Below are 230686 nucleotides of genomic sequence, written 5' to 3'. Positions count from 1 at the left end.
CCAATGACACGGTCAAGCACATAGACGGAGGCGTCGTCAGCCATTCTGACAAATTGACCTCCGCGCTGACTATCTAGCGCGCCCAACAATATATCTTTCTCATAACCACCTGCAGACTTAAGTGAAACTCGCCAAGCACTGCCTTTCCCTTCGCCGGGTGGAAGCATATCTAATGACTCATAGTTGCGCGGTAAACTGGTTTCCGCGGCAATCACTTTGGCATGAGCCAACTGCTGAACTAAATTGGCCAAAGGCATAATTTCAATTGTACGGCCGCTGTGTTTATCTACCCAACCGTTTTCAACCCGCTCAGCATAAATCACCGAATCATTGGCAGGGTTCACTACTTCAACGGTAACCAATTTTTCTGAGCCATATTGTAAGGCGGGTAAAAAACGCTTTTTCTCTGGGACCTCATCATTGTCAATCACCAACAATATAGCCCCCATCAACAAAGCTACCCCCAATGACCATCCCATCAATGCCATACGCTTCATAGACCAACGACTCCTAGATATAACCTGAGACTGAAACTTTGGCCGCAAGTATACGCGCTAATGAATGTTTGTTGCAGCCAATCTCGATGGCAAGCAAAATAGTGCATTGGTTAATTCTCTGTTGAGGCTCAAATGCGCCGATTGCTGCTTCCGGCTCTACTCCTGACACTATCAGGTTGTTCCGGCTATTCCCTGCATACTAATTTGGATAAACAAAACTTTGACGATTATTACCGCCCCTCCTCTGTCACCGTCTACACTGCCGAACAGTTAACTGACTTAAACTATAAAGAGTTGGGGCCGGTACAGGGCGAAAGCTGTCGCAACAGAAGCGATCTCCCACCAGCACAGGTCAGCGACGCGAGAACGCAAGCTAGAACCAGCGTAGCGGAAATGGGCGGCAATGGCGTCACGTTTAGCCAGTGTTTAACCTTAACTGGCGATGATTCCTTGCCTGGCTGCATCGATAGCATCATATGCATCGGCACCGCCTTAGCCGTTGAGGCTCCGTAACCATGAGTGAGCACCTGATATCACCGGTTGCTTTGATCCATACCCCCTACCAACAGAAGTTTGCCATTCCTCGGCAACCCGGCTTAGTCAGTGCCGCAGAAGCAACATTGGAACTGCTCCCCCCCTATGACAACCCGGAATGTGTTCGTGGTATCGAAGCATTTAGCCACCTCTGGCTACTGTTCAAGTTTCATCAAACGGCAGAACAGGGATGGAAGCCCTTAGTCAGGCCACCGCGCCTAGGCGGCAATACTAAAGTCGGGGTATTTGCATCACGTTCAACCTTTCGTCCGAATGCCATGGGGCTCTCAGTGGTAAAGCTGCTGGCTGTGGATATTACTCATGGCCGCGCTAGCTTGCGCTTGCAAGGGGTTGATCTGGTTAACGGCACACCAATTTATGACATTAAGCCTTACCTGCCCTACTCGGATGCGATCAACGAGGCCGCCGGCGGCTTCGCTGACAGCCGTCCAGACAGTGAAATGACGGTGTTATTTACGCCTGAAGCGGCGCAGCAGTTAGCCCATCACCAACAACGGTATGCCAACCTGCAATTACTTATCGAACAAGTGTTACAACAAGATCCACGACCAGCCTATAAACAAAGAGTGGTCGCTAGCCAGAATTACGGTATGGCACTTTACGACCTCAATATAAAATACCGAGTTGAAGCCAAAATAACGGAAGTACTGGAGATCAACAGTGACTGAAAACGTACCTCCAGACTACCAGTCCCAGCATAAAAAGCGGCTCTCTTACATGCCATGGCTTTACTATCGTTTAAAACCAAAACATAAACTGTGGGCGCTAGCGTGGCAGCAACAGCAACAGGCTGAACTCATGGCTTTGGAGACCATCCAGTTTGGTGAAGATTGCTTTGTTGCTCCGGAAGCGAACCTATTTGCAGAGCCAGGTCGCCAAATAACCATAGGGGATCGCACCGCGATTGCCGCAGATACGTTTATCCACGGCCCTCTGACCCTGGGGCGCAACGTAGGTATCAACCACGGCTGTTCTTTTGATGGTGGCCGACATGGCATCACCATTGGTGATAACAGCCGAATTGCCAGTGGCGTCGCGATCTACGCCTTTAATCACGGCTTAGCCGCAAACGCGCTAATAGATCAACAACCGGTTCACTCGCAAGGGGTCGTACTAGGCAAAGATGTTTGGGTTGGTAGCCGAGCATGCATTAGAGATGGTGTTGAGATTGCAGATCATGCAGTCGTCGGCATGGGCGCAGTAGTCACCAAAGACGTTCCCGCCTATGCGATTGTCGCTGGCAACCCAGCACGGATCATTGGTGACCGACGCGACAAACCCGATGCGCACCCAGACTATCTAGCAGCAAATTAGAAAATGCACTTAACCCGAACCATCTTTCACCATATTAGCAATAGTCCAACAGCAGTTCTGTCGGCTAGCCTTTGCCATATACTGAGACCGTAAAATGACTAAATCCAGACGTCTATTCAGCACCTGCTGCTTCACATATTTGACCACCCTATGCACGATCGCTTTTTCAGCGACAGCCATCGCGTCGAAAATAGTGCCTTTGCCACCATTACCTGAGCCAGTCGCCAATAACGCAGTGGCATTGGTCAGCACCAAGCAAGGAGACTACCTGGTCAGCATGATGGGACTAGGGGCGGCAAAAAACCATACAGATGTGCACAATAGAGGCTGGCAATTGGCGTTGTCACAAAAGCCGGATGGTTGGCAGCGAACTCCCGACGTTCCCAGTTCATTGAGTTTGAAAGGCCGCCTAGCGTCAGTTGCAGCAACGCTACCGGGCGAACTGCTCCTATTTGGTGGATATACTGTCGCCGCAGATCACAGCGAAATATCAACCCCGGATGTATACAGCTACCGTCCGGACATTAAGCAGTTTGAACAACTCGCCGATATGCCGGTACCGGTGGATGACAGCGTGGCCCTGAGTTATCGGCAGCGCTATATCTACCTGGTTAGCGGCTGGCATAACCATGGCAATGTCGATCTGGTTCAGGTCTATGATCGTTTGAATAATCACTGGTTTAACGCCACCCCCTTTCCGGGCGAGCCGGTATTTGGCCACGCCGGCGCCATTGTGAACAACCAACTCCTTATCTGCGATGGCGTCAAGGTCGCTGCCATTGTTGATGGGCGACGTCAATATGAGGCCGAACGCGCCTGTTACCTTGGCCAGATTGATAACGAAGACCCAGCAAAAATCAGCTGGCAAACTGCGCCACACTTCGCTGGCAAAGCGCGCTATCGCATGGCCGCGATAGGCAGCCAACAGCCACAGGGTAAAACTGGCTTTTACTTTGTCGCCGGCTCCGAAAACCCATATAACTATAACGGCACCGGCTACGATGGCTTAGCAGCGCCAGCGTCATCCCGGGTCGATTTCTTTGACTTAGCTAGCAGCGACTGGCAACAACTGCCAGCGCGCAGTGTCGCCACCATGGATCATAGAGGATTGCTTGAATGGCAGGGGCAGCTACTGACAATTGGCGGGATGAACGACAAGCAACAGGTGATCGACAAAATCATTCGTTATGAAGTCGCTAACTAAGCTTTTTTGCAAGCGCCAGCGTTGTTACACTATCGCCAATTTTTTAATCCTGATCCGGAAAACCCATGCGTACGACTCAGTACTTGCTGTCAACTCTGAAAGAAACACCATCTGACGCCGAAATCACCAGTCATCAATTGATGCTTCGCGCAGGAATGATCCGTAAATTGGCCTCAGGCCTCTACACCTGGCTACCAACCGGATTGCGCGTATTGCGTAAAGTCGAAAAGGTGGTTCGTGAAGAGATGGAGCGTGCTGGCGCTATCGAAGTTTCCATGCCCGTCGTTCAACCTGCCGATTTATGGGAAGAGTCTGGCCGCTGGGAACAGTTTGGCCCAGAACTATTGCGTATTACAGATCGCCATAACCGCCCATTTGCCCTGGGGCCTACCCACGAAGAGGTGATCACCGAGTTAGTGCGGAAAGAGGTTAGCAGCTACAAGCAACTGCCGCTAAACCTGTTTCAGATCCAAACCAAGTTCCGCGATGAGGTTCGCCCCCGTTTTGGTGTGATGCGCGCCCGAGAGTTCTTGATGAAAGATGCATACTCTTTCCATCTAAGCGAAGAGTCACTGCAGCAAACCTACGATGTGATGTTCCAGGCGTACTGCAATATCTTTAAACGGTTAGGGTTGGAATTCCGCCCCGTACTAGCGGATACAGGCTCAATCGGTGGTAGCGTGTCCCACGAATTCCACGTCCTGGCTGAATCTGGCGAAGATGCAATCGCTTTTGCCAGTGACAGTGAATATGCCGCGAATATCGAGATGGCAGAAGCTGTCGCCCCTGCCGGCGAACGTGCTGCGCCAAGCCAAGAAATGACTCTGGTGGATACGCCGAAAGCGAAAACCATTGACGAGCTAGTGACACAGTTCGATCTGCCGATCGAGAAAACGGTTAAAACACTGTTGGTAAAAGCCGCAGAAGAAGCTGAGGCAGAATTGATCGCACTGATCGTTCGCGGTGATCACGATCTAAATGAACTTAAAGCTGAGAAACTAGCACAAATTGCTAGCCCGCTAGAGTTTGCCACTGAAGATGAGATCCGTAAGCTTATCGGCGCCGGTCCAGGATCATTAGGCCCAGTTAACCTCAAGGTACCTTGTGTGATTGACCGCTCTGTCGCCCAGATGTCAGATTTTAGCGCTGGCGCCAATATTGATGATAGGCATTACTTTGGCATCAACTGGGAACGTGATCTCGCTCTGCCTGAAATCGCTGATCTGCGGAACGTGGTAGAAGGCGATATCAGCCCTGATGGCCATGGCACCCTATCGATCAAGCGCGGTGTCGAGGTCGGCCACATATTCCAACTGGGCAGCAAGTACAGCGAAGCAATGAAAGCGGGTGTACTCAATGAACAAGGCTCACATCAGGTAATGACCATGGGCTGTTATGGCGTCGGCGTATCGCGCATTGTCGCCGCCGCAATCGAGCAGAATCATGATGACAATGGCATTATCTGGTCTGATGGTCTTGCACCATTCAACGTCGTTGTACTGCCGATGAATATGCATAAATCTGCACGGGTAAAAGAGGTTGCAGACAAACTGTATGCGGATCTTAAAGACGCTGGCATCGACACGCTATTTGATGATCGTAAAGAGCGTCCAGGTGTCATGTTCGCAGATATGGAACTGATTGGCATTCCTCACTGCTTAGTGATCGGTGAACGCAACCTTGATGAAGGTGTAGTGGAGTACAAGAATCGTCACAGCGGTGAAAAACAGAAAGTGGCGATTGATGAGGTGGTGAACTTCATCACTCAGCAAGCATAAACTTTCACCTCTACCTCCCATCAATGGCGGCCTTTCGGTCGCCATTTTTTTGCCTCAGACAGCATTTTTAGTTCAATAACTAAGGCTTAATTGTTAAGCCTAAAAGCTAGCTCACAACCTGACGACAGACGCAGACTATACTCGGATAAACAATCACTAGAGGACAAGCTATTTGGTTGCAACGAGCTCACAGCCCCCCACCTGTGCCCTACTGCTAACTGGTGGCGGCGCCCGCGCCGCGTACCAAGTTGGCGTTCTGAAGGCTATCGCTTCTCTGTATCCAAGAAATCATGCCATCCCCTTTCCTATCATATGTGGCACCTCTGCCGGTGCGATTAACGGTACGGCGTTGGCCTGTTATGCCTCCTGTTTTCATTTAGGGATCCGCAAACTAGAGTGGGTATGGAAAAACTTTCGCATTAATCAGGTCTATCGCACCGACTTGTGGGGGGTATTTGGTCACCTGTTACAGAACATCATGTCCAATTTCCAGGCCGATTATGCATACAAACGCCCCGTATCATTATTAGACAATGCACCGTTAAGAGAGCTACTTGAGTTCGTTCTCGACTTTAAACGCATCGATCGCAATATAATCAACGGCGCGCTAAAAGCGCTGACGGTGACGGCATCTTGCTACACCAGTGGCGACTCAATCTGCTTCTTTCAAGAGGGGCAAAATCGCGCCGGCTGGCAACGTGCCCGACGATCCGGTGTGCCGACCATCATTAACCCGCAACACTTAATGGCCTCCTCGGCTATTCCAGGTATTTTTCCGTCGGTTAGGATCAATCAAGCCTATTTTGGTGACGGCTCAGTACATCAGTTAGCCCCCCTCAGCCCCGCCGTGCATTTAGGTGCAGATAAACTATTTGTGATCGGCGTTGAGAAACCAATGGCCACGCAGTACCGGCCAAAACCAGCCCATCATCCCAGCATCGCCACCGTCGCCGGTCACCTTCTGGATACCGTCTTCGCTGACACACTGAACTCCGATTTAGAGCGCTTGCACAGGATCAATAACACCTTGAGCAAGATCAGCCCTGAGCAACGTGACGATTTGCAGCTAAGGGAGATTGAGACCTTAGTAATCAACCCCACCCATGATTTTCGCCAGGTCGCTGCCGAATGCTACTCACAGTTACCCCTCACCATCCGCAGTATGCTCAAACTGATCGGCGTTAACCGCCATTCAGAATCGAGTCTGGTCAGTTATCTCATGTTCGAACAAAGCTATTGCCAACAACTGATAGAAATTGGCTATCAAGACGGCATTGCCCAGCAAAAAAATATCCGTGACTTCTTAGGTCAATAATTAGGCGGCAAATCTTTGCCAACGTGATTTTGTTCAGCGGCAAGTCAAACGTCAACGGTTCGACACTCGAGATAAAACCCACCAAATAATCCCCATAACAAGCTGTTTTAATTGAAAAAAGTATATTCGGCATTTTTCTTGCTTTAGTTTTAGCGAATGAAGTAGGAGTGTGTTGTGGAAAATCTATATCTAATCGAAAGTCATAGTGTCAGCGAAGCTGATTTTCGTCGCGCGGCCTATATTCCGCCTTTCGCCGCCGAAGAGCTGTTGGATAGCCAGAATCTCTCTGATCGACTGCAAACAACGCTAGAGATAGAAGAACTATTAGAGATCTTCGCCGAATATGCAGCCACCCAAGTCAATTTTGCCAGTATGACTTTTCATCGTACTGATTTTAAGCATGTGGTTGCCTATTCCGAACACTCAAAGTTTGCTCATCATTTTGCTTTAGCGATCGCTGGACGTCAGCTTGGGCATATTTGTTACAACAGCCTGTCGCCACTATCGCCACTGCAACTGGAACAGTTAGCTCGTCTTCATCGGCAGCTGATATTTCCTTTGAAAAACAGCATCACCTTCCTCGAATTGAAGCAATCGGCACTAAAAGACAGCCTTACGGGCTTAGGCAATCGCAGTGAATTTGAGGACAACCTTCCACGCCTGCTAGCACAAGCGCAACGTAGCGGTATTGCATTGCACCTGATGGTGTTGGATCTCGACCGGTTTAAGCTGATCAATGACCAAGAGGGCCATCTAGTGGGTGATGAGGTACTCGCTAGCTTTGCCAAGATCATTAAGCGCTCGGTTCGTGAAGCAGACAGTGCATTTAGATTGGGCGGTGATGAGTTTGTTGTTTTATTGTTCGACGGTGATAATGAGGTGCCGCAAACCATCAGCGGGCGCATTCAGGATGGCCTGCTCAGTGAAAAAACCCTGCGCCGCCTAAAGGTCTCAACCAGTATCGGTTGCGCCCGCTTTCGCCCCGCTGACAGCGTCAGAACGCTGTTTGAAAGAGCTGACCGAGCGCTTTACCAAGCAAAAGCCAATGGACGTAACTGCTTAAAACAGGCCTAATCGAAGGATAATAGGGGAGCGTCAGCTCCCTTAGCTTACACTGCTAACTTCCTCGCCTGCACTAAGGGCGAGATAATCTGAGCCTGACCCCTTCGCCTTCAATCTGCGCAAACTCTTCACAGATCCAGAGTCCGACCGCCGCCACCAACTCATCATCATAGTAAATCAATGGCACGGATTCTCGTTGCCAGGGCGGCACCCGATACTCATGAAATAGCTTTTTCAAAGGACGACTCCCCTTTCGACCGTGGGGGCGGCAAGTCGGGTTTCCTGAACGAAACCTGACGCTAACACATTCATTTTGTGGCAATTTAAGCGTTGGGATGTCAGCTGTACCCTGCACTTGACGAGTCACTTCGAGCGTTCCTAAGCCATAGGGTAAAACCAGCGATGAGCGACAGTCCCATGGCAATATCAGCGACGTTAAATCCCTAGCTGATTGCTGTTCAACCAAATACAGCTGATGGCGATAACGACGAACACAGCACCCTGACCAACACACCTCCGGTGACGCGTCCTGCCGTTCAACCAATAAGCTGCTTAGCATATTACTTAACTGTGCTTCGCTAGGCATCTGGGCGCCCTGCTGTTTAAGCCAACTGCGTAGCAGATACGCTTGACGTAGCGGCGTCAGCTCCCTCAGATAGGTAATATTCAGAGCATTTTCACAGGAAACAGCAGCCGCGAGATCTGCAGCGACAAACTCCTGCAGAAGCAGTTCTTGCTCAGCACAGAGGCGAGCGCTACGTGCCATGGTTCGGTCGATACTCGGCCAACGTTGACGTAGCAAGGGAAGCACCTGATGACGTAAAAAGTTGCGGTCAAACAGCAGATCTTGATTACTCTCATCCTCAACCCAGTGTAATCCTTGCTGCTCAGCATATTCAGCAAGCTCGTCGCGGGAGACTGAGAGTAAGGGCCGTCCTACCATTAACCCTGGTTTAAGTTCGCTCACAGTAGCCATAGCGGACAGCCCTGATGGCCCTGAGCCACGTTGCAATCGCTGCAGAAAGGTTTCGCTTTGATCATTGAGGTGATGGGCAGTCAACAACAAAGCGCGCTTGGGCAGCTGTTGTTGAATGGCGTTATATCGTGCCTCGCGCGCCTCAGCTTCCAAACTTAGCCTCGGGCCTTGCTTCGGTCTAACCTGACAAATCTTTACTGGCAGCGACAATTGCTGGCACTGTGCTTCACAAAACTGCGCCCAAGCCTGGGCATTCTTACTGAGTCCGTGATCTACGTGAATAGCAGACATCGGCAGTGAACAAGCGTTGTCTACATGCCAGTTGGCCAGCAGGTGCATTAAGACCACAGAGTCCAAGCCACCACTAAGCGATACCCAAACAGACGTCGCCTCGACCTGAGTAATGAGCGCCTCAACTTGCTGCTTGAAAATCGATTTCAGTGCACTAGCCATAAATTATCGATATTTGAAATCACGGTATAAACCATTGGGATCAAAAATGGGCGCCTATGCGCCCATTGCTCATCAATTTCGTGGGGTTAACAGTAACCGTAGCCCATCAAACGCTGATAACGCTGCTCAAGCAGTTGCTCTGTCGTTAGCCCCTTGAGCGTTGCCAAATCAGAGAGCAATTTCGCTTTCATCGTTTCGGCCATCTTATCCGTATGGCGATGAGCACCGCCCATCGGCTCTTCTAGCACCGCGTCTACAAGTTTCAACTCATGCAGACGGGAAGCTGTGATCCCCATGGCTTCAGCGGCATTAGGTGCCTTATCTGCACTCTTCCACAGAATCGAAGCACAACCTTCTGGCGAAATCACTGAGTAAGTACTGTTTTGCAACATATTAACCCGGTCGCCCACACCAATAGCCAGCGCGCCACCTGAGCCACCTTCACCAATCACGGTACAGATAATCGGCACCTTAAGTCCTGCCATCACCTTCAGATTACGGGCAATCGCTTCACTTTGACCACGCTCCTCTGCGCCGACACCGGGGTATGCCCCAGGGGTGTCGATAAAGGTAATAATCGGCATATTGAAACGCTCAGCCTGCTCCATCAGGCGCAGCGCCTTACGATAGCCCTCAGGCTTAGGCATACCAAAGTTGCGGCGCACCTTCTCTTTGGTCTCACGCCCTTTCTGATGACCAATCACTACCACAGGTTGGCCATCGAGGCGTGCTGTGCCACAAACAATAGCCGGATCATCAGCAAATGCACGATCCCCAGCCTGCTCGTCGAACTCAGTAAATAACAGTGGAATATAATCCAAAGTGTAAGGGCGCATAGGATGACGGGCTAATTGTGAAACCTGCCATGGGCCTAAGCCAGAAAAGATCTTTTTCGTCAAATCATCGCGTTTTTGGCGCAGGCGATTGATCTCTTCCTCGAGACTGATATCAACCTCGGTGCCTTTAGCCACAAGTTGTAATTCATCAATCTGCGCTTCAAGTTCAACGATCGGCTGTTCAAAATCTAAAAAATTCAAGCTCATTGCATTCGCTACCGCAAGTCGGCCACACCCTCGAAATATAGGATGCGACGATTAAAATTCCAGCTCAACCTGTTCTTCGCCGAGCATTTCTCTTAATTCATATAGCAATTTATCGCAGGGGGTAACCCGCCATTGCGTGCCCAATGTGAGTGTAGCCTCAGCTTCATCACGGACATATTGAACACTGACAGGACAAACACCTTGCCAATGTTGTTGTAAAATCTGCTGCAAACGATTTTTTCCGGATCCTTCCAATTGTGCTTGTTTCACTTTTAATAACAAGTTTTTGGCGTATTTTTCTCTGGCTTCAGAGATATCCATCAAATCGCGGACGGTCATTCTAAGGCCGCCGGAGAAGTCATCAAAGCTGACCTCTCCCTCTACGACTAGGATCCGGTCTTTTTCCAATTGCTCCTGATAGCGTTCGAAGGCTTCAGAAAACAGCATCACTTCCAGTCTGGCACTGCGATCGTCTAAGGTGAGTAATCCCATACGAGTGCCTTTTTTTGTCATCATCACCCGTACGCCAAGCACCAAACCGGCAGTCGTTACCGTTTTACCACGCCCAGTAGGGCGCAAGTCGGCCAAGCGGCCAGAAGTGAACCTTTTAAGCTCTTTCAAGTAACGGTTGATTGGGTGACCAGTAAGATAAAGTCCCAAAGTCTCGCGCTCACCTTCAAGCCATACTTCTTCTGGCCATTTCGGTGAACTGACAAAGTGTTGAGTCACATGTTCATCGGCACTGGCCAATAACCCGAACAAGTCGTCTTGCCCTTGAGATTGAGCCTTATGATGCTGATCCGCAGCTTTCATGGCATCAGGTAAAGTAGCCATCAATGCCGCCCGGTGCGGTCCGAGATTGTCCATCGCTCCAGATTTAATCAACTTTTCTAGGATCCGACGGTTGATCCTCTTCAGATCAATACGAGCACAGAAATCGAATAGGTCTTTGAATGGACCGCCCTCTTCCCGAGCTTCAATAATCGCCTCAATCGGTCCCTCACCCACGCCTTTCACAGCGCCGATACCGTAGATGATAGCGCCCGCTTCATCGACACTAAAACGGTATTGCCCCGCATTCACATCGGGCGGACGCATGGTCAGCTTCATGCGACTGACCTCATCAACCAAGGTAACAATTTTGTCGGTGTTATCCATATCCGCCGACATCACCGCGGCCATAAACTCCGACGGGTAGTGGGTTTTCATCCACAAGGTTTGATAAGACACTAAAGCGTAGGCGGCTGAGTGCGATTTATTAAATCCGTATCCGGCGAACTTTTCCACCAAATCGAAGATCTTCATCGCCAGATCAGGATCGATGCCATTGTCCGCAGCGCCACTTTCAAAGGTCGAACGCTGCTTCGCCATCTCTTCCGGCTTTTTCTTACCCATGGCTCGACGCAATAGATCCGCGCCACCGAGGCTATAACCGGCCAACACCTGGGCGATCTGCATCACCTGTTCCTGATACAGAATAATGCCGTATGTGGGCTGTAGGATCGGTATTAGCGATTCGTGTTGGTACTTAGCATCCGGGTAGGACAACTCCTCATTACCCAGCTTACGATCAATAAAGTTATCTACCATGCCTGACTGCAACGGCCCGGGTCGAAACAATGCCACCAAGGCGATCATATCTTCAAAACAGTCAGGTTTTAGACGTTTAATGAGATCCTTCATGCCGCGGGATTCCAACTGGAATACCGCGGTGGTTTCATGCCTCAACAGCGTCTTAAAGCTGGCAGGATCATCTAACGGGATCGATTCAATACGTACTGGCGGCAGATCTTGCTTGGCGCGAGTATCATTCACCATATCCAGTGCCCACTGGATAATGGTCAGCGTCCGTAACCCCAGGAAGTCGAACTTAACCAAGCCTGCGGTTTCAACATCATTTTTATCGAACTGGGTGACAGGGTTTTTACCTTCATCATCACAGTACAGTGGAGAAAAGTCGGTAATGGTGGTGGGCGCGATCACCACGCCCCCAGCATGTTTACCAGCGTTACGCGTCACCCCTTCGAGGATCCGTGCCATATCAATCAGTTCACGAACATCGTCATCTGCGGCGTAGATCTCAGGTAACTTGGGCTCAACTTCAAATGCCTTGGCCAAGGTCATCCCCGGATCACCAGGAACCAATTTCGAGATCCGATCAACAAAGCCGTAAGGGTGCCCAAGTACCCGCCCCACATCACGGATAGAGGCTTTCGCAGCCATGGTACCGAAGGTAATAATCTGTGATACCGCTTGGCGACCATACAGCTCGGCAACGTGATCGATCACTTCATCACGGCGATCCATACAAAAATCGACGTCAAAGTCAGGCATCGATACCCGTTCAGGGTTAAGAAAGCGTTCGAATAGCAGATCAAATTCTAGTGGATCAAGATCGGTAATTTTAAGAGCGTAAGCGACAAGTGAGCCGGCACCAGAACCTCGTCCGGGGCCTACTGGGATATTATTGTCTTTACTCCACTGAATAAACTCGGCAACGATAAGGAAGTAACCAGGAAAGCCCATCTGATTAATCACGCCAAGCTCGATATCTAGACGTTCATCATATTCGGGACGCTTTTCCGCACGCTCTTTCTCATCAGGAAAAAGAAACTCAAGGCGCTCCTCTAATCCCTCTTCCGATACTTTGACCAGGTAATCTTCCGTGGTGAGATCGCCAGTTGGAAAATTGGGTAGAAAATATTCCCCTAACCGGACGGTTACATTGCAACGCTTGGCGATCTCTACACTGTTCGTCAACGCCTCGGGAACATCGCTGAACAGGTCACACATCTCCGCTTCGCTGCGCAGGTATTGCTGCTCGCTATAGCGTTTTGGACGACGCGGGTCCTCTAAGGCAAAACCATCATAAATGGCCACCCGCACTTCGTGTGCTTCGAATTGCTCAGGCTCTAAAAACACCACATCATTCGTTGCCACGACGGGGACATCGGCCTGTTGCGCCAAAGCCACAGCCATATGTAGATAGCTTTCTTCATGGGGACGCCCGGTGCGCACCAACTCTAAGAAGTAACTATTCGGAAAATATTTTTGATAGAACTCGAGACACGCGAGGGCCTGCGGTTCATTGCCCTTAAGCAATGCCTTCCCTACGTCCCCTTCCCGCGCACCCGACAAAATGATTAAACCTGCCGCATGTTCCACCAACCAATCACGATCTATCACGGCTCGATCTTGAATATGACCCCGCTGATAGGCCTTAGAGATCAGAAGTGTCAGATTTTTATAACCGTCATTGTCGGCACATAGCACGGTTAACCGGCAAAGCTCATCCTCAAATCCCGGCACTTGAACCCAAAAGTCGGCTCCAATAATTGGCTTAATCGCGTTACCTTGGCTGTTGCCATAAAATCGCACCAAACCGCAGAGGTTCATCTGATCTGTGATCGCAACGGCTGGCATGCCGAGTTCTTTAACCCGGCTGATAATGGGGCCAATTTTCTTCAAACCATCACACATGGAGAAATCACTGTGGACGCGAAGATGAACAAATTTCGGATCAGTAGACATATAGCGTCTCTATTATTCGGATAACGCCAGAATGCGTTTCACAGGCTTAAAGCTACGTCGATGCTCGGGAGTGACACCATGCAACTCGATGCGCTCAAGGTGCAGTTTGGTGGGGTAACCTTTATGTTGGGCAATAGCATAGTCAGGATACTTTTTATCCAGCAACAGCATCTCTCGATCCCGAGTCACCTTAGCTACTATGGAGGCAGCGCTGATACAAGCCTCCAAGCCATCGCCACCGACCACAGCGCGGGCAGGAACGCTTAACTCAGGGCAACGATTCCCGTCAATTAACGCCATCTCAGGCTGAATAGCTAACCCTGAAACAGCTCTTTGCATGGCAAGCATGGTGGCGTGCAAAATGTTGAGCTCGTCAATCTCAGCCACTGACGCTCTGCCAACGGCATAGCAAATGGCTTTATTGATGATCTCGTCAAACAATAGCTCGCGCTTTTTTTCCGACAACTTCTTTGAATCATTAAGCCCTGCAATAGGCTGCTGCGGATCGAGGATCACTGCCGCGGTTACCACATCACCAATCAAGGGGCCTCGGCCTACTTCATCGACACCAGCTATCAGCATTCTTATGATCCCATAACGTTAATAACAGCGGCGGCAGCACTGGCGCTCGCCCCCTGCCGCAGAGCGAGGTGTAGCGACTCAAATTGTTGGGTCATATCAGAGCTGTCGCTACTGAGCAATTGATGCAAAGTCTGATAAAGTTTTTCTGGCGTAGCATCGTGCTGTAACAACTCTGGCACTAAGGGCGCGTCAGCCAGTAAATTGGGTAAAGAAACATAATTCACTTTGACCAGTTTTCTCGCTAACCAATAGGTCATTTCACTGACTTTATACGCGACAACCATAGGACGATTAACCAGCATCGCTTCCAATGCCGCTGTACCTGACGCCAACAAAATGGTGTCAGCTGCCGCCATCACTTCACGGGACTGCCCATCAAAGCAGGAAAATAGGCCCTCGGCACCAGGATACTGTGCAACGATCTCATGATATTGAGCTTTGCGGGCTTCATTGGCGAGGGGCATTAAACAGGTTAAATCGGGTAGGCTCTTCTTTAGTCGTAGTGCAGTTTCGATAAACGTAGGCAGCAGTTTTTCCATCTCTCCACCACGACTACCAGGTAACACCGCTAGGTATAGCCCCTCAGCAGGTAATGAAAGCACTTGCCTAGCCTGGGATTTATCACTGTTCAACGGGATCTCATCTGCTAGCGGATGACCAACAAACTCACACGCCACATGGTGTCTATCATAAAACGCCTTTTCAAATGGCAAGAGCGACAGCACAAGATCCGTCGCCTTATCTATTTTGAAAATACGTTTGGGACGCCAAGCCCACACAGATGGACTGACATAATGAATTGTCTTTATTCCTTTAGCCTTTAAGCGCTTTTCAACTCCAAGGTTAAAGTCAGGCGCATCAATGCCAATAAATATATCGGGAGAAAGGTCATATAGGCGAGTTAACAGCTGGCGGCGAACCCTAAGCAGTTCGGGCAAATGTTTAATCACTTCAAACAGGCCCATGACAGACAAGGTCTCCATCGGAAACCAGGTTTCAAAACCCGCAGCGAGCATTTTGGGGCCGCCAATGCCAACAAACTTAGCGTTAGGACAACGCTTTCTTAATTCAGTGATTAGCCCTGCACCAAGAATGTCGCCGGACATCTCTCCGGCGACAATGGCGATAACAGGTGAAGAGAGTACAGCAGTGCTATCGGACGATGCCACGTTCACTGCCCATGACAAACTCTGCTAAAGGACTTATTTCAGCGCATTCATCGGCCATCTCAAAAAGTTTTGGCTTTGCTTCTTCCAAAGTCAGATTTTGACGGTATATAACTTTATATGCCCTACGAATAAGGGTAATAGCCTCTTTGGAAAAGCCGCGCCGCTTAAGCCCTTCAACATTAATACCATGGGCATTATCGCCTCTTGCCATAACATAGGTTGGCACATCTTTATGCACAGCTGAGGCACCAGCAATAAACGCGTGGTCACCGACCTTAACAAACTGATGAAATGCAGATAGACCGCCAACGATAGCATGATTACCGATTTGAACGTGGCCAGCCAAAGTTACGTTGTTTGCCAAAATGACATCATCACCCACAACGCAGTCATGACCAATGTGCACATACGCCATAAACAGACAACGATTGGCTATGCGGGTAACTCCTTTATCCTGCACTGTCCCACGATGGATAGTGACACATTCACGAACAACGTTATCATCCCCCATCACCAGTTCGGTCGGCTCGCCTGCGTACTTCTTATCTTGGCAATCCTCACCGACTGAGGCGAACTGAAAAATTCTATTCCGTGCGCCAATCCTCGTGGGTCCCTTGATGACCACATGGGATCCAATCCAACTGCCTTCTCCAACCGTCACATTGGCAGCAATATAAGTAAAAGGGCCAACCTCTACATTGGCACCAATGACGGCACCGGACTCGACCAGTGCAGTAGGATGAATATTGGCAGATGCATCAATCACAATTATGCCTCGCGTATCGCACACATAATTTCAGCAGAACAGACAATGTGGCCGTCAACTTTCGCCACACAATCAAATTTCGCCATGCCACGACGAGCTTTCAGTAATTCCACTTCCAAGTGAACAGTATCACCAGGTACGACAGGGCGTTTAAATCGAGCATTATCGCAGGAGGCAAAATAGTAAATGGTATTCTCATTTGGCTTGTCGGCAGCAGACTTGTAACCCAAGATACCAGTCGCCTGAGCCATCGCTTCCAAAATCAATACGCCAGGAAAAACAGGCTTCTTAGGAAAGTGTCCCGGAAAGAAGTTCTCGTTATAAGTGACATTCTTAATCGCATGTAACCACTTGCCGGCTTCATAATCCAACACACGATCAATCAGTAGAAAAGGATACCGATGGGGTAGATGATCCAGGATATCCTGAATATCCATTGCCTTTGATTCAGACAAGGGGAACTCCTCAAATGTTTAAAAATGATAGAACAGATTAATCTTCACGCTTCAGTGCGTTGAGCTCGTCTTCTAATGCTTTAATACGGCGATACATTTCATCTAACTTAGGAAAACGCGCAGCGTTTTTACGCCACTCTTTATTGGGTAACGTGATCACACCGGAACTATAAACACCAGGCTCTTTTGCTCCACGCATCACCATACTCATTCCAGAATAGTGCACATTATCAGCAATTTCGATATGACCATTGATCACCGACGCCCCGCCTATGACGCACTGTTTGCCTACAGTGACGCTGCCAGCAAAAGTTGTCGCCCCCGCAACCGCTGTTCTTTCACCCATAACAACGTTGTGAGCAACATGGCAGTGATCATCAATAATAACGCCAGAATGGATCACGGTATTCTCCAATGCTCCGCGATCCACGGTAGTACAGGCACCAATCTCAACATTATCACCAAGTATCACCTGACCGGTCTGGGGAATACGCACCCAGTTGCCCGCATCATTAGCATAGCCAAAACCATCAGCCCCGATCACTGCGCCACTGTGAATTCGACAAGCAACACCAGTATGGGTTCGATGATACATAACGACATTGCTGAATATACGGGTTTCAGCACCGATCTGGCTGTAGTGGCCTATATAGCAATTGGCGCCGATTCTTGCACCATCAGCAATGATGCTACCCGGCTCGATGACGGTATATGCGCCAACAGAGACCCCCTGCCCCAACGTCACGTCATCCAACACGGCTGTAGAATGAATTCCTTGAGAGGGCTCTGGTGAGGTATCTAGAAGCTGTGCGGCCTTCGCATAACCTAAATAGGGGTTAGCCATCACAATTGCGTTGGTCGGGCATAGCTCAGCTACCGCAGGCGCAACGATCACTGCGCTGGCAGAGCAGGCTTGCAACTGCTCTCTAAATTTTGGATTGGTTAAAAAAGCGACCTGACGGTCGCCTGCACTGTCTAAAGATGCGACCGATTCAACTTCAACCGTACCATCGCCAATAAGTTCCGCACCTAGGTGCTCAGCAAGTTCAGATAAAGTAAACGTCGGCATAGCGATCCCTATTTAGTTTTTGCCAGCTCAGCAATCACTTTGTCAGTGATATCAGTATTGTCTGCAGCAAAAACTAACGCATTGGTGTTAAACACCATTGCCAAGCCTTCAGCTTTAGCAACCTTATTAATTGCTTCCTGAACTTGCATCAACAGCTTGTTACGCTCATCAGCTTGACGACGACGGTTATCTTCCTCCAACGCCTTCTTCTTCAATTCAAACTGAGATTTCAAACCTTCCAGTTGACGCTCTAAAGCAATCTGCTCATCTTCCCCCATCAAAGCACCATCCTTTTGTGCCTTTTGTACAATGCCCTGCATCTCGCCTTCTAAACGCTTTAACTCTTCGACACGGTCAGCAAACTCACGTTTAAGGATATTACCAATCTCATCCTTCTGCGGCATCTCTTGCAATACACGAGGCATGTTGACATAGGCCACAGTATCAGCTGCTACGGCCATATTAGAAATCAAAACGAACGCCGCCAATGCAGCAAAAACCAACTTTTTCAAAGGATGCTCCTTTACAGTATTAATAGGCTTCCATCAGCCAGTAAATCTAGCACTCAGAGTGTATGGACACCAGAGACTAAAATGTTTGACCCACATTAAACGAGAAAACTTCTGTTTCATCGCCGTCATATTCTTTAATAGCTTTAGCTAAGCTAAATACCATTGGCCCCATAGGAGAGACCCATTGTACTGAGATGCCTGCTGATACTCGAAAACGATCGTAATCGGAATAGTCAGATAGCTTATCGTACTCCGAAGGAGACAGGTCGCTGTAGCTACCATAATCAAACTCGGTATCCCAGACATTACCCGCATCGACGAAGAAACTCGAACGAACAGAGTTGTTATAGGATTCATCCAAAAACGGAGTAGGAACAAACAGTTCAAATGAAGCAACAGCTAACGCATTACCACCGAGCGAGTTATCACTCACAGTAATAAGGTCATCTTCTGATCCAGGCAATATAGAATCGCTACCCCCACCAGGATTGGGTGAACCTGGAATATTCTCAGGATCAGGGTAACGGATCACACCACGAGGACCGATACTATTAGAGCGAAAGCCACGCAAGGTGCCAGAGCCACCACCACGGAAGTTTTCCCAAAACGGTAATATTTGATCATTACCATCTTTATCGCCATAACCGTTCCCGTAGCCGAGATTGGCTTTCACCATGAAGCTGAAATCTTGTTTTTGGGTCAGAGGAAAGTACCAGCGACTTTCATAATTCAGCTTAAAATACTGTAAGTCACTGCTATGGGGCGTTGTGACCTTACCGTTAACTGTATGCTTGTAACCAGATGACGGAAACAGTCCACGGTTCAGCTTATTTCGCGACCAGGAAGCATTGAGGTCATACGTATCAAACTCCAGTTTTGCATCTGGATCATCGATATCTGAATAGATCCGGAAGAACTGCTGGATCTGATCATAAGGATCTAGATTCGACAGTTCGTTATGGCGATAACCTGCGCCAATACTAAAGCGGTCGTATTCATTAAGCGGAAAACCGAGATTAGTACTTAAGCCATAAGAATCATTATTATAGTTAACAAGGTTAGCGTCGCCCGCATCAAAAGTACTATAAAAGATCCGTCCGCCTAACGACACGCCATCTACCGTAAAGTAAGGATCATTGTATGAAAGATCCACTCTATTAGAATATGTATTTTTACTTAAATTAAGGGACAGACTGTTACCCGTTCCCATAAAGTTGTTCTGTGAGATCCCCCCCTGAAGACTAATACCGCTGCCAGTACCATACCCAACCCCAGCATTGAAAGAGCCGGTCTGTTGCTCTGTCACTTTCCAATCAACATCCACTTGATCTTCTAACCCAGGGATCCGCACGACGTCATAACTAGGGTCGGAAAAAAATCCAAGGCGATTTAAACGCGCTTTTGACTGCTCAAGTGATGACTCGGACAACCAAGCCCCTTCCTGTTGCCGCATCTCTCGGCGTAACACCTCATCTTTAGTGACGTGGTTACCGGAGAAATTTATCCGTCGAACATAGATACGGGCACCAGGCTCAACATGCACAGTAATTTTTACACTTTTATCAACATCATCTACTTCAGGGTAGGTACTGACTTTCGGGTATGCATAACCAAATCGGCCAAGGTATCGACTGATACTCTCTTCTGCGTAGGTAATTTCTGCTGCGCTGTATTGGCTACCCGATTTGACAGGGATAAGCGCTCGAATCAGCTCCTCTTTGCCCACCAAATTACCAGCGACTTTCACATCGGAAATGGTATAAATCTCGCCTTCGTTGACATTAATGGTCACATATACGGCTTTTTTATCTGGCGTTAGGGAGACTTGAGTGGAGTCGACATTAAATCGAATGTAACCACGATCACGGTAATAGCTCGTCAGGTTTTCTAAGTCACCACTTAAGCGCTGTTTCTCATAACGCTGAGAGCCGAAGAAGTCCCACCAAGGTACATGGTCAGTCAACTCAAATTGCTCGCGCAATTCAGGCTCAGGGAAAACTCTATTACCTACGATATTAATCTGCTGAATTTTTGCAGCTTCACCCTCATTAAAAACAATTTTCAGGTCGACACGGTTACGAGGCAACGGCGTGACAAAGACATCAACCTTGGCGGTATACTTACCCACCCCAAAATAGAAATCTTCTAACCCTTTCTCAACATTCGCAATAATACTGCGATCGAGCGGCTCCCCTACTTTAATCCCATTGCCTGCCAAACTTTCCTGCAGTTGTTCATCAGGAATATCTTCATTGCCACTAAATACGATGTTACTGATAGTAGAACGCTCTGACACACGGACAAGCAGAATATTACCGTCACGCAGTACTTCGATAGATTCAAAATGGCCGGACTTATTAAGTGCTTTAATAAGCTGAGCGACGCCTAATGGCGTCACTTCATCGCCCACCCGGAGAGGTACATGTAGCAGTGCCGCGCCTAACGCTACCCGTTGTAATCCTTCTATCTGGATATCTTCAACAACGAAAGCCGTTGACGCGACACTAAACCAAGACACACTCAACAGACAAATAGCCGCCAGTGCTTTACGAAAGCCCATTGATATCATTCTATTTTTGCTCGAATACTTCTTATAATTCTAAATTTTCTACAGACGGGCCACATCATTAAAAATGGCAATCCCCATGATGACCAATAACAATACTGAGCCAACACGAAACCCGACTTCCTGAATGCGTTCTGATACTGGTTTACCACGTACAAGCTCGACAATGTAATAAACTAAATGTCCACCGTCGAGCACTGGTAAGGGCAGTAAATTAATCACCCCTAAATTAACACTAATCAGTGCCAAGAACCCGAGAAAATACACCAAGCCATAACCCGCGCTGCTACCGGCACCTTGCGCAATAGATATGGGGCCGCTCAAATTCTTAACTGACACGTCACCGGTAAGGAGTTTGCCGATCATATCAATGCTGAGCACAATAAGTTGTCCTGTTTTCTCGACGCCTTTCACAAAGGCATCAACAAAACTGTATTGCATTTCAAAGCGGTACTCCTCCGGCCATTCGTCTACCCGAGGAGCAATGCCTAAGTAGCCAATACTGCCATCTCCAGACGCCTTCTCTGAGGGCACTAACACCAAGGTCACCGGCGTACCGTCCCGCATCACATCCACGATAAGCTCTTCACCACCATGCACAGCAATAATCGAAGCAAGTTGAGGCCAGCTTTCAATTAGCTCACTATCAGCAGCAATCACAAGATCGCCAACCTCTAGACCTCCTTGTGCACCAGCGCCAGTCTCTTCAACATGCGCTAGCTCAAGCGTCACAGTGGGGAAAAACGGCTTGATACCTAAAGAGCTCAATAAAGGTTGCTGATCAGGATCGAATTGCCATGTTCTTATATCCAATGATTTGTGGCTAACGCCGGACGAAGCAGAATTTAGTTTAATAGGAATAGTTTCATTGCCGATATGAGCAACCAAAGCGAGGCTAACCTCTTCCCAATCTAACGTTTGTCGACCCGCAATTTCGGTTATTTGCATTCCCGGTTCAAAACCCGCTTCTGCAGCGATCGATTCTGGCATCACCTCGCCAATAACGGGCTTAACACTGGGTACACCAATACCAAACATCAGCCAATAGGCTAAGATAGCGAACACGAAATTGGCTAGCGGGCCGGCAGATACGATCGCGATCCGCTGGCTAACAGGTTTGCTATCAAACGCTAGATGCTTTTGCTCACTAGGCACATCATCAACACGACCATCTAACATACGCACATAGCCGCCTAGTGGGATAGCAGCCAAAACATACTCAGTGCCACTTTTGCTGACTTTACTCCACAGGGGTTTACCAAAGCCTATCGAGAACTTCAGTACTTTCACCCCACAACGACGAGCAACCCAGAAGTGACCATACTCGTGAAAAGTAATGAGAATGCCTAGCGCGAAAATGAAGGCACATATATTCCATAATATGTCGAACATAGAACTATTGGCTCTCTGTCAGGTATTGCTTGGCCAGCATTCGTGCCATTTTATCTAGCTCGACAACCTGTTCCAAACTATTTAATTGCTGTGGTAAGACCCCATCAAGTACACGATGGTTCACCGCGGATATATCAGTAAACCTGATCGACCTCTCAAGAAATGCATCAACTGCCACTTCATTGGCTGCATTGAGCGCTGTGCAAGCCCATTGCCCTGCATTACAGGCATCGATAGCTAACTTGAGGCAAGGGAATCTGGCATAGTCAGGCGGGACAAATGAGAAATCGACCATCGACGTAAAATCCAATGGCGCCACTCCGCTCTCGATCCGTTCAGGAAAAGCCATCGCATGAGCGATCGGCGTTCTCATGTCTGGATTACCTAGCTGCGCGATTACAGAGCCATCTACATACTGCACCATAGAATGGATAACACTTTGCGGATGGATCACTACGTTGATATCTGCAGGCTTGGCGTTAAACAACCATTTGGCTTCTATAAACTCTAAGCCCTTGTTCATCATGGTGGCTGAGTCAACGGAGATCTTGCGCCCCATATCCCAGTTCGGGTGTTTGCACGCCTGCTCCGGCGTCATTGCAGACAATTCTGACAATGGTGTATTTAAAAATGGACCACCGCTACCAGTTAAAAGGATCTTGGCTATGCCATTATTACACAACGAAGTTTGTGAGCTTTGCTGTTGAACCGATGCAGGAAGGCACTGAAAAATTGCGTTATGTTCACTATCGATAGGCAGTAGCGTGGCTTTATGGTTCTTTACTGCATCAATAAACAGCTCACCAGACATGACCAGCGCTTCTTTATTGGCAAGTAACACCTTCTTGCCTGCTTTAACCGCAGCCAATGTTGGCATAAGGCCAGCAGCACCGACAATGGCTGCCATTACGGTATCAACATCATCTGCAGATGCGACATCAATTAAGGCATCACTTCCTGCTAACGGAGTAGTTTCTAAACCCACATTTTTTAGCGCAAGTTTTAACTCGCTATATGACGCCTGACTGGCAACCACGGCAAAACGGGGACGGAACTCAAGGCACAGCTGGACCAAACGAGTGACATTTTTTCCCGCCGTTAATGCATAAACAGTAAAACGTTCAGGATTACGACGGATAACGTCCAGCGTACTGTCACCAATGGAGCCAGTCGCTCCCAATATAGAGACAGTTTGCATTTAAACGATCCACAACCAATAACAGAGAGCAAATACCGGCAGTGCAGCGGTTAAACTATCAATCCGGTCAAGAATGCCGCCATGCCCAGGTAAGATACGGCCAGAGTCTTTTACCCCGGCCTGACGCTTAAACATACTTTCCGTCAGATCACCAAACACTGAAGCTAATACACTTAACACACTGGCTAAGACAAAAAAGCCCCAGTCGGCAGGTTCGATATTAAGTAACCAGGCGCCAACCAATGCAACAATCGAAGCAGCACAAAGACCTCCCAACAGGCCCTCAATGGTTTTACCAGGACTTACTTTCGGCATCAGTTTCCGCTTGCCGAATCGTTTACCGGCGAAATAGGCCCCAGAGTCAGCAGCCCACACCATGGCTAATACCGTAAGTAACAGTTCTGCCCCGTAATAGATACCCAAAGAGGATGCATGAGCGCTGCGCAGTAAAAGAACGCCAACGGCAAAAGGCAACAAGGTCAATAGCCCTGCGAATACTTTCAAAATGGAACTGTTTTGCCAAACAGCGGCACTAGCGGGAAATGTAAACACCAATATGACAGCCAACACCCACCACGCACAACCGAGACCTAGCACCCATATCAATAGGCTTGTTAAAGTGGTAAGGGTTTCTAGACTAGTAGGCGGGATCAGCCAAAGTAAGCCGCCAAAACAACTAAATAGCGCAGTGGCTAGAACAAAACGGGATGGCTTAGTTACCAGCCCGCATAACCGCGACCACTCCCAACCTGCAATCCAAACAACTACCGCCATGGCGAGTGCTAGACCATTGGCAGACAGAAAAAACAGCGCACCCAAGGCTACAAGTAAAAGTCCTAACGCTGTCACTATTCGTTGCTTAAGCAAGCATCACCTCTTATTTATCTTCTGTATCGCCGACAACAGATTTCACCTGTTCGCCGGTACAGCCAAAGCGGCGCTCTCGCCCAAGGAAAGTATTGATCGCATCTTCAAACAGCGCTTGACCAAAATCGGGCCAAAGTTCTTCGGTGAAATACATTTCCGCGTATGCCATTTGCCAAACAAGGAAATTACTAATACGACAATCACCACCGGTACGAATCATCAAGTCAGGATCACCCTGCTGCGCCGTTGTAAGATTCTCAGATAGCATCTCTTCAGTGATATCTTCAGGCTTAAGGCTACCCACCTGTAAAGACTGTGCAAGCTTCTGCACTGACTGGATAACGTCCCAACGTCCACCATAATTCGCCGCTATATTTAGTGTCAGGCCGTCATTATCCTGGGTTAAGCTTTCGGCTGCGGCAATGCGCTCCTGCAAACGATCACTGAACCGACTGACGTCACCAATGATACGTAAACGAACATTGTTCTTATGCAAGCGCTTTGCTTCTCGCTGCAAGACACTGAGAAACAACTCCATTAGCAAACTGACTTCAGTATCCGGCCGACGCCAGTTCTCACTGCTGAACGCATAAAGCGTCACGGCCTTTATTTGCCACTTTGTCGCCAAACGAACAGTCTCGCGCACGGCTGCAACGCCAGCACGATGTCCGAGAATCCTTGGTTTTTTCCTCTGCTGTGCCCAACGACCATTGCCATCCATGATGATGGCAATATGCTTTGGTAATCGTTCAACACAGTTGGCGAAAGGGTTTTCCTCTGACATCCAGACCTGCACTCTTCCTAACAGATAACTGTTGAAACATATAGAAAACGCCGTGCCGTTGGATGACACAGCGTTTTCCTAGAACAAAGAACCACCGACAAGGTGACGTATTAAAACGCCATCAATTCCTGCTCTTTTGCCTTAAGCAGCTCATCAACTTGCTTAACAAAAGTATCGGTGATTTTCTGAACTTCGTCATGGCCTTTACGATCTTCATCTTCAGAGATCTCTTTCTCTTTAAGAAGCTCCTTAAGATCACTGTTTGCATCACGACGAATATTTCGCACCGCAACACGTGCTGCTTCAGCTTCAGCACGTACCACTTTGATTAAATCTTTACGACGCTCTTCGGTCAAAGGCGGCATTGGGATACGGATCACAGTGCCCGCTGAATTTGGGTTCAACCCCAAATCAGAACTCATAATCGCTTTTTCAACCGCACCAGCTAATGACTTATCAAAGACGGTCAATGCAAGAGTACGGGAATCTTCAACGGTCACATTGGCAAGCTGCTTAAGTGGTGTCGGTGCGCCGTAATAAGGCACCATAATAGTATCAAGCAGGCTTGGGTGGGCACGTCCGGTACGGATCTTGGCCATTTGTCCTTTCAGCGATTCAATGCTTTTTTCCATACGGGTCTTAGCATCTTTTTTAATATCGTTGATCACTGGATTTTTCTCCGTTGTAATTCGATTCTATTAATCTTCTTGGCTAGGCGTTTTGCTGATCAGAGTGCCTTCACTCTCACCCATGATCACAGAGCGTAATGCTCCAGGCTTATTCATATTGAATACGCGGATAGGGATATTATGGTCACGAGCCAAAGTGAACGCCGACAGATCCATCACTTTCAGTTCACGATCCAACACTTCATCGTAGCTTAAATGTGAATACAGCGTGGCAGAAGGATCTTTAACAGGATCTGCAGAATAAACACCTTCAACTTTAGTGGCCTTCAACACGACATCGGCTTCAATTTCGATACCACGCAAGCAAGCAGCAGAGTCAGTGGTAAAAAACGGATTACCCGTTCCTGCAGAGAAGATAACCACACGACCAGACTTCAACAAGCTGATCGCTTCAGTCCAGTTGTAACTGTCACAAACCCCATTGAGAGGGATTGCAGACATTAAGCGCGCGTTCACATAGGCACGATGCAGGGCATCACGCATAGCGAGTCCGTTCATCACCGTCGCTAACATACCCATGTGGTCGCCCACTACTCGGTTCATTCCTGCTTCGGACAGCTTCTGTCCACGAAACAGGTTTCCGCCACCAATCACCAGCCCCACTTGCACACCAAGCTCAACCAGCTCTTTAATCTCGTGAGCCATACGTCCCAACACCTTGGGATCGATGCCAAACTCCTCATCACCCATCAGGGCTTCACCACTAAGCTTTAACAAAATTCGACGATAAGCAGGCTTCGGATTGATACTCATAGTACTCTCGGACTAATTAAGGACGGAAAAAAGGCAGCCAGTTGGCTGCCTTATCTTACAACGAGTTAAGCTTTTTGTGCAGCGGCAACTTGTGCTTGCACTTCAGCCGCGAAATCATCTTCCGCTTTCTCGATACCTTCACCAACTTCAAAACGAACAAAGTTAGTCACGTCAGCGTTAGCAGACTTCAGTAAGCCACCGACTGAAGTTGAAGGATCTTTAACGAAAGGCTGACCTGTCAGGCTGATTTCACCGGTGAATTTCTTCATCCGGCCCATCACCATTTTCTCAGCGATTTCGGCTGGCTTGCCGCTGTTCATAGCGATTTCAATCTGGATCTGCTTCTCTTTTTCAACAACGTCAGCAGATACATCTTCAGGCTTAAGGAACTGAGGGTTGCTTGCCGCAACATGCATAGCGATATCTTTCGCCAATGCTTCATCAGCGCCATTTGCCGCAACCAGAACACCAATACGTGCGCCGTGAATGTAGCTAGCAACAACATCGGCACCTTCAAGTAAGGCAACGCGACGGATGTTGATGTTCTCGCCAATCTTAGTGATCAGGTTCGTGCGGGCAGTATCCAATGCCACACCATCCATCTCACAAGCCAGCAGCGCTTCAAGTGAAGCGGTCTTGTTGTCCAGAGCCAAGCTGATCAGCTTCTCACCAAATGCCAAGAAGTTTTCGTCGCGGGCAACGAAATCTGTTTCGCTGTTCAACTCGATCATTACGGCTTTATCACCGGCGCTTTTCGCCAAGATGATACCTTCTGCTGCCACACGACCAGCTTTCTTAGCTGCTTTCGCCTGACCAGATTTGCGCATCTCTTCGATCGCTTTTTCGATATCGCCGTCGGCTGCTACCAACGCCTTTTTACAATCCATCATGCCAGCGCCTGTGCGCTCGCGAAGTTCTTTTACCAGAGCTGCTGTAACTGCTGCCATCTGTCAATCCTCGCCATGCCGGTATTCCGGCCAAAATTATCCAGTAAAGTTTAGAAGAAAGGGGCCTTAACCTGGCCCCTTTTCAGCGTTTCATTACCTTAGCGGTAAGTAAAAGGGGTGATTAATAAAACCCTATTTACTCTACAGCTTCTTCTACGAAGCCGTCGCCTTCGACACCAGTAGCGCCTTGTGAACGACCTTCTACAACGGCATCAGCCGCAGCATTAAGATACAGACCCACTGCGCGGATCGCATCGTCGTTACCAGGAACGATGTAATCAACACCGTCAGGGCTAGAGTTGGTATCAACAACAGCAACTACAGGAATACCTAAGTTGTTGGCTTCCTTAATTGCAATGTGTTCGTGCTCTGCATCAATAACGAACAGCACGTCTGGCAATCCAGCCATATCTTTAATACCACCAAGGCTCTTTTCAAGCTTTTCCATTTCGCGAGTACGCATCAGCGCCTCTTTCTTGGTCAACTTGTCAAAAGTGCCGTCTTGGCTCTGGGTTTCCAGATCTTTAAGGCGTTTGATTGACTGACGAACAGTTTTCCAGTTAGTCAACATACCGCCTAACCAGCGGTGATCAACATAGAACTGGCCGCAACGCTGAGCAGCTTCTTTCACTGCAACGCTGGCTGCGCGCTTAGTACCGACGAACAATACTTTACCTTTCTTAGAAGCAGCATTGCTGATGAAAGCCAGCGCTTCATTGAACATAGGTACAGTGTGTTCCAGGTTAATGATGTGAACCTTGTTACGAGCACCGAAAATGAAAGGCTTCATTTTTGGGTTCCAGTAACGGGTTTGGTGACCGAAGTGGACACCAGCTTGGAGCATGTCACGCATAGATACGTTAGGCATTTTAATTTCCTCTATGGGGTTAAGCCTCCACATCCCCCATGCAATCGACCTTTTCAGGCACCCCGAAGCATGTGACGGAATGTGTGTGTGGTAGTTTGTATCACAAACAATTGTGATACGGATTTCGGCGCGCTTTATACCACATTTACCCCCCCACGAGCAATTCTCCCGCACTGAAAATGTCGTAATTCATCAGTTTGCATAGCAAGACGCTCTGATTACAGTTTGTTATACTGCCGCTCCTTAAATAATGAAGTGTAAATGGGCAGACGATGAGTATTGTGATTAAAACACCGGCCGACATTGAAAAAATGCGGATCGCCGGTCGCCTTGCTGCGGATGTACTGGAGATGATAGGCCCCTATGTAAAAAAGGGTGTTACTACCGATGAACTAAACCAGATCTGCCACGATTATATCGTTGATGTGCAGAACGCCATCCCTGCCCCACTCAATTATCACGGTTTTCCAAAATCCATTTGCACCTCTGTAAATCACGTTATTTGTCATGGCATCCCTTCAGACAAGCAACTCAAGGATGGTGATATCGTCAATATCGACATCACAGTGATAAAAGACGGCTACCATGGCGACACAAGTAAAATGTTTGTTGTCGGTAAGCCTTCAATCCTCGCGGAAAGATTAATCCGCGTAACCCAGGAATGCTTGTATAAAGGTATCGAGCTGGTTAAACCGGGCGCTTATTTGGGCGACATCGGCTTTGTCATCCAGCAACACGCGGAAAAACATGGCTACTCGGTAGTGAAAGAGTATTGCGGCCATGGCATTGGCAAAGAGTTCCACGAAGAGCCACAGGTGCTTCATTACGGTCGAAAAGGAACCGGTGAGCAACTTAAAGCGGGTATGTGTTTCACCATTGAACCTATGATCAATGCTGGCAAACCCCACTCGAAATTGATGAAAGATGGTTGGACCGCTATCACCAAAGATCGTAGCCTCTCTGCGCAGTGGGAACACACCTTGCTGGTGACAGAAAATGGCTGTGAAATTATGACGCTGCGTGATTGCGATACGATTGACCGAGTGATCTCGCACGACTAACCAACGTTGAGCTACGGAGTATTAATGGAGTTGCAGCAGATCCTCAACGCAATCGAAGAGTTAACGATCGATGGCAAAGTCACGGATTACCGCACCGCTAATAGTGATTTTCTTAACTGGTTACGAGCCCAATATCAATCCGGCTTACCAGTCACAACGTTAGTACATCATCGTGCAACTTTTGTTGATGCCTTACTGAGCAGTTTATGGCAACGCTGTGGCTTAAACGAAATAAAAGATCTCAGTCTGGTCGCTGTCGGAGGCTATGGCCGAGGTGAACTCCACCCGCAATCTGATGTTGATATATTGGTTTTAGCCAAACGCCAAGTACCTGACAGCGCCAAGAGTCAGATTAGCGAATTTATCACCTGGTTGTGGGATATACGTTTAGAGGTAGGTCAAGCGGTACGTTCAGTTAAAGAGTGTCTTCAGCTGGGTAAAAACGACATTACCATTGGCACTAATCTGCTGGAATCACGATTGATCTGTGGCGCTACAACGCCGTTCGATAAACTGCAAGATGCGGTGCAGTCCAAACGCTTTTGGCCGTCAAGTGAGCTTTACCAGGCAAAATTGGCCGAGCAACAAACCCGTCATGAGCAGTTTCATGACACTGGCTACAACCTTGAGCCGAATATCAAAAGTAACCCTGGTGGGCTGCGTGATATTCAAACCATAGGTTGGGTAGCCAAAAGCCACTTTAATGCCAATAGCCTGCAAGAGCTGATCTCCCACAACTTTCTCACCGAGGAAGAGCATCAAGAGTTAATCGAATGCCAGACGTTTCTCTGGCAAGTTCGCTTTATCCTCCATGTAGAAACTGAACGTTCCGAAAACCGCCTACTGTTTGAACATCAACCCCAGATAGCTGCCGCTCTTGGTTATTGCGACGACGGTAGCGCCGCGGTTGAAAAGATGATGAAGCGGTTCTATCAAACCATTCGTCGTGTGCGTGAACTGAACGACATGCTCATGCAGCTGTTTGACCAAGAGATTTTGGGGTCAAATAACAAAGCCAAGCTCTATCCCATCGATGATGATTTTCAGCGTCGTGGCGAAATGCTGGAGATCATCGATGAAAAAGTCTTTGAGCGCCGGCCGGAAGCAATGCTGGAGCTATTTCTTCATATAGCGGATGATCCTGCCATCAAAGGGATCAATGCAGAAACCATACGCCAGTTGCGAATATCACGCCGTAACTTCCAGGGCTACATGGTGGATCACCCACAATACCGTCGACTTTTCGTGCAGTTGTTGAAGCACCCTCGCGGTATGGGACGGCCGGTAAGTCGTATGCATAAGCACTCAATGCTCGCGCTCTACTTTCCGTTATGGCAGCAGATTGTCGGTCAGATGCAATTTGACCTGTTCCACGCCTACACAGTTGACGAACATACTTATCGCCTATTGCAGAATACTTATCATTTCCTAAGGCCAAGAGCAGAACAAAACTTCCCACTTTGTGGTGAGCTATTACGCAAAATGCGTAAACCCGAACTGCTGTTTCTTGCCGGACTATTTCACGATATAGGCAAAGGCCGCGGCGGCGATCACTCAGTATTAGGTGCGGTGGATGCCTTAGCATTCTGTAAGCAGCATGGCTTTAATCAACAAGATTCAGAAATCGTCGCTTGGCTGGTTAAAAGCCACTTGCTGATGTCTGTCACCGCACAGAAGCGAGATATCTACGATCCTGATGTAGTCAAAGAGTTTGCAGAAAAGGTGGGTGACGAAAAGCGTCTAGACTTCTTATACTGCCTCACCGTGGCTGATATCTGCGCCACCAACGACAATCTTTGGAACACTTGGAAAGCGGCATTGCTGCGTGAACTCTACTTTGCTACGCAATCACTGTTTAGAAACGGTATGGAGTTGGACTACGATCCATCTGAACAGGTAGCGAATATCAGAGCTGATGCAGAAAAAGCATTATTAAAGCGATTCCCCTTGGAGCAAGTGGAACTACTGTTATCTCGTTTCTTCGATGACTATTTCCTCCGCCATACGCCGGAGCAAATTGCCTGGCATGGCCGAGAAATTATTAACCATCAATCAGACGAGCCGCTGATACTTATCAGCAAACAGATGACCCGTGGTGGCACTGAGATATTTATCTATACCAAAGACTGTCCTGGGCTATTTGCCAAAACAGTTGGCGTGCTAGATCGAAAAGGCCTCAACGTCCATGATGCGCAGATCCAAAGTACCCGAGACGATCATACTTTAGATAGCTTCGTGGTATTAGAGCAGGACGGTGAACCACTCACGGCACCTCACCGCGTAGAAGAGATAAAGCGCGAACTGCTCAGCTCCTTGACATCTCCAGCGACTGATCGAGAAGCGACCCGTCGACCACCGACGCAGATGCGTCACTTTTCAGTGGCTACCAAGGTGAAATTTCTTAATGTCGAAGACCATAGCCGAACGATGTTGGAACTGGTCGCCCTAGACTACCCAGGGTTACTCGCCACCATTGGGGATATATTTGAGACCCATGATGTCTATTTGCAAGCAGCAAAAATCACCACCATTGGTGAGCGAGCAGAGGATTTTTTCATCCTCACCAACTCAGTCGGTGGCGGTTTAGAAGAAACAGCACGAATTGAGCTTCAACATGCACTGGAAGCTCAAATCAACCAAACAATAGATTAACGTTAACTTTGTTTTTACCGGAGAAAATGAATGACTGAACTACAAGGCATTATTGAAGCGGCATTTGAGCAGCGTGAAACTATCACGCCATCAACCGTAGAGCCTAAAGTCAAAGAAGCGATCATCGCTGCCATCGAGCTGATTGATAGCGGCAAAGCTCGCGTCGCAGAAAAGATCGCTGACGAATGGGTTGTCCACCAGTGGCTAAAAAAAGCGGTACTGCTCTATTTCCGCATCAATGACAACGCCGTAGTTGAAGGGGCTGAAAGTAAGTACTTCGACAAAGTCCCAATGAAGTACGAAAACTATTCGGAAGAAGATTTTAAACGTGATGGCGCCCGCGTCGTCCCACCTGCAGCCGTACGTAAGGGTGCGTTTATTGCGAATGACGCCGTGTTGATGCCCTCCTATGTCAACATCGGCGCTTATGTTGGCGAAGGCACCATGGTTGATACTTGGGCCACTGTCGGCTCCTGTGCGCAAATTGGTAAGAATGTACACCTATCAGGCGGCGTTGGCATCGGTGGCGTATTAGAGCCACTACAGGCCAATCCTACCATCATCGAGGACAACTGCTTTATCGGCGCTCGCTCAGAGGTGGTTGAAGGCGTGATTGTCGAAGAGGGCTCAGTGATTTCAATGGGCGTATTTATCGGCCAAAGCACACGTATTTTCGACCGTGAAACAGGCGAAGTCCATTATGGTCGTGTCCCTGCTGGGTCGGTTGTTGTTAGTGGTAGCCTGCCTTCTAAATGCGGTAACTACAGCCTTTATGCGGCGATTATCGTGAAGAAGGTTGATGCAAAAACGCGTTCTAAAGTAGGGATCAATGCCCTGCTTCGTAGCGCTGAATAGACGGTTCTGATTAATTGATATAAAAAAGGGAGCCTCACTGGCTCCCTTTTTAATCGGTACAAAGAAGTTCTACTATTTCATGTTCTTAACTTTATCTATGAAGGTCGTTCTTGCCGAGCTTGAGCCTGCCCGTTCCGCCTCTTCAACTAATTTTAATGCCTTATCTATATCGTTCGCTTCTACCGCCTGAGCGATCAAGTTGTTATAGAGGTCTTCTGTTTCTGGCAGCATAGAAACATTACCTGTAGCAACCCCGGAAGTGAGCCCTGGCGTTGGTGATCTATCAGGCACTTCGCTCGGTGTAGGAAGGTCTACGTACTCTTGGGCTGAGTTACTAGAGCCACTGTCAGGAAACATATTCTTAAAAAACGCATCAACCTGATCACCCTCTGCCAAATTTGAGAAGCCACCATTCACCGAAATCCTTAACTTACCCACCGCGCTATGCAAAGCGATTGGATCTGGTATACCGGGATCAGCCATCCCTTGTGTTTGAGCATAGGTACGCATCGTCGCGGTCATCTGTGTCGAACGTTCTAAATCAGCAGATGTCGTCAATATCAACATATATACCTCTGCTCCTGCTGTCCCAGGAGGAAAGCCATTTATATTAATGCTGGTAACAAGGCGGTTTGGATTAAACATCTTTTCAGGAAGATAGGTAAACTCATTGCTAGAGTATGCCCTTGTGATATTGAAATCAGCGTCTAACAAGAGCACCGAGGGGCTGAAAATCACATCATCAAAAAGTAAACTGACAATGTCGACAGTATAAGGACCCACAACACGAGGAAGGCTGTAACCCAAAGTAAAACTCTTACCTGTCTTAAACTCAAAAACCTGAGCATCGGTATCTATATAGACTTGCTCATTAAAAGAAGTAGCAAGAGGAAAGTAATTAAGCTGAGATAAATTCTTGCAGCAACTCTCCTTATTGAACAAAGCCCATTTAGCCTGCTCAATATCAGTTAACTGTCTGGCTTCTTCACCACCGCCAAGCCAATCAAACCAGCCTGCCTGAACCGGCGACACCGTGAAAAATACTAAGCTTATTCCAGCAGCTAATCCCCGCCAACTTCCCATAAAGAAACACACCCTTAAAATAAAACGTATATAAAAAAATTACCGTATAGAAAAAGCCCCCGGTTAGCAAGCTACCGAGGGCTTTTAATCATATTGTTGCTTAACTAAATCAAGCTATGCAACAAGAAGCTGTGGCTTACCACCAAGCTTCAACCTGTGCGCCGAAACGGAAGTTGCCGTCATCGCCATCAGGGTCAGAAGAGGTGTTGTTTTCTGCCAAGTCACCCCAGAAAGAACCGCCATAGAAACGGATTTGAGGGCGAGCCCAGAAGCTCTTACCTGCTGAGATGTTGTAAGAAACAACAGCTTTAGACAGGTCTTGCTCATCGCCGTTATCAGGATCTTCGTTAGTATAACCAACTTCAAGAGCAATACTCTGAACATCATCAATCTTGTAGACAGGACGAGCAACGATGCTCATGCGGTCAACTTCATTGTCAGAAATCTGCTCTTTGTGCTGATAAAGGAACGCGTAACCAACTTCAACGTTCTTACCGAACTTAACCACACCCCAGTCGAGGAAGCGATAAGCTGTTTCAGCGTCGTCACCCCATGCACCCTTAATACCACGAACGTTACCACCAGTGTGGTTGTCGTAGACAGAGTCTGCAAGAGAGTCACTAGCATAAGTGAAGCTCATTTTGTTGAAACCGCCGAGCAAAGAGTGGCTGATTTCAGCCATTGCCAACAGGCCGTCTTCAGTTTCTACGTTCTGAGCGTCAGAATCATCAGCAAATGCAGCAATACCAACCAACTCAAGGTTTGCATCACCCCACAGAGGGATACCAGCATAACGTAAATCTAGCTTGTTGTTCTGGAGAACAGTACCGTTGCCATCTTTATCATTGCCGTTTTGGTCCATATTGGTCCAAGCAAAAGAGAACTGGCCAGGACCCATCTTGATACCTTCAATACCAGCACCATAGCCAGAATTGTTCAGGTAGTAGTAATCCAAGATGTGAACGTCTTTACGCTGATAGTAACGCTTACCGGCCCAAACTGTTGCTTCCGGTGCGAAACCTAAAACGCCCTTAGCAGTAGAGAAGAACTGACGGAAAGCCCATTCTGCACCACCCCAAGGAGCATCGCCGTTGTTACCCTGGAAGTCGTTACCTTGACTACCGATATCAGAAGCCCACATAGCTTCGATACGGAAAACTTTACCGTCACGGTTATAAACTTCTTGAGCCAAATCCAGCTCTACGTATGTATCACACTCATCGCCCAGACGACCAACATAGTGACCACCTGCGCCAGAACCGTAACAAGTTTGCTCGCCACCGGCGCCAGTAGTTGACAAACCAGCGCGGGCATAGCCGTGAAATTCTACTGCAGAAGCGCTAGCAGCAGTCAATGCTGATGCGATCGCTAATGCGATTGGAAGTGCTTTGATTTTAGCCATTTGACTAATCCCTTTTTTGATTATTACTTCGTTATTTGAGAAACCAACATTCCCTTGGGAGAGTTAGCTAACGAACCTCTTCGTGTTCATTTAGTTAACACTCCGGTATTCAGCTAAGTGCCTTTCGCTGCCTACCTGACTTTAATCACCCCCCGGCGTTAAAAGTCAGGGGAGATGCTAAACCTGAGTCAGCAACTTTTCTGTGACTATCTTCACAAGATGATTACAAGTATAGAACCTTTGGTAAAAAATGTTACTGAACATTCGCTCTAAAGTTACCGTTAATAACTGATTGCAGACCGCTTGTTAATTGGTATTTTCAGATGTATGGCAAATATGTGCGCGGTGTAGAAAAAAAACAAAAGGCTGCGATCTGCAGCCTTTTGTTTGTAATTAGTTTACAGATTAATTTTCAAACAACTGTCCAATTCGGCAACTGTATTACCCCACGCCAAAGCTCATCCCAACCCGCCTCACATTCAACAAGCTGGTCATTCACGGGATGAATAAAACTGATCCGGGTCGCACGTAGCAGCAAGCCCTTTAGGCCTAATTCCTGACGAAACAGTTTGTTATGTTTACCATCGCCATGGGTGGTATCGCCCACAATAGGATGTGAAATATGAGCCATGTGGCGTCGCAATTGATGTCGTCGGCCAGTTTCTGGTCGCAACTTAAGCAATGAATAGCGTGCCTCTGGGTAATTCCCTATCGGAATAGGCAGTAGCAATTGCTCCAGAGGTTGATAGTGAGTAACGGCAGGCTGAGGCGGTTTATCTTCGCTAGTACGCCTATCTTCATGCTTATCGCGCTTCTCTTTGAGCGGATAGTCAATCGTATCAGCGCTGTTAACATATCCGCGAACCACAGCGTGATATTGCTTCTCTATCTCGCCATTTTGAAACAATAAAGAGAGAGCACTTGCCGTGGACGGATCCAGTGCAAAGATCAAACATCCTGACGTTGGCTTATCTAACCGATGCACGGGATAGACATGCTGCCCAAGTTGATCCCGCAAGGTCTGCATAACGAAGCGTGTTTCATGACGATCAATGAAAGAACGATGGACTAACATGCCGCCCGGCTTATCAATAACCACTATATAAGGGTCTTGGTGCAAAATCCTCAGTTCACTCGACACCCTTAATGCCCCGCTGTCATGGTTAACGACTGGTCTAGTGCTTTCAATGTAACAATCAATTGTCTAACCTCTGGCACGGATAGGTCGAGTACCTGCTCAGCCATCGTTGCTATATCGCAGCTTGTCGGTAAAGGCGCTCGCTGATTAACGATCTCTTGCATTCGCGGCAAAAAAACAAACTGTAACCATTGCTGAAACGACAAAGTGTCGCAACAAAACGGGGCCGATGAACTAAGCGCTGCAGCTTCTGGTGCCTGTTCGCTCCATAGACCCGATTGTCGTAACAACCTGGATATATCGCCAAGGTATTTCTCTATTGCCATATATTTCATAACAACTCCTCTATCTCGGCAGCATATTATCACAGCAAATTGGGGGTTGAGGGGATAGAACGGACCACTATAATGGCGCAGCCAAGCCAAGAGGGGTGATGATGAACGCTGAACTAGATCTATGCTGTAAGCAATTGGGGCTTAACCTGACCGTCTATAATCTGGGCCGGCGAGTCGAATTGTTGGATCAAACGCTGTTTACGCAGCTCCAGTTACAGGAAGTTCCTTACCCCTTCCCACTGCAGCGCCATGCCATTTTTGCCATGGTGATAGAAACGGCATTAGCACCGTTTGAGCCTTCGTTTTGGTGCCTTAAACTGCCCTTAGACGAACAGGGTATGCTTGACTTTTCCGCCTTAAACCAACTATGTGCATTGATACAGCAGGCATTTAACCATGCAGTTGCCGTCGAACAGCGGGAATCAATGTTAAAAAGCAACCCATTCGCCTATGCACCAAGCCAACAACAGTTGGCTCTGATCACCGCCCACATACGTGTACAGAAACAGCAAGCAGCATCTAAATACTATGAACAAGCCGCCGACTACTTCAGTGGCCAACTGCCCTACTCGCAATGGCAGTCACTGCCATTACAGGGCGTAGCAGACTTTATAATAAGAATGAAGCAGCAATGCGATTCAGCATCAAGCATCGCAGACTATCAGGCGCTGCCACTAGAAGTTAAAGCTGGATTAGCGGCCATGGCAGAACAAGTTGGCATCTCTGATACACTGGCCAAAGCTGTTACCCTACACCTTGAAAAGAGTAACGATATTGCCGAACAACTATGCGCAACCCGTATGTTGTTGCACCCAAAACATCACGCAATCTTAAGCCCTATGCTACCTAAGTTGTTGAGTTCAGAGTTAGGAGATAATGCTGAGTTCCTCATTCTCGTCGCTGGTCGCGGATGGGAGCTATTAATTGACACCGACCTGTCGCTGTTCTTAGAAAAAACAGCAAAACGACAAGACCAAGCGCTGTTTAACACATTGCTTCTTGATCTATTTGCTATCCCTGGAATGAGAGGAAAGCTACAAAATGCCTTCCGTAGTAGCGATCGCTCTCCAGCATTAGCTGGAGCCATCGGTATTTTTTTAGCGTCACTACGTTAATGGTTAGCGAAGGCTAAAACCTAATTAAAGCGATGCCCAATTCGGCCACAAAGAAACTCAAAGTACATAACCCAATCCCCCATCAGGCTATACAAGGGATACTTAAATGTCGCAGGCCGATTGTGTTCAAAAGCAAAATGTCCTAACCAAGCAAAGCCGTAACCGATGACAGGTAGCAGCCAAATATAGTGCCACTGCGCCTGCCAAACGATCCAGATGGTCGTCAACAACACTAAGGTGCTTCCCACATAGTGTAATGCACGACATCGCGGGTCTCGGTGTTCTTGCAGGTAGTATGGATAGAACTGCTGAAAGCTTTCAAATTTCTGTTCTGTCATTGTATTTTCCTGCGAAAACGCCAATCGAAAACCTAAGCCGTGTCGCCTTAGCTAGAGTCTATAATTGCACTATTCTGCCACGTTAAATCATCGAAGCATTTTCGATATACACCACAGTGAGGCCACCATAGTGGACACTTCAACGCATAACCTGAGTAATCTATTTGCTCAATTAGGATTAGCATCAGATCCTACAAGTCTCAAAGATTTCATCATTGCTCATTCACTTAACCCTGATCAAAAGTTAGCTGACGCGCCATTTTGGAACGCATCTCAAGCGACCTTCCTCCGTGAAGCTCTGAGCGAAGATAGTGATTGGACGGAGATTGTCGATCAGTTAGACAGCATGCTTAGAGCCGACGTAAAAGCGTAATTGAACCGAGTTATCACCGTTCCATCTCGGCATTTTTCCCATCACAAGTTAACATAGCGACTTTCTCTGATGGCGTTAAAGGAAGTACATGGATAATCAATTAATGAGGGCGTTACAACAGCTTTTACAAGAGGGTAAGGTTCCTTCCGTTGCGTTACTAAAAGGGCGAGTCGGTAAGCAGGTCAGCATGCATGAACTGATCTCAGCCGTACAACAGGCGAAAACAGCACCGGAAAAGATACTTGCGGCTGATACTGCCCCCGCACCAGCTGCGAGTACGGCAGCTAAAAACAGTAATGCAGAAACATCAAATTCAGCAGAGGTACTCGCGGAACTCAAAGCGATCCGCAACGAGCTCGCCTGGATCCGCGCTCACATAGAAAAGCAGAATGAATCTGCTTCAGACAGTTAATGCGTTAAGAAAATCAGGCAGAGTCTCCGCCAGCACTTTGTGAGGCTCACAGCCTACTTTTTCGACAACCACCTGCCCAGTTTCATTGTTGACACTAATAATGGTGTCATCATCGATACAACCAATGAACAGTGTGATCTTTTGCCCAAGCCGCTTTTTCATCACGATGTGGCCAATCATATTTTGCTGCAATCCTTTGAAGTCCTGCTCATTCCAAACCTGAATAAGATCAAACGAATGGCCAGCGAAATTCAGCGCCAATGAATCACAAAAATAGCTTTGATAAAATGCCTTAACACTCTCATCAAGCACACACTCAATCGCCTCTTCCACATTACTAAAATCGCCCAGCTCGTCTCGCTTAAAAGGCTGCCAATGCTTGTGGCCCTCTTTACCCTCAACCTCATCAACAAAACAGGGAGAGGGTAAATCAGGATCAGAACAGAGTGTTGGCAATTCACCCGTTGCTTCTTGCGTTGCTTGAAGAAAACGTTGAAAAAGCGACGCCAGAGCATCGGTTGTGGCAGACATCATTTCTTGAGGTTCCAAATAAGCGTTACAATGGCATCAGTTTAACCAACCAAGTTCTATTATGACTAGCGCTTACGACAATCACCCTGATCTATCTAACCTCGCTCTGGGCGAAAAGACCGAATATCGCCAGCACTACGCTCCCGAGCTGTTACAACCCGTGCCACGACGCCTAAATCGTGAACAGATAGGAGTGACAAACGACCTCCCGTTCCACGGCGGTGATATCTGGACTGGCTATGAATTATCATGGTTAAACGAAAAGGGCTTACCTCAGGTAGCCATTGCTACCTTCGCCATACCCTGCACTTCCACAAATTTGGTTGAATCGAAGTCGTTTAAACTGTACCTGAATAGCTTCAACCAGCACACGTTCTCCGATTGGGCAACGGTGCAAATGATATTAAAGCAGGACCTTTCCAAGTGCGCAGAGGCGGAAGTTGATGTGTCGTTGGCAACGCTGGATAGCTTTGAAAAGCAAAAAATTACCGGCTTTGACGCCGATCTCATTGATAACCAAGATATCGACATCACTGATTATGACTACCAACCAGCGCTTCTCAAAGCAGGTAGCGATAAAAAAATCGTTAGTGAAAAACTGCAAAGCCATCTACTAAAATCAAATTGCCTGATCACCAATCAACCCGATTGGGGAAGCGTCATGATCAGTTACACAGGCCAACAGATTAACCACGCCTCGCTGCTGCGATACATAGTGTCATTTCGCAATCACAATGAATTTCATGAGCAGTGCGTTGAACGGATCTTTACTGACCTACAATCTCGCTTCGCATTAGATAAACTCACTGTTTATGCTAGATATACAAGACGAGGGGGGTTAGATATCAATCCATTTAGAAGTAATTTTGAACCACTGCCAACGAATATTAGAATGGCACGGCAATAATAGGGTCGCGATTTGCTGTCAGAACTTTTACTATGCAGGAACATTTTATTAATTACGTCAGTGGCTTGTTGAAAAAACTATCCTTTGTTTTCTGCATCTTGCTCTTCCATACATCTGCGTGGGGTACTGACGCAGCTTTGGACCTGCTCACGGAAGCTCGCTCGCTGTTAATTGAGAACCCGCAAAAAGCCAGAGAACTGGTCCTCACCGAGTTAACCGGCGCAGAAACACCAGCCGATGGTCAGCTGTTAGCCCGTGCTCATCTCCTAGTTGCGGCAACTTATGTCGAAGAAAAAAGCCAAGCGGAAAAAGCAAAACACCATCTGCACTTTGCTCAACGGCAAATCGCCAGCTCCCCCAATAGCTCCCTGGAAGCCGAAGCGCTATTAATTGAAGGACGAATCGCGGCTTATTTTGATAACGATGTACCCACAGCGATCAAGCGCTTCGACCGCGCCCTGCAATTACTCGCCAATAATTCGGGGGCATCCCCTCGCCTACTTAAGCATGCCCTGCATGAAGCCATTGGCCGCGCCTATAACGATCAAGCACAATTTAGCCTCGGCAGTCAGCATATGTTAGCCGCGCTGGCGCTAACGCAAAAAACTGATGACCCACTGTTAAAGGCATGGACAAGGGTGTATTTAGCCCAATCCTACAAGGGGCTGTTACAATCGCAGCAAGCAATAAAGTACCTTTTATCGGCGCTTTCAATCGCTGAAAAAGCAAAAGACGATAGCTTGTCCGCGTATATTTTTGGTCGCCTAGGGTTGGTTTATAAACAGCTGTCAAACTACTCCAGAGCACAAGACTATGTAGAGCGATCAGCAGAGATTTATCAATCGCTTAATGATGATTCGAATTTAGCCCATAGTTTAAACTTTTTAGGCACTATCTACGAACAGCAAGGACAGTACGACACCGCACTGCTGCATTACCTAAATGCATTAGAACTCACAAGAAACCACCCAACAGCCACGAAACTCGGGCTGCTATATCATAATATTGGCCAGATCTATCTCCATCAAGACGATTACGTCAATGCGCAGCGCTACCTTGAACGCTCGCTCCAGGAGTTAACAACCGCCAGCAGAGATCATTACCTTGGCGCATCTCACCTGTTGATGGCAAAACTAAAACATAAGCAAAACAGTGTAAATGAGGCTCTGCAACACGCTCATCAATCACTTAAACTTTCTTCTGAAAGTGAGTACCTGTTTACCCCGGCAGAAGCGCACTTGCTATTGGCCACGCTTTACGCTGACAAAGAATTGTTTGCAGACGCTTACCACCATCAACGTAAGGCGAGTGATTACCAGCGGCCTGATAAGGCGCTGTTACCCCCTGCTCAAGTATCAGACGAGCGCTATCAACAGCAGCAATTACAACGTACCCTCCAAAGCTTAAGAAATCAGCTTGAAGATACATCTATAGAACATGAGCAACAGAGTAGCTGGTTGATAATTTCATTGGCCATAACAGCCATATGCGTACTGCTGTTGATACTCATTCTGCGCCTTTATCTAGGCAATAAACGGCAGACGGTCGAATTAAAAAAACAGCAATTCCTCCACCCCACGACAGGACTTCTGGGGACACAACATTTGCATGACTTCCTCAAACAGAAAATCACTGATGCACAAAAGCAACATGAAATTTTCTATAGTGAAAGTGATGCTCAAGGCAAAGACTACAAAAGCTTTTACTTGTTGATTGAGCTACCTGTACTAAAGCAGGTTTATGTTCAAAAAGGGTTTAAAGCAGGGCGGCTGTTTGATGCAAAGTTTGGCGAATTAATTCAAGCCAATATAACCTCTGAGCTGAAATTTTTTCACCCAAGAGAGTATGTCCTATGCGCTTGCCTAACGGGAACGAATTACCTGACATCAGAGCAAGCAGTAAAGAAGGTGCAAGCCATTCTCGACGACATATTTGAGGCATTGGCACTGTCTGAGCGCGCCCGACTGTACTCTATTGGTGTTATTAGTATGCCATTTTTATCAAAAGCAAGCCGAGCCATAGACAGCAATAACCTTCCCGAGCTACTGGTTTTGGCTTTAAATGGCGCTAATCAACTGCGAGTGATCAATGGCGAGTCAGCCTGGGTAACACTCCATGCGATCGATGCAACGCCCGGCACCCTGTTCAATAATGACGCAAGAACAGGATGCTTGTTAGGCTTAAGAAAAGGCTTAGTAAAGGTACAAGCGTCACACGATAAACAATTGATTGAATGGCCTAATGACTGATATCTGAATTCAATCATCAAATAGTTGTAAAAGACGCTATGTTTATAGTTGAATTCCTAGAGTAGGTGGATGCCAGTGGTAAGTTCAGGAAGATAATGATGACGGAATCCGCACCAGCAAGTGCAAATATTGCATTGGTCAGCCAAAAGTTGCAGCAATCTCAGCAGGCTTACCAGCAACTCGAAGTCCGCTACAAACAGGAAGCGGCGGCACTTTATAAGCTGATAAATAAGTTATCCCTCGCATGTAAAGGGCAAAACATTGAGCTCGACAACAAGTTGGCATTACTCCGAGGTCATTTAACAGAAAACCTTAGCATTGAGAAAGCCAACAAATTGTTGTTGAGCATCGATCAGTTGCTCAATAGTCATACCAGCCATGTTGAAAAGCAGCTCAGCTACACCAGAGACCAGTTCCAAACATCAGGCAAAAATCTTCAGCAGTGGCGAGGGTTACCACCTCAGTTGCGCCGAGATCTGCGCTCATTAATAGATTCAAGCGGTAAAGTCGAACAGTCTGTTTACGATTTTCTACCTCATCTGCAAAAGCTCGTTGAACTCTATAATCACGCGTACGATGCCGCAGGCAGTGGCGACACAGCTGCACCGCAACAGGTTAGAAAGTTAAAGCGGGAATTCAGTGACGAATTACTAGCACTGATGACCGAAGTAGAGTTTGATAACGAAGCCAATACTCGGCTCAAACAACTGAAACAAAAAGTCGGCCTGGCCAACGATATTGATGAGTTACTTAGTTACTGTATTGAACTAATAAAACTCTTGGTGGAAAGTGTCCAACAAGAAAGAAAGTCATCAGAAGCGTTTTTAAACCACCTCAATGAAGCACTTAGCACTGTTTATGGTGCCGTCACCCAAACCCTGCAAAATTCTCAACTGCTGACCGAACAAAGCCGTGAGGTTAACAGTGCATTAAAGACCCAGATAGAGAAGCTGGGGGCAGAAGTTGATGCGGCCAATGATCTCGATTTATTAAAAGAGAAAGTCCGATTGCATCTGCAAGAGATCGCCAGTGCATTAGAGAAAAGAGAACGTTTAGCCGAGCAGGAGCAAAGTCTCAACGAGTTGCTGATGGCGATGCAAAATCGTATTGATACCCTAGAAGAGGACGCTAAATCGTATCGCAGTAGGTTGAACGAACAGCGGCAACAGCTTTACCTGGACAGTCTCACTCAACTGCCTAACCGAGCAGCCTTCAATGAACGATTAGAGATCGAATATCAACGCTGGAAGCGCTACGGCGGAGATCTCTCTATTGCCGTGTTAGATCTCGACCACTTCAAAAACATTAACGATACCTACGGCCATATCGCCGGTGATAAGACCCTTCAGGTAATCGCTAAGCTACTCGGTAAAACAGTTAGAAAAACCGACTTTATCTGTCGCTTCGGCGGTGAAGAGTTTGTGTTGATCCTACCGGAGCAAACTGCTGAATCGGCCACACAACCGATGAATAAACTACGTATTGCGGTATCAAAACTGCCCTTTAAATTTAAGGGACAAAATGTCACGGTAACCGTATCTATCGGCCTGGCAACCTTTAATAAAGGTGAAAACACCGAAACCGTATTCGAGCGCGCCGATCAAGCGCTGTACGCAGCGAAAGAAAGTGGCCGGAATCAACTCGTTATCAAATAGCTATCCGTCTCCCAAATCATCATGCCCCCAATAGCTGGGGGCTTTCTCCTATGAGAGGTGCCCTATGATCACCCAAATAAGTCCCTCCGGCAGCATGGAGTTGTTGTCCCCATTAGAAGTCGAACGATTAAAAGCCAGTTCCACCAGTCAACTCTATCGCCTGTATCGGAACTGCTCATTGGCGGTTTTGAACTCTGGCAGCAAAACCGATAGCAGCAAAGAAACCCTTGAGCGTTATAAAAGTTTCGATATCAATGTATTACGCCGAGAGCGCGGGGTTAAAATCGAATTAATCAACCCCCCGGAAGAAGCGATTGTTGATGGCGAGATTATTCGGGGCATACAAGAGCATCTATTTTCTGTTCTCAGAGACATCGTTTATGTCAGTGACAGGTACCAAAATAATGCCTATATCAATCTGACCAACTCTCAACACCTAACTCATGTTGTCTTTGATATTCTGCGTAATGCTGGAGCACTGCATTCGCAATCTGATCCCAATATGGTGGTGTGTTGGGGTGGCCACTCTATCTCCGATATCGAACATCAATATACCCTCGAGGTAGGTCATGCCCTCGGACTCCGACAACTCAATGTCTGCACAGGCTGTGGTCCAGGAGCAATGGAAGGCCCGATGCGCGGCGCCGCCATTAGCCACGCCAAGCAACGAGTCAGAAATGGTCGCTACCTTGGACTAACAGAGCCCAGCATTATTGCCGCCGAGCCGCCCAACTCTATCGTTAATGAACTGGTGATATTGCCAGATATAGAAAAACGTTTAGAAGCCTTCGTTCGCGTTGCTCACGGTATTATCATCTTTCCCGGCGGCGTAGGTACGGCAGAAGAGCTTTTGTATTTGCTCGGGATCTTGCTCAATGAAGAAAATGCCAAGCAACCTTTCCCTATCGTACTCACGGGGCCGGTAGAGTCTGCAGAGTATTTCCATCAAATAGATCAATTTGTTGGCGCCACATTAGGCCCTGAAGCACAAAACAAATATCGCATAGTGATAGGCGATCCATCACTAGCCGCTCGTGTGTTAAAAGAATCAATGCCTGATGTACGCGCGTATCGAAAGACTATTGGTGATGCCTATCATTTTAACTGGTCGTTAAAAATCGAACCCGAATTTCAACTACCGTTCGAGCCTACCCATGACAATATCGCTGCGCTCAACCTGCACAAAGATCAAAATAAAGCTGCACTTGCCGCCGATCTAAGACGTGCCTTCTCTGCTATTGTTGCCGGCAATGTAAAAGCAGAGGGAATGAAAGCGATTGAAAAACACGGACCATTTGAAATCAATGGTGATCCGATGCTAATGAAGATGTTAGATAAACTACTCAGAGCGTTTGTCGAACAGCAACGCATGAAATTGCCCGGAAGCGACTATGTCCCCTGTTACACCGTCCGCGCTTAATAAACAAGCCGGCCAACGAGGACGCATTATATTGCTTGATGGCATGAATATGGTGCGCCGTATCTATGCTGCCTGCTCTCGTCATTCTGAACACTATGCCCTAGAACAAACGCTATCACGCTGCACACAGACCCTGAATCGTGTCGTTAAACAACACAGACCAACCCACGCGCTGTGTGTGTTCGATGGTGATCAACCCAATTGGCGTCGAGACTTATTGGCGAATTATAAAATTAGTCGCAAGGGAATGCCCAGCGCACTGAAGCTAGGCTTAGAACAGATACAAGAAGCGTTTTGGCAGATGGGAGTCGACTCGCTACTGTCAGAGTCAGATGAAGCGGATGACCTAATCGCGACACTAAGCAGCAAGTCGTGTCACCACGCCGATGTTATCATCATCTCCACTGACCACGGATTCGGACAACTTCTGTCGCCACAGGTACACCAATGGGATTGTTTCGCCCGACAATTTCTGGACATCAATTTCTATCAACAACGCTACCAGCTTCATCCCCATCAGCTACCTTTGTTCAATGCGCTGGTCGGAAGCAATAGTCATGACATCAAAGGTATCAAAGGTGTTGGTGCGAAGACAGCCAGCTCTTTACTCAATCGTTATACCACCATCGACGCATTGCTACGGGCTGAGGATATACCGGAAAAAATTTCATTAAAGCTGCATGAGCAACAGGAAAAGCTACACACTAACTTTAAAATACTGACGTACAGGACGGAGATCCCACTGGGGTTTTCCATGAGCGATATTCGCTATCAGGGAGCAAGTCATGACTAACTCATCAACCATCATGATCACAGGGGCAAACCGAGGTATCGGCCTGGCCTTTGTCGAAAAGTATCTGCAACAAGGATATCAAGTCATCGCCTGCTGCCGTCATCCTGGCGAAGCACATCAGTTGCATTCGTTGAAGCGCATTCATAAAGACCAGCTACAAATGCATGCCCTAGATGTTGACGCTCCGGAAAGCATTGAACAGTTAGCAAATAAACTGAGCACTGCCCGCATCGACATCCTGATCAATAACGCAGGCGTTTATGGACCGAAAGGCTCTGTTCTCGGCGAGATTAGTCAAAACGACTGGCAAGAAGTATTTACCACCAATGCCATCGCACCACTCTTGGTTTGTCAGGCGTTTCAACAACAGGTAGCGCAAAGCCAGCAAAAGATCATGGTCTGTATTAGCAGCAAAATGGGGAGCATGGCTGACAATAGTTCTGGTGGAAGTTATATCTATCGCAGTTCCAAAGCAGCCCTGAATGCCGTAGTCAAAAGCCTTGCTCTGGATCTATACAACCATGAGATAAAAGTTGTCGCGCTTCATCCTGGCTGGGTGCAAACCGAGATGGGTGGTGCGAATGCCTTAATATCAACCACAAAGTCAGTCGACAGCATGGTAAGAGTGATCGAAAATATCGATGAAAATCAAATAGGACGCATGTTGAACTACGATGGTACAGTGATCCCATGGTGAATCACCTATAACCTTTTAGCGACAGCTGTTACGTCATGAAAACTAGAGCAGTAGACAAGTCATTACATATTAAACACCCTGATACTCTTTATCTGGCGGTGGATAAGCTATTTCGCTTGAGCACCGACGGGCCATCGAGTCAATTTGTCGTTGGCGTACACAAATTAGCAAAAATCATCTATCAGTCTTACCCTCTTGATGCCCCGGTGATCATTGCCCACCTGTCGCTGCACAATGACAAGTTCAGTTTGGCAGTTAACGAAGCGCTTAATTGTGCCATCTTGACCTGTGCACTTGGTTATCAAAGCCATTGGAGCAGCCACCACGTCGTACCATTGATCGCTGCGGCCATCAGCAAAGATATTGCTGACTTGCAGTTAAACAATAATCGCTTTGATGGCACCCGTTTTAACGAGCAAGAAACACTGCAATGGCATAACCGTGGTGATCGTGCCAAGCAGTGGTTGAGTGCCGCAGGAGTCACCTCCGCACTTTGGCTGGAAGCCGTCGCTGGGCATGCAGCCAAAATGGACGGCTCTGGCTACCCAGCTCTCGCCGGCTATCAGCTGACACCAGCGGTCAGGCTACTGAGTTGGTGCAGTTTTTTTTCTGAGCAGATTTGTCCCCGAGCCAACCGCACAGGCTTACGTCCCAGACAAATCATCCGCTACGCCTTAGGCCGCAGACGGCACGCCTTTGATCGACAGCTAATTAATAAAACCGCACAGATCTTCGCACCTATTCAGCCAGGGGCTGTCATTAAGACCGAAGATAAACAACATGCCATAGTGATTGGCCGGCAAAACAGGCGCGAAGCTATTATCACCTCTGTGGTCACTAAAGATCTAGATATTCAGCAGTGCAATATCAGCGGCATAATAAAGCGCTACCCCACCCAGATCGACAAAGGACGTCACTTTCTCGCTCGACTGATCCGTGGCTGGCAGCAGATGCAAGCACAATCCATCACCTTACTTGACGGCCTACAAATAGCCCGGCAAGAAACACTCAGCCCAGAAAAAATTACTGAAGTGGCTTACCTATTTGAATTAGAAGAGCCTGACATACCAGCATTAGCTAGATTATTAACCGAATACCCCTCCCTATTGTCACGTTTAGCGCTGCAAGCCCAACGCTTAAGCCGCCGTCAGCTTAACGTCAGCGACCCGAAACAGATCTTAATGATGCTAGGACTCGAGCGTGCATCTCCCTTAGTGCAGCGTAACGCTATGCTAGAAGCCCTTGAGGCCAACGCTGGACCATATCAACGAACACTTAGTTCACTGATTGAGTGCTATAGCGCTTTTTGTTCTCTCATGGCAGAGCAAACCAAATTTGCAGATATAGAAAAGACCCGCATCATTTCCACAGCCCAATGTGCGGGCTTTCTACTGTCTCCCGAACTCATTGCCACCCGCCCAGCCAACATACAAAACAACGGGCAACGCCCCGGATTTTGGTTCAAACAGCAGGACAACCTGCGATTGGAATCGCTAAGCCTTGCCTTCGCCAAGCGCTGGCAGCTTCCGCCTTTCGCCCTGAACGCGCTGCTCCTTGCCGCTGAACGTGTTGCCCCCAATGCCAGCAGAAAAGCGATCGGCTACGCTCACCTGTTAAAACTTTGTAGCCAGCTTTATCAGCACTTTATGGCAACGGGTGAAATGACGTTAAAAAACAAAGAAACCAAGGAATTAGCTGTTTCACTCGGTATCAACGATAATCAGCTTAAAAATACCTTTAATACATTTATTCAACAATATCACCCCTACACACCACTCGATTAGCTTGCTGATTTTATGAACAGTGGTAGAATCAACGATCTGTCGGTAAACGGGCACCGACTGTTTTAGGAGAAGTAGATTGCTGGTATTGATTCGTTGGGTTTTCAGCCTGTTAATTTTGGCGGCAACCGCCCTTTTTGTTGTGGACGGCGTAATACGTACTAATCCAACGCTACCGATCACAGTATATTTAGCGGTGATCATATGGGGCGTAGCTGGAGCTTCCTGTTTCGCTCGAAACTGGGGCGTCGGTGCTGCTTATGCATTTCGTCCATTCATGTTGTCTATCCCTGTAGGCTTAGGCTTATTCGCTTGGGGATTCTGGATGCATAGTCAACATAGCTTTGATGTTACAGAAGTGCCTCGCCTAGCAAATGCTCATACCCAGATAGAAGGTGACACCTATCAACTTCCCGATTACGAAGAGCAGCTCAAACCCAAAACCTACCGTCCCAAGTTGCAAGCCGTGCCAACGGTAGCAAAGAAGGTTGCAGCAGAAATGCAGCTTCAAGCAGGTGACTGCGATCTCGATAGACATACTCAACGTTGGTGTCGCGGTTTTTACTTCGAAGCGGGTAAACAACCAGAACAAGAACTAAAAGAGTTCGTCGCCCAACAGCCACTCACTGAGTTGGATTCATGGCCGGATAATGCTTGCCCGAGCTACAGTGTCTTTGATGGCCAGCATAAGTACGGGCAAGTGGTTAACATTAGAAAAGGCGAAGTTGAATGCGGCGCCGCACAAATGAAGCCTGGGCAGCGCCACCCTGTTCAGATTTGTGTGCAGTGGTATAAATACGACTGCATAGTACCCGGCGCGAGCGCCTGGGCATCTATCGGTCTCGACGAGGCTCCCGACGCAAGTGTACAGTGATCTCTTCTCTATCGTGATAGAGGTGCTTTGCTGTCACTTGGTATCTTACTCCTTCATCTCGTAAGAACTGCTTCATTAACTCTAAACAGCGTTCTGCTTCGCTGAAACGTTGTTTCATTGGCAGTTTTAAGTTAAATATCGCTTCTTCACACCAACGATTAGCTAACCACTGCCCCATCAAACGAGCTATGCGGCCAGGCTTTTCAACCATGTCGCATACCAGCCAGGTGATATTTTTACGTTTTGGCTCAAAGCCAAAGCCATCCGCCATGAAGTGCTTCACCTGACCGGTTTCCATTAGTCCTTCATCCATCGGGCCGTTATCGACCGCAGATACCATCATGCCTCTGCGTACCAGTTGATAAGTCCAACCTCCCGGGCTGGCGCCAAGGTCAACAGCATTCATGCCCGATGTAACGCGCTTCTCCATCTCCTCCGGGGGGACGAATGTCATGAAAGCTTCTTCCAACTTCAGCGCTGATCGACTCGGAGCATCTTTAGCCAAACGTAGCCTCGGTATTCCCATTTCAAAGCGACTATTATTGCCTGGAATCGAGTAACCCAACATCATCTCTGCTCCATCAAGTACGCACAGATGAAACACAGGTTTGTCCGCTTTCGGCTTGTCTGTCAGCTTTCTATGTTTACGTAACGCCTGGCGCAGTGGCACTGAAAACTTACGGCAGAACTTACTCAGCTCTTTACCTTCGTTGGTATCAACCGGCTCCACCATCAATTCTCCGCATAGCGGAAATTCTGACGCGGCCGCTACAACTTCAGAGATACGATCTTCAACCGACATATCCTGCAAATGGGCAACACAAGCGATCATCTGACGAGCAAAAATCAGACGCCAGAACTGCAAGCGACGAACCAAATATTCCGCATCGCCTTCAGTGAAGCATCGATACAAGACATAACCTGTGTTTGGCTTTGCTTCCGCATAGCCTGCAGATACACTCATAGCGCGCTGCGTGATCTCTGCGGCGCACTCTTTTTCAAACCCGGGCCGACAATAAAGTAACAGCGCGTTCATGACATCTCCTGCCAAAGTTTTTTGGCGGCTAATAACCAGCCTAAGATTAAGGCAGAGCCCCCTATAGGGGTGATCATACCGATAACACCTATACCTGAAACTGCCAACAGGTAAAGGCTTCCACTAAACAGGGTCGCCCCAAGAATTAACCAAATGGCTTCACTACGCAGCGACACTTTGCTGTAAAGAGACAAAGCGACGAGTGCCAGTACGCCTAAGCCATGATAGATCTGATATTGCACCCCAGTATTAAAGGCCGCCATTAACTCTGGCGACAAACGATGCTTTAAACCATGAGCCCCAAAAGCACCCAAGGCTATTCCCGTCGCCATCATCAGCGCCGCTATCGTGGCAATTTTTTTCATAACTATTTTATCTCTTATCGCCGACAACGGTGACTTGCTGATGTACAAATTTGGCCACTTGCGATGCCGCAAAAATCATATTCTCCGCGAGAGTCGTTCCACTGCGCTTACGCGGAATAAAGCTATGCTCGCCATCAATAACCGCGGTAATCGACACATCATTGGGCAGCTTAAAACCTGGCCATTCATCCTCTTTACCAAACGGATCACGTTGCCCCTGCAAGATCAACGTCGGTACTCGGCAACTATGCAGTTCCGCCAGGCGCAACTTATCTGGCTGACCAGGCGGATGAAATGGGTAGCCAAAAGCGATCACCCCAAGTGCCGTTTCAGTCTCTGCAGCCACATTAGCGGCCACACGGCTGCCCATCGACTTGCCGGCAAGAAACAATGGCAGTTCATCATCAAATTGCTGCATAACCTGTTTAAAGGCCGCGATCAAAATCGGCATACGATCAGGGGGACGTCGCCGTTGCTCATCTGTCATCTTGACCATATAGGGAAAATTGAAACGTATAACCTCAATCCCCTGCGTAGTAACAAGCGAAGCCATTTGCGCCATGAATTCAGAATTCATACCCGCACCCGCCCCATGGGCCATGATCATACGGGCAATAGGTTTATCAGCTTGACTAATAAGTTGAAACGGAAGCGGCTCACTCATATGAGCCATCCATCGGCTCAGGTTGGATCCCGACTAAATAATTTTGCTCTTTCATCACCCGTTCCATCACCCACGCCTTAAACGCAACCACCTTCGGGTTATCAACATCCTCGTCAGGAAAGACCAGGAAATAGGAATCACGACTCAACATGGCGGTTTTAAACGGCACAACCAGGCGACCACTCTCGATGTCTGGCCTAGCAAGCGTGGTATGTCCTAGCGCCACTCCCTGCCCCAAAATAGCGGCTTGTAACGCCATAGTTGAATGGCTAAATATCGGGCCGACATTAGCATTGACGTGTTTAGCCGATGCTTGTCGCAGCCACCGCTTCCAGTCTTGACGGCTACCGTCATGAAGTAGTGAGTAGTATTGCAGATCATTAGGCGTTTTCAGCGGATGAGTACCCTGCAATAACTGCGGCGCACAAACAGGGATCCGATACTCTGAGTGCAGCTTACACGACTCCAAACCCGGCCAGCGACCACGTCCGTAGAAGAATGCAACATCCACGTCATCATCCAATGGGCCAGACTCTTTATCCACTGCTTTAATCCGTACATCAATTTCAGGGTACTTGGCACTAAACTCACTTAGCCGGGGAACCAACCAACTAATAGCAAAACTCGGCGTAAGACTGACAGTTAACGCACCACTGGCCCGCATCGCCATCATTCTATCCGTCGCTTCTGACAAAGCGCGCAACAGAGGGCTGACTGTCTGAAAGTAACTTTGTCCCTCTTCCGTCAGCAGCAAAGTACGATGGGCGCGCCGAAAGAGGCGCACACCGAGAAAGGATTCCAGTGCTTTTATCTGGTGGCTGACCGCCGCCTGCGTTACAAACAACTCTTCCGCCGCTCGAGTGAAGCTTAAATGGCGGGCAGCCGCTTCAAAAGTCTTAACCGCATTAAGCGGCGGGAGCTTGTTACTCATCAGGAATTGGTATCAACATCCGGCAGCGATTTCACCACATCATCAACCGCTTTAACGTGAGACAAAAAGGCTTCCAGCTTGTTTAGTGGCAGTGCACTAGGGCCATCGCAACGAGCGCTTTCAGGATCAGGGTGAGATTCCAAAAACAGCCCTGCCAAGCCAACGGCCATACCGGAACGTGCTAACTCTGTCACCTGATGGCGACGACCACCAGATGCAGCACCTAGCGGATCTCGACACTGCAAGGCATGGGTAACATCAAAAATCATCGGTGCATTGTCACAAGCATCTCGCATCACGCCGAAACCCAACATATCAACGACAAGGTTGTCGTAGCCCATGCAGCTACCGCGTTCACAAAGAATGATTTGCTCGTTACCACACTCGGCAAATTTATCGACAATATTCTTCATCTGCCCGGGGCTGAGAAACTGCGGCTTTTTGACATTGATAACTGCATTGGTTTTCGCCATCGCTTCAACCAGATCGGTTTGCCGTGCCAAAAATGCCGGTAATTGGATAACGTCCACCACCTCAGCGACCGGCGCAGCCTGCTCGCAGGTATGGATATCCGTGATAATTGGTATATCGAAAGTGCTTTTAAGCTCTTCAAATATTTTTAGCCCTTCATCCATCCCCGGTCCACGATAAGAGAACACAGAAGAGCGATTAGCTTTGTCAAAACTGGCTTTAAAAACATAAGGGATCCCCAGCTTCTCGGTTACGGTCACATAATGCTCAGCAACCGCCATCGCCATGTCTCGCGATTCCAAAACATTCATACCACCAAACAGTACAAAAGGAGCCTGGTTTGCTACTTGAATATCGCCAATCTTCACAACCTGCTGTGCCATAACAATCTCTCTTAATTGGGGTTGCTGAATAAGTTATAAAAATGGGTACCGTCATTGCCGGTTGCGACAGCACCTGACCTAAGATTAGTGGAACACAACCTGTTCGCTAGCCATTTGACGCATTTGAGTTTTTAGCAGCGGCGCCGAGGGATCATCGGGACATTTTTGCAAAAAGAATTCAAAGTCCTTTAAAGCCAACGGAAAGCATTGCAACTGCTGTAATAAAAACCCTCGGTCTCGCACCTCAAATGGGTCATCCTGATTCAAAGTCAGCAGTTGCTCACAGCAAATCAAAGCCTCCGCGAAGCGCTCCTCACGGATCAATGCCGCCTTTAAACCCAATAGCAAACGACTCAATGCCTGATCCTCATCAATCGGTTGCAGCATATCGTCTGACAAACGAGCCAGATCACCACGAATACCGCGCAATCGAGCTTCCATTTCAGCAAAGCGCAACTCACGACCGTCCGTAGCATCGATATAGCGATATCCCAATTGCTGATCATCAATACGTACCAAGACTGCGCCGGGGTACTCGACGATGGCACAAGGGATCTCACTGTATTGCAACAGGTAAAGATACAGCATAGACATCACGATAGGGCTACCAGCAGACTGCTCTATCACTCTGTCAACTAAGCCATTATCTGGACTTAAACAATTTTCCGCTTGTGGCCGAAACTTTAGCTCTTGATAAAGATATTCATGAAAAGCTGCAAGCCTGGCATCCATCGAATCATAATAGGCTGTACGCTGTGCCGCATCCCATGCCCACTTATCTAAGTGCAGCAGGGTTTGCGCGGTAACAAAACGCTTCTGTAATTTCGAAGATAGCTCTAACGACCTCGCGGTCACGGCTTTAATATCAAACTGCACAGTCAACTTTAAGTTTTCTCTATCTAAATTTTTACTAAGCTCCACAGGCTTATCCCAGCAACATCGGTGCTTTGCTACGAGCCAAGTAGAGAATAAAACCAAATGTCGCCACGGCGAGAACAAAGGATATGCGCTTTATGGTGGCAGTTTTACCGAGTTTCAAGGCAAACAGGCCCAAGACGATATAAACCACTAACAGCAACACCTTCTCAGTCAGCCAAGCGTCACTTAGTGGGTACTGCTGCAAAGCGATTGCCAGCAGTGCCGCAGTCAATAACAAACATGTATCGTTGACATGAGGTAGAATTTTCAACCACTTAGCAGACGCCATTCCTACTGCAAATTGCTGTAGAAAAAAGCGAAACACAAAAAGAAAAATACTCAGCACTGCAAACGTCATATGCAGGTGTTTCAACATCATATAGTTCTCAGCCAACATCATTTTTCTCCATCATCTGCTGTATTGCTTTCATCCCATCATTCACTCTGATTCGTGAATCTATTCGCTATCTCTTTGCCAACAACCCAAGGTACACCTAGGGTTCCCGGCATAATCATTTATCACTTTCACTTCAACGAAGCCGGCACTTTCAAACAACGCTGCGACTTGCGCGCCTTGCTGCCAACCATGCTCTATCAACAACCAACCCGGTGAAGCTAAGTGTGTTTTAGCCTGTTCACAAATCGTGCGAATATCAGCTAAGCCAGACTCCTCTGCCACCAAGGCAGACAATGGCTCAAAACGCACATCCCCCTCACGCAGATGGGGATCATTGGCATCAATATAGGGAGGATTACTCACTATCAAATCGAACAATGGTGAACGACTGAAGCAAGCGAGCCAATCACTTTGTTGCCACTGGCATTGCTCTAATCCAAGGCGCTGAGCATTGCTTTTTGCCAACGTGATAGCACCCGCCATGCGATCTACGCCATAAATCTGCCAGGCTGGCCGCTCACTCGCCAACGCGAGGGCAATCGCTCCGGTACCAGTACCCAAATCAACCACTCGCGCAGACGCAGGCAGAGGTAAATCTAATGCGACCTCCACCAAAACTTCGGTATCTGGACGGGGAATAAGCGTATCAGGGCTCACCGCCAACGGTAAGCTCCAAAACTCTCTCACTCCCGTTAAGTGAGCCACAGGATGACCTGCGATCCGCTGCGCCACGAGCTGACGAAAAGCCTGTTCAGTCTCTTCATCCAGCTCCCTTTCCGGCCAAGTCAAAAGATAGCTACGAGGCTTATCCAACAAAAAACAGAGCAACACATCGGCATCCAAAGAGGCCGAATCAGAACAGTCAGCCAAAGCTGATTTCGCCCAGCGCAGTAAGGCGGCTATGGAGTGCATATCGCGAGCTATCCCGACCAACGGTCTTAGTTGTCTTGCGCCAACGCAGCCAGAAGATCCGCCTGATGCTCTTGAATAATAGGCTGTAATACCGCGTCCAATTCACCTTCCATCACTTCTGCCAAGCGATATAAAGTCAGATTAATCCGATGATCGCTAACCCGCCCTTGGGGGAAGTTATAGGTACGGATCCGCTCAGAACGATCGCCACTTGCTACTAAGCTGCGACGCATCGTATCTTCTTCGGCCTGACGTTTTTCATCTTCAGCAGCCTGCAGTCGAGCCTGCAACACGCTCATCGCCTTAGCTCGGTTTTTGTGCTGTGAACGTTCATCCTGACACTCGACCACAACACCCGTCGGGATATGAGTAATACGTATTGCCGAGTCAGTTTTGTTAACGTGCTGTCCACCAGCGCCACTGGCGCGGAAGGTATCGACGCGCAGATCGCCAGAGTTGATCTCAATCGCTTCCGCTTCTGGAACCTCAGGCATCACCGCCACAGTACAAGCTGATGTATGGATCCGTCCTTGCGACTCAGTTTCAGGTACTCGTTGCACACGGTGTCCGCCAGATTCAAATTTCATCCGACCATAGACACCACTGCCGACAACGCGGGCAATGACCTCTTTATAGCCGCCATGTTCGCCCTCATTGGCACTGACCAGCTCCATCTTCCAACCCAGCTGCTCGGCATAGCGACCATACATACGATACAAATCACCGGCAAAAATCGCGGCTTCATCACCACCGGCCCCAGCCCTGATTTCAAGGTAGGCGTTATTGTCATCTTTCGGATCGCGAGGGATCAGCAAGATCTGCAACTCATCAGAGAGCTGCTCTACCGCAGACTTTGCTTCTTTAAACTCGTCCTGCGCCATCTCGCGCATTTCGGGATCATCATCTTTAAGCATCTCTTCAGCCGCTTCCAGATCTTGCTCGGCCTGCTGATAACGATGGAATCCTTGGATCACTTCTTCAAGCTGAGAGTATTCTTTCGACAACGCGCGAAAGCGGTCTTGATCAGCAATGGTGCCAGGATCACCCAATAGCGCCTGTACTTCTTCATAGCGCTCATTCAGCGCTTCTAATTTTGCGTAGATAGATGGTTTCATCTTTCCTCGGAATAAGATGTTAGCCGTTCTTAATCAGATCTAAGCCCAGTACATCTCTTATTAGATTGAGTTTTTCCAATTCGCCCGCCTGTCCTGCGTCAGTTAACGCCCGGGTCGGAGAATGGATAAGTCGGTTGGTCAATTTATAAGCCAGTTCATTCAACACCTGTTCAGGTGAAACCCCTGACTGCAAATTCTTCAATGCCCGCTCCAGTAACTCGTCACGGGTCTCTTCAGCAAGTTGACGGTAAGAACGAATGGTGTCTACCGCACTTTGACCACGCAGCCACCCTTCAAAGGCGACCACGTAATCCGCAATGATCTGCTCTCCCTCCGCCGCAGCATCTTGGCGAGAGGCCACATTCTGCTCCACGATCCCTTGTAAATCGTCGACAGTATAGAGGTAAGCATCATCAAGATCTCCCACCTGTGCCTCGATATCTCGAGGAACGGCCAGATCAACCAGCAACATCGGCGCGCGTTTACGCTCAGCAAGTGCGGCACTGACCATGCCGGTGCCAATGATTGGCAGCGGCGCAGCAGTCGAACTGATGACAATATCGGCACCCGCCATGCGCTCGGGGATCTGACTAAGCGTCAGCGCTTCGCCATGAAAACGATCAGCCAACTCCAACGCCCGCGGTACCGTTCGATTTGCTACAACTATCTGGCGCACGCCTTGCTCCGCCAGATGCTGCGCCACCAGTTCGATGGTCTCACCCGCTCCCACTAACATCACCCGGCTTTTATCCAACGAGCCAAAAATATGCTTCGCCAGATTCACTGCAGCATAGGCGACAGAAACTGCGCTGGCGCCAATTTCAGTTTCACTACGCACCCGTTTGGCCACGCTAAACGCTTGCTGAAAAAGGCGATCTAAAATAGTACCCAGCGTATTCGCCGCTCGCGCTGATGCGTACGCCTGCTTTGCCTGCCCCAAGATCTGTGGCTCACCCAGTACCAAGGAATCGAGCCCACTGGCAACCCGCATCAAATGACGCACTGCGTCATTATCCTGATATTGATAGAGACAGTCATTCAGCAGCGCTTGGGGTAATCCATGATAATTTGCCCACCAGGCAGCCAGGTTTTCAGCCAACCCATCGTCAGCATGACAATAGATCTCGGTACGGTTACAAGTCGATACAATAGCAGCCTCGTGGACACCATTATTCGCCTGCAACGCACGCGTCGCATCGACCAGAGTGTCGGGCGAAAATGCCACCTGCTCTCTGACCGAAACCGAAGCGGTTTTATGATTAATACCGAAGGCGTATAGCGCCATGAAGAAAACAAACCATCATTAATTTATACTCAATCCGATGATTTTACGTAAATCGGCGCCAACAAGGAAGTCGAACAGTTGCCTGCTTAAACCGCCAAGGTATACTTGCCAACCACATCTTGTTGCTTAGCCATCCACGCGAACCAACATTGCTCGACAAAAACCGTTATAAATAAGAGCACATAATGAGATCTGCATTTCACTGTTTTCGCCCTTACGCTGCCACCAGCTTATTGCTATTTTTCAGCCTGTTTTTATTCGGTTGCCCGCAAACTCCTGTCGTGGAAGCCCCCGAGGTCGCGGATCCTGCACAAGCTTTTGCCCAGCACCAGCAATCACTGACAACGCTGTCACACTGGCAGGTGCGTGGCAAAGTAGCGATCAAAACAGCTGAAGAATCCAATACGGCAAATCTCAACTGGCAGCTTGCTGGGGCTGACTACAAGTTAATGCTCACCAGCTTCATTGGTACCTCTTTAATGGAGCTTGAAGGTGACAAATACCAAGCGGTATTAAAAGTGGATGGCGAAACCTATCACTCCCGCGCACCAGAACGTCTGATCTACCAAACAACAGGCTGGCGCCTCCCTGTCAGCACCCTCCCCGATTGGATCTTAGGGCGACTCAGTCAGCCAAACGCAAAACATGTGTTAGACAGTAGCGGCAAGCTTGCCAGTCAATCGTTGCAAACCGACGACGGTTTACTTTGGCAAATAGACTATCGTGAGTATCAACAAGCAGGTGGCCATTGGCTGCCAAGAAAAATGACCATTCACGGCCCAGAGATCACGATTAAATTGGTGATCAGCAAGTGGGAACTCCAAGATCAATGACAGCGCAAACAACGAACACGGCACTGACACTGCCCAGCCCAGCCAAACTGAATCTGTTTTTACACATCAATGGCCGCCGCACTGATGGCTACCATGAATTGCAAACAGTGTTTCAGTTTGTGGATTACGGCGACACCTTAAGCTTTCACTTGCGCAGTGATGGCGAATTCACTTTATCCCCATCATTACCTGGGGTGGCTGATGCCGACAATTTAATTATAAAAGCAGCCAAAAAACTGCAGCAAGCAACTGAATGCACGCTAGGCGCTGACATTAAATTGGAAAAACGGCTACCAATGGGCGGTGGTATTGGCGGAGGCTCCTCAAATGCAGCGACAACGCTCCATGGCCTCAATCAGCTTTGGCAACTAGGGTTATCTGAAGCGCAGCTAGCAGATATAGGCCTGTCTCTTGGCGCCGACGTACCGGTGTTTGTCCGTGGTAAAGCCGCCTACGCCGAAGGTGTCGGTGAAAAATTACGCCCAGTGACATTGCCAGAACCTTGGTACGTGGTATTACGACCTGATTGCCATGTCAGCACCGCAGAGGTGTTCTGCGATCCGGCCTTACCAAGAAATACAAAAAAACTGGAGAAACTGCCCGAAGATTTGTGGCAGCTCAACAATGATTGTCAAAAACTGGTGTGTGACAAGCACCCTGCGGTTGAAAAGGCCTTACAGTGGTTGCTAGAATACGCGCCGGCTAGGATGACGGGGACAGGCAGCTGTGTTTTTGCACAGTTTGACAGTCAAATACAGGCAAATGCCTGCCTTGCTGCAGCAGCCGATACCTACCAAGGCTTTGTTGCACAAGGTATCAACTCATCTCCTCTGCTAAAGTATCTGAATACGTAAACCAAGACATGTTATTGGGATATCGCCAAGCGGTAAGGCAGCGGGTTTTGATCCCGCCATTCCCAGGTTCGAATCCTGGTATCCCAGCCACTTACTTTTAATGCTCCGAGGGTCAGCCTGTGCCTGATATGAAGCTTTTTGCCGGAAACGCTACACCGGAACTCGCAGAAAAGATTGCCGAACGTCTTTACATCAAACTGGGTTCCGCCACTGTCGGCCGTTTCAGTGACGGTGAAATCAGCGTAGAGGTTAAAGAAAACGTCCGTGGTCTGGATATCTTTATTATCCAATCCACCTGTGCACCGACCAATGACAATCTCATGGAATTGATTGTTATGGTTGACGCCCTGCGTCGCGCCTCAGCTGGCCGAATCACTGCGGTAATCCCCTACTTTGGTTATGCCCGCCAGGATCGTCGCGTACGCTCACAACGTGTACCTATCACAGCCAAAGTGGTTGCTGACTTCCTGTCTAGCGTTGGTGTAGACCGCGTATTAACCGTTGACCTTCATGCTGAGCAGATCCAGGGCTTCTTCGACGTCCCTGTTGATAACGTATTCGGTACACCTATCTTGCTCAACGATCTCAAGCAAAAGCAGTTTGAAGCACCGATTGTTGTCTCTCCCGATATTGGTGGCGTTGTTCGCGCACGCGCCATGGCGAAGCTGTTAGAAACCGACCTCGCGATCATCGACAAGCGTCGCCCACAAGCCAACGTGTCTCAAGTGATGAATATCATTGGTGATGTGGAAGGCCGCGACTGTATCTTAGTTGATGACATGATCGATACCGGTGGCACACTTTGTAAAGCAGCCGAAGCATTGAAGTCTCACGGCGCTAAACGTGTATTTGCCTACGCAACTCACCCTGTCTTTTCAGGTAGTGCGATCGACAACATCCGTGACTCAGTGATTGATGAAGTCGTTGTCACAGACACTATTCCGCTGCACCCAGACATGGCAAAACTGCCTAATGTTCGACAGCTCACCATGAGCGGTCTGTTGGCCGAAGCGATCCGTCGCGTCAGCAATGAAGAATCGATTTCAGCGATGTTTAGTTAATCTGTTCGCTGTCTTCGTGAAAAGAAAGGAGCCTTTAGGCTCCTTTCTTGCTTTTTAAATTGAGCGTGTCGGTGTGAAGTGTTAGGATACCGCGCCTTTTGAAGGCAGGGTCCGTTCTTTGGTCGCAAAAGACGGGCAAAAATTACTTAATTGGAGTTACACACATGTCTGATCTCTACACTCTGGATGCAGAAATCCGTACAGACCTGGGGAAAGGTGCGAGCCGCCGCCTACGTCACGCGGATAAAGTTCCTGCAGTCCTCTATGGCGGTGACAAAGAAGCCATTTCATTGACTTTGGCCCATAACAAGGTATTCAAAGCGTCTGAAAACGAAGGTTTCTACAGCCACATTCTGACCCTGAACATCGGTGGTGAGAAGGTTGAAGCTTTGCTGAAAGATGTTCAGCGTCACGTTTATAAGCCAAAGATCATGCACTTGGATTTCCTGCGCGTTGATGCGGCTCACGAAATTCACACTAAAGTACCAGTTCACTTCCTTAACGAAGACACTTCAGCAGCAGTGAAAGCGGGTGGCGTTGTTGTTCACCACATCACTGAAGTAGAAGTTGCTTGTTTGCCTAAAGATCTGCCTGAGTTCATCGAAGTTGATGTTGCTGACTTAGAGCAAGGCTCAACTCTGCACCTGTCCGACATTAAACTGCCAGAAGGCGTTGTTTTAGTTGAACTGGGCAAAGGCGAAGGTCACGACCAAGCATTGGTTGGTATTGCTGCACCGAAAGGCGCTGCTGCTGACGACGAAGCTGAAGCTGGCGATGCTGAAGAAGCAGCCTCTGAGGAATAATTGCCCGGGTAATCACACTTGAGCAAAGATATCCTACTGATTGTGGGCCTGGGTAATCCAGGCCCAGAATATCAAAGAACCCGCCACAACGCCGGTGAATGGTATGTTGAAGAACTTGCCCGGAGCCACGGTGCAACTCTTAAGGCGGAAAGCAAGTTCTATGGGCGCACTGCCCAGATCCAATTGAACGGCGAAACCGTTCGTCTGTTAATTCCATCGACCTTCATGAACCGCAGCGGTCAAGCCGTTGGCGCATTGGCGAATTTTTATCGTATAGCCCCTGAACAGGTGTTAGTCGCCCATGATGAGATGGATATGCCACCCGGAGTCGCCAAGTTTAAGCAAGGCGGTGGCCATGGTGGGCATAACGGACTAAAAGATATTATTGCCCGCTTGGCAAACAATAAGAACTTTCATCGTCTGCGGATCGGTATTGGCCATCCCGGCGACAAAAATCTGGTCACAGGCTATGTACTGGGTAAAGCACCGAGTAAAGAGCAGGATCAGATCGATCAGGCCATTGATGAAGCTGTGCGCTGCACCGACATCCTGGTCAAAGATGGCTTAGTCAAAGCCATGAACAGACTTCACGGCTTTAAAGCCGAGTAATTAACTTCTGGGGATAATCAAAATGGGTTTTAAATGTGGCATCGTTGGTTTGCCTAACGTCGGCAAGTCTACCCTGTTTAATGCACTGACTAAGGCTGGCATTGAAGCAGCCAACTTCCCGTTTTGTACTATCGAGCCCAACACGGGCGTGGTACCCGTTCCAGATCTACGCTTGGATCAACTGGCTAAGATCGTAGATCCGCAGCGCATATTGCCGACAACAATGGAGTTCGTTGATATCGCCGGACTCGTCAAAGGCGCTTCCACCGGCCAAGGGTTGGGTAATAAATTCCTTGCCAATATCCGTGAAACCGATGCCATCGGCCACGTTGTTCGTTGTTTTGAAAATGATGATATCGTCCACGTCGAAGGGCGTATCGATCCTGCCGATGATATTGATGTGATCAATACCGAATTAGCGCTATCAGATATGGAAAGCTGTGAACGCGCCATTCAGCGTGTGGCTAAAAAAGCCAAAGGTGGCGATGCTGAAGCCAAGTTCGAGATCCCAGTTCTTGAGCGGGTCCTTGCCCACCTCGAAGAGGGTAAAATGGTGCGCGCCTTGGATCTTACCAAGGAAGAGCAAGCCGCTATCCGCTACATGAACTTCCTCACCGGCAAACCAACCATGTACATTGCCAACGTCAATGAAGATGGCTTCGAAAACAACCCATATCTAGATAAAGTTCGTGAGATAGCAGCAGAAGAAAATGCCGTTGTTGTGCCAGTGTGTGCCGCTATTGAATCAGAAATTGCTGAGCTGGACGATGAAGATAAAGCGGAATTCATGGAAGAGATGGGTCTTGAAGAGCCAGGCTTAAACCGTGTTATCCGTGCAGGCTATGAACTGCTTCATCTGCATACCTATTTTACCGCCGGCGTAAAAGAAGTACGTGCTTGGACGGTAAAAGTCGGCGCTACCGCACCACAGGCGGCGGGTGTGATCCATACCGATTTCGAAAAAGGCTTTATTCGCGCAGAGATCGTTGGCTTTGACGACTATATTGCTAACAACGGTGAATCCGGAGCAAAAGAAGCGGGTAAATGGCGTTTGGAAGGTAAGGAATATATCGTTAAAGATGGCGACGTGATCCACTTCCGCTTTAACGTATAAATCTCCTAGTCTTGCAAAAAACTCGGCAGCGCCGAGTTTTTTTATGCCTGTAATTCATGCTTGATATCACCCGTCCACCGTCGCACTATGGTTTGCAATAACGATATAGAGCAAAACAGAAGATATCAGATGGACTTAGATATACGTGCGTATGCCCCCACAGACCTACCAGCATTAGCCAAGATGCTATCCTCGCCTGCGGTATTCCCCAATACCACCCGCCAACCTTACAACTCAGTAGAGATGATTGCGCCACTATTCGCCGACCTCTCACATACCCACTTGGTGGCCTATTCCGGTGAAGATCTCGTCTCAACTGGCAGCTTGCTGACCAATCAAAATCCGCGCCGTAAGCACAGCGCGGAACTGGCGATCACGGTTGCCCCAGAATGGCAGGGCAAGGGCATTGGTAGCCAAATGCTAGCCCTGCTGCTTGCACAAGCTGACAACTGGCTAAACCTGCTACGGATTGAATTAGTGGTCTTCGCTGATAATCAGGCCGGCATTGCTCTATACAAAAAGTATGGTTTTGAAGTAGAAGGTTTAAGAAAAGCGGACGCATTTAAAAATGGTGAATACTGCGACAGCTATATGATGGCGCGCTTGTCTCCCTCACTCGGCAGCTCGTAAAAGGCGGCATTAGTGAAGATAGAACGACGATGGGTTGCGGTAAACGCACTGATATTAATGCTCAGCGGATTGGCGATAGGTGGCGTATACGTTGCCATAAAAACTGATAACTGTCGCCAACAAGACGCTATTTGGTGTACCGACTTCGAGAATAATGCAGGCTTGAAAGAGTGGAAAAAGGGAGAACAAGACAATAATGCAAAGATAGTCACGTTCCCAGGTCCAATAGGTAGCCCGCAACAAAATCAAGTACTGCAGCTGAGCCTGCCACCTGGCAAGGGCGGAACAGGGCTCAACCGTAAACTAACAAAGGATTACCAACAACTGCACTTACGCTGGTTTATCCTCTACCAAACGGGATTTGATTTTTCTGCCCGTTTTCATGGTCAAGGGCTTATGGCGACCCAAAGTCGCGGTAAAGCCGGCTTCAGACCTAAAGGCAATGACTGGTTTTCAGTGAAAGTTGATCACGGCATCAATTTAGCTAGCGGTCTGCCAGCACCTTACCTTTATGCCTATTACCCCGGAATGTCGATGGACTGTCGGGATCCTAATGGTAAGTGCTGGGGGGATCGTCTGCCATGTTTTATCGATCAGCGACGCTACTGCCGAGATCCAAGCTACCGCCCCGCACCAGGACTACCACAACTGACAACAAACCAATGGTATTGCGTTGAATTGATGGTTGATCTAGGTACCCCCACTCCCTCAACGAATGGCGCAAATGGACGTATGAACCTCAGCATTGATGGTCAATCTTTGGGGCCGTGGCAAAACCTCTGGTTACGAAGCTCTGACGAGTTAAAACTTGATCGAGTTGCCATGGGCTTCTATCACCATGGTCAGCACAGTGAAGCCGGGATCCTTATCGACAACATCGTGTTAAGCGAGCAACCGATCGGCTGCTCGCTATAGGTAGGCATAAAGATGCTACTTAGACGGTTTTTCCGGGCTAACCGCAACTTCAGGGGGAGTGAATGGTTGCCCGGTCCAACTTTCATATTGGCTTTTCTGCATCGGTGATGCCGTTTTATCTTTAACTAGCTTCAGCTTGCCAAAGCTCTCGCCCAGCACCATGGTGCTACGAAGCAGCTGGTCCCGGCGGAAGTAGTGCACAACCACACTGTCACCCGGCTGGTACTGCGTCAGAGCACTCTTTGACGACCCTTGCGACAGCCGTTGACCGTTAATCGCCAGGATCTGATCACCGGCAACCAAACCTGCCGTCCAGGCACTTTTGCCACGACTGGTTTGTTTGACTAACCAACGCCCCGCTTCCTCTTTCAGTTGCCACCCAGCATCAGCGCGCGCGTCTTCATATTGCCAAGCTGTTTTCAAACCAAAGTGTTTAAGCAGCGGATCTATCTCTAACGACTCCGTACCGTCGACATACATAGCCCAAGCATGAGAAACATCATCGCCGCTGAGCTCGCCTAGGATCAGCTGAACATCAGCGACCTCATAGCCTTCGCCTTTGCTCACAGAAAATGTCTGATACAGGGCGCGATGCAGATCATCCCAACTGGCGTCACCACCACTGCTCTCCCGCAACTTTACATCCCAGAACCATGAAACCAATGCGCCCTCACCATAAATACTCACGCTATGGTTGTGTCCGCGATCACCTCCACTCTCGATCCACCAGTCAAAACTGGCTTCAGCCACAGACATCTCAGACTTACCAGGTCTATCCAGATATGCTTGTAGCTCTTTGGCAAACAACTCTAAAAACTCTTTCTCAGTGATCACACCGGCACGAACAGGCAATAGCAGATCGTAATAGCTGGTTGAGCCTTCGGCGATCCACAACAAAGGGGTGTAATTTTCTTGTTGGTAGGCATAGGGCGAGATCCCTTTCGGGCGATAGGCTTTCACATTCCAAGTGTGGATTAATTCATGGGCCGAGGTTGAAATAAAACGTATGTAGTCCTTACGTTCATGAAAGGCATACCAAGGAAATTGTATGATAGTCGAGTTCAAGTGCTCAGTGGCGCCACGCGCACCACTGGTGCCATGAACCATATAAAGGTAATCCTTAAACGGATAATCCCCCCACAGCTCTCCAGCCGCTTTATCTAGTTTTTTCAGGTCAGTAATTACCTGGTCACTGTCGTGATTGCCCTTACCCCAAAACAGCAAGCCGTAGTGACGATCTCCCATACTGAATTCATGGTATTCATGGATCCCCGTTTCAATTGGTGAATCAACCAATACATCATAGTTAGCAGCAACAAAGTGATGGGGCGACAGCTGTTTCATGCCACTGCGGGATTGCCAGTTCTCCGGTACCTGCAGCTCGACACTCAGCGGCTTTGCCCGGTGATTTGGCGAGTACATAAACACACCAGAAGCGTCGAGAAAGGCATGACTGTCGTCAATATGACGAACTCTGTCACCTAACATGTCAGCGTATAGCTGATAGCTCACCGTAACCTTACTGGCTTGCGTCACTTCCACCTGCCAATGGCTTTTATCTACTTTTTGCCAATTCAATGGTTGTTGCTTCGCATCAACAGCGGAAAACTGTCGAATACCATTGGCTAACGGCAAAATTCGATACTTACCACTCCGCCACACCGGCAAGTACAGATCCAAGGCTCCTGCCTCGGCATTCAAGGTCAATGAGACGACAGCCAAATGATGAGCAGGATCGGTCATGGTTATCGAATATTTCACATCAGCCTCGGCGGCACCGGCTGACGTAGTGAAAAAAGAAAGGGTAAAGCAAAAAGCTAAAATCAATCCGATACGGTTAAACAACATAACGACCTGTGTTTTGTAATGAATTCATCGCTATTCTAACCAGCCCTATTCGTCATCACCATCTGCATTAATAGCAAAATCGCAATGCCAAACGAAAACAATAGGTTTCGAGCTAACAATATGGGGATTTTAACGCTGACAATTCGTTCAAATTGTTCAGAGTATGCGCAAATAGAAAAAAGAACGAAATTGGGGGTTGACGAGGTAGGGGCCTATTCGCATAATACGCGCCACCCGAAAGGGGCAAAGTTAGAAAGTTGCAGTGGCTATGTAGCTCAGCTGGTTAGAGCACAGCACTCATAATGCTGGGGTCGCAGGTTCAAGTCCCGCCATAGCCACCAAATTTTCTAATGTCACAGTAAGAATGCGGAAGTGGCGGAATTGGTAGACGCGCTGGATTTAGGTTCCAGTACCTTAGGGTGTGAGAGTTCAAGTCTCTCTTTCCGCACCATGTGATTGTTTGTTGGGATATCGCCAAGCGGTAAGGCAGCGGGTTTTGATCCCGCCATTCCCAGGTTCGAATCCTGGTATCCCAGCCATTTTCTCTGGCTGAGCAAGCCACACCAAACAATTGGGATATCGCCAAGCGGTAAGGCAGCGGGTTTTGATCCCGCCATTCCCAGGTTCGAATCCTGGTATCCCAGCCATAAACTAAAAAAGCCCAGCTAATGCTGGGCTTTTTTAGTTTTGTTTAGCAGAACCACTCAAATAAGTGGCAACCCCATGGCATAGCGCAACGCTGAAGCTTTCAACGGCGTTGCTCTATTGGCCGCCCACAATCCAACACTACGCAATATCCGCAGCGGCATCTTATCGCTACCAAACGTCGCATACAGGCCATCCATAGTGCTCATCATCAGTAAATTTGCGCCTCGCCGTTTGCGCTCATAGGCCTGCGCCGCTTGTGGCCAGTCGTCAGGTTGCACTGCAGCTAGCTGCTCAGACAAAGCGATCACATCTTGAAATCCCAGATTAACCCCTTGCCCCGCCATCGGATTAATCACATGAGCCGCATCCCCCACCAGCACCACTCGCCCGGACACATAATGGTTAGCATGTTGCCGCTTAAGGGGAAAACTACTTTGGTTCAGGATCTCAAACTCAGGAAGATCATCTGGAAACGCTTCTCTGACCGCCTCCTCTAACTTCAGTGGCGCCATCGACCGCAACCTCTTCACTTCATGCGGGTAGTGGTACCACACCAATGATGCTTGCTCTTCCGCCAATGGTAAGAACGCTCTAGGACCACTCTCAACATAAGATTGCCAGGTAATATCAGGGGCAGTCTGCTGCAGTTTAACGACCACCACCAAGGCGTGTTGTTGATAATCCCATCCAGTAACCCCAATACCTGCCAGCGAACGCATTTTAGAATCCGCACCATCCGCCGCCACCACTAACGCCCCTTGCAACACCGCCCCGCTCTCTAACTTGAGATGGCAGGCGCTACTCTCTTGCGCTAACTCAACAACGGAGTCTGGTGTGTAAAGAGCGACATTGCTCTGTTCCAACGCGTTCCACAACGCGCGCTGAATCAGATCATTTTCTACTAGGTAGCCTAAGTGAGCTTCACCTACCTCCGATGCATCAAAGTCAGTCCGGCTTCCCCCCTGCTGCCACACCGACAAACGCCGATAACAGTGGCTGCGCATAGCCATCAGCTCAGGCCAGGCCCCCACCGTATCTAACAATGACTCAGAGCTGCGATTAAGTGCGGAAACCCGTAAACCACAAGGACTGCTAGGTTCAAACTCTGCTGGCGGTCGTTTCTCTATCAAGGCTACTCGCACGCCACTCATAGCGACCTTCAACGCCAACGATGCGCCCACCATGCCGCCGCCCACAACTATCAGCTCAAACCTTTCCATAACAGCTCCTTGATTAACACTAGACAGTGTACGCGAACTTTTTTCCAAGAATAACCACGGTGTTCACTGCTTATTTTTTCAACAATTGTAAGCAAACATGATAGTTCCGCCGCACAGACAAGGTTGCTTACATCTTGCACAACACTGACATATCTATAGGACTACTCTTCAACACACATTAATCACGCACTGGAAAGCTCAGGCAAAAACCGGTGCCACCAAAGGATATGGAGTTGAAATCATGGTTAGCAAAACAATTGTCGCCACGCTAACTGCACTGCTATTAAGCCACACCAGCGCCGTGCAAGCAGCAGAGAAGATGACTGACAGTAAAGCATTGATGGTGCAAACCCAGCAAACGCTGCAACAACAGCTCAAAGCAGAGATCCGCCACAGTGCCCAGCTGGCTTTGGCAGAAAGTTTTGCGACTTCCGAAGTGGCTAGCCATCAACAGCCATCCCAAGAGATGCAGGCCAGAATGGCACCGCAACTGCCGGAAGCTGCTTTACTGCCGATGACGGAGTGCAACGGTTAACGACTGATTTTCCCAGCCGCTCATGGCAAACATAGCTTGCCGCTCAATCCCGAGCGGCCTTTTTCTAGCCACTGCCGCCCATTCAGAGTAAAATGCCTGCCCCCGAATTCGGGAAAGCAATTTCGTAATAGGTTAGGCGGCACATGAGCAAAAAACTGCATATCAAAACTTGGGGTTGTCAGATGAACGAGTACGACTCGTCAAAGATGGCAGACCTACTCAATTCGATCGGCGGTTACCAGCTGACGGAAGAACCGGCAGAAGCCGACCTTCTACTGCTAAACACCTGTTCAATCAGGGAAAAGGCTCAAGAAAAGGTATTTCATCAACTTGGTCGCTGGCGCGAACTAAAAGAGCAAAATCCCAACCTAGTGATTGGTGTTGGCGGTTGTGTTGCGTCCCAAGAAGGTGACGCACTGCGCCAACGTGCTCCCTATGTAGATATCGTGTTTGGCCCGCAAACTTTGCACCGCCTGCCTGAAATGATCCGTAGCGTGCAGAATGACAGTGCACCCGTCGTCGATGTTAGCTTCCCAGAAATTGAAAAATTCGACCGTTTACCAGAGCCTAGAGCTGAAGGTCCAACGGCTTTTGTCTCTATCATGGAAGGCTGTTCAAAGTACTGCACCTTCTGTGTTGTACCGTATACCCGTGGCGAAGAGGTCAGCCGACCACTGGATGATGTCTTGTTCGAAGTGGCGCAACTGGCAGACCAAGGTGTTCGTGAGGTCAACCTGCTGGGGCAAAACGTTAACGCCTACCGCGGTGACACCAATGAGGGTGACATCTGCCATTTCGCCGATCTATTGCGCTACATTGCCGCCATCGATGGCATTGATCGCATTCGCTATACCACCTCTCATCCGGTCGAATTTAGCGATGATCTGATTGACGTATACGCTGAACTGCCGGAATTGGTGAGCCACCTACATCTGCCGGTTCAAAGTGGCTCCGATCGCATTTTGACCATGATGAAGCGTGGGCACACCGCACTGGAATACAAATCGAAGATCCGACGTCTGCGTAAGATCCGCCCTGATATCAGCATGAGCTCAGATTTTATCATCGGCTTCCCCGGCGAAACCGCAGATGATTTTGAAGCCACCATGAACCTGATCCAAGACGTTGGCTACGATCTAAGCTTCAGCTTTGTCTACAGCGCGCGCCCCGGCACACCTGCAGCCGATATGGTTGACGATATCGACGAAGAGACCAAGAAGCAGCGTCTTTATCTGTTACAAAACCGTATCACGCAACAAGCACAACAGATCGGTCGCCGCATGATCGGCAGCGAACAGCGTATTCTGGTGGAAGGACCATCACGGAAAAACCCTATGGAGTTACGCGGCCGTACCGAAAACAACCGTGTGGTCAACTTTGAAGGGCCACACTCCTCTATCGGGCAATTTGTTGACGTCAAGATCACCGAAGTCTTGCCAAATTCACTCCGCGGTGAGCTGATCCGCACTGAAGCAGAAATGTCTCTGCGTAGTGACGTTTCACCCGCAGAGATCATACGCCAGGGTAATGGCGTAGATGAGCTGGGCGTTGCGACTTTCACCCCTAACTAATTCCAAACTGGCCGACGCTAAGCGCCGGTCAGGAGGTAGATGTTGAGCACTCAAATTAGTACCCATGACGTAACATTAGAGCCCGCCGATAATAAGCGTCTCTCTAGCCTTTGTGGCCCTTTCGACGACAACTTGAAGCAGATTGAACGTCGCCTCGGTGTCGAGATCAGCTACCGTGACAACAGCTTTCGCGTTATTGGCAGCGAGAGTACCGCTGTGGCTACGGGCGAGCTGTTGAAAAAGCTCTACGTCGAAACCCAAACAGTCAAAGGCAAACTTTCGGAACTGGATGCCCATCAGGTACATCTAGCGATCCAAGAAAGCCGTATTGTCGAGCAAATCACACCAAAAGAGATGGTCAGCCCGGCCAAAGAGCTGTTTATCAAAACCAAACGCGGTGTTATCAAGCCTCGTAATCCCAACCAGAACAGTTATGTCGCAAACATTCTACTCAACGACATCAGTTTTGGCATTGGTCCCGCCGGTACCGGTAAAACTTACCTCGCCGTTGCCGCCGCAGTGGATGCATTAGAGCGTCAGGATGTCCGGCGTATTTTGCTGACACGCCCCGCGGTAGAAGCTGGCGAGAAGCTCGGGTTCTTACCCGGCGACCTGAGCCAAAAAGTGGACCCCTACCTACGCCCGCTGTATGACGCACTTTTTGAAATGTTAGGGTTTGAAAAGGTTGAACGACTGATTGAACGAAATGTTATTGAAGTAGCCCCTCTCGCTTATATGCGCGGACGTACGCTCAATGACGCCTTCGTCATTCTCGATGAAGCGCAGAACACCACGGTGGAACAGATGAAGATGTTCCTGACCCGAATAGGTTTTAACTCGAAAGCGGTGATCACTGGGGATATAACCCAGATCGACCTGCCGCGCTCGCAAAAAAGCGGCTTACGCCATGCCATCGAAGTATTGAAAGAGATCGACGGCATCAGCTTTAACCTATTTCAAGCCGCCGATGTCGTCCGTCACCCAGTTGTCCAACGAATTGTGCAGGCATACGAAGATTTCGAACAAAAGCTGGAAGTCGACAAACGTGCAGCGTTGAGCGGAACCGACAGCCAATGAGTGTCACCTTAGAGCTGCAATATGCCGCGGACGCTGCGCAGCTACCCACTGCAGCTCAGTTTCAGCAATGGGTAGATGCAGCACTAGCCATGCGCAACGAGCCGAGCGAACTCACCATTCGTTTAGTTGAGAGCGAAGAGAGCCAACAGTTGAACCACGACTATCGTGGTAAAGACAAACCGACCAATGTGTTGTCGTTTCCATTTGACGTTCCTGAGCATATTGAGCTGCCGCTACTGGGTGATTTGGTGATCTGTTGCGCCGTTGTCGCCAGGGAGGCTGAGGAACAAAATAAAGCGGCTGAAGCCCATTGGGCGCATATGGTGGTGCACGGATGCTTGCATTTACTTGGATTTGATCATATTGATGATGAAGAAGCCGATGAAATGGAAGGATTAGAAACGCAAATCCTTGCTAAGCTCGGCTATGATGATCCCTACAAAGAATTGGACAACTAATTCAATAGTGGCAAAGGAACCACAAAAGGCGCTATGAGCGAAGACAACCCTCACTCTAGTAACGGCGCTTCCAAGAAAGGATGGCTTGATAAGATCAGCCAACTATTTAAGGAAGAGCCGCAGAATCGCGAAGACCTGGTGCAGTTAATACAACATGCTCAGGAAAAGAACCTGATTAATCAGGACAGCCGTCAAATGCTTGAAGGCGTTCTTGAAGTATCAGACCTCAGGGTCAGAGACATCATGATCCCGCGCTCGCAGATGATCACCATTGAAATATGTCAGCCGTTAGAAGAGCTGCTGCCATTGGTGGTCGACAGTGCCCACAGCCGGTTTCCGGTAATAGGTGAAGACAAAGATCATGTCGAGGGCATTCTTCACGCCAAAGATCTGCTCGCCTACACCTATAAAAAAACCGATCAACAGTTCGACTTTACCAAGATACTGCGCAAAGCCGTGGTCGTGCCGGAAAGCAAACGTGTCGATATTCTACTGAAAGAGTTTCGTTCCAAACGCTACCATATGGCAATCGTCATTGATGAGTATGGTGGCGTGTCAGGACTGGTCACTATTGAAGATATTCTTGAACTGATTGTTGGCGAAATTGAAGATGAATTTGACGCTGATGACCATCAGCATGATATTCGCCAAATCAACCGCAAAGTTTTTGCTATTCAGGCGCTCACGCCAATTGCCGATTTTAACGACTATTTCGGCACCGAATTTAGTGATGACGAGTTTGATACCGTCGGCGGAATGTTAAGTCATGCGTTCGGCCACATGCCTGGTCGTGGCGAAACCATCACGCTCAACGGCATTCAGTTTAAGGTTGTACAAGCTGATAAACGACGTATTCGCCAACTGCAAGTCCGCATGCCAACCCATGCCAAAAGTGGTGAAGCAGCGGAGCTCTAACGTGGCAAATGCAGTCACCACCAGTAAGGCCTCAAAATCACGCCTTAACTGCTGGATAAAACGCTTACGCCAGCCACTGTTATTAGCAGCGGCTGGGGCCTTCTCTGTGCTGGGCTTTGCCCCATGGAGCTGGTGGCCAACCGCGTTATTATCCATGGCGGTGCTCGCATTTTGTCTGCACGATAGTACGCCAAAGCAGGCATTCAGACAGGGCTATGCCTTTGGCCTTGGGTTATTTGCCGTGGGCATCGCATGGGTGCATATCAGTATCGATCAGTTTGGTGGGCTGCCCTTACCGGTATCCCTGACCTTAATGTTGCTACTGGCTGCTTACCTATCACTCTACCCTGCCCTGGCATGTTGGTTATCTCGCAAGTTCCGCTGCGGTAACCCCTACTTGCAGATCCTGCTATTCGCCGCTTGCTGGGTTCTAGGTGAATTTGCCCGCGGCTATCTGCTTACCGGTTTCCCGTGGTTAGCATTAGGTTACAGCCAGCTAGATGGTCTGCTTTCAGCCTGGTTCCCACTCAGCGGTGTCGCTGGAGTCTCACTAGTGACAGCCATTGTTGCCGGCGCATTAGCGCTTACTGTTGCCCAAAGGCAGTGGCCTGCGGCGGCACTTGCCCTGTGCACACTGGGTGGCAGCTTTAGCCTTTCGTTTATCCAATTTATTAGCCCGAACGGCGACCCCGTTGACGTCGCTCTGGTACAAGGGAATATAGAACAATCACTGCGTTGGCAGCCTGATCAAGAGTGGCCGACGATGTTGAAGTACTTGGATCTAACTCGCCCTCACTATGAAGCTGACCTGATCATTTGGCCAGAAGCCGCCGTGCCAGCGGTAGAACCAATGGCACAAGAGTACTTGGATAACCTCAACTATGTCGCAACGCACAATGACACCACGGTCGTCTCAGGTATCGTCGACTACAACTTTGATACCAGGCAGTTCTACAACACCTTAATTGTTTTGGGCAAGCAGCAGAAACCGCTTTACGAATATCGCTATCACAGCGCTAACCGCTACCAAAAGCACCACCTGCTGCCGATCGGCGAGTTTGTCCCTTTCGGAGAGCTATTGCGACCAATTGCACCGCTATTTAATCTTCCGATGTCATCGTTTTCTCGTGGCGACTATACGCAAGCCAATCTGGTCGCCAACGGCTACACCATCGCCCCTGCGATCTGTTACGAAATAGCCTTCCCCGAGCAGCTACGCCGTAGCGTCAATGAACAAACTGACTTTCTCCTTACTGTCAGTAACGACGCTTGGTTTGGTGACTCCATCGGCCCACAGCAACATATGGAGATCGCCCGGGCACGGGCAAAAGAGTTAGGGCGGCCGTTACTCAGAGCCACCAATACTGGGGTGACGGCAGCGGTAGACGCGTATGGTGAAGAGATCGCCCGCCTGCCTATGTTTAGCGCAGACGTGCTTAGATTACCGATACAACGGATGACAGGGGTAACACCATTTAGCCAATTGGGTCATTGGCCTGTTTGGCTAGTTATCATGCTGACCTTTGCCCTTGTCGCCGTAGTGCAACTTAAGGATCGAAAGGCTGCCGATTAAACGCTTCGCCCCCGCAATGTGGGCAGGCATCAATCTGTTCTGGGTGCGAAAACTCCTGAGCTTTGCCGCAATCATGGCAGATCAAGATCCCTAAACTGATCCATTCCCCGACTTTGTAAACTCCCTGATGTTTTAAATCATCGGCAACTTCAGACCACTCCAGTTGCGTTCGGTCCGTGAGTTCCAACATCCATCGCCAGGCACTTTGTTTAAATGATTCCAATGCCGGGCCTTCGCCCCACGAATCAGGCAGATGCTTCATCCGCTCAGCGGCGGTAGCAAAATCCCGTTTCAGGTAAGTCGACATCAGTTGCAACTCGTCTTTCGACAGCTCTCCCGCGGCTTGCAGGTAAGCCGTGGCCTTCTCAACCCACTCATGGACCTCCTCTTCACTGAATTTTTCAGCTTTTTCCATCTGCGCTTTCAACTCATCAACTAGCTTTTGATAGCCGGAATGGGGGGCTTTTTCGTCACTCATGGTCCGCTCCTGAACACCAGATCTTCAAATTCATTATAGTCAGCTGCACAACGCCTGTTGTTGGCTTGATCACTGATGCGGTATCCTATGGGGATATCTCAATTTTAACGCCACATAAGACAGCGCCGAATTAGCATGCAAGAACAATATAATCCGCAACAAATCGAACCTCAGGTGCGTGCTCACTGGGAAGAAAATAAAACCTACGAAGTCACGGAGCAGCCGGGCAAAGAGAAATTCTATTGCCTGTCGATGTTCCCCTATCCCAGTGGCCGCCTACATATGGGCCATGTGAGGAACTACACCATTGGTGATGTGATCGCGCGTTATCAGCGCATGTTAGGTAAAAACGTACTGCAACCCATTGGTTGGGATGCGTTCGGCCTGCCAGCAGAAAACGCCGCGGTTAAAAACAAAACCGCACCAGCCAAATGGACTTACGAAAATATCGACTACATGAAAGGTCAGCTCAATGAGCTGGGCTTTGGTTACGATTGGAGTCGTGAATTCGCTACTTGTCGTCCTGAATACTACCGCTGGGAGCAGTGGTTCTTCACTCGCTTGTATGAGAAAGGCCTGGTTTACAAAAAGATGGCCACAGTCAACTGGGATCCGGTTGACCAAACCGTACTCGCCAATGAGCAGGTTGTAGATGGCCGCGGTTGGCGTTCAGGTGCTTTGGTCGAACAGAAAAAGATCCCGCAATGGTTTATTAAAATCACTGCCTACGCCCAAGAGTTGCTCGACGAAATCGAGAAGCTGGGTGGTTGGCCGGATCAGGTGCGCACGATGCAGCGCAACTGGATCGGCCGTTCTGAAGGTGTCGAAATCGACTTTAATGTTGCCGACAGCGAACAGAATTTCACGGTTTACACAACCCGCCCGGACACCCTGATGGGGGTGACCTATGTTGGTGTCGCTGCAGCGCACCCACTGGCAGAACAAGCGGCAAAGAATAACCCCGAACTGGCGGCATTTGTCGAAGAGTGCAAAAACACCAAGGTGGCTGAAGCAGATTTAGCGACCATGGAAAAGAAAGGCATGGCAACCGGCCTTTATGCTATTCATCCGTTGAGCGGCAAACAGGTGCCAATTTGGGTCGCTAACTTCGTGCTAATGGATTATGGCACCGGCGCTGTGATGGCCGTACCAGCCCATGATCAGCGTGATTACGAGTTTGCCAGCAAATATGGCTTAGATATCGTGCAGGTGATTAAGCCAGCCGATGGCAGCGACCAAGACGTGAGCGAAGCCGCCTATACAGAAAAAGGCGTACTGTTCGCATCCGGTGAATTTGATGGCCTCGAATTTGAAGCGGCACTGGATGCCATAGCCGCTAAGTTAACCTCCTTAGGCAAAGGCCAAAAGACGGTGAACTTCCGTCTGCGCGATTGGGGCGTATCCCGTCAGCGCTACTGGGGCTCGCCAATCCCAATGTTGACCACCGAAGCGGGCGACACAGTGCCAGCTCCGGCCGACAGCCTTCCGGTTGTGTTGCCAGAAGATGTGGTGATGGATGGGGTAAAAAGCCCAATCAAGGCCGACCTCAGCTGGTCACAAACTGAATACCAAGGTCAACCAGCCACCCGGGAAACAGATACTTTCGATACCTTTATGGAATCGAGCTGGTATTACGCCCGCTATTGCTCACCACACACAGATGACGCAATGCTGGATCCGGCCAAAGCGAATTACTGGTTGCCAGTTGACCAATATATCGGTGGTATCGAACACGCCTGTATGCACCTGCTGTATGCCCGTTTCATGCACAAGCTGCTGCGTGATGAGGGTCTGGTCGACAGTGACGAGCCGTTCAAGCGCTTACTCTGCCAAGGCATGGTATTAGCCGACGCCTTCTATTACGAAGACGAGCGTGGCGGGCAAAACTGGGTCAGTCCAGTGGATGTCGACATTAAGCGCGATGAGAAAGGCCGTATTGTCGCTGCCGCCGAACGGGAAACCGGTCGCGAGCTGATTTATGCTGGCATGAGCAAAATGTCAAAATCAAAAAATAACGGTATCGACCCCGGTTTGATGGTTGAACGTTACGGCGCCGACACCGTGCGCCTATTCATGATGTTTGCTGCGCCACCAGAACTGACATTGGAGTGGCAAGAGTCCGGTGTTGAAGGCTCAATGCGTTTCCTCAAGCGCTTCTGGAAGTTGGCACATACTCACACGAGCAATGGCTCAGCACCGCAGTTAGATGTCGCAGCCTTGAATGACGCGCAAAAAGATCTGCGCCGTGATCTACACAAAACCATCGACAAAGTCGGTGATGATCTTGGCCGTCGTCAAACCTTCAACACGGCTATCGCTGCCATCATGGAGTTGATGAACAAGCTGACCAAAGCGCCACTAGAGAGCGATCAGGACAAAGCCCTGATGCAAGAAGCGCTGTCCGCTGTGACCTTGATGCTAGCCCCGATCACCCCTCACGCCAGTCATGTACTTTGGACGCAGTTAGGCCATGAAGGTGATGTGGTTGATGCCGAGTGGCCGAAGGCTGATGCCAACGCCTTGGTAGAAGACAGCAAGCTGATTATCGTGCAAGTGAACGGCAAACTACGAGCCCGTATTACCGTTGCAGCAGACGCCGATCAGGACGCAGTACAGGCCATTGCTATGGGTGAAGAGAATGTCACTAAGTTCACCGATGGTAAAACCCTGCGTAAAGTGATTTATGTGCCAGGTAAATTGCTTAACATTGTTGCCAACTAAGCTAAGGCATACAAGGTCATAGCAGGCCAAGTGACCATAGAGAGCAGCACCTGCATAGGTACTGCTCTCTCACTTTAAACCGCCGACAGTTGCAAAGCGTGTCGGGTTACCATTTACTGTAATCAAACAAAGCCCAAAGCTATCCCTATGAATCGAATTCTGACATTGCTACTCTGCGTCACCATCACGCTAGTATCCACTGGCTGCGGGTTCCGGCTGCGCGGAAGCTATGATATCCCCGCCAATATGACACAAGTACATATCGCCAGCTGGGACGAATACGCTGAGCTTACCCGCTTGGTCGAAGATAGACTCAAGGTAAACAGTGTTGAAATACTTAAAGATCCAAGTCAGGAACACCCGATATTGTTGCTGAAACGCGATCATCTGAATGAACGTAATCTCTCACTGTTTTCTGATGGTCAGGTCGCTGAATATCAGTTGATATACGGCTTTGAATTCGACCTGCTTGAGCCCAATAAAGATCCTGTAAAACACAACATAGAAGTGGTTCGCCAGTATCAAGATGACCCTAACCGCGCCTTGGCAAAAGAGAAAGAGAAACGGCTACTGGTCAGTGAGATGCGAGCGGAAGCTGCCGATCGTATTTTGCGTATTATCTCCTCCAGCCACAGTCGATAGCAGCTGCTGATGCAATGCTACCCGGAACAACTCCAAGCCAAGCTAGCGCAGGGGCTGCAGCCAATCTACATGATCTTTGGCGATGAGCCATTGCAAAAGCATGAGGCGATCGCAGAGATCCGGAAAGCCGCCGCCAAACTCGGTTTTGATAATGGCCAACGCTTCGTTGCTGGCAATGGCTTTGATTGGCAACAGCTCAACGCCGCCGGGGCGACAATGTCTCTGTTCTCACAGGGCGAACTGATAGAGTTAGAACTACCCACTGCGGCACCGGGGCGTGATGGCGGGCAATGGCTTCAACAGTATGTATCGCAACCAACGCCTGATCAGATCCTGATTGTTCATGGCCCCAGACTGGCCAAAGATAAACAGAAAGCCAAATGGTGCCAGGCACTACAAAGCGCGGCTCTCAGCATTACCGTCAACCCACTCAGTGGGCAGCAACTGCAACGCTGGCTAGAGGGACGTTGTCAGCGCCACCAAGCGGTTTTACAACCCGCAGCCAAGCTGTTTTTAATGGAGCAGTGCGAAGGCAACCTATTGGCGGCCGATCAAGAGCTACAAAAACTGGCTCTGCTCTATGGCAATACCCCAGTTTCACTGGAACAGCTGCAAGTCAGCTTAGGCAATCACGCCAGACATAATGTATTCCAGCTAAGTGATGCCTTACTGGCCAATGATCTCCCCCGTTGTCTGAAGATTCTCGACAGTCTGCAGGGCGAAGGGTTGGAGCCCGTGATAATTAGTTGGGCACTAAGTAAAGAGGTGCTATTGCTGCAAAAAGTGGCTGAACTGCCCTCCGGAGATAGTCGAGGCATGATGCGTTTAGGGATCTGGCAACAGCGTCAGCCGCTGTTTCAGCAGGCACTAAAACGTCTCTCGGCGGAGCAGATAAGGCAGATGGTCAATCGCTGCGCTGAGCTCGACCAGGGGCTCAAAGGCGGAACCATACAGCACCCTTGGACGTGGCTGGCCCACCTTTGCTTGATGTTTAGTCAACCATGGCAACAAGAGCCGCTGTTTATCAGTGATGCCGAATTAGCAAAATGATCGCCACGCTGGGAGCTATTAAGTGATGACAACGGGTTTGCTTTATTACCGTTTTACCCTTTAGCCTCGCTGGCAAGCCCCAAACGACGCCCCACACATCCGTAGCTCACCCCAGAACTTAACCGCCTTACCATCCGGTGATATGGGCGAAAAACCAAAGCAGACGAAAGTACTCGGTGCCGGATGCCACCGGCCATTATCGCCGCCATAGAACGACATCAACTTATATCTCGCGTGAAGATTCTATCTAGCCACCAGCTCATGGTATGATCAGCGATTATTTTGCCAAAACCTCGACGAGAAACTGACTTTGCAAGCTGAAGAACTAACAAAATTTGTATTAGACAAAATTGATGACATGAAAGGACGCGACGTTCTGGTCCTTGATGTTAAAGGCCTGAGCACTATCACTGACACCATGATCATCGCTTCTGGTAACTCTAAACGTCACGTTCAGTCGATTGCTGAAAATGTGGCGACCGAAGCCAAACATGCCGGTATGAAACCGCTAGGCGTCGAAGGACAAAGTGAAGGCGAATGGGTTTTAGTGGATCTGGGTGAATTAGTGCTGCACGTAATGCAGGAAAAAGCCCGCGATTTCTATCAACTGGAAAAGCTTTGGGGCCGTAACGGCGAATGAAGCTGCAGTTGGTCGCCGTCGGTAGCCGAATGCCAGGTTGGGTAGAACAGGGCTTTAACGAATACGCCCGTCGTTTTCCCCGCGAGATGGCATTCGAACTGATCGAAGTACCGGCAGGTAAGCGTGGCAAAAACGCCGACATTGCTCGGATCCTCGAACGTGAAGGGGAGCAAATGCTTGCCGCTGTCGGCAAAGGTAACCGTATCGTCACCCTTGAGGTGACTGGCAAAGATTGGACAACGCCGCAACTGGCACAGCAGTTAGATCGCTGGAAGTTGGATGGTCGTGATGTCAGTCTACTGGTTGGCGGGCCGGAAGGCTTAGCTCCCGCCTGCATCGCCGCATCGGAACAGCGCTGGTCATTGTCCGCACTGACTCTCCCCCACCCCATGGTTCGCATTGTGCTCACGGAAGCGCTATATCGCGCCTGGAGCGTAACAGCCAACCACCCTTACCATCGAGAGTAACCATCGATGATGAGAAGACGGGTAGCAATTCATGATGCGGTGGCAGAGGGGCGCCTGTTCTCTCGCCGAGCCATGGTGTCGTTATTCTCTGTTATCGTCCTGCTGTTCGTGCTGATAGCCAATCTTTATCATCTGCAGATCAACTCATACAGCACTTACAAAACGCGCTCCAATGACAACCGTATCCGCCTCCTACCGATAGCGCCCAATCGCGGCCTTATCTACGACAAGAACGGTGTGCTGTTAGCGGAAAACCGCCCCGTGTTCAGCTTAGAAATTGTCCCTGAAGAGGTCGATGATATTGAGCAAACCGTCACTGGCTTAGCCGAGCTGCTACCGATCACGGTCGAAGAGCAGGAAAAATTTCTCGAAAGTAGTCGCTTTAGCCGACGCTTCAAACGCATTCCGATCAAAGCTCGACTGAATGAGCAACAGGTCGCCATATTCAGCGTCAACCAACATCGTTTTCCCGGCGTCTATATTGAAGCCCGCCCTACCCGTTATTACCCTTATGGCGATGTGCTCACGCATGTACTGGGGTTCGTCGCCAAGATCAACCGTAAAGACCTGCAACGTATCGAACAATCAGGCGATCTGGCTAACTATAAAGCCACTCGGGACATTGGTAAGCAGGGCATAGAAAAATATTACGAACGCTTCCTCCATGGTCAGGTCGGCTATCGCGAAGTGGAAGTAAATAACCGCGGGCGGATCTTACGCACCTTGAGCGTCCAGGAGCCAGTTGCGGGGCAGGATCTGTTCCTGAATATCGATATTAATCTACAGCTACTGGCACACCAGGCATTGGCTGGCTCCCGCGGTGCCATCGTGGTGATGGATGCCCGTGACGGTGCCGTGCTCGCCATGGTCAGCGCCCCGAGTTACGATCCCAACCTGTTTGTCCATGGGATCAGCAGCCGTGAATACCGTGAGCTGCTGGACTCGAAAGATCGACCACTGATCAACCGCGCCACCCAGGGAACTTACCCACCAGCCTCCACCATTAAGCCCCATTTGGCTCTGCTCGGGTTAGAAGAGTATATCGTCACCCCAACCACCCGCATCTGGGATCCCGGCTGGTACCAGCCGCAGAATGTGAATCGACGTTTTCGCGATTGGAAAAAGTGGGGGCATGGCTGGGTCGACATGGAACATGCCATCGGTCAGTCCTGTGATACCTATTACTACGAGTTAGCGCATAAGCTCGGTGTCGATAAGATCAGCGACTTTATGACCAAGTTCGGCTTCGGTGATTACAGTGGTATCGATATCCATGAAGAGAATCGCGGCACCATGCCATCCAGGGGCTGGAAACGCGCACGTTACAACCAACCGTGGTACTTAGGTGATACTATCTCGGTGGGTATCGGTCAGGGCTATTGGACCACGACGCCAATCCAGCTTGCTTCTGCAACCACTATTTTGGCCAATCGGGGTAAGCATTATAACCCTCGGATCTTAAAATCATTCCAAACACCAACCGGCACCCTGGCCGTCCCCAAGGACGAGCAGCCCCCCTTGGTTTTGAAACAGGAAAGTAATTGGCAGCCCGTCATCGATGCCATGTATGGCGTTAACCACAAGATCAAAGGCACGGCATTTAAAGTGTTTGCTGACGCCTGGTACCAGTCGGCAGGTAAAACCGGTACGGCACAGGTGATCGGGATCGCCGATGATGCTGAGTATGACGCCGAGAAAATCGATGAAAGACACCGCGACAATGCGATGTATATGGGCTTTGCACCGGTTAATGAGCCACGCATAGTGGTCGCGGTCGCCGTTGAGAATGCCGGCGGCGGTAGCTCAAATGCGGCGCCCATCGCCCGCCGCTTGATGGATTACTATATGAACAACACCTCCCTATTGCCTGAATTTAAGCCGGAGCTATAACCATGCTAGGCAGCGCTAACGAAACCCAGGGAGCCCAAAGTAAACAATCAATATGGTTTCGTATGCATATTGATATGCCGCTTTTAATTGGCCTCATGCTATTGATGGCCATAGGTCTACTGGTTATTTACAGTGCCGGGGGACAGGAAAAAGCCTTGGTGATACGCCAAGTCACCCGCCTAGGTATTGGATTAGTCGTGATGTTTATTGTCGCGCAGATTAACCCCTTGAGTTACCAGCGCTGGGCCCTGCCCGCCTTCACTTGCGGTATAGGGCTATTAGTCGCCGTATTGGTTTTTGGCCATGTTGGCAAAGGCGCACAGCGCTGGCTCGACCTGGGGGTGATGAAATTTCAGCCATCTGAGATCATGAAACTGGCGGTACCATTAATGGTCGCTTGGTTTATCTCCAGGCAACCACTGCCGCCACGTAAGCGCGATCTCACTGTCGGTGCCGTGCTAGTGCTTCTTCCTACGCTGCTTATTGCCAAACAACCCGATCTAGGCACCTCGCTACTGATCGCCGCTTCAGGGATATTCGTACTATTTTTGGCCGGTGCCAGCTGGCGCTTGATCAGCTTCTTTTTTGCCGCTATCGGTGCTTTCGTGCCCGTGCTCTGGTTCTTTCTCATGCATAACTACCAACGCCAACGGGTACTCACTTTCCTCAACCCGGAAAGCGATCCTTTAGGCAGTGGCTACCACATCATTCAATCTAAGATCGCCATCGGCTCCGGCGGTTTATGGGGCAAGGGCTGGTGTCATGGTACGCAATCACAGTTGGAGTTTTTACCTGAGCGTCACACCGACTTTATTTTTGCTGTTTTCAGCGAAGAGTTTGGCCTCATGGGTGTACTCGCGCTATTAGCTATCTATCTATTTATTATTATTCGTGGCCTGATGATCGCCTCTCAAGCGCAACAGGCATTTAGCCGATTGCTGGCGGGGAGTATTGTCCTAACCTTCTTCGTTTATGTGTTTGTAAACATTGGTATGGTGTCAGGATTGCTCCCAGTGGTAGGTGTACCACTGCCTTTAGTCAGTTACGGTGGCACATCAATGGTGACTCTGATGGCAGGATTTGGCATTCTGATGGCTATTCATACACATCGGCGCCTTATTGCCACTTGACCGGAGTTGTCATTTTGTCCCTATACCGATCGTTTTGTTCCCTTGTTGGCGGCTTATTTTTAAGCTTACCCGTTGCTGCTGCCGACACTCAGTTCGAAGAATTTACCCAGCGAATGGTTAGCAAACACCAGTTTGAAGCTGGCTATATCGAAAACGCATTAGCGGGTGCCAGTAAAAATCAAAAGATCCTCGATGCCATCGCTCGCCCCTGGGAAGCAAAACCTTGGTATCAATACCGTCCAATCTTTATTAAACAAACACGTATCAACCAAGGCGTTGAGTTCTGGCAAGAGAACCAGGCTGCACTGGAAAAAGCCGAAAAAGAGTTCGGGGTGCCAGCCGAGATCATTGTCGCCATTATTGGGGTCGAAACATTTTATGGTAAGCACAAAGGCGTTTACCCCGTTCTCGATGCACTCTACACCCTGGGATTCTACTATCCCAAACGCGCCAAATTCTTTCGCAGTGAACTAGAACAGTTCCTGATCTTAAGCCGCGAAGAGGGCTGGGAGATCACCCAACCAATGGGCTCCTATGCTGGCGCCATGGGCTTAGGTCAGTTCATCAGCTCAAGCTACCGCCATTACGCTATCGACTTTGATGGTGACGGCAAGCGCGATCTGTTCAACAACACCATCGATGCTATCGGCAGTGTCGCCAACTATTTTTCAGAGCATGGCTGGAAATCTGGCGAGGCCGTCACCTATGCCACCAGTGTGTCTGGAGAAAAGTATCAAGCGTTGCTGGAAAAGGCGCTAAAGCCCAGACATCAACCCGCAGAATTGGCTAGTCACGGAGTCGAACTGCCAAAGACCACACTTCCTGCGCCGGTCAAATTGTTAAAGTTTGAGTTGGAAGAGGGTCACGAGTATTGGATCGCGTTACATAACTTCTATGTCATCACGCGCTATAACCATAGCCCCTTGTACGCCATGGCCGTTTATCAACTCAGCCAAGAGATCGCAAAAGCAAAGGCCAAATAAGGTGAAACTAAAAACATGGCATGGTGCCATCGTCTTAGTACTAAGTAGCCTGCTACTGCCTGGATGTGGCAGTAGCAGCGGCCAACGTTATCAAATAGCCAACGATCACACGCCCAGCTCACCGCCGGATCTGGATGCCATCAGCGACCCTGTGCCGCGTTATGAGCCGAAGAGCCGCCAAGGCAATATGAAAAAATATACCGTGCGTGGCAAACAATATCAGGTGATGGACAGCGCTGATGGCTTTAGCGCTGAAGGCGAAGCTTCTTGGTACGGCGCTAAGTTTCACGGTCACTTGACCTCCAACGGTGAAATTTATGACATGTACAGCCTCAGTGCCGCCCATAAATCGTTACCACTACCGACTTATGTCCGCGTAACGAATCTGAAAAATGAGCGGCAGGTGATCGTACGGGTTAACGATCGTGGCCCGTTCCACGGTGGCCGTATCATTGATCTCTCGTATGCCGCGGCCTACAAGTTAGACATGCTCAAATCAGGCACTGCGCAGGTGAAAATTGAAGCTATAACGCTCACTGAAGATAGCTCTGAGCCAGTCAACCCAGATCCAATCGAGCCCTACTTTGTACAAGTGTTGGTCACTGGCAACGAAGGCAAAGCGAACCAATTAGCCAGCCAACTGTCAGACCAGTTTGACGTTGGTAGCCTGACCCTAGAAAAAGATGGTTTACATAAATTACGTCTCGGACCACTAAACAATGTTCAGCAAGCAGAAGCGCTACTGGCAAAATTAAGAGCGGAGGCATTTCCTAATGCCTTTCTTATTCGGCCAAACGAGTGAGTTATCTCAGATTTGAGTTAACTTTCTGATATAGTAGCCAACATTCATGGGGTATCCCCCGAACAAGGATTAACAACACAAGTCGTCATCATGGGAAAAATCAAAAAACTCTCCTCTCGTCTGCTTATTTCCGCCACATTAGTTACTGTGGGTCTTTTTTCTGTCGCGAACGCGGCACCTGCGGTTGTTCCTAAAGCGCCAGATGTCGCAGCCAAAGGCTACCTGTTGATGGATTACCATTCAGGCGCGGTGTTAGTTGAAAGTAACGCAGATGAGATCTTAGCGCCCGCCAGCCTGACCAAGATGATGACCAGTTATATCATCGGCCGTGAGATCGCCAGCGGCAATATCTCGCCAGACGATAAAGTACTGATCAGTGAAAATGCTTGGGCGAAGAACTTCCCCGATTCATCAAAGATGTTTATCGAGGTTAACACCTACGTCAAAGTCTCGGATCTTAATCGCGGTATCATCATCCAATCAGGTAACGATGCGTGTGTCGCTATGTCAGAGCACATTGCCGGCTCCGAAGACGCCTTCGCCGGACTGATGAACTCTTATGCTGAACAACTCGGTATGGGTAGCAGCCATTTTATGAACAGTCATGGCCTGCACCATGAAGATCACTACACTACCGCACGGGACATGGCTACCCTGGCGCAAGCCTTGATCCGCGATGTACCAGAAGAGTACGCGCTCTACGCCGAGAAAGAGTTCACCTACAACGGCATCAAGCAGTACAACCGCAACTCCCTGCTGTGGGATAAAAGCATGAATGTGGACGGCATTAAAACTGGCCACACCTCGAAAGCGGGATACAGCCTTGTCACCTCGGGTACCAAAGATGGTATGCGCTTGATCTCGGTCGTAATGGGTACAAACAGCGAGCAAGCCCGTAAAGCAGAAAGCAAAAAGCTGCTGAATTATGGTTTCCGTTTCTTTGAAACTGTCACCGCGAAAAAAGCGGGAGACGCGATCGTCAATCAACGTATCTGGTACGGTAGCCAAGAAAACGTCGAGTTGGGTGTATTGGATGATGTCGTAGTTACCATTCCCCGCGGCCAGGCCGATAAGCTCAGCGCTGATTTCGGTTTAGAACGCCCACTGGAAGCACCACTCAGCAAAGGCGAACAGGTCGGCAGCATTCAATTTAGCCTAGATGGCGAAGTAGTTGCTGAGTACCCCCTCGTTGCCCTGCAGGATATTGAAGAAGGCGGATGGTTCAGCAAACTCGTCGACTACCTAACACAGTTAGTGATGAGCTGGTTTGAATAGCCTGCTTTAAAACCAACTAAGCCACCTTTAACGGTGGCTTTTTTGTGGCCTTAGCGGCTACAACAGCCGCCACGAGGCCATCACCAGCAAGACAGCCCCCCAAAGCAAGATGGCGATCTTAGTCACAAAACTTGATTGCGCAATTGCTAACCACTAATATAGCCGCCCTTAGAAAACCTGTTCCGAGCAGCAGATACGGGGTGCAAGCGATAATGAAAGTAAATTTTGATGAACTGGTCGAGTTTCCTTCAGTTTTTCCGTTCAAAGTAATGGGATTAGCGGATCCGAAATTGCCAGAGCGCGTTGTTAGTGCGGTACAGAAACATGCCCCCGGTGATTACACCACAACGGTTCGCCCTAGCAGCAAAGGCAACTATCACGCGGTTTCTATCCGTGTCACGGTCACCAGCCAAACCCATATCGAAGCATTATATAAAGCACTCGGTGAGATCGAAGGCGTTAAGCACATCCTCTAATACCCCTACGTTTGCTGGCTGGTATTTGCCCCTCCAGCCAGTATAATGCCTGCAGTTCAACGCAGGCAGTTGCAATTTGAATAACCCATCTCTTATCGTCCGTCAGTTAGGCCAACGCCCATACCAGCAAACCTGGGATGCGATGCGTGACTTTACTGATCACCGCAGCGCCGACAGCACTGACGAGATCTGGCTGGTAGAACACCCGCCAGTATTTACTCAGGGGCAGGCAGGCAAGGCAGAACACCTGCTGGCGCCCGGTGACATCCCGGTGATTAAGGTAGACAGAGGGGGTCAGGTTACCTACCACGGCCCAGGGCAGCTGGTTGCCTATATCCTACTGGATCTGCGCAGGAAAAAGCTGGGGGTACGTGAACTCGTCACCCAGATAGAACAAGCCATCGTCAATACACTCAAGCAGTATGATATCGATGCCTATCCCAAGGCCGATGCGCCGGGTGTATACGTTAGTGGCGATAAGATCGCATCCCTCGGATTGCGGATCCGCAAAGGTTGTTCGTTCCATGGATTGGCGCTAAACGTCAATATGGATCTATCACCGTTCCAGCGCATCAACCCCTGTGGTTATGCTGGACTGCTGATGACTCAGGTCGCCGACTTAGGTGGCACGGATAACATAGATGAATTGCAGCCAGTGCTGATTAACGCATTAGCTGACGAGCTGGGCTTAACCGCCGAGCAGATAGAAGTCATAGACGAGTCAGATAAAACTTATGAGTGAAAAACCACGTCGCCTCGAAGCCGGAGTAAAACTCCGTGATGCCGATAAAATGGCGCTCATTCCGGTCAAAGTGATACCGACTGAGAAAGAAGAGATGCTGCGCAAGCCACCTTGGATGAAGGTAAAGCTCCCCGCATCCAGTCAACGCATCGAAGAGATAAAAGGCGCAATGCGCGCCCATGGCCTGCACTCCGTATGTGAAGAAGCTGCCTGCCCTAACCTGCCGGAATGCTTTAACCACGGTACCGCCACCTTTATGATCATGGGAGCTATCTGCACACGGCGCTGCCCATTCTGCGATGTTGGCCACGGCAAACCGTTGCCTTTAGATCCAGAAGAGCCGAAAAAACTGGCGGAAACCATCCGCGACATGAAACTAAAGTACGTCGTGATCACCTCGGTTGACCGCGATGATCTGCGTGACGGTGGTGCCCAGCATTTTGCCGATTGCGTGCGTGAAATTCGCGCCCTCAGCCCACAGATAAAAATTGAAATTCTGGTGCCAGACTTCCGCGGCCGGATGGATCGTGCGCTGGAAGCACTGGCAACAGCGCCACCAGATGTGTTCAATCACAATCTGGAAACCGCACCACGCCTATACAAGCAAGCGCGTCCCGGTGCGGATTATCAGTGGTCGTTAACTCTATTGAAGCGCTTTGGTGCGATGTTCCCTAATGTACCAACCAAATCAGGTCTGATGGTGGGTTTAGGCGAAACCAACGAAGAGATCCTTGAAGTAATGACGGATCTGCGGGCGCACAACGCCACGATGCTGACCATCGGCCAGTATCTGCAACCTAGCCGCCATCACTTGCGGGTAGAACGCTACGTCCATCCTGATGAGTTCAGCATGTTCCGTGAAAAAGCCGATGATATGGGCTTCGATCACGCCGCATGTGGCCCATTAGTACGCTCCAGCTACCACGCTGACCGCCAGGCAGCCGGTGAAGAGGTGAAGTAAGCCTTCGCTGTTGCGTGATTGAATAGCAAAAGCCCCGTCAAGTGATGGGGCTTTTTACTTAAAAAGTGTTTATTCCATGTGATGATACGCCAACAAGCGTAAGCGATACTCAAGATGACCGCTTGTCATAACCCCTCCCTTTCGTTCCGGCACTCATAGGAGCCCATCTCAAACTCGCGACAGATCCAGGGGCGATTGTCGTAGATGGTGCACATCAAGGTTTCACGATCTAACGCGGAACACCAACCATCAGCTAAACGCAGCATGGTTTCGCTACCAAACTGATCAACCGAAATATGCTCGGCAGGAACACCGGTGTCGGTGATTAACATCACTTCTAAACGACAGCAACAAGCCTGACAATTAGCACAGGTGATCTCAGGCTCAGCTATATTTTTAATCTTTATCGTCACGTCTATCTGCACTCAATTCAGTTACCGCATCATACGCCAAATAGCGCAACCATGAGCAAAGGTTTGCTACACCGCGCCAGCGCTTATCGCCCCACAGGCTCCATCGTGTGCCTAGTTGCAAAACAAAGTGCCACGTTAACTATCGAATTATTTCAGTTGGTTATCACCATCATAGCGGCTTAACAACCCCGACCTTGGTCTAATAGAAGAAAGCTTGACCAAGCAATCGGTGTGAATGACACTCAAAGGATAATTATTAAACAGCATGGACAGCAAAACATGTTTATCTTCTTTATCTGTATCGCGTTACTACTCTTGGCATACAAGTTCTATAGCCCCTTTGTAGAACAGCAGGCGGGTATTGATATCAACGCCAAAACACCCCAGTCACGATTTAGTGATGGGGTAGATTACGTGCCCGTACACCCAGTGAAAGCCTACCTGATCCAGTTCCTCAACGTGGCTGGGGTTGGGCCAATTTTTGGACCTATTCTCGGCGCGCTTTATGGCCCTATCGCCTTAGTATGGATTGTGTTGGGCAATATTATTGGTGGTGCCGTACATGACTATTTCTCTGGTGTATTGAGTATTAAAGAGGAAGGTAAGAGCTTACCGGAAATTGCCGGACACTATTTTAACGTCTATTTCAAAGGCGTCATGCTGCTGTTTACGGCAATGCTACTGTTTTTTGTGGGTGTCGTATTCATCATGAGCCCAGCCGGCTTGCTGAGTAACCTGGAGTTTTTTGAAGATACGATATTTGCCAACAACACTTTCTGGGTATTAGTCATTCTGGGGTACTATTTTTTAGCCACCCTACTCCCCATCGACAAGATCATCACCAAGCTTTACCCCCTGTTTGGGTTACTGATGATCGTAATGACCGTTTCTATTGCAGCCGCACTGCTGATCAGCGCCCCGCAACTGCCGGAGGTGGGTGACATCTTTGCTTACTTCGATCACAGCCACTACAACAGCGATCTACTTGCGCCCAATCCCGATGGTCTACCCATCTGGCCACTGCTTTTTGTCACCATCACCTGCGGGGCCATTAGCGGCTTTCATTCAACACAAGCACCGATCATGGCTCGCTGCCTAACCAATGAGAAATATGTTCGCCCAGTCTATTACGGCGCAATGATGTCGGAAGGGCTCGTCGCGTGTGTTTGGGCAACAGCGGGCATCGCTGCTTTCCCAGGTGGCTACGTTGAGCTGAAGAGCATTCTGGACGCAGGAGGTCCCGGTTTAGTAGTGAATCAAGTGGCGACTAGCTACCTGGGGGTTGCTGGTGGCGTGATGGCAATTATCGCCGTGGCAGTCTTTCCTATTACCTCTGGCGATACTGCGTTCCGCTCACTGCGTCTAACCATCATTGATGCATTTAAGATCCCACAGAGCATTCGCAATCGACTGCTGCTAGCCTTACCTATCCTGATCATCGCCTACTTTATGACTAAAATTGATTTCTCGCTGATCTGGCGCTATTTCGCGTTCTCAAACATGCTGCTTTCCACCAGCGTATTGTGGCTAGCCACTAAGTATCTATTCGACCGAAACGCGTTCCACTGGATTGTCAGCTTGCCTGCAATCGTCGGCACCTGTGTCACCGTCTCTTACATCTTAACGGCAGGTATCGGCCTTGGATTACCGCAATCGATGAGTCAACCCGCAGGGATCGCGACTGGCGTGATTTGCTTAACGGCTCTGATATTCCTAAACAAAAGAAGAGAGCTGCCAGCGGTGCCTTAGAAGCTAAGTGACAGATAGCAAAACATGAAAAAGGCGCTGAATTAGCGCCTTTTTCAATGATTGAGATGGAGTGACTTGTCAGTTTGTCAGTGGCCCCGATACCCATGGCAATGGATAGCCTGGTGCACTAATTCAAACGAAAAGACACCGAACCATACAACCCCGTAACAATATCTACTGTACCATCGTCTTTAGTTATCAATCGGAAGCCATTAAATGCCTGAAGGTAGTTGTCAGGCACAAACGCTCTTATATCACCAAGATCAGATGGATACTCACCATGCTTTTGATGATAAATGGCGATCAATTCCATGGTAACGTCATAAGCTTGATGAATATTCTTGCCAAGCATCATCATCCTATCAATAGCATAACGCTGTTCATCGCTGCGGCGGCAAGCATAGAGGTCGATCTGTTTATACCCCTGCCTGGCACTTTGCAGCTGCCCTTGTTCTTCAAGTTGCCGAGATTTATCGAGTATCACTCTGACTTGGTCAATCTTCAGACAATCCGTTTCAGTAAGAGAAAGAAAATAGATCGCACAAACCGGCCCTGCCGAGACAAATATAAAAAAGGTAATTAGAAGGGCAATTTTCATTTTTTCATACTTATATAGAACTCAAGTTAGACATGGCAAAGATATCGCTGAACAGGTCTATTTCTCAACGGACTGGAGGATTTACGAGGGGTTCCTCCTGCGACGCTTGGCTAGCCCCCATTAGACTAGTGCTTCTGATTTCTATCCGGTGCAGAGTAAACAGCACAAAACCGAAGTCAATTAGCTGGATTTTCGGGTGGGTGTCCCCTGAGAACTGAAGCGAAAGCTCTTTCAGACAAAGCGGTTAGCTTTCTGAAGCACAAAGTTGTTCAACTCTGTGACACTCTTAATCACGTGAACCTCTTTGCTACTCGATAGCTCTGTGAGCCTAGACAAAAAATCATCATTCCAAAACTTGGGGCATAGCCTTAAGACCTTATAACTCTCTAATGTGCCTTTAAGTACTAAACTACCATCTGGCCAGCCTTCAGGCTTGACAAATAGGCTTTTGATTAGGCGCTTCGTTACAAACCAGTAACTAACGGGGTAGGCAAGATCTATATAGATCAAGGTATCTGCCGCTTCCAAACGTTTATTAAATGAACCGATAGGCCCAAAGCCATCAATGATCCAACTCTCTGAGCTCAATATGCTTTCATGTGCTTGATTAAAAACCTCGCGCTCAACAAGTTCACCATTTCGTTTATAAACAATTGAATCTAGATGATGAAGTTGTATACCTGTCGCCAAAGCAAGCGCTCTGCTTAAAGCCGACTTCCCACTGCCCGGCTTACCAAAAACTGCAACCTTCTTCATGTGAACTTCTCCGAATGAGAGACTTCCCATAAGGCAGATACAGAAAACCCACCTTTACGGGTGGGTTCAATAAACAAAAGCACATCAAGGATCCCACCATTCCTAAGGAATGATGATAATTCGTTCTTTAAGTTGTTCTATTCTCAATGTCATATAGCCACTCTCATATAAGGCAAGCCAGCTGTCAACGCATTTGTATGAAAATAGAGCAACTCCAGCTGACGACTCAAACCTCTTGTTTGACTTTGGTGCCTGCTGAATCGGATCAACCACATCCTGAATCGACTAGCCTGTCGTTAACTGAACGGGCGTGTTGCGTCCAAGCACGACATTAAACGGATGGACCGATTGTAGGGCAATCATCATATGAGTAACGAACGATTAGCGGTATATCAGTGGCACGAACCGCAGCTAAGCTTGGGACTAAAATACCCAGCCCTCACCTTCTAGACTAGTGCTTCTGATTCCTATCAGGTGCAGAATAAACAGCACAAAGTCGGAGTCAGTTTGCGAGATTTTCGGGTTGGTATCCCCTGAATGGCATTTACTATTTTCTAGAATTGATATTTAACCCAACTAATGCTCCACCAAAAACAAAACAGATAAATAAAGAAAAATTGATTATCGCCACTAAACTTCTATCAAAATTTTTGTGAAAAACAAGCATCATCACCAACGCAATTAGTGATGCAAAACTAATAACGATTCCCAACTCATATTTTTTCATCAATCAAAACACTCTGTTGTTACTTCGCACCTATGATATCCACCGGAGATCTCTGTAGGCAATCCGAAAGTTGCCCGGCCAATAAGGACAGCTTGAACCAAAATCGCAGGACACCCATTCCTCATCATCTAGACTGGTGCTTCTGCCTCCTATCTGGTGCAGAATAAACAGCACAAAACCGAAGTCAGTTCGCGGGGTTTTCGGGTGGGTGTCCTGAGATCTTTGTCAATAACGGAAGCAGACTGTGAATCTATCGCCAAACGATTGAACAACCGCCCGAGAAAACGATTAGGCTACAAAACACCTGAAGAGGTATTCAATGAACACTAACCGCTACTGTTGCACTTCAAACTTGATACTAAGACTCTCTTGCTACTTCAGGCTTCTACTTTGACCAATACCAGCAATATAACCAACTAGCGGGCAAGAAAAGAAAACTTAGAAGGAAAGTATAAAACCCTACAAGTGGTAAATTGTCAGACTTTCCTTTTGCAAATTTCAAAGTTAAATACAGCATAACTAAGAAATTGATCAATATGACTTGACCTACAACTGTTGCGTTTATGTTCATTTATGCATCCTTTCACTGTAGCGCCTTTGTAGTGAATCAGTTTGACTGCTGTCACTTTAAATTCTGTCGTGTATTGCTTCGTCTTCTTTGCGTTCTTATAGCTGGCATAAACATCTCCGTCTTGTTTGACTTTGGTGTCTACTGAATCGGGTCAACTACAGCCCTTGCTGGTTTGATTTGTTATGTTTGATTACCCAGCATGAGCCTTGGACTAACAAACATGTTAAATACAATAATACCGCTATTAAGCCAAGAAGAATGGGCCACGTTGCAACATACAGATGTGAGGCACCTTCATAGAAGTTTGGCCGTTCACGAATTACCAGTAAATAGAACCAAGTAGAGAGACCTATTCCAAGAACCACATCAGAAGCCAAACGATAGATTTTGACTTCCGCGATGTTGAATTTTGTTTTTGCCGATATTAGAAGCGCGACGCCTGCAGGAAATGCGGTAGCAAAACCACAAACCAATACAGAAAAAACTACCCATGCATTAATATCAGGCAAAACCTCACCACGAGTAAAATCCAGCATTACGTTAACGCAGGCCATAACCATTAGTAGCACGATCAAAACTATTCTTGGCATATACTCAATTCATTCCTCATCTTCTAGACTAGTGCTTCTGACTCCTATCAGGTGCAGAGTAAACAGCACAAAGCCGAAGTCAGTTTGCGAGATTTTCGGATGGGTGTCCTCTTAGCTCTTACTGCCAGGCGAAAGAATAACCTCACCGGACTGCTCACAGCCGGAGGATGTCTCAATTGTTATACCGTTTGGACCAAGACCAAAATATGTAGTAGGGTCAACTTCTCGTTCTTTCTTTATTAGCATTAAAAGTGACGGACCCACCTCATAATAATAAACTTTATTATCATAGACATATTCAATGCTAGTAACACGGGAGCTTTCTTGCCCTAAATAATACATATTGCATTCGTAATAAATCTTTTCATATTTTTTGCCATCTGAATAAGAGACATTCAAAACCACATTACTAGAATGCATAACCTTTATTCTTGGTTCATACCATTTATCTCGACAGCCAAGCAAAACATTAAAAACCACAACTAAAACTATAAATTTCATTCCGGTAATCACCCGCCGCTTCCGCTGCCATAATAATTGGCAGCCATTTCCATTAGATTGGGCAACCCAATACCTCCACCATAATATTGATGAACTACGAAATAAAAAGGTCCATAGAATTGATATTGATAAGTATGCGCTGCTTCACAAAATCGCAGGACACCCATTCCTAATCATCTAGACTAGTGCTTCTGACTCCTATCTGGAGCAGAGAAAACAGCACAAAACCGAAGTCAGTTCGCGGGATTTTCGGGTGAGTGTCCTCGGGGTATGACAGAATCAGTTTTAATTAACTATTCAGGAATAAAATTTGTCACCAAATCGGGAACGATTTTTCCGAAATAATATAGTCAGCAACTAAATAGTAGAATGGCGGATTAACCTCCTCCCCAAAAAAAGCCGCCAGCGTTAATCACGCTGACGGCTTTTGGGTTCAGCTTAAATACTAACTATCCCTTGGCACAATACGCTCGCCAACCACCTAAGTGGGTGATCTCAGTTGCGCCCTCAACGGCACGGGGTTCGGCGATAAAGCTGGTGTACCAAGCACCATCCTCCAATTGTACTTTGCCGATGCCCAGCGGGGCTGGAATATCAGCGACAAAGCTGCCAAATGCCTCGGTTGGCACGCGCCATGTTTCCACGGCGATGCCAGCGCCAGCCTGTTCATCGCGCACCATGGCTGGGCGGCCATCTGCCATGGCGAACAGGCGGTAGTCGGCCGAAGTAATACCTTCTGCGATTTTAACTGCGCCACGCTCGCTCAGCTGCCAGTTAAGCGGCATACCTGAGAGGTGCGCGCCGCACACCACCAGATCGACACCCCCTTTGCCTGCGGGGCTGGTTACGCTGCTAGCTGGCAATGGCTTGTCTAACGCGCCGATGGTTTGTTGGCTGTGCTGGCAGAACTGGTTCGCCAGTGACAACAACTGGCGATCGCTGAACGCTTTGCCCAACAGGGTAACGCCAAAGCCTACGCCCGTTGGCAGGAAGCCCGCCGGTATAGCGATGGCGGCCATATCCAACAGATTAACAAAATTGGTATAGGTGCCTAACTGGCTGTTGAGCTTAATTGGGTCGGCTTCTACTTCGGCAATAGTGAAGCAGGTGGGCGTGGTGGGCAGCAGTAAGAAGTCTACCTTTGCCATCACCCGCTCTGCTTGCTGGCGGCAGGCCTGCAACTTATACATCGCCTTAAAACCATCGGCCGCGGTGGGTTTAGCACCGCCACCAATTATGGTTTGGATCACCGGCAACATAGCGTCTGGATCTTGGTTAAACAGTGCTTCGGTGGCGACATACCGCTCGGCTACCCACGGCCCTTCGTACAGCAGACGTGCCGCATCGAGAAATGGCGTCATGTCCAGGGCGGTAATTTGATGCCCCAGCGCTTGCAGTTGCGCTATGGCTTGTTGATATAGGCTGGCGGCGGTGTCATCACCAAAAAACTGCAACTGCTCTGGCAGTGGAATGGCAATGGTTTTGCTGTCAGTCAGCGCGCCATAGCGCCGCGCACTGTTGTCATACGGATTTGGGCGGCTGTAGGGATCAGCCAGATCATGCCCCTCTGCCGCTGCTAAGGCCAAATTGGCGTCGTCCACGGTTAACGCGAAAATCGACACACAATCCAAACTCTGACACGCCGGGATCACCCCTTTGCAGCTGATCACGCCACGGCTGGGCTTTAAACCGATCAGGTTATTGAATGCAGCAGGCACCCTACCCGAACCGGCGGTGTCGGTACCCAAGGCGAAGCTGACTAAGCCTTTGGCGGTAGCAACGGCAGAGCCAGAGCTAGAGCCGCCGGAGATATAGTCGGGGTTAAATGCATTTTTGCCTGCGCCCCAAGGAGAGCGTACTCCCACTAAGCCGGTGGCAAACTGATCCATATTGGTTTTACCCATCGGCATAGCCCCTGCGGCAATCAGTTTAGCTACCACGGTGGCGCTGGCATCAGCCTGATAACGGTAGGCTTCGCAGGCAGCGGTGGAGTCGACTCCTGCCAAATCGATATTGTCTTTCACCGCAAACGGCACGCCATACAGTGGCAACGCGTCGGGCGAGGTTTGCTCCAGCGCCGTCAGATAGCGCTCCAGTTGCGGCAGTTGCAGGCGTTCGATCCAGATATTGTGGTTATCCGCCTGCTCCAGCGTCAGTAGGTGTTGAACTAACTGACGCGGGGTGAAGTCAGCCTGCTGATAATGCCGTTGCAAACCGGCAATAGTGATGTCGAGCTGCGACCAGTCGAATAGACTGCGGGTATGGGTTTGTTGCATACGGTTTGTTCTCGTCTCTACTGGGCTGCTCATGACGATGACTCCTGTAACCAGATCAGTGACTGACCTGCGTTGATCTGAGCGCCCTGCTTACGGCGTAGCGAATTAACGATCCCCGCAATGGGTGCCGTCACCTGAATTTCCATCTTCATCGACTCCAAGATGGCCAGCGTTTGTCCGGCTTCAACCGTGTCCCCTTCGGCCACCATCATCTGCCAGACACTGCCTGCCACATGGCTGTCTATCGGCACGCAGTTATCCGGCATGCAATCATCGCTGCCTTCGGCAACATCCAGGTCCTGACTCGACTCAAAGTTAATCTGGCCAGAGGCTTCCCAGCGCTGTAGCTCTTCATCAAAGGCGGCGTCACGGGCGGTGACAAAGGTGTCGATTTCACTGCTGTTGTCGGCAAGGAACTGCTTGTAGCCTTTCAGGCTAAAGCTGGTTTGCTCGATTTTGAGCGGGTAGCGGCCTTTGGGGAAATCTTCGCGGATCTGTTTCAGCTCATCTGCTGATACCGGATAAAAGCGGATCTGATCGAAGAAACGCAGCAACCAAGGCTTACTGAACTCTTTGCTGCTATTCGCTTCGCTGAACAGTTTGTTCCACATCTGGCAGGTACGGCCAACAAACTGATAGCCCCCCGGCCCTTCCATGCCATACACACACATGTAAGCGCCGCCAATACCGACGGAGTTTTCTGCCGTCCAGGTACGCGCCGGATTGTACTTGGTCGTCACTAAGCGATGACGGGGATCCAGCGGCGTAGCCACCGGCGCGCCCAGATAGACATCACCCAAGCCCATCACCAGATAGCTGGCATCGAATACGATCTGTTTCACCTGCTCGATGTCGTCGAGGCCATTAATGCGACGAATAAATTCAATGTTGCTGGGGCACCACGGTGCGTCATGACGCACAGACTGCATATATTTTTCAATCGCCAGTCGGCACGCTTCATCGTCCCAACTCAGCGGCAAATGCACGATGCGAGATGGCAGTTCCATTGACTCTAAGTCGGTGAGTGAACGCTCAGCGTATTCAAGGTGGGCTAATAGTTCGGTCAACGACAAGGTCAGTGAATCGTAATGGATCTGCAGCGAACGAATGCCCGGTGTCAGCTCTTTTAGCCCAGCTAGGGAGTTTTCCTGCAGCCATAACATCAGCGCATGCACGCGGAAACGCAGTTCAATATCCAGTACCAGCTCACCATATTCCACCAGCAGGTATTTATCACCACTGGGGCGATACACCACATCAATACCGACATCATCCTGACTCAGGGTTTTGACTATCGGTGTGGTCGGTAAACAGGGCGAAAACAGAAACTCCTGAGGCGTTAGCGTATCCAGCATCTGCTGTTGCGCTTGTTCCGCTGCTACCGCTTGCTCAATAGACACTGGCACAAAGCGCAGTTTGTCTCCGGCGCGCAGTTGGCCTAACTTCCAGCGGTCTGCGGCGATCACTGTGGCCGGACAAACAAAGCCCCCTAGCGACGGGCCATCAGGGCCTAAGATCACCGGCATATCACCGGTAAAATCGATGGTACCGATGGCGTAGGCGTTATCGTGAATATTGGAAGGATGCATCCCCGCTTCGCCACCGTCACGGCGCGCCCATTGCGGTTTCGGACCGACTAAGCGTACCCCCGTACGACTGGAGTTGTAATGCACCTCCCAGTCGCTGCCAAAGAACATCTCGATATCTTCCGCAGTGAAAAAATCAGGTGCGCCGTGGGGGCCGTAGATCACATGCAGTGTCCAGCTATTACCGACCTTGGGCTTTAGCTCGTTCACTAGCTCTGTGCTTGTCTGACTCGCGTCCGGCACGGCGGCACACAGATGCAGCGTATCGCCCACCTGCAGGGCACGACCGTTGTGCCCCCCAAACTGTCCCAAGGTGAATGTGGATTTAGAGCCAAGGTAATCGGGGCAATCTATGCCTCCGGCAACGAGCAGATAACTGCGGCTACCAGACTGTGCCACTTTGCCCAGTTGCAAGGTGTCGCCAGCGCGAACATCTATCACCTGCCACATCGCTATCGGCGCACCATTAAGCTGAGCTTCGATCTCCGCGCCAGTAAGCACTAACTGGCGATCGCAGTTAAAACGCAACGTCGGACCACTGAGAGTGATCTCCAAACCTGCGGCAGTTTTGTCGTTGCCCAGTAAGCGGTTACCGAGTTGGAATGAACGATCGTCAAATGGCCCTGACGGTGGCACACCCACATCCCAATAGCCTTGTCGCGCAGGAAAGTCCTGAATGGTGGTCATGGTGCCAGCCATCAACACATCGATACTCAAGGGCTGATAGTTGAAGCTGTTAAGTAAGCGGGTATGCACCTTACCGGCATTCACATCAGCATTTGCCAGCACCTGTTGCAGATAGCTGAGGTTGGTTTCAATACCATAGATGTGACTAGCTGCCAGTGCGGCCTGCAGCTTAGCGATGGCGTCCGCGCGATCATCACCATGAACAATCACTTTAGCGAGCATGGGGTCAAAAAATGGCGAGACCGACTGCCCCGCAGACAACCAGTGATCGACCCTCAATTCAGGGATATCTGGCCAGCTCACCTGACTCAGCGTCCCGGCGCAAGGTTGGAAATCTTTATTTGGATCTTCAGCATACAGGCGCACCTGAATGGCATGGCCTTTGGCGCTAAGCCCGGCGGCCAATTCAGGCAAGGATGGCAGGGTTTGTTGTCCAAGTTTTACCATCCAGGCAACAATATCCACATCAAAGATAGCCTCGGTGACACCGTGCTCTACCTGTAAGCGGGTATTCACTTCGAGGAAGTAGTACTGACCATCACTCACATCGTAAATGTACTCCACCGTGCCCGCGCTGCGGTAAGCGATGGCTGACATCAAGCGTTCTGCTGTGGCTTCCATCTGCGCTTGGGTCGCGGCAGGCAAACAGGGAGGCGGCGTCTCTTCCACGACTTTCTGATTACGGCGTTGCAGGGAACAATCCCGCGCCCCCAAAGTAACCACATGACCAGCACCATCACCGAACACCTGCACTTCAACGTGACGGGCGGTTTGAATATATTTCTCCAGAAATACGCCAGCATTACCGAAGTTATTCTGGCTGAGGCGGATCACTGAATCATAAGCTTGCAGCAACGTGTCTTTGTCTTCACACAGCTGCATGCCGATCCCCCCACCACCGGCAGTACTTTTCAACATCACGGGATATCCGATCTGATCCGCGGCGGCGACCGCTTCATCCAGTGAGGTCAATAAGTCTGTGCCCGGCACCAGCGGAACACCATTTTGCTCAGCCAATTCACGGGCACTGTGCTTCAGGCCAAACGCTTCCATCTGTGTCGGTGTTGGGCCAAGGAAACAGATATCACTTTGCTCGCAACGGCGCACAAAATCGGGGTTTTCACTGAGAAAGCCGTAGCCGGGATGGATCGCATCGGCGCCCGCCTGGTTAGCGATGGCGAACAGCTTGTCTTGATCCAGATAGGTAGTGGCGGCTGCGCCCTCACCTAATGAAAATGCCTGATCGGCTTGTTGCACATGCAGAGAGTCGCGATCGGCTTCGGCGTAAACTGCCACAGACTTTAAGCCGAGGGCTTTCAGGGTACGAATAATACGTGTGGCGATGGCCCCACGATTGGCAATGAGCACGGTGGTTATCATAGAGAAACTGCCTGTTTGCCTGATGGGTCGTCCCATCATCATTCATTCACCTCTGGGTCGTCCCAAAGGGGCGCTGGCGCGCGAACAGTTAGCTTATATAAGCGTTTTTAACTCAATCCCAAATCAACACTTCAACCGGGGTTGGGTTGTAGGCGTTGCAGGGGTTATTCAGTTGCGGACAGTTGGAAACCAGTACGATCACATCCATGTCCGCTTTCAGTTCAACATATTTGCCCGGCGCAGAAATACCATCAGCGAAGGTCAGGCCGCCATCGGCAGTCACTGGCACATTCATAAAGAAGTTGATGTTGTGGGTGATATCGCGCTTGGTCATGCCGAAGTTTTCATTTTCCGCCACCGCCAGCATCCAGCTGTCACGGCAGGCGTGCATGCAGCGTTTTTCCAGATCATAGCGGACGGTATTACTTTCCGTCGCACAGGCACCGCCAAGGGTATCGTGACGGCCACAGGTGTCTGCGACGATCTCCAGCATCGGATTACACTCGTTGGACATCAATACCGTACCCGCGGTCAGGAACACATTGCCCTGCTCTCGAATGGTGTCCATGGCGCTGTAGCGTTCACTGGGATCAGCAGCGGAATAGAACAGCGTGTCAGCGGCCTGATTACCTTCCAAATCGACAATACGCATGGTCTGCCCTGCTTTCACCACTTTCATGTAGTAGTCACCGGCGAGCACAGTATCGGCGATCACCGCCTCAGTGGCGTTCAGTTTACTTTCAGTGATCATGGCAGCCTCCGTGATGGCTAGTGGCAGATGTAAAACCGGCGTCGCCAGCCAGATAAAGCGCGTTGTTTTTAAAGCCTCGGCCATTTTCAGCGCAGTGGGTTAAACAGATATCGTCATCAGCGACCGCACCGGCTTGTTGCAAGGTGATCGCCACAGGCTTAGCCGGATACTCACCCGCCGGATGCAAAGGATGCGGGCAGGTATGCAGCAATACCAGCGTGTCCATCTCAAAGCGCAGCACGATCTCGTCACCGGCTTGACTGTGATCCGCCACGTAACTGAGGTTGCCTAGATCATCCACAGACACCTTACTGAACAGGTTGAGATTGGCGGCCATATCCTTTTTACCCAAGCCATACTTCGCCAGTTCCACCAGAAACGCGGTGTAGCCATTCTGGTGCCACTGGTTGCCCGCTTGCTGGTAGTTTTTATCACCGAAGCGTTTCGCAATAGAGGACTTGGTTGAGTTGCCACACACGGTGTCATGCCAGCCCAGGCTGTCTTCCGTGATGGAGCAAAAAATACGCCCCATATCAGAGTAGAGACAGTTGCCTTTAGTCAGCTTAAAGGTGTGCTGACATTTCAGGGTGTCAGGCGCGTTATAACGCTCCAGCAGATCTTCCGGGTTGTAGAACAACATGCCTAGGTTGGCGCCGCCCTCTATATCTTTAATCCTTAATTCCATGCCACGACGCACCCGCAACGACCAGTGACTGGCCGCCGGTATAGTAGTGGTGTAATTCGCTTGCTCACTCATTGTTGCACTCTCACTTACGCCAGCTTGCGCACAGTTGTTAACTCGGGATCCAGTTGCTGTGCCAAGTCTGCGTGGTTGTCTTTATGGATCGGTAAGTCATAGGTAATCGAGGCACCATAGGCGTTCGGCGCCTGTGGGTCGTGCCTCACTTTGTCGAACACCCAAAGCCGCGAGCCCAGCGCAAACGCTTCCGACAGATCGTGGGTGATCATAAACACGGTCAAGTTTTCCTGCTGCCACAGTTCACGCACCAAGGTATGCATGTCAGCACGAATGCCGGGATCAAGTGCGCCAAACGGTTCATCCAGCAACAGTACTTTCGGCTTAGCAACCAGCGCCTGCGCCAGCGCTAAACGCTGCTGCATACCGCCGGACAGTTCATGGGGATAACGCTGAGCAGCAGGCGTAAGGCCTACCCGATCTAACATGGCATCCACCTGCAGTAACGCCTTGGCTTTTGCGCCACCAAATAAGCGACCTAACCAACGACTTTGTTGCAGCTCTAAACCGACCAGTACGTTCTCGCGCACGGTCAGATGAGGAAACACCGAATAGCGCTGGAACACGATACCGCGTTCGCCATCAGGCTCCGCCTTCAATGGCTGCCCTTCTAGCTTGATACTGCCCTTAGAAGGGATTTCAACACCCAGTAGCATTTTCAGGAAGGTGGTTTTACCGCAACCGGACGCCCCTACCAGCGTGACAAACTCTCCCTGCTCTACGTTCTTATTGAGCCGCTCAAGCACCACGTTGTCGCCGTAGGATTTCCAAATATTTTTAATCTGGATGTAGCTCATGACTGGCCTCCTTGGCTCTGTTGCGAGTGATACCAGGGAAACGCTTTTTTGCTTATCAGACGCAAACCCCAGTCAATCAGGAACGCCAACAGGGTGATCCAAAATACATACGGCAAGATCACATCCATCGACATATAACGCCTAACCAAGAAGATGCGATAACCCAGACCGTCAGTGGCGGCAATCGCTTCCGCCGCGATCAGGAACAGCCACGCTGAGCCTAACGACAAACGTACCGCATCCAACAGGCGGGGTAACAACTGCGGCAACAACACCCGTTGGATCAACTGCCAGCTATTGGCACTCAAGGTCTGTGCCTTAATCAGCTGTTCAGAGGGAATATCCAGGGTTCGCGCCTGCATGTCGCGGATAATAAAAGGCGCGATACCAATGACGATCAGCACCACTTTCGACAATTCACCGAGGCCGAAAATAATAAACAGCACCGGCAAAATAGCCATGGGAGGGATCAAGGAGATAGCGACCACTAACGGCGACAACTTGGCGCGCATCAGCGGCACCGCGCCATTGCCCAAACCGATAATCAAACCGATCAAAGCACTGATACCCACACCCATTGCCAAGCGCGTTAAGCTACTTGCCGTGTCCTGCCAGAACAGGTACTCGCCAGTGCGTTTACTCGGCTCGAAAGCCAGACGTTGGATCGCATCAGCCATCTTGGTGATGCCGGGCAGCAGCTTGTCATTGGCATTTTCAGCCAGCCGCGCTTCTGATGCAGCCATATACACCAACAACAGCAAGATAAAAGGCAATAGCCCCAATATCCAGCGCATCGGTGATGAAGGATGACGATTCACGATTCGCATGACGTGGACTCCGGTGTCAAAGGCTAAGCGGGAGAACCGGCTGGCTCTCCCAGATCCTGATGAGTTCGATGGGCCAATGGCTTACAGTTTGATTTTGCCTTCAGCGGCCATCTGCATGTAGCTGGGATCAAAGCGGAACTGGATATTGCTTGCGTCACCGTAAACACCAGCAGGGGTTTCGATACCGATAAACGTGGCATCGGCAGCACCATCACCCAATAAGCCATGCTCGAATGAGAATTCGGCCACGTACTTCATGGTGTCTTTCAACTGTGCACTGGTGGTGAACTCAACCGCTGAAGCGGGGGTGTAGAACATCTTGGTAGATGCAAGCTGTGCTTCGTAACCTTTCAAGTCGGTACCGGAAGCCACTCCCATGGCGTAACGGGCTTTCTCACCGACGTCGCCATCAGTGCTCATCACACCCATGATCTCGTACCAGGCGCCCACCAAGGCTTTACCAAAAGCAGGGTTTTCTTTCAGGGTGTCGGTGTTAACCACTAACAGATCGATGATCTCACCAGGGATCTGCGAAGAATCAAATACCTTCGCCGCGTTCGGCATGGTCGTGATCTCAGACAGCAGCGGGTTCCAGGTAGTCACCGCGGTCACATCTTTCGTCGTAAACGCAGCCACTAGATCCGCATCAGAGGTGTTAACCACCTTAATATCTTTTTCACTCAAACCCACGGTCGACAAACCGCGCGCCAATAGATAATGGGAAACCGACAGCTCAACCAGATTCACCTGTTGGCCCTTAATGTCGGCCAGTGACGCGCCCTCTTTTAGCACTACGCCATCATTGCCGTTGGAGAAATCACCAACAATCAGTGCGGTAGAATCAACACCGCCAGCGGCGGGAATGGTCAGGGCATCCATGTTGGTCATGGTACAGCCGTCAAAGGCGCCTGCGGTGTACTGGTTGATCGACTCAACGTAGTCGTTGATCTGCACAACATCGATCTCGATGTCATATTTGTCCGCCCATTTGTTGACGATGCCTTCCGCCTCGCCGTAATGCCAAGGCATCCAGCCAACGTAGATGGACCAACAGATCTTGAAGTTGTCTTTAGCGAATGAAGCGGGAGATGCGAGCAGTAATAGCGCGAGTGCCGTGGCTTTGATTTTCATTGAGCGTACCCCTTTCGTATTGGCGTTTTTTATTTGCGCAGAAGGTGACGACGGCATCACTGCCTTCGGTTCATCCTCCCGGGCTTTTATCCCGCCGTGTAACCTCGAAAGAGGTCGTTCGCTCTCGGACCAGACACTTGCAAGGCAAGCCGGAACCCTAGCCAACTATTTTCCAAATTGTCGGAACAGTAAAGGCAAACAACGCCATCAACTCTTCTGCTGCAAATACTAATACAAATGCTGTGCCAATCAATAAAACACCTATAAAACAGTTAATTAAATAAAATAGAGTTCAAAACAGATAAACCACCGCCCCCAAACGGTGCAACCAACGAGATCTATATCACTGCGATTGGGCAATTAGAGTGCATCGTCCAACCTAGTTAAGAAAGCAATACTCGACCATCGAAACAGAATGCTGCTTCACTCCGATTATTGTCGCGAGATATTAGGCTATGCTTTTGACATAGCAACGTTTTCTAGCTTCATAACGAGCCAACAGAAACTCGGGCAAAGTCACGATGACACAAAACGAAATGATAGATCTGCTGCATTCATTGGCTGTCTTCAAAGACCTAAGCCACCGGCAACATGTTGTGTTGGCAAAATACGCGGTAATTGAAGAGATACCAGCGGGTGAGATATTGATTTCAGATGGTGTTTGCTTTGACAGGCTAAGCCTCATTCTCTCGGGTAAAGTCGGTTATTACCGGCAAGAGCGAGGCGCAGCGGAATCATTGGTGATGGAATCTTACCAATCCTATTTTGTCGGTATATTTGGTTTACTTTTCAAACGCAGCCCGGGGGTCAAAGCCCGCGTGCTTGAACCAGTAAAAATGCTATCGTTGCAATTTGAACATATTGCTTTCTTTGAAAAAAATGAACCTGCTATCGCCTTAGCCTTGTACAAAAACATCTCCATGCTTTGTGCTGAAACGATACTAAGAGTGATAAATAAATGAATAGATTATGTGGCTAGCCCCCTCTGCGGCAGCGACATAAGTGATGATTTTCTACGTAAAACCATCGTTCTCCCAGTTACCATGCAGTAGCCCTCAACCTGTAGTGTTTAATGCGCCCGCGGAGATCGGCTTATTCCATCTCCAAAACATATGCACCTCTATCATTCTAGTGCTCTCAAGTTCACTGTTTCGTCCTTGAAACAAAATGAACGCTTTATCGGTCTGGATCGTATAGTCAGCGGTAAGTGGTCAGCGCTACACTGAGCACTGCAACAGATTGCCCATAGAGATGATTAATGAGAGTACCTAACAGATGAGCAGATGGTTGTTCCTATTCGTTGTTGTTATCAACGCGTTGGCATTAAGCAGTGCTCATGCCGCCTCAGAACCACAACAACATCCCCATATCGAAGTCCAGCTGGTCAGTGAATTCAGTCATTGGCAGCAGGATACCCCCAACTGGGTGGCGGTGGTCTTGCGGCCTGAGCACCATTGGCATACCTACTGGGTTAACCCCGGAGAGTCGGGTTTACCGACACGGATCAATTGGACGTTACCAGACGGCGTCGAGGCGGGTGATATTGTTTGGCCAACGCCTGAGCGGATTGAAGCGGCGGGGATCATTAACCTAGGTTTTGAAGAAGAAACCCTACTGTTGGTGCCACTGACCGGCGAGCCCAGCGCAGAGAGTCGTGAGATCAATATCCACGCTGACGTGAGCTGGCTAGTGTGCAAAGAGAGCTGTATTCCCGGCAATGCGACGCTCCAGATGACGCTAGCAAAACCGGACGGCAACATTCCGCTGCCGACAGAGTTTGCCGCAGCCTTTGGCCAAGCCAGAAGCCAAACAGCAACACCCTTGTCACTGACGGCACACACCAGAGTTCTCTCCGCAGAGGCTGAACAACGAACGCTGCAGTTGGCGATTACCAGCAGCGCGTTGCAGCAAGCATCAGCAGATTTATCATTGGCCATGCTGGCTGGCAGCGATCTGTTTGTCGAACAAGAGTCCTTAGTACAGGCTTCGGCATTGCCCCGTTGGCAGCAACAGGGCGACATGCTGGTGGCCAGTCTGGCGCTAAACGATTACTTCACTGCCCTTCCCAAACAAACCGCTTGGTTATTGATCACACCGGATAATAAGCGCCTGCGGTTCAGCGCAACCGCAGGGGACTGGCCAGCCTCCTCGGACACTGCCGTTACCGCACCCGCAGGATCTGCACAGAACGGCGCACATTCACTGCTGATCCTGATGCTGATGGCACTGATCGGTGGCTTACTGCTTAACCTGATGCCCTGTGTTTTCCCGGTACTGGCGATTAAGGCGGTCAGCCTGATGAAGTTAAGGGGCAAAGAGAAACGCGAAGCCCGCTTGCATGGTTGGCTCTATCTCGGAGGGATCCAAGCATCGCTCCTGCTACTCAGTGGCTTACTGCTGCTACTGAAATACTCAGGACAACAGATCGGCTGGGGCTTTCAGTTGCAAGATCCCTGGTTTTTGGCGGTACTGGCGTCCTTGATGCTCGCCATGGCACTGGCGCTGTTTGGCGTGTTTGAACTGGGCGCACGTTTTATGTCAGTCGGCCAAGCGCAGATCAGCCGTGGCGGCCATCAAGCATCGTTTCTTTCTGGCGTGTTGGCCGTGGTGGTCGCCAGTCCCTGCATGACGCCGTTGATGGCACCCGCCATCGGTACGGCGTTGACCTTGCCCGCCATTGAGATGATCCTAATCATGCTGGCATTGGGCTTTGGCCTTGCCCTGCCATTGTGGGCGATCAGCATGTTACCGCGACTGGCAGCGATGTTACCCAAGCCGGGGCCTTGGCTGGAAACCTTTAAGCAAGCGATGGCCTTTCCGCTGTTGCTGACATCAGTGTGGTTGCTCTGGCTACTCAGTAACCATCAAATATTGGCGGTGATAGCGACCCTACTGCTGTGGGTGATTGTGGCTATGTTGGTGTGGATGCGCCGTCGCCAGTTGCACCGTACCTTTGTTGTGAGTCTAGGGTTGCTTCTCGCTGCTGGCATTAGCTATCAATTCACTCTATCGGCAACGCAATCAGAACAAGCCCTGCCCGAACAAGCCTATAGCGCGGAACGGCTTAGCGACAGCTTGTCATCAAACCAAGCGGTGCTGGTCAATATGACCGCTGATTGGTGTTTAACCTGCAAGGTAAATGAACGGATAACCTTTGCTGATAGCAAAGTAAAAGAAGCGTTTAACCAGCTGGGTATCGCTTACCTGGTCGGTGACTGGACCCATAGAGATGCCAATATCACCCAATACCTGGATCAATTTCAGCATGCAGGCGTCCCCCTTTATGTACTTTACGATAAGCAGGGTAACAGTCAGGTGTTACCACAGCTGCTAACCCCGACACTTTTGATCGATTCGTTAAACCAAGCGGTACAAGTGAAACCAAACCGACAACCACCAGTGGAGTAATCACATGTTGAAAATCACCCTCGCGCGCTTTTGCAAATACGCCCTGATGATAGCTACCTTAGTGAGCAGTTCGTTAGCATTCGCTGCCGCTAAATCTGGGCAGGCCGCACCGGATTTTTCACTACCAAGTGCCAGCGGCGATACTGTGAAGCTATCGGACTACCAAGGAAAATACGTGATCCTGGAATGGACCAATCATGATTGTCCCTTCGTGAAAAAGCATTACGGCAGTGGCAACATGCAGGCTCTGCAGAAGCAATACACTGGCGAAGATGTGGTATGGCTATCGATAATCTCGTCGGCACCCGGCAAGCAGGGTAACGTTTCAGCCACTGAAGCGATGGCGTTAACCAAGAGTCGCGATGCCCACCCAACCCACGTGCTCTTAGACAGCAGTGGTGACGTAGGCAAAGCTTACGGCGCAAAAACCACGCCGCATATCTATGTGATCACACCACAAGGTAAACTGGCATACATGGGTGCCATCGACAGCATCAAATCAGCCGATCCGGCCGATATTCCAAAAGCAGACAACTACCTGCAGCTGGCGATGGCGGATCTCAGCCAAGGCAAAGCAGTAGCTCAACCACTCACCAAGCCCTATGGCTGTTCAGTGAAGTACTAGGTGACCTTTTGAAGCCTTTCACCAGCATGTACCGTTACACGAATCGCTGGTGAAAGCTTTATCGAATCGCCCCAATATCAATGTTGCACTGACCGTTTATTCACTTAACAATCAGCTGATTTTGGCGACGCCCCCTCAGGGTTCTCTTCAAAATTCATCGCAATCGGCGAGTTAGTAATGGGGCTAAAATCATGCAGATATATAGAGTGGCCCAGAACACAGCCTATCCACCCATGTTGGTAGCCAAGAGATTAATGGAATATGAACAACCACGATCTTCAACACCTTGAAGAAAAATACCAAGCCGCAATAGACGCCTTAAAACACATAAAATATCACGGCGCTTACCCAATTTATCCTGCAGAGATAAGTGACTTCATGGGATTGCTGGTACAGCTGTCCTTGTCTGAACTTGAATATCGGCCTGCAGAAGTAGAAGGCATATTAGCCTCTATCGAGAAAGCCACACTGTCCCAGATACGCTGTATTTTCATGGCTTGCAACCGATCAGAGCGGTTCGGTGATGGTTCATGGAAGGCAATCCTTGAACAACGGCAATTAGACCCCGTACTTGAGAGACTCCACATTCTATTAAAGGAAGGCATCCCAGAAGCCCCTACGGAAGAGCGCGATGAAACGGCGCTAGCAAGTAATCTTCTGAAAACCCTAGAAGAATTAGAACGCTACAACGATAAAGGCTGCCTATGCTCCGCACATTCAGATGAAGAGATCTCAGCACATCATCATCAGTTTTATAAAACCCTTGTAAAACAACTGCGTGACATTGGTTTTGAAAACCTATCCACTGAATCACAGCAGATTTTTACTTCCAAGTCACTGATAAAAGATGCCAGCGGCGGTCCGTTGCGAAAGTTAAAAGAACTGTTTAATAACGGTAAGTTTTACGCGCACAATCAAACTTGAGATATGATCAAAGTATGTGGATAGAGAGCATCATTGCGGTGCTATCAGGAATTGCTGGTCTGGCAGGGAAAACCAGACGCTGATGTAGGCAGTAGTAGCCAATGCTGATCTGTCCATAATTATTCCTTTATTCGTCATTTTTTAAAAATGATTTGCTTATTGGTCAAATAAACAGCTGTACTTTGAGATTTAGCCTCTGTACTATGCCCGCAGCTCGAAAGAAAGCCTATTGTTTACATTCTCCATGACGTTGTTTTATTCGTAATTCCTCGCCCTGTAGTATCTAAGTATCAGTCTATTTTCTCGCTAAAATTGCCTTTCCATAGGCGCAAATATATTTAAATATCAGGATGTTATTATGTCTAACACAGTAAGCGGTACCGTAAAGTGGTTTAACGAAGCTAAAGGTTTCGGTTTCATCGAGCAGAAAGATGGTCCAGACGTATTCGCTCATTTCAGCGCCATCGCTAGCACAGGTTTCAAAACCTTAGCTGAAGGCCAACAGGTAGAGTTCATCGTAACTCAAGGCCCTAAAGGCCCACAGGCTGAGAACATCGTAGCTGTATAAGCTGCCTCTCAGTTACAAAAAAGGACACGCCTCACGGCTTGTCCTTTTTTTGTCTTTAAAACAGGATTGATACTGCGCCGCTCGCGGAAGAGCTATGGCATCTGCTGATAAAATAATGCGCTGGCAGCTACTCTGCTGCAACCAGACGCTGGTATAGCTGGTCTTTCATCTCCGCTCTCTCATGTTTAAGTTGTTGCATCGCCAGGTCATCAATCGGCGCACCATTCAGTTCGAGTACCCGTATCTTTTTATCTAAGGCGTTGTAATTCTTATTCTCTTTCGCAAAAGATTCATCACTTTCAATAAGTTTTGCTATGAGATCTTGGTATTTAGGAAAATCATGACCGAGAGAATGGCTTTCACCCAACATACACACCCCTTTCTTTCGTCAACGACGAAATCTGATTTATGAGAGTTAGTAAATGTAGCAGCTATCGGGTGATTAACCCGTGGGTTAGAGCATCGATCGATTGCTCAACCGAAATCACCTAACCAGAGGTGTGGCTACTCATCAGGTAGACCTTCTCATCCATCATACTTTTCGGCGCTGACGGATCTTCAGGATCATAGAGCAGACTATGTTGGCCATACAGCAGCTCCACTTGGTAATGGGCTTGGTATAGCGCTGCTATCTCTGCATCTACCATTAAGGCAGAATTGCTCACCGCTTCATCTGCTGATTCTGTTGTCATCAGCAGTATCTGAGTGGGTTGCGCTAAGGTTTGTTGAAAGTGTTCGATATAACGGGGGCGCAGCTCGGCGGCAAACGCCGTCAGCGATGTGCAATCATAAAGCGTGCGAATGCCATGCAAATCATTAGCGGTCAGATCAAAAACATCGCCACACCAGATCTCAATATTGCTCGCACGCCAGATAATAAAGCGTCCTCTTTTCTCGCGGCTGGGTTTCACCTGCCGGGATTCGAAGTAGGCCTTGATGGCGATCCTGCTCAATTCGACGCCCATCACTCGATAGCCGAGATCGGCGAGCAGATCCATGTCATGGCTTTTGCCGCATAACGGCACCAGGATCTTTTCATTCGCGGGCAGGTTCAGCTGGGATAAAAAGCGGCGCAGTAAATGATGGCTAACCGCTTGGTGAAAGCCTATGTCGTTACGCTTCCACTTCTCTTTCCACAGGAGATTACTCATCGACGGCTTAATAAGCGTCGAATAACCGTAAGATCCTGACCTATCCCTTGGCTGGCAAAACGGAGGAGAGACAACATATTGACCGCTATCTAGACAGGTATGAGTGCTACCATCCCATATAAGCGAGCAAATAGACATCTTGTTATCTGAAAAGCGCTACCACCACTTTGCTACCTGGCAAAAGCGGTGGCCGCCATCATAGGTCTCAGGCTACTTTCAGTGCTTGTTGCTGACTGGCTAAATACTCGTTGTAGCTGCCCTGGAAATCGATCACCTGCTGATCTTTAATCTCGATCACCCGCGTTGCCAGTGACGAAACAAATTCACGGTCATGGCTAACAAAGATCAGTGTGCCTTCATAACCAGCTAACGCCGAATTCAAAGCTTCAATCGCTTCCATATCCAGGTGGTTGGTTGGCTCGTCCATGATCAAGACATTGGTGTCCATCATCATCAGTTTGCCAAATAGCAGGCGGTTCTTCTCACCACCGGAGCAAACACGTGCTTTCTTGTTGGCATCATCGGCAGTGAACAATAAGCGCCCCAGCATGCCCCGCACCATTAAGTCATCATGTTTCGGCGTACGCCACTGCGACATCCACTCAAACAGTGTTAAATCGTTGTCAAAATCTGCACTGCTGTCTTGCGGGCAGTAGCCAATAACGGCGTTTTCTGACCACTTAATTTCGCCGACATTGGCTTGCAGCTCATCAACAAGGCAACGTAAGAACGTGGTTTTACCGGCGCCATTCTCACCGATAATCGCCAAACGCGCCCCAGCTTCCAGGATCACATCGCCGTTATTGAACAACGCTTGCTGCTCAAAACCGTGACCGAAGTTTTCCAGCACCAATGCCTGACGATGCAATTTCTTATGCTGCTTAAACTGCAGCGATGGTGAAACACGACTGGATGATTTCACTTCATCCAACTGAATTTTATCCATCTTTTTAGCCCGAGAACTCGCCTGTTTGGCTTTGGATGCGTTCGCAGAGAAACGATTAACGAACTGTTGCAACTCCTCCAGCTCGGCACTCTTCTTTGCGTTCGACGCATGCAATTGCTCGCGGATCAAACTAGAAGCCGCGGTAAATGCTTCGTAGTTACCCGGATAGATGCGCAACTCACCATAATCAATATCAGCCATGTGAGTACAGACTGAGTTCAGGAAGTGGCGATCGTGGGAAATAATGATCATGGTGCACTTACGCTGATTCAGCACGGTAGCTAACCAATTGATGGTATGAATATCCAGGTTATTGGTTGGTTCATCCAGCAACAACAGATCAGGATTAGCGAACAGTGACTGCGCCAGTAAAACGCGCAACTTGCGGCCTGGTGCGATCTGACTCATCAAGCCAAAATGCAGCTCCTCCTCAATCCCGGCTTGCAACAGGATCTCACCCGCCCGGCTTTCTGCGGTATAGCCATCCATTTCAGCAAACTGGGTCTCCAACTCTGCCACCGCCATGCCATCTTCTTCACTCATTTCGAGCTTGCTATAGATGGCATCACGCGCCTGTTTCACTTTCCATAAAGCCACATCGCCCATGATCACCGCATCCACTACGCTGTACTCTTCAAAGGCGAATTGATCCTGGCTAAGCGTACCGACTGTGAGTCCTGGCGTTATCGAAACATTGCCCGAGGTAGCGGTTAACTCACCGCTTAGGATCTTCATGAAAGTCGATTTACCGCAACCATTGGCGCCAATCAGGCCGTAGCGATTGCCATTACCAAACTTGGCGGAGATATTTTCAAACAGAGGCTCAGCACCAAACTGCATGGTGATGTTAGCGGTGGTGATCAAAAGGAATATCCTTGATAGAAGGCGGTATCGGGCATAACGCACAAAATTGCGAGAAGTGTGCTGCGAGAGGGTGCGCACTATAGAGATTTGCGACGGCTATGTCGAATAAGATTGTATGCTAAATAGACGTTTTTAAGCTTAGTCGTTAACGGCAGAACCAGGTGATGGAGCCAAGTAAGTGCACTATCGGCGCACTTACTCCTGAAGCATCAGCTATCTTCCTGCGCAGAAACGACCCTGTTTCTACCGGTTTCTTTGGCATGGTATAGCGCCTGATCTGCGCGCTTTATGAGTTGATTGAGTGCCTCACCAACCTGACACTGGGCGACGCCGAAGCTAGCAGTCACTTTTATCGGATAATCGAAGCCTAGGCTGAGTAATTGTTGCCGCAACTTTTCAGCAAGGCTAGCAGCCCCATTCAAGGTCGTCCCGGCACTGACCACCATAAACTCTTCGCCACCCCAGCGCCCAACACAATCAGCCTTACGGACTGTCTCCTTCATCAGTTCAGCGACACGGGTTAACACGGCATCTCCCGCCTGATGACCAAAATTGTCATTAACCTGTTTAAAATGATCCAAGTCGAGGATAATCACTGAGAAAGTCTGCTGATAGCGCTTAAAGCGCTCCATCTCAGTCGCTAACACTTCATCCAATTTACGGCGATTGTGCACCTGCGTGAGGACGTCGGTCACCAACAGCTTTTCAATCGCTTTTCGGTCATTAATATCCTGAGATATCTGGGTATACCCCGTTAGCTGGCCGTCGGCGTCATACTCTGGACTAATGACACTGTCGATCCAGAAATCTTCTCCTGACTTCTTCCGATTATGCAGTTCGCCCCGCCAGGTTTTGCCGGAACGGATGGTACCCCAAAGATCTTGATACCGGCTTTCGGGCGTTTCCGGATGACGTACGACGTTATGGCTCTTTCCCTCAAGTTCCCACAAGGCATAGCCACACTTTTCACTAAATGCCGAGCTGACATTGGTGATAACACCATCTGTATTGGTCGTCGAACTGATAACGTAGCGATCTAACACTTCGTTGGTTCGATGCAGAGCATCAAGCGCACTGCGTAACTCTGACTGCAAACGCGCAGGAAACATGGCCGCAAGCCATGACAGTGGGAACGAAATTAATACCACGATGGCTGCGATCACGGTCGCCGCCGTCATGTTCCCGCTTTGCAACTGCTCTACAGCCTCAAGTTTGGGTATCATCACCACCTGCAAGCGCTCTCCACTGCGGTAGTACTCATCGATACTAAAGCTCTGTACATTCCCGACTGCAGCGTTAGGACTGACCAAAATCTCAGCAGCGACATCAGGCATCACCCGCTTGAAAGATTCTTTTCCCGGCAGATAACGGCTCCAGGCCAGCGCAGCATCGCGATGAAACAGGATCTCACCGTCACCATCAATAAGAAAAATATCGAAATCATTGGAATAGACCAGCTGACTGAGCATCTGCTCAGCCTCAGCGTTAATGATCACCATACCGGCGAACTGGTTATTGGAAAAAATCGGAGTGGATACACGATAGGTGGGCCGAACGGGTCGCTCTATCTCGCCATTCTCCACATTCAGATCTAGTTTCGAGTGCCAAAACTGACGAGCAGGCAGCTGAGCCGTTTCGGTAAAATAATAGCGATTACGCTTGTTTTGCATTTTATCATCAGCAACAACGTCGACCTGCTGGCCATCTTTGCTTCGGTCAACGCGAATACGTTCAAAACCATTGGCATCAATAAACCGTACCTGCATAAAGCCACGGTGAGAGTGGGCAGAGGCAAGGAAAAGATGTTTCGCCGCGGTACGGGTTGCACTGTTGGGGTCGTCGATGAATGCCTGGGTCAATGGGTTTTCAGCTAACGCTCGGACAATCACTTCCAACGATTGCACCGTTTGGCTCAGATCTTCTACCTTGTTTTTTCTTTCGATAACGAATCGACGCTGCACCTCTTCATCAATATTTGAAAACTGTAATTGGTAATTGATAAGTGAGGTCAAAATGGCGATCGCGGCACCGAACGCAACAAAGCAAAGGGAGAGAATAACGTAACTTTTTTTACTGCTGGTGGGTAGATTATCTCCAGGCTGAAATGGTGTTGGCATTGATAAACTCCCACGTATATACCTACATTCTGTATGGCATTAAGAAGTTTAGCTAAAACTTAACCAAGTTAGTACAACTAAGTAACAAAAGTTTAATCTGTGATAGCTAGCGAATTTACCGAGATTGAATGTTTCACAGCAAGGCGGTGGTAAGCTATAAAAGCTGCTCCATCCGAAGGGCTACCGCACTCATATTTTCGGCCATCAGGGGTGTCACTGAAGCGGAGGCGTTTACAAATCACTATGTGGCTAGAGATCATTATTGCTGTGCTATCGGGGATTGCCGGCGGAGTGACTCTAATTGGGTTGGCCGCTTTGCTGGGGGTTCGCCTAGGCGGCTATTTTAGCCCGCCGCTGTTTATGTTGGGGCTTGCTGCGTTATTGGCTGTAGTCGCCTACCACTTGGCGTTGAAACCACAGTTCTATGTGGCCATTTCCCAGAACAATAAGCCGTTAACCAACTACAGCATGCCCCGAATAGCGGACAGTATATACATCACTGAACATGCAGATATTCAACCCGAACTGGAGTTTAGTGATCTAGTCATCCAACTCGAACACTCTGAGGAGTGGAAGCTGTGTCAGCACTACCCTTCACAGCAACTCGAGATATGCATCAATAAAAAAGGCTGGTGGTGATAGTTAGCAGGCAACCAATCTATTGGCTTAGTGGTGCAATAGATTGTTTTTCCGCAAAGCAATCCAGACCACTTATTTCCGCTGCAGGCACAGGTTTAGCGAAATAGTACCCTTGCATTTGATGGCAATGCATCTGTTGCAGCATCTCTACTTGCTCTTGTGTTTCAACGCCTTCGGCGATCACTCGCAACCCCAAGTTTTCAGCTAATGAGAGTGTCGCCTGAATAATCTTCTGGTTGGTATTCCGTGCATCTGAACTAACCACGAAACTTCGATCAATCTTCAGCTTGTCAACATGCAGGTCTTTAAGCCGGCCAAGGGATGAGTATCCCGTACCAAAATCATCAATGGCGATTTTGACGCCCATCTCCTGCAGTGCAGCAAGTTTTTGCGCACTGTTCTCAAAGTCCGTGAGTAACGCGGTCTCGGTAATTTCAAGCTCTAGACTGGTTGGCTTTATGCCGTGCTGTTCGATCGCTATCTGCACAGAGCGAACAAAGTCACTGCGTTGCAATTGTTTAGGCGAGATATTAACTGCGATGACTCTGTCACCGATAAGCCAGGGCTTAACTTCTTGTATCGCGCGATCTAATACCCAGTGTCCAATCGTTTCAATTAAACGGGTCTCTTCTGCCACCTCAATAAAGACCCCTGGCGGGATTAGTTCATCGTCATGCAACCAGCGTAATAACGCTTCAAAGCCAATCACTTCCCCTGTTTTCAGATCCACTTGGGGCTGAAACACCAAATAGAACTCGTTAGCGACGATTGCTTGCTTTAAGCCACTCTCCAAACGATAGCGCTGCTCTAGCGCTTCACCAATATCGTCAGAATAGAGATGAAACTGGCCTTTGCCCTCATCCTTGGCCTTATACATGGCAGCATCCGCAGCTCTTAGCAATGCATCTGGGGCATCGCCATCCTCGGGATACACCGCTATGCCAATACTATAATTGAGCATGATTTCATGCTCTGCAACGATGTGAGGGATCCGTTGTGAATCAATGATCCGTCTGACGGTATGCAGGATGTTGTAATCAGAGTCACTCAAGTCGAGTAGTATCACAAATTCATCACCACCTAACCTAGCTACCGTATCCTCTTGACGCATTTGCGATAGCAAACGATCCCCCACGCTTTTGATCAGCATATCGCCTTGCGCGTGACCATAGGTATCATTCACCACTTTGAAATTGTCGAAATCAAGAAACAAGACGCCCACAGAATGCTGACGGCGTTTAGCGCTGGATAGCATCTGGTTCAAACGCTCAATGGCTAACGCGCGATTGGGTAAATCAGTGATGGGATCGTAATAAGCATTAATGGATATTTCGCGATTCAAACGCTTAATATCAGCCATCCGGCGAACGCCATAGACAACAGCAACCATACCGATCCACAGCAGTGCCAGTAGGAGCTCATCGAGGTCCCAGGACTCATGCGATCGGGTAAATTCATACAACGCCTCTACCAATTCGAATTCAAAATAGGTCGTTGTAAAAGTCAGGGCAACAACGACAACGACACCGATGGCGAGCTCAAATCGAGCCGCTCTGCGTAATCGTTTAGAGGTGTGGGTTTGGCTCAGTTGTTGAGCGCGTTTAGGCATCCGACTCCCTTCGCTTGGAACCATCTTTTGCTTAATTTTAGCGCGTATTTTCAACACAGTAGAAAAACTAACAGGTAAACCCTGCAGAAGATCAAACGCGCTGCCAGGAAATGTTGCTTGCCCGACCGACAACCAGCTAAAAGAGTCCCACCACCCTAAATCGGGCTAACACCTAACATTTATCTGCCGTATACCGGTTTATATCTCCCTGTAACGCCGCCACAGCCTGTTGATGCTGACATTCACTGTCTGTAGGGGGAAACTGCTTATCCCAGGCTTGAAATAGCTTACGCTGCTTACTGCTGAGCTTTACCCCGTGCTTGTCAGCCATATAAAAGTAGATACGCGCGATCCAGCCTCGCGCGCGTTGTGGCGGCTCAGCAACCCGCTGCTTAAAATCGACCTTCATCGGGCATTGGCCATAGCTGCCATATTTTGATGAGGTGACCACCCCAAAGCGGAAATTACTGCGGTTGCCATTAACTTCGCCAATGGCGGGCACCAGGTTATGCATATCCCCTTCAAACGCCTTAAACGCAGTACTGCGCTTGCCACAATTTTTACGACCACCATTTTGCCAACATTGCTTTTGATGACCATATTCCCACGCTGGCACGATATGCTCCCACTCGATACGGCTAGCGCGCTTCTTCTCTTTACGCACTTGATAGCCGCAGCTCGTGAGATCTGGAATGAGCTTCTTACCCTGCGTTTGAAAACGACAGCCACAATAAAAGGAAGTGGGCTCTAGCTGGCCAGCATAGAGAGACTTTAATTGGCGTTTCGCCTGAGAAAAACTGTACTCATCGGCCAGAGCTTGAACGGATAAAAACAGAGAAAACAACGCAAAAAACAGCACACGATACAACAAGAACAACCTCTTCGCGTTTACAACCACATCAACAGACAGTGTCCCTTAAATTCTTGGTCACTCAAGTAGCAGTGACACGCAGGCGCTCCAGCCCTGCAGCTATCCTAGCATGCTCCCTCCACTAACGGGCAAGGAAGATCAAGGTTGCTCTTCCAACATAGCAAGCGCCTCGATAGCATCATCAAATTCGTAATCTGATATCGCCTGACTAAGCCTTTCTAACGCCCCCTTATGCGCAGCAATTCCTGGCACGCGTTCCACTGCCGTCAACAGTTCAGCGGCATCGGTATTGCACTCATCCAACAATATCCGCATCTGCGCGATCAGTGGGGTAAGCTGCGCCATATCTAACGGTTCGCTGACCGCCACCTCTGTCTCAGGCTTAACCAAATGCAAGCTCAAACCAGCGATCACTGGCGCCAACTCCACTATCACGGCAGCAAGCAATTCAGCGACGATCTCATCACTTTGCTGCTCCTGACAGGCCTGCTCTAACAGCCGCGCCTGCTCTGCCACCGCCAACGCCCCAATACTGGCCGCCGTACCTTTCAAGGTATGAGCAGCACGCTCTGGCGCATCAGCGTCACTGTCTTGTCGGGCGAGCAGGAACTGTTGCTCAAACCCTTGTTGGCCACTAAGAAATTTATTCAGCAGTTTCAGATACAGCTGCTGATTTCCCTGAGTCACAGCCAACCCAGCTTGTTTATCGATACCGGGAAAGTCAGGCAACTCTGCAGATACCGGTGCAGCAACCGCCTTAGGCGTGTCAGTCAACGGAGCGATGTTTGCTGAGGGTTTGATCCACTTCGCCATGATGGCAAACATCTCGCGGACGTTGATAGGCTTCGCGATATGATCATTCATCCCCGCGGCCAATACTTTTTCACGGTCTCCAGCCATCGCATTAGCTGTCATAGCAAGTACCGGCAGCTCCTTCCACGCGGAGTTTTCACGCAATTTTCGTGTTGCCGCATAGCCATCCATGACAGGCATCTGACAATCCATCAATACGCCGTCAAATTGACCTTTTGCCAGTTTATCTAACGCTTGTTGACCATCATCGGCCACCTCTACTGACAAACCATTAGAGAGCAACAACTCCACTGCCAACTCCTGATTCATCTCATTGTCTTCAACCAACAAGATATGCGCACCGCGCAATACTGATAACGCGGCTTCCAGATCCTCTTGGCGGGAACCCGTGCGGCTCTCTTTAATCACCTCTTTGCCGATAGCAACCATAATGGCATCCAGCAGCGAGGATGGGGTAACCGGCTTGCTCATCACGCTACTGATATGCGTGGTGTCGGCATGCTCCCGAGCTTCATCACGGCCATACGCTGTCGCCATAATAATGCGCGGCTGTATCGTCAGCATCAGCTCGTTCTGAATGGCCGCTATCGCAGCAAAACCATCCATGCCAGGCATCTTCCAGTCCATGATCACCACGTGGAAAGGATCGTCGGCTGGCGCCTCTTTCAACGCTTGCAACGACGCGGCGCCAGAGCTGACCGCTTCATTGCGCAGGCCAAAACTAGACAACATGTTGCAAAGAATATGGCGCGCAGAGCCGTTGTCATCCACCACCAAGACCCGGGTATCACCCAGCACTGTTTGCGCACGCTCTCTGCCGGTCGTCGCTTCGCTCTGCTTGCCAAAGCGAGCAGTAAAGATAAAACGGCTGCCCTCGCCCTGCTCGCTTTCAACCCAGATATCACCCTGCATCAGTTCGGTGAGATTTTTAGAAATAGCCAAGCCCAAACCGGTACCGCCAAATTTACGCGTAGTGGAGCTGTCCGCCTGACTAAAAGATTTGAACAGGCGTTGTTGCTGCTCCTGCGACATACCGATACCGGTATCACGTACGGTAAACTTAATCTCTACCTCATCATCGGTTTCATTGAGCAACTCTGCGCAGATCACCACCTCTCCGTGCTCGGTGAACTTCACGGCATTGTTACCTAGATTGACCAATATCTGCCCCAGCCGCAGCGGATCACCGATCAGCGCCGTGGGCATCTCAGCCGGAATATCAAACAGCAGCTCTAAGCCCTTATCTTCAATGCGCAGTCCCACTAAGTTAGCCAACGTATCCAACACATCTTCGAGCTGGAAATCGATAGCTTCCAAAGACATCTTACCCGCTTCAATTTTTGAGAAATCTAGGATGTCATTGATGATGCCAAGTAATGCTTCCGCCGAGCGATGTACCTTCTCAACATAGTTGCGCTGTTTAACGTTCAGCTCCGTTTGTAGCGCCAGATGGGACATACCAATAATGGCGTTCATCGGTGTGCGGATCTCATGGGACATATTGGCCAAGAAATCCGACTTAGCTTTAGTCGCAGCTTCAGCCACCTCTCTCGCCTTGGTCAGTTCGGTAATATCAGTAGAGATACTGCCTAACGCAAAGACCTCTCCCTCACTATTGCGGATCGGAAAGCGATAGGAAAAATAGATATGCTTGGTGCCGTCGGGATGGGGAAACTCCTCTTCAAAAGCGACATCGTCCCCCTTGCGTATCACCTCCTTGTCATGGGCTAATAGCGGTTCAACGACCTCTTTCGGCAAGTAGTCATAAGGTGAATGGTTGATCGCTTGCTCTTCACTGATACCTGTCGCCTCACACCAGCCGGGATTGACCAGCAGGTAACGACCATCAAGCCCCTTGATGTTTACCACCGCAGGTGAATAATCCAGGATCCCTTTTAGCAGCAGACGGTTCTCTTCCAGGGTCAGTGCAGTCTCTTTCTCCTGACTGATATCATCAGTCGTCGCAACAAAGTGGGTGATCTCCTGTGCGTCATTAACCACTGGCGCAATTGCCAACGATGCCCAAAATAGCTCGCCCCCTCTCTTCTTATTAACAAGTTCACCGTGCCATACCTGCCCCTCCATGAGGGTCTGCCACATGGTTTGATAAAGTGCTTTTGGTGTTTGACCACTTTTCAATAATTGAGGCGTTTGACCGACCGCCTCTGTCGCGCTGTAACCGGTTAATTTAGTGAAGTTAGGGTTAACATATTCAATCACCCCATGACTGTCGGTGATCATAATACTTAGAGGACTGTACTTGATCGCTTGCTCCAGCTTCTTCAGTTCCAGAGTGCGGGTTTCAATGCTCTCAGCCATGGCATTGTAGATGTTGGCCACGGTACCAATTTCATCCCTGTTACTGATTTCAATGCGCTTGCTGTAATCCCCCAGCTTGATCGCCGAGCTACCTAGCGCAAGTTGAGTCAGCGGCTTCACTACCCTACTTTTCAGGGTGAAAAATGCACTGATACAGAGCCCGATACAGCAAACAATTAATATCCCGATGAACCATACAATCCGCGTATTGTTGGCATTTATCTGCTGCAACTCATAGGCCGTACGTTTACCTACCAGAAAGAAAAACTCATCGATACGACGCATGATCTGAGCTTTGGCTTCATTATATGCTTGACCATGAACCAGCTGCCGCGCCAACTCAAGATCGGGCTCACCCTGCATCATCTCTTTACCATCATCATAGAAAAACAGACCAACAGCAGCATTCATCGCCCGAGATTCGATGGCGATGAGTCGATCCGAATCAGATTTAGCTTGTTCCAGTTTTTCAGTCTCTTGCAAAGAAAACCCCAAAGCCTCCATTCTTTGCTCAATACTGTAGGTTTCGCCATCTTGGTTTTGGCTGAGCGTACCGGCGATCACCTGATCCCAATAGGATTGCTGAAACCCTAGCGGGTGCGGCTTTTTACCATCACGGATCTCTATGATCTCTTGAAAATAGTCGCGATAAATCGAGTCACCAGTCACCGCATAAAGGCGCGCCATTCTGGTTAAATCATCTGAAGATTGTTTTACCTCCAACGCTAACGCCAGAGACGAGTACTTCCGAGCTTCAACCAGTTTGTGTTCCTCGATACCGGCGAGCAACAACCCAACCAGCATGCCAGCTGTGATAGTCAGAAAAGAGAAACTAAGAAAAACGACGAGCAGATTCTGCCGAATAGATAAGCGCAACAGGTAACGGTGAGCCAGTATAAAAAGCACAACGGCAGCCAAACCAACGGCGATAAGCAGGTAGGACAAAGTCGCCTGCCAAGCCACGCCTTCGGTGACGATCGAATCCATGGTTTCCCCTTATCACCCGCTTTTAACTGGTAGCTATGCGCAAGATGTCCGTAAAGTGTTTGATTTACTAGTAATAATAAATAGCGCGAATTTCAGCGAATGCCATCTTGATGAGGCAAAGATTTGATCAACAAAGGGATTTATTGACTATCAGGAGCGATTCAAAGCAATGGCCTGATCCCCGGCAGGTTTTTTAATTTCTATCCCCATAAAAAGCAAAAAGCGGAGAACTGTCTCCGCCTTTATATTTAACTAAGCCAACGCAACGCTATTTATTGTAACGACGTGCCGCAGCAAAACCTGCCAGCGCCAATCCCATCAAAGTCAGCGCAGCCGGGGCAGGAACAGCAGATTGAGCCGCCATCACGGTGACATCCGACACACCGTGATTACCAACAATATTACTCGTCCACCAAGCAGCCTTGCCAGCATCATTGATATTCCCTGAATCCCAACCAAAGAAATAGCTGATATTTGAAGAAAGACTATCGAAGGTCCACCAATCAAAGGTGTTAGCACCCGAATGATTCCAAGCAGTAACAGCTGCACCATCATAATCAAAAGAGTAGTCCAGTAGCGTACTGAACTGGCCATCTTGATAATCTCCGCCCACCAGACTACCCAAGGTACCGCCCGCGGCACTGCTAGTGACGGTAAAGTCGATCAAGGTAAATGTACCTGCGCCTGCAGCGACACCGTCAGTAACAAATTGGCCGGCTTCGCCACCAAAAGACCAATCCCAAATAACATCAGCCTGCGCTGAGTGTGCTGCCGCACTTAATGCCAATACACCGAATATTTTAGCTAACTTCATTACTTCTACTCCTAGCTTTGTATTTTTTTATAAGAATAATGAACCATATAGTCAGCAAAAAACGAGCCAATCATTAAAAAGCTATAATACTCAAAATGATGGGACCTCCATCTCTAAAACCTGCGGATAGAATGACAACTATCTCGACACTGATTTGATTGTTATATACACAAAAAAGCTGATCGTTTAGATCAGCTTTTTATTCTCTCGTGTCAAAAGCACTGCTTCCCCCTATTGGGGATCAATTTGTAAATTGCTTCTGTCCATCAGCTTCTGCATTCGAGAGAGAACGGAGTACAACCGCTATCCATGCGGATAACGAAAGCAGCAACATACTTGATACCAGTAAACCCAGATTAAACATCAAGCCAGCACTGACCATTTGCGCTTCAATCCCCTGCACCACGCCATGACAAGCACTAAACAACACGATAGCGGACAACACTAACAGTTGAAATTTAGCTTGCCGCCAACTTACCAACGCCAACACAGGTAGCGCGAATACTGACGCCAAAACCAATTGCTCGAACAATGATGCCGATGCCAACATACCGGAAACAAGGCTACCAGCCACTAAGCCTGATAACAGCGCCACGCCTGACATCACCAGCGCGCCAACACGCTGAGAGCCGACAAACGCAGCGATTAAGAGACCAAAACCTACCATCGCGATCAAATGATCCCAGCCGGTGATGGTGTGCATTAAACCAGCACTGAATTCTGCACCCGCGCCGTGGGCGACATGCTCATGCCCCGCATGGGCAAATACCTGAGCGGAAGAGAAAACCGACAATAGCACTGCGGCAGACGCACCATATTTTGTGATTAAACTTTTCATACACACTCTCCTTCACTACTTGTTTCAGCTTTTGTTTCAGCCACTGTCACCGGTTTTGGGGTCAACATGCCCTGTTCAATAATAAAATCGATGATGGTTTGCACACCGTCGCCACGCATTAAGTTGGTAAACACAAACGGCCGTTCGCCACGCATTTTCTTCGCATCGCGATCCATGACATCCAAAGACGCATTCACCATGGGGGCGAGATCGGTTTTGTTGATAATCAGCAGATCAGACTTAGTAATACCGGGGCCTCCTTTACGGGGGATCTTGTCACCAGCGCAGACGTCAATCACGTACAAGGTTAGATCTGACAACTCCGGGCTAAACGTGGCACTGAGGTTATCGCCACCACTTTCCACCAGCACGAATTCCAACTTCGGATGACGCACCAGTAACTCATCAATGGCGGCCAGATTCATAGACGCGTCTTCACGAATGGCAGTGTGAGGACAACCGCCCGTTTCCACACCCAGAATGCGATCGGCTTCCAGCGCTTCATGGCGTAATAGAAACTCGGCATCCTCTTTGGTGTAGATATCGTTGGTCACGACAGCTAAGTCATAGTGCTGCCGCATCGCCTTACACAGTTGGCGCAACAGCGCGGTTTTTCCAGAACCGACTGGGCCACCGACGCCGACTCGTAAACATTGTTGGCTCATATCAACTCCTAAATAATCGTGAATATTGTTGTTCGTGCCAGGCGCTGACCATGGCAAAGGCGGGCAAGGTCATGCCGATCTCGTCATCACTAACCGCCTCCCCCTCACTGACACAGGTTTGGATCGCGCCGTGCAACTTTAAAAGGATCTTCTGCGCTGCCGTCTGCCCCAATGGCACCGTTTTACATGCCACCACCACTTGATTCTCCAGCCAGCTCCACAGCCAGCCAGCTAAGGCGTCAGCCAAGGGGATCTGCAACTTCTGCGCGGCATAGGCATACATCGACAGGTAACCGGGCAGTCGCTCCCCCGGTATCGCAAAGCCCCCCTCGGGTGCCAGATCCAAGCTATGGATCAAACGGGAGAAGGTAGTGCCTAACTGCGTTTCCTCTTTCAGCAGTTCAGCGCTTTCTCGATTGGCCATCACTACATCCTGCCAGTAGCTAACGGCATTAAGATCCTGCTGTTGCCAGCTGATATACAAGCGCTTCAGCAGAGGTATATCCACATGGGATAGACCGTGGGTCATCATCTGCTCCAGCCATTGTTGCAGGCTATCAGGATCCTTCACCCAGCCCAGTTCTACCGCTGACTCCAGCCCTTGACTGTAGGCAAACGCACCGATCGGCAAACTGGGACTGCTGAGATGCAGTAACGACAGCAGGTTTGCGCTGGCCATCAGTGGCTATGACCTGTCACTGGCAGTGTTTCTGCCGGATGTTCATGGCTATGGTCGTGGCTATGATCATCATCGTGGGAATGACCATGGGAGTGCCCTCCCAGCCCCTGGGCATAAGCACCATTTTCTGGCGTAAAACCGGCTTTTTCAGCGGTCACAGTCAGTCCCAGTAACTCAACCATCTGCTCCAATACATGGTCAGGTTGAAAGCGGATCCAACGCTCACCCACTTGCAGCGGTACATGGCGATTACCCAAGTGATAACAGGCGCGGGCAAAGGTGTGCCAGCAATCCGTTCTGGCAACCACCACCTGTTCCGCTTCCGCTTTCACGGCGAAACATTTGCCACACTCAGTCACCAAGTAGTCGCCTTCCATCAACACCTCACCACGGGGCAGAAACACACCCACGTCATGACCAACATCAGAGCTGGCACGGAAACGTCCTTTCTGTCGCAATGAGAAAGGCAGCGTCAATTGGTCAAACAACTCGCCCACCGGATGACTATGCTTGGCGATAATTCTCAACATATCTCTCTCCAAAACCTTCTATAAAACAGGCCGTCTTCTAAAACAAACAGTAGCGCTGTGCCAATGGCAGTTCTGCCGCTGGCTCACAGGTCAGCAGCACGCCGTCGGCGCGTACTTCATAATTTTGTGGATCAACCTCGACTTTCGGACAGGCATTGTTCAACTTCATATCAGCTTTGGTGACTGTTCGGGTTCCCGATACTGGCAGTAACTGGCGTCTCAAGCCTAACTGCTCACCTAAACCGTTATCAGCAGCATGCTGACTGACAAAAGTCACTGAGGTTTTCGCGGCAGCGCTGCCATGGCCGCCAAACATATAGCGATAATGCACCGGCTGTGGCGTCGGAATGGATGCATTGGGATCCCCCATTGGGGCGGCAGCAATAAACCCTGACTTCAAAATCAAGGCCGGTTTAATGCCAAAAAACATCGGTTTCCACAGCACCAGATCCGCCATTTTGCCCACTTCAATGGAACCGACGTGATCGGCAATACCGTGGGCCAACGCCGGGTTAATGGTGTATTTGGCGATATAGCGACGGGCCCGAAAATTGTCACAGCCAATCGCTTCATCTTCTGGCAGCAAACCGCGTTGCTGGCGCATCTTATGGGCGGTCTGCCAGGTCCGACAGATCACCTCGCCAATGCGGCCCATCGCTTGAGAATCCGATGCGATCATCGAAAACACGCCCATGTCATGCAGAATATCTTCGGCGGCGATGGTCTCTTTACGAATACGGGAATCAGCAAAGGCCACATCTTCTGGAATATTTGGATCCAGATGGTGGCACACCATCAGCATATCCAGGTGTTCATCGACGGTATTCACCGTGTATGGCCGGGTCGGATTGGTTGATGAAGGCAGCACATTTTGCTGACTACAGGCACGGATAATATCCGGCGCATGGCCGCCACCGGCACCTTCGGTGTGATAAGTGTGGATGGTACGATCTTTAAATGCAGCCAACGTATCTTCGACAAAGCCCGACTCATTCAGCGTGTCAGTATGGATAGCCACCTGCACATCATACTGCTCTGCGACACTTAAACAGTTGTCGATGGCCGCCGGTGTGGTACCCCAATCTTCATGCAGTTTTAAGCCACATACGCCCGCTTCTATCTGCTCAGCTAAAGGCTCTGGCAAGCTGGCGTTACCCTTGCCTAGAAAACCAAAATTCATCGGAAAGTCATCGGTGCTTTGCAACATGCGGGCGATGTTCCAGGCCCCCGGTGTGCAGGTGGTGGCATTGGTGCCGGTGGCGGGGCCAGTGCCGCCACCAATCATGGTGGTGGTGCCCGACATCATCGCTTCTTCGATCTGTTGCGGACAGATAAAATGAATATGGGCGTCAATCGCGCCTGCGGTGAGGATCTGCCCCTCACCCGCAATCACTTCGGTGCTGGCACCGATATGAATAGTCACGCCTTCCTGAGTATCGGCATTACCCGCCTTACCAATGGCGGCAATGCAACCATCCTTAACACCCACATCGGCTTTAACGATGCCCCAATGGTCAAGGATCAACGCATTGGTGATCACCAAGTCCATCACCTGATCACGGCACAGCTGCCCCTGCCCCATGCCGTCACGGATCACCTTACCGCCACCAAATTTCACTTCATCGCCGTACACGGTGAAATCTTTTTCTACTTGAATAAACAGGTCGGTATCAGCCAAACGCACGCGATCTCCAACCGTGGGGCCATACATATCGACGTAAGCCTGACGAGAGATCTCACTCATGACCGACTCCTTTTGCTGCCGTTTGCCTCTGCAATGCATATCTCTTCATCTTCACAGCGCTCCCATCACATCACCACGAAAGCCATAAATCTCTCGTTTACCAGCAATATCAACCAGCTCAATGGTGCGGGTCTGCCCTGGCTCAAAACGCACTGCTGTGCCTGCGGCGATATTCAAACGCATCCCTTTTGCCACCTCACGATCAAACTCAAGGGCTGGGTTGGCTTCATAAAAGTGATAGTGGGATCCGATCTGTACCGGACGATCCCCATGATTCACTACCTTAAGCTGAACGGTCTTACGACCAACATTCAGCTGGATAGGCTGGTCACTCAGTTGATATTCACCTGGGATCATTTTGCCGCTAACGGATTGACTCATGACTCACTCCTTACTGGATCGGCTCATGGATGGTCACCAGCTTGGTACCATCTGGAAAGGTGGCTTCCACCTGAACGTCATGGATCATCTCGGCGATGCCATCCATCACTTGCTCGCGCGTCAGGATATGACGACCACTGCTCATCAGCTCTGCCACACTGCGTCCATCTCGCGCCCCTTCCATCACCTCAAATGAGATCAGCGCAATCGCTTCCGGATAATTCAGTTTCAACCCCCGTGCTAACCGGCGCTCTGCCAGCATGGCTGCAGAAAACAGCAGCAGCTTATCTTTCTCTCTGGGTGACAGTTCCATGGCTACCTCGTTATCTATATTGTTCTTTTAACTATCAATTTAATGGCGTCAACACTCGACCTAAGTGGCCCAGATCCTAGGCGGACAGGGCGGCAGTCCAATCACCTCAGGCCGCAAGATCTGCCAAGCCAAGCGTAATCCGCGCTGTGCTTGCTCGCTGTCATGTCCCAAGTAACGCACAATGATCAGATCTAACCGCTCAGTCACACTAAACCAGTCACTGCCCTCGCGTTCAGGCAGTGCCGCGCGTAATTGCTCAACGAGCGTTTCTCGAGCATCAGTGCCGTAAGCGACCAAAGTGCCGGAGACCGTTGCCCCTTGAAATGCAGGCATGGCAAGCATCAGCGGATCGTTACCTGCTAATTTCTGTCGCTCCAGCAGCAAGGGACGACCATCGTGATAAAGAGACAGTCGTTGCTCGATTTTGCCTTGGGAAAATGGCAGGTCTGAGGCGGGTCGACCTAAACAGATCACGTCCATCCCAATAAACTTTGCGTTGCCGTGAAGGTTAATGCAGGTGTCTAACACGCCATGGGCACCATCAAACACCAAGGTTTCCATAGGCAACCATTCGCAGCGGGCATTATCGATACACAGGTTCACCTGCTGCTTCTGGATCACATCGCAGCTATCGGCGTGGTAGATCTTTCCGGCCGATGGCGTCGTTAACAGCGCATGGGCGTTATCACCACACTCGATCTGAATAGACAGATCATCCCCAGAGACCAAACCACCCGGCGGGTGCAGCAGATACACATGGCACACATCCCCTTCCGGATAAAACGGCCGCTGCACTCTTAACGGCCCATAAAAATCCATCTTATGCATGCGGGTCTTACCCGCCGGTGCGTCAAACCCTAGCGCTAACGACGCCGCCCAATGCCGCTGCGTGCCAAAAGTTAACTGTCCAGTCACCGCCGTTGTCCCCTCTTCAGGCAGTAACATTGACGTATCCAGCTCAGAGGGCAAAAGGCGCTCACTCATACGGTCAGGTACCTTTTGATTAAGGTGTCATCCAACGCCGTCATCTCGCCCGTCGCCACTTGCCGACCACGATCAAGAATGCAGAAGTTATCCGCCACTTTGCGGGCGAACGGTAGCTTCTGTTCCACCAGTAAGACGGTCAGGCCGATCTCTTCGTTTAAGCGACGGATAATGTCACCGATTTCAGCCACCACATTAGGCTGGATCCCTTCGGTGGGTTCATCGAGGATTAACAGTTTAGGATCGATTGCCAAGGCACGACCAATGGCCAACTGTTGCTGCTGCCCCCCTGAAAGGTCGCCACCACGACGATTCATCATCTCAGCTAAAACGGGAAATAGTTCGAATATAAACTCAGGAATTTTGTTGCTGCGATCCGGACGGGCGGGCAAGCCTACCTGCAGATTTTCTTCCACCGTTAGCAGTGGGAATATCTGCCGCCCTTGGGGCACATAGCCGATACCCATGGGCGCACGCTTTTCACTGATCAGTTTCTCAATCGGCGCACCGTTAAATTCAATGCTGCCGGACTTCACCGGCAGCAGCCCCATGATGCATTGCAGCAAAGTAGTTTTGCCGACGCCATTGCGCCCCATTAAACAGGTGCAGGCGCCTTCAATGACTTCCAGGTCAAGATCCCACAAGGTATGGCTTTGGCCGTAAAACTGATTGAGTCCTTTAATACTCAGCATGGTTACTCTCCCAGATAAACTTCGACCACGCGCGGGTCTTGCTGCACTTGTTCCATGCTGCCTTCTGCCAACACACTGCCCTGATGCAACACCGTCACTTGCTTAGCAAGCGAGCGCACAAAATCCATGTCATGTTCCACCAACACAATAGAGTGCTGACCCGCTAATGAGGTCAGTAATTCCCCCGTACGATCCATCTCCTGATGGGTCATCCCCGCCACTGGTTCATCGACTAACAACAGTTTCGGGTTCTGCATCAGCAACATGCCAATTTCTAACCACTGTTTCTGGCCGTGAGAGAGACTACCCGCATCCAACCAGCGCTGATCCAGCAAACCAATCTGCGCTAACACTTGGTCAATCTGATCTTTCTGCTCGCCAGTTAAACGAGCGGTCAACGTGGCAAACACCCCTTTGGCACCAGACATCGACAGTTCCAGATTTGAAAACACACTCAGTTGCTCAAATACCGTGGGCTTCTGAAACTTGCGGCCGATCCCTGCTTGGGCGATCTCAGGCTCACTCATATTCAACAGGTTGATGCTTTGGCCAAACCAGGCACTGCCACTATCAGGACGGGTTTTACCGGTAATAATGTCCATCATGGTGGTTTTACCTGCGCCATTGGGGCCAATGATGCAACGCAGTTCACCCTCTTTGATGTAGAGGTTCAGGTCGTTAATCGCTTTAAAGCCATCAAAACTGACGCTGATATCTTCCAGATAGAGGATGTAACCTTTGGCCACATCCAGCATCGGCGATTGCACAGGCTTAAGAAATTCGAACACCTGATCACGGCGACCGTACTCATAAAACGCATCGGTCATATTCATGCGTTTGCCTCCTCGGCAGTCGCCTTCTGTTTACGCTTAAGGTTGTTAAACAACCCCACCAGGCCATTAGGCAGGAACAGCGTCACCACCACAAACAGTGCGCCAAGAGCAAACAGCCACACTTCAGGCATAGCCACGGTGAGATAACTTTTTGCGTAATTCACCAATATGGCACCGATCACCGCACCATATAGCGTGGCTCGACCGCCAATAGCGACCCATACCACCAGTTCAATGGAGTTCAGCGGCGAAAATTCTGACGGGTTAATAATGCCCACTTGCGGCACATACAGAGCACCGGCTATCCCTGCCAAAACGGCGGAAAAGGTAAATACCGCGAGCTTGATATATTCCACTTTAAAACCGATAAAGCGGGTACGGGATTCCGCATCGCGCACCGCCATCGATACCCGCCCCAACTTGCTGGCGATAATAAACCGACAGGCCAGATACCCCAGCCCCAGCGCCAATGCCGAGCAAAGGAATAGGCCAATGCGGGTACCATCTGATTGCAGGTTAAAACCAAGCAACTCCTTAAAGTCGGTCAAGCCATTGTTACCACCAAAACCCATCTCGTTACGGAAGAAGGCTAACAGCAGCGCGAAGGTCAGGGCCTGGGTCATGATCGACAGATAAACCCCGGTCACCCGTGAGCGAAACGCCAACCAACCAAAGGCAAACGCCAGCGAACCCGGCACTAGAACAATCATTAACGCGGCAAACCAAAACTGATCAAAGCCCAGCCAATACCAAGGTAACTCCTGCCAATCGAGGAACACCATAAAGTCTGGTAATAGCGGATGCCCATAAACGCCACGGTCACCGATCTGACGCATCAGATACATGCCCATGGCATAGCCACCAAGAGCGAAAAAGGCACCATGCCCCAAACTAAGAATGCCGAGATAACCCCATACCAGATCCACGGCCACTGCAAGCAGCGCATAGGTCAGATATTTGCCCAATAAGGTCACGGTATAGGTGTTGAGGTGAAAACTGCTGTCTGGCGACACCAGCATATTTAGCACGGGCACTAACACGGCCACCACAAACAGGGTTCCGAGAAATACCACGGTCGCGCGATTAAACACGTTTTGCGACTGCACACTCATGCTTAATCCTCCGCCGAACGACCTTTCTGCGGGAACAAGCCCTTAGGTCGTTTTTGAATAAATAGAATGATAAAGACCAGCACAAGGATCTTCGCCAGTACTGCGCCCGCCATCGGCTCCATGATCTTATTGGCCACACCAAGTGACAGCCCAGCCACTAAGGTGCCCCACAAGTTACCGACGCCGCCAAACACCACCACCATGAACGAGTCAATGATGTAGGCCTGCCCCAAGTTAGGCCCGACGTTGGTGAGCTGACTCAGTGCCACACCGGCCACCCCTGCGACACCCGAGCCCAAGCCAAAGGTCAAGGCATCAACCCGGGATGAACGCACGCCCATCGCGCGGGCCATCGCCCGATTTTGCGATACGGCACGCACCTGCAGGCCTAAGCGGGTATAACGCAACAGTGCGAACAGCAGCGCAAACACGATGAGACAAAACAGCACGATATAGAGGCGATTAAGGGTGAGCGACAACACAGGATTAATCATCAGTGAGCCACTCATCCAATCAGGGGTTGCAACAGAACGGTTGAGGGGGGAGAAAACGCTTCTCACCGCCTGCTGCAAAATCAAACTGAGGCCAAAGGTCGCCAACAATGTTTCTAACGGGCGACCATACAAAAAGCGGATAACAAAACGTTCAATGGCAATACCGACTACGCCGGAAACAATGAACGCAGCAGGTATCGCTACCAGGATCGACAAACCAATGTGGTTGGGCATCAATAGCTGAACCACATAAGTGGTGTAAGCACCCAGCATGATTAACTCACCGTGGGCCATATTGATCACGCCCATCACGCCAAAGGTGATGGCAAGACCAATGGCCGCTAGTACTAATACCGACCCCAGGCTTAAACCAAAAAACAGCGTTTCAGCAAAGCCGGAATATTTTACTTTTTGGTCAATACGCGCCAGCGCTTTCTCTGCTTGCTGCTTTAACTCGGGATTCTCTGTGGCATCAGCAAAACTGACCAAGGCATTGCGGGCGGTAGGCTGCAGGCTGTCAGCCAATACAGCAATATCAGCGGCCAGATCCGTACTCTCTTTATTGAGGTTATCGACGGCCAAAGCAATAGTGATAAGTTCACGCACGTCGTCATCCGTTTCTAACGCCAACCGCTCGACCAGTAATCCATTTGTTTCAGGCGTAAGTTCACCTATTAGCGCTTCGATAGCTGCGGCGCGATTGGCAGGATCTTCCGCTGCCAACCCCAAGGTCGCTAATCCCTGTTTAATCTGTTTGCGCAGGGCGTTGTTCAAACCCACTCGTTTTACGCTGCGCTTTTTGACAGCAAGAAGGCCGGCATATGATCGATTAATCTCACCGTCAACCAGCAACGGCGCGACATGGGTCGCGCCATCTTCCGCCTTTTGCATAAACACGACCGCGTTGGTCTTTTTCTGACGATAAAGCTGCCCATCCAGCAACATCTGTAAGATCGTTTGTGTGCGAGGATCTTTACTGGCCAATAGCAAACGCACGGCCTGCTCTTTTTGCGGATACTTTTTAGAGCCGAGCAATGTCAGCCCTTGGTTGAATTGATCGGCCGCCAGGGGTTCTTCAACGACAGTCCCGTGGGCGGATGAGGTCAGCGCCAACGCCATCCAACATAAAAAAAACGATAACCATTTCAAGGGCGGTGACTCCTTCCCTACTTTCAATCGGCATACCAAAGCGGTGGCTGACTGAAGCTAAACATCAAAAAAAATCTCCATCTGCGACAGAGGGAGAAAAAGAGCGGCCTCACCAGGAAGAGGCCGCGCTTCACACTTGCTTTAGTAGTTTTGTCCAGAACACTTAGCGGTTTTAACGTTGTAGTTACCGCACATCAAAGGCGCTTGCCAATCAGCGGCAATACTCTTTGAACCTTCAAGGAAATCAGACCATGCATCGCCCGGAACCAGACCTGAGGTCTGCCATACGGTTTCAAATTGGCCATCGTCTTGGATCTCACCGATCAGTACTGGCTTAGTGATGTGATGGTTAGGCATCATGGCTGAGTAGCCACCCGTCAGGTTTGGCACAGAGATACCGATCATCGCTTCACGGACAGCGGCTGGATCGGCTGTTCCGGCTTTCTCAATCGCTTTAATCCACATGTTGAAGCCAATGTAATGCGCTTCCATTGGATCGTTGGTCACTCGCTTGTCGCTGCCAACAAACGCCTGCCATGCTTCAATGAAATCGTCATTTTCATCCGCCTCAACGCTCATGAAGTAGTTCCATGCCGCCAGGTGCCCAACCAAAGGTGCAGTGTCGATACCTGAAAGCTCTTCTTCACCAACAGAGAAGGCAACAACGGGAATGTCTTCCGCTGAAATGCCTTGGTTAGCTAGCTCTTTGTAGAAAGGCACATTAGCATCGCCGTTAATGGTGGAAACGACGGCAGTCTTCTTACCGGTAGAGCCAAACTTCTTGATATCGGCAACGATAGACTGCCAATCAGAGTGACCAAACGGCGTGTAGTTGATAGTGATATCTTTGGCATCGACCCCTTTCGCCTTGAGATAGGCTTCTAGGATCTTGTTGGTAGTACGTGGATAAACATAGTCAGTCCCCGCCAGTACCCAACGCTTAACACCCAGATCATTCATCAAGTAATCAACCGCAGGGATCGCCTGTTGGTTTGGCGCGGCACCGGTATAAAACACGTTTTTAGAGGACTCTTCACCTTCATACTGCACAGGATAGAACAGCAGGTTATCCAGCTCTTCAAACACTGGCAGTACTGACTTACGAGACACTGAGGTCCAGCAACCAAACACAGCAGACACTTCATGCTTTTGGATCAGCTCACGGGCTTTTTCTGCAAACAGCGGCCAGTTGGACGCCGGGTCAACCACCACGGCTTCAAGCTTTTTACCGAGCACGCCGCCTTTTTTGTTCTGCTCTTCGATCAGCATCAACATGGTGTCTTTCAGCGTCGTTTCACTGATCGCCATGGTGCCTGACAGAGAGTGCAGAACACCGACCTTGATGGTATCTTCTTTCTTTGCTGCCATCGCCTGACCGGCGAGGAGCATGCTGGTCATAATAGAGCCAGCTAATAGTAGTTTTTTCATCTTCATCTTCCGCTTCCCTTGTTGTCTCTATTTCATCGTTATCGAATGAGATGGTCGTTAGATCTGGAACTGCACACCTAAGCTAAAGCTGTCGGCATCATCTGCTGCCGCATAGCCACTGGCATTGGCATCACCCGTGGTGTAGTTGGCATTCAAACGCAAGTTGTGACCTTTGATGATGTAGTTCACGCCAACTTCGGTGAGATCCGAGTCGTCGTAATCATCAGGGCTGTTGGAGGTGTAACGCACATAAGGTTGTACTTTGCCGATCCCCACAGGATCCGCGAATAGGTAAGCCGCAGTGGCAAAATAGGCATCGCCATCAAACAGGCAAAAACAATCGGCTGAGGCGCGAGCGGCAGCGCTCAAGTCAGCATCAAACATCTTGTATTCGCCTTCGAGGGTAACGACCCCGCCACCATCGAGTACTTTTTCCATCAAGACATCAACGGCGTAGCCGGTAAAGTCTTCGGCGTCAGTCGTCGTGCCGGTACCGTCTTCTTGATACTGAGCAGAAACACCTAAGGTCAGTACATCACCAGCTTCACCGTAGTAGGTGGAACTAGTGTAATAAGCCGGGTTACCTTCCATATTCCAGAAGCTATATGAGAGACGTGTGGCAAATAACAGATTGTCATCTTGGTTGGAGTAGCCTTCTAAACCATCAAAGACACCCACGGCATATTGGAATTTGTCAAACGCGCCCCACACAGTGACACCATCATCGCGGCCAATACGTCCGGCTTCGCCACCTTGATCTGAGGGGTAAAGTGGTACTGTGTACTGGTTCCAGGTTAATGCGTAGAACGGGCCACTCATTTCAATCCGGTCGGCGGGGGTGAGCATCTTACCCGCCCAGATATTGAACTCTTTACTTGGTTCGTACTGCACGATGGCGTCAAGCACATCGATATCGCCATCGATTTTTTCGGTATTAAAGGTAAACTTCACCGCAGGCATCAACTGCCCAGACAAGTACAGACGAATATTGTCGACATTAAAATCTGTCGACCAACTGTCGCCATTGGGTGAACCGTCCTCAGTACCTGAAGCGGTAGTTCGAATCCCCGCTCCCAGATTGATGAAGCTGTCTTCGGTGATCTCTAATTTGGCACCTGCTTGGGCAACCGGAGCCAAGCTAATAGCTAGCAATGTTGCGGCGGCGACCGTGGTCAATTTATGGGTTCTCATTTGCGCACTCCCTGTTCAAGACATTGGATTGGATCTCTTTAGCACCGGAAGTCGATACAAGGACATCCCTCTACGGGGCTTATTCTTATTGCCGCTCTGTCGTATCATCGGTGGTGACCATTGCAGTATTCAGGGAAGAGGCAACAAAGCCTATGCGCATAACGCAGTAGCGATATACGTCAAATGACGCATGCGGCTGCGACCAGCAGTCGGCATACTTTGTTCGTTCTCCAGTAAAAATATGAAGGAAAGGCGCACGCCACCGATGCATTCCAATAAGATCCTTGCGACCCGACGCACCTACAACAAGCTGGTTGCCAACGAGATGTTGGAGGATTTTGCGTTGCGTTTTACCGCCAAGCGGGCAAGACGTTGGAATATGGCGTGGATCGCAAACACAGCACTAGGCACGGTATCGTTCCTGGTATTAGAAGCCTTAGGCGGGGCGATCACGCTTAACTATGGCGTGATCAATGCGTTATGGGCGATCGGTGTTGTCAGCCTAGTGATCCTGTTCAGCGGTATCCCAATCAGTTACTACGCGGCCAAGTACGGTGTTGATATCGATCTACTCAGTCGCGGAGCCGGTTTTGGTTATATCGGCTCCACCATCGCCTCACTTATTTATGCCTCTTTTACCTTTATCTTCTTTGCCCTTGAAGCAGCCATTATGGCGATGGCTTTGCAGCTATTGATCGGGGTTCCCCTATTAGTGGGCTACGTGGTTAGTGCGCTAATAGTGATCCCTCTTGTTACCCATGGTATTACCAATATCGGCCGCTTCCAGCAATGGTCACAACCGATCTGGCTGGCGATGCAGCTGGTACCACTATATTTCGTATTTACCCACCCTGACAGCCAGTTCAATGAGTGGATTAACTACGCTGGCCTCGATGAAAGCAACGACAACAGCTTCAACTTTGTAATGTTTGGCGCCGCCTGTGCAGTACTGCTTTCGGTGGTTGCGCAGATTGGCGAGCAAGTGGACTTTCTCCGCTTTATGCCCGAGCCAACAAAAAAGAGCCGCTTACGTTGGTGGACGGCTTTGCTACTAGGTGGCCCGGGCTGGATCCTGGTCGGCGCGCCGAAAATGATCCTGGGTTCATTTCTTGCCTACTTAGCACTGGCTCACGGGTTGCCCGCGCTGGTGGCCGACGACCCAGCGCATATGTATATGGTGGTATTTAACTATGTCACCGACAATAAAGGCTTGGCACTGTTTCTGGCTGCCAGCTTCGTTATTGTTTCGCAGTTAAAAATCAATGTGGCTAATGCCTATGCTGGATCTTTGGCGTGGTCAAACTACTTCTCCCGTATTACCCACAGCCATCCTGGACGGGTAGTTTGGGTGGTTTTTAATGTCGTCATCGCCCTGCTATTGATGGTCCTCGGCGTCTATCAGGCATTAGAAGAGATGCTACAGATCTATTCGGTATTGGTGCTGGGTTGGATCGGCGCGATCGTTGCCGATCTGATCATCAACAAGCCCCTCGGACTCAGCCCCAAGCATATTGAATTTAAACGCTCACAACTCTATGACATCAACCCGGTCGGTGTTGGCTCCATGCTCCTGGCCTCGATCATCGGCATCATGGGCCATCTGAGCCTGTTCGGCGAGCTGTTTAAAGCGATGGCCTCCTTTGTCGCATTTTTATTGCCCTTTATCACCGTACCGCTATTCGCTTGGCTGACGAAAAGCAAGTTCTACCTGGCCCGTCCTGCGGAACTGTTTGCCGCCGAGCTGGAGACCTGCAGCGTTTGCGAACTACAGTTTGAACGCGAGGATATGACCCATTGTCCAGCGTATAACAGTCCCATCTGTTCGCTATGCTGCAGCCTGGATGTACGCTGTGGCAACAAGTGTCGTCCCCACGCAACCTTAACTGCGCAGTCGCGCCAGTTTGCGGGGCGTTTTTTGTCGCCTGCCTGGGTAGAAAAACTCGGTGGCTCCATGGGCCAGTTTGTGCTGGTGATGCTCGCCATCTCCTCTGTGATGTCAGCCATACTGACCCTTGCCTATGCGCAAGTACCGGAGGCTCTTGCCGCCGATGGCAGCGTCGCCACCGCCTTTATCAAAGCGTTCTTCTTACTTCTGATCCTAATCGGCGTAGTGAGCTGGCTGTTTATTCTTGCCCGTAGCAGCAGTCGGGTCGCAATGCAGGAGGTACAGTCACAATCTGAACTGCTAAGCCAGGAGATTGATGCCCATGAGGAAACTTATCGCGCCCTGCAGCGAGCCAAAGAAACAGCGGAAACGGCAAACCAAGCAAAGAGTCGTTATTTAGCAGGTATCAGCCATGAATTGCGGACACCGCTCAATGTATTGCTCGGCTACGCCCAGCTGCTCAGTAAAGATAATGAACTAAGTACACAGAAGCGCGAGTACGCAGCGATTTTACGTCGCAACGGTGAGCATCTATCAGACTTAATTGAAGGCCTGTTAGAGATATCAAAGATTGAGGCGGGTCGTCTCGAACTGCAACGAGACGATGTTCAGATCACCGAATTTCTTAATCAGTTGGTAGATATGTTCCAACTGCAAGCGGTCAACAAAGGGATCCAGTTTGACTATCAGCCCTGCAGGTATCTGCCAGAATTTATCGCCGCGGATAAACAGCGCTTACGTCAGATCCTGATGAACCTGCTATCCAATGCGATCAAGTTTACCAAAGAGGGCTCTGTAAGCTTTATCGTCAATTATCGCAACGAGGTCGCACACTTCCATGTCAAAGATTCTGGTATCGGCATTGATGAAGCGGATCGCGAATTAATCTTTCGCCCCTTTGAACGGGTCAGAAACCTATCTACGCAAGCCATCAGCGGTACAGGCTTAGGCCTGACTATTTCGCGCTCGTTAGCTGAACTGATGGGCGGCAATATCGACTTTAAAAGCACCCTAGAGGTGGGCAGTGAGTTCACCTTGAGCCTCATGTTACCGCAAGTCGCACGACCTAACCGGGTCAAGCTGCCTGATGCCAATGTGATTGGCTACCAGGGGGATGAAAAGACCCTCTTGGTCGTAGATGATGAAAGCTCACAGCGTCAGCTAATGAAAGATATCCTTGAACCACTTGGATTTGTTCTTTATCAGGCAGCCAATGCCACGGAAGCCCTGGCGCTTTGCCAGCATTGCCCAGTTGATCTATTCCTGTTAGACGTTGCCATGCCTGAGATCAGCGGCTGGCAGCTGGCTATTCAACTGAGAAAACAGGGCTTCACCCAACCCATCATGATGGTGTCCGCCAACACCTTAGAGAGTGAGCACGACAATCTACTTGGCCAATATCATAATGATTACCTCACCAAACCGGTGGAGCTAAACACCTTGTTAGGGAAAATTGGCCGACTGCTGAACCTGAACTGGCAGATACAAGATACCGAGAAGGTAGATGACGAGCAGAGTAACACGGCAAAAACGCTCAATACGCCAGACCTTATCCCTGCAAGCAAATACCTCAAAGAACTAAAAAATTGGGCAGAGATTGGCTACCTGAGTGCATTCTCCGACAGCTTGGGTAAGCTGGAACAACAACAGATCGCCGGTAGTGATTTTATTCACCGCATGCGACAAGAGTCTCAACGTTGTGATTTTGAAAAGATCGTCACCTATCTGGAAGCGTTAATCGATGAGTAATACACCCAATGTCAGCTCAATTGTCTTAGTCGTCGATGATTCACCAGAATCTTTGGGGATGCTCAATGCCGCGCTGAACAACGCAGGCCTGACGGTACTGGTGGCTCTATCAGGCCAACAGGCGTTATCCATATCTGAGCGTATCACGCCGGATGTGATCCTGATGGATGCGATGATGCCGGGCATGGATGGGTTTGAAACCTGTGAAAAGATCAAGCAACAGTTACCCATGACCCCGGTGATCTTTATGACTGGCCTCACCGATGTAGAGCACGTGGTGCGCGGTTTCGAAGTCGGTGGTGTTGATTATGTCACCAAGCCGATCGTCGCCGAAGAGGTGATGGCACGAATCAAGGTACACACGCAAAACGCCCGTTTAGCGATCAGTGCGCAAACGGCATTGGATCATGCAGGGCAATACGTCATCTGCGTCGACCACCAGGGCGAGATTGAGTGGGCGACACCCCATGTCCATCAATTGGTCGCATCGGCGAAGGGTGAGGAAGCCGAGATCTGGCATAGCATCAGTGCACAGTTAATCACTTGGTTGCAGGACGATCCGGCACTGCCGTTGACCATTTCGCTATTTGAGATGCCGATGCACGCTCAGTTTGGTGGCGAGCATCAAGCGGGCCATAGCTTAATCCGATTAGTGGCGGCTGAATCAGAAAAATCACCGGAAACACTGCAGCAAAAACTCCCCATCACCAAACGGGAATCAGAAGTGCTGTACTGGGTATCATTTGGAAAAACCAATTGGGAGATCGCACAAATATTATCGATGAGCCCACGCACCGTGAACAAACACCTGGAGCAGTTGTTTAAAAAGATTGATGTGGATAATCGCACGGCCGCCGCAGCGATCTCGATCCGGATCTTGGATGGCGGAGAAGCACAACCGGCTTAAAGACAAATATCTGGGTAGTAATACTGCACCGCAAACAACCCAAAACGATTTCTAAAGCGTGGAAATTACCGCTCCTTTCGGCTTCGATAACAAGACGCATCAGATATTCAATCGACGCTTCCAAAACCAGTCTCAGCTATAATCTTATCGATCATATACTTTAACTACAGTTCAAGGATAGAAACGATGTTGAATATACGCTTCAAGCTCGTCGTAGGTCTGATGTTACTGGTCACAAACTGTGTTGTCGGTGCATCAGTGCTTCCTTATGGCCCACAAAATGATGTACCCGTCTCAACAGTCATTAATGACTGGGGATGGACGGAATGCTACTCAGCTCTCTATGCCGAGCCTTTCTATGGCCCTGAAGGCAATCCTCTTGCAAACTGCTCAGGCAATTACATGATGCTCGCAGCTCGCCGAACCGGTTCTGATGTGTTTGAAGTTTTAGCTGCGGCAAGATCGGAAGATACACGACCAGAAATGGAGCCTAAGGTTGACGGTATAACGAAACGAGCAAACGGCTCAGAGTGGTATCACGCGGATGGGTTTTCCTGGGGATTTGCGGGCGAAGGCGACGAAGTATTCAAAGCAATCTGCGATGACAAGGGAACGGACGAGCGAGATCGCTTGTGCTGGCACACCTTGGATTACGTTGGTGGTTGGCGGGCAGGCAGCTATACGGAATTGAATGAAAGCACAGATTGGGAAAAAGTAATCTTAGTCGCAAATACTATTACCGTCCCAGAGCCAACAGCAGCTTTACTATTCGCCCTAGCTTTAGCTAGCTTGGCATTGCGCCGTGGATCGCACATTAGTATTTAGCAAAGCACGCCCAAAAAATATTAAGAGGCCTTCATTCATCGAAGGCCTTACTTTCTCCAAGCAGCTCCGCGCACCCTCTTGAAACAATTTTGATGATATTGAATCCATGGGTAGATGTGCAGCGAAAGAATCTTTGGCCTGTCAGCCTTCTTTACAAATTATTGAGAGTGACACTTTATCAGGTTCGTTACCTATTGATTATCCTATTTAAAAAACGCTGGTTCAGTTTTTGCTTATAGAAAAGGGAGAGCAAAATAGATTGATTAAGGCACCTCGTAGCGCATTTGAGGCAATACAAGCCAACAATCACCAAATATCAAAGCCTCACTGTTCTATATGCCTTAGATGACCATTATGATCTATGGGAGAGAATAGAATGAAGAACGCAGTATTTGCAGTATCTCTGCTTATCGCCAGCACCTCTTTCGCCCATGCAGGTTTGATGGGTAGCGGTGTCACAGCCAACTACCACTACGCCACATACGGTTCCATCTTACACACAGAAACCAGCACGGTTGCCGCAAGCAATGAATGGGTTAATCCTACCGGATTCCCAGGTGATTGGGACGCTTTTGACTACATAGACATCGGTGATGACTACATCCATTTTGACTACAAAGATGATGCCTGTTGCCGTTGGAATAACACCTCTTACAATGGCTTTGAATTTATATTTGATAGTGGCGTACTAGCGGATCTTGCCGCCGTGAGCTTCTCGGCCAACACTGATGACTATGTCGATTCAATGCTAAGTTGGGTTGACGATACATTGTTTGTCAATTGGCAAGGAGGCAACATCACGGGTGTCGATTCCGTGCATATTAACCTGACGTTTGCGTCCATTCCTGCACCGGCAAGCGCTCTCCTACTAGGACTGGGGTTGGTCGGTTTAAGTCTGCGTCGGCGCAACAAGTGAACCACGTGTGATAATCCATCATTCAATGAAAAACGCTTTCGATTGACGAAGGCGTTTTCACTTTGTGGCTACTAACAACCTGCCATTAACGCCTATCAGTGTCAGACGAGTTTACAAGAAACTATCCCTGCCGAAGCTGACACCGCTAACACGCTGATATAAAACAATAAAAATAACGGCACAATACCTGCTTGTGTTTGCGTAATAACCATTAACAATACCAACATAGTAGGATGATGTTCATGTTGAATAACTTAGTAAAAACCACATTGGGAGCCTCTCTGCTCGCCGCAAGTGCTTTTGCCAGTGCAGCAGTGATCCCTTATGGCCCACAGAATGATGTTGCTGTTTCCACCGTTACTAACGATTGGGGTTGGAGCGAGTGTTATTCAGCTACCTATGCTACGCCTATGGGTACAACTGTTGACGATGAGTTAGCCAACTGTTCAGGTGACTACCTGATGCTGGCTGCGCGCCGCACAGGCTCCGATGTTTTTGAAGTACTTGCAGCAGCAGGCTGGGATGATGTGTTGACTGACACAGGTGCAGCCAATAACGACGTCACCACGACCGCCAATGGCGCAGAATGGTATTACGCAGATGGTTGGTCTTGGGGTTTCGCAGGCTTGGGTGACGACGTCAACAAGTTCGAATGCGATACAGCAGCGGCATCGGAAAGAGATCGTCTTTGCTGGCACACGTTAAATGGTGTTGGCGGTTATCGTGCTGGCAGCTATTTGGGACTTAACAACAGCACTGATTGGGAAAAAGTAATCTTAGTCGCTAACGCTGTAGCGGTTCCTGCACCTGCAACCGCGCTGCTGCTCGGACTCGGTTTAGCAGGATTAGGCTTGCGCCGCCGTAACAAATAGTAGGTTAACACCGCAAGTTTACTGCTCGTAAATAAACGCCTCCGTTGAGCGGGGGCGTTTTTAGTTTTATCAAGCGAACAAAGTTTCAATGCCCTACCTGCTCGCCTTACGCCCTGCGAGCATAGACACCCAAACGTCACAAACAAGCAATCTTTCCGCAACAAAAACGTCCCATTTCTGTCATCCGACCTCTCTAACCTTACGCCGTGACTCTTATCACAACAGTCGTTCAATTTCCGAACATTCAACGGTATTTAGGACAGTGAGATGAAACTAAACAGGATAGCCCTATCCGGCGCCTTGGCCGCGGCCATTGTTGCCCAGGCTCAAGCCCAGGTTGTACCTACGAGCCAAATGGACAACGCTTGGTACACTGAAGCCAGCGCATTACTCAATGCCAAACTGCAAGCCAGTACTCAATTCAAAGCGAAGAACGTGATCCTTTTTGTCGGCGATGGCATGGGAGTTTCGACCCTAACCGCCGCGCGCATTTTGGAAGGTCAGCTCGCTGGCGCTATGGGTGAGGAGCACTATCTGAGCTTCGAAACATTTCCCCATACAGCACTGGCCAAAACCTACAATGTTGATGCGCAGACGCCCGATTCAGCAGGCACCATGACCGCCATGATGTCGGGTTTAAAAACAGACGCTGGCGTGATCGGTTTAGATGAAGATGTCGTTCGCGGCGATTGTTCAACCGCTGCAGGCAACGAAGTGGTGACTGCGCTGGAACTGGCTGAGATCCGCGGCTTGTCCACCGGTGTGATCTCTACCGCCCGTATCACCCATGCGACCCCCGCCGCCACCTACGCCAAATCTGCAGACCGTAATTGGGAAGATATATCAGATATGCCCGAAGACGCGGTAACAGGTGGCTGTGAAGATATCGCTTCGCAGCTAGTTAACTTTGAACCAAGATTAGAAGCCCGCTTTACCGGTATCGACGTCGATGGCATCGATGTTGTGATGGGTGGTGGTCGGCGCCACTTTCTGCCAAAGGATGCGACAGCTAATAGCGCCGACGCGGCCAGTGAAATCGAAGGCGATCGTACTGACGAGCGCAACCTGATCGCTGAGTGGCAAGCAATGTACAGCGATGGCCACTATGTTTTCGATCAAGCAGGCTTCGATGCCATAGATCCAGCAGAAACAACTCGCCTATTTGGCTTATTCAACGAATCTCATATGCAGTATGAAGCAGACCGAGACAACGATATTGCCGGTGAGCCTTCGTTGTCGCAGATGACAGAGAAAGCCATCGACGTACTCGGCAATAACGATAAAGGGTTCTTCCTGATGGTGGAATCTGGCCGTATTGACCATGGCCATCATGCTGGCAGCGCCTACAACGCATTGACCGATACCATCGAAATGGCTAAAGCAGTTCAGCAAGCTGTCGAAATGACCGATCCCAATGAAACATTAATCTTAGTGACAGCTGACCATAGTCATGTATTCACCATCGCCGGCTACCCTAAGCGCGGCAACCCAATTTTGGGCAAAGTGGTGGGGGTCGGCAACGATGAGCCTGCAGAAGCTGCAGATGGCATGCCGTATACAACCCTTGGCTATACCAATGGTAAAGGGTTCCGAGATTTGGGCACAGAAACCAATGCCGATGCGACTTACAGCTTGGACAACAATAACGGCCGCCAGGATCTGACGACTGTTGATACCACAAGTACAGGTTACCACCAGGAAGCCCTTATCTCACTCGGTTCAGAAACCCATGCTGGTGAAGATGTTGCCATCCACGGCAAAGGGCCTGGTGCGCAATTGCTACAGGGCGTGGTTGAGCAGAACATCATTTTCCACATCATCAACCAATCCCTTGGCCTAGTCGCGGAATAAGGAACAAGACAATGAAACTGACTAAATTAAGCTTGGTTATAGGTACCGCACTGTTGGCGATAGCCGGTTGTGATGATGGTGACGATGGCGATAACGGCCTGACGAGCCTGATCGCCCAAACCCAACTGGAAGTGGGCGATACAAACTGCCCGAATGGCGGTACTCAAGTACAAAGCGGACTAGACAATAATACCAACGGTACACTGGACGCTGATGAGGTACTGGACACCAGTTATGTCTGCTCCGCCGGCAATACCAGTGTAGCGACCGCAGAACTGTTAACCACTCTCAACAACCCCTGGTTTGGCGCAGCGCAAAACAAAATCGCTGAAGCCAAATCTGTGTGGCAGCAAGTGATCGGCACGCAACCACGCAGTGCCAATGGTGGTGTGGTCACGACCAAAGTCGCAGGCAAAGCAAAAAATGTCATTCTGTTTGTCGGTGACGGCATGGGTATTTCCACCGTCACCGCCGCCCGCATTCTTGAAGGCCAGATGCAAGGTGGCAACGGCGAAGAGCATATGTTGAGCTTTGACATGATGCCTTTTGCAGGTCTAGCAAAGACCTATAACGTTGACGCTCAGACCCCTGATTCAGCGGGTACCATGACGGCGATGATGAGTGGTGTGAAGACCGATGTCGGTGTCATCGGTGTCGATGAAGATATCGAGCGCGGCGACTGCGCAACAGTCGCAGGAAACGAATTGGTAACAGCACTGGAGCTGGCAGAGATCGCTGGCAAGTCAACCGGACTGATCTCTACCGCACGAATCACTCATGCAACACCCGCGGCCACTTATGCTAAGTCTGCCGATCGTAACTGGGAAGATGTGTCCGACATGCCAGAAGCTGCGGTTGTTGCAGGTTGTGAAGACATTGCAGCACAGCTGGTGAACTTCGAGTCTCTGCTGGAAAGCCGTTATGCCGGCTTGGATGTTGATGGTTTAGAGGTGGTAATGGGCGGTGGTCGTCGGCACTTCTTGCCTAAAGACGCTATGTATAACAGTCCCGACGCAGTGAGTTCGGTTGAAGGTGATCGTACCGATGGCCGAGATCTGACTGCTGAATGGCAAGCTAATCACATGGATGGTGTTTATATTTACGACCAGAGCGGTTTCGACGCGGTGGACACGGAAACGACTGCTCACCTATTTGGCTTGTTCAACGAATCTCATATGCAGTATGAAGCGGACAGAGCCAATGATGTTGCAGGTGAACCATCGTTATCTGAGATGACCAGCAAAGCGATTCAGGTGCTCGACAACAACGACGATGGCTTCTTCTTGATGGTTGAGTCTGGCCGCATCGACCACGCTCATCATGCCGGAAGTGCCTACAATGCCCTGACCGATACCATCGAATTTGCTAAAGCCGTTGAAGCGGCTTTGGCACTGACCAACGATGAAGAAACACTGATCATTGTAACGGCGGATCATAGCCATGTATTTACTATTGCTGGCTATCCAAAGCGTGGTAATCCAATCCTTGGCAAGGTTGTTGGAATTGGTAGCGATGAGCCTGCCACTGCCAGCGATGGTATGCCTTATACAACCTTGGGTTATACCAACGGCCGGGGCTTCCGTAACCTAGGCGCTGAAACTAATGCTGATGCCACTTATGGCTTGGATCCCGCCGCTGGACGTCAGGACTTGGGCGACGTCGACACCACCAGTCCGGGCTTCCACCAAGAAGCTCTGGTACCTATGAGTTCTGAAACCCATGCGGGAGAAGACGTGGGGATCTATGCACAAGGCCCTGGTGCGTTTCTGGTGAATGGTACCAACGAGCAGAATATGATTTTTCACATCATGAATCTCAGTGGCAATTTGGCCGAACAAGCTAACGCCAAGCTTTAATTATTCATAACAAAAAAAGGGAGGTTCACACCTCCCTTTTCTGGATCTGACATTATGCCTATTAAGAATTTACAAACTGCCTCACTGTTCGCTCTCTCCTTACTCGCACTGCTCTCTCAAGTGGCTTTCGCCACGCCCGCATCGCAGTGCTCAATCTTGTCGCAGCAGCTTTCTGCTCATTATCAAATCGACATGACTGGACACGGAAAGAAACAGACCACAGCGTTCTGGCTTTGGCGCGATGGCAATAAAGTAGCCCACCAATACCCTGCCACCCAGATCACCGAACAATGGGATCTACTCGGCAATAACTGGATAAAGCCCACCCGCTTTTTTGATCACTACCAACGCGCTATCGAATATCAACCTGGGGAAAAAGTACATGGTAAGCAGGAACAGGACTGGCCCCACCGCTATCAACTGATCTCCGCTCAGCAACTGGAAAAATTCACTCTGAAGTCGGAGCGAGGAGAGGGCTGCGACAAGCGCCAAACGCTGGAGCTCAATAGCAACAATGAAAAAACCACCCTGGTTTGGTTACCGCAGCTACAGCTGATCCATTCCCTTCAACGCCATTATGGTAATAAGCAAGAGCAGTGGCAGCTGGTGACCCTTGCTCACGATAGAAAGACGATCAACACATTCTTCGCAGTACGCCAAAATTACCAAGCGACTGATTATGCCGATATTGGTGACGACCATACCGATCCGTTTCTCACTCAAATGGTCACCCAAGGGTTTATTGAAGGCGGTGCCTCTGGATTCTACGATACTCAAGGCAACGCTTTGGCAGGTCACGAACACCACCACTAGCGTCAGTTCTCTTTTCACCAGCCCCGCCAAATATACAAGGGCTATCTGGTAGGTATTCACCTGATAGCCCACCCCTTCAGCAATGCTGCTGCTTGACGACACCACTACTCATAGTGAATTTATATAGTTAGCATAAACTCTTTAGTTGTTAGCATGTTGTCTTGCTTCGCTTTGCTCTATGCTTAAAACAACAACAAGTAATAAGTCATGAATAAGGATGCCCCTATGCTGCTTTCCCACTTCATCAACATCCCTCTCGTCAAAACCACCCTTTGCGGATGCGCTCTAATCTTCAGCACCTCTTTAATGGCACAAGATTTTCAGTTAATGGAAGAGAGCGAAATTGACGAGCGCCTAAGCTATCTGGAAGCACGTCTGAATGAGATCCAAACACCATCTACCTATTGGCAATATGGCTGGACCGGATTCTATGGTGCCAGCGCGTTAGCACAGGCATACAAAGCAAACGACGAAGATGATTCTGATGAATCAACCAAGCAGTGGGTTGGCGCAGTGAAGTCAACGGGTGGTTTTGCCATGATGATGCTAAAGCCGCTACCCGTGGTTGCTGGCTGGGACGAATATCAGATGCTACCGGGCAATAACCGCGCAGAGAAACTCGCCAGACTGGCGGAAGCAGAAAAGATGCTGGAACAGAGTGCATGGCGTGCAGATGAACGCTACACCTTAAAGCCGCATTTGATTGGCGTTGGCGTTAATTTACTCGGTGCCGCAGCCATTGCAGCATGGGGTGATAGTGGCGATGCCCTAGGCTCTGCTGCGTTGGGGATAGCAATTAGCGAAGCAGCTATTTGGACACAACCGGATGCTGCACGGGAAGGCTGGGACGGTTATCAGCAACAGTTTAATGAAGCGGAAAAAAGCGCGTTCAACTGGCGCATTGTCCCTGGGTTTAACAGCGTTTCGTTACAAGTTACTTTCTAGCCCCAATATCCCCGTAGCCACCATAGCTATCTATCAAGGCTAAAGGTGGCATGGGGCTGCAGAAGTTAGACTATGCGTCTAACTCTGCATAAAGTTCACTGGCAGCAACGACTAAGGATTCACCTGCCAAGTTAGGAAAGACGGCCACGACACGGTCATCTTTTTCCATACCTGGGAGCCATTTTTCCATCCAATCCACCAAGCTAACAGCCAGTGGCTCTAAGCCTTTCCAGTCCGCGATAGCGCAAGCGGCAGCTGCATCTTCAGAAGGCCATACGGGTAAGCACTCTTCATCGCCAGAGGTAACGATCAAGCAACCTTCATCGTCTTTCAGAACCCAGACTTGCTCAGCGGCTAACGCCATCTCTAAAAAAGCTTCATAGCGTGTCTCGGATTTTTCACCGAATAAGGCTGTTGTATTCTTCGCTGTATCAGTCATGGGGTTCTCTCATTCAAATGGTAACTCGCGCAATCTACACAGTTCCAGGGCGAAAAAACAGCCATTTCGCCACCAACAGAGTAGATTTCTACACAGCTACAGCATGCAATTGGCTATTCGCCCATGCAATCGCGCTGCTCTCATCGGTAAAACTCATTTGAGGTATCGATTGGCTGCGATAAAGGCGCAACTTTTCCACAAACAGGTATTGCCAGTTCTTTGCATAGATATGACCCGTAGCACATTCGCCATGAGCCAAACACCAATCCACCACGGGCAGATAGGCTTCCGTCAATTCAGGTGTGGCACCTTCCCACTCGGTCAGATCGGCAATGGCTACCCAGCGCTCAGCAAGCGGACATTTTTTCAGATCGTCGAAGAAATCAAACACAGCCTCTTTGTTCCACGCCCCAATAAACTTCACTTTCACAATACTGTTATTCTGAAGAAGTGATATTTCATAACTACCATGACTAGCAAACATATCGACCTCCCCTACTTTCACTCTAAATACTCACATAGCTCTCCCTTGGTTATCGTGTGCAACCACACAACTCTTTAATCTAAATAAGTGATGTTTGCGCTCTGTCCCATAGCGCGCTTTGAAACGCATTCTAGCCAAACACTCTGGCATGATTGATCTTACTTGCCACGTAAGCCCTAAATTCCGTCTAGACTTTGCGTACATTATTAAGCTCCGCCAATAAATGAAGGATATGCCGTGTTTAATGCTCTGGTCATTGATAAACAAGACGAAAAGCAGGTGGTAGAGATCCGCCAACTGGATGAGTCAGCACTACCAGAAGAAGAGGTGGTCATTGCGGTGGATTATTCATCCATCAATTACAAAGATGGTCTGGCAATCACAGGTAAAGGAAAGATCATCCGTAACTTCCCCATGGTGCCCGGCATCGATCTGGCTGGCAGCGTGATCTCTTCAAAACACCCCTGCTATCAAGCCGGTGACCAAGTGGTTCTCACCGGCTGGGGCGTTGGCGAGAACCATTGGGGTGGCCTCGCCGAAAAGGCCAGCCTAAAAGCTGAATGGTTAGTACCAAAACCCGAGGGGCTGACAGGTAAACAAGCGATGATGGTCGGTACCGCGGGATTTACCGCCATGCTCTGTGTCATGGCACTAGAAAGCTATGGTGTCACGCCGGATAAAGGTGAGATATTAGTCACCGGCGCCAGCGGCGGTGTCGGCTCCGTTGCTGTCACACTACTGAAGCAACTAGGCTATCGTGTTGCAGCCGTGACTGGACGTCCAGAAAACGCCGAACTACTAACAGCACTCGGTGCAACGCGCATCGTGCCCCGGAGCGAACTGGAAGGCAAAGGTCGTCCATTAGACAAGCAGTTATGGGCAGGCGCTATCGACACGGTTGGCAGTCAACTGCTCGCTAATGTGTTATCAAAAATAGATTACAACGGTGCCGTCGCCGCTTGCGGCTTGGCCGGAGGATTTGATCTGCCGACCACAGTGATGCCTTTTATTCTGCGCAACGTAGCACTACTAGGCGTCGACTCAGTAATGTGTCCCTATGAGAAGCGCAAAGCGGCGTGGCAACGTCTGTCAGAGCTTTTACCTGCTAGCTATTATGCTCAAGCCTGCACCGAGATATCATTAGAGCAAGTGACAGAATACGCAGAAAAGATCACGCTGGGACAGGTGACGGGACGCACGTTAGTCAAGCTTTAAACTGACGCTTTAGCTTATCTCCTCAAACAGAGAGAGCGCATACTTATGGGCTCTCTCCTTTTTCGTCAATCCTCTATCAGTACTTTAGTCTGCGGTTTTATCCCGCCTTATACACTCGGCAGTGTGAGCCAAGTGAAGTGCCGCCAGCAGAAATTAAAAATAGTCATAACAACAGCTGGTTAGCTCTGGTATGGTTAATTATTAGGAAGCTGATAATCGCTTGCCACTTACGAACTAATAACGATTCGATTGTTATGGCAAAGTCAGCGAAAACGCTCAGCTAGGCAGCACTGTTTAAGGATAAAACGTGAATACTCAAATTGCGCTATTTCGTGGTATCAATGTTGGTGGCAAGAATCTAGTACCAATGGCAGAGCTTAAGCCACTTATTGAAGATCTCGGGCTGCAGAACGTACAAACCTATATTCAAAGCGGCAACGTACTTTTTCAATCCAGCCAAACAGAGCAAGACGATTTAGCAGAAAAGATAAGTTCGGCAGTAGAAACTCAGTTTGGTTTCAAGCCTGAAGTGATGCTAGTTACCCCTGACGATCTGCAAGCCGCCGTCGATAAAAGCCCGTTCAAAAACACCGAGCCAAAATCACAGCATTTCTACTTTTTATCTGGGACTCCAACAGCCCCAGATTTTGATACGCTTGACACGCTGAAGTCTGAAAATGAATCATTTGAATTAGACGAAAAGATATTCTATCTGTTCGCACCAGACGGCATTGGTCGTTCAAAATTGGCGGCGCATATCGAAAAAAGCCTAGGCGTCTCTGTTACCGCAAGAAACCGCAATAGTGTGACAAAAATGCTCGCGATGCTGTAACAGTATCCCGTGCAGCATTAAGGACGCAAAGATGAAACGGATCGTTCTACCTTTAGTCTTACTTCTAACTTGTAGTGCCCTGTTTTCTGCCTATGGCCACGCCAACGCCCTTCCCTCGCCACAAGTTTCTTCATCGGCGCAGAAATTACCCCTAGCGCAGCCATTAATAAGACGTTCGCCTGGGGTATACGATGAGCAATTGCTGCGGCAACATGCTGACGGCAGCTCCGCCGAATCTTTACGCTTTGTATTATCGGTACCAGAAAATGACTTAGCCAACGCAGCAACACCTCTCGTCGTCGCGCTGCATTACAGCGGTAATATCACTCCCTTCTTTGCCGAAGATATGTTCTATGACCTAATCGACCCAGCCCTTGCGGATCTAAACGCGCTAGTCATACTTCCCGACGCTCTAAGTAACGACTAGACAACGCCAGCTAACGAAGCGGCACTGTTACAGCTGATAGCGAGTATCCAAGCAGCTTACCAGATCGATACAAACAGAATACTGCTGACAGGCTACAGCCTGGGCGGCACTGGCGCATGGTACCTTGGCCAGAGGCACCAAGCACTATTCTCAGCGATACTACCTATTTCTGGCATGCCTCCGGCACCAGAACAAGCGACGCCAGCGCAACAAAAGTGGCAGATCCCCATCTATGCGATCCATTCACTCACCGATCAGGTGAGCTCCGTGACAGCAACCCGTGACTACATCATGCAACTTCAGACCAGCGGCAGCGACGCCACGCTGGTGACATTAGAGCAGGCTGATCACTATGATTTCGCGGCGTTTACTGATGCACTTTATCAAGCTATACCTTGGATAGAGTCAATCTGGAAACAGCCGGAATAAACAAGTGAAGCAAAAGAGATTAGACATGTTGAAAGCGATAAAACATATCTTTGCTTCCAGCCTACTCTTCGCTGTGCTGCTGACGACAGTGGTTACGCTGTGGGAGTGGCTAGAGAACCCTGGGCAGATATTTCGCAACGAGCAAGGCACCCACTGGCAGCCTTTGTTCGATACGGCCATTAGCTGGTTCCTGCCAGCTTTCAGCTACGCACTTGTACTGTTAGTGCTGTTCTTCTTACTTAAAGTAGCGATACAGAGAATTAAATTAATTAGGCCTTAAAGCTTGTTATTGCCTGATTTGAAGGCAACAAAAAGCCCCGGTAGCTTTCGCTATCGGGGCTTTTTTTAAGCAGTGCTAACTATATGAAATTACTTAGCAGCTTTCTTTGCTTTCTCTTCTGCGATAACAGTCTCAGCTACAGAGTTCGGGCACGGTGCATAGTGTGCGAATTCCATAGAGAACTGACCACGACCAGAAGTCATAGTACGCAGGCTACCGATGTAACCGAACATCTCTGCCAGAGGTACATCAGCCTTAATGCGAACGCCAGTTGCGCCAGCTTCCTGATCTTTGATCATGCCACGACGACGGTTCAAGTCACCGATAACATCACCAACGTGATCTTCAGGAGTAAATACGTCAACCTTCATCACTGGCTCAAGCAACTGAGGACCAGCTTTAGGCATGGATTGACGGAAAGCACCTTTCGCTGCAATTTCAAACGCGATAGCTGATGAGTCAACTGCGTGGAAACCACCATCAAACAGTTCAACTTCTACGTCCAGCACAGGGAAGCCAGCCAATGGGCCTTCTTCCATCATGCTCTTGAAGCCTTTTTCAATCGCAGGGAAGAATTCCTTAGGTACGTTACCACCAACAACGGTTGATGCGAACGTGAAACCTGAGTTTGGCTCGCCAGGCTTGATACGGTAATCGATCTTACCAAACTGACCAGAACCACCAGACTGCTTCTTGTGTGTGTAGCTGTCTTCGATCGGTGTGGTGATAGTTTCACGGTAAGCCACCTGAGGCTGACCAACAACCAGCTCAACACCATATGTACGCTTCAGGATATCAACCTTAATGTCTAGGTGCAGTTCACCCATACCCTTAAGGATGGTTTCACCTGAATCATCATCAGTTTCAACCTGGAATGAAGGATCTTCAGCAACCATCTTACCGATAGCGATACCCATCTTCTCAGAACCGCCCTTATCTTTAGGCGCAACAGCGATTGAGATCACTGGCTCAGGGAAGATCATTGGCTCCAGAGTACATGGATGCTTAGGATCACACAGCGTGTGACCGGTCTTCACGTTCTTCATACCAACAACAGCGATGATGTCACCGGCTTGTGCAGAGCTTAATTCGTTACGCTCATCCGCGTGCATCTCAACCATACGGCCGATACGCTCAGTCTTACCAGTAGCTGAGTTCAGGATGGTGTCACCCTTGTTCAACTTACCTGAGTAGATACGGATAAAGGTCAAGGCGCCAAAACGGTCGTCCATGATCTTAAATGCCAATGCGCGGAATGGTTCGTCAACGGTAACCAGAGCGTGCTCACCAGTAGGCTCACCAGTTTCTTCGTCAGTCAGTGGCTGAGGATCAACTTCTGTTGGTGAAGGCAGGTAATCAACAACTGCATCCAGAACCAACTGAACACCTTTGTTCTTAAACGCAGAGCCACAGTAAGTTGGGAAGAACGCCATAGTACGAGTACCGGCACGGATACAACGCTTAACGTCTTCCATTGAAGGCTCTTCACCTTCCATGTAAGCCATCATCAATTCGTCGTCCTGCTCAACCGCAGTTTCGATCAGCTTCTCGTGATATTCGTCAACCTGGTCAACCATATCAGCAGGGATATCTACGATTTCGAAGTTCTCTGGCAGGCCAGAGTCGTCCCATACGTAAGCTGTTTTAGTTAAGATGTCGACAACACCTTTAAAGTCATCTTCACGGCCGATAGGCAGCGTCATAACCAGTGGGTTAGCAGCAAGTACTTTCTCTACCTGACCAACAACACGCAGGAAGTCGGCACCGATACGGTCAAGTTTGTTGACGAAAATGATACGTGCTACTTCAGATTCGTTTGCATAGCGCCAGTTAGTTTCTGACTGAGGCTCTACACCACCTGAACCACAGAAGACACCAACACCGCCATCGAGAACTTTCAGTGAACGGTAAACTTCAACGGTGAAGTCAACGTGTCCTGGAGTATCGATGATGTTCATGCGGTGATCTTTCCAGAAACAGGTAGTCGCCGCTGACTGAATGGTAATACCACGCTCAGCTTCCTGTTCCATGAAGTCAGTCGTTGCTGCACCGTCATGTACCTCACCAGTTTTATGGATCTTACCGGTAAGTTTCAAAATACGTTCTGTAGTGGTGGTTTTACCCGCGTCAACGTGCGCGAAAATACCAATGTTTCTATAGTGCGATAAGTCTGACATTGCGTTACTCAATCGTTCATGGGTCAAAATTGCGCGTCAGTATACAGGATTTTCAATTTTTTTATTAATAAATAACCAATGAAAAATGATGCTTTTTCCACTGCCTGTAAACATAGCGATATAGCATGGCGCACGAATCATGCTAACCACATGATTTTAAATTGGTTTATGCAAGACACTTTTAGAACAGAAGAGCCCAAACTAGCCAGGTTCGTTCTACATGGTATGATTTACCCAACAACGGTCAGGTGGATGCGCCAGCCCGCGTCAGACATTACCTGACAAACGCCTGCCTGTCTCAAATTAATACGATTCAAATCTTAAACCTTCAGCACAGGATCGCCCTAGTGAGTAAAAGCGTCGGCATGCGCCTTAACAAATTCATCAGTGACTCAGGCTTTTGTTCAAGAAGAGAGGCCGATCGCTTGATTGAAGACCGCCGCGTTACGATCAATGGCCAACTGCCAGAGTTAGGGACGAAAGTGCAGGCTGACGATACAGTACAGGTAGATGGCAAGCCTATCTGTGCCGTACCAGAAAACAAATCAGACCGAGTCTATATTGCTTATAACAAACCCGTTGGCATCACCTGCACCACAGAACGCAACGTCCACGGCAATATCATTGATGCTATCGGCCACAAGCAGCGTATTTTCCCTATCGGACGCTTGGATAAGCCATCAGAAGGGCTGATTTTTCTCACCAGTGATGGCGATATCGTCAATAAGATCCTGCGGGCGGGAAATGAACATGACAAAGAGTATATCGTCACGGTAGATAAACCGGTGAACCCGCACTTTGTACAACGTATGGCCAACGGTATCCCGATACTCGACACCGTCACCAAACCGTGCAAAGTCAGTATTGAAAGCAAGTTCGTGTTCAAGATTATTCTGACGCAAGGGTTAAACCGACAGATCCGGCGCATGTGCGAGTATCTAGGCTACAAGGTGACCAAGCTAAAACGAACACGGATCATGAACGTCGAGCTAGGCACATTAAAAGTTGGCCAGTGGCGAGAACTGACCAGCAAAGAGATGGCTGAGATAAACAGTGCAGTAGCCCACTCAAAAAAGACAGCTGACGCGACGCCAGCACAAAACAATGCCACGATAACCCGTAGCAAACAGCAAGCCGATCACAACGCGAAGCCAGCAGCCCCCCTCAAAAAACGAGCTAAAATGGCGTTTAAAGGCAAAGGTAAGCGGTTGTAACCTATTCCAGAGCTCACTGACTTCGGTGGGGTTCAATCTACAAAATGAGAAAAATCAACACCTTCGACTAAGAATTCTGCATCAGAAACGATCCGTTTTAACAAGCGTTCAGAAGTAGGTATACCACTCGCTGGTGCGGTACCGTAATGCTTAACTAGAAAAACCACCGCAGTTACGGATTTACCTTCACTGTCCACTGCTTTAACTTTTCGGTAATATGCGGTCACCGTATCAGAGTCCAATACGCCCCACGCCACTTCAGCAGCATAACCCGGATAAGGATCTGACACCGGCTTGATATCTTTGTCGGCAAATTCAGAAGTCATCGCACTGTGTATCAGTCGATCGGCGGCTTCATTTGATAAGATATAGGCTTTCGCTGGTGCGCCATCTTCACCACTGATGGTGCTAATGGTTCCTGAACATGCAGTCATACAGACAACGAGTATACAAATCAAAATCTGGCGCATTGAAGACCTCCCAAGTTATGAGCTAAGTACAAGAACTATATAGTCATTAATGTTCACAACTGGCCCTCATCTGCTTCAGCGCATCATCTATCGCTTGCTTATCCTTACTGGTTAATACCACTTGCTTTGCTTGCTTGCACCGCTCAGCCAATTGTTGACGAATATCCAGCATATGCGTGTACAGCTCTTGGTCATCTGGATTTTCACAATAAACCGGGGAAACCAGACGCAAGTTTGCGTATTTGTCTTGTTGCTCTACACCCACACATTGACCAATGCCAATGCCTCCATGTTCCAAGGCTATCTGGGTTTGACTGCCATCAATTTGACTAACTGTATATAAAAACACTCGGCTATCACCTTCAGCAATAGAGGTAACAATAAGCACCGCGCTTACACCGCTCAAAGCCCCGCTCGCGACATGCCACTTACCGCCGATCACCGCCCCCGCTAAGCCACCCATCACTGCATTTCGTGCAAAAGCCGATTGTGCAGTCGTGATCTCGACAGCCGTGACATGACCATAACCTAATTGGTGGGTAGCATCATCTGTAGCGGTCGTAGAACGAGCACAAGGCGCCATTAGTAAGGCCCAACCTAAAAAAATGAAAGGTACAATAAATCGGTACATAAACACTTCCATAAAATCAAAATGCAGCTCTAATTAAAACTAAACGAAAACAAATAATCACAGCTGTTAATCATTAGTTGGCAAAGCGAGTAGTCAACAAAGACACGTAGGATTCTACTTCAACATCGTCACATAGTAGACTGTATCCGTAGTTCCTTCTGTCTGGACCTCTTCTTTTGCTTTTAACTCATTCTAGTACTGTCCACACTGGCTTCTTATTGAGCCGGCATAGCCGCGACACAGCATCGGGTACGCAAATAGTCTTGTGGCTAACCAGCGAACAGGGCCCAGTAAAGCTAGTCATCGAAAACCAACAGCCGCTGTTTTTTATCGCCACACAATACCGAGCGATGGCCGAAGCGAGCTTGTCCAGAGCCAAACTCACATACCAGTGTAAAGACCTGCCCCTCTCGCTGTTTGATCATAGCCCTGTCTCGGTATTCTATTTCACTGCCATCAATAGCCATTTTCGTGCCCAAGACCTACTAAGAGAGCAGCAGATTGAGCTGTTCGAAGCTGATTTTCGACTGCATGACCGCTATCTGATGGAACGCTTTGCCAAAGGAGGGCTCCAGTTCATTGGCCAGCCTAGTCAACGACAAGGTTATATAGAGTATCAACAGGCGAAAATTAAACCCGCTGAGTATCTACCAGAGTTTAAGGTTCTATCACTAGACATCGAGTGCTCTCTACAAGGTGAACTTTACTCTATTGGTATGCATATACCCGCCTCGGAGCAACAAGCAGAGATCGCCACTGTCATTATGCGCGGAAAGCCGCAGCCAGCCTCAACCGCTATCACTTGGGTCGACGGTGAGCGAGAGTTGCTACAAGCACTCGAGCAGGCGATGCAGCAACTCGACCCCGATATCGTAATCGGTTGGAACGTGGTCAATTTTGATTTTCGCCTATTACTAAAGCGTGCCGAGAAACATCAGTTAAAACTGCGTCTGGGGCGCGGTAACAGCTACGCTAGCTGGCGTGACTCGCGAACGGAAAACAATCAGGGCTTCATCACCTTACCCGGCCGAGTCGTTATTGATGGGATTGATGGCCTAAAGACCGCAACTTATAGCTTCGACAGCTTTAGCTTGGAAGCTGTGGCTCAAACACTACTTGGCAAGGGCAAATTGGCTGACAATGTCGCTGACCGAATGGCAGAGATCGACCATAACTTCCATCACGATAAACCCGCACTGGCCGCCTATAACTTGGAAGATTGCCGCTTAGTCAGCGAAATTTTTGAGCATACTCAGCTGTTAGATTTCTTGCGTCTCCGCAGCCAACTAACCGGCTTAGAGCTCGACCGTATTGGTGGCTCTGTGGCCGCATTCACTAATGTGTACCTGCCCAAGTTACACCGCGCCGGATATGTTGCACCTAATCTTCCCGCTGATGGCGGCCTAGCCAGCCCCGGCGGCTATGTCATGGACTCACGTCCGGGCCTATACAAGCATGTGTTGGTGCTGGATTTTAAGAGCCTATACCCATCGATTATCCGCACCTTCAAAATTGATCCTATGGGACTAATCGAAGGGCTAAAGACCCCGCAAAGCGCGATCCCAGGTTTTCGGGAAGCGTTGTTTTCTCGGGACAAGCACTTCCTGCCAAGCATCATTAATGAGCTTTGGTTGCAGCGGGACGAAGCCAAAAAAGTCAAAGATGCGCCGCGCTCGCAAGCAATTAAGATCCTGATGAACAGTTTCTATGGCGTACTCGGCTCAGGTGGCTGCCGCTTCTATGATCCGAGGTTGGCCAGCTCTATCACCCTGCGTGGCCACGAGATCATGCAGCAAACAGCCCGTTGGATAGCCGAACATGGCTATGAAGTGATTTATGGTGACACTGACTCGACGTTCGTTTGGCTAAACGGTGATTTCAACAGTAACCAAGCCGATAGCATCGGCCAACAGCTGGCTGAAGATATTAATCTTCGCTGGCGACAAAAGCTGCAGCAAGAATTACAACTCGACTGCCACCTAGAGATCGAATACGAAACCCACTATCGACGCTTCCTGATGCCCACAATTCGCGGTTCCGAGGCGGGTAGCAAAAAACGTTATGCCGGTTTAATTGGTGAAGGCGCATCCGAAAAGCTGATATTTAAAGGGCTCGAAACCGTTCGTACCGATTGGACAGAGCTAGCTAAACAGTTTCAAACCCAGTTATATCAGATGGTGTTTCACGATCAGGACCCCAGCGATTTTATCCAGCAAACAGTCAATGAAACCTTAGCCGGTCAACGCGATGCACTGTTGGTTTACAAAAAGCGCTTACGCCGTAAGCTAAGCCATTATGTTAAGAATGTGCCGCCCCACGTTCGCGCAGCAAGAATTGCAGATGAAAGAAATCTTGCAGAGGGCAAGCCACAGCAATATCAACACAAAGGCAGTATCAGTTACCTAATCACACTAAACGGTCCTGAGCCGGTTGAACACCTCACCAGCCCGATCGATTACGATCACTACATTGATCGCCAGTTAAAACCTGTCGCGGACGCGATTCTTCCTTTCATAAAACTTGATTTTGATCGATTAATAGATAACCAATTAGGGTTATTCTGAAAAGTCATCGCCTAATCACCTTAAAAACGTGAACTCGCGCATGAATTGCTGTATATTTCGCCAACATTTTTTATCGACAAGGACGTGCTGAACATAACAGGTAAGAAGTAAACCAGTAATGAACGATGCACCTCTAACAAGCACCTGCCCCTTCTGCACCAGCAAACTTGCTGAACGCGCAATGACGTGTCCTAGTTGCGACGCGCCATTAGAGAAGACCCCCAAGGCCGATGCTAAATGGTTAACGCACAAAGGTATCGAGTATGTTTGGTATACCCAACAAGCAGAGCTCTATGCTACAGAAAGAGCGTTAGATCCTAAGAGACTTATTGTTGAGATCCAGTCAGGTGCCCGACAAGGCTACTGTGAAAATGGAACCTGGTTTGTGCGTTATGAGTTAGCCACTAAACGTCGTGGTCGAAATATTCCCATGATCGCAGCTTCTGTTGCTACCATTGCTACCCTGCTGGTTGGCGGTGTTTATACTAAAGGCTATACAGCAACAGCTCACAACAGCGAAAGGGATCGCGCTATGCTGTTGTGTAAAGCAGACGTTGAAGGCCATGCAGAGCCCGGCGAAATAACCTATATCGACGCGCAGACCTCACAGCCCAGTGATAGACTTTGGCAGGTAACTTATCAATTGGAGTTCAACACCCGCACAGAGCGCGGTGTTAAGAAAGTGGCTACCTGCGTATTAACTAACGGTCAGCTATCCAACGTGGAACTGGTCACACTGAAGTAGGCACAGGCTCAACTAAAAGCGATACTGCGCCGACGTAATAAACTGCTCAAAAGTTTCACACCAAACCACCACCGTATTGTATCTATGAACATCCACATCTGCCGGCACCGGCAGCATGAAATCGTTAAAGCTTTCAACATCCCCGAGATGCTTTGCCATCGGCTTTAGCGCTAAGAAATCAGCTTCAGTTTCAACAAACTCGGAAACCAAATAGAGCTGATAATCAGGCCCGGGAGCAAGCTCGCCATCTAGGCTTACATAGTCACCACTGATATGCACTTTGCCCTCGCCCCAGTGCAAAAAATCACTGTCTAATCTCTCTCGATCGAACTCAGCCTGATAGTCAGCATCAAGTGCATGCTGTTGTAATAAGCTCTCCGACGGCCCTGGCTTTGCTGTTAACACCGGTAGTAAGTAGATACCTAGAACCACACCGCAAACAAGCAGTGTGCAATGCGACAATATCAATAATATCGATTTCACCCGTTCCCCTTACAAATAACGACAGTTAACTAATAAGAACCTGCGCAACGGAGAAAACTTTCAACGTACGTAGCAGCTTCTAATATGTATGCAAAAATATCATCTGCTTTGAATTTAAGACGCTAGAACGGCTTAAGTCACGATTTCATCCAGCTTATCGTCACTCAATACTTGAAAATAGCGGTGAAAACGTCAAGAGTATGAGGCACTGGTCGGCGTTAGCAACTTAACTTGCACGCCAAAAAGATATTCCCCATTACAAGAGTGAAGACAGCATGGATGTTCGCATAGTCACAGATGGTGAAGCACTGGAAGAAGCGGCTGTGGTACTTTGCCACCTGCGCACCCAATTTACCTTTGCATCACTGCTCCGGCAGGTCAAAAAACAGGTGAAGGAAGGTTACCAACTGGCCTGTGTCTATGACGGTGATAAGATCGTTGCTGTCGGCGGCTTTGTCATCGGTTTAAAATTGGCTTGGGGGAAGTTCATCTACGTCGATGATGTCATTGCACTACCTGAAGAACGCTCCAAAGGCGCTGGAAAGGTTTTGCTGGATTGGTTAAAAAAATACGCGAAACAACAGGGCTGCGACCAGCTTCATTTAGACTCAGGGGTGCAGCGCTTTGACGCCCACCGTTTTTATCACCGAGAAGGCCTAAATATTGCGAGCCACCATCTGTCTAATACCAATATCCAAGATGGCTGACCAACAAGCGAAGTGATATCAACAAAGTAGAACGCCTCGCACAGAGCTCTACTTTGACATGAAGTCAGCTAGTAGGCTTTGCGCGGAGCGCGAAGTTTTGCGGTATCTTGCATTAACATATTGTAGAGTCCACGGGTTTTACGATTCATCTTCACTGCTAAGTTATTCGCTTTGCGATTTTTATCTTTGCATAGGACATAGTCCTTCGCTTCCTGACTGTTTGTCCAACCCATCTCATCAGGTTTCTTACACGTCTCCTTTATCGCCTTTAGTCCTGAAGAGTTGAGTTCGTGGGCAGCAATAATTGTCTCACTGACTAAAGCATAATCTTCCTTAACGATTTTTTGATATATAGCAATTCTGCAAGCTGCTCCCTTTACGCTATCAACGGTACCACTGTAGCGTTTGCCCTTACTTGAGTGCTTTCGGTAATTAGACATGGCGTAACGATGAGACTTCCAACCAGAAATAAGACCACTCATTGCATTCAGTAAATTAATAGCCTCATCTTCATTGTACTCAACGTTCTTATCGCCGCACGTGCAGGCTACATCGTTACAGCGGACCGACGAACGTAACATTTCTGGTCGTTTAAACCAGCTACCATGCAGCCCATCAACACCTTCCGTTTTATCTAGAACCTCCTGAATCCCCTGTTTACAAGGCATTTGTTGAAACACCATTTTGCCATCGATATCACATTTAAATATCTCAGCACTTACAGGTAAAGACACTCCCCCAGTCAAGGCCATAAGCACTGCTAGACAAGTTACGACAGCTCTATTCATCCGTTTATCCATCACTAATCTGTTTGATTCTACTTTTAAGTAAGCCTTAACTATCGTTGCTTAATTCTAGGCCGTTCCAACGTCGCCAGATTTCGCTTTAACTCACGATAGTGTTCTTCGTTGAGCTCTTTTTGGAACTCGTTATCACGACGTGCGACCTCATTTTCCATCATGCACATCTGATAACTACGCGATTCGTTTTCATAACGATGTTGTTCAAATATCCCTTCGTTAGGGGCATTTTCCCAGTCGATTGGGGCTGGCTCGACACACTCTTTATCCCCCTTATTGATCCGAGCCTGTATGTTCTCGCGCTCGTTATAGATCTTAGTGCTCACTTCGCCAAAGTAGGTCTTTAAAGTGTGTTGAGCATACTTAATTTCGCAGCCATTGAGCTTCAGCTCTCGTGTTAATTCTTCTGGTGCCTTGCCTCGAGCCTTCATCTCGCCAGTGTATTGACTCAATAAGTAATCATCTTCAGCCCAAGCGCTTTGCAGTATGTCCATCGCTTGGTTGAGCCTATTTATTTTTGAATAACTTCCAACAGGGTAACGATGACGCTCTTTATCGCAGCTGCAACCTTTCTCGTTACACCTTAACTCCAAGGAAAATTTGGGGCGCGTAAACCAAGACCCATGCATGCCATGTACTGGCTTTTCCTGCATCAGTGTCTTTTGTTCTCCTTTAACGCAAGGCGTTGACTGAAAGATAGTTTTGCCATCAATAGAGCATTGATAAACTGTCGCTGAGGCTAGTGTTGGAGTGGATATAACAAAAGAAAAAAGTAGGGTTTTTAACAAATAACTACAACTGAATTTCATACAACACTTCCGTGTAATCGGCTCCTCATGTTAACCAGAGGTTAACTCATACCGTTATACTAACGAAACCAAAGCATATATTTCAAATTACTTATTGAGTCATAGCTTTTTTCGAATAAAACAAGTGATGGATATCTGGCTAGTGACAATCATTCACCCGCTCAAGTTCAGCCCATTCAGTAACATCGTCGTTGCCGGAAAATTCCATGGGCATAGGCATGCCCCTGCAGTACAATTGCTCTGAGGATAAGACCGATATCCCGCAGACAATATACCCAAACTCAAATACAAGGTAACGCTCGTCAATACAACTTCAAAATTGAGCTCCCCTCCTAACAGTTAATGTCTAGAAAGATACTCAGATAACAACAGGTCCAGTGGTTGCGGCTGGGCAAGATAAAACCCCTGCAGATAATCAACACCGATCGATTCAACCAATTCACAAATCGCCTGGTTGCGAACAAATTCCGCCGTCGTTTGAATACCTAATGACTGACACAAATTGTTGAGATGCTCCACCATCAACCGCTGTTGTGGATTGGTATCCATGTCGCTAACCAATGAGCCATCGAACTTAACCACTTCTGGACTGAGCTTAAGGATCTCATTCATATTGGAATAGCCGGAACCAAAGTCGTCAATAATTAACCTAGCCCCAGCTTCGCGCAATGGCTGCAAGCGCTCTGCAAAGGCTGCATAGTCAACTATCTGCTCCGTTTCCAGGATCTCTAAGCCTATATGCTGCGGTGTCTGCGCCGCTCGAATATGCTGCAGCAAACACTCATAGGTGGTGTGATTAAAAAAGTCCTGTGGAGCAAGATTGATACTATAACGCACAGCCTGGCCATCCAGCATTTCTATGCTTTGGCGGATCACTTCTCGACTCAGCTGGCTGTAGAGTTCACTGTGACTGACCGCAGGTAAAAACTGCGCCGGTGAAATGTATTCATTACCAAGACGAAGGCGCACCAGGCATTCGATTGAAGCCAGTCGACGCTCTCCTGAAGCCAAAATAGGATGGCCAAAAACAACCACTCTATTCTCTGACAAAGCAGATTTAACCGTGGCCATAGCCGCGATAGCATCGACAGGATCAATCGTCGAGTGCTCATGGGGCTGAAAAAGCGAAACCAACTTATTATTCGCTAGCGCTTCTCGCCGAGCCTGTTTCGCCCTATGCACCATACGATTAAGCTTGATATCTGATACCGGCATCTTGCCACCAGGCTGCGCCACGACACCCGCTTTCAACACAAAGTTAAGTGGTGTATCTAATTGCAATGAAGAAACCGGATACTCAATCACGTCGATATCCCGAAGCATCTTCTCCAATTGCCTTAACAGGTTTACTTCGCTGACATCGGTGCATACAGCTAACAACCACTCACTACCACTGAGCTGAAAAAGCTCGGCAGCAGACGGCCACACTTGCTCTGTATGTGATGCCAACTGCGCCGCCAGCCAAATGACAGCTTGGTCACCTTGCTTATCACCAACCCCATGGTTGATCCAACCCAAGTTACACAGCTTAATCACTGCCATGCCTGATAGCCGTTGATATTGCTGTAAACGGGTTACCAATTGACCGCGGTTCGGTAGTTTGGTCAGCGGGTGTTGTTGAGCTGAAGCCAGTAAGGCACTGGTTTTCTGAGCAACCTCATCTTCTAAAGATTCGTTTAGTTGCTCTAAATCGGTAAACGCTTGATTAATTAGAGTAAAGACTGGGCTAAGCGTACGATCGACGCGCTCATTTTTTACAAAGGTGTCTGGAGACGGTGCCACGACATCCCCCTTTTCAGAAAGGGAAAGATAGGTCACGCTATGATGCGCAATACGCTGGCTAGGCACAGCGGCAAACTCACCGAAACAGTAGCCTCCAACGCTGGGAGCAAGCTCCTCAAAAACTGCCAGCTCCTCCTCAATACAACCATCATCATTGAATATTCGCGAAGCGCAGTTATAGAGAAATACCGCCTCTGGTGCTTCCGTCTGGATCTCATGCAGTTTTTGCCGAATACGGCTTTGCGAAAGCTTAGGATGAAAATAACTAAACTGAACCTGAACGCCCTCAGGTATTGCTTCTGTCATCTCCATGCTGCCATCATCGAAAGCCTTAATAGCAGCAGTGTAGAACTCTTGGTTTCCTTGGCGAAACAGTAACGGAAAATCCTGACACACCTCGAACTGACACTGGCCATTGATACTAAAATAGCGAGCGTAAGCGTCAGCGATCGTCTCACCATCCACTTCATACAGACGATGTCCCTCTGCTCGAGTCACCACCATTCGTCGCCCTACCGGCATCCATTCCAGGAAAGCTGATTGCCATACTTTCAAGCGATGGGAACGTAACGCAACAGCGCCAATGATCCCGGGAGCACAATGCTCATCAACCATTACCCATGGGCCTTTGGCCTCAGCGGAGTGATCAACGATCCCGCCCACGATGGGCACATCGTTATTAAGCTTTCCAACCTGACCAAATAGTTGCTGACAGGACGCGTCAATGCCGTCGGCAAAACAGATAAACGCTCGGTTGTCAGCGGCATCCAACTGCGAGAAAAGTGCGCGACCATCCTGTTCACAGGTTTCAGGGGTTACTGTATGCCAGCTTGTTTCTATATGACTCTGTTGCAGATGGGCCAAAGAAACAATGATGGGCGTTTCAACATGACGGCCGCCAATCAATCCATTATTGAGGCTCATGCCAATAACAGCACTATTAGGAAAACGCAGCTTTAACTGCTTCGCTAACTCCTTCGCTTCCTCTAACGTTAGCGCAGCAAAAACTTGGATAAGAAAACAGCCGATCTGCTCATCGCCCCCTGCTGGATGCCAGTCGGGTAGGCTATCCAGCAGCTGTGGTAACGATTGAAATTGACGATTCTCAACATACATCGGCAGACTGTTATCCCAGAATAAAGCTATCGACTTCGGTCATAGACCATATTCCCCAAGCTTAAACACCCATATCGACGATGAGAGCGTGCACGACGCCCTAAATGAGCTGTTACGGATGATAAACTTTCACATTAACAAAACCTTGCTCATGCAGATAGAGCGCCTGCAGTTTGCTCATCACGCCCTTGGCACAATACAGATGATAGGTTTTTGATTGGTCAAGATCACCAAACTTTGTAGCCAATTTATAAAAAGGCATCACGCTCACTTCCACACCTTTGACTTCTAATGGTGCTTCTTCCTCTTCATCCGGTGCGCGAATATCTAGTATCACAGCATGACTATCTAACTCACCGGCAAGCTCAACCTCGGCAACCTCTTCAGAAGCAGCACGACCTATATCGCGAATATCTTCAACTTTAGCGGCCGCCAGCACCTGTTCGATCAGATCCGGAGACAACTTAGCTTCTTCAGCTTCCACCTTACTCAGTACAGCTTTCACTGTCGGGCTTTTAGATATCACGCCGCAGTATTCCGGCATGGTGATAGATATCTGCTCGGTGCCTATTTTACGCGCAATATCAATAATGGTTTGCTTGTCAAAAGCAGTCAGAGGCCGAACAATGAGGTGATCGGTACAGCCATCAATGACACGCAGGTTGGTCAATGTCTGGCTGGATACTTGTCCCAACGCTTCACCTGTGACCAACGCCTGGATCCGCATTTTTCCCGCTACCTGGCTGGCCGCACGCATCATTAAGCGCTTTAAAATAACGCCCATCATGCCATCAGCCACCCGCTCCAGCAGTTCGCCAACCACTGGTTCAAATGGGATACTAACGAACTTCACGCGATGGGAAGAGCCGAACTTGTCCCACAAGTAATAAGCCATCTGCTTCACACCAATCTCATGGGCTGCGCCCCCCAGATTGAAGAAACAATAATGAACCCGGCTACCTCGGTTAATCATCATATAGCTGGAAACTGCCGAATCGAATCCACCAGAGATCAGCGACAAAAGATCTTCTTGCGTGGCAATGGGGTATCCCCCCATACCAGGGTGCGTGGCCTTAACGATAAACAGCTTGTCCTTATCCAGCTCCATACGCACTGTGACATCGGGATTTTTTAGTTTCACCCCTGCGGTCTCATTGTGCTGGTTAAGACCTCCGCCTACGTAGCGTTCAACATCTAACGAGCTGAAATCATGTTCACCAATACGGCGCACACGCACACAGAAAGTCTGTCCCGCAAGCTGCGGTCCCCAGATCGGCTGCACCTGCTCGTAGATATTGTGAATATCGGTAAATTTCGATTCTTGCACTTCAAGAAAGTGCGCAATACCGGGAGTACATTTCAGCGCTTCGATAAGTTGTTCGGCCTGCTCAGGCGTCGCGCCATCACATTTGACCTCGAGCTTGTCCCATTCCATTCGCACCCGCGTATCTTCGTAAATACGCTTCAACACGTTACGAATATTGGACTGTAAGATCTTCGAAAAACGCAGACGAACAGAACGACTTTTGATGGTGATTTCAGGGAACAACTTAACGATAAAACGCATGGATACGACAAGCCTGTGTTAACGGCGATTAAGTGCGCGGAGTATAGCGCAAGGGGGATATGATTGGCGAGCCGGAGGGCTCGCCAATCATGGAGAAGATAATCGCCTTCAACGATAAAACAGGCGCTATTCAGCCACGCCTATTTCATCCGACTGCATACTCTTACCTTGCATGATGGAGATCTCAACACGGCGATTGCGACGTCGGCTATCCACTGTTTTATTGGGTTCCAAAGGTTGCGTATCCGCTCGCCCTTCCACCGCCAAACGATGTTCATCGAAACCTGAAACTTTCACCATCTCATGAGCTACCGCCACCGCACGCTGGGCACTCAAATCCCAGTTCGAACGGTACAACTCGGAACTGATACGCTGGTTATCAGTATGACCTGACACAGTGATCACCCCTGGCACCTGGTTCAGTAACTTGGCAATATTCTGAATAATAGGCTTAAACTGCGGCTGCAAAAAAGCCGAACCAGAGGGGAAAGAGCCTTTTTCACGCACACGGATGGTGATCTGTTGACCTAACGCTTCAAGCTCCAACGCACCATCTTCAATCTGCTCTTCCAGCTGCTCAGCCAACCGTTTCATTAACTCTTCAAGCTGCTCTTGGTTAGCCGCTTCAGCTTCTGACGGCGTTGCTGGAGTGGCATCGGTAGAGGTCGAGTCTGCCGCACCACCACGGGCATCGCCCCGTTGCTTCAAGCGCCCCCCCGCAGAGTCTTCATCACCCGCCTGAAACTCCAGGGTCTGCTGGGTAACTTCGACAGTTTGCTGTTGGATATTCTCAATCGGTGTAGGATCAGGGCGGCCGGGACGAAACTCCTGAGCAATGACACTGGTGCCTTTGGGGATATCTTTCACTTCAATCTGATTCTGTACACCGAAGGCATACTTCATAGAACCAGCGATCTGCTTAAACTTCATCACATCCATTTCTGAAAATGCCAGCAACAGCACGAAAAAGCACATCAGCAATGACATCAAGTCCGCAAAAGTCCCCATGTAGGCAGGTAGCCCAGGGGGGGGACATTTGTGGTCTTCATCGACTTCAGCCATGGTTCAACTCGCCTATTCGCCGGTGGTATCAACCTGGCGCTTACTTTCGGCCAGATAATTTTTCAGCAATGCTTCGATCACCCGAGGGTTCTGACCATCCTGAATACCCAGAATAGAATCCAGAATTAACTTGCGATTAAGCTTCTCCTCTTCTGCGCGCAGGTTCAATTTAGCCGTAATAGGGATCGCCACCATGTTTGCCAGAATGGCACCATACAATGTTGTCAGCAACGCTACCGCCATCGCCGGGCCAATCGATTTGGGATCATCCATGTTCGACAACATAGCCACCAAGCCGATCAGGGTACCAATCATCCCCATGGCAGGAGCCACATCCCCTAGCGCTTTAAAGAAGCTGGCACCAAACTCGTGACGACTTGCCGTCATCTGAATATCTTTTTGCAAGGTGTCGCGAACCACTTCGGCATCATGGCCGTCGACCAGCATGTCCACGCCTTTCTGCATAAAGGAGTTACCAATCTCAGCCTCCTCCAATGCTAGGAAGCCGCCCTTACGCGCAGCGTCAGCCATCTCGACCGCTTTCTCAATCAAGTCTTCTGGGCGCTCAAGTTTGAACATAAAAGCTTTTGCCGTGATCTTTAGCGCAGCGAAAAACTGGCCAATAGAAAACTGCATCATCACCACAAACATTGAACCAATCAGTACGATCAGCACCGATGGCACATCGAAAAACATAGTGAGGTCGCCACCCAGTATCATTGCCATGACGACGAAACCGAATGCGCCAACCAGGCCTATTAGCGTTGCCAGATCCACTCAATACTCCTGTTTGTTCTAAGTTGCGTATACAGCACCAAAGTCATCAACGATTTGGTATTACGCATATTGCTCGCTATCATAGCTTTGCCGTTGCGCCATCGCAAAGCGCAACTCGACAAAAATGAGCTCCAGCAAGCATCTGTTTTGACCCACATTTTCATTATCGTCGGATAATCTGTAAGCGTTAGCTGTTTTATTCGAAATGCCTGCGTCAGATCACTCGATTACTGCGATACTCAAATCATAGCAACTCTATAATGATTAACGTCACTTGAATGTTTGTTAACAAATTGACCCTTTTCCAGCACTGGGGTACCTTTGCCGCGACACTTTGACAGGAGCCGGTATGGCAGCAAAAAAACCGGAAAATATGACCTTTGAAGCGACCCTCGACGAACTCGAGAGTATCGTGACAACCTTAGAGCAGGGCGATCTTCCTCTGGAAGACGCGCTACGCCAGTTTGAACGCGGTGTTGGCCTGTCTCGGGCAGGGCAACAAAAATTGCAGCAAGCTGAGCAACAAGTAAAAGTGTTGTTGCAAGAGCAAGGTGAAGAACAGCTGATCGATATGTCTCAGGATGAACAGCGGTCGTGACTATCAAACAACAATTGATAAGTCGGCAAGCAACTGTTGACCAAGTGATCCAGCAACAGCTGGCGGCATTACCCCAAGATGCGCCCCGATTAAGGGATGCGATGCACCATGCAGCACTGCTTGGCGGCAAGCGTATAAGGCCGTTTTTGGTGTATGAAACAGGCCGTATGCTGGGTGCGACAGATCAACAATTAGCACCAGCGGCAGCAGCGATTGAGTATGTCCACGCATACTCACTAACCCACGATGATCTGCCAGCGATGGACAACGATGCATTGCGCCGTGGCCAGCCCACCTGTCACGTCGCCTTTGATGAGGCAACCGCTATCCTAGCTGGTGATGCGCTGCAGACCTTAGCTTTTGAAGTACTCAGCCAGGCTGACCAGCTAAGCGCTGAATGCCGAATCGCCTTAATCCAGCAGTTATCGCGAGCCAGTGGTTATCTGGGCATGTGTGGGGGACAGGCGATGGACATTGCCGCCACCGACCAGCAGATAAGCTTACCGCAACTGAAAGCGATCCATAGTGCCAAAACTGGCGCCTTGATCAGAGCAGCTGTTCGTATGGGGGCAATTATTGGCAACGCATCAGCTGAAGTAACAGGCAAGTTAGACAACTATGCCAAGGCCATTGGTCTCGCTTTTCAGGTTCAGGACGATATCCTTGATGTCACTAGTGACACCAAAACCCTAGGTAAACCTCAGGGCTCCGATAGCGAATTAAACAAAAGTACCTATCCTGTACTGTTAGGGCTTGAAGGGGCACAGCAGCATGCTTCAAGCTTACTCGACGAAGCACTACACGCTTTGCAGGGATTACCGTACAATTCAGACAATCTGGCCGAGTTTGCACGCTTCGTTGTGCAACGGTCTCGCTAATAGAACGAATAAGAACAATAAGATGAGTGTGGATATAAACGACTATCCGTTGCTGGCCAAGGCGCCACTACCGCCTAACCTAAGAGAACTTCCCCAAGATCAGTTGCCGCAGCTTTGCGACGAACTGCGTCGTTTTTTACTTGCTTCTGTTAGTCAAAGTGCTGGACACCTGGCTTCTGGGTTGGGGACGGTGGAACTCACCGTCGCCCTGCATTATGTCTATAACACTCCCTTTGACCGTCTCCTTTGGGATGTGGGTCATCAGGCCTATCCTCACAAAATTCTCACTGGTCGTCGCGATCAGATGGAAACCATCAAGAAGAAGGACGGATTGCACCCCTTCCCTTGGCGTGAGGAAAGCGAGTACGACACTTTGGGTGTCGGTCATTCATCCACTTCAATCAGTGCCGCGCTGGCAATGGCGGTAGCGGCTGAACGAGAGCAACAAGGACGTAAAGTTGTCGCGGTGATCGGGGATGGCGCGGTAACCGCAGGCATGGCGTTCGAAGCGATGAACCATGCAGGCGATATTGATCCCAACATGTTGGTTATTCTGAATGACAACGAGATGTCGATTTCAGAAAACGTTGGCGCACTAAACAACCATTTAGCCCGCGTACTGTCAGGTAGTCTTTATACCAGTATTCGCGAAGGCGGTAAGAAAGTCCTGTCCGGCCTTCCCCCCATTAAAGAGTTAGCGCGTCGCACTGAAGAGCACCTCAAAGGTATGGTCGTACCCGGCACATTTTTTGAAGAGCTCGGTTTTAACTATATTGGCCCCATTGATGGCCACGATGTCGATGCTTTGGTAGAAACCCTGCATAACATGCGTCAGCTAAATGGTCCGCAGTTACTGCACGTAATGACCAAGAAGGGTAAAGGGTACGCTCCAGCTGAAAATGATCCTATAGGTTATCACGCGGTGCCGAAATTTAATCCAGATGAGGCGCAGCTGCCCAAATCAACACCAAGTCACCCTACCTATTCAAAAGTTTTCGGTGATTGGCTGTGTGATATGGCAAAACAGGATGACAAACTCCTGGCTATCACTCCTGCCATGCGCGAAGGTTCAGGTATGGTGCGTTTCAGTCAGGAACACCCCGATAAGTATTTTGATGTCGCTATCGCCGAGCAACATGCTGTCACACTCGCCGCAGGTTTCGCCTGCGAAGAATATAAGCCTGTGGTCGCTATCTATTCTACGTTTCTGCAACGGGGTTACGACCAACTGATCCACGATGTGGCGATCCAGGACTTGCCAGTACTGTTTGCCATCGATCGTGCCGGTGTTGTTGGCTCCGATGGCCCAACGCACCAAGGCGCTTATGACATTAGCTTTATGCGCTGCATCCCCAACATGGTGATCATGGTACCAGCCGATGAAAATGAGTGCCGCCAGATGCTCTATACCGGCCATCAGTTGCAACAACCTGCTGCAGTGCGCTACCCACGGGGTCAAGGACCAGGAGTTGCGCTGGAAGAGGATATGGTGGCCCTACCTGTAGGCCAGTCCCGCACCATAAGAACGAGCCAGGCTACAGAAAACAAAGTCGCTATTCTTAGTTTTGGTACCTTACTTGAACGTTGTAAAGCAGTAGCTGACGCGCTGGATGCCACGCTAGTTGATATGCGCTTCGTGAAGCCACTGGATACCGCGGTGATCGATCAGGTATGCGTGGATCATACAACGCTGGTAACCATTGAAGACAATGTGGTGATGGGCGGTGCAGGCTCTGCAGTCAATGAATACCTGATGGCGACTAAGCAGTGCAAGCCCGTGCTAAACCTCGGCCTGCCGGACGAAATTATAAGGCATGGTGGCCAAGAAGAGATCCTTGCTGATTTAGGCTTAGATGCTGCAGGTATTGAAGCCAGTATCCGAGATTACTGTCAGCGGTAACTAAACCCTATATTTATAGCAATAAAGCATCCCTAAAAAACAAATACAACTAGCTCTAAAATTGCCAAATATATTCAAATGGAGTTGTAAAAGACATGAGTTCTATCTTTTCTGGACAAGGAGAAATGAGCCGAGGGTTGAGTAACGTTTTAGGTGGAGTTGCGACCCTTTTGGGCGGGTTGATTTTTTTAATTTCTTCCGGAGAAGATAGAGTTTTTTTATATTCTCTGTCAGCTTTCATGCTGACGCTCGCAGCCTTCGGCTTTTCTCATGGTAAACTAAGAAAGTTGATCGGCAGTTTAATCTCTTTATTTTTCATATCATTATCATTTTATGCTGTCGCTGTAAGCGATGACCTAATGACAATAGTCGCTATTCCATTAGTATTTGGGGTCCCGGGCGCAATCTATATTTATATAGCTAGGTTCGGCATTTGGCATAACACCAACCAGTACTCTTCTAAAACCAAAAAAGTTAACATATCCCAAACGAATAGTGAGTTAACTGACACCACTACCACTCATGTTGAGATTGAGCTATCAGGCAAACAATTAATTGATAATACTAGAGGCATTCCCTTAGCCTCTCTTATCATTTATATGCTTATAAGTAATCTACTATTTTCAATTATATATGCTTTGCTCCCGGAATTAGCAACATTAGTTACAGCAGGACATTTGACCTCTGACGAAAGGCGTTTATTCGGCTACACATACGCATTAATATGTTTATTAAAGTCTGTAACCATCTTATTTATTTGGCTTAAGAAAAAAATCGCTGTATTTTCTTATGTTATTATTGTTGTTATAAACGTACTGATAACAGCCCTACTACTGCAGTCAGTAATTACTTCGATTTATATTCTGATAGGTTCATTATTCATACCCGCAGTGCTGTTATCGCTAATCCGCAATAAGTGGCACATTTTTAGCTGATACCGTCAACACCCAACGTATTTAACGCTATCTTGGATAATCTGACTTAACCAAATGAAAACTTCTTAGCTCTCATTTTCAATAGAAATTCCGTAATCAAGAAATTTATAACCATGAGCTCAAGGCGACAAAAATAGACAGGCATTGACACAGTAAAGATAGATCCATACAAAGATGGTCAAGGTAGGAGTTTGACTAATTTACGGCTAGTTGCCACCCTCAGGTTCTCTTCACTATTTGGACTTGTTAACAGCATATCTTTCATCAAGCTCTCGAATTGCTCTAATGAATGCTATACATTAAGGATGTCACGTAGGAGATGTGTATGGAAGTAATAGACCGCCCCACGCCAGAATCGGCTATTGAAAAGCGGATAGAAGACGCCATTACGGATGCCTGTGAAAAGAATTCACACCTCACGGCAGCGATGATAGAACGTTTCGCCCAAGCCCGTGATATCCCCGAGCTTAGAGAAGCACTGCGCTCTCTCGAACAGGAAATACACGAAGCCTATGCGGCAGCCTTGGAGTCTTTCTCCGCAAAATAATCTAACCACCTGTCTGCAGCTGTATAAAAAAAGAGAGGCAAAAAAGCCTCTCTTTTTTATACAGCTGCCGTTTTCGCTCAAAAAGATCAGTACCAGTAATAGAGAGCCAAATGCATCACCGCAAGACCAAATAGCCCCGCGATCACATCATCAATCATGATGCCAAAGCCGCCATCGACCTGCTTATCTAGCCAACGAATGGGCCAAGGTTTAAGAATATCGAAGAAGCGAAAGGCAACAAAAGCAGCCAATATCCATGGCCATTCAACCGGCACCCAGAACAAGGTGATCAACATACCCACCACCTCGTCCCACACGATCCCACCGTGATCATGTACGCCCATATCCTCACTGGTCTTGCCACAGATCCAGATACCAACAACCGCCATGACCGCTGTGGCTAAAAGATAAACCCAATCAGGGAACTGCAACAACACAAAGTAAAAAGGAAACGCAGCTAAAGTGCCCCAAGTACCCGGCGCTTTTTTGGCTAAACCCAACCCAAAGCCACAGGCAAGAACATGCACAGGATCTTTAAGATTAAAGCGCCCTTCCGGCTGTTGCTCAGTCATGAGTAGCATCCCGAAACGGATCCCAACCCTGCCAAAGCTCAGACATAGGTTCACCGCCGCGTGTCACTATCACTTCGCCCCGTCCAGGTTTAAAACGACCAATACAAGCAAAGGGTACCGCAAAGTGCTTCAAAGCAGTTTCGACCGAGCCCCGATTCTCTTCTGGCACCGCAAACAGCAGCTCATAATCATCCCCCCCCGCTAATTGATAACGCAGGCGATCTGACTCAGGCACACTTTGCGCAAGGGCATCCGAGATAGGTAACTGCTCGGAAACTACCTCCACGTCACAATAGGAAGCTTTGGTAATATGCAGCAGATCCTGCAACAAGCCATCAGAGATATCGACTGCCGCAGAAGCTAAACCTTTCAACGCCTGTCCTGCCGCAACCCTTGGCGTGGGGTAAAGCAATCTTTTTTCTAGCTTTTCCCTGATCTGACAAGATTCAGTTATCTCGCCACGAGGCATTTGTAATAGTTCTAAACCGCGACAAGCATCGCCAGGTGTCCCGGTCACATAGAGCCAATCGCCAGGATTAGCTCCGCTGCGTCTTAATGCCTTATCCGCCTTCACTAAACCGTGGGCTGTGATCGTAATAGACAAGGGACCACGGGTCGTATCACCGCCAATCAGGCTAACCCCATAGTATTCACAAGTGTCCGCTAAAGAAGCCGCGAACGCTTCAATCCAATCATGGCGTTTATCAGGCAATGTAATAGCAAGGGAGATCCAAGCAGGCTCAGCCCCCATCGCCGCCAAATCACTTAGATTTACGGCAACGGCTTTATGACCTAAAGCATGGGGAGAAACATCAGGTAAAAAGTGCACACCTTCAACCAGGGTATCTGTGGTGACAACTAGTGCGCGCGACTCCGGTAGGGAGATCATCGCAGCATCATCACCAATCCCAAGCAGCACATCCTTGCGCTGTGCGCCCCGCCCCGTAAAGTGGCGAGCAATCAATTCAAACTCATTCATCGGTGTACACTGTTACCCAGGACGATTCAGGCTATTACCCAACTTATCCAAAACACCATTGATAAACTTATGGCTATCATCACTGGCAAATGATTTTGCCAATTCAATACCTTCATTTATCACGACGCGGTAAGGCACATCGTTTCTATGCATCAGTTCGTAAGCACCCAAACGCAGGATCGCTTTATCGATCTGATCAACTTCGGCAAATGGGCGACTGACAAAATCTGCCAACTTGGCATCAAGCTCACTCAAACGCGAAGCGACACCGCTGAGCAGATCACGAAAGTAATCAAAATCCACAACGGCAGGATCGTTGTCAGTAACGTATTGCAGTTCGATATCCGCAATACTGTCGTTAGTCATTTGCCATTGATAGATGGCCTGCAGCGCAATGCGCCTTGCCTTACGGCGTGCAATAGGTTTCACAGTAACTCCAATTAAAGCGCAGACATCACGTTAACCATTTCCAAGGCCGACATAGCAGCTTCGCCACCCTTATTACCAGCTTTGGTTCCAGCGCGTTCAATCGCTTGCTCGATAGTATCTGTAGTCAACACACCAAAGGCCACTGGAACAGATGCTTCCAGAGACACTTGTGCCAGACCTTTGTTGCACTCACCGGCAACATAATCAAAATGCGGTGTACCACCACGGATCACGGCACCCAAAGCGATAATGGCGTCATATTCACCTTTCGCCGCAACTTTTTTTGCCGCCAGTGGCAGTTCATATGCGCCAGGTACGCGAACAACCGTAATGTTGTCGTCTGCGACCTGTCCAACACGCTTCAACGTGTCAACAGCACCTTCCAACAAGCTTTCGACAATAAAGCTGTTGAAGCGGGAGATAACAATGGCAATTTTTGCGTTGGGAGCAGCAATAGCGCCTTCGATAACTTTCATGGATCTTCCTTTTACAAATAGGTGACCCGGCTGACCGCCAGAAAAACCGCGTAATAATAGCACAGTGACCGGTCAGGTCGGGAGTTTACTCAGATAGATATTCAACCACTTCTAAACCAAACCCAGCCAAAGCATGATATTTCTTCGGCGAACTCAGCAGACGCATCTTATGAACGCCAACATCCGCTAGGATCTGGCTACCAATACCGACACGACGAGAAGTCCCCTGCCACTTAGCGGCCGCAGGTTGCTCCCCTTTATCTTCTTTTTCAAATGTTTTCAGATGCGCGAGCAGCTCTTCATTATTTTCTTCGCGTCCTAACAACACCATCACACCACCCTCATCAGAGATGCGGGTTAACGCCTTTTCCAGCGGCCAACTGCGCGTCGATGCACGATCGCTAAACAAAATATCGTTCATAAAACTTTGCAGATGAACCCGAACAAGGGTTGGCTGATCCGGTGTCACTTCGCCTTTAAGCAACGCGAAATGCAGCTGACCATCAATAATGTCGCGATAAGTGATCAGCTCAAATTCACCAAAGGCGGTCGGCAGGTGGCACTGCGCCACACGCTCAATGGTCGTTTCATTGAGGTTACGATATTCAATCAAATCAGCGATGGTGCCAATTTTGATGCCATGCTTTGCTGCGAGTATTTCCAGCTCTGGACGTCTCGCCATGGTGCCATCTTCATTGAGGATCTCAACGATAGCCGCTGACGGGTCAAAACCGGCCAAACGCGCTAAGTCACAGCTCGCTTCGGTGTGCCCGGCACGGGTCAATACCCCACCCTCTTCAGCGATCAGCGGGAAGATATGACCTGGCTGCACCAAGTCTTTGGCTTCAGCATCAGGCGCAACAGCAGCCAAAATGGTTTTCGCTCGGTCTGCCGCGGAAATGCCTGTCGTTACACCTACGGCCGCTTCAACAGACACAGTAAACGCTGTCGAATATTGCGCATTATTGTTATCCACCATTAATGGCAGATTCAGCTTCATGCAACGCTCTCGATTCATTGGCAAACAGATCAGACCGCGGCCATGGGTGGCCATAAAATTAACCGCTTCAGGGGTTACCTTTTCAGCAGCCATGACGAAATCACCCTCGTTCTCTCGGTCTTCGTCATCCATCAAGATCACCATCTTGCCCTGGCGGATATCTTCAATCAGCTCTTCAATGCTGTTTAATGCCATTTTCTGCCTGCCTTTATCATTCTATTTTTAGCCATAGGAGCTGGCTTATTGTCGAGCGTGTCATTGTCGGGCCTGACAATATGAAATCACTCTTATCTAGTGGTGTTATCTGCTGCTTATTTCAAGAAGCCGGTACGACCCAACAGAGCCATCACATCACTTTGTGGCTGGGCTTCACTGACCGCAGCCTTATCCCCTAACATCAGCCGCTCGATATAACGAGCGATCTGATCAACTTCCAAATTCACCTTAGTACCGGTTTGAAACCCTTTCATGGTGGTCTCATCTGCGGTATGGGGCACTATGGTCAACTTAAAGCGTGCGCCGTCAACGGCGTTCACCGTCAAACTAATCCCATCAATACAGATTGAGCCTTTCTCGGTAATGTAACGAGCCAGATGTTCCGGAGCTTGTAGCCAAAATTCAATTGCACGCCCGGTCGATTCGCGGCTAACAACCTCAGCTAAAGCATCAACGTGCCCACTGACCAGATGCCCGCCCAAACGGGTCGTTGGCGTGACCGCCTTTTCCAGATTCACCCGCGCACCGCGGCTGGCACTGGCAAAGTTTGACCGCTTCAAGGTTTCAGTCGACAAGTCAGCACAGAAGCTGTCGCTAGAAAGCGCCACCACGGTCAAACAGACGCCGTTGCTGGCGATGCTGTCACCCAGCTTAACGTCGCTCAAATCTAATTTACCGGTAGCGATCTCCAGAGTCACATCTTGCCCCTTCGGCTCAATACGACGGATCTCACCAACCGCTTCAATAATTCCTGTGAACATAAATTCTCATGTCTATCGCTGTGAGCAGAACGACTTAATCATCGAGCTTAGGTTTAAACGTAGCAACAATCCGGAGATCGTCTCCAACCTGCCGCATATCTTGCCAGTCTAACTCTGGCAGTTGCGCCATGTCGTCAAACTCGGTCAAGTTAAATAGCCCTTGGGCACTGTTTCCCATTAATTTGGGCGCCAGATACAAAATAAGCTCATCAACCAGACCGGCATTCAGCAGCGCCCCGGCAAGCCTTCCTCCGGCTTCAACCCAAACCTCATTGATCTCTTTACTGGCAAGTTGGCGCATTAAATTACGCAGATCCAACTTACCCTCCAATTCGGGGATGGCCAGCATAGTCACGTTTTCTTGCCACGGAGCTTCCACATCGGCAGCTTTTCTGGCGATCCAGAGTTCGCCGGGCAGCTGGAACATCTTTAGCGCGGGCGAGATCTGTTTACGACCATCAACCACCACACGCACCGGTTGTCTGACGGGCAGAGGATAATCTTGAGTTAACTGTTCCGGCCTCACATTCAACGCCGGATCATCGGCCAGCGCCGTGCCGCTACCGGTGACAATAGCGCAACTCCGTGCGCGCCAATGCTGCACATCCGCACGAGCAGCTGCACCGGTGATCCACTGGCTCTTGCCATTACTCAAGGCGGTTCGCCCATCCAGACTGGCTGCCATTTTTAGGCGTACCAGAGGCATACCAGACTGCATTCGTTTAATAAAACCGGGGTTTAAGCCCTCGGCTTGCGCTTCCATAAGTCCATAACGCACACGAATACCTGAGGCTTCCAACAAGCCAATACCCTGGCCTGACACTAGCGGGTTTGGATCAACCATAGCAACAACCACTTCTGTAACCCCGGCGTGTACTAAGGCTTCAGCACAGGGACCAGTGCGGCCATGATGAGAGCAGGGTTCTAAAGTGACGTAGCAGGTAGCGCCGTTGGCCTGCTCTCCCGCTTCAGCCAGGGCATTCACCTCGGCGTGCCCTTCTCCCGCGCGCCGATGATAGCCTTCACCCACAATCTGCCCAGCGTTGACAATGACACACCCCACCCGAGGGTTCGGAGAAGTGGTATATAGTGCCCGCTCAGCTAAATGAATAGCGCGCTGCATGAATCTGTGGTCGTCTGGAGAAAATCGCGCCATGGGATGCTCTGCTTGGTCCGCTCAGGTTAGTGGTTTTGCGAGTTATTGCCCAACTTGGCAATCACATCTTCAAACTCACCGATGGTTTCGAACGACAGGTAAACGGAGGCAAAACGAATATAAGCCACTTTGTCCAGCTTCTTCAACGCTTCCATCACCAGCTCTCCGACCATCTTACTGCCCACTTCACGCTCACCAGTGGCGCGTAAACTGGACTTAATATCAGCCACAGTCTGTTCCAACTGATCAACACCGACAGGACGTTTCTCCACAGCGCGAAGTAACCCGCTGCGCAGTTTATCTTCATTAAAAGGTTCACGGCTGCCATCGCGCTTAATTAGACGCGGCATTACCAGCTCTGCGGTTTCAAAGGTGGTGTAACGTTCATGGCACTTAGTACATTCACGGCGGCGACGCACCTGACTGCCATCAGCCACTAAACGTGAATCGATCACCTTGGTATCTGGCGCAAAACAAAACGGGCAATGCATAAGCTCTCCTTGGGTAAGCGCTCACCATAACGAACTCTCGGATAAAAACAAAAAAACTGGCCGTCCTATTAAAGACGGCCAGTTATCAGCGCGTGAGTTCCGCCTTTATCTTAAGCGTAAACTGGCAGACGCTTGCAGATCTCTTCCACTTTACCGCGTACTTCAGCGATAACAGCTTCATTTTCAATGTTATCAAGTACGTCACAGATCCAACCAGCTAACTCTGTCGCATCAGCTTCGCTGAAGCCACGACGGGTAATTGCTGGTGTACCGATACGCAGACCAGAGGTCACGAAAGGTGAACGCGGATCATTAGGTACGGAGTTCTTGTTCACTGTGATGTGCGCGTTACCTAAAGCAGCATCGGCATCTTTACCAGTGATATCTTTGTCGATCAAATCAACCAGGAACAGGTGATTATCAGTACCGCCGGAAACGATCTTGTAACCACGATCGATAAAGCCTTTCGCCATCGCTTTTGCGTTAGCAACTACCTGCTTCTGGTACTCTGCAAACTCTGGCTGCAACGCTTCTTTGAAAGCAACCGCTTTAGCTGCAATCACGTGGCATAAAGGACCGCCCTGACCACCAGGGAATACAGCGCTATTCAGCTTCTTGTAGATAGCTTCGTCATTGCATGCAGATAAGATCAAACCGCCACGAGGACCGGCGAGGGTCTTATGAGTGGTGGTAGTCACAACGTGCGCGTGGGGCAATGGATTCGGATAGATACCCGCCGCCACTAAACCAGCAACGTGTGCCATATCAACAAACAGGTACGCACCCACTTCGTCGGCAATTTCACGGAACTTAGCCCAATCTAGGATCCCTGAATAAGCAGAGAAACCAGCGATAATCATCTTCGGCTTATGCTCCAAGGCCAGCTTGCGTACCTCTTCGTACTCGAGCTTGCCATCATCATTGATACCGTATTGAACAGCGTTGTAGATCTTGCCAGAAAAGCTGACATGAGAACCGTGAGTCAGATGACCGCCATGGGCCAGGCTCATACCCAACACAGTGTCACCAGGCTCAATCATCGCTTGGAATACTGCTGAGTTGGCCTGAGAACCAGCATGGGGCTGTACATTGGCATAGGTTGCGCCAAACAACTCACATGCACGGTCGATAGCCAACTGCTCGGCGACATCGACGTATTCACAACCACCGTAATAACGCTTAAAAGGATAGCCTTCTGCGTATTTATTGGTCAGCTGAGAGCCTTGTGCTTCAAGTACACGAGGGCTGCAGTAGTTTTCTGACGCAATCAGTTCGATGTGGTCTTCCTGACGAGACACTTCGTTGGTCATCGCCTGCCACAATTCAGGATCGAAATCGGCAATATTCATATCACGCTTCAGCATGGTTTCTCCCGGCGGGTGCCAAAAATGGGCTAAGAGGGTGTTTCAAGGCGGCGTATTTTACCCCGAGTAATGCCGTATGCCTAGTTTTTGTATCTTCTTTGACCTTAAACAAGGCGTTATACGAGAACAACTCGCGCTGCGATCAGCAAAAATACAACCCCTGTGACCCTGTCTATCCAATGACTATAACGTTTTAACCAAGGCAAAATGCCTTGATGGGAAAGTAACAGTGAAACCAAGGTATACCAGCACCCGTCCACGAGAGTCACGGTCGACACCAGCATTAAAATAGTCAGCCAATTCATATCTGCGGCGATGAACTGGCTAAAGAGTGCGGTAAAAAACAGGGCGATTTTGGGATTCAAAAAAACGATAGCAAACGCTTCGCTCGCCGAATGCAGATAAGGGATATGCACTTTGTCTTCGCTATCAACCACGAAAGAACTAGGCCCTGAACGCAGTGCTTTCGATGCGAGCCAAACCAGATAGCCAGCACCGAGATAACTGATCCAGAGAAACAGTTGTGGAAACTGTGTCATCAGCAATCCCAAACCGAGAATCGCCGCCAAGGCATAAGCACCAATACCGATGGCATGACACCAACTCGCCAGCAAAGCATGTCCGCGGCTACGTTGAATACAATTGCGCATGATCACCGCCAAGCTCGGGCCTGGGGTCATCGCACCCAATAGACAGACAGCAAATACGGAGAACCAAGCAGTCAACGTCATACGGCAAACATCATCTATGCATCAAAAGAGGGAGAGTAACCATAATGATCCCCCAGCAAAGATCAATCAATAGGGCTAAAAGGGAATGGATAGGCAAGCAAACCCAGCGTAAGCCCTGTATAACAAGGCATGCGAGCTCACATCGTTGATATGGCGCACTATATGCTTGCAGTAAACAATGACTCGCGGCCAACTCAGATAGTGACCACGATAGCTTACCCAAGGAGCCTATTATGTTTACTGCACTCATTGCGACATTAGCACTACTTGGCGCAGGATTCTGCGGCCTAATGGCACTAGGACTGCTCATCACCATGATGGCAGGTCAACCACCTAGTCGTTAGGTGGGCTTCCCCTAACAAAGGCCATGCCTCTCGCTAAGATGGCTAAAATAGCAGGGGCAGCAGCCAGTGCGGCAGCCATGCTTTCCATTTCAGTATTAAACAGATAGAGCATGGCCCCCACCGCCACCACGATCAACGTCAGTAACGGTATTCGGATTACGTTCCACTGGCTAACCGAGGCTTCCTGCAGCCAGATTTCCATCACCTCACTGCGTTCCGCAGCTAAAACAAATCGAGCAAAGCTGCGATTACAGATACGTAACCTCGGGTCTCTGACGATATAACCGCCGCGCTCTAGATGCTCTATCACTTCCAAATTGTGGCAATTGATAAAGCTACCGCTGGCTAATTGATACAGCGCCACTTTTTCATCTCGGGTACAAAGCTCCCATTTTCTGCGGTACAAACTGCCGGCATTGGCGATATACCAGGTTTCCAAGTCTTCCACTTCAAAATGCTTGGGTTGGTGGGATTGATACCAGCGTTTGAACTCAAAATGCACCAGCCTCAAATCAGGCCAAACTGCGGCTTCCCGGCGGCTCAATAAGTAGTGGTATTGCTTTGGATTATCGGTTGGCATCAAGCCAAATCCATGATGACTGGGGCTCCAAGCGTAGAATTTTCTTAACCCACTAAACATCTGCGCCCACTGCTGGACTTCGTTGTCTGCCGTTCCCAAGCTTTCTGTGTATGCATTACTGTGGATCAAACGATAGAGCGGCGAGCGCTCACAGCACACCACAAAACCCATCGCATCCAAACTTTGACGTCGTTCCAGCAATTGCTGAAGCAGCGAGAGCGCATTGCGACGAAGCTTTTCGTCCATTGCCGCCGTTTCCAAGTTGTAACACACCACCACTTCCCAGCCATCCAGTCTTGGCAGCGGCGAAGTCACACCACCATCGCCATAACGCATCGGCAACTCGGCATCAGGATCGGACAGATCTAGCCAATGGATACCATGCTCTGTCCCAAGCCATCGGCGATAGCGCATCAGCTTTCTTTGACCGGGCCACAGCATTAACACCCCACCGGGAACACGGGTCGCTTTCTCAAGCACCTGGCGCATTAAGCCACGTTTGGGGAAATTCTGGCTTAACACCCTAGGTACCAGCAAGCCAAGACAGCGCTCCGCCAGCGAACGGAATACGCGGTACAGCATCCAGCCAATAAGAAGCAGCGCAAACGCCATCAACCAGACAGACTCCAGAATCATCGCCAGCGCAGTCGGTAACAGCGGGATAATGAAAGCAGGCTCCTCGGCGGCATCCAAGGGGCGATAAAGACCTTTCGCAGTCCAATAGCGAATAGATGACAAGGCTCCGGTTTCTCTCCCTGCAGCCCGAAAACCAATCCGCGCGGCAAAATCAGATAGTGGTGTTGTTAAACTAATCAAGTAATCATAAAAACCCTTATCTTGAACCAGAAAAGATTTCTCCTCGTTGGCATGACCAACTGTTTTGCTACTGTTGATACGGGCATAACGCACATAGTAGCCACCTGAATCCTGATCCTTTATGCAGCCTAAACCAAACACCCCGTTACCACAGCCATTGGATTGCTCAGTAAAAAATGCGTGTTTCGATTGAGCAAAGAAATGGGTCGCCAACCAATGTTTTGATACCCCATCGGAGTTAACTTTGGGCGTATCTCCAGTGCCCAGACCACCATCAGAGGGTTTCGGATATAAAGTTTCAAGTAACCAATGGCGTTTTGCGAGCTGCTGATTGAACTGTTGGCCAATATCAATCGACGACAGTTCGCTATAAAGATAGATCTGATGTTTAGATATTTGCTGAAACAGAATGAGGGTCGGCAGTACCACCACGAGCCCCAACATCAGGCCACCATGTAACGGGTAAAGTCGCTGCGCCCAAGCCCGACTGACCCAGCCAGGCGCAGGCTCCAGTGATGGAGGAAAACGTTGCAACTGTTTAGCCATGATAAACACTTGCAACGCCATAGCACCGATAACCACGCCCGCATTCAAACCAAACGCTTCTTCGCGCTGCCACACCAGCACCGTCACAATAATATCTGCCAATGCGGCGACCAAGGCGATGGCAATCAGTGCATAGCGGCGCCACGCACTGGTTAACGGACCATGCGCCACCTGCAAGCAGAGGTTTGCCCAATTAAATATTAACAACACCAAACAGTACAAGACGGTCAGCACCGTGGCGTGTTCGACGCCAAAGCCAAAAACGCCCCCTTGTATCAAGCTAAGCACGGCAGTGCCCACCAACCACGGATAGACAGGGCGGCGATAGTAGTTAGGCCACAACCAGCTCAAGCCGGGTGTAAACACCTTTCCTACCCACAGAAAAGCCGCCAGGCACAACAGCAGCACCAACATGCTCACCAGCACCATCAGCAGCACGTTAAAGTTGATAATCTGCAACAGGCTGTGGTCGTACATCACCACCACACTCCAGGGAATGCCGTACTGACCTAAGGACATCGTCGTTAGGTAATGAGGTTTACCCTGGTAATTTACCCGCAGCGTCATATCTTCCTGACTACTTAAGGCCAGCTTAAGATCCCGATCATGATCCGTTGCCACGAGAAAGTTCTCTAACAGACTCAGCTCTGACTGCGAATGATAAAGTACGCGTCCCGTCTGGTTCTCCACCATTGCCAGTTTGTAACCAAAGGGCAAAACCGGCTCGAGCAAGTTCTCCAAATGAAATTCAGCAACTGCCACCTTGGCGTTAAATTTATTAGGCGGCAAAGCAATCGATGTCACAGTGCTTCGCAAGCCATCGGAATAACTGAAAATGTGCTCGACATAGAAATGTCCACCTAAGGGCGAACGCCAGCCTTTGTCCAACGCCAGCGCAGAAAAATATTCGCGCGTGGCTAAACTAATACGCTCATTGTCGAGCAGATCAAACGGATACCAGGAGTAAAACGGCCCGACCTGTTTACCTTCAGGGTCCAGCAAGAAATAGTGTTCAAGTGGCGGTAAAGCCTCAATCTGTTTCGGAATACAGTTAACCGTTTCATAATTTGTTTCGCTGCCCGACAGGGGTTGCACACATTGCAGCTGCTGTTGGCCATAATCAGCGCTGGGCAAATGGCTGGCCGCCACCGCTTGTTCCGACTGCTTTTGCCAAAGCTGGGTAAGCAGTTGCCGCTTATGGGTCAGTTCGTCGCCCACCTGCGTTCGCGCCTGCCCAGCAATCTCATACAATTGCCGCTGCACATGCGCTTTCGAGTTGCTGTAAACCAACAGATCGGTAATGGCGAGGGTGATCGTCATCGCAAACAAAGCAACACCAGCCAATGCGACACGAAACTCATTCGCCCCCATCGCTTGATTAACGCCCATAAAGCGAAAACGCAGAATCGGCCACAATGCTAATAGCAACAGTACTCCACCCAAAGTTGCTGCGGCCATTGAGGGCGACAAGGAAAACTTCGACGCCCTCGCCTCCTCCATTGGGATCAAGCCGGTTAACAGCAAATAGCCTTGCTGCAATTTGCCCCGAGAAATAACGGGATAAGGTAACTCATACGGCATGATATAAAGACGAAATGGCATTTCACCAATGGTGATATCAAAGCTGCTTGCGGCCCCTACAGGAAGTCGTTCGAGGGTACTTTTACTAGTCGTCGAACTACTACTGGCCGCACTCTGCAACGCCTTGTACAAAGGCTTAATCGCCTCTTCCCAATCCCGCTTGGACTTATCGTCAGCACTTTTTAGAAAATCATTAATATGGGTGAAATGAGAGTCATTAAACGACGTGGATGCATCGACATCTTCGACAGAGCTTTTTACCGTGGTGATCACGCCACCATCGATGTTAACCAGCATCATGAGGTCAAAGGGCGACACGCTGGGGGTGTCTTTTAGTAGCTCACGGGTATCAAAGCTGAAATAATTCCGATCGACAAAAGGTGTTGCACTGCTACTGTTCTGCTGCGCCAGACAACGCATCATCCAGAACCCTCGCGCCCCGCCCATAAACCGAACAAAGGGACGATCTGCATTGGCTTTACAGGCCGCCGTACTGCTTTCACTATCTAACGGAAACCAGTTCTGTTGCCCGGAAAAATAAACCTCCGCGGATGAGATCAAAGAGTTGCGCTTAAGGCGTTGTAAAAAATCCCCTCGTTGCTGCTCTTTCTTGTCAGCAACAAAAGCCTCACTGGCCAGATCAATTGAGTCAACCTGCTCGACAAACCGTTGCGAGGTAGGCGCTAGCTCCTGACGCGGATCACCGGCACCCGTTTTTGCCAATGAAATGATCTCATCCAAAAATGAGAACAACTCATGCTGAATCTCCGACAGCAGCAGTTGGGTTTCGAACGCGCCAGATGCTCGCATCGACTTACTGTCGGCAAAGACACCTATGCGACAGCCCCAAGAGCCTAATGCATTGATACCGTGAACAAGCGCATCATCGCCCTCTACCCTAGACTCACCCTCGTCCGAATAGGGGGTTTTATCGCTATATTTGGGCTTGGGGATCGCTTTATATTCATTAAACAGTGCGCATACTTTATCAGCCGCCACGCCAGAATCCGGCTTAGGACATACCTCATTGTAGAGCGACTCAAAGTCATCGTTCTCAGCATCAATACCCAGTTCATAACCCAGCACTTCCGCTAACTCATCATCAAAATCACCATCAATGTAAGCATTACCCTCCAGAATAAAGCTATGTAGCTCCTCCTTAAACGCTGGTGATGAAGCTTTGATCTGTTGAATATGTTCAGGAGAGAGCGAAGACGCGCATAAGCTGGCTTTTGGCAGGCGTTGAAACAACCCAGCTAACGCTTTGAATTTATTATCGAGGTGGGTACGCGTTTGATGCAGCACCGCGAACGACCGATGCTGGAGATAGCGTTCGTTACTTTGAAATTTTGCGTATAACAGCCAAGCGACTGGTGCCCCAATTAACAGCAACGACAGGGAAAACAACAGTGCCGTGGTCGTCCGGTTGACCTTAACGATCATCTGACCATTCCTGTGTAAGATAAACGGCTTATGTTGATTTCAACTTAAGTGATTGAATTTTAGTCAACAGAATGGCTTTTCACCAGAAAACGTAGGATCAGAATGAGTAAAGGAAGATCTTCGCTGCAAAAGCCATGCTTAACGCAAATCACTGTTATCCCCGTCAGATTCAGCTAAACTATTGCGCCGTAATCCTCCCTTAATGACTAACAAGAGTTGTCCGGCAGATATGGCTGAATACGTCTTTACAATGCACCGCTTGGGGAAAATCGTTCCACCAAAGCGTCACATCCTTAAGGATATTTCCCTTTCCTTTTTCCCAGGCGCCAAAATTGGTGTACTTGGTCTTAATGGCGCAGGTAAATCCACCCTGCTGCGCATTATGGCTGGGGTCGATACCGAGTTTGAGGGTGAAGCCCGCCCCATGCCGGGACTCAACATCGGTTACCTGCCACAGGAGCCGGAACTAGACCCAAACAAAACCGTTCGGGAAATCGTCGAAGAGTCTGTCGCCCATATTAAAGATGCGATGACTCGACTGGACGCTATCTACGCCGCTTATGCCGAGCCGGATGCCGACTTTGATGCGCTGGCCAAAGAGCAAGGTGAATTAGAGGCGATCCTGGCCACATCAGATGCGCATAACCTGGATAACGCCCTCGAACGTGCCGCCGACGCCCTGCGTTTACCTGAGTGGGACACCAAAATTGAGGTGTTGTCAGGTGGTGAAAGGCGCCGCGTCGCCCTGTGCCGCTTATTGTTGGCACACCCAGACATGTTGCTACTCGACGAACCAACAAACCACTTAGATGCGGAATCAGTGGCCTGGCTGGAGCGCTTCCTGCACGACTATTCCGGCACCGTGGTGGCGATCACCCACGACCGTTACTTCCTCGATAACGTCGCGGGCTGGATCCTCGAACTTGACCGTGGCCAGGGCATTCCTTGGGAGGGCAACTATTCCAGTTGGTTAGAACAGAAAGATCAGCGTTTGGCGCAAGAAGCCTCCTCTGAGAAAGCGCGCCAGAAGTCGATCGAAGCAGAATTGGAGTGGGTTCGCACCAACCCCAAAGGTCGTCAGGCAAAAAGTAAAGCCCGTATGGCACGCTTTGAAGAGCTACAAAATAAAGATTTCCAGAAACGGAATGAAACGAACCAGCTCTATATCCCGCCCGGTCCACGTTTAGGCGACAAAGTGATCGATGTTGAGCATTTGTCGAAAGGCTATGGTGACCGACTGCTCATTGATGACCTCAGTTTCAGCATACCTAAAGGAGCCATTGTTGGCATTATCGGCGCTAACGGTGCCGGTAAATCGACCCTGTTCCGTATGTTATTAGGGCAAGAGCAACCCGATTCCGGTGCGGTCACCATAGGTGACACAGTGGAACTGGCTGCCGTAGAACAGTTCCGTGACACCATGGATGACACAAAAAGCGTGTGGGAAGAGATCTCAGAAGGCGCAGACATCCTCACTGTCGGTAACGTCGAGATCAACAGCCGCGCCTATGTCGGCCGTTTTAACTTCAAAGGTGGCGACCAAAACAAACGGATTGGTGAGTTGTCTGGTGGTGAGCGTAACCGTGTGCATCTGGCCAAGCTACTTAAAGCCGGTGGTAACACCATCCTGTTGGATGAACCAACCAACGACCTTGACGTTGAAACCTTGCGAGCATTAGAAAATGCGCTGCTGGACTTCCCGGGCTGCGCCCTGGTTATCTCGCACGATCGCTGGTTCCTTGACCGTATCGCCACTCACATACTCGACTATCGTGACGAAGGTAAGATTAACTTCTTCGAAGGTAACTTCTCTGACTACGAAACCTGGTTAAAGAAAACCCTTGGGCCAGAAGCGATCGAACCCCATCGCATCAAGTATAAGAAGATTGGCTAACCTCTCTGTTGGTCGTGAAAGCCCAGACTCGTCTGGGCTTTTTTATGCCCTAAAACGCTGTTTCGCCACGATCTATTTGCAAAGCCTGTGATCTGAGGCAGGACTCAATGACTCACCTGACTTCTCAACAGACACAGGGCTGACTATGATTGCTAGGTAACATTGGTCTCTGCCGAATGTATGGATTTAAAACCTGATGCTCGAAAAAAGAAGATTTACCCGAATCGTATTCTCAACACCGGTCAATATTGTCACTGGTGATAAAAGCGTTAGCACTGAGCTGATCGACCTGTCTCTAAAAGGCGCATTGGTGGCTGAACCCAAAGATTGGGTTTACGACGAAGACGCTGACTATAAACTCTGTTTTCATTTAGATGGCTCTGATGTCGAAATAGAGATGGAAGTAGAGCTATCCCATCAACGGGCTCATTATTTGGGTTGGAATTGCCACCACATCGGGATCGAAAGTGTCTCTCACCTTAAGCGCCTGATTGAGTTAAATGTCGGCGATGAAGATCTACTGTACAGAGAACTGGCCGATCTAAGCCATCCGCCCGCACTATAGTTTTCTCTTTCTGCCGCTCACAGTAATGACAGTGAGCGGCAAACTCTCTACTCTGGAACGGCTAAATAAAACGCACAAAAACAATAAAGATGCGTTGAACAATCAACTCCTTTCCAGGGAACCGATATGAAAACATCCACTATTCTTGCGACGGCACTGCTTGCTAGCGCCATGACCGTCGATGCGACACAGATTGAACCAACCGCCGTAGCCAAACTTAATAGCGCATCCGAAGCACAAGTCATTGAATGGCGTCGCCACCTGCACCAACACCCAGAACTCAGTAACCGCGAATTTGAAACCAGTGTCTATATCGCCAAGCAGATGAAAGCGCTGGGTTTGACCGTTGAAACAGGCATAGCCCATACCGGTGTTGTCGCCGTGCTTGAGGGTAGCCTGCCCGGCCCAACGATAGCGCTACGTGCCGATATGGATGCGTTACCGGTCACCGAACAGGTCGACCTGCCATTCGCATCAAAAGCCACCTCCGAATTTAGAGGCCAAAAAGTCGGTGTCATGCATGCTTGTGGTCACGATACCCACGTGGCGATGTTGATGGGCACTGCGAAGAACCTAGTCGCACTCAAATCGCAACTGCCCGGAAAAGTGGTATTTATCTTCCAACCTGCGGAAGAAGGCGCGCCAGAAGGGGAGGAAGGCGGGGCAGCTTTGATGCTCAAGCAAGGTCTATTTGAGAAGCATCAACCGGTCGCGGTCTTTGGCCAACACGTCACCTCCACCCTGCCCGCAGGCGTAATCGGCTATCGCAGCGGCCCTGCCATGGCCAGTGCAGACCGTTTCAAAATTACCGTACACGGCAAACAAACCCACGGTTCTCGCCCATGGGGTGGTGTTGACCCGATTGTTGTGTCGTCACAGATCGTGATGGCGGTACAAACCATTGCCAGTCGGCAGGTTGATGTAACTAAAGCACCTTCGGTGATCTCGTTTGGCGTTATTGACGGCGGCATTCGCAATAACATCATTCCCGACAGTGTTGAGTTGATCGGCACGATCCGTAACTTCGACATGGGGATCCGCGAGCAGATCCACGAAAAGCTTGAGCATACCGCCAAGCTAGTCGCAGAAAGCGCGGGCGCCAAAGCTGAGGTCACCATTTTCAAAGGCTATCCCGTCACCGTTAACAACAAATCACTGACAGATTTTGTCGTTGAGCGTTTTAATACCGTGGCAGGCAAAGACAATGTAAGAGAGATGGGGCTCATCACCGGTGCGGAAGACTTTTCCTACTACGCCCAAGAAGTGCCAGGGTTCTTCTACTTCCTGGGCGTCACGCCGGCAGAGCAGAACCCTCTGACCGCTCCTAGTAATCACTCTCCCCGCTTCTATGTCGACGAGTCCGCACTCACCGTAGGCACCCAAACCATGACGCAGTTAGCGGTGGATTATTTGCAGCAACACCACTAGTTATTAGTGCTGCCGGTCGCCATCATCCAAAATAAGCACAATGTCGGATGATGGCACGCCTTCAGCCGCTATATAGTCTCCAATAAAACGGCGTACCTGAAAGTGAAAGGTCCAATGGCAGAAAATCATAGCCTGAGGAAGTGAATGCCCCTTTCGGGTTGATATTCTGAGAAGAGTAGAGAGCACTATGTATGACATATTACTTTGATCAGAACCTATATGAGCTAACTGCAACTCAGTGGCGAATGGCAGCACGCTGCATGTGGTTTACCGGCGGAGCGGTTGCACTCCTTTCTGACTGGTATTCATTTGCACTATTTATTGTCGCAATGGGGTTCATCATTTTAGGAGCGTTGCACCACTTTGAGTTACACATTCAACCTAAAATACTCGAATCTCAGTTGATTGTAGCTGACGGCAAGCTCTGCTTTAGTAACTCCGTTTCCGGTTACACGGCCACGAAAAACTTAGATGACATCACTAAGGTAGCGATGCGAAGATTTCTAGGCATTCCAATTTTGAGAGTCGACTTCAAAAACAACGAACGGCTTACGTTTGCTTGTTATAAAAACAGCTCCGATTTAGCAACTGAACTGAAGTCACAGTAAGCTGTTGAGATGTAACAAGCCTCGTAACGGAAGCATTCATTAGTTATTGGACGCTGAAGGGACATCACCGATCCGGCTATCCAGTGAACATGCAAATCTGAAAGCCCTATAACATGCCGTATAAACAGCACAAAATCTAAGCCTGCGAGCCGGCGTCCTGAACGACATCAGAAAGGGTAACAAGGCATTCATGCTTTCTATTCTTAATATCTGGTTATAACTGCAGATCCTGGCGCAACTTCTCGGCGATCTTTGGACCTCGTTTCCCTGGTGAGCTTGCACAAAGCTCTGCGGTACCCGCTTTATCGTCATCGAACTTGTAGTGCAGTAAACATTGGGATTCGATCAGAAAACCATAGGGGTCTGGCATTTTCGCTATCAGTTCCGCACTCTTGAAATCAAAAGCCTGGTTAAGCCTGACAAGTCCCCACCAAGACCACCATTCATTAGCCACGTAGCCTTGTTCACAAGCCATATAAGCTTCTTTGAAACGCTTAGACCTGATGAAATTCAGACACGGTCGGTAAAACTCTCGCTGCAAATTTGGTTGTTCTGGAGGTGGAGTTACCAATCCATCAGCCGCATCCACCCGACCAGGAAGTGTGATGAAGAAAAAGATCGCTAGTGCGACAACAGTATTCATACATAAGCCTCGCTCTATTGTGCAGAAGCCATAGGTACTTGAGGGAGATGAAGTACAAAGTCTGCGGAGTTCACCGACTTGCCTTTAACAAAGAACCTTTTCTTCCACAGTTGACTGGACTGTGCCGCACGTAAAACATCTGGTCTCGATGCTCTTGTTGTTTGAGCGAAACAACTTTGTTGTTCAAAGCAATCCATACCGCCCGTAAGCGTGACAGATACCGTTAAAATTGAATGTTGATCCTTAAGATAGTCGGTCACGCTCTTTCCTAAGAACGCGGTGGAATGAGCCACAGCCATTAACGCCACTACACGTTTGCCTTGCGCAACTTGAACGGCAATCGCTTCACTCATGTGTCTGTTGCGCTCAACATGTTCGTCTTCCAGCTGCCCCTGAATAAATCTCCGATATTCCATATCTATACCAACAAGTTCAACACCCATTTCTCGTGAGGATTGTAACAGTGCGATGTAGTAATCAGGGTTCTGCGGAAAATACTGGTGTAGATGCGCGTAAATTAACTCAGCTCCTTCTCCAGAGCGTGAATAGCTCTGCAAGATGGGTGTCATATCTGAAGGAAAACTTCTAACGCCAAGCAATCAAACCCGGCAAAGCGCAGCTTCTGCAATGCTTGGACAACTTCCAACTTATGCGCGCGGTGAGTGTGGTAGTTCTCGCCCATAACCAATACGCGGGTCGAGGGGCGAACCATCAAGCGATAGAGGTTCTTTCCAGGTGCTTCAACAATTGCTTCTGCTAAATCAAGCTTTGAGTAGGTCATTTACAAAACTCCTTTTTCGTAATCATCCTTTCAACAACGTTTGTCGAAGGTTCAGCTTCCTTACTGCAGGGCTAATTTAGGCCGGGGTGATTCGTAATGCAAGGTGTCTTTAGTACCGATGGACTGGAAACGAATCTGTACCTCGTAGCCGAATAAGAGCAAATGAGAAAAAGACGGCACAACGACCTACCATCCACTAAGCAAACAAGCTAGAAACGAGAAAAAATCACCAGCGAAAAAAACAATGACGCACCAAGAAGGTGTCAGCTAAATTTACACATTCTTATTTCTGCTTTTGCTGGCAAAATATAACTAATTGAGAATATTAACAATTGCTAATTAGGATCGATTTTTGCATTAGAAATCTCTTTAGTATCACTTAATCCCAAAGATTGCCGTAGGTGAATAGATTATGTCGAAGATCAGTCAGTTAGTTATTGGATTAACCGCCCTTATCAGCGCTTCCGTCAATGCTGCCCCCGTTACCATCAATTACACCGCTGACAACACGATTCTCGATTTTGGTGTTTGTTTGAACTTGGGCTGTAACCCTTTATCTAACCCATCAGACTTCTCATTACTGTTAGACAAAGGTGCCAATGTCAATAACTGGACTAATGCCGATTCAATCACTTTTGATTTAGATCCAGGCACTTACAGTATTGGATTTGTAGTGCAAAACTTCGGGGCTCCTTCTCGCGGTAACCCTGCGGGCTTGCTCGCTGAAATCATCTGGCAGGACAATATCAACCTGACATCCAGCACATGGGACGTCACCACCAATGGCGTTGATTATGTCGCTGCCACCGAATGGCATAAAAATGGAGCGGGTGTCTGGGGTAGCAATCTACTTGGCGAGATCAGCAGTGATGCATACTGGCTGTGGACGGCAAATAACTTTGACGGCACCACAGACACAACAGCCGCTTTCCGTACCACCATTACGGTAAGGGATGTGTCAGAGCCGGGTATCTTTGGTTTGTTCCTCCTTGGACTAGCCAGCCTTGGGCTGCGTCGCCGCCTCGGTTAAGCACCTTATCGACGGCATAAACGAAGGGCAGGTATCACCTGCCCTTTTTGATCGTACCTTGCTTCACGTGCCTATCACTCAGCTATAGCAGCTCTAAGGCTTCCGCCAGTGTCTTAACCGCGTCCACTTTCATTCCCTCTATCGGCTGCTTAGGACGATTACCATAAGGCACGATGGCGCGACTAAAGCCATGCTTGGCCGCTTCAGAAATTCTCTCCAAACCATTCGGTACCGGTCGGATCTCACCGGATAAACCCACCTCACCAAACACCACCATATCTTCTGGCAAAGCGCGGTTTTTAAAGCTGGAAACCAGCGACATCAACAGGGTTAAATCGGCGCTGGTTTCAGTGACTTTTACGCCCCCTACGACATTCACAAACACATCCTGATCTGCCATCTGCAAACCACCGTGACGATGCAGTACCGCCAGCAACATGTTCAAGCGGTTCTGATCGAGACCCACCGCAACGCGCCGCGGATTGCCCAACGGCGACTGATCCACCAGCGCCTGCAACTCGACGAGCAGTGGGCGCGTCCCTTCCCAGATCACCATCACCACCGAGCCAGCGGCGTGCTCTTCGGCACGGGACAGGAAAATGGCCGATGGGTTGTTGACCTCTTTCAAGCCCTGCCCGGTCATGGCGAAAATACCCAGCTCATTCACTGCACCAAAGCGGTTTTTATGACCCCGCAGAGTGCGATAACGACTATCCGCTGAGCCATCAAGCAGCACCGAACAATCAACACAGTGCTCCAGCACCTTGGGTCCTGCCAGCGAACCATCTTTGGTGACGTGCCCCACCATCAAGATGGCGATCTGGTGCTGTTTGGCAAACCGAGTGAGATAGGCTGCTGATTCCCGAACCTGTGAAACACTGCCCGGCGCAGATTGAATATCCGCCATGTGCATCACCTGGATCGAGTCCACCACCATGATTTTTGGCTGCTCTTTCAACGCCAACGTGCAGATGGTCTCGACATTGGTCTCGGATAGCATTTTTAGCTTGTCGGTGGGTAAGTAGAGGCGCTTGGCGCGCATAGCAACCTGCTGCAATGATTCTTCGCCCGTGACATAGATAGCGCCCATATGATTCGCCATATGGCACATGGTCTGAAGCAACAAAGTACTTTTACCCGCCCCCGGATTACCGCCAATCAGGGTTGCCGAGCCGGGCACAATGCCGCCTCCCAGCACGCGATCAAACTCCGCAAAACCACTGCTGAAACGAGGAAGCTCACTGAGATCGACAGACGCCAACGTCTGCACCTGTGCGGCCACCGCGCCAGCATAACCATCGCGCACACTCCGTGCCGATGGTGCCGCGGCCAGTCTTACCTCGCTGATGGTATTCCATGCATGGCATTCGCCACACTGCCCCATCCACCGGGGAAAATCGGCCCCGCAATCACTACAAACGTAGGCAGTTTTCGCCTTTGCCATCAGTACCTCGATAATCCTGCTGAGCCATGCCACAAATTTATGTGTATGGCATTGAATTTGCTTCTCTCAATCATTAGGGTAAGGCGTCAAATGTACGCCGCTATAATAATTAATAGAATATTGAGGGATACTCTACTGTCAGTTATCCCGTTTGTCAGTCTGTAGGTAGTAAACAATCTCGCATGGAACTCACAGCGTATAGCGCCATCATCGACCAATTGAAACCGTTGGTGGCAGAACCAGACTTTGAGGATATGCTCGCGCGCCTAACCCGTAGCGAGTCACCCTCTGCGCGCTTCCTGATTAAAATGGAACTTAAGCGCCTAGCCTCCCCTTGCGTGCGTGTTATTGATTTACGTGGCCGTGTTAACGGCAACTGTCATCCATTCGAGCATGATGGTCGCTTGCACTACCTTGATGATATGGCGGTACAGTCTTTTAAACGTAGCGTGAAAGATTATCGCGGCGTGTACACCATGGGCGTCTATGAAGACGTGATGAATACCGAAAATAACTTTCGCGTATTGCACCGAAAACAACAAGAACAGCAACTCTCTGAGCTTCAGTCCAGCAGCAAAAAATCAGCTGAAGATGAAGCGCTGCTGCTGGCGAATCGCAAAGTCCCCCATTATCCAGGAAAGCTGGTTCAATTTGGTCGCTATGTACTGCGTTCTGAAGAGCGGATGCATTATGCCATCTCCATCGAAGTGACACTGGCCGATGGCGTCGTCATCGAAGGCAACACCACAGACCTTTCGGTGAGCGGTGCACGTATTAAAGTCGACGACAGCTTTGAGATCCCCAAGGGCGACCATATTCGAGTCAAATTATTAGGGTTAGAAGATGACTACGTGCTCGGTGAAATGGGCAAAGGGATCGAATATGTGGTCATGGGTAGCGATGAACACCTGAATGGTCAACAACGCTTACGCCTGATGCGCGCCAACAACGAGCCTGTGTTCGACGAGTTTCTTGAACGTCTGATCCGTGGCAACAAACGCCGCTACAAGGTGAATCTGGATCATGCCGTCGACGCGGTACTCTGCAAAGGCTACGAGCAATACTTCTTTCCCCGCATGTGTGCCCTGCCAGTATTCTGCAGCGGCAAGCGCGACGAGGCGTTAACCCCCGAGTTAGCCCTAGTAACAGAGAATAATCGCCATATTATCCACTACTGGCGCGACGAAGAGTATCGTCTGCAGCTAGATGGCGTATTGCAACCTGCACGGTTAAATAGATTACGGGAAGCCCCCCAAGATCCTCTGTTGATCTACTGCTTTACTCACAGTGCCCGCGGCAAGCTGTTTTACTATTCCGCCATTGAAAGTGAGTTTGAGTCAGAGCAGCAAAAACAAGTTTTCATGGGGTTTGGTGCCAATAAGCCCAGCTGGCAGGTCTTGCAATTAACTATCGCAGGTATCCATCCTGCGCACGCCAACCTGACAACACTAAAAGATGGACGGGAGGGGCCAGAGCTAGACCAGCAGTCTCCTCCTCCACGTGTCGAAGGACGCCTTAAAGATGTTCGCCAGGTGGTATTGATTTCAGACGTCACCTCGGAGATCGGCGTGCAGCGTTATGCCAGTAACGAGTGGGACAAGTCGCAAGTTAATATACTGAAAGCGTTAGGCCATAAACGCGGCGGCAAGTCAGCCATTGAGCTGCACGCATTGAGCTTTTCAAACCTCAGACGCGAAACGCGCTTCGCTTACAAGACACAGGTGATTTTCAAACTGGGAGAGAAAGCTTTTGAGGGGTTTACCCGAGATATCTCTTCCGCTGGCTTGCAGGTAGAGTTAGACGAGCCGATCCCATGTGAGGTAGGCGATGCTATTCATCTTGCCCTGCCACAGTTGCAAAAGCTCACCAAAAAGATCCGTCTGGAAGAGCTGGCTTATGAGATTGTCGGGCATAACGCCACCGACACCGTACTGCACCTGAAACTAAAAACTGAACTAGGTAGTCAGGAAGCGAAACGTTTTCTGTCGCAAGTGATCGAGTCCAACCGCAAGAAACTACCCGCACTAAGATCACCCCAAGTGGTTGATGGTATGTCCAACGCACTGCGTAATATCAGCGCTCATGCCGTTACCACCACGCCATTTTATGTGCATAAGCGCGGCGCCCGTTATGCTATCGATACCGTCGCCGCCAGTGAGCATTTCTCTCCGGTCTGCGAACTGCTACAACGTATTGCTGATAAAGAGCACAAAAGCGGCATCAACCTATACCCGCTAGTGAAAGCCGAGCATTTTCACGAACACCTCCTTGTGCCTCTGAAAAAGCTGGAACGGGAAGATCCGCCGATCACCCTGGAACTCTATATCCGCTTGCAAACCGACAGTGATGGCATCCCAACTTTTGCCCAGTGCCGATACGCCGATGAGTTCGAAAACGAGATTAAACGTCGCATGTTTATTCTCGACAGCCTTAATCAAGGAGAGTTCTTCGCCTGGCAAGTACACCTATCCCGTACTGGACGTCCAGACATCGAATTCGTCAACGATGAACTCAGCTATATCAGCCAGTACGCTATCCATAAAGCGAAGAAGTTGGAAATGGAGCTGTGGGATGTCGTCGGTGTCGGTGAATTAGTGGATGTCACAAAAGAAGTACTCAGTCGCTACCCCACAATCAATAAAAAATAGCGAACAAAGAAATACGACTTCAGCATGCCCCCTTAATAAGGGGGCATTCACACTACACTGCCCCCCAAAGGTTTACTCTTCGTTCTCCCGCCCCTGCGCCGTAAATGCCGCAAACGCCTCTTCCCCGGTCATCTTTTTCGTCTCATTGGCAAAGCCGTAGTAACTCGGCTTTTCGTCGATAAAGATCTCTTGGGTAAATGGCGTTTGTTTCAATTCAGGGAACAAGCCCATGGGTAACATATACTGCTGGTTTTGCTTTATTCGATAAAACAGGTGGGAACCACAACTGCCACAAAAGCCACGTTCAGCCCACTCAGATGAATCATAGACAGACGGTGTACCCGTCACGACAACGTCGCAACCACCATCAAAAGCCAAAAATGCGCCACCACCCCAACGCCGACACATATCGCAGTGGCAGGCTTCAAAGTGATCGGGAGGTGTTGCTACAACAAGCTTGATATCGCCGCACAGGCACTGACCGGTAATTCCTTTGCTGCTCATCCTTGCTCCTTAATCTTCGCTGTATCAATGAAAATCGGGATCCGCTCTCAGACGAGGGAGAGAGATAACCTAGTGAGGTTAGTCCAACCAGTCAGCTAATTCGACAAAGTGATCCTGTGCCGCGTCCCGGTGCACCAACATATCGATATGACCGTAATCGTGACGATAACCTTTCACCTGCGACAACAAAGTAAAGCGGGTTTCTGCAGCCCCCAGTTCATCAATAAATAGCTGCACATCCGTTGGATGTCCCAATACCTTGTCGTTAGCACCAGCAAGAAACCAACTTCGCGGCCAGCGATAGTCAGAGACTGGCTCACTCATCAGAGCCGCGTGCTGTGCCTGCAGCGCTGCTGAATAGTCGAATCCGTCAACGGGATCACACCAATGACGATCCTGAGTCCAGCGCGTCACCTGCCATATCGCTCCCCAAGGTTCGTTATCCGCACCGATCTTTAGGGGCTTGGCCGGAAAGTAGCCACACACTAACTTGCATAATGGCGCCAGCCCCTGCCAGACAACGCCCATCTTGAAATAGAATTCTAAACTACGGACGGAGATCCGGCGCTTCACCCCAAACAGGGTTTTACTCAATACTTGTGGACGTAATTCAGGGAAACGGATCAACGTGGCGGCAGCCAAGGTGCCTCCCCAGCTATGAGCGATCCAGTGCACCCCTTGTGGGTGGCGGTCAGCAACAAAACGATGCAACGCCGGAATATCTTCCACCACAGATTCCCACTGGCCGTGGTCAGCACCGCGACCAACTTTGGGCTCACTGAGGCCACGACCACGCAGATCGGCAACGTAACAATGAAATCCTTGAGACGCCAGATAGGCCGCAAGGCCGCGCCCTTTCTCATTGTAAAAGATACGACCATTTTCAATGGAGCCGTGAAGAAACAGGATCGCCCCACGACTGGGGGCGCCTTGATCGGTCTGGCCAGCAGGCAGACAGATTTCACGCAGATGTAGCCTGACACCAGCCACAGGCTCGACGAACAGGCTACGGTATTGCAGGGTTGGCATTAGTCGCTGGCCAGCAGGTAGTAGATACCCTCTAAGCCGCCCAAGCTGATGCCGGTAGCCGCTTGTGCTTGCACCACCGGCTTCGCATGGAATGCGACTCCCATACGTGCTTCAGCCATCATCAGCAGATCGTTGGCACCGTCACCAGCTGCAACCGTTTGTCGATGGGTAAAGCCATACTCGTCACGCAGCTCATTTAGCGTTGTCGCTTTCACTGCCGCATCAACGATATCGCCCTGCACACTGCCCGTCAGAACACCGTCAATAATTTCCAACGTGTTCGCCCTGGTAAAGTCCAAGCCAAGATCCTGTTCCAGCTTGCTGGTGAAATAGGTAAATCCGCCGGAAACAATCGCCACTTTCCAATGGTGCTGCTTCAGTACTGCCAGCAGCGCTTCCAAGCCGGGCGTCAGCGGGATAGCGCCAGCAACCTCAGCCAGAATAGACTCGTTCGCCCCTTTCAGGGTTGCGACACGACCGCGTAAGCTCTCGGCGAAATCCAACTTACCCTGCATCGCCAGTTCAGTGACCTCAGCCACCTGCTCGCCAACACCGGCCAATTTGGCGATCTCGTCGATACACTCAATCTGGATCGCAGTAGAGTCCATATCCATCAACAACAACCCTGGCTGATCCAATACTGGTGCGTTTTGATCCAGCAGGTTCAGATCCAACTGCAGGGTTTGGCCAACCGCCGCCAACGTGGCACGATCGGGATACTCAGCCTTGGCTAGATCCACAACCACAGCACCTAACTGAGTGGGCTCCGCCAGATCAGCAATCGGACGAATGCCATTAACCGGGATATCGCTCTGCTTCAGATAGTCCAATACCAGCGCCAGACCTCGCAGGTTGAGCTCAGCCCCCCACACCACCAAGCGGCTACCCAGACGAGGAATGTGATCAACACGCTCCTGCTCGGCCAAGGTATACGCTTGCAAACTCCGAGTCAGTTTATCGTCCTCCTCGGTTGCAATACGCAGTTGAGCGCCATCATCGGTCAGTGCAACATCCTGCAATAAACTCTGCCCAGAGCTCACATCATCGAGCAGTTTTCCCAACACTTCACGACTCGTCCAATCCAGCGCCGAAGGAGCCAGAGAAAAAGTGATTAGTTTCACACGCTATCCCTTTAATCTAGTGTCTAATGTGAAGACGATAAGACGTTGCTTCACAAATCAGGACACCTATAGTATTTCTGTCCTCCCTAAGCCGCAAATGAGCTTAACAAGGAATCATGAGCCAAACCGCCAACGTTGTACCGGAATTAGCGGGCAATGATAAAAAAAATAAAATAAAAACAGTGAGTTCGAATAAAAATAACGGCACTAGGCAAATTTATTGGCGATTATTTTTTATTGCTATCACTGTCGCCTTGGTGATGGTGATCATGCAATTAATGGTCATGCTGTCAGTGAGAACGAACGCACTCATCCAACAACAAACGGAAGTGATGTCCCGTATGCTGACCCATCAGGCGGCATTGGAAGCGGTGCAACTGCTGTTGGATCAAGATCAGCCGCGCTTACAAGCCATGGCTGAACACCTGGCATCCGACCCTTTTATCCACGACGCGACCATCTATGATGTAGAGGGTATCGCCGTCGCACGCTCCGCTAACGTACTCGCGATCAATGACCTGCTCGGGTTTGGCCAGTTCTCCCCTGAAAATCGTCCCAGCCGAGAGCTACGCCCCTATATTGCTGAGGTTGTCAAAGAGAACGAAACTCTCGGGTATATTCGCATCACCCTAGAGATGGAGAAGTTACTGGATCAGGCGACGCAACTTAAGCAGACCAGTTACGACCAAGGGCGAATTATGTTGCTGCTGACGGGCTTAACCGGATTTATGTTAGCGTTGGTGCTCAGGCGTCGGCGCTGAGCAATACTCTCGCACCATATAGTCCGTTTGATATTATCAGACTAAACAGCAAACAAAGCGGCTTACCCACCAGCCCCTCGCAAGGAGCCTACGATGCAAGCCGTCATTGATATCTCCTGGAGTTACCTGCTCTGTTTTAGCCTATTGCTTGCAATCCCCCTAGCGATCAATAGCTACTTTAGATTAGGTCTGGCAAAAGAATCCGCTGCGGCCATTTTCAGAATGAGTGTGCAACTCACTCTGGTTGGTATCTATCTACAATTTTTGTTTCAGCTAAACAGCATCAGCTTAAATCTTGCTTGGCTGCTGGTCATGCTGCTGGTGGGCACCAGTGCAATTGTCGGCAAAGCGCGTTTGCCACTAAAGCGGCTGTTTATTCCGGTATTCACAGGGCTACTGCTTGGGCTGCTGCCATTGCTGTTGATTTTGCTGGTACTACTGCTGCGCCCAGAGCCCGTCTATCACGCGCAATACCTGATCCCGCTCGCGGGTATGCTATTGGGAAACAGCATGAGCGGGAATATTGTCGCGCTGCAACGCCTCTTTAACGCATTTACTGAACGGCAGATGGAATATGAAGGCGCGTTAGTACTGGGAGCCTCTCCCTATCAAGCCAGCCTGCCTTTCCTGCAATCAGCGATGCGCCAATCCCTTGCCCCGATCCTGGCTTCAATGGCAACCACCGGCATCGTGACGCTACCCGGTATGATGACCGGCCAGATATTAGGTGGCACAGACCCCGTGGTAGCCGTGAAATACCAGTGGCTGATCATGATCTCAATTTTTGTCATGCTCTGCGTGGCGATCGCTTCGACTCTGCTGATATCGGTGAAAACACTGATCTGTGATACCGGCAAGTTACAGGTGAATGTTCGAGAGTAACGATTGAAACCTAAGATCAGTATCAGTTAGCGGCGGTACCACAACGCAGCATCTTGCAACGGCGTTTGCTCTGACAAGTTAGGATTGTCGATCGCAAATAGCTTACGGTTAGCCAAATCTGCACGCTTTATCGCTGCGCCGAAATGCTCAATGAATAAACGGTCAAAACTGCCATCATCGATCATGCCCCTTAGCCCGCGCTCTATTCGCGCAGCCAATGCTGGGTATTTGGGTGAAACAAAAAAATAGGTGGGCAGCGGAATATACACAACCAAAGTGCTTTCCACCGCGAGGTCAGGATAAAAGCGCTGGCGATCGTCGAACTCGGTGAACACTTCATTGACACCACGACCAAACGAATAAAAGCGATCGTGCATCAACATCCGGAACAATGACTCATAATCCAATCCAGTGACCACTTCCATCCCGGCCTTTTCCATCGCCCAACGTGTTGACCATTGCTCACCAGAGCCAGTTGCAATATCAGCTAACTGTTGCCAACTATTCACGTTGGCAAACATCGGCTGATTCTGCTGCTTAATCAAAAATAGGCGATAGCCCTGGATCCCTTTACGAATAGGTATGCGAACGGGAATAAGCCGCTCTTCCCAGCCTGGTTTTGGGGCTTCGGCCATCACGTGTAATACTTCCCCACGCTCCAGCTCCAGCAAAGCTCTATCGCGAGGCATCACCTTATCAGTGGGGCGCACCGTGACACCGTCATGCTCATCCTCAGTTCTCAACAAAACCTCAGCCAGCAACTCGCGAGGATAGTCATAACGAGGATCTAACTTTGAGTGACCGCGGTTGATCAGTACCACAGCGGGGTAACCAGCAACGCCTGAGGCTCGAGGTGCAGCTTGAGTACCGTCAGCAGCCAGGTTATCGGCTAAAACTGCAAACGACAACGAAAGGCTAATTGCTGAGCATGCCAAACAAAGTGTCTTAAAAACTGCCATCGCTTAATCCAATAGCGCATCAAGGGTCAGTTTCATCATACTGTGGAAGCTCCGCTCCCGCGCATCACTACTTAGCTGTTCATCTCGGCGAATATGGTCACTGACAGTTAACACGGTCAGCGCCTTCGCGCCATATTCCGCTGCAACGCCGTAAAGCCCAGCGGCTTCCATTTCGACTGCCAGCACACCCATCTGATCAGCACGGTCCATCAAATCACCATTAGGGGCATAAAACAGATCCGTAGACACCACATTACCCACCCGCACCGGCACTTGATCCGCCAACGCTTGATCCGCCACCCGTTTTAACAAGCCGTAATCAGCGATCGCAGCAAAATCATGACCAGCAAGACGTGCCCGATTAACACCTGAATCGGTACAAGCACCCATCGCCAAAATAATATCGTTGAGCTGTATATCTCCTTGGATAGCGCCGCAGCTACCAACGCGGATGATCTGCTTCACCTCATACTCGGTATACAACTCACGGGCGTAAATAGAGCAAGAGGGGATCCCCATGCCACTGCCCATCACCGATACCCGCAACCCTTTGTAATTGCCGGTATACGCCAACATACCGCGCACCTGATTAATACACTCAGCCTGCTCTAGATATTGCTCGGCAATAAACTTGGCCCGCAACGGATCACCAGGCAGCAGTACAGTATCGGCAAAGGCACCGGATCCGGCGCTAATGTGAGGGGTAGCCATACACTCTCCTAGTCTCAACTCGAACTAATCTAATAGCACAGAAAGAAAGCTCTCGCCGTACTCAAGCGGTTGTATTTCCATGAATTGTGCAACAGTTTGTCCCATATCAGAAAAACTTTTGCGATGGCCAACCGTCCCTGTCTTTATCTGTTTTCCGGCGACCAATATCGGCACATGTTCGCGGGTATGATCAGTACCAGACCAGGTGGGATCGCAACCATGATCAGCCGTCATCAGCAGCAGGTCTTCCTCTGCCATCGCCGCCAGTAACTCAGGTAAGCGGGCGTCAAATTGCTCCAGGGCATCGGCATAGCCCAAGGTGTCGCGGCGATGGCCATACAACATGTCGAAGTCAACCAAGTTGGTCATCAACAAACCACCGGCGGGTAGAGTTTTTAGCGCCTTTAAGGTTTGTTCAAACAGGGCATCATTGCCATCACCGTGAAGCGCTTGGCTCACCCCTTTATGCACATAAATATCGGCAATTTTTCCCACAGAAATCACTTCCCGACCTTCATCGGCCAAGCGTTCCAACAGTGTCTTGCCCGGCGGCTCAACGCAAAAGTCCTGACGATTGGCGGTGCGCTTAAAGCTCTCGGCATCCTCGCCAACAAATGGCCGAGCGATAACACGGGAGATGTTGTGGGGCGCCAATAGCTCCAAAGCTAAACGGCACAGTTGATAAAGACGCTCCAAACCGAAATGCTGCTCATGGGCCGCAATTTGAAACACGCTATCAGCCGAGGTGTAACAGATTGGCATCCCCTCAGCGACAGACTGCTCGCCAAGTTCTTTAATAATCGCAGGCCCCGACGCATGGCAGTTGCCCAATACGCCGGGAAGCAGACCTTGCTGACGTAACTTGCGCAAAAAACTGGGGGGGAATGATTCTGTTTTTTCCGGGAAATAGCCCCATTCGAAAAACACCGGCACCCCTGCCATCTCCCAATGGCCACAAGGGGTGTCTTTGCCGCTGGATATCTCTTCGGCGAATCCCCAGCTCGCCTTATGCCCCAGCAGGTTAAGTGGCGCTTCGCCAGTGATTGGCGCACTACCCAGCGTGCTGTTCCAGCCTTCTGGCCAATGGCCACTGCTGGCCGCGCAGGCATCAGCCAAGCCCAATTGGTATAGATTAGGTAACGCGAGCGGCCGTTTCCTGATCTGCTGGCAAGCATCGGCGATATGCAACAGCGTATTGGCCCCTGCGTCACCAAACTGTTCGGCATCGGCGGAAGCGCCAATACCAAAGGAGTCCAACACCAGCCAGATCACCCGTCTTTGCATCGCTAGTATTCTCCCGTCTGAGTCACTGCGCCCTGAGCATCATTAAGCACACCATCCGTATGCATCTGTTGCAACAGTGATTGCCGCAAACTGCTGGCGCCTAAACGGAATCGTTTTGCAGTCAACGCGTCAGCTCCCAGTGTTTGCTTGACTAGCTGATAGTAATCGCTCGCTTCTGCCATGGTTCTAATGCCTCCAGCCGCTTTAAAACCAGCCACGTTGCCATGTTCACGGATGCACTCAAGCATCACTTTCGCCGCTTCCAGTGTCGCATTCACTGCCACTTTGCCAGTTGAGGTTTTGATAAAATCGGCTCCCTCATCCAGCGCCAACTGACTGGCTGTGCGAATAAGTGACACATCCTGAAGTTCGCCACTTTCAATAATCACTTTTACAACACAAGCTTCGTTCAGGCGACGAACCGATTTAACCAACGCCGCGGCTAACCACCACTGCCCTGCCATCACCGCCCGATAGGGGATCACCAGATCAATTTCGTCCGCCCCAGCCTCTAAGGCGGCAGACACCTCATGCATCACCGTCGCCGGTTTAGCATCACCGGCCGGAAAGTTCGCCACCGTCGCAATGCGGGTTTGATTGTCAGGCCGAAGTTGTTTCGCCAATGATACCCAGCGCGGATAAACACACAGTGCTGCCACATTCAGCAAGTCACCGCTATCCAGCTCAATACAGCTGTCGTGGCACAATTGGGTAATAGCCGACTCATCATCGTCTTGATTGAGCGAGGTAAAGTCCATTAGCGCGAATAGCTGCCCAGCCAATTCAGGCGATGTTGTTTGGGTATCGTCGTGATTCAAAGCCCTGACCCATTTAGTTTAGTTTGGATTGATATGGATACGATCAGTATAATGCCGCCTCAACTTAGCTGGCCAGCATTGGTCAGCGGATCATGGCCTGTTTGGTAGTGTAATGACCGATATCGATGTAGACAGCAGTACAGACACTTTGCGCTTCGGTGGCATCAACCGCTTGTATGGTAATGATGCAGCACAGATCCTCGCCAACGCGCACCTATGCGTTATCGGTATTGGTGGTGTCGGTTCATGGACGGCGGAGGCGCTAGCCCGTAGCGGTGTTGGCCAACTCACCCTGATCGACCTAGACGATATTTGTGTCACCAACACCAACCGCCAGATCCATGCCACCGCAGACACCATAGGCCAAGACAAAACCGCCGTCATGGCTGAGCGTATTCGCGCCATCAATCCTGCCTGCCAGGTTAACTGTATTGAAGATTTTGTCACCGAAGAGACCCAAGCCGAATATCTACTAGCGGGCTTTGACTGTGTGATTGACGCCATTGATAGTGTCAACGCCAAAACGGCGATGATCGCCTTCTGTAAGCGTAACAAGATCCCTTTAATCACCGTTGGTGGCGCGGGTGGGCAAACCGATCCCCGCTTGATCACCAGCGGCGATCTGGCCAAAACCTTTAACGACCCACTGCTTGCCAAGGTACGCAACAACCTGCGGCGAAAGCACAACTTCACCAAGAACACCAAGCGCAAATTTGGTATCGAAGCGGTATTTTCAGAAGAGCAGCTGGTCTACCCACAAGCGGACGGCTCGGTATGCCAAACCAAAGCGATGAATGATGGCAGCACCCGCTTAGATTGCGCTGGCGGTTTTGGCGCCGCGACTATGGTGACCGCAACCTTTGGCTTTATCGCCGCCGCCAGAGCAGTCGATAAGGTGCTAGCAAAAGCACGTAAAGCGTTATTAGAAAAGCCAACAACGGAGTAAGCGCAGTTAAGCTCTGACCACAAGGGATGACCCATCGACTGTTCATCAGAGCCACCTGCACAGCGATAGCCGTTTTCGCTTATTTTTTGTGAATCATAGTCTTAGTGTCGGCTTACTAAAAAAGTGGAAAGACAGGGAAGTGTTCGAATGAGTTCTATCGAAAAATATCTGCATTTAGCCGTTTTGGTGTTTTGTATTAGCGTTAGCGTTATCTGGCGTTACACGTGGTTCGGCGCTTTCCTTGACGCCACACTGCTCATTTTTGCTATCTATTTGCTGCCCTATTCTGCGGCACTGATTGACGACAAACTGCACCCTCAAGGCCTCCCCTTGCTTGAGCGACTTAGCCTAATTAAATGCTTCGCAATGCTACTTGGCAGCCCCATTTTTCTCTATGTCGGATTTTATTTGCTTTCACACGAGCCATTATCACTCTTATGTGACGAAGCCACAGACTGTTCCGATGCCGCACACAGAGGAGTTATCGGTCTGATCGCCATTTCCGGAGGAATATTTTGCATCACAGGACTGCTTTATCAGTGGTTGCCCAACCGACAGGCCTGCAAAGCGGTTCTCGACCCTGAACAACTAAACGCCCCGCACAACACAACGGCACTGATGCATATGTGCGTTTCAACTGAGACAGAAAATCTAAATATTTATCCAGATACCAGCTTAGAAGACGCACTCGTTAAAATTAACGCACTAACAAAAAAACAAGTACGCACACAACAGGGCGAAGCATTACTTGCCACCACCATCATGTGGCAATGTCCGCACATGAGTGACAACAGCCTAGCGGTGACAAAAAACAGTGACGGCCGCTATGACATTACGCTACAAGCTGTATACCGCAGAGGCATGGTAGGAAAGTGGTTTCGCCGAGAAGCATTTTGCCTGCTCTTTGATAATAAACGAAAGGAAGTCGACGCAATCTTGACCCGTTTTTACGGCGCTAATTCAGCGCAATATTATGATTTTGTTTATGAACAAGCGGTAGCCAACTAATTGCTGTTATTGGCAAAGATCTAAGCCGCTCCATCAAACAAGCAGATAAGAACTAAGACGAATCAGGCAACGATATTCATGCATTGGCAGATCATCACTATCCTTTTAGCGTACTTCCTAGCTCTGGCAGTACTCCCATCAACGTTTGCTAATATTTTGTTTGACTTACTTGCGCTCGGCGCTGCCTCACTGTGTATTTGGTATGTGTGGATGTTTGCCAAAAGCGGCACCGTGACGCCACATATCATTGAATCAACCAAGGGCAGGATCGGCTTCGGGGCTATTTTTCTATTATTGGGCTGCTTAATGGCAGGCTTAACATTCCCTCTCATTGTTTTACAGCCCACAGAATTGGTCTGTCGATACAACCCATGTGATACCGGCACACATAGCTGGGCAATGGGAATATTATCAGCAGCAGTATCGCCAGTGATGCTGCTGACCAGTTACGATCTATTTCGGGCAATTTGGAAGCCAATTAACAAAAGTAACAACCCTAAACGTACCAACAGTAACGGATAAAAAATGACATTATCATGGATGATACTCATCAGCTTAATTGCTGCCGCCTTATATATTCCCTCGCTGACCATCAGTGGTTGGCTACCATTAACACTCAGCAAGTGTAAGCAAGATCGCGCTTGGAGAAGAGCTGTCATCACAGCTATTGCACTGCCAGCCATTGCAATGCTTCTTACCTACCCATTCTGGTTAATCCCTATCGCTTGGTGCCTATACGCTTTTACCGACGTCTCACTGTGGTCTTGGTGGCTGATCGCACCGTCAGCCCCACTCGTTGCGCTCATTGTTGCGGCTGTCATTGTGGATGTATAGTTGCGATTGGGGGCTCAACGAAAACGCTATGGTTGTCTGGCGGCAATAAACGCTTGGATCTCCGCTTCAGTAGGTTCAGCCCCAAACACGCTAGCCTTCACTTTGAAATCCTCGACCACGCGACTAGCGCCTGAACGACCATTGATTTTGATGACGTCGGCAACAAATTGCTCGTCGTCTATTTCATCGGAGCAAACACTCAAAATGCATGGGTGAGACGTCAAAAACTCAGCGATATCTGGCAGAGCAGCCACACAGCAAAGCGCCTCAACCGCAGCCTGATGCAACTCGCTGTGCACTTCACGGATCAGATCGTAGTAGGCTTCCTCTACAGATTTGTAGTTGGCCGATTGCTCTCTGTTTTCCGGTGCTGGTATGGAATAGATAGGATCCAGACTCTCCAAAAGATCATTAACCGAGGAGAGGCTACGCTCAGTCTTCGTCAGCAGCGCTGCGACGACACCCTCAACAGGCAAAAAAGTGGCACTGCTGGGATCCCAACGGATAGCCGATTTCATTTCAGCATCACTGATCCCCTCCTCATCGAAACATTGCTCAAGCCCCGTCACTAAGCCTTGTTCGCTACAAGCAAAAGGGGTGCAATAAGACCATGTGCCAGCGTTATAGTAGAGGCCGATATGATAGAGCTGTTGCTCGGAAAACTGCTCGATGATCTTTCTAAGTGCAGGGGCGGTCTCACTGCTGAGCGCCTCTATGAATTGAGTTTTGACCTCAGCTAGCCTGGATCCAAGTGTGGCTGGGTAGTCCGTCTCTGACATTTGAGTTAATCCGTTATGTATATTTGATCCCTATCTGCAATGAACTCTACTTTTATCATAGATCGGGCTTTTGACGTAGCCTGTAAAAAGCTGCGGTATTTGGCCACAGAGTCAGGAGTAAGCACCTCGCCGTCTTGCCTTAAGGGTGTTAAATCAGGGGAAAATTCAGCATCCATAACGCAAGCGGACTATGAATCTACCGCCAAGCGATTGAACAATCGCCCGAGAAAACGATTAGGCGACAAAACAGCTGAAGAGGTAATCAATGAACACTAACCGCTACTGTTGCACTTCAAACTTGATACTAAGCATCAAACTCCGACGGGTCAGATAAACCATTAGATAGTAAGGCCATTTTTGTATAGATTTCTGTCTCATCTGGCACTTTAATAACTTTTGATTTAAGTCCTAACTCTGTGAAGTGCTTTACTCTTTTTGAGTCAGTCATCGAACCACTCTTACCCCCGGCAGGAAACCTAAAGCGCGAGACGTAAAGGGTTGCGTATGTATCAGTGCCCGTTGTTACAGTTGTCCATTGGTACGGAAAAAATGTCTTTAAATCTTCTTTCAGCCAGTCAATACGTTTGTTTTTCATTCTCTGCAAATTGAGGAATTTTAAAAGTGTAGATCTTGGTATGGCGACACAATCCACCTTCAAATCCCATGCTTTCACGAGTAGATAAGAGCCAAGTACTTTATGTAACCGAGCTTGAGATTCTCGGTAGACTTCCTCTGTTGTTGCCATAGAAGACTCTCCTTTGATGTTTAACGCCCCAACCACGGGCGGATTGAGCAGGCTAAAATAAGGAGCGCAGCGACGCCAGCCTGCGAGAAAGCGTCCACGTGGGTTGGTTTGTTAGCCTGGCTAGACGCCATCGGTTCGTACGACGACCTTTAGAGGCTTCAGCTCAGCTACAATCCTGAATGCTTCGCTGCGTTTTACGAATTGTTCAAAGTCTCTGAGCTCGTCTCTGGAGACACACCACTTGTTACCACTACCCAGAGCCGCAAGTTTAGGTGTTGGCGAGAAAAAGGCATCGCAATAGAGTTGTGTGTATCCTTCATCATCCACAGTTCCTGCCACGATATATTGGCGCTTTATGCCTATTTGGAAGTACTCTCCATGCCCCCAGTCATAAACGCCCCATTCATACAACAGCATATCCGATGAGGGTTCTGGATCTAACCCATGGTAGCGCCTATCTCGGTAGAAGCTCAGGCAGCTCTCAAACAACTCTGAAACTTTAATCGCCTCAATATCTTTCCCGTTCTCCGAAAGGTATTCGAGAAAGTCTTGGTCTGAATCTTCGTGTGCATTTTTTGGGGTCATACCAAACTTACAGCCCATTGCTACAGAAGCTGTTGATCCAAGTGCTAACGTCAAGAATATTCTACGGTTCATAACTCAGGCTAACGCTAAATAGATCTACACAGACCATCTATCTGGATAAGGGAGCGATGTATACCTATCCCTATATACCGACTAGATGTCCCTGCCCCATTTTATAATTGCTTAATCATAACCCACTGATTAAAAGCATTTTTGTCTATTGCTCACAAAAGCGCGCTGAGGTTAGCGACGGACAAATCATACCTAAACCGCAACCCAACTGACTTCGGTCAGGCATTGCTCACCATCCAGCAACTGCGCGACAAAGCGCTGTCCGGCGACTATTTGCCCGACGCCTTTGGGCGTGCCTGTCATCAAGATATCGCCATCCTGCAGTGTCATAAATTCCGCAATATCGGCGAGTACGACGTCAGGTTTATGCAGCATCAAGCTGATGCCTCCCTGCTGCACTAGCACGCCATCTATCCACAGTTTCAATTGCAATTGTTGGCTGAGGCTGTCGATAACTACAAAGTCGCTAAACAGGGCTGAGCCATCAAACGCTTTGGCGCGTTCCCAAGGCAGTGACTTGGCCTTAAGCTGGCTTTGTAAGCCGCGCTTGGTGATATCCAAACCGACGCCTGCAGCAATAAGCTTGCCCTGCTCAACCAAGAAACAGATCTCGGTTTCGTAGTGCAGAGGCTCACCCAATACGCTGTACAGGGTGTTGCTGATCGCTGAATTTGGCTTTAGAAAGTAGACCGGCTGTTCCGGTACTTCGTTGTTCAGCTCTTTGATGTGGTCAACGTAGTTACGCCCAACGCAGACGATTTTAGCTGGCGTGATCGGCTTGTGAGTCTGAGCCTCTGGTTGAATTAAACGCACTGAATTTTGCACGAAAAGGCTACCTTCTTTTATTAGCTTAAGGACGATGGTTAGGGTCTGAGACAGCGTGCTGAATGGCATCAACGATAGCCAGTAAACCATTGCCGCGGGAGGGGCTTAAATGCTCTAACAGTCCCAGATCGCGAAACCACTGGCGGCCATCAAATGCTTGCACCGCTGCCGTAGTTTGACCATTAACCGCCGCCAGTAACAGTACCAGTAAACCCCGCACAATACGGGCATCAGAATCGGCGGCAAACCAATGACAGCCATCTTTAACCTGATGCAACAACCAAGTGCGACTCTCGCAACCTGTCACTTCGGCTGCGGGTTGTTTCTGTGCCAGCTTTAAACCGGGTAGCCTTTTAGCCATCAACATCAACTGCCGATTGCGCCCTTCCCAACCCTTTGCCGTTGTGATCAATGCTTGTAGCTCCGCTAATGGCCATATCCAAAGCGGTAACGCTTTGTCGTCGATGACTGCCGCCACGGTTTCTGGCTCGCCTTGCGGGCTGGATTGAGAAGCGGCTGCCTTGGCAAGCGGTTCGGTGTTCTCTGTTAAGTTTTCCGCTGAGTCATCGACTAAGTTATCGGCCGAGTTTTCAGCCGACGTATCGGCCAACGCATCAACTAAGAACCCGGCAATTAAATCCACCGCACGGTCGGCTTCGGCAAGGCTGTTATAGGCAGCAAAACTGATCCGTAACGTGCCGTTAATACCCAGTTGTTCCATTAGCGGCATGGCACAATGGTGCCCTACCCTTACAGCCACTTGCCGCTGATCCAACAACATGCCCATATCTTTGCCATGCACGCCATCGATGGTGATCGAGACCAAACTGACGACGTCATTTGCATCGGCTGGCGGCCCATATAAGGTCACCCCTGGCAGTGCAGCCAGACGTTGATATGTGTGTTGGCGCAACGCTTGTTCGTGGGCTAGCCATTACTGGCGTGGCTGCGCATTGATGAAATCAATAGCCGCCGCCAAACCAATAGCGCCTTCGATGTTGGGCGTACCCGCTTCAAATCGAAATGGCGGCGCCTGAAAGCGGCTACCGGAAAAACTCACTTTTTCGATCATCTCACCACCGCCCTGCCAAGGCGGTAAAGCTGCTAAGGCAGCAGCCTTGCCATACAGTACGCCGATCCCGCTGGGGGCAAACATTTTATGACCAGAGAAGGCATAGAAATCACAATCCAGCGCTTGTACATCCACCGCTAAATGAGCCACCGCCTGTGCGCCATCCACCACGGTGATCGCGCCCACGTTCTTGGCGGCGGCCACCATCTGCTGTACCGGATGAATCGTGCCCAAAGCATTGGAGGCATGCCCCACGGCAAACACTTTAGTGCGTGGGCTTAACAGCGCGGCGAATTGCGCCATATCTAACCGGCCATCACCTAGCACGGGCACCACGTTCAGCACCGCACCGGTGCGCTCGCAGAGTAGTTGCCAGGGCACAATGTTGGCGTGATGTTCCATCGCCGTCAGTAAGATCTCATCCCCAGGTTTCAGCTGGTTGGTAAAACCATTGGCCAGCAGATTAATGCTCTCGGTGGTGCCTCGCGTCCAAACGATCTGTGCTGCACTTGGCGCATTGATAAAACGGGCGACGGTCTGCCTAGCCTCTTCAAATGCTTCGGTGGCAAAGCGACTCAGGCGGTGACTGGCACGATGGACATTGGCATTGTGGCGCTGCCAATGATTGACCATGGCATCGATCACGCAATGGGGCTTTTGGCTGGTGGCGGCGTTATCAAGATAGACCAACGGCGTATCTGCCACTTTTAGCTGCAGGGCAGGAAACTGCGCCCGTAATTGCGCCAAAGCCGCTTCTGGCATGAACGCAGCTGAGTTGGTAAGAGGCGAATAAGCAGGCTCGGTCTTGGCTGTCATGGCGATAATAAGATTAGATTTCCAGCCGAACAGACTCGGCAGTTAAGCGAATAAGGGTATGGTCGCTTATTGCTTCAGCACCCGCAACCCTGGCACTGCTGGCAACCCTGACAATCGGAATGCTACTTATGGTTTGAAGCCAAATAGCTGCGTTGCATTGGCACCGGTTTGCGAATAAATATCAGCCAGCGGCAGCTGCTTTAGCGCCGCTAATGACTCAGCCACCTGCACGACGCGCGCCGGCTCATTCCGTTGCCCTTGAAAACCAGCCAATGGCATATCGGGGGCGTCAGTTTCTAACAGCAGTTTATTCAGAGGTAATTCAGTCACCGCAGCACGGGTTTTCGCCGCTCGTGGGTAGGTGATCACGCCACCGACACCGAGTAAGCAGCCATGCTGAATGTAATCATTGGCGAGTTGTAAGCTACCGCTAAAGGCGTGTATCACGGCCCCCTTCTGTACCGGTTTGGCTTTCAATAATGACAGCAGCTCTGGGTGCGCTTTGCGCACATGCAAGATAACGGGCAGTTCGAATTTTTCCGCCAGCAACCATTGTTGCTTTAATAGGGTTTGTTGTTTAGCGCGATCGGCACCGGCTATCACCCAATCTAAACCGCACTCGCCAACGGCGACGACCTTAGGGTGGCGCTGTGCCAGCAAGGACTCAAGTAACAGCAAATCCTGTTCGCTATGCTCTGCCTGGAAGTAGGGGTGCAGACCCAGTGCGATATATATCGGCGCATATTGCTCAGCCAGTGCCAGCAACGCCGGCCAGCGCTTGGCGCTGACCGCTGGCACGACCAACCGTGTTACGCCTGCCGCCTGGGCACGACGAATAACCAACGCTAGATCGGCAGAAAAAGGATCCAAGTCCAGATGACAATGAGAGTCCACTAACACATTGATCAATCTCTGTTTGTATCGGCTTTAAAGCCAGCTATGATAGCTAATATGAAACGCATATATAGCCATAATCACCAAATCCATCGGGGCTTTACCCTGATTGAGCTGGTTGTTGTGTTGATTATACTCGGAATACTCGCTGTCACTGCGCTATCTCGTTTTATCAACTTAAATGATGAAGCGACCGAATCCACCGTCCGCTACTCGGCCAAAGCATTTAAAACCTCGGTAGATTTGGCAAATGCAGCTTGGGCTGTAAAGCGTTTAAACGTCGGCATCTACAACCTATCGGCACTACCACGATCTGAAGACCCCAATTTCGCCGCCCGCGGCACAAGTGGAGTGGATGTGAATGCCAATGGCTGGCCAGCAGGGATATGGGAAGATTGGCTCGCCAACGCGCCTGCCGATACACCTGAAGATCCCGCGGTTTATGGAGCGATTGGTATTAATAATGTCCAAGACTGCGCGCAGGCGTGGATTGGCTTAATGGACTCGACCCAAACCGTTGCGCGAACAGCCAATGAATCAGGTGATTACCTTGCCAGCCATTTAGGTGGTCAACAGTGTCTCTACACTTACCAAGATGATACCCGTTATAGCTTTTTTTACGATGCTGCGGATGGCACGGTGGAATACCAGTTTATTCCATAGCGCGAACAGCAACGACTCGCCTTTAGTAAGGATGACGGCAACATGACAAATAAGCTTTCGTTGCAGGAACTTCAAGAACATTTGCTCAGCGATGACCCCATGTCAGCCCCCATCAGTGAACTTGTTGAAGCATTGGTGAATGGCACCGATAGCTCGCACAACCTGCCCGAATCCCATTACCAAATAGATCCCCGCGATGGCGAAATCACTATTTTTAGCGCATCCAGAGCGAATCGCCCGCACTCCACTGCAGACAAACCCACAGAAGTCACGACTGGCGACAACTGTCCTATCTGTGCGGGGAACCTCACCAGTGTCTGTCATGTACAGCCACTGTCGGACGGCGCCAGTTTTATCACTGAGAACCTTTACCCTGTGGTGCATGCCCATGGCTTAATGAAGGTAGAGCCAGACGAGGTTGGTAGCCATGCCATCGTCCGTGGTGGCAACGCCTTTGGTGGTCATTTCCTGCAGTGGACCAGCACCGAGCATGATAAAGATTGGCACAATATGCCATTAGAGGATCTTGTGCTCACCATGGAGCAACTGGCCATCATGGAACGTAAGTTACTCACCGAAGCGGTGGCTATGCCGAAATCGGCTGGCAGTAATGGTGAAACCAGAGGTTATCTCAGTATTTTTAAGAATTTTGGTGTTAAAGCGGGCGCATCACTGACCCACGGCCACCAGCAGATCCTCTTTGCCAACGTGATGTGCAGGAGCAGCTTTAACGATTGGCGTTTTTATGCCCGCCACTTTGAGAATTTTTCAGATTATATGCTCAGAGAAAATGCTGAAGATCTGATGGTAAAAGACTATGGTGATGTGGTGTTGATGGTGCCCTACTTTATGCCCCGCCCTTACACCATGTTGGCCGTAGTGAAGCAGTCAGACCACAGTCATCTATACCATCTACCGGAAAAAACACTCGCTGACCTCACAGAAGCGATGCGGGATGCCATTCTAGCGATGCGTGCTGAACTGGTTAAAGACGGCAAGCCAGAAGCGTTCAACTATTTGGTACATACCGGGCCGGGTTGTGGTTTATACGTTGAGTTTATGCCACGGGCAGATGCGCACGGCGGACTTGAGATGCAAGGTACTTGGGTTTGCCAAGCGCTACCCACCGTGTGTGCCGAACGCCTTCGACAGAACCTTAACGGGCATAGCCAACGGCCAACAGACAGCTAGCTATCCAGTGCTGATGGCAAGCTGCTAGCCAACAAAGCGGGAACATTTGCGGCAATGACCGGGCGGGAAAAATAGTAACCCTGTAGCCAATCACAACCCCGCTCGGCGAAGAACAATGCTTGCTCTCGCGTCTCGATCCCTTCCGCAATGCACTGCATATTGAGGATCTCTGCCAACTTTAAAGTGGCATTGATAATCCCCTCGGCACTGTCTGATACGCCTATCTCGCTAACGAAACTACGATCAATTTTTAGAATATCGATGGGGAATGCCTGTAGATACTTAAGTGAAGAGTAGCCCGTTCCAAAATCATCAAGCGCCAGAGTAAAGCCTGCTTCATTCAGTCGGTTCATCATCGCCTGTGCACGCACATGATCACTCATTAAAGCACCTTCGGTGATCTCCAAAGAGAGCGCACTGCAAGGCAGCTCATAGTCAGCCATCAAGCTAACAAGCTCTTGTGTCAGCCCCTCGACGTCAAAATGACGCGCCGACAGGTTCAATGACAAGCGAGGTTGATAACCCAGTTGATACCAGTGGCGGAGATCTGTCAGCCCGAGGTGAAGTGCCTGCCATGTCATTTCACCAATCAGTCCCATCTCTTCCGCGATCGGGATAAAGGTCATTGGCGGCACAGCAACGCCGTCACGCTGCCAGCGAATTAATAGCTCTAAGGCGATCACCTGACCGCTCGAAAAGTCGATGATAGGTTGATAGCAGCAACTAAACGCCTTGTCCTTCACTGCATCTTTTAATCCATTAGCCAGAGATAAGCGCTCCCTGACCTGATGGTTCATCTCTGTCTGGTAAAACTGTACGGAGAACGCGCGGGCATTCTTGGCATGGTACATAGCAATATCAGCGTGCTTTATCAGCTCATCACCGCGACGGCCATCCATCGGATACATAGCAATACCTATGCTGGAACCAACACTGATCGCCTCTGCCCCCAACTGCAATGGCTGCTGGATCACCTGATTTAAGGTGTTAGCCACGCGGCTCGCTTCATTAGCGTCAATGTTCTCCAGCATCACCACAAACTCATCACCGGATAAACGCGCGACCGTATCCTCTTTTCGTAGACACTGGGTGACTTGTGTTGCGACATGGCAAAGCAATGCATCGCCAGCATCATGGCCCAAGCTGTCATTGATCTGTTTAAACTTGTCCAAATCAATAAACATCACTGCCAATGATGTTGCAGCCCTTTCCGCCTGGTCAATCGCATGGCTCAAACGATCCAGAAATAACATACGGTTAGGCAAGCCGGTCAAGCCATCAAAGCTGGCCATCTTTTTAAGCTGCGCCTGCACTTTCTTTTGCTCAGTGATATCACTGAGGGTAATGGCGTAGTGTTCTGGCGATAACGAATCACCACTGGCAACGGAATAGAGATCCACTTCCACTTCATAACGCTGCCCTGAGGGGGCGACAAAAGCTAACTCACCATTCCACTGTTCACCAAAGCTTAACTTGCGGATCTGCGCCAAAATCAGCCTTTTGCCATCAGGATTTAACGCTAACAGCTCGGCTAGTTTTTCGGGGAAATCCTCTTCACTGCGGGAACCGATAATTGCCCTTAGTGCGGGGTTTGCATCAATTACCCGAAAGTGCTTATTCAACACCATCACCCACTCGTGGGAGTGCTCAAAAATGCGGCCAAACAGACTGGCGCGCTCTTTCGTCGAATAGATATCTGTCACATCCGTGTAGGTACCAATAATCCGTGACGTTTGATCCCGTGTAACCAGGCTCCCTAAATCACGGAAATAGAGATAATGCCCTTGCTGATGACGCAGTCGATAGCTGACATCAAACGTGGGGTTATCGCCATAAACAAATATTTGCCAAGCCGCCTTAAAACGCTGCTGATCTGAGGGATGAATGAAGTGGAGAAGTTCATCAAGCGTAAGCGCCACTGGTACCTGATACCCCAGTAGGGCTTCAAAACGATTCTGAACAAAACAGTTCTGTTGCTCATCCCATTCCCAAATACCGCTATCGCTGCCGGTCAGTGCCAGCTGCATACGCTGTTCACTTTGCTTGGTCGCCTCATGAGCCTGAGCGATCTGAGATTGATGCAAGCGATGCCTGCGCCATACCAATAGCAGCAGTGTAATAAGCAAAACGGCGTAACCGAAGTAGGCCCCCGGCGATGCCCATGGCGGGTAGGCGACAACAATATCAATCGTCGCCATCTCACCGCGCTCTCCGGTGTCTGCAGAGTAAGCCCATACCCGGAACTGATACTGACCAGGATTAAGCGTGGCGAAGGTCGCCCGATTATCTCGGGTCAATGGATAGGAGATATCTTTGCCGCCGGTCAACTCGTACTGAAAACGCAGATTATTCTGTTCAGAAAAAGTCAGACCCGAAAACTCGATACTTAAGCCGACATCATTATGCGCCAAGTCGATACGCGCACCATTGAGATTGGTTAACGGCATAGACAGATCGCGAGACAGTAGTTCGATATTGGATATAGCGATACGGGGTGGATGAACTCGCGCATGCTCAGTGAGCTGATTAGGCTCAAACAAAGTCACGCCCTTATAACTGCCGTAAGCAATACGACCATCAGCGAGCTGCACGGCAGAAAACTCATTAAACTCTTCGGTAGCTAGGCCATGGTTGTAGGAGTAGTGGCGCAGGTGATGGTTATCGACATTGATCTTTAGGATCCCTTTCAGCGAACTTAGCCAAAGGTCGCCCCGGTCATCCAACTGCAAGCCGTACACTTCGTTGGCAGGTAAGCGATTTGTTTGGTCATATAGGAATTTCTCCTCAAAGCTACTGCTGTCAAGCCCCACCAAACCGGCACCGGGATAGGTCACCCACAGGGTATTATTGCGATCGACAACCCAACTTTCCGGATAAACGTAACGCTGAGCCCGCGCACGACTGATACTGTGCAATTTCCTCGTTTCGCCCGTTTCGATATCTAGTCGCCAAAGACTATGGGTCGCGCTAACCAATACGCCGTTATCGTCACCTGGCAGTTGCCCTAAGAAACCCCATACAAGTTCAGGTTTAAGCTCACCGACATCGAATAGTTGATGCTCTACAATGTTATTGGCCAATGGATCAAAACGATAAAAAGCTTCTTCTCCAACGAACCAAATCGTGTCGTCAGGGGCCTGGTAATAGCCCCATGTGTCCATCGCGAATATCGCCCTGGATTCCGGTACTAAATCAGTTAAAGGCTCAGCTTGGCCAGTTTCCATATCAAACAGATAAAGACCTTGCGGCGTATACAACCAGAGTTGGGTACCTCCAGCACTGAGAATTTGATAGATAGAGCCGGACGATTCTACCGATTTATGATCTTCATCCACCAGATAAACCGTTATCTCATCGGTATCCAAGCGATAACGGTTTAAGCCATTATCACTGCCAAGCCACAAGGTTGTTTCATCCTGTAGATAGAGTGACCAAACAGCATCATGGCTTAACTCACTGTTTAAGCTGTGGCGGTTGCTAAAAAGATCATTGGCGGTCTGCCAGTAGAGGGCACCCGCAGCATCCGAACCAAGCCACAAATTGCCCTCATCATCGACAGTTAGATCATAAAGTTGATCGCTGGAGATACCATAAGGCGCATCACTTGGCAGAAATATCTGCTCTGCAGTCTGTGTCGAAGGAATAAACCGAAACACGCCCTCATCTGTTGGCAAGTAGATCGTCTCGCCGCTAACGACAATCTTCCAGATGTTGCGCCCATCAATAAGAGGGGTGGAATAAAGATCTGTTTCGGGAGACTTAATTAACGCCGCCACCTGTTGGGCGCTAAGTCGAAATAAACCATCAACGGTACCTATGTATAAGCTATCATCCTCAGCAACATAAAGTGCCTTGGTATTATCAGCATCAAGCGTTCGAGAATCAGGCCGCAGATGAGTCAACAAAGTCAGTTTCTGAGTGAGACGATCAAGCAGATACAGGCCTGTTGACGTACCAACCAGCACTTCTCCCTGCCAGAAAGCCATCGTCCGAACGTGCTGCTGCACAGCAACCTCTGCATCGGACAAGGCGAATACGGTAGTGATCTGTTCAGTTTCTTTGTCATAACTAACAATGCTTTCATCAAGCACCACCCAGATCTTGCCATCTGGGCCTTGAGTAATAAATTCCGATGACTGCAACGGCTCATCAAAACTACGGGACTTAATCGCAATACGTTGTTTTATCTCACTGGTTGCTGGGTCGATGCTATAGATCCCTTCCCAACCGGTACTGATCCAGATGAGTCCCGCGTCATCCTCAAACAATGCATAGATAGAAGCCTTGTTGAGGATGCTGTACTGACGATTGAGTGGTGACACCTTGTAACCATCGTAACGGTTCAGCCCCCAGTGAGTGCCTATCCAGAGAAAACCATTGCGATCAATTAACACGGCGTTAACTGAGCTTTGCGACAGGCCATCAGTGATAGTTAGCTGAGAGAAACGAGGGTCACTGACCACAGGCTTGGCAGTAAGGGAGTGAGAAACAATAGCGAGTAGACACACGCAAGTGCATAGAATGCTGCGGGCGCAACGGCAGAAAAATCGGCTATACAAAGAATTTATCTTCAAAACAGACGTCACCAAACCACTTATAAGTCCGCACACTAAATGCAGAAAGTATCTTCAAAGGTAAACAGCCACTTCATCATGAAGTAGCGTATAGAAGACTGCGGATCCGTCCGAAAATCCTGGTGAAATTTACAGCAAACTAGTTAAAACAACAATATAAAGCGCGCAAGCACTGTTAAAAAAGCTGACATGAAACGCATGGATCAGTCAAAGTGAAACCCCTATTATTTCGTTATTAACAAAAATGTTTTCGATTACTACGTATATATCAAATGAATATCGCGCAGTAATATCCTGGCTCAGTATCCAAGCCAAGTACGTTAACGATCGCTAACATCGGCAGATATAACGGAGAGAATCATGCTATTCACACCACATCAGTTTGCTAGCCTTCATCTAAACAACCGTATCGCGATGGCACCTATGACCCGTTCGCGCACCGATCAACCGGGTGATATTCCTAACGATCTGATGGCTACCTATTATGGCCAGCGCGCCTCTGCGGGGTTAATTATCACCGAAGGCGCACCTATTTCAGCGGTCGCACGCGGTTACGCCATGACACCAGGTATTTATACAGAAGAACAGATCACCGGCTGGAAGAAGGTTACCTCAGCTGTTCATCAAGCCGGTGGCAAAATCTTTGTCCAACTTTGGCATGTAGGTCGCCGCTCCCATCACACCATCGCTGGTGAAACGCCTGTTTCAGCCTCGGCAATCAAAGAGCCTGACCAAGTGTTTGGTCCACTCCCCGAGGGTGGCTTTGGCATGATAGAAACCGATCAGCCCAGAGCGCTCTCTCAGCAAGAGATCAAAACCACGATTGCCGATTTTGTGCAGGGGGCAAAAAATGCGATGGCAGCGGGTTTTGATGGCGTTGAGTTGCATGGCGCTCACGGCTACTTGATCGACCAATTTCTCCGTATCAGCAGTAATCAACGCACAGACGATTACGGCGGAAGTCAGGACAATCGTATGCGTTTTATGCTTGAAGTCACCGAGGCTGTCGCCAATGCAATTGGTGCAGACAAAGTGGCGATACGTCTATCCCCCTTTGTGACAGAGGGATCAGCGCAACCAGATCCTGAAATAATCGAACTGACGATTAAGGCACTGGCCAAACTCGCTCATTTACAGTTGGCCTATGTCCATTTCTCAGAGAACATTTCAAACTACACTCAAGTACCAGATAGCTTCCGGCAGCAGGTACGAGAGGTCTACCCCCATCCGATTATGGTGGCGGGCAAGTACACAGTGTCATCAGCCCAACAGATATTGGCACAAGGATTCGCGGATCTAGTGGCTTTCGGACAGCCGTTTATCACCAATCCTGATTTGGTATATCGAGCGCGGAACCAACTTCCACTGACCCCTGTTGGCGATGATGCCCATAGTACCTTTTATGGCGGTGGTGCAGCGGGCTACACCGACTATGCCACTGTAACTTCAGCCTGAAACCAAAAAGAGCGAGTCAATAGACTCGCTCTTTACGTTTACTAACCAACGCGGCTTAATGCTCGCGTGTGGTCATAAACTTCACCTCAGGGAAACGCTCTTGTGCGAGACTCAGGTTAACCATGGTCGGTGCGATATAGGTAAGATTATCACCGCCATCCAATGCCAGGTTATCGTGGGCTTTCTTACTGAACTCATCCAACTTGCGCTGGTCATCACAAGCTACCCAACGCGCAGTGGCAACGTTAATCGGTTCATAGATCGCTTCCACTTTATATTCGCTTTTCAAACGTGCAACCACCACGTCAAACTGCAAGATACCAACGGCACCCACAATCAGATCATTGTTACGTAGTGGACGGAATACCTGTACCGCGCCCTCTTCCGCTAACTGCAGCAACCCCTTCTGCAGATGCTTCATCTTCAACGGATCTTTCAGTTGAATGCGGCGAAACAGCTCCGGAGCAAAGTTAGGGATGCCGGTAAAACGCAGGTTTTCTCCCTGGCTAAAGGTGTCACCGATCTGGATCGTACCGTGGTTATGCAAACCGATGATATCGCCTGGAAAGGCCTCATCAGCATGACTACGATCACCAGCCATGAAGGTGACGGCATCAGAGACCGAGATATCTTTACCAATGCGCACGTGACGCATCTTCATCCCTTTCTGATATTTACCGGAACAGATACGCATAAACGCAATTCGGTCACGGTGCTTTGGATCCATATTGGCCTGGATCTTAAACACGAACCCACTGAATTTTTCTTCGGCGGGCTCAACCTGGCGCTCTGCCGATTCACGGGGCTGGGGCTTAGGTGCCCATTCGACTAGGCCATCAAGGATATGATCAACACCAAAGTTACCCAACGCCGTACCAAAGTAGACAGGAGTCAATTCACCGGCCAGGAACATCTCCATATCAAACTCATTCGAAGCGCCCTGTACCAACTCCATCTCTTCACGCAGCTGTTCAGCGAAGTCTTCACCAATCACACTTTCAAGCTCTGGGTTATCCAAACCTTTAACGGTGCGCACTTCCTGGATCATATGACCCTGACCACTTTGATAGAGGATCACTTCGTCGCGCAAAATATGGTAAACGCCTTTAAACAGCTTACCCGAACCGATAGGCCAAGTGATTGGCGCACAAGCGATATTAAGCACATCTTCGACTTCATCCATCAACTCGATGGGATCGCGGATATCACGGTCAAGCTTGTTCATGAAGGTCACAATCGGCGTATCACGCAGGCGGGTGACTTCCATCAACTTAATAGTTCGCGCCTCTACACCTTTCGCAGAGTCGATCACCATCAAACAGCTATCAACAGCGGTGAGTGTACGGTAGGTATCCTCTGAGAAGTCTTCGTGACCTGGGGTATCAAGCAGATTAACCAGTGCATCTTGATAAGGAAACTGCATCACCGAGGTGGTCACAGAGATACCACGCTCTTTCTCCATCTCCATCCAGTCTGATTTGGCGTGCTGACCTGTACCTCCGCGTCCTTTTACGGTACCGGCACTTTTGATCGCTTCTCCGAATAACAACACTTTTTCGGTGATGGTAGTTTTACCGGCATCCGGGTGAGAGATGATAGCGAAAGTACGGCGCTTATTAACTTCGCTTAACAGACCTTCATTGGACATGAAACATAGACCCCAACCCTCTATCGACATTGTCATAGAGAGATACAGATTACAGATGGATTGATTGGCGGAGGATTATAAAGGATTTGCGTTCAATTTGAACGCGGATTCGTCGGGCGAGCGAGTTTATTACCATTACAACGCCAAACTGGTACCCATAATAACGGCATCTTCCCGACCGTCAGCCCCGGGATAATAGCCATGGCGGACACCGAGTTCGTTGAACCCTTCAGAGCGATATAACGCCTGAGCAGCCATATTCGAAGCACGAACTTCGAGAAACAGATGTTTGCCTCCTGCTGCCTCTGCCCGCGTCAGCATATCTACCAACAACCGACGACCAATCCCCTGACCTTGAAATTCAGGCAATACTGCTATGTCGGTCAAGGTCACCTCATCGAGCACCTGACTAGCAATATAGAAGCCGATGATCTGGCCATCATTGACCGCAGCGATGCTTATATCAGCTCCTTTAAGACTAGGAAGAATATTACTCTCTGCCGCAGGATGTGAGTGGCTTCGCTGCTCGATATGCATCACCGCAGTAATATCTGCAGCAACTAACTCTCGCAGTTCATTAGCAATTTGACTCATTCTACTCACCCAGCCTCAACATGGTTGTTATTGTGAATAAAGCCATCACATCGAGACATTAAGCATTGCCATAAAGCCCGTTTTGCTGCGGCTGATTGTTGAAGATCCAACAAAGGAGGCGTGATCAACTCAGTACCGCGCCATGTAACATCTCCCCCCTGCATACGCCATCCCGTTAGCCCATCAATAGCGACGGCCGGTGCGTTTTGGGGATCTACTGTACTGCCCGAGCTCAAGCTATGAAATTCAGCATTGTCGATACCTAAAATAGCCAAAACTCTTTGGGTAAGAAGCGAGTTTTTAGCATCTTCGGGAGACTCACCGTAGACAACAAATAGAGCTGCGTCATCAGCAAGCGTCTCGACATTGTCGACTTCAAAGGTTGGGACATTCATCGCAGCTAAAACTTGCTGCTGCAGCGTGCTAAGAGACATGGTTAAAGCCTATACGGCAAACAACAAAACAGGTTCAATGTTACCCAAGTGTACCATTGAACCTGTTTAAGCTGCGACGCTTCAGCCATCAAAAGTTAACTCGTATTAGATGAAAAAACGGCGCATAGCGCCGTTAAAAAGGGAATGTACAGGTGAAATTATTCTCAGGATAAAAATGTTTTTAAATAACCACGCTCGCCTTGCCTCGCTTCACCGCTCATTTTGGCCAGAAAGAAGCAAAATCCAGCAGAAAGTACAGAGATAAAGGCAACCACCATACTGCCAGACTGATGAGTTGATGAACCATACATACTAGACGTCTGCAACATTAGCGCCTCAGATGCACCATATAAGGCTACCAAACCTAATATCATCAGACTCAACTTACCCAAGCTTTCTAATTTCATACATAATCCTCAACCAACACTGTTTTAGTAGTAATACGTCGGTTGTACTCCATTACTGCTCCCGTTGGGGGTAAGCTACTCCTAGGGTGACTGCCCGCCAGCAGTTCACATATCTATGTTGTAGCAAAGCAAACAGGTGTCAGCAATTTTTACAGAGAATGGAATTACTAAGCTGATACACAAATCACAAATTGATTTAGATCAAGAAAGAAAAGTGAGAGGTGAAACGAGTGATCAGTGTCGTTGCTGCGATAATAGAAAATGAAAATGGCGAGTGGCTTATTGCTAAACGCCCACAACATAAGACACGTGGTGGCTACTGGGAGTTTCCAGGAGGCAAGATTGAAGCTGGGGAAGAAGCACAAACAGCACTGAAAAGGGAGATCAGTGAGGAACTAGGAATACGAATAAGCATAATAGCCAAGCTCACAAATCAGCTTCACCACTATCCAGACATAAGCATCGAGCTATCCAGTTACCTATGCAAAGCCGGATCAGAGGCGCCTCATCCGCACGAACATACCGCAATAGAATGGGTAAACTTAAATAATATTCAGCGATATCAATTATCTGCGGCTGACAATGGCATTATCGAAGCATTAAAAGAAAGAGCGAAACAATATTAGCGACACTACCGCCTTATCAAACTACTCCCCCTTACTCTCGATGTTAAATGAAGTATCCAGATCCAGCATCGTCATTGATATTTACAATAGCCAATGACAATAAGGATTGAATCTGCGAACAAGGTTCGATAAATCATATTGTTACTATCTCTGGTGTGAATGTTGCTGCTTTTTTAACCATAAGAACTGAAAACGTAATCGTGTTGGAGATTGATATGAAGTGCTTACAACTAATCACCGTCATCGCTTTTAGTGTTTGTTCAGTCGTATCAGCAAATGCAGGTGTCCTCACCCTAAGCGGGACAATCTATGACAAAGTCGCAGCGGAAGCAGACTTTGAAGATCCATGTTGTTCAGGGCTAGTCACAGGGTTGGTATCAAGTACGCTGGCTGCTGATGGCTTACCGGAGTTTGTGGCTAATGATGGTGATGGCGATATCACTTCTGCCGCCTCTTTTGACGCTTGGTGGATGGATACAAACGGAACGAAGGCTTTCGATTTAGATCTCACAGAAACAGCGCCTGATTCCGGCGTATTTAGCTACACCGACTCAGCATTTTTCCCTATTGATAACGAACTTGCCGGGAATGAAGGACGCAATCATAACTACCACTTCACTATGCATTTAGAAGGGATAACCACTTTCAAAGAAACCGATGTATTTGCATTTCTAGGTGACGATGATCTTTGGGTATATATCGATGGGAAGTTAGTGATGGATCTTGGTGGCGTCCATGCCGCCGTCAGCGATACGCTCACAGGGGCTGATTTGATGGCCATGGGCTTGGCAGAAGACACTGAATATGATTTAGATATCTTTTTTGCTGAGCGCCATACAGTGGCTTCAAACTTCAATATCGCAACCTCCTTCAGGGTTAAGAGTGAAGTTCCTGCACCTCAGGTATTACTGATGTTTGGTCTTGCAGTTTGCGCCGTCCGTCTGTTGCGCAGACAATCTAACTAGGTTCGTCAAAAGCTAAAAAGCAGAAAGCCCGCAATAAATGCGGGCTTTCTTTTTGTATGGCAGGAGTGGAGGGACTCGAACCCCCAACCATCGGTTTTGGAGACCGCTGTTCTACCAATTGGAACTACACTCCTAAAGCAGGGCGCGATTATACCGAAGAGAGACCAAAGGTAAAGAGCAAAACAAACGGTTTTTATCTGATCGAATACGCTTTAACCAATATCAACTGAGTCAGGCGCCAAAGTGTGCGTTATATCTCAACCCCACTATGATTAGCGCTCTCTTGTCGCAACGAAGCCTACTAAATCTCCCGCACTAATCAGCTCTACGCCGAATTGATAACATCGCTACGACTCTTCTATAGTTACTTTACCGATATAGGGTAAGTTACGGTATTTTTCTGCCCAGTCGATGCCATAGCCGACAACAAATGCGTCCGGGATCTCAAAGCCCACATAGTCCACAGGCACATCCACTTCACGGCGGCTGACTTTATTGAGTAAGGTACATATCCGTAATGATTTCGGCTCTCTTAAAAGCAGCATTTCCCGTACCTTGCTCAAAGTAAAGCCACTGTCGATAATATCCTCAACAATGAGCACCTCGCGCCCCTTGATGTCCACTTCTATGTCTTTGAGTATCCGTACGTCACCAGACGACTGCATACGGTGTCCGTAACTACTGACCACCATAAAGTCCAGCTCAACACTGCTATTCACCTGTCGGCACAGATCGGAAAGAAAAATCACAGAGCCTTTCAACAGACCTATCATGAGTAATTGATCTGTACCTTGGTAACCAAGACTAATCTCATTACCTAAACGCGCCACCGTCTCCGCCAAAATTTCCTGACTGTAAAGCGTGTCTACCCGATGCTTCATCTCAATGCCTTCTTATTGATAACTATGAATAGTTTAGCGCCGTTTATAAAAATCCGTTAATTAAGACAATGCAGATAGAAACTAACAACAAAGAAACGCTACGTCTCCGAGCTTTTTCTATTGCAAGCAAAGAGCGGTTAATTAGCCAGGGATCGCTTAGCCATTATCGCCCTTCAGCTTGATGACAACACTAAAGGCTGCCGATACTAGGCGTGCTGAAAACAAAAAGCCCCTCGCTTGGGCGAAGGGCTTTGCTGTTTTCAACGGCCTTAAACGCAAAAAGGCTACCCTATCGGGTAGCCTCTTCACTGTATTAGGTGTCTGGCGGTGACCTACTCTCACATGGGGAAGCCCCACACTACCATCGGCGCAATTGCGTTTCACTGCTGAG

General features: G+C 49.3%; 214 protein-coding genes, 6 tRNA genes, 1 rRNA gene, 2 pseudogenes and 1 riboswitch (1 of these 224 cut by a window edge). Of the genes and pseudogenes, 101 read left to right on the top strand and 122 right to left on the bottom strand.

Translation table 11 applies throughout. The annotated features are described in order from the left end of the window. Positions 1-497, bottom strand: partial view of a hypothetical protein gene (locus EXY25_RS14670; RefSeq protein WP_130567330.1) — the 5' portion only. The gene continues 34 nt to the left of window position 1, outside the view; 497 of the gene's 531 nt are visible here — the first part of the coding sequence; it begins with the start codon at positions 495-497; its stop codon lies off the left edge, out of view. A 132-nt stretch (positions 498-629) separates the two neighbouring features. On the opposite strand from EXY25_RS14670, the gene rcsF reads away from it, so the two are divergent. The 7 genes from rcsF (at position 630) to EXY25_RS14635 (ending at position 7737) form a co-directional block, all read left to right on the top strand. After that, complete coding sequence (rcsF, locus tag EXY25_RS14665; protein WP_114339012.1) at positions 630-1010, top strand: Rcs stress response system protein RcsF; 381 nt, start codon at positions 630-632, stop codon at positions 1008-1010. 2 nt (positions 1011-1012) lie between these two features. After that, positions 1013-1720, top strand: a complete 708-nt coding sequence (gene tsaA / locus EXY25_RS14660; RefSeq protein ID WP_114339011.1) for a tRNA (N6-threonylcarbamoyladenosine(37)-N6)-methyltransferase TrmO — start codon at positions 1013-1015, stop codon at positions 1718-1720. A gap of 49 nt (positions 1721-1769) precedes the next feature. Further along, entirely contained in the window at positions 1770-2366 is a 597-nt protein-coding gene (locus EXY25_RS14655; protein ID WP_114339054.1) for an acyltransferase, read from the top strand. 94 nt (positions 2367-2460) lie between these two features. Next, positions 2461-3570, top strand: coding sequence for a Kelch repeat-containing protein (locus tag EXY25_RS14650; RefSeq protein ID WP_246019568.1), 1110 nt, complete (start codon positions 2461-2463; stop codon positions 3568-3570). Positions 3571-3635: 65 nt separating this feature from the next. Continuing rightward, positions 3636-5348 carry a proline--tRNA ligase gene (locus EXY25_RS14645; protein WP_130567329.1) on the top strand — a complete coding sequence of 571 codons (1713 nt, stop codon included), beginning with the start codon at positions 3636-3638 and terminating at the stop codon, positions 5346-5348. Between the two features lie 172 nt (positions 5349-5520). Then, positions 5521-6663: a patatin-like phospholipase family protein gene (locus EXY25_RS14640; RefSeq protein ID WP_130567328.1), complete on the top strand. Its 1143-nt coding sequence runs from the start codon at positions 5521-5523 to the stop codon at positions 6661-6663. A gap of 174 nt (positions 6664-6837) precedes the next feature. Further along, entirely contained in the window at positions 6838-7737 is a 900-nt protein-coding gene (locus EXY25_RS14635; RefSeq protein ID WP_130567327.1) for a GGDEF domain-containing protein, read from the top strand. A gap of 61 nt (positions 7738-7798) precedes the next feature. On the opposite strand, the gene tilS is transcribed toward EXY25_RS14635, so the two are convergent. The 18 genes from tilS to rpsB all read right to left on the bottom strand — a co-directional run bounded on the left by tilS (position 7799) and on the right by rpsB (position 28345). Beyond that, complete coding sequence (gene tilS / locus EXY25_RS14630) at positions 7799-9154, bottom strand: tRNA lysidine(34) synthetase TilS (protein WP_130567326.1); 1356 nt, start codon at positions 9152-9154, stop codon at positions 7799-7801. An 86-nt stretch (positions 9155-9240) separates the two neighbouring features. Next, the gene (accA, locus tag EXY25_RS14625; RefSeq protein ID WP_130567325.1) at positions 9241-10197 is read right to left on the bottom strand and encodes an acetyl-CoA carboxylase carboxyl transferase subunit alpha; all 957 of its coding nucleotides are present in this window, start codon (positions 10195-10197) and stop codon (positions 9241-9243) included. A gap of 51 nt (positions 10198-10248) precedes the next feature. Beyond that, complete coding sequence (dnaE, locus tag EXY25_RS14620) at positions 10249-13728, bottom strand: DNA polymerase III subunit alpha (protein WP_130567324.1); 3480 nt, start codon at positions 13726-13728, stop codon at positions 10249-10251. A 12-nt stretch (positions 13729-13740) separates the two neighbouring features. Continuing rightward, entirely contained in the window at positions 13741-14310 is a 570-nt protein-coding gene (rnhB, locus tag EXY25_RS14615; RefSeq protein WP_114339004.1) for a ribonuclease HII, read from the bottom strand. Positions 14311-14312: 2 nt separating this feature from the next. Next, positions 14313-15479: a lipid-A-disaccharide synthase gene (lpxB, locus tag EXY25_RS14610; RefSeq protein WP_281275310.1), complete on the bottom strand. Its 1167-nt coding sequence runs from the start codon at positions 15477-15479 to the stop codon at positions 14313-14315. After that, positions 15463-16245: an acyl-ACP--UDP-N-acetylglucosamine O-acyltransferase gene (gene lpxA, locus EXY25_RS14605; RefSeq protein ID WP_130567323.1), complete on the bottom strand. Its 783-nt coding sequence runs from the start codon at positions 16243-16245 to the stop codon at positions 15463-15465. The genes lpxB and lpxA overlap by 17 nt, the downstream gene beginning before the upstream one ends. A 2-nt stretch (positions 16246-16247) precedes the next feature. Next, complete coding sequence (gene fabZ, locus EXY25_RS14600) at positions 16248-16682, bottom strand: 3-hydroxyacyl-ACP dehydratase FabZ (RefSeq protein WP_114339001.1); 435 nt, start codon at positions 16680-16682, stop codon at positions 16248-16250. A gap of 55 nt (positions 16683-16737) precedes the next feature. Next, positions 16738-17769: a UDP-3-O-(3-hydroxymyristoyl)glucosamine N-acyltransferase gene (gene lpxD / locus EXY25_RS14595; protein WP_130567322.1), complete on the bottom strand. Its 1032-nt coding sequence runs from the start codon at positions 17767-17769 to the stop codon at positions 16738-16740. Between the two features lie 8 nt (positions 17770-17777). Beyond that, positions 17778-18281, bottom strand: coding sequence for an OmpH/Skp family outer membrane protein (locus tag EXY25_RS14590; RefSeq protein WP_130567321.1), 504 nt, complete (start codon positions 18279-18281; stop codon positions 17778-17780). Between the two features lie 76 nt (positions 18282-18357). Continuing rightward, the gene (bamA, locus tag EXY25_RS14585; protein ID WP_130567320.1) at positions 18358-20841 is read right to left on the bottom strand and encodes an outer membrane protein assembly factor BamA; all 2484 of its coding nucleotides are present in this window, start codon (positions 20839-20841) and stop codon (positions 18358-18360) included. 48 nt (positions 20842-20889) lie between these two features. Beyond that, the gene (rseP, locus tag EXY25_RS14580; protein ID WP_130567319.1) at positions 20890-22239 is read right to left on the bottom strand and encodes a sigma E protease regulator RseP; all 1350 of its coding nucleotides are present in this window, start codon (positions 22237-22239) and stop codon (positions 20890-20892) included. 4 nt (positions 22240-22243) lie between these two features. Beyond that, positions 22244-23437: a 1-deoxy-D-xylulose-5-phosphate reductoisomerase gene (ispC, locus tag EXY25_RS14575; protein ID WP_130567318.1), complete on the bottom strand. Its 1194-nt coding sequence runs from the start codon at positions 23435-23437 to the stop codon at positions 22244-22246. Continuing rightward, a complete protein-coding gene (locus tag EXY25_RS14570; protein ID WP_130567317.1) occupies positions 23438-24304 on the bottom strand; it encodes a phosphatidate cytidylyltransferase in 867 nt (288 codons plus the stop codon). A gap of 10 nt (positions 24305-24314) precedes the next feature. Further along, entirely contained in the window at positions 24315-25088 is a 774-nt protein-coding gene (locus EXY25_RS14565) for an undecaprenyl pyrophosphate synthase (RefSeq protein WP_114338994.1), read from the bottom strand. Between the two features lie 110 nt (positions 25089-25198). Then, positions 25199-25720: a ribosome recycling factor gene (gene frr, locus EXY25_RS14560; protein WP_425455781.1), complete on the bottom strand. Its 522-nt coding sequence runs from the start codon at positions 25718-25720 to the stop codon at positions 25199-25201. A 66-nt stretch (positions 25721-25786) separates the two neighbouring features. Then, positions 25787-26530, bottom strand: a complete 744-nt coding sequence (gene pyrH / locus EXY25_RS14555; RefSeq protein ID WP_130567315.1) for a UMP kinase — start codon at positions 26528-26530, stop codon at positions 25787-25789. A gap of 65 nt (positions 26531-26595) precedes the next feature. Further along, the gene (gene tsf / locus EXY25_RS14550) at positions 26596-27477 is read right to left on the bottom strand and encodes a translation elongation factor Ts (RefSeq protein WP_114338991.1); all 882 of its coding nucleotides are present in this window, start codon (positions 27475-27477) and stop codon (positions 26596-26598) included. A 136-nt stretch (positions 27478-27613) separates the two neighbouring features. Next, positions 27614-28345 carry a 30S ribosomal protein S2 gene (gene rpsB / locus EXY25_RS14545; RefSeq protein WP_147271865.1) on the bottom strand — a complete coding sequence of 244 codons (732 nt, stop codon included), beginning with the start codon at positions 28343-28345 and terminating at the stop codon, positions 27614-27616. A 272-nt stretch (positions 28346-28617) separates the two neighbouring features. On the opposite strand from rpsB, the gene map reads away from it, so the two are divergent. Genes map through dapD form a run of 3 tightly spaced genes read left to right on the top strand, consistent with a single transcriptional unit; the run spans position 28618 to position 32913 of the window. Then, the gene (map, locus tag EXY25_RS14540) at positions 28618-29406 is read left to right on the top strand and encodes a type I methionyl aminopeptidase (protein WP_130567314.1); all 789 of its coding nucleotides are present in this window, start codon (positions 28618-28620) and stop codon (positions 29404-29406) included. Positions 29407-29430: 24 nt separating this feature from the next. After that, positions 29431-32058, top strand: a complete 2628-nt coding sequence (gene glnD / locus EXY25_RS14535; RefSeq protein WP_130567313.1) for a [protein-PII] uridylyltransferase — start codon at positions 29431-29433, stop codon at positions 32056-32058. A gap of 30 nt (positions 32059-32088) precedes the next feature. Next, the gene (dapD, locus tag EXY25_RS14530; protein WP_114338987.1) at positions 32089-32913 is read left to right on the top strand and encodes a 2,3,4,5-tetrahydropyridine-2,6-dicarboxylate N-succinyltransferase; all 825 of its coding nucleotides are present in this window, start codon (positions 32089-32091) and stop codon (positions 32911-32913) included. Between the two features lie 72 nt (positions 32914-32985). On the opposite strand, the gene EXY25_RS14525 is transcribed toward dapD, so the two are convergent. The 4 genes from EXY25_RS14525 to EXY25_RS14510 form a co-directional block, all read right to left on the bottom strand. After that, complete coding sequence (locus EXY25_RS14525; protein ID WP_130567312.1) at positions 32986-34008, bottom strand: MalM family protein; 1023 nt, start codon at positions 34006-34008, stop codon at positions 32986-32988. A 124-nt stretch (positions 34009-34132) separates the two neighbouring features. Then, positions 34133-35398, bottom strand: coding sequence for a carbohydrate porin (locus EXY25_RS14520; RefSeq protein WP_130567311.1), 1266 nt, complete (start codon positions 35396-35398; stop codon positions 34133-34135). A 412-nt stretch (positions 35399-35810) separates the two neighbouring features. Then, on the bottom strand, positions 35811-36539 hold the full coding sequence (gene truC / locus EXY25_RS14515) for a tRNA pseudouridine(65) synthase TruC (protein ID WP_207232178.1): 729 nt from the start codon (positions 36537-36539) through the stop codon (positions 35811-35813). Between the two features lie 2 nt (positions 36540-36541). After that, positions 36542-36871 carry a YqcC family protein gene (locus EXY25_RS14510; protein WP_130567310.1) on the bottom strand — a complete coding sequence of 110 codons (330 nt, stop codon included), beginning with the start codon at positions 36869-36871 and terminating at the stop codon, positions 36542-36544. A 98-nt stretch (positions 36872-36969) separates the two neighbouring features. Here EXY25_RS14510 and EXY25_RS14505 point away from each other — a divergent pair, with 98 nt between their 5' ends. Continuing rightward, on the top strand, positions 36970-37986 hold the full coding sequence (locus EXY25_RS14505) for a DUF3549 family protein (RefSeq protein WP_130567309.1): 1017 nt from the start codon (positions 36970-36972) through the stop codon (positions 37984-37986). Positions 37987-38006: 20 nt separating this feature from the next. Here EXY25_RS14505 and EXY25_RS14500 read toward each other — a convergent pair whose 3' ends face one another. Next, entirely contained in the window at positions 38007-38324 is a 318-nt protein-coding gene (locus EXY25_RS14500) for an Mpo1-like protein (RefSeq protein WP_130567308.1), read from the bottom strand. A 130-nt stretch (positions 38325-38454) separates the two neighbouring features. Between EXY25_RS14500 and EXY25_RS14495 the strand changes: the two genes are divergently transcribed. Both EXY25_RS14495 and EXY25_RS14490 read left to right on the top strand, forming a co-directional pair. Then, the gene (locus EXY25_RS14495; protein ID WP_130567307.1) at positions 38455-38697 is read left to right on the top strand and encodes a DUF2789 domain-containing protein; all 243 of its coding nucleotides are present in this window, start codon (positions 38455-38457) and stop codon (positions 38695-38697) included. 88 nt (positions 38698-38785) lie between these two features. After that, the gene (locus EXY25_RS14490; protein ID WP_130567306.1) at positions 38786-39109 is read left to right on the top strand and encodes a hypothetical protein; all 324 of its coding nucleotides are present in this window, start codon (positions 38786-38788) and stop codon (positions 39107-39109) included. Here EXY25_RS14490 and syd read toward each other — a convergent pair. Beyond that, positions 39098-39643 (bottom strand): SecY-interacting protein, encoded by a 546-nt coding sequence (gene syd / locus EXY25_RS14485; RefSeq protein ID WP_130567305.1) that lies wholly within the window; start codon positions 39641-39643, stop codon positions 39098-39100. The genes EXY25_RS14490 and syd overlap by 12 nt on opposite strands. A 58-nt stretch (positions 39644-39701) precedes the next feature. Here syd and queF point away from each other — a divergent pair, with 58 nt between their 5' ends. The 8 genes from queF to EXY25_RS14445 all read left to right on the top strand — a co-directional run bounded on the left by queF (position 39702) and on the right by EXY25_RS14445 (position 50016). Next, positions 39702-40547: an NADPH-dependent 7-cyano-7-deazaguanine reductase QueF gene (queF, locus tag EXY25_RS14480; RefSeq protein WP_130567304.1), complete on the top strand. Its 846-nt coding sequence runs from the start codon at positions 39702-39704 to the stop codon at positions 40545-40547. A gap of 32 nt (positions 40548-40579) precedes the next feature. Beyond that, positions 40580-42796, top strand: coding sequence for a tetratricopeptide repeat protein (locus tag EXY25_RS14475; protein WP_130567303.1), 2217 nt, complete (start codon positions 40580-40582; stop codon positions 42794-42796). A 95-nt stretch (positions 42797-42891) separates the two neighbouring features. Next, entirely contained in the window at positions 42892-44451 is a 1560-nt protein-coding gene (locus tag EXY25_RS14470; protein WP_130567302.1) for a GGDEF domain-containing protein, read from the top strand. Positions 44452-44515: 64 nt separating this feature from the next. Continuing rightward, positions 44516-45871 (top strand): nucleotide 5'-monophosphate nucleosidase PpnN, encoded by a 1356-nt coding sequence (gene ppnN / locus EXY25_RS14465; protein ID WP_114338975.1) that lies wholly within the window; start codon positions 44516-44518, stop codon positions 45869-45871. Next, the gene (gene xni / locus EXY25_RS14460) at positions 45843-46664 is read left to right on the top strand and encodes a flap endonuclease Xni (RefSeq protein WP_130567301.1); all 822 of its coding nucleotides are present in this window, start codon (positions 45843-45845) and stop codon (positions 46662-46664) included. Before ppnN ends, xni begins: the two co-directional genes overlap by 29 nt. After that, positions 46657-47361 (top strand): SDR family oxidoreductase, encoded by a 705-nt coding sequence (locus EXY25_RS14455; protein ID WP_130567300.1) that lies wholly within the window; start codon positions 46657-46659, stop codon positions 47359-47361. Before xni ends, EXY25_RS14455 begins: the two co-directional genes overlap by 8 nt. A gap of 35 nt (positions 47362-47396) precedes the next feature. Next, entirely contained in the window at positions 47397-49145 is a 1749-nt protein-coding gene (locus EXY25_RS14450; protein ID WP_130567299.1) for an HD domain-containing phosphohydrolase, read from the top strand. Between the two features lie 76 nt (positions 49146-49221). Then, a complete protein-coding gene (locus tag EXY25_RS14445) occupies positions 49222-50016 on the top strand; it encodes a hypothetical protein (protein ID WP_130567298.1) in 795 nt (264 codons plus the stop codon). Here EXY25_RS14445 and rlmM read toward each other — a convergent pair. From rlmM to hemA, 10 genes are all read right to left on the bottom strand, one after another. Then, complete coding sequence (rlmM, locus tag EXY25_RS14440) at positions 49976-51052, bottom strand: 23S rRNA (cytidine(2498)-2'-O)-methyltransferase RlmM (RefSeq protein ID WP_114338970.1); 1077 nt, start codon at positions 51050-51052, stop codon at positions 49976-49978. The genes EXY25_RS14445 and rlmM overlap by 41 nt on opposite strands. Beyond that, positions 51049-51417, bottom strand: coding sequence for a DUF423 domain-containing protein (locus EXY25_RS14435; RefSeq protein ID WP_114338969.1), 369 nt, complete (start codon positions 51415-51417; stop codon positions 51049-51051). Before EXY25_RS14435 ends, rlmM begins: the two co-directional genes overlap by 4 nt. A gap of 7 nt (positions 51418-51424) precedes the next feature. Continuing rightward, a complete protein-coding gene (locus tag EXY25_RS14430) occupies positions 51425-52081 on the bottom strand; it encodes an alpha/beta family hydrolase (RefSeq protein ID WP_130567297.1) in 657 nt (218 codons plus the stop codon). Beyond that, positions 52074-53012: a transcriptional regulator GcvA gene (locus tag EXY25_RS14425; RefSeq protein ID WP_130567296.1), complete on the bottom strand. Its 939-nt coding sequence runs from the start codon at positions 53010-53012 to the stop codon at positions 52074-52076. Before EXY25_RS14425 ends, EXY25_RS14430 begins: the two co-directional genes overlap by 8 nt. Further along, positions 53012-53866 (bottom strand): 3-deoxy-8-phosphooctulonate synthase, encoded by an 855-nt coding sequence (gene kdsA, locus EXY25_RS14420; RefSeq protein WP_114338966.1) that lies wholly within the window; start codon positions 53864-53866, stop codon positions 53012-53014. Before kdsA ends, EXY25_RS14425 begins: the two co-directional genes overlap by 1 nt. Positions 53867-53950: 84 nt before the next feature. Next, entirely contained in the window at positions 53951-54787 is an 837-nt protein-coding gene (locus EXY25_RS14415) for a SirB1 family protein (RefSeq protein ID WP_165419373.1), read from the bottom strand. A gap of 4 nt (positions 54788-54791) precedes the next feature. Continuing rightward, complete coding sequence (locus EXY25_RS14410; RefSeq protein WP_114338964.1) at positions 54792-55181, bottom strand: SirB2 family protein; 390 nt, start codon at positions 55179-55181, stop codon at positions 54792-54794. Positions 55182-55241: 60 nt separating this feature from the next. After that, positions 55242-56093 carry a peptide chain release factor N(5)-glutamine methyltransferase gene (gene prmC / locus EXY25_RS14405; RefSeq protein ID WP_130567294.1) on the bottom strand — a complete coding sequence of 284 codons (852 nt, stop codon included), beginning with the start codon at positions 56091-56093 and terminating at the stop codon, positions 55242-55244. A 26-nt stretch (positions 56094-56119) separates the two neighbouring features. Next, complete coding sequence (gene prfA / locus EXY25_RS14400; protein ID WP_114338962.1) at positions 56120-57208, bottom strand: peptide chain release factor 1; 1089 nt, start codon at positions 57206-57208, stop codon at positions 56120-56122. Positions 57209-57227: 19 nt separating this feature from the next. Then, complete coding sequence (hemA, locus tag EXY25_RS14395; RefSeq protein WP_130567293.1) at positions 57228-58493, bottom strand: glutamyl-tRNA reductase; 1266 nt, start codon at positions 58491-58493, stop codon at positions 57228-57230. Positions 58494-58678: 185 nt separating this feature from the next. On the opposite strand from hemA, the gene lolB reads away from it, so the two are divergent. The 9 genes from lolB to EXY25_RS14350 all read left to right on the top strand — a co-directional run bounded on the left by lolB (position 58679) and on the right by EXY25_RS14350 (position 65312). After that, the gene (lolB, locus tag EXY25_RS14390) at positions 58679-59326 is read left to right on the top strand and encodes a lipoprotein insertase outer membrane protein LolB (protein ID WP_114338960.1); all 648 of its coding nucleotides are present in this window, start codon (positions 58679-58681) and stop codon (positions 59324-59326) included. Beyond that, positions 59323-60180, top strand: a complete 858-nt coding sequence (ispE, locus tag EXY25_RS14385) for a 4-(cytidine 5'-diphospho)-2-C-methyl-D-erythritol kinase (protein ID WP_130567292.1) — start codon at positions 59323-59325, stop codon at positions 60178-60180. The genes lolB and ispE overlap by 4 nt, the downstream gene beginning before the upstream one ends. Positions 60181-60195: 15 nt before the next feature. Next, positions 60196-60270, top strand: a tRNA-Gln gene (locus EXY25_RS14380). Positions 60271-60299: 29 nt separating this feature from the next. After that, complete coding sequence (locus tag EXY25_RS14375) at positions 60300-61241, top strand: ribose-phosphate pyrophosphokinase (protein ID WP_114338958.1); 942 nt, start codon at positions 60300-60302, stop codon at positions 61239-61241. Between the two features lie 164 nt (positions 61242-61405). Next, a complete protein-coding gene (locus tag EXY25_RS14370) occupies positions 61406-62044 on the top strand; it encodes a 50S ribosomal protein L25/general stress protein Ctc (protein WP_130567291.1) in 639 nt (212 codons plus the stop codon). 18 nt (positions 62045-62062) lie between these two features. Further along, positions 62063-62653 carry an aminoacyl-tRNA hydrolase gene (gene pth / locus EXY25_RS14365; RefSeq protein WP_114338956.1) on the top strand — a complete coding sequence of 197 codons (591 nt, stop codon included), beginning with the start codon at positions 62063-62065 and terminating at the stop codon, positions 62651-62653. 22 nt (positions 62654-62675) lie between these two features. Next, the gene (gene ychF, locus EXY25_RS14360; RefSeq protein WP_130567290.1) at positions 62676-63767 is read left to right on the top strand and encodes a redox-regulated ATPase YchF; all 1092 of its coding nucleotides are present in this window, start codon (positions 62676-62678) and stop codon (positions 63765-63767) included. A 129-nt stretch (positions 63768-63896) separates the two neighbouring features. Further along, positions 63897-64397, top strand: a complete 501-nt coding sequence (locus tag EXY25_RS14355) for a GNAT family N-acetyltransferase (RefSeq protein ID WP_165419372.1) — start codon at positions 63897-63899, stop codon at positions 64395-64397. Between the two features lie 12 nt (positions 64398-64409). Beyond that, a complete protein-coding gene (locus EXY25_RS14350) occupies positions 64410-65312 on the top strand; it encodes a hypothetical protein (RefSeq protein WP_130567288.1) in 903 nt (300 codons plus the stop codon). 15 nt (positions 65313-65327) lie between these two features. Here EXY25_RS14350 and EXY25_RS14345 read toward each other — a convergent pair whose 3' ends face one another. Next, a complete protein-coding gene (locus EXY25_RS14345; protein WP_130567287.1) occupies positions 65328-67160 on the bottom strand; it encodes a M61 family metallopeptidase in 1833 nt (610 codons plus the stop codon). Between the two features lie 264 nt (positions 67161-67424). On the opposite strand from EXY25_RS14345, the gene EXY25_RS14340 reads away from it, so the two are divergent. The 4 genes from EXY25_RS14340 (at position 67425) to EXY25_RS14325 (ending at position 67807) form a co-directional block, all read left to right on the top strand. After that, a tRNA-Met gene (locus EXY25_RS14340) sits at positions 67425-67501 on the top strand. 25 nt (positions 67502-67526) lie between these two features. Beyond that, a tRNA-Leu gene (locus EXY25_RS14335) sits at positions 67527-67611 on the top strand. Positions 67612-67624: 13 nt separating this feature from the next. Then, positions 67625-67699: transfer RNA gene (locus EXY25_RS14330), tRNA-Gln, on the top strand. A gap of 33 nt (positions 67700-67732) precedes the next feature. Beyond that, a tRNA-Gln gene (locus EXY25_RS14325) sits at positions 67733-67807 on the top strand. A gap of 57 nt (positions 67808-67864) precedes the next feature. On the opposite strand, the gene EXY25_RS14320 is transcribed toward EXY25_RS14325, so the two are convergent. Then, entirely contained in the window at positions 67865-69028 is a 1164-nt protein-coding gene (locus EXY25_RS14320; protein ID WP_207232177.1) for an FAD-dependent monooxygenase, read from the bottom strand. A 241-nt stretch (positions 69029-69269) separates the two neighbouring features. Here EXY25_RS14320 and EXY25_RS14315 point away from each other — a divergent pair, with 241 nt between their 5' ends. The 6 genes from EXY25_RS14315 to lnt all read left to right on the top strand — a co-directional run bounded on the left by EXY25_RS14315 (position 69270) and on the right by lnt (position 75157). After that, positions 69270-69563, top strand: coding sequence for a hypothetical protein (locus EXY25_RS14315; protein ID WP_114338950.1), 294 nt, complete (start codon positions 69270-69272; stop codon positions 69561-69563). A gap of 143 nt (positions 69564-69706) precedes the next feature. Further along, entirely contained in the window at positions 69707-71134 is a 1428-nt protein-coding gene (miaB, locus tag EXY25_RS14310) for a tRNA (N6-isopentenyl adenosine(37)-C2)-methylthiotransferase MiaB (protein WP_130567286.1), read from the top strand. A gap of 39 nt (positions 71135-71173) precedes the next feature. After that, positions 71174-72211, top strand: a complete 1038-nt coding sequence (locus EXY25_RS14305; RefSeq protein WP_407642950.1) for a PhoH family protein — start codon at positions 71174-71176, stop codon at positions 72209-72211. Further along, positions 72208-72669, top strand: a complete 462-nt coding sequence (gene ybeY / locus EXY25_RS14300) for an rRNA maturation RNase YbeY (RefSeq protein ID WP_114338948.1) — start codon at positions 72208-72210, stop codon at positions 72667-72669. The genes EXY25_RS14305 and ybeY overlap by 4 nt, the downstream gene beginning before the upstream one ends. 33 nt (positions 72670-72702) lie before the next feature. Then, positions 72703-73584 carry a CNNM family magnesium/cobalt transport protein CorC gene (gene corC / locus EXY25_RS14295; RefSeq protein ID WP_114338947.1) on the top strand — a complete coding sequence of 294 codons (882 nt, stop codon included), beginning with the start codon at positions 72703-72705 and terminating at the stop codon, positions 73582-73584. Position 73585: 1 nt separating this feature from the next. Next, positions 73586-75157: an apolipoprotein N-acyltransferase gene (lnt, locus tag EXY25_RS14290; protein WP_246019567.1), complete on the top strand. Its 1572-nt coding sequence runs from the start codon at positions 73586-73588 to the stop codon at positions 75155-75157. Here lnt and EXY25_RS14285 read toward each other — a convergent pair. After that, positions 75132-75635, bottom strand: a complete 504-nt coding sequence (locus EXY25_RS14285; RefSeq protein ID WP_114338945.1) for a zinc ribbon-containing protein — start codon at positions 75633-75635, stop codon at positions 75132-75134. The genes lnt and EXY25_RS14285 overlap by 26 nt on opposite strands. Positions 75636-75770: 135 nt before the next feature. Here EXY25_RS14285 and leuS point away from each other — a divergent pair, with 135 nt between their 5' ends. From leuS to lipA, 13 genes are all read left to right on the top strand, one after another. Beyond that, positions 75771-78356 (top strand): leucine--tRNA ligase, encoded by a 2586-nt coding sequence (leuS, locus tag EXY25_RS14280; protein ID WP_130567284.1) that lies wholly within the window; start codon positions 75771-75773, stop codon positions 78354-78356. Positions 78357-78503: 147 nt separating this feature from the next. Continuing rightward, positions 78504-78998: an LPS-assembly lipoprotein LptE gene (locus EXY25_RS14275; RefSeq protein WP_130567283.1), complete on the top strand. Its 495-nt coding sequence runs from the start codon at positions 78504-78506 to the stop codon at positions 78996-78998. 9 nt (positions 78999-79007) lie between these two features. Further along, positions 79008-80048, top strand: coding sequence for a DNA polymerase III subunit delta (holA, locus tag EXY25_RS14270; RefSeq protein WP_130567282.1), 1041 nt, complete (start codon positions 79008-79010; stop codon positions 80046-80048). 310 nt (positions 80049-80358) lie between these two features. Then, a complete protein-coding gene (rsfS, locus tag EXY25_RS14265; protein WP_130567281.1) occupies positions 80359-80688 on the top strand; it encodes a ribosome silencing factor in 330 nt (109 codons plus the stop codon). Next, complete coding sequence (rlmH, locus tag EXY25_RS14260; RefSeq protein WP_130567280.1) at positions 80685-81155, top strand: 23S rRNA (pseudouridine(1915)-N(3))-methyltransferase RlmH; 471 nt, start codon at positions 80685-80687, stop codon at positions 81153-81155. Before rsfS ends, rlmH begins: the two co-directional genes overlap by 4 nt. 6 nt (positions 81156-81161) lie before the next feature. Then, positions 81162-83045: a penicillin-binding protein 2 gene (gene mrdA / locus EXY25_RS14255; RefSeq protein WP_114338939.1), complete on the top strand. Its 1884-nt coding sequence runs from the start codon at positions 81162-81164 to the stop codon at positions 83043-83045. A 2-nt stretch (positions 83046-83047) separates the two neighbouring features. Further along, positions 83048-84175 carry a rod shape-determining protein RodA gene (gene rodA, locus EXY25_RS14250; RefSeq protein WP_114338938.1) on the top strand — a complete coding sequence of 376 codons (1128 nt, stop codon included), beginning with the start codon at positions 83048-83050 and terminating at the stop codon, positions 84173-84175. 14 nt (positions 84176-84189) lie between these two features. Continuing rightward, positions 84190-85158, top strand: coding sequence for a lytic murein transglycosylase B (mltB, locus tag EXY25_RS14245; RefSeq protein WP_130567279.1), 969 nt, complete (start codon positions 84190-84192; stop codon positions 85156-85158). Between the two features lies 1 nt (position 85159). Continuing rightward, the gene (locus tag EXY25_RS14240; protein ID WP_233496500.1) at positions 85160-85960 is read left to right on the top strand and encodes a septal ring lytic transglycosylase RlpA family protein; all 801 of its coding nucleotides are present in this window, start codon (positions 85160-85162) and stop codon (positions 85958-85960) included. Between the two features lie 90 nt (positions 85961-86050). Then, positions 86051-87235, top strand: a complete 1185-nt coding sequence (locus EXY25_RS14235) for a serine hydrolase (RefSeq protein WP_130567277.1) — start codon at positions 86051-86053, stop codon at positions 87233-87235. Between the two features lie 209 nt (positions 87236-87444). Further along, positions 87445-87711, top strand: coding sequence for a DUF493 family protein YbeD (gene ybeD, locus EXY25_RS14230; RefSeq protein WP_213014113.1), 267 nt, complete (start codon positions 87445-87447; stop codon positions 87709-87711). A 76-nt stretch (positions 87712-87787) separates the two neighbouring features. Continuing rightward, entirely contained in the window at positions 87788-88453 is a 666-nt protein-coding gene (gene lipB / locus EXY25_RS14225; RefSeq protein ID WP_114338933.1) for a lipoyl(octanoyl) transferase LipB, read from the top strand. Then, positions 88446-89414 carry a lipoyl synthase gene (gene lipA, locus EXY25_RS14220; RefSeq protein WP_130567275.1) on the top strand — a complete coding sequence of 323 codons (969 nt, stop codon included), beginning with the start codon at positions 88446-88448 and terminating at the stop codon, positions 89412-89414. Before lipB ends, lipA begins: the two co-directional genes overlap by 8 nt. Positions 89415-89539: 125 nt before the next feature. Here the strand turns inward: lipA and EXY25_RS14215 are convergent, their stop codons facing one another. Beyond that, positions 89540-89827 (bottom strand): YkgJ family cysteine cluster protein, encoded by a 288-nt coding sequence (locus EXY25_RS14215; protein ID WP_130567274.1) that lies wholly within the window; start codon positions 89825-89827, stop codon positions 89540-89542. Positions 89828-90106: 279 nt separating this feature from the next. On the opposite strand from EXY25_RS14215, the gene EXY25_RS14210 reads away from it, so the two are divergent. Further along, positions 90107-91576 (top strand): carbon starvation CstA family protein, encoded by a 1470-nt coding sequence (locus EXY25_RS14210; RefSeq protein ID WP_130567273.1) that lies wholly within the window; start codon positions 90107-90109, stop codon positions 91574-91576. 127 nt (positions 91577-91703) lie between these two features. On the opposite strand, the gene EXY25_RS14205 is transcribed toward EXY25_RS14210, so the two are convergent. Continuing rightward, positions 91704-92174, bottom strand: coding sequence for a hypothetical protein (locus EXY25_RS14205; RefSeq protein WP_130567272.1), 471 nt, complete (start codon positions 92172-92174; stop codon positions 91704-91706). Between the two features lie 231 nt (positions 92175-92405). Further along, positions 92406-92930 carry a P-loop NTPase family protein gene (locus tag EXY25_RS14200; RefSeq protein ID WP_130567271.1) on the bottom strand — a complete coding sequence of 175 codons (525 nt, stop codon included), beginning with the start codon at positions 92928-92930 and terminating at the stop codon, positions 92406-92408. Positions 92931-93882: 952 nt separating this feature from the next. Between EXY25_RS14200 and EXY25_RS18925 the strand changes: the two are divergent. Further along, positions 93883-93987, top strand: a pseudogene (locus tag EXY25_RS18925) (IS30 family transposase); the annotation flags it as partial. A 396-nt stretch (positions 93988-94383) separates the two neighbouring features. Here EXY25_RS18925 and EXY25_RS14190 read toward each other — a convergent pair. The 9 genes from EXY25_RS14190 to EXY25_RS14150 all read right to left on the bottom strand — a co-directional run bounded on the left by EXY25_RS14190 (position 94384) and on the right by EXY25_RS14150 (position 105511). Continuing rightward, positions 94384-94818 (bottom strand): hypothetical protein, encoded by a 435-nt coding sequence (locus EXY25_RS14190; RefSeq protein WP_130567269.1) that lies wholly within the window; start codon positions 94816-94818, stop codon positions 94384-94386. A 111-nt stretch (positions 94819-94929) separates the two neighbouring features. Beyond that, complete coding sequence (locus EXY25_RS14185) at positions 94930-95319, bottom strand: hypothetical protein (protein ID WP_130567268.1); 390 nt, start codon at positions 95317-95319, stop codon at positions 94930-94932. A gap of 449 nt (positions 95320-95768) precedes the next feature. Then, positions 95769-97628, bottom strand: a complete 1860-nt coding sequence (gene atzF, locus EXY25_RS14180; protein ID WP_246019566.1) for an allophanate hydrolase — start codon at positions 97626-97628, stop codon at positions 95769-95771. Continuing rightward, on the bottom strand, positions 97625-101248 hold the full coding sequence (gene uca / locus EXY25_RS14175) for an urea carboxylase (RefSeq protein WP_130567267.1): 3624 nt from the start codon (positions 101246-101248) through the stop codon (positions 97625-97627). Before uca ends, atzF begins: the two co-directional genes overlap by 4 nt. Positions 101249-101360: 112 nt before the next feature. Further along, the gene (locus EXY25_RS14170; protein ID WP_130567266.1) at positions 101361-101999 is read right to left on the bottom strand and encodes an urea amidolyase associated protein UAAP2; all 639 of its coding nucleotides are present in this window, start codon (positions 101997-101999) and stop codon (positions 101361-101363) included. Further along, positions 101989-102756 (bottom strand): urea amidolyase associated protein UAAP1, encoded by a 768-nt coding sequence (locus EXY25_RS14165; protein ID WP_130567265.1) that lies wholly within the window; start codon positions 102754-102756, stop codon positions 101989-101991. The genes EXY25_RS14170 and EXY25_RS14165 overlap by 11 nt, the downstream gene beginning before the upstream one ends. Positions 102757-102770: 14 nt before the next feature. Then, positions 102771-103553 (bottom strand): ABC transporter ATP-binding protein, encoded by a 783-nt coding sequence (locus EXY25_RS14160; protein WP_130567264.1) that lies wholly within the window; start codon positions 103551-103553, stop codon positions 102771-102773. Beyond that, positions 103550-104380 (bottom strand): ABC transporter permease, encoded by an 831-nt coding sequence (locus tag EXY25_RS14155; RefSeq protein WP_114339515.1) that lies wholly within the window; start codon positions 104378-104380, stop codon positions 103550-103552. The genes EXY25_RS14160 and EXY25_RS14155 overlap by 4 nt, the downstream gene beginning before the upstream one ends. Before the next feature lie 81 nt (positions 104381-104461). After that, a complete protein-coding gene (locus EXY25_RS14150) occupies positions 104462-105511 on the bottom strand; it encodes a putative urea ABC transporter substrate-binding protein (RefSeq protein ID WP_205695375.1) in 1050 nt (349 codons plus the stop codon). 73 nt (positions 105512-105584) lie between these two features. Beyond that, a riboswitch (guanidine-I (ykkC/yxkD leader) is annotated at positions 105585-105683 on the bottom strand. A gap of 349 nt (positions 105684-106032) precedes the next feature. Here EXY25_RS14150 and EXY25_RS14145 point away from each other — a divergent pair. The 5 genes from EXY25_RS14145 to EXY25_RS14125 all read left to right on the top strand — a co-directional run bounded on the left by EXY25_RS14145 (position 106033) and on the right by EXY25_RS14125 (position 111036). Next, positions 106033-106473 (top strand): cyclic nucleotide-binding domain-containing protein, encoded by a 441-nt coding sequence (locus EXY25_RS14145; RefSeq protein WP_130567262.1) that lies wholly within the window; start codon positions 106033-106035, stop codon positions 106471-106473. A gap of 313 nt (positions 106474-106786) precedes the next feature. Next, entirely contained in the window at positions 106787-108919 is a 2133-nt protein-coding gene (locus EXY25_RS14140; RefSeq protein WP_130567261.1) for a protein-disulfide reductase DsbD family protein, read from the top strand. 4 nt (positions 108920-108923) lie between these two features. Beyond that, positions 108924-109544 (top strand): thioredoxin family protein, encoded by a 621-nt coding sequence (locus EXY25_RS14135; protein WP_130567260.1) that lies wholly within the window; start codon positions 108924-108926, stop codon positions 109542-109544. Between the two features lie 261 nt (positions 109545-109805). Next, complete coding sequence (locus EXY25_RS14130) at positions 109806-110468, top strand: DUF6508 domain-containing protein (protein ID WP_130567259.1); 663 nt, start codon at positions 109806-109808, stop codon at positions 110466-110468. Between the two features lie 358 nt (positions 110469-110826). Continuing rightward, positions 110827-111036 (top strand): cold-shock protein, encoded by a 210-nt coding sequence (locus EXY25_RS14125; protein WP_114339509.1) that lies wholly within the window; start codon positions 110827-110829, stop codon positions 111034-111036. A 127-nt stretch (positions 111037-111163) separates the two neighbouring features. Here EXY25_RS14125 and EXY25_RS14120 read toward each other — a convergent pair whose 3' ends face one another. The 4 genes from EXY25_RS14120 to EXY25_RS14105 form a co-directional block, all read right to left on the bottom strand. Continuing rightward, a complete protein-coding gene (locus EXY25_RS14120; protein WP_114339508.1) occupies positions 111164-111406 on the bottom strand; it encodes an HP1242/YdcH family protein in 243 nt (80 codons plus the stop codon). 118 nt (positions 111407-111524) lie between these two features. Beyond that, positions 111525-112187, bottom strand: a complete 663-nt coding sequence (locus EXY25_RS14115; protein ID WP_158538099.1) for a class I SAM-dependent methyltransferase — start codon at positions 112185-112187, stop codon at positions 111525-111527. 205 nt (positions 112188-112392) lie between these two features. Beyond that, on the bottom strand, positions 112393-113997 hold the full coding sequence (locus tag EXY25_RS14110; RefSeq protein ID WP_130567258.1) for an ABC-F family ATPase: 1605 nt from the start codon (positions 113995-113997) through the stop codon (positions 112393-112395). Positions 113998-114206: 209 nt separating this feature from the next. Continuing rightward, positions 114207-116114 (bottom strand): sensor domain-containing diguanylate cyclase, encoded by a 1908-nt coding sequence (locus EXY25_RS14105; protein ID WP_130567257.1) that lies wholly within the window; start codon positions 116112-116114, stop codon positions 114207-114209. A gap of 243 nt (positions 116115-116357) precedes the next feature. Here EXY25_RS14105 and EXY25_RS14100 point away from each other — a divergent pair, with 243 nt between their 5' ends. Further along, positions 116358-116753, top strand: coding sequence for a hypothetical protein (locus EXY25_RS14100; RefSeq protein WP_130567256.1), 396 nt, complete (start codon positions 116358-116360; stop codon positions 116751-116753). 19 nt (positions 116754-116772) lie between these two features. Here the strand turns inward: EXY25_RS14100 and EXY25_RS14095 are convergent, their stop codons facing one another. From EXY25_RS14095 to EXY25_RS14005, 19 genes are all read right to left on the bottom strand, one after another. After that, on the bottom strand, positions 116773-118362 hold the full coding sequence (locus EXY25_RS14095; protein WP_165419371.1) for a putative bifunctional diguanylate cyclase/phosphodiesterase: 1590 nt from the start codon (positions 118360-118362) through the stop codon (positions 116773-116775). A 172-nt stretch (positions 118363-118534) separates the two neighbouring features. Beyond that, the gene (locus EXY25_RS14090; RefSeq protein WP_130567254.1) at positions 118535-119233 is read right to left on the bottom strand and encodes an endonuclease; all 699 of its coding nucleotides are present in this window, start codon (positions 119231-119233) and stop codon (positions 118535-118537) included. Positions 119234-119371: 138 nt separating this feature from the next. Continuing rightward, positions 119372-123352 carry a response regulator gene (locus EXY25_RS14085; protein WP_130567253.1) on the bottom strand — a complete coding sequence of 1327 codons (3981 nt, stop codon included), beginning with the start codon at positions 123350-123352 and terminating at the stop codon, positions 119372-119374. Positions 123353-123620: 268 nt separating this feature from the next. Then, on the bottom strand, positions 123621-124166 hold the full coding sequence (locus tag EXY25_RS14080) for a hypothetical protein (RefSeq protein WP_130567252.1): 546 nt from the start codon (positions 124164-124166) through the stop codon (positions 123621-123623). 241 nt (positions 124167-124407) lie between these two features. Then, a complete protein-coding gene (locus EXY25_RS14075; RefSeq protein WP_130567251.1) occupies positions 124408-125004 on the bottom strand; it encodes a HupE/UreJ family protein in 597 nt (198 codons plus the stop codon). Beyond that, positions 125001-125669: an urease accessory protein UreG gene (ureG, locus tag EXY25_RS14070; protein ID WP_130567250.1), complete on the bottom strand. Its 669-nt coding sequence runs from the start codon at positions 125667-125669 to the stop codon at positions 125001-125003. The genes EXY25_RS14075 and ureG overlap by 4 nt, the downstream gene beginning before the upstream one ends. A gap of 1 nt (position 125670) precedes the next feature. Continuing rightward, positions 125671-126348 (bottom strand): urease accessory protein UreF, encoded by a 678-nt coding sequence (locus EXY25_RS14065; RefSeq protein ID WP_130567249.1) that lies wholly within the window; start codon positions 126346-126348, stop codon positions 125671-125673. Then, the gene (gene ureE, locus EXY25_RS14060; protein ID WP_130567248.1) at positions 126348-126878 is read right to left on the bottom strand and encodes an urease accessory protein UreE; all 531 of its coding nucleotides are present in this window, start codon (positions 126876-126878) and stop codon (positions 126348-126350) included. Before ureE ends, EXY25_RS14065 begins: the two co-directional genes overlap by 1 nt. Positions 126879-126915: 37 nt before the next feature. Next, entirely contained in the window at positions 126916-128622 is a 1707-nt protein-coding gene (gene ureC / locus EXY25_RS14055; protein ID WP_130567247.1) for an urease subunit alpha, read from the bottom strand. 51 nt (positions 128623-128673) lie between these two features. Next, a complete protein-coding gene (locus EXY25_RS14050; protein ID WP_130567368.1) occupies positions 128674-128979 on the bottom strand; it encodes an urease subunit beta in 306 nt (101 codons plus the stop codon). Between the two features lie 34 nt (positions 128980-129013). Then, the gene (locus tag EXY25_RS14045) at positions 129014-129316 is read right to left on the bottom strand and encodes an urease subunit gamma (protein ID WP_114339494.1); all 303 of its coding nucleotides are present in this window, start codon (positions 129314-129316) and stop codon (positions 129014-129016) included. A 60-nt stretch (positions 129317-129376) separates the two neighbouring features. Beyond that, a complete protein-coding gene (locus tag EXY25_RS14040; protein ID WP_246019565.1) occupies positions 129377-130300 on the bottom strand; it encodes an urease accessory protein UreD in 924 nt (307 codons plus the stop codon). Beyond that, positions 130297-130992, bottom strand: coding sequence for an urea ABC transporter ATP-binding subunit UrtE (gene urtE, locus EXY25_RS14035; RefSeq protein ID WP_130567246.1), 696 nt, complete (start codon positions 130990-130992; stop codon positions 130297-130299). The genes EXY25_RS14040 and urtE overlap by 4 nt, the downstream gene beginning before the upstream one ends. A gap of 2 nt (positions 130993-130994) precedes the next feature. Next, on the bottom strand, positions 130995-131747 hold the full coding sequence (urtD, locus tag EXY25_RS14030) for an urea ABC transporter ATP-binding protein UrtD (protein WP_246019573.1): 753 nt from the start codon (positions 131745-131747) through the stop codon (positions 130995-130997). 74 nt (positions 131748-131821) lie between these two features. Further along, positions 131822-132937, bottom strand: a complete 1116-nt coding sequence (gene urtC / locus EXY25_RS14025; RefSeq protein WP_114339491.1) for an urea ABC transporter permease subunit UrtC — start codon at positions 132935-132937, stop codon at positions 131822-131824. A 2-nt stretch (positions 132938-132939) separates the two neighbouring features. Further along, a complete protein-coding gene (gene urtB / locus EXY25_RS14020) occupies positions 132940-134580 on the bottom strand; it encodes an urea ABC transporter permease subunit UrtB (protein ID WP_246019564.1) in 1641 nt (546 codons plus the stop codon). A 141-nt stretch (positions 134581-134721) separates the two neighbouring features. After that, positions 134722-136014, bottom strand: a complete 1293-nt coding sequence (urtA, locus tag EXY25_RS14015) for an urea ABC transporter substrate-binding protein (RefSeq protein WP_207232175.1) — start codon at positions 136012-136014, stop codon at positions 134722-134724. A 51-nt stretch (positions 136015-136065) separates the two neighbouring features. Next, the gene (locus EXY25_RS14010) at positions 136066-137199 is read right to left on the bottom strand and encodes a porin family protein (RefSeq protein ID WP_130567244.1); all 1134 of its coding nucleotides are present in this window, start codon (positions 137197-137199) and stop codon (positions 136066-136068) included. A gap of 85 nt (positions 137200-137284) precedes the next feature. Next, the gene (locus tag EXY25_RS14005; protein ID WP_130567243.1) at positions 137285-137470 is read right to left on the bottom strand and encodes a hypothetical protein; all 186 of its coding nucleotides are present in this window, start codon (positions 137468-137470) and stop codon (positions 137285-137287) included. Here EXY25_RS14005 and EXY25_RS14000 point away from each other — a divergent pair. The 9 genes from EXY25_RS14000 to EXY25_RS13960 all read left to right on the top strand — a co-directional run bounded on the left by EXY25_RS14000 (position 137465) and on the right by EXY25_RS13960 (position 149818). Continuing rightward, positions 137465-140833 (top strand): hybrid sensor histidine kinase/response regulator, encoded by a 3369-nt coding sequence (locus tag EXY25_RS14000; protein WP_130567242.1) that lies wholly within the window; start codon positions 137465-137467, stop codon positions 140831-140833. The genes EXY25_RS14005 and EXY25_RS14000 overlap by 6 nt on opposite strands. Beyond that, a complete protein-coding gene (locus tag EXY25_RS13995) occupies positions 140826-141740 on the top strand; it encodes a response regulator transcription factor (RefSeq protein WP_130567241.1) in 915 nt (304 codons plus the stop codon). Before EXY25_RS14000 ends, EXY25_RS13995 begins: the two co-directional genes overlap by 8 nt. A 186-nt stretch (positions 141741-141926) precedes the next feature. Continuing rightward, positions 141927-142565 (top strand): hypothetical protein, encoded by a 639-nt coding sequence (locus EXY25_RS13990; RefSeq protein WP_130567240.1) that lies wholly within the window; start codon positions 141927-141929, stop codon positions 142563-142565. Positions 142566-142941: 376 nt separating this feature from the next. Then, positions 142942-143481: a PEP-CTERM sorting domain-containing protein gene (locus EXY25_RS13985; RefSeq protein WP_165419370.1), complete on the top strand. Its 540-nt coding sequence runs from the start codon at positions 142942-142944 to the stop codon at positions 143479-143481. 242 nt (positions 143482-143723) lie between these two features. Beyond that, entirely contained in the window at positions 143724-144353 is a 630-nt protein-coding gene (locus tag EXY25_RS13980; protein WP_158538093.1) for a PEP-CTERM sorting domain-containing protein, read from the top strand. 267 nt (positions 144354-144620) lie between these two features. Continuing rightward, on the top strand, positions 144621-146204 hold the full coding sequence (locus tag EXY25_RS13975) for an alkaline phosphatase family protein (protein ID WP_130567238.1): 1584 nt from the start codon (positions 144621-144623) through the stop codon (positions 146202-146204). 11 nt (positions 146205-146215) lie between these two features. After that, positions 146216-148060, top strand: a complete 1845-nt coding sequence (locus tag EXY25_RS13970) for an alkaline phosphatase (protein ID WP_130567237.1) — start codon at positions 146216-146218, stop codon at positions 148058-148060. Positions 148061-148114: 54 nt separating this feature from the next. After that, a complete protein-coding gene (locus EXY25_RS13965; RefSeq protein WP_130567236.1) occupies positions 148115-148873 on the top strand; it encodes a hypothetical protein in 759 nt (252 codons plus the stop codon). 207 nt (positions 148874-149080) lie between these two features. Then, positions 149081-149818: a hypothetical protein gene (locus EXY25_RS13960; RefSeq protein ID WP_130567235.1), complete on the top strand. Its 738-nt coding sequence runs from the start codon at positions 149081-149083 to the stop codon at positions 149816-149818. Positions 149819-149888: 70 nt separating this feature from the next. Here EXY25_RS13960 and EXY25_RS13955 read toward each other — a convergent pair whose 3' ends face one another. Continuing rightward, positions 149889-150257: a DUF2750 domain-containing protein gene (locus EXY25_RS13955; protein WP_130567234.1), complete on the bottom strand. Its 369-nt coding sequence runs from the start codon at positions 150255-150257 to the stop codon at positions 149889-149891. A gap of 88 nt (positions 150258-150345) precedes the next feature. Beyond that, a complete protein-coding gene (locus EXY25_RS13950) occupies positions 150346-150741 on the bottom strand; it encodes a hypothetical protein (RefSeq protein WP_114339481.1) in 396 nt (131 codons plus the stop codon). A 237-nt stretch (positions 150742-150978) separates the two neighbouring features. Between EXY25_RS13950 and acuI the strand changes: the two genes are divergently transcribed. The 5 genes from acuI to EXY25_RS13925 all read left to right on the top strand — a co-directional run bounded on the left by acuI (position 150979) and on the right by EXY25_RS13925 (position 153924). Continuing rightward, complete coding sequence (acuI, locus tag EXY25_RS13945) at positions 150979-151956, top strand: acrylyl-CoA reductase (NADPH) (RefSeq protein WP_114339480.1); 978 nt, start codon at positions 150979-150981, stop codon at positions 151954-151956. A gap of 307 nt (positions 151957-152263) precedes the next feature. After that, a complete protein-coding gene (locus tag EXY25_RS13940) occupies positions 152264-152788 on the top strand; it encodes a DUF1697 domain-containing protein (protein WP_130567233.1) in 525 nt (174 codons plus the stop codon). Between the two features lie 31 nt (positions 152789-152819). Further along, a complete protein-coding gene (locus tag EXY25_RS13935) occupies positions 152820-153215 on the top strand; it encodes an alpha/beta hydrolase family protein (RefSeq protein ID WP_130567232.1) in 396 nt (131 codons plus the stop codon). A gap of 24 nt (positions 153216-153239) precedes the next feature. Continuing rightward, complete coding sequence (locus tag EXY25_RS13930) at positions 153240-153644, top strand: dienelactone hydrolase family protein (protein ID WP_130567231.1); 405 nt, start codon at positions 153240-153242, stop codon at positions 153642-153644. Between the two features lie 25 nt (positions 153645-153669). Continuing rightward, positions 153670-153924, top strand: a complete 255-nt coding sequence (locus tag EXY25_RS13925) for a hypothetical protein (protein WP_130567230.1) — start codon at positions 153670-153672, stop codon at positions 153922-153924. Positions 153925-154013: 89 nt separating this feature from the next. Here EXY25_RS13925 and fusA read toward each other — a convergent pair whose 3' ends face one another. Next, positions 154014-156101: an elongation factor G gene (gene fusA / locus EXY25_RS13920; protein WP_130567229.1), complete on the bottom strand. Its 2088-nt coding sequence runs from the start codon at positions 156099-156101 to the stop codon at positions 154014-154016. Positions 156102-156403: 302 nt separating this feature from the next. Here fusA and rluF point away from each other — a divergent pair, with 302 nt between their 5' ends. Continuing rightward, positions 156404-157315 carry a 23S rRNA pseudouridine(2604) synthase RluF gene (gene rluF / locus EXY25_RS13915; protein WP_420810811.1) on the top strand — a complete coding sequence of 304 codons (912 nt, stop codon included), beginning with the start codon at positions 156404-156406 and terminating at the stop codon, positions 157313-157315. 32 nt (positions 157316-157347) lie between these two features. Here the strand turns inward: rluF and EXY25_RS13910 are convergent, their stop codons facing one another. Together EXY25_RS13910 and EXY25_RS13905 are read right to left on the bottom strand one after the other, a co-directional pair. Further along, complete coding sequence (locus EXY25_RS13910; RefSeq protein ID WP_130567227.1) at positions 157348-157785, bottom strand: hypothetical protein; 438 nt, start codon at positions 157783-157785, stop codon at positions 157348-157350. A 46-nt stretch (positions 157786-157831) separates the two neighbouring features. Beyond that, the gene (locus EXY25_RS13905; RefSeq protein WP_130567226.1) at positions 157832-158416 is read right to left on the bottom strand and encodes a hypothetical protein; all 585 of its coding nucleotides are present in this window, start codon (positions 158414-158416) and stop codon (positions 157832-157834) included. Between the two features lie 176 nt (positions 158417-158592). Here EXY25_RS13905 and EXY25_RS13900 point away from each other — a divergent pair, with 176 nt between their 5' ends. Further along, the gene (locus tag EXY25_RS13900; protein ID WP_130567225.1) at positions 158593-160980 is read left to right on the top strand and encodes a DNA polymerase II; all 2388 of its coding nucleotides are present in this window, start codon (positions 158593-158595) and stop codon (positions 160978-160980) included. A gap of 118 nt (positions 160981-161098) precedes the next feature. Continuing rightward, positions 161099-161725, top strand: a complete 627-nt coding sequence (locus EXY25_RS13895) for a hypothetical protein (RefSeq protein WP_130567224.1) — start codon at positions 161099-161101, stop codon at positions 161723-161725. A 12-nt stretch (positions 161726-161737) separates the two neighbouring features. Here the strand turns inward: EXY25_RS13895 and EXY25_RS13890 are convergent, their stop codons facing one another. Then, positions 161738-162208 (bottom strand): DM13 domain-containing protein, encoded by a 471-nt coding sequence (locus EXY25_RS13890; protein WP_130567223.1) that lies wholly within the window; start codon positions 162206-162208, stop codon positions 161738-161740. Between the two features lie 275 nt (positions 162209-162483). Here EXY25_RS13890 and EXY25_RS13885 point away from each other — a divergent pair, with 275 nt between their 5' ends. Continuing rightward, entirely contained in the window at positions 162484-162915 is a 432-nt protein-coding gene (locus EXY25_RS13885; protein WP_114339571.1) for a GNAT family N-acetyltransferase, read from the top strand. A 68-nt stretch (positions 162916-162983) separates the two neighbouring features. On the opposite strand, the gene EXY25_RS13880 is transcribed toward EXY25_RS13885, so the two are convergent. The 6 genes from EXY25_RS13880 to pomA form a co-directional block, all read right to left on the bottom strand. Then, positions 162984-163715, bottom strand: coding sequence for a hypothetical protein (locus tag EXY25_RS13880; RefSeq protein ID WP_130567222.1), 732 nt, complete (start codon positions 163713-163715; stop codon positions 162984-162986). Positions 163716-163753: 38 nt separating this feature from the next. Beyond that, on the bottom strand, positions 163754-164368 hold the full coding sequence (locus EXY25_RS13875; protein WP_130567221.1) for a hypothetical protein: 615 nt from the start codon (positions 164366-164368) through the stop codon (positions 163754-163756). A gap of 495 nt (positions 164369-164863) precedes the next feature. Continuing rightward, the gene (locus tag EXY25_RS13870) at positions 164864-167422 is read right to left on the bottom strand and encodes a bifunctional diguanylate cyclase/phosphodiesterase (RefSeq protein WP_130567220.1); all 2559 of its coding nucleotides are present in this window, start codon (positions 167420-167422) and stop codon (positions 164864-164866) included. 112 nt (positions 167423-167534) lie between these two features. Next, positions 167535-168989 carry a tRNA uracil 4-sulfurtransferase ThiI gene (gene thiI / locus EXY25_RS13865; protein WP_130567219.1) on the bottom strand — a complete coding sequence of 485 codons (1455 nt, stop codon included), beginning with the start codon at positions 168987-168989 and terminating at the stop codon, positions 167535-167537. Between the two features lie 126 nt (positions 168990-169115). After that, positions 169116-170051, bottom strand: coding sequence for a flagellar motor protein MotB (locus EXY25_RS13860; protein WP_130567218.1), 936 nt, complete (start codon positions 170049-170051; stop codon positions 169116-169118). 12 nt (positions 170052-170063) lie between these two features. After that, on the bottom strand, positions 170064-170828 hold the full coding sequence (pomA, locus tag EXY25_RS13855; RefSeq protein ID WP_114339469.1) for a flagellar motor protein PomA: 765 nt from the start codon (positions 170826-170828) through the stop codon (positions 170064-170066). A 349-nt stretch (positions 170829-171177) separates the two neighbouring features. On the opposite strand from pomA, the gene xseB reads away from it, so the two are divergent. The 5 genes from xseB to EXY25_RS13830 all read left to right on the top strand — a co-directional run bounded on the left by xseB (position 171178) and on the right by EXY25_RS13830 (position 175686). Next, on the top strand, positions 171178-171426 hold the full coding sequence (gene xseB / locus EXY25_RS13850) for an exodeoxyribonuclease VII small subunit (protein WP_114339468.1): 249 nt from the start codon (positions 171178-171180) through the stop codon (positions 171424-171426). Continuing rightward, positions 171423-172304: a (2E,6E)-farnesyl diphosphate synthase gene (ispA, locus tag EXY25_RS13845; RefSeq protein WP_425455779.1), complete on the top strand. Its 882-nt coding sequence runs from the start codon at positions 171423-171425 to the stop codon at positions 172302-172304. Before xseB ends, ispA begins: the two co-directional genes overlap by 4 nt. Positions 172305-172326: 22 nt before the next feature. Beyond that, on the top strand, positions 172327-174204 hold the full coding sequence (gene dxs / locus EXY25_RS13840) for a 1-deoxy-D-xylulose-5-phosphate synthase (protein WP_130567217.1): 1878 nt from the start codon (positions 172327-172329) through the stop codon (positions 174202-174204). Positions 174205-174299: 95 nt separating this feature from the next. Then, entirely contained in the window at positions 174300-175139 is an 840-nt protein-coding gene (locus EXY25_RS13835; protein WP_130567216.1) for a hypothetical protein, read from the top strand. A gap of 325 nt (positions 175140-175464) precedes the next feature. Then, positions 175465-175686, top strand: coding sequence for a hypothetical protein (locus tag EXY25_RS13830; protein WP_114339465.1), 222 nt, complete (start codon positions 175465-175467; stop codon positions 175684-175686). A gap of 86 nt (positions 175687-175772) precedes the next feature. On the opposite strand, the gene EXY25_RS13825 is transcribed toward EXY25_RS13830, so the two are convergent. From EXY25_RS13825 to EXY25_RS13775, 11 genes are all read right to left on the bottom strand, one after another. After that, the gene (locus EXY25_RS13825) at positions 175773-176267 is read right to left on the bottom strand and encodes a phosphatidylglycerophosphatase A family protein (RefSeq protein ID WP_130567215.1); all 495 of its coding nucleotides are present in this window, start codon (positions 176265-176267) and stop codon (positions 175773-175775) included. Then, a complete protein-coding gene (gene thiL / locus EXY25_RS13820; RefSeq protein ID WP_130567214.1) occupies positions 176251-177237 on the bottom strand; it encodes a thiamine-phosphate kinase in 987 nt (328 codons plus the stop codon). Before thiL ends, EXY25_RS13825 begins: the two co-directional genes overlap by 17 nt. A 12-nt stretch (positions 177238-177249) precedes the next feature. Then, positions 177250-177666 (bottom strand): transcription antitermination factor NusB, encoded by a 417-nt coding sequence (nusB, locus tag EXY25_RS13815; RefSeq protein ID WP_114339459.1) that lies wholly within the window; start codon positions 177664-177666, stop codon positions 177250-177252. 11 nt (positions 177667-177677) lie between these two features. Continuing rightward, on the bottom strand, positions 177678-178142 hold the full coding sequence (gene ribH / locus EXY25_RS13810) for a 6,7-dimethyl-8-ribityllumazine synthase (protein WP_114339457.1): 465 nt from the start codon (positions 178140-178142) through the stop codon (positions 177678-177680). A gap of 85 nt (positions 178143-178227) precedes the next feature. After that, on the bottom strand, positions 178228-179337 hold the full coding sequence (gene ribBA, locus EXY25_RS13805) for a bifunctional 3,4-dihydroxy-2-butanone-4-phosphate synthase/GTP cyclohydrolase II (protein WP_114339455.1): 1110 nt from the start codon (positions 179335-179337) through the stop codon (positions 178228-178230). 116 nt (positions 179338-179453) lie between these two features. After that, entirely contained in the window at positions 179454-180119 is a 666-nt protein-coding gene (locus tag EXY25_RS13800) for a riboflavin synthase (protein ID WP_114339454.1), read from the bottom strand. Positions 180120-180153: 34 nt separating this feature from the next. Continuing rightward, positions 180154-181275, bottom strand: coding sequence for a bifunctional diaminohydroxyphosphoribosylaminopyrimidine deaminase/5-amino-6-(5-phosphoribosylamino)uracil reductase RibD (ribD, locus tag EXY25_RS13795; RefSeq protein WP_130567213.1), 1122 nt, complete (start codon positions 181273-181275; stop codon positions 180154-180156). A 26-nt stretch (positions 181276-181301) separates the two neighbouring features. Continuing rightward, entirely contained in the window at positions 181302-181766 is a 465-nt protein-coding gene (gene nrdR, locus EXY25_RS13790) for a transcriptional regulator NrdR (RefSeq protein ID WP_114339450.1), read from the bottom strand. Positions 181767-181876: 110 nt separating this feature from the next. Further along, positions 181877-183130 carry a serine hydroxymethyltransferase gene (gene glyA / locus EXY25_RS13785; RefSeq protein ID WP_130567212.1) on the bottom strand — a complete coding sequence of 418 codons (1254 nt, stop codon included), beginning with the start codon at positions 183128-183130 and terminating at the stop codon, positions 181877-181879. Positions 183131-183246: 116 nt separating this feature from the next. After that, a complete protein-coding gene (locus tag EXY25_RS13780; protein WP_114339447.1) occupies positions 183247-183861 on the bottom strand; it encodes a LysE family translocator in 615 nt (204 codons plus the stop codon). 333 nt (positions 183862-184194) lie between these two features. Next, positions 184195-189171 carry a cache domain-containing protein gene (locus EXY25_RS13775; RefSeq protein ID WP_130567211.1) on the bottom strand — a complete coding sequence of 1659 codons (4977 nt, stop codon included), beginning with the start codon at positions 189169-189171 and terminating at the stop codon, positions 184195-184197. A gap of 229 nt (positions 189172-189400) precedes the next feature. On the opposite strand from EXY25_RS13775, the gene ettA reads away from it, so the two are divergent. From ettA to EXY25_RS13755, 4 genes are all read left to right on the top strand, one after another. After that, the gene (ettA, locus tag EXY25_RS13770; protein ID WP_114339443.1) at positions 189401-191065 is read left to right on the top strand and encodes an energy-dependent translational throttle protein EttA; all 1665 of its coding nucleotides are present in this window, start codon (positions 189401-189403) and stop codon (positions 191063-191065) included. A 196-nt stretch (positions 191066-191261) separates the two neighbouring features. Continuing rightward, positions 191262-191630, top strand: a complete 369-nt coding sequence (locus EXY25_RS13765; protein WP_114339441.1) for a PilZ domain-containing protein — start codon at positions 191262-191264, stop codon at positions 191628-191630. 126 nt (positions 191631-191756) lie between these two features. Then, entirely contained in the window at positions 191757-193058 is a 1302-nt protein-coding gene (locus EXY25_RS13760; protein ID WP_130567210.1) for an amidohydrolase, read from the top strand. Positions 193059-193249: 191 nt separating this feature from the next. Then, complete coding sequence (locus tag EXY25_RS13755; RefSeq protein ID WP_130567209.1) at positions 193250-193666, top strand: hypothetical protein; 417 nt, start codon at positions 193250-193252, stop codon at positions 193664-193666. Positions 193667-193880: 214 nt separating this feature from the next. Here the strand turns inward: EXY25_RS13755 and EXY25_RS13750 are convergent, their stop codons facing one another. Genes EXY25_RS13750 through EXY25_RS13740 form a run of 3 tightly spaced genes read right to left on the bottom strand, consistent with a single transcriptional unit; the run spans position 193881 to position 195090 of the window. Then, positions 193881-194309: a hypothetical protein gene (locus EXY25_RS13750; protein ID WP_130567208.1), complete on the bottom strand. Its 429-nt coding sequence runs from the start codon at positions 194307-194309 to the stop codon at positions 193881-193883. Positions 194310-194323: 14 nt separating this feature from the next. Further along, positions 194324-194878: a hypothetical protein gene (locus tag EXY25_RS13745; protein ID WP_130567207.1), complete on the bottom strand. Its 555-nt coding sequence runs from the start codon at positions 194876-194878 to the stop codon at positions 194324-194326. Continuing rightward, positions 194875-195090, bottom strand: coding sequence for a hypothetical protein (locus EXY25_RS13740; protein WP_130567206.1), 216 nt, complete (start codon positions 195088-195090; stop codon positions 194875-194877). The genes EXY25_RS13745 and EXY25_RS13740 overlap by 4 nt, the downstream gene beginning before the upstream one ends. A 412-nt stretch (positions 195091-195502) precedes the next feature. Here EXY25_RS13740 and EXY25_RS13735 point away from each other — a divergent pair, with 412 nt between their 5' ends. Then, positions 195503-196120: a PEP-CTERM sorting domain-containing protein gene (locus EXY25_RS13735; RefSeq protein ID WP_114339430.1), complete on the top strand. Its 618-nt coding sequence runs from the start codon at positions 195503-195505 to the stop codon at positions 196118-196120. 82 nt (positions 196121-196202) lie between these two features. Here the strand turns inward: EXY25_RS13735 and radA are convergent, their stop codons facing one another. Then, on the bottom strand, positions 196203-197564 hold the full coding sequence (radA, locus tag EXY25_RS13730) for a DNA repair protein RadA (RefSeq protein WP_114339569.1): 1362 nt from the start codon (positions 197562-197564) through the stop codon (positions 196203-196205). Positions 197565-197746: 182 nt separating this feature from the next. Between radA and EXY25_RS13725 the strand changes: the two genes are divergently transcribed. Beyond that, on the top strand, positions 197747-200212 hold the full coding sequence (locus EXY25_RS13725; RefSeq protein ID WP_130567205.1) for a PilZ domain-containing protein: 2466 nt from the start codon (positions 197747-197749) through the stop codon (positions 200210-200212). Between the two features lie 72 nt (positions 200213-200284). Here the strand turns inward: EXY25_RS13725 and EXY25_RS13720 are convergent, their stop codons facing one another. The 3 genes from EXY25_RS13720 to serB form a co-directional block, all read right to left on the bottom strand. Then, complete coding sequence (locus EXY25_RS13720) at positions 200285-200716, bottom strand: GFA family protein (protein WP_130567204.1); 432 nt, start codon at positions 200714-200716, stop codon at positions 200285-200287. Positions 200717-200794: 78 nt separating this feature from the next. Further along, on the bottom strand, positions 200795-201745 hold the full coding sequence (locus EXY25_RS13715) for an alpha/beta fold hydrolase (protein WP_130567203.1): 951 nt from the start codon (positions 201743-201745) through the stop codon (positions 200795-200797). After that, positions 201745-202866, bottom strand: coding sequence for a phosphoserine phosphatase SerB (gene serB, locus EXY25_RS18920; RefSeq protein WP_233496519.1), 1122 nt, complete (start codon positions 202864-202866; stop codon positions 201745-201747). The genes EXY25_RS13715 and serB overlap by 1 nt, the downstream gene beginning before the upstream one ends. A gap of 116 nt (positions 202867-202982) precedes the next feature. Here serB and EXY25_RS13705 point away from each other — a divergent pair, with 116 nt between their 5' ends. After that, on the top strand, positions 202983-203627 hold the full coding sequence (locus tag EXY25_RS13705) for an AhpA/YtjB family protein (RefSeq protein WP_130567202.1): 645 nt from the start codon (positions 202983-202985) through the stop codon (positions 203625-203627). A 93-nt stretch (positions 203628-203720) separates the two neighbouring features. Beyond that, the gene (locus EXY25_RS13700; protein WP_130567201.1) at positions 203721-204509 is read left to right on the top strand and encodes an ABC transporter permease; all 789 of its coding nucleotides are present in this window, start codon (positions 203721-203723) and stop codon (positions 204507-204509) included. 26 nt (positions 204510-204535) lie between these two features. On the opposite strand, the gene EXY25_RS13695 is transcribed toward EXY25_RS13700, so the two are convergent. From EXY25_RS13695 to deoC, 4 genes are read right to left on the bottom strand one after another with little or no spacing between them, the layout of a single operon-like run. After that, positions 204536-205468 (bottom strand): type 2 periplasmic-binding domain-containing protein, encoded by a 933-nt coding sequence (locus EXY25_RS13695; protein WP_130567200.1) that lies wholly within the window; start codon positions 205466-205468, stop codon positions 204536-204538. 3 nt (positions 205469-205471) lie between these two features. Further along, complete coding sequence (deoD, locus tag EXY25_RS13690; RefSeq protein WP_130567199.1) at positions 205472-206179, bottom strand: purine-nucleoside phosphorylase; 708 nt, start codon at positions 206177-206179, stop codon at positions 205472-205474. Positions 206180-206203: 24 nt separating this feature from the next. Further along, the gene (locus tag EXY25_RS13685; protein ID WP_130567198.1) at positions 206204-207463 is read right to left on the bottom strand and encodes a phosphopentomutase; all 1260 of its coding nucleotides are present in this window, start codon (positions 207461-207463) and stop codon (positions 206204-206206) included. A 2-nt stretch (positions 207464-207465) separates the two neighbouring features. Further along, positions 207466-208281 (bottom strand): deoxyribose-phosphate aldolase, encoded by an 816-nt coding sequence (gene deoC, locus EXY25_RS13680; protein ID WP_246019562.1) that lies wholly within the window; start codon positions 208279-208281, stop codon positions 207466-207468. Positions 208282-208393: 112 nt separating this feature from the next. Between deoC and tcdA the strand changes: the two genes are divergently transcribed. From tcdA to EXY25_RS13660, 4 genes are all read left to right on the top strand, one after another. Then, on the top strand, positions 208394-209227 hold the full coding sequence (tcdA, locus tag EXY25_RS13675; RefSeq protein WP_130567197.1) for a tRNA cyclic N6-threonylcarbamoyladenosine(37) synthase TcdA: 834 nt from the start codon (positions 208394-208396) through the stop codon (positions 209225-209227). Positions 209228-209374: 147 nt separating this feature from the next. Continuing rightward, a complete protein-coding gene (locus EXY25_RS13670; RefSeq protein WP_130567196.1) occupies positions 209375-210235 on the top strand; it encodes a hypothetical protein in 861 nt (286 codons plus the stop codon). Between the two features lie 210 nt (positions 210236-210445). Beyond that, positions 210446-210757: a hypothetical protein gene (locus EXY25_RS13665; RefSeq protein ID WP_165419369.1), complete on the top strand. Its 312-nt coding sequence runs from the start codon at positions 210446-210448 to the stop codon at positions 210755-210757. A gap of 3 nt (positions 210758-210760) precedes the next feature. Beyond that, positions 210761-211069 carry a hypothetical protein gene (locus EXY25_RS13660; RefSeq protein WP_130567194.1) on the top strand — a complete coding sequence of 103 codons (309 nt, stop codon included), beginning with the start codon at positions 210761-210763 and terminating at the stop codon, positions 211067-211069. A gap of 26 nt (positions 211070-211095) precedes the next feature. Here EXY25_RS13660 and EXY25_RS13655 read toward each other — a convergent pair whose 3' ends face one another. The 7 genes and pseudogenes from EXY25_RS13655 to EXY25_RS13630 all read right to left on the bottom strand — a co-directional run bounded on the left by EXY25_RS13655 (position 211096) and on the right by EXY25_RS13630 (position 216863). Further along, on the bottom strand, positions 211096-211848 hold the full coding sequence (locus EXY25_RS13655; RefSeq protein ID WP_130567193.1) for a hypothetical protein: 753 nt from the start codon (positions 211846-211848) through the stop codon (positions 211096-211098). A 304-nt stretch (positions 211849-212152) separates the two neighbouring features. Then, positions 212153-212593 (bottom strand): hypothetical protein, encoded by a 441-nt coding sequence (locus tag EXY25_RS13650; protein WP_130567192.1) that lies wholly within the window; start codon positions 212591-212593, stop codon positions 212153-212155. A 120-nt stretch (positions 212594-212713) separates the two neighbouring features. Next, positions 212714-213178 (bottom strand): hypothetical protein, encoded by a 465-nt coding sequence (locus EXY25_RS13645; RefSeq protein WP_130567191.1) that lies wholly within the window; start codon positions 213176-213178, stop codon positions 212714-212716. 264 nt (positions 213179-213442) lie between these two features. Further along, entirely contained in the window at positions 213443-214075 is a 633-nt protein-coding gene (locus EXY25_RS13640) for a fumarylacetoacetate hydrolase family protein (protein ID WP_246019561.1), read from the bottom strand. 25 nt (positions 214076-214100) lie between these two features. Continuing rightward, positions 214101-214553, bottom strand: coding sequence for a SufE family protein (locus tag EXY25_RS18915; RefSeq protein ID WP_281275311.1), 453 nt, complete (start codon positions 214551-214553; stop codon positions 214101-214103). Between the two features lie 180 nt (positions 214554-214733). Further along, a pseudogene (locus tag EXY25_RS13635) lies at positions 214734-215909 on the bottom strand (aminotransferase class V-fold PLP-dependent enzyme); the annotation flags it as partial. A 180-nt stretch (positions 215910-216089) separates the two neighbouring features. Further along, positions 216090-216863, bottom strand: a complete 774-nt coding sequence (locus tag EXY25_RS13630) for a TatD family hydrolase (protein ID WP_130567189.1) — start codon at positions 216861-216863, stop codon at positions 216090-216092. Between the two features lie 51 nt (positions 216864-216914). Here EXY25_RS13630 and EXY25_RS18965 point away from each other — a divergent pair, with 51 nt between their 5' ends. Next, complete coding sequence (locus EXY25_RS18965) at positions 216915-217520, top strand: type II secretion system protein (protein WP_165419368.1); 606 nt, start codon at positions 216915-216917, stop codon at positions 217518-217520. Between the two features lie 42 nt (positions 217521-217562). After that, the gene (locus tag EXY25_RS13620; RefSeq protein ID WP_130567187.1) at positions 217563-218711 is read left to right on the top strand and encodes an HIT family protein; all 1149 of its coding nucleotides are present in this window, start codon (positions 217563-217565) and stop codon (positions 218709-218711) included. Here EXY25_RS13620 and EXY25_RS13615 read toward each other — a convergent pair. Further along, a complete protein-coding gene (locus tag EXY25_RS13615; RefSeq protein WP_130567186.1) occupies positions 218708-223219 on the bottom strand; it encodes an EAL domain-containing protein in 4512 nt (1503 codons plus the stop codon). The genes EXY25_RS13620 and EXY25_RS13615 overlap by 4 nt on opposite strands. A gap of 426 nt (positions 223220-223645) precedes the next feature. Between EXY25_RS13615 and EXY25_RS13610 the strand changes: the two genes are divergently transcribed. Beyond that, positions 223646-224740: an alkene reductase gene (locus tag EXY25_RS13610; RefSeq protein WP_130567185.1), complete on the top strand. Its 1095-nt coding sequence runs from the start codon at positions 223646-223648 to the stop codon at positions 224738-224740. Between the two features lie 55 nt (positions 224741-224795). Here the strand turns inward: EXY25_RS13610 and prfC are convergent, their stop codons facing one another. The 4 genes from prfC to EXY25_RS13590 all read right to left on the bottom strand — a co-directional run bounded on the left by prfC (position 224796) and on the right by EXY25_RS13590 (position 227823). Then, the gene (gene prfC / locus EXY25_RS13605; RefSeq protein ID WP_114340038.1) at positions 224796-226388 is read right to left on the bottom strand and encodes a peptide chain release factor 3; all 1593 of its coding nucleotides are present in this window, start codon (positions 226386-226388) and stop codon (positions 224796-224798) included. A gap of 135 nt (positions 226389-226523) precedes the next feature. Continuing rightward, the gene (gene rimI, locus EXY25_RS13600; RefSeq protein ID WP_130567184.1) at positions 226524-226982 is read right to left on the bottom strand and encodes a ribosomal protein S18-alanine N-acetyltransferase; all 459 of its coding nucleotides are present in this window, start codon (positions 226980-226982) and stop codon (positions 226524-226526) included. Positions 226983-226987: 5 nt separating this feature from the next. Continuing rightward, positions 226988-227416: a DNA polymerase III subunit psi gene (locus EXY25_RS13595; protein WP_130567183.1), complete on the bottom strand. Its 429-nt coding sequence runs from the start codon at positions 227414-227416 to the stop codon at positions 226988-226990. A 164-nt stretch (positions 227417-227580) separates the two neighbouring features. After that, a complete protein-coding gene (locus EXY25_RS13590) occupies positions 227581-227823 on the bottom strand; it encodes a hypothetical protein (protein ID WP_130567182.1) in 243 nt (80 codons plus the stop codon). A 221-nt stretch (positions 227824-228044) separates the two neighbouring features. Between EXY25_RS13590 and mutT the strand changes: the two genes are divergently transcribed. Both mutT and EXY25_RS13580 read left to right on the top strand, forming a co-directional pair. Then, the gene (gene mutT / locus EXY25_RS13585; RefSeq protein WP_130567181.1) at positions 228045-228449 is read left to right on the top strand and encodes an 8-oxo-dGTP diphosphatase MutT; all 405 of its coding nucleotides are present in this window, start codon (positions 228045-228047) and stop codon (positions 228447-228449) included. Positions 228450-228664: 215 nt separating this feature from the next. Next, positions 228665-229414, top strand: coding sequence for a fibro-slime domain-containing protein (locus EXY25_RS13580; protein ID WP_130567180.1), 750 nt, complete (start codon positions 228665-228667; stop codon positions 229412-229414). Positions 229415-229471: 57 nt separating this feature from the next. Here the strand turns inward: EXY25_RS13580 and EXY25_RS13575 are convergent. The 3 genes from EXY25_RS13575 to rrf all read right to left on the bottom strand — a co-directional run. Then, positions 229472-229548: transfer RNA gene (locus EXY25_RS13575), tRNA-Trp, on the bottom strand. A 213-nt stretch (positions 229549-229761) separates the two neighbouring features. Further along, positions 229762-230295 carry a hypoxanthine phosphoribosyltransferase gene (gene hpt / locus EXY25_RS13570; protein WP_130567179.1) on the bottom strand — a complete coding sequence of 178 codons (534 nt, stop codon included), beginning with the start codon at positions 230293-230295 and terminating at the stop codon, positions 229762-229764. 319 nt (positions 230296-230614) lie between these two features. Next, a 5S ribosomal RNA gene (rrf, locus tag EXY25_RS19015) occupies positions 230615-230686 on the bottom strand; the annotation flags it as partial.

This window comes from Corallincola spongiicola, assembly GCF_004284785.1.
Lineage (GTDB): Bacteria > Pseudomonadota > Gammaproteobacteria > Enterobacterales > Neiellaceae > Corallincola > Corallincola holothuriorum.
Note: the sequence above shows the minus strand (reverse complement) of the source record. Positions and strands in the feature narration are given on the sequence as shown.

Excerpts from the sequence above, each read along its gene's own strand:
- frr (WP_425455781.1), bottom strand. The coding sequence starts at position 25,720 with ATGGAAAAAAGCATTGAATCGCTGAAAGGACAAATGGCCAAGATCCGT.
- glnD (WP_130567313.1), top strand. The coding sequence starts at position 29,431 with ATGGAGTTGCAGCAGATCCTCAACGCAATCGAAGAGTTAACGATCGAT.
- kdsA (WP_114338966.1), bottom strand. The coding sequence starts at position 53,866 with ATGGCACAGCAGGTTGTGAAGATTGGCGATATTCAAGTAGCAAACCAG.
- holA (WP_130567282.1), top strand. The coding sequence starts at position 79,008 with ATGCAATGCTACCCGGAACAACTCCAAGCCAAGCTAGCGCAGGGGCTG.
- syd (WP_130567305.1), bottom strand. The coding sequence starts at position 39,643 with ATGATGTCTGCCACAACCGATGCTCTGGCGTCGCTTTTTCAACGTTTT.
- ureE (WP_130567248.1), bottom strand. The coding sequence starts at position 126,878 with ATGTTGAGAATTATCGCCAAGCATAGTCATCCGGTGGGCGAGTTGTTT.
- EXY25_RS14065 (WP_130567249.1), bottom strand. The coding sequence starts at position 126,348 with ATGGCCAGCGCAAACCTGCTGTCGTTACTGCATCTCAGCAGTCCCAGT.
- EXY25_RS14010 (WP_130567244.1), bottom strand. The coding sequence starts at position 137,199 with ATGAGAACCCATAAATTGACCACGGTCGCCGCCGCAACATTGCTAGCT.
- EXY25_RS13740 (WP_130567206.1), bottom strand. The coding sequence starts at position 195,090 with ATGACCTACTCAAAGCTTGATTTAGCAGAAGCAATTGTTGAAGCACCT.
- lpxD (WP_130567322.1), bottom strand. The coding sequence starts at position 17,769 with ATGCCGACGTTTACTTTATCTGAACTTGCTGAGCACCTAGGTGCGGAA.
- EXY25_RS13750 (WP_130567208.1), bottom strand. The coding sequence starts at position 194,309 with ATGAATACTGTTGTCGCACTAGCGATCTTTTTCTTCATCACACTTCCT.
- EXY25_RS14285 (WP_114338945.1), bottom strand. The coding sequence starts at position 75,635 with ATGAGTGACGAAAAAGCCCCCCATTCCGGCTATCAAAAGCTAGTTGAT.
- EXY25_RS13880 (WP_130567222.1), bottom strand. The coding sequence starts at position 163,715 with ATGGATAAACGGATGAATAGAGCTGTCGTAACTTGTCTAGCAGTGCTT.
- EXY25_RS14005 (WP_130567243.1), bottom strand. The coding sequence starts at position 137,470 with ATGCATCGGTGGCGTGCGCCTTTCCTTCATATTTTTACTGGAGAACGA.
- EXY25_RS14115 (WP_158538099.1), bottom strand. The coding sequence starts at position 112,187 with ATGAGTAATCTCCTGTGGAAAGAGAAGTGGAAGCGTAACGACATAGGC.
- EXY25_RS14470 (WP_130567302.1), top strand. The coding sequence starts at position 42,892 with ATGATGACGGAATCCGCACCAGCAAGTGCAAATATTGCATTGGTCAGC.
- tsaA (WP_114339011.1), top strand. The coding sequence starts at position 1,013 with ATGAGTGAGCACCTGATATCACCGGTTGCTTTGATCCATACCCCCTAC.
- EXY25_RS14000 (WP_130567242.1), top strand. The coding sequence starts at position 137,465 with ATGCATTCCAATAAGATCCTTGCGACCCGACGCACCTACAACAAGCTG.
- EXY25_RS13725 (WP_130567205.1), top strand. The coding sequence starts at position 197,747 with ATGGAACTCACAGCGTATAGCGCCATCATCGACCAATTGAAACCGTTG.
- EXY25_RS14190 (WP_130567269.1), bottom strand. The coding sequence starts at position 94,818 with ATGCCAAGAATAGTTTTGATCGTGCTACTAATGGTTATGGCCTGCGTT.
- rseP (WP_130567319.1), bottom strand. The coding sequence starts at position 22,239 with ATGTTCGACATATTATGGAATATATGTGCCTTCATTTTCGCGCTAGGC.
- rpsB (WP_147271865.1), bottom strand. The coding sequence starts at position 28,345 with ATGCCTAACGTATCTATGCGTGACATGCTCCAAGCTGGTGTCCACTTC.
- EXY25_RS14305 (WP_407642950.1), top strand. The coding sequence starts at position 71,174 with ATGTTGAGCACTCAAATTAGTACCCATGACGTAACATTAGAGCCCGCC.
- EXY25_RS13660 (WP_130567194.1), top strand. The coding sequence starts at position 210,761 with ATGACATTATCATGGATGATACTCATCAGCTTAATTGCTGCCGCCTTA.
- ispC (WP_130567318.1), bottom strand. The coding sequence starts at position 23,437 with ATGCAAACTGTCTCTATATTGGGAGCGACTGGCTCCATTGGTGACAGT.
- hpt (WP_130567179.1), bottom strand. The coding sequence starts at position 230,295 with ATGAAGCATCGGGTAGACACGCTTTACAGTCAGGAAATTTTGGCGGAG.
- EXY25_RS14450 (WP_130567299.1), top strand. The coding sequence starts at position 47,397 with ATGAAAACTAGAGCAGTAGACAAGTCATTACATATTAAACACCCTGAT.
- bamA (WP_130567320.1), bottom strand. The coding sequence starts at position 20,841 with ATGGGCTTTCGTAAAGCACTGGCGGCTATTTGTCTGTTGAGTGTGTCT.
- EXY25_RS14410 (WP_114338964.1), bottom strand. The coding sequence starts at position 55,181 with ATGTTGGCTGAGAACTATATGATGTTGAAACACCTGCATATGACGTTT.
- EXY25_RS13775 (WP_130567211.1), bottom strand. The coding sequence starts at position 189,171 with ATGATCGTTAAGGTCAACCGGACGACCACGGCACTGTTGTTTTCCCTG.
- EXY25_RS14085 (WP_130567253.1), bottom strand. The coding sequence starts at position 123,352 with ATGGATTCGATCGTCACCGAAGGCGTGGCTTGGCAGGCGACTTTGTCC.
- fabZ (WP_114339001.1), bottom strand. The coding sequence starts at position 16,682 with ATGGATATTCAGGATATCCTGGATCATCTACCCCATCGGTATCCTTTT.
- nrdR (WP_114339450.1), bottom strand. The coding sequence starts at position 181,766 with ATGCATTGCCCGTTTTGTTTTGCGCCAGATACCAAGGTGATCGATTCA.
- EXY25_RS14185 (WP_130567268.1), bottom strand. The coding sequence starts at position 95,319 with ATGAAATTTATAGTTTTAGTTGTGGTTTTTAATGTTTTGCTTGGCTGT.
- EXY25_RS13960 (WP_130567235.1), top strand. The coding sequence starts at position 149,081 with ATGAATAAGGATGCCCCTATGCTGCTTTCCCACTTCATCAACATCCCT.
- EXY25_RS14345 (WP_130567287.1), bottom strand. The coding sequence starts at position 67,160 with ATGTTGTTTAACCGTATCGGATTGATTTTAGCTTTTTGCTTTACCCTT.
- EXY25_RS14320 (WP_207232177.1), bottom strand. The coding sequence starts at position 69,028 with ATGGAAAGGTTTGAGCTGATAGTTGTGGGCGGCGGCATGGTGGGCGCA.
- EXY25_RS13695 (WP_130567200.1), bottom strand. The coding sequence starts at position 205,468 with ATGGCAGTTTTTAAGACACTTTGTTTGGCATGCTCAGCAATTAGCCTT.
- EXY25_RS14205 (WP_130567272.1), bottom strand. The coding sequence starts at position 92,174 with ATGAAAATTGCCCTTCTAATTACCTTTTTTATATTTGTCTCGGCAGGG.
- radA (WP_114339569.1), bottom strand. The coding sequence starts at position 197,564 with ATGGCAAAGGCGAAAACTGCCTACGTTTGTAGTGATTGCGGGGCCGAT.
- prmC (WP_130567294.1), bottom strand. The coding sequence starts at position 56,093 with ATGCACTCCATAGCCGCCTTACTGCGCTGGGCGAAATCAGCTTTGGCT.
- EXY25_RS13610 (WP_130567185.1), top strand. The coding sequence starts at position 223,646 with ATGCTATTCACACCACATCAGTTTGCTAGCCTTCATCTAAACAACCGT.
- EXY25_RS13875 (WP_130567221.1), bottom strand. The coding sequence starts at position 164,368 with ATGCAGGAAAAGCCAGTACATGGCATGCATGGGTCTTGGTTTACGCGC.
- EXY25_RS14500 (WP_130567308.1), bottom strand. The coding sequence starts at position 38,324 with ATGACAGAACAGAAATTTGAAAGCTTTCAGCAGTTCTATCCATACTAC.
- tsf (WP_114338991.1), bottom strand. The coding sequence starts at position 27,477 with ATGGCAGCAGTTACAGCAGCTCTGGTAAAAGAACTTCGCGAGCGCACA.
- EXY25_RS13670 (WP_130567196.1), top strand. The coding sequence starts at position 209,375 with ATGAGTTCTATCGAAAAATATCTGCATTTAGCCGTTTTGGTGTTTTGT.
- ribD (WP_130567213.1), bottom strand. The coding sequence starts at position 181,275 with ATGGCGCGATTTTCTCCAGACGACCACAGATTCATGCAGCGCGCTATT.
- EXY25_RS14165 (WP_130567265.1), bottom strand. The coding sequence starts at position 102,756 with ATGAGTGAGCAAGCGAATTACACCACTACTATACCGGCGGCCAGTCAC.
- EXY25_RS13980 (WP_158538093.1), top strand. The coding sequence starts at position 143,724 with ATGTTGAATAACTTAGTAAAAACCACATTGGGAGCCTCTCTGCTCGCC.
- EXY25_RS14200 (WP_130567271.1), bottom strand. The coding sequence starts at position 92,930 with ATGAAGAAGGTTGCAGTTTTTGGTAAGCCGGGCAGTGGGAAGTCGGCT.
- EXY25_RS14355 (WP_165419372.1), top strand. The coding sequence starts at position 63,897 with ATGGACTTAGATATACGTGCGTATGCCCCCACAGACCTACCAGCATTA.
- rimI (WP_130567184.1), bottom strand. The coding sequence starts at position 226,982 with ATGAGTCAAATTGCTAATGAACTGCGAGAGTTAGTTGCTGCAGATATT.
- urtC (WP_114339491.1), bottom strand. The coding sequence starts at position 132,937 with ATGAGTGTGCAGTCGCAAAACGTGTTTAATCGCGCGACCGTGGTATTT.
- EXY25_RS14565 (WP_114338994.1), bottom strand. The coding sequence starts at position 25,088 with ATGTCAGAGGAAAACCCTTTCGCCAACTGTGTTGAACGATTACCAAAG.
- corC (WP_114338947.1), top strand. The coding sequence starts at position 72,703 with ATGAGCGAAGACAACCCTCACTCTAGTAACGGCGCTTCCAAGAAAGGA.
- EXY25_RS13705 (WP_130567202.1), top strand. The coding sequence starts at position 202,983 with ATGAGCCAAACCGCCAACGTTGTACCGGAATTAGCGGGCAATGATAAA.
- dapD (WP_114338987.1), top strand. The coding sequence starts at position 32,089 with ATGACTGAACTACAAGGCATTATTGAAGCGGCATTTGAGCAGCGTGAA.
- EXY25_RS13995 (WP_130567241.1), top strand. The coding sequence starts at position 140,826 with ATGAGTAATACACCCAATGTCAGCTCAATTGTCTTAGTCGTCGATGAT.
- thiL (WP_130567214.1), bottom strand. The coding sequence starts at position 177,237 with ATGAATGAGTTTGAATTGATTGCTCGCCACTTTACGGGGCGGGGCGCA.
- ureC (WP_130567247.1), bottom strand. The coding sequence starts at position 128,622 with ATGAGTGAGATCTCTCGTCAGGCTTACGTCGATATGTATGGCCCCACG.
- EXY25_RS13895 (WP_130567224.1), top strand. The coding sequence starts at position 161,099 with ATGAACGATGCACCTCTAACAAGCACCTGCCCCTTCTGCACCAGCAAA.
- EXY25_RS13645 (WP_130567191.1), bottom strand. The coding sequence starts at position 213,178 with ATGACCCCAAAAAATGCACACGAAGATTCAGACCAAGACTTTCTCGAA.
- xni (WP_130567301.1), top strand. The coding sequence starts at position 45,843 with ATGTCCCCTGTTACACCGTCCGCGCTTAATAAACAAGCCGGCCAACGA.
- EXY25_RS14160 (WP_130567264.1), bottom strand. The coding sequence starts at position 103,553 with ATGAGCTACATCCAGATTAAAAATATTTGGAAATCCTACGGCGACAAC.
- dnaE (WP_130567324.1), bottom strand. The coding sequence starts at position 13,728 with ATGTCTACTGATCCGAAATTTGTTCATCTTCGCGTCCACAGTGATTTC.
- EXY25_RS13885 (WP_114339571.1), top strand. The coding sequence starts at position 162,484 with ATGGATGTTCGCATAGTCACAGATGGTGAAGCACTGGAAGAAGCGGCT.
- EXY25_RS14275 (WP_130567283.1), top strand. The coding sequence starts at position 78,504 with ATGAATCGAATTCTGACATTGCTACTCTGCGTCACCATCACGCTAGTA.
- EXY25_RS13970 (WP_130567237.1), top strand. The coding sequence starts at position 146,216 with ATGAAACTGACTAAATTAAGCTTGGTTATAGGTACCGCACTGTTGGCG.
- thiI (WP_130567219.1), bottom strand. The coding sequence starts at position 168,989 with ATGCGTTTTATCGTTAAGTTGTTCCCTGAAATCACCATCAAAAGTCGT.
- EXY25_RS13580 (WP_130567180.1), top strand. The coding sequence starts at position 228,665 with ATGAAGTGCTTACAACTAATCACCGTCATCGCTTTTAGTGTTTGTTCA.
- ettA (WP_114339443.1), top strand. The coding sequence starts at position 189,401 with ATGGCTGAATACGTCTTTACAATGCACCGCTTGGGGAAAATCGTTCCA.
- EXY25_RS14425 (WP_130567296.1), bottom strand. The coding sequence starts at position 53,012 with ATGAGTAACAAGCTCCCGCCGCTTAATGCGGTTAAGACTTTTGAAGCG.
- EXY25_RS13965 (WP_130567236.1), top strand. The coding sequence starts at position 148,115 with ATGCCTATTAAGAATTTACAAACTGCCTCACTGTTCGCTCTCTCCTTA.
- EXY25_RS14645 (WP_130567329.1), top strand. The coding sequence starts at position 3,636 with ATGCGTACGACTCAGTACTTGCTGTCAACTCTGAAAGAAACACCATCT.
- EXY25_RS18965 (WP_165419368.1), top strand. The coding sequence starts at position 216,915 with ATGAAACGCATATATAGCCATAATCACCAAATCCATCGGGGCTTTACC.
- accA (WP_130567325.1), bottom strand. The coding sequence starts at position 10,197 with ATGAGCTTGAATTTTTTAGATTTTGAACAGCCGATCGTTGAACTTGAA.
- pyrH (WP_130567315.1), bottom strand. The coding sequence starts at position 26,530 with ATGAGTATCAATCCGAAGCCTGCTTATCGTCGAATTTTGTTAAAGCTT.
- EXY25_RS14125 (WP_114339509.1), top strand. The coding sequence starts at position 110,827 with ATGTCTAACACAGTAAGCGGTACCGTAAAGTGGTTTAACGAAGCTAAA.
- EXY25_RS14120 (WP_114339508.1), bottom strand. The coding sequence starts at position 111,406 with ATGTTGGGTGAAAGCCATTCTCTCGGTCATGATTTTCCTAAATACCAA.
- rlmM (WP_114338970.1), bottom strand. The coding sequence starts at position 51,052 with ATGAACGCGCTGTTACTTTATTGTCGGCCCGGGTTTGAAAAAGAGTGC.
- hemA (WP_130567293.1), bottom strand. The coding sequence starts at position 58,493 with ATGGCGCTATACGCCTTCGGTATTAATCATAAAACCGCTTCGGTTTCG.
- urtA (WP_207232175.1), bottom strand. The coding sequence starts at position 136,014 with ATGAAGATGAAAAAACTACTATTAGCTGGCTCTATTATGACCAGCATG.
- leuS (WP_130567284.1), top strand. The coding sequence starts at position 75,771 with ATGCAAGAACAATATAATCCGCAACAAATCGAACCTCAGGTGCGTGCT.
- EXY25_RS14045 (WP_114339494.1), bottom strand. The coding sequence starts at position 129,316 with ATGGAACTGTCACCCAGAGAGAAAGATAAGCTGCTGCTGTTTTCTGCA.
- ribH (WP_114339457.1), bottom strand. The coding sequence starts at position 178,142 with ATGAAAGTTATCGAAGGCGCTATTGCTGCTCCCAACGCAAAAATTGCC.
- prfC (WP_114340038.1), bottom strand. The coding sequence starts at position 226,388 with ATGTCCAATGAAGGTCTGTTAAGCGAAGTTAATAAGCGCCGTACTTTC.
- tilS (WP_130567326.1), bottom strand. The coding sequence starts at position 9,154 with ATGGCTAGTGCACTGAAATCGATTTTCAAGCAGCAAGTTGAGGCGCTC.
- EXY25_RS13715 (WP_130567203.1), bottom strand. The coding sequence starts at position 201,745 with ATGCCAACCCTGCAATACCGTAGCCTGTTCGTCGAGCCTGTGGCTGGT.
- EXY25_RS13665 (WP_165419369.1), top strand. The coding sequence starts at position 210,446 with ATGTTTGCCAAAAGCGGCACCGTGACGCCACATATCATTGAATCAACC.
- mrdA (WP_114338939.1), top strand. The coding sequence starts at position 81,162 with ATGATGAGAAGACGGGTAGCAATTCATGATGCGGTGGCAGAGGGGCGC.
- EXY25_RS14520 (WP_130567311.1), bottom strand. The coding sequence starts at position 35,398 with ATGGCTAAAATCAAAGCACTTCCAATCGCATTAGCGATCGCATCAGCA.
- miaB (WP_130567286.1), top strand. The coding sequence starts at position 69,707 with ATGAGCAAAAAACTGCATATCAAAACTTGGGGTTGTCAGATGAACGAG.
- EXY25_RS13975 (WP_130567238.1), top strand. The coding sequence starts at position 144,621 with ATGAAACTAAACAGGATAGCCCTATCCGGCGCCTTGGCCGCGGCCATT.
- EXY25_RS13935 (WP_130567232.1), top strand. The coding sequence starts at position 152,820 with ATGAAACGGATCGTTCTACCTTTAGTCTTACTTCTAACTTGTAGTGCC.
- EXY25_RS14140 (WP_130567261.1), top strand. The coding sequence starts at position 106,787 with ATGAGCAGATGGTTGTTCCTATTCGTTGTTGTTATCAACGCGTTGGCA.
- EXY25_RS13745 (WP_130567207.1), bottom strand. The coding sequence starts at position 194,878 with ATGACACCCATCTTGCAGAGCTATTCACGCTCTGGAGAAGGAGCTGAG.
- EXY25_RS13860 (WP_130567218.1), bottom strand. The coding sequence starts at position 170,051 with ATGGCTGAAGTCGATGAAGACCACAAATGTCCCCCCCCTGGGCTACCT.
- EXY25_RS14135 (WP_130567260.1), top strand. The coding sequence starts at position 108,924 with ATGTTGAAAATCACCCTCGCGCGCTTTTGCAAATACGCCCTGATGATA.
- queF (WP_130567304.1), top strand. The coding sequence starts at position 39,702 with ATGACTAGCGCTTACGACAATCACCCTGATCTATCTAACCTCGCTCTG.
- lolB (WP_114338960.1), top strand. The coding sequence starts at position 58,679 with ATGAGATCTGCATTTCACTGTTTTCGCCCTTACGCTGCCACCAGCTTA.
- prfA (WP_114338962.1), bottom strand. The coding sequence starts at position 57,208 with ATGAAACCATCTATCTACGCAAAATTAGAAGCGCTGAATGAGCGCTAT.
- EXY25_RS13720 (WP_130567204.1), bottom strand. The coding sequence starts at position 200,716 with ATGAGCAGCAAAGGAATTACCGGTCAGTGCCTGTGCGGCGATATCAAG.
- EXY25_RS13760 (WP_130567210.1), top strand. The coding sequence starts at position 191,757 with ATGAAAACATCCACTATTCTTGCGACGGCACTGCTTGCTAGCGCCATG.
- ispE (WP_130567292.1), top strand. The coding sequence starts at position 59,323 with ATGACAGCGCAAACAACGAACACGGCACTGACACTGCCCAGCCCAGCC.
- rodA (WP_114338938.1), top strand. The coding sequence starts at position 83,048 with ATGCTAGGCAGCGCTAACGAAACCCAGGGAGCCCAAAGTAAACAATCA.
- deoD (WP_130567199.1), bottom strand. The coding sequence starts at position 206,179 with ATGGCTACCCCTCACATTAGCGCCGGATCCGGTGCCTTTGCCGATACT.
- EXY25_RS13755 (WP_130567209.1), top strand. The coding sequence starts at position 193,250 with ATGACATATTACTTTGATCAGAACCTATATGAGCTAACTGCAACTCAG.
- EXY25_RS14655 (WP_114339054.1), top strand. The coding sequence starts at position 1,770 with ATGCCATGGCTTTACTATCGTTTAAAACCAAAACATAAACTGTGGGCG.
- EXY25_RS13590 (WP_130567182.1), bottom strand. The coding sequence starts at position 227,823 with ATGAAATTAGAAAGCTTGGGTAAGTTGAGTCTGATGATATTAGGTTTG.
- lipA (WP_130567275.1), top strand. The coding sequence starts at position 88,446 with ATGAGTGAAAAACCACGTCGCCTCGAAGCCGGAGTAAAACTCCGTGAT.
- rnhB (WP_114339004.1), bottom strand. The coding sequence starts at position 14,310 with ATGCTGATAGCTGGTGTCGATGAAGTAGGCCGAGGCCCCTTGATTGGT.
- fusA (WP_130567229.1), bottom strand. The coding sequence starts at position 156,101 with ATGTCAGACTTATCGCACTATAGAAACATTGGTATTTTCGCGCACGTT.
- EXY25_RS14430 (WP_130567297.1), bottom strand. The coding sequence starts at position 52,081 with ATGAGTGAGCCGCTTCCGTTTCAACTTATTAGTCAAGCTGATAAACCT.
- xseB (WP_114339468.1), top strand. The coding sequence starts at position 171,178 with ATGGCAGCAAAAAAACCGGAAAATATGACCTTTGAAGCGACCCTCGAC.
- EXY25_RS14490 (WP_130567306.1), top strand. The coding sequence starts at position 38,786 with ATGGATAATCAATTAATGAGGGCGTTACAACAGCTTTTACAAGAGGGT.
- EXY25_RS13825 (WP_130567215.1), bottom strand. The coding sequence starts at position 176,267 with ATGCTACTCATGACTGAGCAACAGCCGGAAGGGCGCTTTAATCTTAAA.
- urtD (WP_246019573.1), bottom strand. The coding sequence starts at position 131,747 with ATGCTGGATGTGGCCAAAGGTTACATCCTCTATCTGGAAGATATCAGC.
- EXY25_RS14210 (WP_130567273.1), top strand. The coding sequence starts at position 90,107 with ATGTTTATCTTCTTTATCTGTATCGCGTTACTACTCTTGGCATACAAG.
- EXY25_RS14040 (WP_246019565.1), bottom strand. The coding sequence starts at position 130,300 with ATGAGTGAGCGCCTTTTGCCCTCTGAGCTGGATACGTCAATGTTACTG.
- EXY25_RS13800 (WP_114339454.1), bottom strand. The coding sequence starts at position 180,119 with ATGTTCACAGGAATTATTGAAGCGGTTGGTGAGATCCGTCGTATTGAG.
- map (WP_130567314.1), top strand. The coding sequence starts at position 28,618 with ATGAGTATTGTGATTAAAACACCGGCCGACATTGAAAAAATGCGGATC.
- EXY25_RS13950 (WP_114339481.1), bottom strand. The coding sequence starts at position 150,741 with ATGTTTGCTAGTCATGGTAGTTATGAAATATCACTTCTTCAGAATAAC.
- EXY25_RS13650 (WP_130567192.1), bottom strand. The coding sequence starts at position 212,593 with ATGGCAACAACAGAGGAAGTCTACCGAGAATCTCAAGCTCGGTTACAT.
- EXY25_RS14130 (WP_130567259.1), top strand. The coding sequence starts at position 109,806 with ATGAACAACCACGATCTTCAACACCTTGAAGAAAAATACCAAGCCGCA.
- ybeY (WP_114338948.1), top strand. The coding sequence starts at position 72,208 with ATGAGTGTCACCTTAGAGCTGCAATATGCCGCGGACGCTGCGCAGCTA.
- ppnN (WP_114338975.1), top strand. The coding sequence starts at position 44,516 with ATGATCACCCAAATAAGTCCCTCCGGCAGCATGGAGTTGTTGTCCCCA.
- EXY25_RS13830 (WP_114339465.1), top strand. The coding sequence starts at position 175,465 with ATGGAAGTAATAGACCGCCCCACGCCAGAATCGGCTATTGAAAAGCGG.
- ychF (WP_130567290.1), top strand. The coding sequence starts at position 62,676 with ATGGGTTTTAAATGTGGCATCGTTGGTTTGCCTAACGTCGGCAAGTCT.
- EXY25_RS13685 (WP_130567198.1), bottom strand. The coding sequence starts at position 207,463 with ATGCAAAGACGGGTGATCTGGCTGGTGTTGGACTCCTTTGGTATTGGC.
- EXY25_RS13780 (WP_114339447.1), bottom strand. The coding sequence starts at position 183,861 with ATGACGTTGACTGCTTGGTTCTCCGTATTTGCTGTCTGTCTATTGGGT.
- EXY25_RS14370 (WP_130567291.1), top strand. The coding sequence starts at position 61,406 with ATGTCTGATCTCTACACTCTGGATGCAGAAATCCGTACAGACCTGGGG.
- dxs (WP_130567217.1), top strand. The coding sequence starts at position 172,327 with ATGAGTGTGGATATAAACGACTATCCGTTGCTGGCCAAGGCGCCACTA.
- urtE (WP_130567246.1), bottom strand. The coding sequence starts at position 130,992 with ATGCTGAGTATTAAAGGACTCAATCAGTTTTACGGCCAAAGCCATACC.
- EXY25_RS14315 (WP_114338950.1), top strand. The coding sequence starts at position 69,270 with ATGGTTAGCAAAACAATTGTCGCCACGCTAACTGCACTGCTATTAAGC.
- EXY25_RS13990 (WP_130567240.1), top strand. The coding sequence starts at position 141,927 with ATGTTGAATATACGCTTCAAGCTCGTCGTAGGTCTGATGTTACTGGTC.
- EXY25_RS13835 (WP_130567216.1), top strand. The coding sequence starts at position 174,300 with ATGAGTTCTATCTTTTCTGGACAAGGAGAAATGAGCCGAGGGTTGAGT.
- EXY25_RS13620 (WP_130567187.1), top strand. The coding sequence starts at position 217,563 with ATGACAAATAAGCTTTCGTTGCAGGAACTTCAAGAACATTTGCTCAGC.
- atzF (WP_246019566.1), bottom strand. The coding sequence starts at position 97,628 with ATGAGCAGCCCAGTAGAGACGAGAACAAACCGTATGCAACAAACCCAT.
- EXY25_RS14080 (WP_130567252.1), bottom strand. The coding sequence starts at position 124,166 with ATGAAGTTAGCTAAAATATTCGGTGTATTGGCATTAAGTGCGGCAGCA.
- EXY25_RS14455 (WP_130567300.1), top strand. The coding sequence starts at position 46,657 with ATGACTAACTCATCAACCATCATGATCACAGGGGCAAACCGAGGTATC.
- EXY25_RS14435 (WP_114338969.1), bottom strand. The coding sequence starts at position 51,417 with ATGAAAAAAATTGCCACGATAGCGGCGCTGATGATGGCGACGGGAATA.
- EXY25_RS13655 (WP_130567193.1), bottom strand. The coding sequence starts at position 211,848 with ATGTCAGAGACGGACTACCCAGCCACACTTGGATCCAGGCTAGCTGAG.
- EXY25_RS13735 (WP_114339430.1), top strand. The coding sequence starts at position 195,503 with ATGTCGAAGATCAGTCAGTTAGTTATTGGATTAACCGCCCTTATCAGC.
- EXY25_RS14505 (WP_130567309.1), top strand. The coding sequence starts at position 36,970 with ATGATGAACGCTGAACTAGATCTATGCTGTAAGCAATTGGGGCTTAAC.
- rlmH (WP_130567280.1), top strand. The coding sequence starts at position 80,685 with ATGAAGCTGCAGTTGGTCGCCGTCGGTAGCCGAATGCCAGGTTGGGTA.
- rcsF (WP_114339012.1), top strand. The coding sequence starts at position 630 with ATGCGCCGATTGCTGCTTCCGGCTCTACTCCTGACACTATCAGGTTGT.
- EXY25_RS14650 (WP_246019568.1), top strand. The coding sequence starts at position 2,461 with ATGACTAAATCCAGACGTCTATTCAGCACCTGCTGCTTCACATATTTG.
- EXY25_RS14095 (WP_165419371.1), bottom strand. The coding sequence starts at position 118,362 with ATGCCTAAACGCGCTCAACAACTGAGCCAAACCCACACCTCTAAACGA.
- EXY25_RS14475 (WP_130567303.1), top strand. The coding sequence starts at position 40,580 with ATGCAGGAACATTTTATTAATTACGTCAGTGGCTTGTTGAAAAAACTA.
- EXY25_RS13925 (WP_130567230.1), top strand. The coding sequence starts at position 153,670 with ATGTTGAAAGCGATAAAACATATCTTTGCTTCCAGCCTACTCTTCGCT.
- EXY25_RS14235 (WP_130567277.1), top strand. The coding sequence starts at position 86,051 with ATGGGAAAAATCAAAAAACTCTCCTCTCGTCTGCTTATTTCCGCCACA.
- EXY25_RS14105 (WP_130567257.1), bottom strand. The coding sequence starts at position 116,114 with ATGCCAACACCATTTCAGCCTGGAGATAATCTACCCACCAGCAGTAAA.
- EXY25_RS13910 (WP_130567227.1), bottom strand. The coding sequence starts at position 157,785 with ATGCGCCAGATTTTGATTTGTATACTCGTTGTCTGTATGACTGCATGT.
- tcdA (WP_130567197.1), top strand. The coding sequence starts at position 208,394 with ATGACCGATATCGATGTAGACAGCAGTACAGACACTTTGCGCTTCGGT.
- EXY25_RS13905 (WP_130567226.1), bottom strand. The coding sequence starts at position 158,416 with ATGTACCGATTTATTGTACCTTTCATTTTTTTAGGTTGGGCCTTACTA.
- EXY25_RS13870 (WP_130567220.1), bottom strand. The coding sequence starts at position 167,422 with ATGTATGTTGAGAATCGTCAATTTCAATCGTTACCACAGCTGCTGGAT.
- EXY25_RS14510 (WP_130567310.1), bottom strand. The coding sequence starts at position 36,871 with ATGAAATATATGGCAATAGAGAAATACCTTGGCGATATATCCAGGTTG.
- EXY25_RS14155 (WP_114339515.1), bottom strand. The coding sequence starts at position 104,380 with ATGCGAATCGTGAATCGTCATCCTTCATCACCGATGCGCTGGATATTG.
- EXY25_RS13985 (WP_165419370.1), top strand. The coding sequence starts at position 142,942 with ATGAAGAACGCAGTATTTGCAGTATCTCTGCTTATCGCCAGCACCTCT.
- EXY25_RS13955 (WP_130567234.1), bottom strand. The coding sequence starts at position 150,257 with ATGACTGATACAGCGAAGAATACAACAGCCTTATTCGGTGAAAAATCC.
- glyA (WP_130567212.1), bottom strand. The coding sequence starts at position 183,130 with ATGCTGAAGCGTGATATGAATATTGCCGATTTCGATCCTGAATTGTGG.
- EXY25_RS14150 (WP_205695375.1), bottom strand. The coding sequence starts at position 105,511 with ATGAAAATCAAAGCCACGGCACTCGCGCTATTACTGCTCGCATCTCCC.
- EXY25_RS14170 (WP_130567266.1), bottom strand. The coding sequence starts at position 101,999 with ATGATCACTGAAAGTAAACTGAACGCCACTGAGGCGGTGATCGCCGAT.
- ureG (WP_130567250.1), bottom strand. The coding sequence starts at position 125,669 with ATGAGCCAACAATGTTTACGAGTCGGCGTCGGTGGCCCAGTCGGTTCT.
- EXY25_RS14050 (WP_130567368.1), bottom strand. The coding sequence starts at position 128,979 with ATGATCCCAGGTGAATATCAACTGAGTGACCAGCCTATCCAGCTGAAT.
- EXY25_RS14100 (WP_130567256.1), top strand. The coding sequence starts at position 116,358 with ATGTGGCTAGAGATCATTATTGCTGTGCTATCGGGGATTGCCGGCGGA.
- EXY25_RS14145 (WP_130567262.1), top strand. The coding sequence starts at position 106,033 with ATGACACAAAACGAAATGATAGATCTGCTGCATTCATTGGCTGTCTTC.
- ribBA (WP_114339455.1), bottom strand. The coding sequence starts at position 179,337 with ATGGCATTAAACAGCATTGAAGAGCTGATTGAAGATATCCGCCAGGGC.
- EXY25_RS13765 (WP_114339441.1), top strand. The coding sequence starts at position 191,262 with ATGCTCGAAAAAAGAAGATTTACCCGAATCGTATTCTCAACACCGGTC.
- EXY25_RS13595 (WP_130567183.1), bottom strand. The coding sequence starts at position 227,416 with ATGTCTCTTAGCACGCTGCAGCAGCAAGTTTTAGCTGCGATGAATGTC.
- uca (WP_130567267.1), bottom strand. The coding sequence starts at position 101,248 with ATGATAACCACCGTGCTCATTGCCAATCGTGGGGCCATCGCCACACGT.
- EXY25_RS13700 (WP_130567201.1), top strand. The coding sequence starts at position 203,721 with ATGCAAGCCGTCATTGATATCTCCTGGAGTTACCTGCTCTGTTTTAGC.
- EXY25_RS14075 (WP_130567251.1), bottom strand. The coding sequence starts at position 125,004 with ATGAAAAGTTTAATCACAAAATATGGTGCGTCTGCCGCAGTGCTATTG.